Source organism: Actinosynnema sp. CA-299493, assembly GCF_050946825.1.
GTDB lineage: Bacteria > Actinomycetota > Actinomycetes > Mycobacteriales > Pseudonocardiaceae > Actinosynnema.
The window spans coordinates 5,497,442-5,728,127 of sequence record NZ_CP191993.1; the positions used below are offsets into that span (position 1 = coordinate 5,497,442).

The 230,686-nt window shown below is 72.8% G+C and carries 188 protein-coding genes and 2 pseudogenes (2 of these 190 cut by a window edge); 100 read left to right on the forward strand and 90 right to left on the reverse strand.

The window, feature by feature from the left end; genetic code table 11:
• Both ACQPYE_RS22970 and ACQPYE_RS22975 read left to right on the forward strand, forming a co-directional pair.
• Positions 1-949, forward strand: partial view of an SGNH/GDSL hydrolase family protein gene (locus ACQPYE_RS22970; protein ID WP_498714350.1) — the 3' portion only. 269 nt of this gene lie to the left of the window's left edge; the window shows 949 of its 1,218 coding nt (coding positions 270-1,218); its start codon lies beyond the left edge, outside the window; the stop codon is at positions 947-949.
• Between the two features lie 115 nt (positions 950-1,064).
• Positions 1,065-1,973, forward strand: a complete 909-nt coding sequence (locus ACQPYE_RS22975; RefSeq protein WP_498714352.1) for a S1C family serine protease — start codon at positions 1,065-1,067, stop codon at positions 1,971-1,973.
• On the opposite strand, the gene ACQPYE_RS22980 is transcribed toward ACQPYE_RS22975, so the two are convergent.
• Positions 1,896-2,516 (reverse strand): GNAT family N-acetyltransferase, encoded by a 621-nt coding sequence (locus tag ACQPYE_RS22980; RefSeq protein WP_498714354.1) that lies wholly within the window; start codon positions 2,514-2,516, stop codon positions 1,896-1,898. The two genes, ACQPYE_RS22975 and ACQPYE_RS22980, sit on opposite strands and share 78 nt — an antisense overlap.
• A gap of 138 nt (positions 2,517-2,654) precedes the next feature.
• Here ACQPYE_RS22980 and ACQPYE_RS22985 point away from each other — a divergent pair, with 138 nt between their 5' ends.
• A complete protein-coding gene (locus ACQPYE_RS22985) occupies positions 2,655-2,960 on the forward strand; it encodes a GNAT family N-acetyltransferase (RefSeq protein WP_498714355.1) in 306 nt (101 codons plus the stop codon).
• Between the two features lie 4 nt (positions 2,961-2,964).
• Here ACQPYE_RS22985 and ACQPYE_RS22990 read toward each other — a convergent pair whose 3' ends face one another.
• On the reverse strand, positions 2,965-3,552 hold the full coding sequence (locus ACQPYE_RS22990; RefSeq protein WP_498714357.1) for a superoxide dismutase: 588 nt from the start codon (positions 3,550-3,552) through the stop codon (positions 2,965-2,967).
• Positions 3,553-3,740: 188 nt separating this feature from the next.
• Between ACQPYE_RS22990 and ACQPYE_RS22995 the strand changes: the two genes are divergently transcribed.
• The gene (locus ACQPYE_RS22995; RefSeq protein ID WP_498714359.1) at positions 3,741-4,259 is read left to right on the forward strand and encodes a hypothetical protein; all 519 of its coding nucleotides are present in this window, start codon (positions 3,741-3,743) and stop codon (positions 4,257-4,259) included.
• A gap of 4 nt (positions 4,260-4,263) precedes the next feature.
• On the opposite strand, the gene ACQPYE_RS23000 is transcribed toward ACQPYE_RS22995, so the two are convergent.
• From ACQPYE_RS23000 to ACQPYE_RS23040, 9 genes and pseudogenes are all read right to left on the reverse strand, one after another.
• Positions 4,264-6,219 carry an endo-1,4-beta-xylanase gene (locus ACQPYE_RS23000; protein WP_498714361.1) on the reverse strand — a complete coding sequence of 652 codons (1,956 nt, stop codon included), beginning with the start codon at positions 6,217-6,219 and terminating at the stop codon, positions 4,264-4,266.
• A 191-nt stretch (positions 6,220-6,410) separates the two neighbouring features.
• Positions 6,411-8,750 (reverse strand): SpoIIE family protein phosphatase, encoded by a 2,340-nt coding sequence (locus tag ACQPYE_RS23005; protein ID WP_498714363.1) that lies wholly within the window; start codon positions 8,748-8,750, stop codon positions 6,411-6,413.
• A 676-nt stretch (positions 8,751-9,426) separates the two neighbouring features.
• On the reverse strand, positions 9,427-9,684 hold the full coding sequence (locus tag ACQPYE_RS23010; protein ID WP_498714365.1) for an acyl carrier protein: 258 nt from the start codon (positions 9,682-9,684) through the stop codon (positions 9,427-9,429).
• A complete protein-coding gene (locus tag ACQPYE_RS23015) occupies positions 9,681-11,144 on the reverse strand; it encodes a condensation domain-containing protein (RefSeq protein WP_498714366.1) in 1,464 nt (487 codons plus the stop codon). Before ACQPYE_RS23015 ends, ACQPYE_RS23010 begins: the two co-directional genes overlap by 4 nt.
• Before the next feature lie 5 nt (positions 11,145-11,149).
• Positions 11,150-11,275 (reverse strand): annotated as a pseudogene (locus ACQPYE_RS23020) (hypothetical protein); the annotation flags it as partial.
• An 86-nt stretch (positions 11,276-11,361) separates the two neighbouring features.
• A complete protein-coding gene (locus ACQPYE_RS23025; RefSeq protein WP_498714368.1) occupies positions 11,362-13,146 on the reverse strand; it encodes an ABC transporter ATP-binding protein in 1,785 nt (594 codons plus the stop codon).
• On the reverse strand, positions 13,143-15,086 hold the full coding sequence (locus ACQPYE_RS23030) for an ABC transporter ATP-binding protein (protein WP_498714369.1): 1,944 nt from the start codon (positions 15,084-15,086) through the stop codon (positions 13,143-13,145). Before ACQPYE_RS23030 ends, ACQPYE_RS23025 begins: the two co-directional genes overlap by 4 nt.
• A gap of 8 nt (positions 15,087-15,094) precedes the next feature.
• A complete protein-coding gene (locus tag ACQPYE_RS23035; RefSeq protein WP_498714370.1) occupies positions 15,095-16,000 on the reverse strand; it encodes a glycosyltransferase in 906 nt (301 codons plus the stop codon).
• Positions 16,001-16,218: 218 nt separating this feature from the next.
• The gene (locus tag ACQPYE_RS23040) at positions 16,219-17,235 is read right to left on the reverse strand and encodes a carbohydrate-binding protein (RefSeq protein ID WP_498714371.1); all 1,017 of its coding nucleotides are present in this window, start codon (positions 17,233-17,235) and stop codon (positions 16,219-16,221) included.
• 210 nt (positions 17,236-17,445) lie between these two features.
• Between ACQPYE_RS23040 and ACQPYE_RS23045 the strand changes: the two genes are divergently transcribed.
• Complete coding sequence (locus ACQPYE_RS23045; protein ID WP_498714373.1) at positions 17,446-18,246, forward strand: GNAT family N-acetyltransferase; 801 nt, start codon at positions 17,446-17,448, stop codon at positions 18,244-18,246.
• A 50-nt stretch (positions 18,247-18,296) separates the two neighbouring features.
• Here the strand turns inward: ACQPYE_RS23045 and ACQPYE_RS23050 are convergent, their stop codons facing one another.
• Positions 18,297-19,337 (reverse strand): DUF2330 domain-containing protein, encoded by a 1,041-nt coding sequence (locus ACQPYE_RS23050; protein WP_498714374.1) that lies wholly within the window; start codon positions 19,335-19,337, stop codon positions 18,297-18,299.
• Between the two features lie 297 nt (positions 19,338-19,634).
• Here ACQPYE_RS23050 and ACQPYE_RS23055 point away from each other — a divergent pair, with 297 nt between their 5' ends.
• The 3 genes from ACQPYE_RS23055 to ACQPYE_RS23065 all read left to right on the forward strand — a co-directional run bounded on the left by ACQPYE_RS23055 (position 19,635) and on the right by ACQPYE_RS23065 (position 24,373).
• Positions 19,635-21,272 carry an ABC-F family ATP-binding cassette domain-containing protein gene (locus ACQPYE_RS23055; RefSeq protein ID WP_498714375.1) on the forward strand — a complete coding sequence of 546 codons (1,638 nt, stop codon included), beginning with the start codon at positions 19,635-19,637 and terminating at the stop codon, positions 21,270-21,272.
• A gap of 600 nt (positions 21,273-21,872) precedes the next feature.
• The gene (locus ACQPYE_RS23060) at positions 21,873-23,135 is read left to right on the forward strand and encodes a GGDEF domain-containing protein (RefSeq protein WP_498714376.1); all 1,263 of its coding nucleotides are present in this window, start codon (positions 21,873-21,875) and stop codon (positions 23,133-23,135) included.
• 5 nt (positions 23,136-23,140) lie between these two features.
• Complete coding sequence (locus ACQPYE_RS23065; protein ID WP_498714377.1) at positions 23,141-24,373, forward strand: MFS transporter; 1,233 nt, start codon at positions 23,141-23,143, stop codon at positions 24,371-24,373.
• 16 nt (positions 24,374-24,389) lie between these two features.
• Here ACQPYE_RS23065 and ACQPYE_RS23070 read toward each other — a convergent pair whose 3' ends face one another.
• On the reverse strand, positions 24,390-24,749 hold the full coding sequence (locus ACQPYE_RS23070) for a MerR family transcriptional regulator (protein WP_498714378.1): 360 nt from the start codon (positions 24,747-24,749) through the stop codon (positions 24,390-24,392).
• Between the two features lie 52 nt (positions 24,750-24,801).
• On the opposite strand from ACQPYE_RS23070, the gene ACQPYE_RS23075 reads away from it, so the two are divergent.
• Positions 24,802-25,632, forward strand: coding sequence for an NAD(P)-dependent oxidoreductase (locus ACQPYE_RS23075; RefSeq protein ID WP_498714380.1), 831 nt, complete (start codon positions 24,802-24,804; stop codon positions 25,630-25,632).
• Positions 25,633-25,649: 17 nt separating this feature from the next.
• On the opposite strand, the gene ACQPYE_RS23080 is transcribed toward ACQPYE_RS23075, so the two are convergent.
• From ACQPYE_RS23080 to ACQPYE_RS23095, 4 genes are read right to left on the reverse strand one after another with little or no spacing between them, the layout of a single operon-like run.
• Positions 25,650-26,624 (reverse strand): glycine betaine ABC transporter substrate-binding protein, encoded by a 975-nt coding sequence (locus ACQPYE_RS23080; protein ID WP_498714381.1) that lies wholly within the window; start codon positions 26,622-26,624, stop codon positions 25,650-25,652.
• Entirely contained in the window at positions 26,621-27,403 is a 783-nt protein-coding gene (locus ACQPYE_RS23085) for an ABC transporter permease (protein WP_498714382.1), read from the reverse strand. Before ACQPYE_RS23085 ends, ACQPYE_RS23080 begins: the two co-directional genes overlap by 4 nt.
• Positions 27,400-28,506 carry an ABC transporter ATP-binding protein gene (locus tag ACQPYE_RS23090; RefSeq protein WP_498714383.1) on the reverse strand — a complete coding sequence of 369 codons (1,107 nt, stop codon included), beginning with the start codon at positions 28,504-28,506 and terminating at the stop codon, positions 27,400-27,402. Before ACQPYE_RS23090 ends, ACQPYE_RS23085 begins: the two co-directional genes overlap by 4 nt.
• Positions 28,496-29,146, reverse strand: a complete 651-nt coding sequence (locus tag ACQPYE_RS23095) for an ABC transporter permease (protein WP_498714384.1) — start codon at positions 29,144-29,146, stop codon at positions 28,496-28,498. Before ACQPYE_RS23095 ends, ACQPYE_RS23090 begins: the two co-directional genes overlap by 11 nt.
• 581 nt (positions 29,147-29,727) lie before the next feature.
• Here ACQPYE_RS23095 and ACQPYE_RS23100 point away from each other — a divergent pair.
• From ACQPYE_RS23100 to ACQPYE_RS23110, 3 genes are all read left to right on the forward strand, one after another.
• The gene (locus ACQPYE_RS23100; RefSeq protein ID WP_498714385.1) at positions 29,728-30,099 is read left to right on the forward strand and encodes a hypothetical protein; all 372 of its coding nucleotides are present in this window, start codon (positions 29,728-29,730) and stop codon (positions 30,097-30,099) included.
• Positions 30,096-30,269, forward strand: a complete 174-nt coding sequence (locus ACQPYE_RS23105; protein WP_498714386.1) for a hypothetical protein — start codon at positions 30,096-30,098, stop codon at positions 30,267-30,269. Before ACQPYE_RS23100 ends, ACQPYE_RS23105 begins: the two co-directional genes overlap by 4 nt.
• A 616-nt stretch (positions 30,270-30,885) precedes the next feature.
• Positions 30,886-31,461: a helix-turn-helix transcriptional regulator gene (locus ACQPYE_RS23110; RefSeq protein ID WP_498714387.1), complete on the forward strand. Its 576-nt coding sequence runs from the start codon at positions 30,886-30,888 to the stop codon at positions 31,459-31,461.
• Between the two features lie 513 nt (positions 31,462-31,974).
• On the opposite strand, the gene ACQPYE_RS23115 is transcribed toward ACQPYE_RS23110, so the two are convergent.
• Complete coding sequence (locus ACQPYE_RS23115; RefSeq protein ID WP_498714388.1) at positions 31,975-35,388, reverse strand: ATP-binding protein; 3,414 nt, start codon at positions 35,386-35,388, stop codon at positions 31,975-31,977.
• An 82-nt stretch (positions 35,389-35,470) separates the two neighbouring features.
• Positions 35,471-38,869, reverse strand: a complete 3,399-nt coding sequence (locus ACQPYE_RS23120; protein WP_498714389.1) for an ATP-binding protein — start codon at positions 38,867-38,869, stop codon at positions 35,471-35,473.
• Between the two features lie 506 nt (positions 38,870-39,375).
• Between ACQPYE_RS23120 and ACQPYE_RS23125 the strand changes: the two genes are divergently transcribed.
• Together ACQPYE_RS23125 and ACQPYE_RS23130 are read left to right on the forward strand one after the other, a co-directional pair.
• Complete coding sequence (locus ACQPYE_RS23125; RefSeq protein ID WP_498714390.1) at positions 39,376-40,356, forward strand: ATP-binding cassette domain-containing protein; 981 nt, start codon at positions 39,376-39,378, stop codon at positions 40,354-40,356.
• Complete coding sequence (locus ACQPYE_RS23130; RefSeq protein ID WP_498714391.1) at positions 40,353-41,147, forward strand: ABC transporter permease; 795 nt, start codon at positions 40,353-40,355, stop codon at positions 41,145-41,147. The genes ACQPYE_RS23125 and ACQPYE_RS23130 overlap by 4 nt, the downstream gene beginning before the upstream one ends.
• 16 nt (positions 41,148-41,163) lie before the next feature.
• Here the strand turns inward: ACQPYE_RS23130 and ACQPYE_RS23135 are convergent, their stop codons facing one another.
• Both ACQPYE_RS23135 and ACQPYE_RS23140 read right to left on the reverse strand, forming a co-directional pair.
• Positions 41,164-44,337: an ATP-binding protein gene (locus tag ACQPYE_RS23135; protein WP_498714392.1), complete on the reverse strand. Its 3,174-nt coding sequence runs from the start codon at positions 44,335-44,337 to the stop codon at positions 41,164-41,166.
• Between the two features lie 30 nt (positions 44,338-44,367).
• Positions 44,368-45,690, reverse strand: a complete 1,323-nt coding sequence (locus ACQPYE_RS23140; protein ID WP_498714394.1) for a cytochrome P450 — start codon at positions 45,688-45,690, stop codon at positions 44,368-44,370.
• A 502-nt stretch (positions 45,691-46,192) separates the two neighbouring features.
• Here ACQPYE_RS23140 and ACQPYE_RS23145 point away from each other — a divergent pair.
• Entirely contained in the window at positions 46,193-47,638 is a 1,446-nt protein-coding gene (locus ACQPYE_RS23145; RefSeq protein ID WP_498714395.1) for an RICIN domain-containing protein, read from the forward strand.
• A gap of 77 nt (positions 47,639-47,715) precedes the next feature.
• Here the strand turns inward: ACQPYE_RS23145 and ACQPYE_RS23150 are convergent, their stop codons facing one another.
• Positions 47,716-48,627 carry a LysR family transcriptional regulator gene (locus ACQPYE_RS23150; protein ID WP_498714396.1) on the reverse strand — a complete coding sequence of 304 codons (912 nt, stop codon included), beginning with the start codon at positions 48,625-48,627 and terminating at the stop codon, positions 47,716-47,718.
• A gap of 73 nt (positions 48,628-48,700) precedes the next feature.
• Between ACQPYE_RS23150 and ACQPYE_RS23155 the strand changes: the two genes are divergently transcribed.
• A complete protein-coding gene (locus ACQPYE_RS23155; RefSeq protein WP_498714397.1) occupies positions 48,701-49,603 on the forward strand; it encodes a DMT family transporter in 903 nt (300 codons plus the stop codon).
• 22 nt (positions 49,604-49,625) lie between these two features.
• On the opposite strand, the gene ACQPYE_RS23160 is transcribed toward ACQPYE_RS23155, so the two are convergent.
• The 3 genes from ACQPYE_RS23160 to ACQPYE_RS23170 form a co-directional block, all read right to left on the reverse strand.
• Positions 49,626-50,753, reverse strand: coding sequence for a transcription termination factor Rho, short form (locus ACQPYE_RS23160; RefSeq protein ID WP_498714398.1), 1,128 nt, complete (start codon positions 50,751-50,753; stop codon positions 49,626-49,628).
• A 308-nt stretch (positions 50,754-51,061) separates the two neighbouring features.
• Positions 51,062-51,253 carry a hypothetical protein gene (locus tag ACQPYE_RS23165; protein WP_498714399.1) on the reverse strand — a complete coding sequence of 64 codons (192 nt, stop codon included), beginning with the start codon at positions 51,251-51,253 and terminating at the stop codon, positions 51,062-51,064.
• 14 nt (positions 51,254-51,267) lie between these two features.
• Positions 51,268-52,044, reverse strand: a complete 777-nt coding sequence (locus tag ACQPYE_RS23170; RefSeq protein ID WP_498714400.1) for a hypothetical protein — start codon at positions 52,042-52,044, stop codon at positions 51,268-51,270.
• 179 nt (positions 52,045-52,223) lie between these two features.
• Here ACQPYE_RS23170 and ACQPYE_RS23175 point away from each other — a divergent pair, with 179 nt between their 5' ends.
• Entirely contained in the window at positions 52,224-53,648 is a 1,425-nt protein-coding gene (locus ACQPYE_RS23175) for a WGR domain-containing protein (RefSeq protein WP_498714401.1), read from the forward strand.
• A 52-nt stretch (positions 53,649-53,700) separates the two neighbouring features.
• On the opposite strand, the gene ACQPYE_RS23180 is transcribed toward ACQPYE_RS23175, so the two are convergent.
• On the reverse strand, positions 53,701-54,759 hold the full coding sequence (locus ACQPYE_RS23180) for a LacI family DNA-binding transcriptional regulator (RefSeq protein ID WP_498714403.1): 1,059 nt from the start codon (positions 54,757-54,759) through the stop codon (positions 53,701-53,703).
• A gap of 244 nt (positions 54,760-55,003) precedes the next feature.
• Here ACQPYE_RS23180 and ACQPYE_RS23185 point away from each other — a divergent pair, with 244 nt between their 5' ends.
• The 4 genes from ACQPYE_RS23185 to ACQPYE_RS23200 all read left to right on the forward strand — a co-directional run bounded on the left by ACQPYE_RS23185 (position 55,004) and on the right by ACQPYE_RS23200 (position 58,735).
• Complete coding sequence (locus ACQPYE_RS23185; RefSeq protein WP_498714405.1) at positions 55,004-55,636, forward strand: glyoxalase; 633 nt, start codon at positions 55,004-55,006, stop codon at positions 55,634-55,636.
• 94 nt (positions 55,637-55,730) lie between these two features.
• Positions 55,731-56,069: a PadR family transcriptional regulator gene (locus ACQPYE_RS23190; RefSeq protein ID WP_498714407.1), complete on the forward strand. Its 339-nt coding sequence runs from the start codon at positions 55,731-55,733 to the stop codon at positions 56,067-56,069.
• Positions 56,066-56,989, forward strand: a complete 924-nt coding sequence (locus tag ACQPYE_RS23195; RefSeq protein WP_498714409.1) for a hypothetical protein — start codon at positions 56,066-56,068, stop codon at positions 56,987-56,989. Before ACQPYE_RS23190 ends, ACQPYE_RS23195 begins: the two co-directional genes overlap by 4 nt.
• Positions 56,990-57,523: 534 nt before the next feature.
• The gene (locus tag ACQPYE_RS23200; protein ID WP_498714411.1) at positions 57,524-58,735 is read left to right on the forward strand and encodes an FAD-dependent monooxygenase; all 1,212 of its coding nucleotides are present in this window, start codon (positions 57,524-57,526) and stop codon (positions 58,733-58,735) included.
• 65 nt (positions 58,736-58,800) lie between these two features.
• Here the strand turns inward: ACQPYE_RS23200 and ACQPYE_RS23205 are convergent, their stop codons facing one another.
• Both ACQPYE_RS23205 and ACQPYE_RS23210 read right to left on the reverse strand, forming a co-directional pair.
• The gene (locus ACQPYE_RS23205) at positions 58,801-60,168 is read right to left on the reverse strand and encodes a permease prefix domain 1-containing protein (RefSeq protein WP_498714413.1); all 1,368 of its coding nucleotides are present in this window, start codon (positions 60,166-60,168) and stop codon (positions 58,801-58,803) included.
• A complete protein-coding gene (locus tag ACQPYE_RS23210) occupies positions 60,165-60,539 on the reverse strand; it encodes a PadR family transcriptional regulator (protein ID WP_498714415.1) in 375 nt (124 codons plus the stop codon). The genes ACQPYE_RS23205 and ACQPYE_RS23210 overlap by 4 nt, the downstream gene beginning before the upstream one ends.
• Before the next feature lie 166 nt (positions 60,540-60,705).
• Here ACQPYE_RS23210 and ACQPYE_RS23215 point away from each other — a divergent pair, with 166 nt between their 5' ends.
• Together ACQPYE_RS23215 and ACQPYE_RS23220 are read left to right on the forward strand one after the other, a co-directional pair.
• Positions 60,706-61,395, forward strand: coding sequence for a response regulator transcription factor (locus ACQPYE_RS23215; RefSeq protein ID WP_498714417.1), 690 nt, complete (start codon positions 60,706-60,708; stop codon positions 61,393-61,395).
• Positions 61,392-62,681: a sensor histidine kinase gene (locus tag ACQPYE_RS23220; protein ID WP_498714419.1), complete on the forward strand. Its 1,290-nt coding sequence runs from the start codon at positions 61,392-61,394 to the stop codon at positions 62,679-62,681. The genes ACQPYE_RS23215 and ACQPYE_RS23220 overlap by 4 nt, the downstream gene beginning before the upstream one ends.
• Here ACQPYE_RS23220 and ACQPYE_RS23225 read toward each other — a convergent pair.
• Positions 62,662-64,158 (reverse strand): aromatic amino acid ammonia-lyase, encoded by a 1,497-nt coding sequence (locus tag ACQPYE_RS23225; protein WP_498714421.1) that lies wholly within the window; start codon positions 64,156-64,158, stop codon positions 62,662-62,664. The genes ACQPYE_RS23220 and ACQPYE_RS23225 overlap by 20 nt on opposite strands.
• 63 nt (positions 64,159-64,221) lie before the next feature.
• On the opposite strand from ACQPYE_RS23225, the gene ACQPYE_RS23230 reads away from it, so the two are divergent.
• The 6 genes from ACQPYE_RS23230 to ACQPYE_RS23255 are packed head-to-tail and all read left to right on the forward strand — an operon-like array spanning position 64,222 to position 72,653.
• A complete protein-coding gene (locus ACQPYE_RS23230) occupies positions 64,222-65,772 on the forward strand; it encodes an FAD-dependent oxidoreductase (RefSeq protein WP_498714423.1) in 1,551 nt (516 codons plus the stop codon).
• Complete coding sequence (locus ACQPYE_RS23235; RefSeq protein WP_498714425.1) at positions 65,759-67,234, forward strand: class I adenylate-forming enzyme family protein; 1,476 nt, start codon at positions 65,759-65,761, stop codon at positions 67,232-67,234. Before ACQPYE_RS23230 ends, ACQPYE_RS23235 begins: the two co-directional genes overlap by 14 nt.
• Positions 67,235-67,244: 10 nt before the next feature.
• Positions 67,245-68,828 carry an NAD(P)-binding domain-containing protein gene (locus tag ACQPYE_RS23240; protein ID WP_498714427.1) on the forward strand — a complete coding sequence of 528 codons (1,584 nt, stop codon included), beginning with the start codon at positions 67,245-67,247 and terminating at the stop codon, positions 68,826-68,828.
• Entirely contained in the window at positions 68,825-69,988 is a 1,164-nt protein-coding gene (locus ACQPYE_RS23245) for an alpha-hydroxy acid oxidase (RefSeq protein WP_498714429.1), read from the forward strand. The genes ACQPYE_RS23240 and ACQPYE_RS23245 overlap by 4 nt, the downstream gene beginning before the upstream one ends.
• Positions 69,979-71,370: a cytochrome P450 gene (locus tag ACQPYE_RS23250; protein ID WP_498714431.1), complete on the forward strand. Its 1,392-nt coding sequence runs from the start codon at positions 69,979-69,981 to the stop codon at positions 71,368-71,370. The genes ACQPYE_RS23245 and ACQPYE_RS23250 overlap by 10 nt, the downstream gene beginning before the upstream one ends.
• Positions 71,367-72,653, forward strand: a complete 1,287-nt coding sequence (locus ACQPYE_RS23255) for a cation:proton antiporter (RefSeq protein ID WP_498714433.1) — start codon at positions 71,367-71,369, stop codon at positions 72,651-72,653. The genes ACQPYE_RS23250 and ACQPYE_RS23255 overlap by 4 nt, the downstream gene beginning before the upstream one ends.
• Before the next feature lie 3 nt (positions 72,654-72,656).
• Here the strand turns inward: ACQPYE_RS23255 and ACQPYE_RS23260 are convergent, their stop codons facing one another.
• Both ACQPYE_RS23260 and helR read right to left on the reverse strand, forming a co-directional pair.
• Positions 72,657-73,085, reverse strand: a complete 429-nt coding sequence (locus ACQPYE_RS23260) for a hypothetical protein (RefSeq protein ID WP_498714436.1) — start codon at positions 73,083-73,085, stop codon at positions 72,657-72,659.
• A 246-nt stretch (positions 73,086-73,331) separates the two neighbouring features.
• Entirely contained in the window at positions 73,332-75,533 is a 2,202-nt protein-coding gene (gene helR, locus ACQPYE_RS23265; protein WP_498714438.1) for an RNA polymerase recycling motor ATPase HelR, read from the reverse strand.
• Positions 75,534-75,885: 352 nt separating this feature from the next.
• Between helR and ACQPYE_RS23270 the strand changes: the two genes are divergently transcribed.
• On the forward strand, positions 75,886-77,337 hold the full coding sequence (locus tag ACQPYE_RS23270; protein WP_498714440.1) for a glycoside hydrolase family 43 protein: 1,452 nt from the start codon (positions 75,886-75,888) through the stop codon (positions 77,335-77,337).
• Positions 77,338-77,378: 41 nt separating this feature from the next.
• Here ACQPYE_RS23270 and ACQPYE_RS23275 read toward each other — a convergent pair whose 3' ends face one another.
• The 6 genes from ACQPYE_RS23275 to ACQPYE_RS23300 form a co-directional block, all read right to left on the reverse strand.
• Positions 77,379-78,563, reverse strand: coding sequence for a glycoside hydrolase family 88 protein (locus tag ACQPYE_RS23275; RefSeq protein WP_498714442.1), 1,185 nt, complete (start codon positions 78,561-78,563; stop codon positions 77,379-77,381).
• Between the two features lie 40 nt (positions 78,564-78,603).
• On the reverse strand, positions 78,604-79,290 hold the full coding sequence (locus ACQPYE_RS23280; protein ID WP_498714444.1) for a hypothetical protein: 687 nt from the start codon (positions 79,288-79,290) through the stop codon (positions 78,604-78,606).
• Between the two features lie 5 nt (positions 79,291-79,295).
• Entirely contained in the window at positions 79,296-80,204 is a 909-nt protein-coding gene (locus ACQPYE_RS23285) for a carbohydrate ABC transporter permease (protein WP_498714446.1), read from the reverse strand.
• The gene (locus ACQPYE_RS23290; protein ID WP_498714448.1) at positions 80,204-81,130 is read right to left on the reverse strand and encodes a carbohydrate ABC transporter permease; all 927 of its coding nucleotides are present in this window, start codon (positions 81,128-81,130) and stop codon (positions 80,204-80,206) included. The genes ACQPYE_RS23285 and ACQPYE_RS23290 overlap by 1 nt, the downstream gene beginning before the upstream one ends.
• A 76-nt stretch (positions 81,131-81,206) precedes the next feature.
• The gene (locus ACQPYE_RS23295; protein ID WP_498714450.1) at positions 81,207-82,511 is read right to left on the reverse strand and encodes an ABC transporter substrate-binding protein; all 1,305 of its coding nucleotides are present in this window, start codon (positions 82,509-82,511) and stop codon (positions 81,207-81,209) included.
• 73 nt (positions 82,512-82,584) lie between these two features.
• On the reverse strand, positions 82,585-84,549 hold the full coding sequence (locus ACQPYE_RS23300; RefSeq protein WP_498714452.1) for a DUF2264 domain-containing protein: 1,965 nt from the start codon (positions 84,547-84,549) through the stop codon (positions 82,585-82,587).
• Positions 84,550-84,897: 348 nt separating this feature from the next.
• Here ACQPYE_RS23300 and ACQPYE_RS23305 point away from each other — a divergent pair, with 348 nt between their 5' ends.
• Positions 84,898-86,007: a LacI family DNA-binding transcriptional regulator gene (locus ACQPYE_RS23305; protein WP_498714454.1), complete on the forward strand. Its 1,110-nt coding sequence runs from the start codon at positions 84,898-84,900 to the stop codon at positions 86,005-86,007.
• A gap of 31 nt (positions 86,008-86,038) precedes the next feature.
• Here ACQPYE_RS23305 and ACQPYE_RS23310 read toward each other — a convergent pair whose 3' ends face one another.
• Complete coding sequence (locus tag ACQPYE_RS23310; protein WP_498714456.1) at positions 86,039-86,809, reverse strand: SDR family oxidoreductase; 771 nt, start codon at positions 86,807-86,809, stop codon at positions 86,039-86,041.
• A complete protein-coding gene (gene kduI, locus ACQPYE_RS23315; RefSeq protein WP_498714459.1) occupies positions 86,806-87,636 on the reverse strand; it encodes a 5-dehydro-4-deoxy-D-glucuronate isomerase in 831 nt (276 codons plus the stop codon). The genes ACQPYE_RS23310 and kduI overlap by 4 nt, the downstream gene beginning before the upstream one ends.
• Before the next feature lie 143 nt (positions 87,637-87,779).
• Here kduI and ACQPYE_RS23320 point away from each other — a divergent pair, with 143 nt between their 5' ends.
• A complete protein-coding gene (locus ACQPYE_RS23320; RefSeq protein ID WP_498714461.1) occupies positions 87,780-88,889 on the forward strand; it encodes a LacI family DNA-binding transcriptional regulator in 1,110 nt (369 codons plus the stop codon).
• A 103-nt stretch (positions 88,890-88,992) separates the two neighbouring features.
• Here the strand turns inward: ACQPYE_RS23320 and ACQPYE_RS23325 are convergent, their stop codons facing one another.
• Complete coding sequence (locus ACQPYE_RS23325; RefSeq protein ID WP_498722968.1) at positions 88,993-89,943, reverse strand: sugar kinase; 951 nt, start codon at positions 89,941-89,943, stop codon at positions 88,993-88,995.
• Between the two features lie 166 nt (positions 89,944-90,109).
• On the opposite strand from ACQPYE_RS23325, the gene ACQPYE_RS23330 reads away from it, so the two are divergent.
• Positions 90,110-91,585: a BNR repeat-containing protein gene (locus ACQPYE_RS23330; RefSeq protein WP_498714463.1), complete on the forward strand. Its 1,476-nt coding sequence runs from the start codon at positions 90,110-90,112 to the stop codon at positions 91,583-91,585.
• Between the two features lie 499 nt (positions 91,586-92,084).
• The gene (locus ACQPYE_RS23335; RefSeq protein ID WP_498714465.1) at positions 92,085-94,052 is read left to right on the forward strand and encodes an ATP-binding protein; all 1,968 of its coding nucleotides are present in this window, start codon (positions 92,085-92,087) and stop codon (positions 94,050-94,052) included.
• A gap of 316 nt (positions 94,053-94,368) precedes the next feature.
• Here ACQPYE_RS23335 and ACQPYE_RS23340 read toward each other — a convergent pair whose 3' ends face one another.
• Complete coding sequence (locus ACQPYE_RS23340; protein ID WP_498714468.1) at positions 94,369-95,535, reverse strand: hypothetical protein; 1,167 nt, start codon at positions 95,533-95,535, stop codon at positions 94,369-94,371.
• 323 nt (positions 95,536-95,858) lie between these two features.
• Here ACQPYE_RS23340 and ACQPYE_RS23345 point away from each other — a divergent pair, with 323 nt between their 5' ends.
• Both ACQPYE_RS23345 and ACQPYE_RS23350 read left to right on the forward strand, forming a co-directional pair.
• A complete protein-coding gene (locus ACQPYE_RS23345) occupies positions 95,859-98,825 on the forward strand; it encodes an ATP-binding protein (protein ID WP_498714470.1) in 2,967 nt (988 codons plus the stop codon).
• Between the two features lie 137 nt (positions 98,826-98,962).
• Entirely contained in the window at positions 98,963-99,085 is a 123-nt protein-coding gene (locus ACQPYE_RS23350; RefSeq protein WP_498714472.1) for a hypothetical protein, read from the forward strand.
• Positions 99,086-99,267: 182 nt separating this feature from the next.
• On the opposite strand, the gene ACQPYE_RS23355 is transcribed toward ACQPYE_RS23350, so the two are convergent.
• Together ACQPYE_RS23355 and ACQPYE_RS23360 are read right to left on the reverse strand one after the other, a co-directional pair.
• Complete coding sequence (locus ACQPYE_RS23355) at positions 99,268-99,387, reverse strand: RICIN domain-containing protein (RefSeq protein WP_498722969.1); 120 nt, start codon at positions 99,385-99,387, stop codon at positions 99,268-99,270.
• Complete coding sequence (locus tag ACQPYE_RS23360) at positions 99,351-99,650, reverse strand: hypothetical protein (RefSeq protein WP_498714474.1); 300 nt, start codon at positions 99,648-99,650, stop codon at positions 99,351-99,353. Before ACQPYE_RS23360 ends, ACQPYE_RS23355 begins: the two co-directional genes overlap by 37 nt.
• Before the next feature lie 387 nt (positions 99,651-100,037).
• Here ACQPYE_RS23360 and ACQPYE_RS23365 point away from each other — a divergent pair, with 387 nt between their 5' ends.
• The 5 genes from ACQPYE_RS23365 to ACQPYE_RS23385 all read left to right on the forward strand — a co-directional run bounded on the left by ACQPYE_RS23365 (position 100,038) and on the right by ACQPYE_RS23385 (position 106,300).
• Complete coding sequence (locus ACQPYE_RS23365; RefSeq protein WP_498714476.1) at positions 100,038-100,976, forward strand: carbohydrate ABC transporter permease; 939 nt, start codon at positions 100,038-100,040, stop codon at positions 100,974-100,976.
• Between the two features lie 56 nt (positions 100,977-101,032).
• Positions 101,033-101,842 (forward strand): carbohydrate ABC transporter permease, encoded by an 810-nt coding sequence (locus ACQPYE_RS23370; RefSeq protein WP_498722970.1) that lies wholly within the window; start codon positions 101,033-101,035, stop codon positions 101,840-101,842.
• 79 nt (positions 101,843-101,921) lie between these two features.
• Positions 101,922-103,268 (forward strand): ABC transporter substrate-binding protein, encoded by a 1,347-nt coding sequence (locus ACQPYE_RS23375; protein ID WP_498714478.1) that lies wholly within the window; start codon positions 101,922-101,924, stop codon positions 103,266-103,268.
• A 112-nt stretch (positions 103,269-103,380) separates the two neighbouring features.
• Entirely contained in the window at positions 103,381-105,150 is a 1,770-nt protein-coding gene (locus ACQPYE_RS23380; protein WP_498714479.1) for a glycoside hydrolase family 35 protein, read from the forward strand.
• A gap of 91 nt (positions 105,151-105,241) precedes the next feature.
• Positions 105,242-106,300, forward strand: a complete 1,059-nt coding sequence (locus tag ACQPYE_RS23385) for a LacI family DNA-binding transcriptional regulator (protein ID WP_498714480.1) — start codon at positions 105,242-105,244, stop codon at positions 106,298-106,300.
• Between the two features lie 50 nt (positions 106,301-106,350).
• Here ACQPYE_RS23385 and ACQPYE_RS23390 read toward each other — a convergent pair whose 3' ends face one another.
• Positions 106,351-107,349, reverse strand: a complete 999-nt coding sequence (locus ACQPYE_RS23390) for an alpha/beta hydrolase (RefSeq protein ID WP_498714482.1) — start codon at positions 107,347-107,349, stop codon at positions 106,351-106,353.
• A gap of 77 nt (positions 107,350-107,426) precedes the next feature.
• Here ACQPYE_RS23390 and ACQPYE_RS23395 point away from each other — a divergent pair, with 77 nt between their 5' ends.
• On the forward strand, positions 107,427-108,005 hold the full coding sequence (locus ACQPYE_RS23395; RefSeq protein WP_498714483.1) for a TetR/AcrR family transcriptional regulator: 579 nt from the start codon (positions 107,427-107,429) through the stop codon (positions 108,003-108,005).
• A 145-nt stretch (positions 108,006-108,150) separates the two neighbouring features.
• Complete coding sequence (locus tag ACQPYE_RS23400; protein WP_498714485.1) at positions 108,151-111,312, forward strand: S8 family peptidase; 3,162 nt, start codon at positions 108,151-108,153, stop codon at positions 111,310-111,312.
• 48 nt (positions 111,313-111,360) lie between these two features.
• On the opposite strand, the gene ACQPYE_RS23405 is transcribed toward ACQPYE_RS23400, so the two are convergent.
• Positions 111,361-114,045 (reverse strand): nSTAND1 domain-containing NTPase, encoded by a 2,685-nt coding sequence (locus ACQPYE_RS23405; protein WP_498714487.1) that lies wholly within the window; start codon positions 114,043-114,045, stop codon positions 111,361-111,363.
• Positions 114,046-114,357: 312 nt separating this feature from the next.
• Between ACQPYE_RS23405 and ACQPYE_RS23410 the strand changes: the two genes are divergently transcribed.
• The gene (locus ACQPYE_RS23410; protein ID WP_498714489.1) at positions 114,358-115,485 is read left to right on the forward strand and encodes a lytic polysaccharide monooxygenase auxiliary activity family 9 protein; all 1,128 of its coding nucleotides are present in this window, start codon (positions 114,358-114,360) and stop codon (positions 115,483-115,485) included.
• A gap of 75 nt (positions 115,486-115,560) precedes the next feature.
• Here ACQPYE_RS23410 and ACQPYE_RS23415 read toward each other — a convergent pair whose 3' ends face one another.
• The gene (locus ACQPYE_RS23415) at positions 115,561-116,385 is read right to left on the reverse strand and encodes an SDR family NAD(P)-dependent oxidoreductase (protein WP_498714490.1); all 825 of its coding nucleotides are present in this window, start codon (positions 116,383-116,385) and stop codon (positions 115,561-115,563) included.
• Positions 116,386-116,496: 111 nt separating this feature from the next.
• Here ACQPYE_RS23415 and ACQPYE_RS23420 point away from each other — a divergent pair, with 111 nt between their 5' ends.
• Positions 116,497-117,096 carry a TetR/AcrR family transcriptional regulator gene (locus ACQPYE_RS23420; RefSeq protein ID WP_498714492.1) on the forward strand — a complete coding sequence of 200 codons (600 nt, stop codon included), beginning with the start codon at positions 116,497-116,499 and terminating at the stop codon, positions 117,094-117,096.
• A gap of 14 nt (positions 117,097-117,110) precedes the next feature.
• On the opposite strand, the pseudogene ACQPYE_RS23425 reads toward ACQPYE_RS23420, so the two are convergent.
• Positions 117,111-117,581, reverse strand: a pseudogene (locus ACQPYE_RS23425) (DUF2000 family protein); the annotation flags it as partial.
• On the opposite strand from ACQPYE_RS23425, the gene ACQPYE_RS23430 reads away from it, so the two are divergent.
• On the forward strand, positions 117,568-118,374 hold the full coding sequence (locus ACQPYE_RS23430; RefSeq protein WP_498714494.1) for an AraC family transcriptional regulator: 807 nt from the start codon (positions 117,568-117,570) through the stop codon (positions 118,372-118,374). The pseudogene ACQPYE_RS23425 and the gene ACQPYE_RS23430 sit on opposite strands and share 14 nt — an antisense overlap.
• A gap of 10 nt (positions 118,375-118,384) precedes the next feature.
• On the opposite strand, the gene ACQPYE_RS23435 is transcribed toward ACQPYE_RS23430, so the two are convergent.
• Complete coding sequence (locus tag ACQPYE_RS23435) at positions 118,385-119,002, reverse strand: hypothetical protein (protein ID WP_498714495.1); 618 nt, start codon at positions 119,000-119,002, stop codon at positions 118,385-118,387.
• Positions 119,003-119,168: 166 nt separating this feature from the next.
• Here ACQPYE_RS23435 and ACQPYE_RS23440 point away from each other — a divergent pair, with 166 nt between their 5' ends.
• Positions 119,169-120,926, forward strand: coding sequence for a glycoside hydrolase family 3 protein (locus ACQPYE_RS23440; protein WP_498714496.1), 1,758 nt, complete (start codon positions 119,169-119,171; stop codon positions 120,924-120,926).
• 4 nt (positions 120,927-120,930) lie between these two features.
• Positions 120,931-122,940 carry a serine hydrolase gene (locus ACQPYE_RS23445; RefSeq protein ID WP_498714497.1) on the forward strand — a complete coding sequence of 670 codons (2,010 nt, stop codon included), beginning with the start codon at positions 120,931-120,933 and terminating at the stop codon, positions 122,938-122,940.
• On the opposite strand, the gene ACQPYE_RS23450 is transcribed toward ACQPYE_RS23445, so the two are convergent.
• On the reverse strand, positions 122,941-123,579 hold the full coding sequence (locus ACQPYE_RS23450) for a TVP38/TMEM64 family protein (protein ID WP_498714499.1): 639 nt from the start codon (positions 123,577-123,579) through the stop codon (positions 122,941-122,943). It abuts the gene before it with no gap.
• A gap of 230 nt (positions 123,580-123,809) precedes the next feature.
• Between ACQPYE_RS23450 and ACQPYE_RS23455 the strand changes: the two genes are divergently transcribed.
• The gene (locus ACQPYE_RS23455; protein ID WP_498714501.1) at positions 123,810-124,160 is read left to right on the forward strand and encodes a DUF6223 family protein; all 351 of its coding nucleotides are present in this window, start codon (positions 123,810-123,812) and stop codon (positions 124,158-124,160) included.
• On the opposite strand, the gene ACQPYE_RS23460 is transcribed toward ACQPYE_RS23455, so the two are convergent.
• The 7 genes from ACQPYE_RS23460 to ACQPYE_RS23490 all read right to left on the reverse strand — a co-directional run bounded on the left by ACQPYE_RS23460 (position 124,079) and on the right by ACQPYE_RS23490 (position 129,849).
• Positions 124,079-124,816, reverse strand: coding sequence for a response regulator (locus ACQPYE_RS23460; RefSeq protein ID WP_498714502.1), 738 nt, complete (start codon positions 124,814-124,816; stop codon positions 124,079-124,081). The two genes, ACQPYE_RS23455 and ACQPYE_RS23460, sit on opposite strands and share 82 nt — an antisense overlap.
• Positions 124,813-125,919 (reverse strand): sensor histidine kinase, encoded by a 1,107-nt coding sequence (locus ACQPYE_RS23465; protein ID WP_498714504.1) that lies wholly within the window; start codon positions 125,917-125,919, stop codon positions 124,813-124,815. Before ACQPYE_RS23465 ends, ACQPYE_RS23460 begins: the two co-directional genes overlap by 4 nt.
• 67 nt (positions 125,920-125,986) lie before the next feature.
• Complete coding sequence (locus ACQPYE_RS23470; RefSeq protein WP_498722971.1) at positions 125,987-126,259, reverse strand: GlsB/YeaQ/YmgE family stress response membrane protein; 273 nt, start codon at positions 126,257-126,259, stop codon at positions 125,987-125,989.
• Between the two features lie 75 nt (positions 126,260-126,334).
• Positions 126,335-126,787: a VOC family protein gene (locus ACQPYE_RS23475; protein WP_498714505.1), complete on the reverse strand. Its 453-nt coding sequence runs from the start codon at positions 126,785-126,787 to the stop codon at positions 126,335-126,337.
• Positions 126,788-126,922: 135 nt separating this feature from the next.
• Positions 126,923-127,672: a GH12 family glycosyl hydrolase domain-containing protein gene (locus ACQPYE_RS23480; RefSeq protein ID WP_498714507.1), complete on the reverse strand. Its 750-nt coding sequence runs from the start codon at positions 127,670-127,672 to the stop codon at positions 126,923-126,925.
• 145 nt (positions 127,673-127,817) lie between these two features.
• Positions 127,818-129,200 carry an FAD-binding oxidoreductase gene (locus ACQPYE_RS23485; RefSeq protein WP_498714509.1) on the reverse strand — a complete coding sequence of 461 codons (1,383 nt, stop codon included), beginning with the start codon at positions 129,198-129,200 and terminating at the stop codon, positions 127,818-127,820.
• Between the two features lie 67 nt (positions 129,201-129,267).
• On the reverse strand, positions 129,268-129,849 hold the full coding sequence (locus tag ACQPYE_RS23490; protein ID WP_498714510.1) for a TetR/AcrR family transcriptional regulator: 582 nt from the start codon (positions 129,847-129,849) through the stop codon (positions 129,268-129,270).
• A gap of 82 nt (positions 129,850-129,931) precedes the next feature.
• On the opposite strand from ACQPYE_RS23490, the gene ACQPYE_RS23495 reads away from it, so the two are divergent.
• The gene (locus tag ACQPYE_RS23495) at positions 129,932-131,107 is read left to right on the forward strand and encodes a YbfB/YjiJ family MFS transporter (protein ID WP_498714511.1); all 1,176 of its coding nucleotides are present in this window, start codon (positions 129,932-129,934) and stop codon (positions 131,105-131,107) included.
• On the opposite strand, the gene ACQPYE_RS23500 is transcribed toward ACQPYE_RS23495, so the two are convergent.
• A complete protein-coding gene (locus ACQPYE_RS23500; protein WP_498714512.1) occupies positions 131,025-131,963 on the reverse strand; it encodes a helix-turn-helix transcriptional regulator in 939 nt (312 codons plus the stop codon). The two genes, ACQPYE_RS23495 and ACQPYE_RS23500, sit on opposite strands and share 83 nt — an antisense overlap.
• Before the next feature lie 120 nt (positions 131,964-132,083).
• Here ACQPYE_RS23500 and ACQPYE_RS23505 point away from each other — a divergent pair, with 120 nt between their 5' ends.
• Positions 132,084-132,659 carry an RDD family protein gene (locus tag ACQPYE_RS23505; RefSeq protein ID WP_498714514.1) on the forward strand — a complete coding sequence of 192 codons (576 nt, stop codon included), beginning with the start codon at positions 132,084-132,086 and terminating at the stop codon, positions 132,657-132,659.
• 93 nt (positions 132,660-132,752) lie between these two features.
• Here the strand turns inward: ACQPYE_RS23505 and ACQPYE_RS23510 are convergent, their stop codons facing one another.
• Positions 132,753-133,679 (reverse strand): NAD(P)-dependent alcohol dehydrogenase, encoded by a 927-nt coding sequence (locus ACQPYE_RS23510; RefSeq protein ID WP_498714515.1) that lies wholly within the window; start codon positions 133,677-133,679, stop codon positions 132,753-132,755.
• Positions 133,680-133,771: 92 nt separating this feature from the next.
• Between ACQPYE_RS23510 and ACQPYE_RS23515 the strand changes: the two genes are divergently transcribed.
• The 4 genes from ACQPYE_RS23515 to ACQPYE_RS23530 all read left to right on the forward strand — a co-directional run bounded on the left by ACQPYE_RS23515 (position 133,772) and on the right by ACQPYE_RS23530 (position 135,488).
• Positions 133,772-134,389, forward strand: coding sequence for a TetR/AcrR family transcriptional regulator (locus ACQPYE_RS23515; RefSeq protein WP_498714517.1), 618 nt, complete (start codon positions 133,772-133,774; stop codon positions 134,387-134,389).
• 109 nt (positions 134,390-134,498) lie between these two features.
• Positions 134,499-134,825: a PadR family transcriptional regulator gene (locus tag ACQPYE_RS23520; RefSeq protein ID WP_498714519.1), complete on the forward strand. Its 327-nt coding sequence runs from the start codon at positions 134,499-134,501 to the stop codon at positions 134,823-134,825.
• The gene (locus ACQPYE_RS23525) at positions 134,822-135,178 is read left to right on the forward strand and encodes a DUF1048 domain-containing protein (RefSeq protein ID WP_498714521.1); all 357 of its coding nucleotides are present in this window, start codon (positions 134,822-134,824) and stop codon (positions 135,176-135,178) included. Before ACQPYE_RS23520 ends, ACQPYE_RS23525 begins: the two co-directional genes overlap by 4 nt.
• A 1-nt stretch (position 135,179) precedes the next feature.
• Positions 135,180-135,488 carry a DUF1048 domain-containing protein gene (locus ACQPYE_RS23530; protein ID WP_498714523.1) on the forward strand — a complete coding sequence of 103 codons (309 nt, stop codon included), beginning with the start codon at positions 135,180-135,182 and terminating at the stop codon, positions 135,486-135,488.
• A gap of 7 nt (positions 135,489-135,495) precedes the next feature.
• Here the strand turns inward: ACQPYE_RS23530 and ACQPYE_RS23535 are convergent, their stop codons facing one another.
• Both ACQPYE_RS23535 and ACQPYE_RS23540 read right to left on the reverse strand, forming a co-directional pair.
• A complete protein-coding gene (locus tag ACQPYE_RS23535) occupies positions 135,496-136,314 on the reverse strand; it encodes a siderophore-interacting protein (RefSeq protein ID WP_498714526.1) in 819 nt (272 codons plus the stop codon).
• 159 nt (positions 136,315-136,473) lie between these two features.
• On the reverse strand, positions 136,474-137,511 hold the full coding sequence (locus ACQPYE_RS23540) for a hypothetical protein (protein ID WP_498714528.1): 1,038 nt from the start codon (positions 137,509-137,511) through the stop codon (positions 136,474-136,476).
• Between the two features lie 570 nt (positions 137,512-138,081).
• On the opposite strand from ACQPYE_RS23540, the gene ACQPYE_RS23545 reads away from it, so the two are divergent.
• Together ACQPYE_RS23545 and ACQPYE_RS23550 are read left to right on the forward strand one after the other, a co-directional pair.
• Positions 138,082-138,702 (forward strand): L-threonylcarbamoyladenylate synthase, encoded by a 621-nt coding sequence (locus ACQPYE_RS23545; protein ID WP_498714529.1) that lies wholly within the window; start codon positions 138,082-138,084, stop codon positions 138,700-138,702.
• 120 nt (positions 138,703-138,822) lie between these two features.
• On the forward strand, positions 138,823-139,602 hold the full coding sequence (locus ACQPYE_RS23550; protein ID WP_498714531.1) for a hypothetical protein: 780 nt from the start codon (positions 138,823-138,825) through the stop codon (positions 139,600-139,602).
• 230 nt (positions 139,603-139,832) lie between these two features.
• Here the strand turns inward: ACQPYE_RS23550 and ACQPYE_RS23555 are convergent, their stop codons facing one another.
• Positions 139,833-141,350, reverse strand: a complete 1,518-nt coding sequence (locus tag ACQPYE_RS23555) for a chitinase (RefSeq protein WP_498714533.1) — start codon at positions 141,348-141,350, stop codon at positions 139,833-139,835.
• Between the two features lie 120 nt (positions 141,351-141,470).
• Positions 141,471-141,653 carry a hypothetical protein gene (locus ACQPYE_RS23560; RefSeq protein WP_498714536.1) on the reverse strand — a complete coding sequence of 61 codons (183 nt, stop codon included), beginning with the start codon at positions 141,651-141,653 and terminating at the stop codon, positions 141,471-141,473.
• Between the two features lie 169 nt (positions 141,654-141,822).
• Between ACQPYE_RS23560 and ACQPYE_RS23565 the strand changes: the two genes are divergently transcribed.
• Genes ACQPYE_RS23565 through ACQPYE_RS23580 form a run of 4 tightly spaced genes read left to right on the forward strand, consistent with a single transcriptional unit; the run spans position 141,823 to position 146,637 of the window.
• Positions 141,823-144,288, forward strand: a complete 2,466-nt coding sequence (locus ACQPYE_RS23565) for an ABC transporter permease (RefSeq protein ID WP_498714538.1) — start codon at positions 141,823-141,825, stop codon at positions 144,286-144,288.
• Entirely contained in the window at positions 144,281-144,946 is a 666-nt protein-coding gene (locus tag ACQPYE_RS23570) for an ABC transporter ATP-binding protein (RefSeq protein ID WP_498714540.1), read from the forward strand. Before ACQPYE_RS23565 ends, ACQPYE_RS23570 begins: the two co-directional genes overlap by 8 nt.
• Positions 144,943-145,587, forward strand: a complete 645-nt coding sequence (locus ACQPYE_RS23575) for an ABC transporter ATP-binding protein (protein WP_498714542.1) — start codon at positions 144,943-144,945, stop codon at positions 145,585-145,587. The genes ACQPYE_RS23570 and ACQPYE_RS23575 overlap by 4 nt, the downstream gene beginning before the upstream one ends.
• 6 nt (positions 145,588-145,593) lie before the next feature.
• Entirely contained in the window at positions 145,594-146,637 is a 1,044-nt protein-coding gene (locus ACQPYE_RS23580; protein ID WP_498714544.1) for a GDSL-type esterase/lipase family protein, read from the forward strand.
• Between the two features lie 8 nt (positions 146,638-146,645).
• On the opposite strand, the gene ACQPYE_RS23585 is transcribed toward ACQPYE_RS23580, so the two are convergent.
• The 5 genes from ACQPYE_RS23585 to ACQPYE_RS23605 all read right to left on the reverse strand — a co-directional run bounded on the left by ACQPYE_RS23585 (position 146,646) and on the right by ACQPYE_RS23605 (position 148,700).
• Positions 146,646-147,266 (reverse strand): histone deacetylase, encoded by a 621-nt coding sequence (locus ACQPYE_RS23585; RefSeq protein WP_498714546.1) that lies wholly within the window; start codon positions 147,264-147,266, stop codon positions 146,646-146,648.
• A gap of 16 nt (positions 147,267-147,282) precedes the next feature.
• Positions 147,283-147,480 carry a hypothetical protein gene (locus ACQPYE_RS23590; RefSeq protein ID WP_498714547.1) on the reverse strand — a complete coding sequence of 66 codons (198 nt, stop codon included), beginning with the start codon at positions 147,478-147,480 and terminating at the stop codon, positions 147,283-147,285.
• A gap of 62 nt (positions 147,481-147,542) precedes the next feature.
• Positions 147,543-147,800 (reverse strand): hypothetical protein, encoded by a 258-nt coding sequence (locus ACQPYE_RS23595; RefSeq protein WP_498714549.1) that lies wholly within the window; start codon positions 147,798-147,800, stop codon positions 147,543-147,545.
• 7 nt (positions 147,801-147,807) lie between these two features.
• Positions 147,808-148,389: a GNAT family N-acetyltransferase gene (locus tag ACQPYE_RS23600; protein ID WP_498714551.1), complete on the reverse strand. Its 582-nt coding sequence runs from the start codon at positions 148,387-148,389 to the stop codon at positions 147,808-147,810.
• A 5-nt stretch (positions 148,390-148,394) separates the two neighbouring features.
• A complete protein-coding gene (locus tag ACQPYE_RS23605; protein ID WP_498714553.1) occupies positions 148,395-148,700 on the reverse strand; it encodes a hypothetical protein in 306 nt (101 codons plus the stop codon).
• Positions 148,701-149,029: 329 nt separating this feature from the next.
• Here ACQPYE_RS23605 and ACQPYE_RS23610 point away from each other — a divergent pair, with 329 nt between their 5' ends.
• The 3 genes from ACQPYE_RS23610 to ACQPYE_RS23620 all read left to right on the forward strand — a co-directional run bounded on the left by ACQPYE_RS23610 (position 149,030) and on the right by ACQPYE_RS23620 (position 152,162).
• Positions 149,030-149,533, forward strand: a complete 504-nt coding sequence (locus tag ACQPYE_RS23610) for a nitroreductase/quinone reductase family protein (protein ID WP_498714555.1) — start codon at positions 149,030-149,032, stop codon at positions 149,531-149,533.
• Positions 149,534-149,752: 219 nt separating this feature from the next.
• Positions 149,753-151,402 (forward strand): FAD-binding oxidoreductase, encoded by a 1,650-nt coding sequence (locus ACQPYE_RS23615; protein ID WP_498714557.1) that lies wholly within the window; start codon positions 149,753-149,755, stop codon positions 151,400-151,402.
• 28 nt (positions 151,403-151,430) lie between these two features.
• Complete coding sequence (locus tag ACQPYE_RS23620; RefSeq protein WP_498714558.1) at positions 151,431-152,162, forward strand: SDR family NAD(P)-dependent oxidoreductase; 732 nt, start codon at positions 151,431-151,433, stop codon at positions 152,160-152,162.
• Positions 152,163-152,408: 246 nt separating this feature from the next.
• On the opposite strand, the gene ACQPYE_RS23625 is transcribed toward ACQPYE_RS23620, so the two are convergent.
• Positions 152,409-152,558, reverse strand: coding sequence for a hypothetical protein (locus tag ACQPYE_RS23625; protein ID WP_498714560.1), 150 nt, complete (start codon positions 152,556-152,558; stop codon positions 152,409-152,411).
• Positions 152,559-153,297: 739 nt separating this feature from the next.
• On the opposite strand from ACQPYE_RS23625, the gene ACQPYE_RS23630 reads away from it, so the two are divergent.
• A complete protein-coding gene (locus ACQPYE_RS23630) occupies positions 153,298-153,756 on the forward strand; it encodes a hypothetical protein (RefSeq protein WP_498714561.1) in 459 nt (152 codons plus the stop codon).
• A gap of 139 nt (positions 153,757-153,895) precedes the next feature.
• On the forward strand, positions 153,896-155,074 hold the full coding sequence (locus ACQPYE_RS23635; RefSeq protein WP_498714563.1) for an acyl-CoA dehydrogenase family protein: 1,179 nt from the start codon (positions 153,896-153,898) through the stop codon (positions 155,072-155,074).
• A gap of 97 nt (positions 155,075-155,171) precedes the next feature.
• On the opposite strand, the gene ACQPYE_RS23640 is transcribed toward ACQPYE_RS23635, so the two are convergent.
• From ACQPYE_RS23640 to pdhA, 3 genes are read right to left on the reverse strand one after another with little or no spacing between them, the layout of a single operon-like run.
• Entirely contained in the window at positions 155,172-156,431 is a 1,260-nt protein-coding gene (locus tag ACQPYE_RS23640; protein WP_498714565.1) for a dihydrolipoamide acetyltransferase family protein, read from the reverse strand.
• Positions 156,424-157,443 (reverse strand): alpha-ketoacid dehydrogenase subunit beta, encoded by a 1,020-nt coding sequence (locus ACQPYE_RS23645; RefSeq protein ID WP_498714566.1) that lies wholly within the window; start codon positions 157,441-157,443, stop codon positions 156,424-156,426. Before ACQPYE_RS23645 ends, ACQPYE_RS23640 begins: the two co-directional genes overlap by 8 nt.
• A complete protein-coding gene (pdhA, locus tag ACQPYE_RS23650; RefSeq protein WP_498714567.1) occupies positions 157,440-158,513 on the reverse strand; it encodes a pyruvate dehydrogenase (acetyl-transferring) E1 component subunit alpha in 1,074 nt (357 codons plus the stop codon). Before pdhA ends, ACQPYE_RS23645 begins: the two co-directional genes overlap by 4 nt.
• Before the next feature lie 123 nt (positions 158,514-158,636).
• On the opposite strand from pdhA, the gene ACQPYE_RS23655 reads away from it, so the two are divergent.
• Positions 158,637-159,119, forward strand: coding sequence for an Lrp/AsnC family transcriptional regulator (locus tag ACQPYE_RS23655; RefSeq protein WP_123747364.1), 483 nt, complete (start codon positions 158,637-158,639; stop codon positions 159,117-159,119).
• Here ACQPYE_RS23655 and ACQPYE_RS23660 read toward each other — a convergent pair.
• The 4 genes from ACQPYE_RS23660 to ACQPYE_RS23675 all read right to left on the reverse strand — a co-directional run bounded on the left by ACQPYE_RS23660 (position 159,101) and on the right by ACQPYE_RS23675 (position 162,614).
• Positions 159,101-159,802, reverse strand: coding sequence for a CAP domain-containing protein (locus ACQPYE_RS23660; RefSeq protein ID WP_498714568.1), 702 nt, complete (start codon positions 159,800-159,802; stop codon positions 159,101-159,103). The two genes, ACQPYE_RS23655 and ACQPYE_RS23660, sit on opposite strands and share 19 nt — an antisense overlap.
• A gap of 244 nt (positions 159,803-160,046) precedes the next feature.
• Complete coding sequence (locus ACQPYE_RS23665; RefSeq protein ID WP_498714569.1) at positions 160,047-161,327, reverse strand: HAMP domain-containing sensor histidine kinase; 1,281 nt, start codon at positions 161,325-161,327, stop codon at positions 160,047-160,049.
• On the reverse strand, positions 161,324-162,004 hold the full coding sequence (locus tag ACQPYE_RS23670) for a response regulator transcription factor (RefSeq protein WP_498714570.1): 681 nt from the start codon (positions 162,002-162,004) through the stop codon (positions 161,324-161,326). The genes ACQPYE_RS23665 and ACQPYE_RS23670 overlap by 4 nt, the downstream gene beginning before the upstream one ends.
• 49 nt (positions 162,005-162,053) lie before the next feature.
• The gene (locus ACQPYE_RS23675) at positions 162,054-162,614 is read right to left on the reverse strand and encodes a TetR/AcrR family transcriptional regulator (protein WP_498714571.1); all 561 of its coding nucleotides are present in this window, start codon (positions 162,612-162,614) and stop codon (positions 162,054-162,056) included.
• A gap of 135 nt (positions 162,615-162,749) precedes the next feature.
• Between ACQPYE_RS23675 and ACQPYE_RS23680 the strand changes: the two genes are divergently transcribed.
• From ACQPYE_RS23680 to ACQPYE_RS23705, 6 genes are all read left to right on the forward strand, one after another.
• Positions 162,750-163,532, forward strand: a complete 783-nt coding sequence (locus tag ACQPYE_RS23680; protein ID WP_498714572.1) for an SGNH/GDSL hydrolase family protein — start codon at positions 162,750-162,752, stop codon at positions 163,530-163,532.
• Positions 163,533-163,731: 199 nt separating this feature from the next.
• Positions 163,732-164,286, forward strand: coding sequence for a hypothetical protein (locus tag ACQPYE_RS23685; protein ID WP_498714573.1), 555 nt, complete (start codon positions 163,732-163,734; stop codon positions 164,284-164,286).
• Between the two features lie 357 nt (positions 164,287-164,643).
• Complete coding sequence (locus ACQPYE_RS23690; protein ID WP_498714574.1) at positions 164,644-165,348, forward strand: VIT1/CCC1 transporter family protein; 705 nt, start codon at positions 164,644-164,646, stop codon at positions 165,346-165,348.
• Positions 165,349-165,488: 140 nt separating this feature from the next.
• Positions 165,489-165,701 carry a hypothetical protein gene (locus tag ACQPYE_RS23695; RefSeq protein ID WP_498714575.1) on the forward strand — a complete coding sequence of 71 codons (213 nt, stop codon included), beginning with the start codon at positions 165,489-165,491 and terminating at the stop codon, positions 165,699-165,701.
• A 382-nt stretch (positions 165,702-166,083) separates the two neighbouring features.
• Entirely contained in the window at positions 166,084-170,604 is a 4,521-nt protein-coding gene (gene gltB / locus ACQPYE_RS23700; protein WP_498714576.1) for a glutamate synthase large subunit, read from the forward strand.
• A complete protein-coding gene (locus ACQPYE_RS23705; RefSeq protein WP_498714577.1) occupies positions 170,597-172,048 on the forward strand; it encodes a glutamate synthase subunit beta in 1,452 nt (483 codons plus the stop codon). The genes gltB and ACQPYE_RS23705 overlap by 8 nt, the downstream gene beginning before the upstream one ends.
• Before the next feature lie 100 nt (positions 172,049-172,148).
• Here ACQPYE_RS23705 and ACQPYE_RS23710 read toward each other — a convergent pair whose 3' ends face one another.
• Entirely contained in the window at positions 172,149-172,667 is a 519-nt protein-coding gene (locus ACQPYE_RS23710; protein ID WP_498714578.1) for a MarR family winged helix-turn-helix transcriptional regulator, read from the reverse strand.
• A gap of 58 nt (positions 172,668-172,725) precedes the next feature.
• Between ACQPYE_RS23710 and ACQPYE_RS23715 the strand changes: the two genes are divergently transcribed.
• Positions 172,726-174,237: a diguanylate cyclase domain-containing protein gene (locus ACQPYE_RS23715; RefSeq protein WP_498714579.1), complete on the forward strand. Its 1,512-nt coding sequence runs from the start codon at positions 172,726-172,728 to the stop codon at positions 174,235-174,237.
• 226 nt (positions 174,238-174,463) lie between these two features.
• Entirely contained in the window at positions 174,464-174,814 is a 351-nt protein-coding gene (locus ACQPYE_RS23720) for a substrate-binding domain-containing protein (protein ID WP_498714580.1), read from the forward strand.
• 37 nt (positions 174,815-174,851) lie between these two features.
• On the opposite strand, the gene ACQPYE_RS23725 is transcribed toward ACQPYE_RS23720, so the two are convergent.
• The 3 genes from ACQPYE_RS23725 to ACQPYE_RS23735 are packed head-to-tail and all read right to left on the reverse strand — an operon-like array spanning position 174,852 to position 188,925.
• Entirely contained in the window at positions 174,852-175,829 is a 978-nt protein-coding gene (locus ACQPYE_RS23725; protein WP_498714581.1) for a 3-oxoacyl-ACP synthase, read from the reverse strand.
• Positions 175,826-181,384, reverse strand: coding sequence for a condensation domain-containing protein (locus tag ACQPYE_RS23730; RefSeq protein ID WP_498714582.1), 5,559 nt, complete (start codon positions 181,382-181,384; stop codon positions 175,826-175,828). The genes ACQPYE_RS23725 and ACQPYE_RS23730 overlap by 4 nt, the downstream gene beginning before the upstream one ends.
• A gap of 14 nt (positions 181,385-181,398) precedes the next feature.
• Positions 181,399-188,925 (reverse strand): amino acid adenylation domain-containing protein, encoded by a 7,527-nt coding sequence (locus ACQPYE_RS23735; RefSeq protein ID WP_498714583.1) that lies wholly within the window; start codon positions 188,923-188,925, stop codon positions 181,399-181,401.
• Between the two features lie 214 nt (positions 188,926-189,139).
• Here ACQPYE_RS23735 and ACQPYE_RS23740 point away from each other — a divergent pair, with 214 nt between their 5' ends.
• The 6 genes from ACQPYE_RS23740 to ACQPYE_RS23765 all read left to right on the forward strand — a co-directional run bounded on the left by ACQPYE_RS23740 (position 189,140) and on the right by ACQPYE_RS23765 (position 194,344).
• A complete protein-coding gene (locus ACQPYE_RS23740) occupies positions 189,140-189,415 on the forward strand; it encodes an acyl carrier protein (protein WP_498714584.1) in 276 nt (91 codons plus the stop codon).
• Positions 189,416-189,418: 3 nt separating this feature from the next.
• Entirely contained in the window at positions 189,419-190,495 is a 1,077-nt protein-coding gene (locus ACQPYE_RS23745; RefSeq protein WP_498714585.1) for an acyl-CoA dehydrogenase family protein, read from the forward strand.
• The gene (locus ACQPYE_RS23750; RefSeq protein ID WP_498714586.1) at positions 190,492-191,523 is read left to right on the forward strand and encodes an HAD-IIIC family phosphatase; all 1,032 of its coding nucleotides are present in this window, start codon (positions 190,492-190,494) and stop codon (positions 191,521-191,523) included. Before ACQPYE_RS23745 ends, ACQPYE_RS23750 begins: the two co-directional genes overlap by 4 nt.
• A 100-nt stretch (positions 191,524-191,623) precedes the next feature.
• The gene (locus ACQPYE_RS23755; protein WP_498714587.1) at positions 191,624-192,466 is read left to right on the forward strand and encodes a 3-hydroxyacyl-CoA dehydrogenase family protein; all 843 of its coding nucleotides are present in this window, start codon (positions 191,624-191,626) and stop codon (positions 192,464-192,466) included.
• Between the two features lie 263 nt (positions 192,467-192,729).
• A complete protein-coding gene (locus ACQPYE_RS23760; RefSeq protein ID WP_498714588.1) occupies positions 192,730-194,088 on the forward strand; it encodes a serine/threonine-protein kinase in 1,359 nt (452 codons plus the stop codon).
• Between the two features lie 70 nt (positions 194,089-194,158).
• Positions 194,159-194,344 (forward strand): hypothetical protein, encoded by a 186-nt coding sequence (locus ACQPYE_RS23765; RefSeq protein ID WP_498714589.1) that lies wholly within the window; start codon positions 194,159-194,161, stop codon positions 194,342-194,344.
• Between the two features lie 50 nt (positions 194,345-194,394).
• On the opposite strand, the gene ppk2 is transcribed toward ACQPYE_RS23765, so the two are convergent.
• Positions 194,395-195,408 (reverse strand): polyphosphate kinase 2, encoded by a 1,014-nt coding sequence (gene ppk2 / locus ACQPYE_RS23770; RefSeq protein WP_498722972.1) that lies wholly within the window; start codon positions 195,406-195,408, stop codon positions 194,395-194,397.
• 59 nt (positions 195,409-195,467) lie between these two features.
• Positions 195,468-196,610: a trypsin-like serine peptidase gene (locus ACQPYE_RS23775; protein WP_498714590.1), complete on the reverse strand. Its 1,143-nt coding sequence runs from the start codon at positions 196,608-196,610 to the stop codon at positions 195,468-195,470.
• A gap of 334 nt (positions 196,611-196,944) precedes the next feature.
• Between ACQPYE_RS23775 and ACQPYE_RS23780 the strand changes: the two genes are divergently transcribed.
• Positions 196,945-197,973 (forward strand): ankyrin repeat domain-containing protein, encoded by a 1,029-nt coding sequence (locus ACQPYE_RS23780; protein ID WP_498714591.1) that lies wholly within the window; start codon positions 196,945-196,947, stop codon positions 197,971-197,973.
• A gap of 8 nt (positions 197,974-197,981) precedes the next feature.
• Here ACQPYE_RS23780 and ACQPYE_RS23785 read toward each other — a convergent pair whose 3' ends face one another.
• Positions 197,982-198,974, reverse strand: a complete 993-nt coding sequence (locus ACQPYE_RS23785) for a LacI family DNA-binding transcriptional regulator (protein WP_498714592.1) — start codon at positions 198,972-198,974, stop codon at positions 197,982-197,984.
• A gap of 102 nt (positions 198,975-199,076) precedes the next feature.
• On the opposite strand from ACQPYE_RS23785, the gene ACQPYE_RS23790 reads away from it, so the two are divergent.
• The 3 genes from ACQPYE_RS23790 (at position 199,077) to ACQPYE_RS23800 (ending at position 203,227) form a co-directional block, all read left to right on the forward strand.
• Positions 199,077-200,990: a discoidin domain-containing protein gene (locus ACQPYE_RS23790; protein WP_498714593.1), complete on the forward strand. Its 1,914-nt coding sequence runs from the start codon at positions 199,077-199,079 to the stop codon at positions 200,988-200,990.
• Between the two features lie 57 nt (positions 200,991-201,047).
• Positions 201,048-202,490, forward strand: coding sequence for a protein adenylyltransferase SelO (locus ACQPYE_RS23795; RefSeq protein WP_498714594.1), 1,443 nt, complete (start codon positions 201,048-201,050; stop codon positions 202,488-202,490).
• Positions 202,491-202,687: 197 nt separating this feature from the next.
• On the forward strand, positions 202,688-203,227 hold the full coding sequence (locus ACQPYE_RS23800) for an EF-hand domain-containing protein (protein WP_498714595.1): 540 nt from the start codon (positions 202,688-202,690) through the stop codon (positions 203,225-203,227).
• Between the two features lie 11 nt (positions 203,228-203,238).
• Here the strand turns inward: ACQPYE_RS23800 and ACQPYE_RS23805 are convergent, their stop codons facing one another.
• The 4 genes from ACQPYE_RS23805 to ACQPYE_RS23820 form a co-directional block, all read right to left on the reverse strand.
• The gene (locus tag ACQPYE_RS23805; RefSeq protein ID WP_498714596.1) at positions 203,239-204,024 is read right to left on the reverse strand and encodes a cyclase family protein; all 786 of its coding nucleotides are present in this window, start codon (positions 204,022-204,024) and stop codon (positions 203,239-203,241) included.
• 86 nt (positions 204,025-204,110) lie between these two features.
• Entirely contained in the window at positions 204,111-205,211 is a 1,101-nt protein-coding gene (locus ACQPYE_RS23810) for a zinc-binding dehydrogenase (protein WP_498714597.1), read from the reverse strand.
• A complete protein-coding gene (locus tag ACQPYE_RS23815; protein WP_498714598.1) occupies positions 205,208-205,624 on the reverse strand; it encodes an acyl-CoA thioesterase in 417 nt (138 codons plus the stop codon). Before ACQPYE_RS23815 ends, ACQPYE_RS23810 begins: the two co-directional genes overlap by 4 nt.
• 33 nt (positions 205,625-205,657) lie before the next feature.
• Positions 205,658-208,150: a LuxR C-terminal-related transcriptional regulator gene (locus ACQPYE_RS23820; RefSeq protein WP_498714599.1), complete on the reverse strand. Its 2,493-nt coding sequence runs from the start codon at positions 208,148-208,150 to the stop codon at positions 205,658-205,660.
• Positions 208,151-208,320: 170 nt separating this feature from the next.
• Here ACQPYE_RS23820 and ACQPYE_RS23825 point away from each other — a divergent pair, with 170 nt between their 5' ends.
• The 5 genes from ACQPYE_RS23825 to ispH all read left to right on the forward strand — a co-directional run bounded on the left by ACQPYE_RS23825 (position 208,321) and on the right by ispH (position 214,737).
• A complete protein-coding gene (locus tag ACQPYE_RS23825; RefSeq protein ID WP_498714600.1) occupies positions 208,321-209,187 on the forward strand; it encodes an alpha/beta hydrolase family protein in 867 nt (288 codons plus the stop codon).
• Positions 209,188-209,620: 433 nt separating this feature from the next.
• The gene (locus tag ACQPYE_RS23830) at positions 209,621-211,024 is read left to right on the forward strand and encodes a family 2B encapsulin nanocompartment shell protein (RefSeq protein WP_498714601.1); all 1,404 of its coding nucleotides are present in this window, start codon (positions 209,621-209,623) and stop codon (positions 211,022-211,024) included.
• Between the two features lie 30 nt (positions 211,025-211,054).
• Positions 211,055-212,464 carry a family 2B encapsulin nanocompartment shell protein gene (locus tag ACQPYE_RS23835; protein WP_498714602.1) on the forward strand — a complete coding sequence of 470 codons (1,410 nt, stop codon included), beginning with the start codon at positions 211,055-211,057 and terminating at the stop codon, positions 212,462-212,464.
• 106 nt (positions 212,465-212,570) lie between these two features.
• On the forward strand, positions 212,571-213,611 hold the full coding sequence (locus ACQPYE_RS23840; protein WP_498714603.1) for a family 2 encapsulin nanocompartment cargo protein polyprenyl transferase: 1,041 nt from the start codon (positions 212,571-212,573) through the stop codon (positions 213,609-213,611).
• Positions 213,612-213,798: 187 nt separating this feature from the next.
• Positions 213,799-214,737, forward strand: coding sequence for a 4-hydroxy-3-methylbut-2-enyl diphosphate reductase (gene ispH, locus ACQPYE_RS23845; RefSeq protein ID WP_498714604.1), 939 nt, complete (start codon positions 213,799-213,801; stop codon positions 214,735-214,737).
• 48 nt (positions 214,738-214,785) lie between these two features.
• On the opposite strand, the gene ACQPYE_RS23850 is transcribed toward ispH, so the two are convergent.
• The gene (locus ACQPYE_RS23850) at positions 214,786-215,568 is read right to left on the reverse strand and encodes a class I SAM-dependent DNA methyltransferase (RefSeq protein WP_498714605.1); all 783 of its coding nucleotides are present in this window, start codon (positions 215,566-215,568) and stop codon (positions 214,786-214,788) included.
• 231 nt (positions 215,569-215,799) lie between these two features.
• On the opposite strand from ACQPYE_RS23850, the gene ACQPYE_RS23855 reads away from it, so the two are divergent.
• From ACQPYE_RS23855 to ACQPYE_RS23865, 3 genes are all read left to right on the forward strand, one after another.
• A complete protein-coding gene (locus ACQPYE_RS23855) occupies positions 215,800-216,624 on the forward strand; it encodes a transposase family protein (RefSeq protein WP_498714606.1) in 825 nt (274 codons plus the stop codon).
• A gap of 217 nt (positions 216,625-216,841) precedes the next feature.
• Positions 216,842-217,822 carry a trypsin-like serine peptidase gene (locus ACQPYE_RS23860; protein ID WP_498714607.1) on the forward strand — a complete coding sequence of 327 codons (981 nt, stop codon included), beginning with the start codon at positions 216,842-216,844 and terminating at the stop codon, positions 217,820-217,822.
• A 768-nt stretch (positions 217,823-218,590) separates the two neighbouring features.
• A complete protein-coding gene (locus tag ACQPYE_RS23865; protein WP_498714608.1) occupies positions 218,591-218,935 on the forward strand; it encodes a DUF742 domain-containing protein in 345 nt (114 codons plus the stop codon).
• Here ACQPYE_RS23865 and ACQPYE_RS23870 read toward each other — a convergent pair.
• From ACQPYE_RS23870 to ACQPYE_RS23880, 3 genes are all read right to left on the reverse strand, one after another.
• The gene (locus ACQPYE_RS23870; protein WP_498714609.1) at positions 218,888-219,799 is read right to left on the reverse strand and encodes an NAD(P)-dependent oxidoreductase; all 912 of its coding nucleotides are present in this window, start codon (positions 219,797-219,799) and stop codon (positions 218,888-218,890) included. The genes ACQPYE_RS23865 and ACQPYE_RS23870 overlap by 48 nt on opposite strands.
• Positions 219,800-219,960: 161 nt before the next feature.
• Complete coding sequence (locus ACQPYE_RS23875) at positions 219,961-220,692, reverse strand: anti-sigma factor family protein (protein WP_498714610.1); 732 nt, start codon at positions 220,690-220,692, stop codon at positions 219,961-219,963.
• Positions 220,693-220,696: 4 nt separating this feature from the next.
• On the reverse strand, positions 220,697-221,260 hold the full coding sequence (locus tag ACQPYE_RS23880) for a sigma-70 family RNA polymerase sigma factor (RefSeq protein ID WP_498714611.1): 564 nt from the start codon (positions 221,258-221,260) through the stop codon (positions 220,697-220,699).
• A gap of 178 nt (positions 221,261-221,438) precedes the next feature.
• Between ACQPYE_RS23880 and ACQPYE_RS23885 the strand changes: the two genes are divergently transcribed.
• From ACQPYE_RS23885 to ACQPYE_RS23915, 7 genes are all read left to right on the forward strand, one after another.
• On the forward strand, positions 221,439-222,017 hold the full coding sequence (locus ACQPYE_RS23885) for a hypothetical protein (RefSeq protein ID WP_498714612.1): 579 nt from the start codon (positions 221,439-221,441) through the stop codon (positions 222,015-222,017).
• A gap of 12 nt (positions 222,018-222,029) precedes the next feature.
• Positions 222,030-222,782: a DUF4142 domain-containing protein gene (locus ACQPYE_RS23890; protein ID WP_498714613.1), complete on the forward strand. Its 753-nt coding sequence runs from the start codon at positions 222,030-222,032 to the stop codon at positions 222,780-222,782.
• A gap of 194 nt (positions 222,783-222,976) precedes the next feature.
• Positions 222,977-223,816, forward strand: coding sequence for a ferredoxin (locus tag ACQPYE_RS23895; protein ID WP_498714614.1), 840 nt, complete (start codon positions 222,977-222,979; stop codon positions 223,814-223,816).
• Complete coding sequence (locus tag ACQPYE_RS23900; protein WP_498714615.1) at positions 223,813-225,858, forward strand: NAD(P)/FAD-dependent oxidoreductase; 2,046 nt, start codon at positions 223,813-223,815, stop codon at positions 225,856-225,858. Before ACQPYE_RS23895 ends, ACQPYE_RS23900 begins: the two co-directional genes overlap by 4 nt.
• A 72-nt stretch (positions 225,859-225,930) precedes the next feature.
• Positions 225,931-227,181, forward strand: a complete 1,251-nt coding sequence (locus tag ACQPYE_RS23905) for a glycosyltransferase family protein (RefSeq protein WP_498714616.1) — start codon at positions 225,931-225,933, stop codon at positions 227,179-227,181.
• Positions 227,182-227,300: 119 nt separating this feature from the next.
• A complete protein-coding gene (locus tag ACQPYE_RS23910; RefSeq protein WP_498714617.1) occupies positions 227,301-228,023 on the forward strand; it encodes a D-Ala-D-Ala carboxypeptidase family metallohydrolase in 723 nt (240 codons plus the stop codon).
• Positions 228,024-228,254: 231 nt separating this feature from the next.
• Positions 228,255-230,686, forward strand: the 5' portion of a protein-coding gene (locus ACQPYE_RS23915) for an nSTAND1 domain-containing NTPase (RefSeq protein WP_498714618.1). 1,990 nt of this gene lie beyond the right edge of the window; the window shows 2,432 of its 4,422 coding nt (coding positions 1-2,432); the start codon lies at positions 228,255-228,257; its stop codon lies beyond the right edge, outside the window.

Genomic DNA, 230,686 nt, shown 5'->3' on the forward strand with positions numbered 1-230,686 from the left:
CCGCGCGACGGTCGCCGTGCAGCAGGCGGGCGACGCGGTGGTGCCCGGCACGTTGCGCACGCTGACGTTCAAGGGCAGGCGGGACGTGACGGTGCCGGCCGGCCGGGAGCTCTTCAGCGACCCGGTCCGGCTGGACGTCGAGGCGCTGTCGACGCTGCTGGTGAGCGCCTACGTGCCGGACGCCACCGGACCGCTGACCAACCACCCGTTCACCGCGCAGGGCAACTACCTGGCCTCCGGCGACCGGACCGCCGCGCCGTCGGGCGGGTTCCAGGACACGCCCTGCTGGATGGTCGTCAACGGCGTCGACGTGGCGCCCGCGCGGCGGGTCGCGGGCACGGTGGTGGCCTTCGGCGACTCGATCACCGACACCGCCAACACCACCGGCAACGCCAACCGCCGCTGGCCGGACTTCCTGGCCAGGCGGCTGGCCGCGGTCCAGGGCCGCACGCTGTCCGTGGTCAACGCCGGCCTGGGCGGCAACCGGCTCATCGCCGACCGCGACGAGCCGTTCTGGGGCGTGGCGGGCGTGACGCGGGTGCGGCGGGACGTGCTGTCGCAGACCGGTGTCAAGGCGATGATCCTGCTGGAGGCGGTCAACGACATCGGCTACAGCGCGTCGGCCGAGGACCTGATCACCGGGCACCGCGAGGTGATCGGGCAGGCCCGCGCCAAGGGCGTGAAGGTCTACGGCGGCACGATCCTGCCGTTCAAGGGGTCGTTCATCTGGACCGAGGAGCGCGAGGCGACCTGGCGGGCGCTCAACGACTGGATCCGCACCTCCGGCGAGTTCGACGGCGTGGTGGACTTCGCCGCCGCGACCGGCGTGCCCGGCGACCCGGCCACGCTCGACCCCGCCTACGACAGCGGCGACCACCTGCACCCGAACGACGCGGGCACGGAAGCCATGGCGAACGCGGTCGACCTGGCGATGCTGCTGCGGCGCTGACCCCCGCGCCGGACCGCTGCCGTCCGGGGCGAATCCGCTGTCGGCGAACGCCTCGGACAGCACGGCCCGCCCGAGAGCACGATGGGTCGTAGTCGGGTGAGCGACGGAGGCGCCGATGGATCCGCTGGACGCCTACTCGCAGGCCGTGATCGCGGTCGCGAAGTCGGTCACGCCGCACGTGGCCAGCGTGCGCATGGCGCGCGGCACCGGGTCGGCGGTGGTGTTCACCGACGACGGCTACCTGCTGACCAACGCGCACGTCGTCGGCGGCGGCCGGGACGGCACGGCGGTGTTCGCCGACGGCGCCGAGTCGCCGTTCACGGTCGTCGGCACGGACCCCCTCGCGGATCTCGCCGTGCTCAAGGCGTCGGCGGACGCGCCCGGCGCGGCGAGGTTCGGCAACGCCGACCACCTCCAGGTGGGCCAACTCGTCATCGCCGTCGGCAACCCGCTGGGCCTGGCCGGCTCGGTGACCGCCGGCGTGGTCAGCGCGCTGGGCCGCGCGGTGCCGGTGAGCAACGGCCGGGCGGGACGGGTGATCGAGGACGTGATCCAGACCGACGCGGCGCTCAACCCCGGCAACTCCGGCGGCGCGCTGGCCAACTCCGCGGGCGAGGTGGTCGGCATCAACACCGCGTTGGCGGGCATCGGCCTCGGCCTGGCCATCCCCATGAACAGCACCACCCGGCGCATCCTGTCGACCCTCATGGTCGAGGGCCGGGTGCGCCGGGCCTACCTCGGCGTGGTCGGCGCGCCCGCGCCGCTGCCGGACGCCGTCGCCGAGCGCACCGGGCAGCGCGCGGGCGTGCGGCTGGTGCAGGTGGTGCCCGGCGGCCCGGCCGAGCGGGCGGGCCTGCGCGACGGCGACCTGGTGCTCAGCGTGGCGCGCACGCCGGTCAGCGACGCCCAGGGCATCCAGCGGCAGCTGTTCGCCGAGGCCATCGGCCTACCGCTGCCGGTGACCGTCCTGCGCAACGGCGCGATGGTCGACGTCGTCGCCACGCCCAGCGAGCTCACCACGTAACGCCATCGCGAACCGCCGGCACACGTGCGCCCGCGCGAACTCCCGCCGCGACCGCGCCTCGTCCACGTGCGGGAACGCCTTCGCCACGCGCGGGCCGGGTCGCGCCCCCACCGCGCGCGCCGGCTCGTCGGGCGACGTGCGGTGGTCGGCGATCACGTGCGGGTGGTGGTCGCTCTCGGCGAAGCCCATGGCGCGGTACCAGCGCAGGGTCGGCGGGTCGTCCCTGGTCCAGGCGTCCAGCGTGGTCGCGCCGAGCGCGGTGGCCCGAGCCCGGGCCCGCGACAGCAGCGCGCCGCCGATCCCCCGGTGCTGGTGGTCCGGGTGGACGGCGATCGCCTCGATGGTGGCCGACCCGCCGCCGACCGCCAGGTCGAGGATGCCGACGACCACGTCGCCGTCCACCGCCACGAGCTCCGCGCCGGACACCGCCGGCTTCGCCGCGACCACGTCGCCGTGGAACGCGGTGCCCAGGAACGACAACGCCCGACACCTCAGCCACGACGGCTCGTCACCGACGACGTAGTCGCGCACCGAGTACCCCATCGCGACAGCCTGCCCCATCGACGCCGCGCGGGTGCACTGATTTCTCTGATGGCCGACGGCGCCGGGTGGAGATGGGGCGGTGGAGACCGGGTGCTGGTGCCGGCGGCCGTCGAGCGGGGGCCGTGCGAGGATCGCGGCATGGTCATCGAGGTACACGACGTTCCGGCGGAGAAGCACTTCGCGGCCGTGGTCGACGGCACGGCGGCGGGCAAGGCGGTCTACATCCGCACGCCCGACCTGATCGTGTTCACCCACACCGAGGTCGACCCGGCGTTCGAGGGCAAGGGCGTCGGCAGCGCCCTCGCCCGTGCCGCGCTCGACCAGGCGCGGGCGTGGGGGCTGCCCGTGCTGCCGCTGTGCCCGTTCATCAAGGGCTACGTCGAGCGGCACCGCGAGTACGTCGACGTCGTCTACCGCACGCCGAAGACCACCGCCGTGGACTGAGCCCTCAGCGGAACGGCGCGGTGAAGCAGGCGAGCCGGGCGCCCGCGCTGCCCGCCCGGCCGTGCCCGGTCTCGGTGGTCGGCTGCTCGTGCAGCACGATCGAGGACGGCGCGCGGTCGTCGAACACGAACGGCACGGTGGTCTCGGCCACGCCGTTGCCCTGGCCGTCGGTGGTCAGCTCCAGCCAGATCTCGTTGTGCGGGTTGGCGTAGGCGGGGTCGACCGACGGCCGCTCGGGTGTCGCCGCCGGGTCGACCTCGTGCTGGTAGTGCGGACCGGCGTCGGTGCCGTTCCGGCCGCACGGTTCGGTGTGGGCGTGGGCGGCGTAGCCGCGGTGGGGCTGGAGCAGGTCGGCGGACAGCCGCACGGTCGTCGTGCCGTCGCCGCGGGTCACCTCCAGCTCCAGCTCCGCGCCCGGCGGCGCGGCCTCGGGGTCGTAGGTGAACGCCACGTCCGCGGCCTCGACCGGGGCGAGCACACCGATCTCCCGGCTGCCCACCTCCTCCTCGGACGGCTTGGCGTCCCCCGTGCCCGGGTCACCGCCGCACCCCACCGCGACGCACAGCGCGGCCAAGGCGATGACGATGCGCATACCGGTTCCCTCCACGCGTCCGCAGTGATCACCGCTCGACTACCCTCGCCGCTCCGGGCGAAACGACGGGCGTGGCGGACCACTCGGCCGGGTGGTTCAGCGCTGGTCCGCCGGACGCGGGGAAACCCTCGTGGTGCCACTTCGCCGCCGCGTCGAGCGGGCGGCGCACCACGACCCGAGGGGGTTCGATGAGCACCCGCACCCTGATCGCCGCGCTCGCGTGCACGGCGGCGTTCCAGGCGCCGGCCGCGCACGCCGCCGACGATCCCGGCGCGTTGATCGCGTGCGGCACGACCGAAGCGGACCGCGTCACCTCGCGCGGCGAGGCGCTGACCCGGGCCCAGTCCTGGTTGGACGCCCGGGTGCCGTACAGCCAGCAGGCCTGCCACCGCAACGAGCACGGCAGCTACCGCACCGACTGCTCCGGCTACGTCTCGATGGCGTGGGGCCTGACGCACTCCCGCACCACGGCCACGCTCCGCGACGTGGCCACCGTGATCCCGCGCGCCGACCTGCGTCCCGGCGACGCGCTCACCACCTCCTACCACGCGGCGCTGTTCGTGCGCTGGGCCGACGACGCGAAGTCGGAGCCGGTCGTGCGCGAGCAGACCGGCCCCGACGGCGCGGCTCCCGTGGAGCGGAAGTGGACGGCGCAGACGGCGAACGCCTACACCCCGCTCCGCTACTACCGGGTCACCGACGACTGACGCCTCAGCTCTGGCAGGCCACCCCGTTCAGGGTGAACGCGGCCGGCTTGCCGTTCGACCCCGCCCAACTGCCGAGGAACCCGAACGACACCGAGCCGCCCGGCGCGATCACGCTGTTCCAGGACGCGTTGCGCACGGTCACCGTCGAGCCGTCCTGGGTGTGGACGCCTCCCCACAGCTGCGTGACCCGCTGACCGTCGGGGAACGACCACGCCAGCGTCCACGCGTTGATCGCCGCGGTCCCCCGGTTGGCAACCCGGACCTCGCCCTGGAAACCGCCCTGCCACTGGCTGCCGACCGTGTACGCGACCGCGCACGTCGCCGGCGGCACCGTGGTCGTGGTCGTGGTTGTCGTCGTCGTGGTGGTCGTGGTGGTCGTGGTGGTGGGCCCGCCGATCCGGCTCGGGTCCACCACACCCCAGTAGGCGTCCTTCGCCTGCAACCGCGTGTCGAACAGCAACGGGTGGTCCTTGCGGGTCACCGGGAAGCTGTCCAGCCACGTGTTGTCGTCCGCCAGGCCCCACACCGTCACCGAGCTGATGTTCGCCGAGTACTCCTTGTAGAGCTCGAAGAAGTCCCGGTACCGGTACGCCTGCGTGAGCAGCACGTCGGCGGGCGGCGTGGGGTAGGACTGGCTGTTGTCGGTGTAGATCGAGACGTCCATCTCGGTGATCTGCTGGTCGATGCCCAGCGGCACGAACTTGGCCAGCATCGCCTCGGTCTCCGCCAACGACGGCCACTGCACGTTGACGTGCATCTGGTGGCCCACCGCGTCGATCGGCACGCCCTCCGCCCGCAGCCGCACGACCAGGTCGTGGAGCTTGTCGCGCTTCGACGGGACGTTGGTGTTGTAGTCGTTGATCACCAGCTGGGCGTCGGGCGCGACCTCGCGGGCCACCCGGAACGCCGTGCGCAGGTAGTCCAGCCCCGTGATCTCGAACCACTTGCTGCGGCGCAGGCCGTCGGCCTGGTTCTCGTCGATGACCTCGTTCACCACGTCCCACACCCCGATGTCGTCGCCGAAGTGGCCGACGACGCCGCGGATGTGCGCTTCCAGGCGGGACAGCAGCAACGCCTTGTTCTCGGGCGTCGCGGTCATGTCGTTGCCCGCCGCGTCCTCGAACACCCACGCCGGCGTCTGCTGGTGCCACACCAGCGTGTGCCCGCGCACGGCCGCGCCGTTGGCCTTCGCCCAGGCGACCAACGCCTCCGCGTCGGTGAAGCGGAACGCGCCCTCGGCGGGCTCGGTCGCGTCCCACTTCAGCGTGTTGCCCGGCGTGATCGAGTTGAAGTGCTTGGCGAGCAGTTGCCCGTGGTTGTTGAGCAGCTCGGCGTTCCCGACGGCGGCGCCCACGGCGAAGTGGTCGGCCAGCACGTCCTTCACCGACGGGATGTCGGTCTGGACCGGCGGCAACGGGGTGTGGGAGAGGGAGAAGTCGTCGATGTGCAGGGACGCCGTGGCGCTGCTCAGCTCGACGTAGGTGGCGAGGAAGTCGACGTCGGCGGCCACCGTGTAGCTGCCGCGCAGGTTGACCCAACCGTTGGCGGTGACCGCGGTGTCGCCCACCACCTGGTCGTAGCTCGGGGTGCCCGCGGTGCGCCGTTCCACGGACAGCCGGGCCTGCGTCGCGGCCTCGCCGGCCGCCAGGCGCACCCACACCGACAGGTCGTACCGGATGCCCTTCTGCGCCTTCTCCAGCAGGTTCAGCGTGGGCCCCTGCCAGGACTGCTCACGTCCGGTGACCACGAGGCTGTGCGTGCCGCCGTGCGCCACCGCCGTGCTCGGCGCGACCACTTCACCGGCTCGGGACGTCCAGCCCTGGGCCGTGCCGTCGTCGAACGTGCTGGAGACGACGACCACGGGTTCGTCGGCGGCTGCTCGGGGGCTCGCGTGTGCCGCCAACGTGACCAGGCCGGCCAGGACCGAGGTCGCGAGCACACCGGCGAGAACTCTCCTCATCGAGAATCCCTCTTCCGTCGGACGCGTTCTGGGAGCGCTCCCAGAACATCTCGCCCGGACTATAGGCAGGCCCGCCGACCCCCGCCCAGCCGCCGTTCAGCCCAAACCCGGGCGGTCGCCGCGCCCGGAGGAGCACCGAGCTCGCCCGGCCCCCCGGTCGCAGCAGGTCGCGGCCCGCCCGCTCGCACGGGTCAGGGGGCGATCGTGGCCGCCACGATGCAGGTGTCGTCCAGCGGGGTGGCGGGCACCAGGCGGGAGGTCAACGCCTCGGGCATCCGCGCCGGGTCCAGCTCCGCCACGAACCCCCGGATCTCCTCCACCAGGCGTTCCAGGTCGTCGCCACGGGCGCCGGCGGACGGCCGCCGCTCGATCAGGCCGTCGGTGAACATCAGCACCGTGTCGCCGGGCGCGAGGAGCGTCCGCGCCGTCGCGTACACCGCTCCCCGCACCGCGCCCAGGATCGGGCCCGCGGGCCGGTCGAGCCGCTGCACGTCGTGCGACCGCAGCAGCAGCGGCGCGGGGTGGCCGGCTTGCGCCCACGACAACCGGCGCGTGGTCGGCTCGAACCGGCCGACGACGGCCGACGCCAGCGTCACCCCGTCACCGCCGGTCAGCATCCGGTTCAGCACGTCGAGGACACCGGCCGGGTCCGGGTTGGTCAGCGCGGCCCCCGTCAACGCGTACCGCAGCTTCGCCATCGCCGCCGCGGTCGCCAGGCCGTGACCCGCCACGTCGCCGATCGCCAGCAGCGTGCTGCCGTCGTCGATCGGGAACGCGTGGTACCAGTCGCCGCCGACCTCCGCCCACTGCTCGGCCGCCAGGTAGCGCACGGCCACCCGCATCCCCGGCAGCTCCAGCGGCCGGCTCGGCAGCGGCAGCACGGCGGAGCGGAGGTGGTTCGCCACCTGGTGCTCCTGCGCGAACTGCTCGCTGAGGTCGAACACCCGCTTCTCCGCGCGCCGCATCGCGGTCACGTCCTGCAACACCACGTCCAACCGCACGGGCCTGCCCTGCACGTCCAGCACCGGCTCGCCGATGAACCGGCCGTACCGGACCTGGTCGCCGGCGCGCAGGCGCAGCTCCGAGTCGGCGCCCTCGCCGTGCTCCAGCATCCGCCGCACGGCGTTCTGCAGGATCGGCAGGTCCTCGCCGACCACGGACGCCCGGATCTCGTCCAGCGACATCGGGCCGAGCGCCGGGTCGCGGTCGAAGATGACGTAGAGCTGGTCGGACCAGTCGATCTCGTCGGTCACCAGGTTCCACTCGCCCCACCCGATGTTGCCGAGGCGCTGGACGCTGCGCAGCCGTTCCAGCTGCAACGGGTCCTCGTGCTCGTGCCACGCCAGGATCAGGCCGTCGCCGAACTTGCCGATGGTCAGCGTGTACCGGCCCTGCTGCGGCAGGCCGGGGGTGTTCTCCTCGTAGTCGAAGATGCTCACCACCTCCCTGACGCCGGTGCGGAGCACCCGGAAGTACGCCGCCCACAGCTCGGTGCCCGCGACGGTCGGGTAGCTGGTGAGGATGTTGCGCCCGACCAGCTGCCGGTAGCGCCGGCCGGTGAAGTCGACCGCGTCCGGGCTGGCGGCCTCGAACCGGAAGTCCACCACCTCGCCGTTCTCGCCGTGCACCGCGCCGAGCAGCGCCACCGAACCGGGCAGCACGTCGAGCAGGTGCTGGACCCAGAGCGTCCAGTTGCGACCCCTCGCGACGCCGTCCGCGCCCACCAGCGCCAGGAGCGTGGAGCCGGCGGCGCGGACCAGCACCTCCAGCTCCCACCGCTCCTCGGACGGGAAGTCGTGCTCGCCGGTCCACAACAACCCGACCACGCCGGCGATGCGGGTCCGGTCCCGGAACGGCAGCCACGCCCGCGACCTCCACACGGTCTCCGGGTCGCCGATCAGGGTGTGCAGCCGGCGGGCCTCCGCCAGGTCGGGCAACCACTGCGGCAGGCCGCTGCGCACCGACGCGAGGACGCCCGTGCTGAGCCGCAACGGCACCCGCTCCCACTCCAGCCGCACGGTGGCGGGCACGTTCGCAGCGGCTTCCAACCGCAGTCCGCCATCGGGTTCGAGCAGGTAGACCAGCACACCGTCGCAGCCGACGTGCTCGCGGACGAGTTCGGCCAGCTCCTCCGAGTCGGCCGCCGTGCCGATGGCGGCGAGCGCGACGGGCTGCGGCGTGCGTTCGCCCAGCGGCGCCGGCGAGGGCTTGGGGATGTCGACCTGCCGCACGCGCCGTGCCGGGTCGGGCAGCCCGTAGGAGGGCGGCAGACCTGGCGCGGTCGGCGGCGGCGGCACGCCGAGCACACCGGCCGCGATGACGGCCGGCTCACTGCCCGTCGCCTGGGCCAGCCGCACCATGTCCTCGAACGCCTCGTCGGGACGGCACGACAGCCGCTCGGCCAGCACCCCCTTGGCCTGCTCGACCACGGCCTGCGTGCGGGCAGCGGACCTCAGCCGGTCGATCTCGTCACGCTGCCGGGCGACGAGGTCGGCCAGCGCAGAACCGGTCGGATCCCGCTGCACCGCCATCGCGTCCAGCATCACCCGCCCACCGGCGCACGGCCAGCCGAACCGACGCGAACCTCCACCCCGCGCACTCCCCCACCCCGCACGCCCCTCCCCGATCCCCCACCCGTGGCACTCGGCGTCAGCGGTCGCCCGACCACTCGAAGGGATGAGGCGGAGGACACTCCGGATCGCGGAACAGCGGTCCACGCCGTGCGCGTTGTACGGGATGGTCGGTGCGGTCCGTGTCCCCGGGCCTCACCCAGCGCCTTCGCGGAACACCGTTCGGCTGGAGCCGCGTCGAGCCACTCGCCGAGAGGCGACCGCCGCGCCGACCCCTGAACCAGCCTCCGGCCGCTGCTTTCCCCCAGCGCGGCCGGAGGCTGCCGGCCCGTGCTCCCACTCCGCGTGCCCGGCAGCGCAGGGCAACAGAACGGACGAGGTGACCGCGACCGGCCGGCACGTCGGCCGCCTCGACGTCGTCGTGACCAACGCGGGCCAGGCCCAGGTCGGCGCGATCGAGGAGCTGCCCCTGGGGGTCCTCTTCGGCCAGGGCTTCTGCCCGGTGATCCGGCAGGCCTGCGCCGCCCGGCTCAAGACCCGGGACGAGTGGCAGGACCTGTCGGCGAAGCCGCACGGCAACCTCGACCAAGCGGCCGACACGACCCCGGCTCGCCGGCGAGGTCGCCCGACCGGGCGGTCACCGGCCCGGCTCCCCGGCCTGTTGGACGAGCTTCGCCTCCACGATGGCCACCAGGTCGGGGATCGTGTTCCACTGGTTCACCTCCTGCTCGCTGATCCTGATCCCCAACTCCTGGCCGACGGCCTCGATCAGCTCGATCGCGCTCAGCGAGTCGATGTGCAGGTCGGCCAGGGTCTCCTGCGGTTTCACGTCCTCGGCGCGGATCCCGAACACCGTCGTCAGGACGGAACCCACGACCGCCTGGGCGGAACTCATACCATCTCTCCTTCTGTCCTCAACAGGTAGTCACCGGTCTTCGCCACGCTGTGGAGCACCTCGCGCACCCGGTCGACGTAGGCGGCGACGCTCACGGCGGCCGTCTCGGCGGCGGGGTAGCGCGCGGTCAACCACAACCCCTCGTCGGTGCGGTGGGTCCACATGTTCACCTTGCTGCCGCTGGTGGCCAGCCGACCCAGGGACCGGGCGTCCCACTCAGGCCAGTGCCGGATGCCCGGCACCACGCGCATGTCGATGAACGAGATGAACGGGAACACCTCGGGCATCCGGCGTTCCAGCTCGCGTTCGATGCCGAGGAGCTCCGCGATCCTCGCGATGGGCACGCGACTGAGGCTCAGCGCGGTCTTCGCGGACCGCTGGGCGCGTGGCACCACATCCAGGAAGCTGGTCGCCGAGCCGACCTCGACCTCGATCGGGCCCCCACCGATGTACCAGCCCATCGAGGACAGCCACTCACGCCTGGTGCGAGTGCTCCACGGCATCATGGTCCGGTAGACCGGGTCGCCCGTGACCTGGTGGGCGACGACCGCCAGGGCGGAGAGCAGCCCGGCGAGGAACCCGCCGCTCGCGCCGCGGCACGCCTCCTCGACCGCGTCGGCCTCCGACGCGTCCAGCAGCAGCACGTCCTGCTTCGCGTGCGGCAGCACTTCCCCTTCCGCGACACCGAGGTCGAGCGGGAACCGCAGCAGCCGGTCGCCGCCGGCGTCGATGAACCGGGCCCACTGCCCGACGGCCGGGTCGTCGGCGTCGACCTCACGGGCGGTGGCGCGCTCCACCGCGGCGAAGTCGACGTAGCTGCCGATGCCGCGGTGCTCGACCGGGCGTCCCTCGACCGCGGCGGCGTACAGGTCCTGCCACTCCGCGACGGCGGTCATGACGGAGAACACGTCGGTGTGCGTGTGGTCCATCCCCACGACGACCGTCGTGGAACCGGCGCGCTCCACGGTCTCCACCACGTAGCTGGGCAGGCTGAACGAACCCGTCGCGTCGTCGATGCGCTGCTGAAGGCACACGACGAGGTCGTCACCGCTCGTGAAGTCGCCCACGACCACGTCCCGCACGGACACCGCGGCGGGGTCGACGGTGAAGCACTCCGCTTCCGCGCCCACCACCCGGAACGCGCTGCGCAACGTCTCGTGCCGCTCGACCCACGTGCGCAACGCCTCGCGGAACGCCTCGACGTCCAACGGCCCGGCGAGGTCGAACCTGAACCCCATCCACAGTGGAACCCAGGAGCCGCGCTCGGTGAGCGCGGTGGCGTACTTCAGGTGCCACTCCTGGTTGTACGACGGAGGAGTGCCGGGCTCGACCGACCGGGCCGCTTCCTGAAAGGGCGCCTCGTCCAGTGACCACTCCCTGAGCCGACCGGGACGTACGCGGTACTCGGAGAGCGTCGTTATCAGCATGCCCTTGATCAGCTCCTTTGGTGTGAAGGGCACAGCTTTCACCGTGGGCTCAAGGGCGTCGATCCCTCGACAGCGTGAAGAGCGTCCACTGTCGAGTGATCACAACCGGTTACCTCCATCATGGCGAGTTGGTCGCCGCGGAAGCGGGTGGGGATCGTGAAGGACGCGGTCGTGCCGCGTCAACGACTTCGCGGTGATCCGCCGCTGCCCGGCAGGTTTCCGGCCGGTGGGTCGGCGGCGGTCGGGCGCGTCAGCCGTACGCCTTGGCCTGGAGCGCGAACAGCTCCGCGTAGAGGCCACCGCGGGCGGTGAGCGTGGCGTGGTCGCCGGTTTCCACCACCCGGCCGTCGCCGACCACGATGATCAGGTCGGCCGTGCGCACCGTGGAGAACCGGTGGGACACGAACACGGTGATGCCGCCGGTTCGGCCGGCGACCCGTTCCGCGTGGTCGGCGTACCGCTGGAACAGGACGTGCTCGGCCTCCGGGTCCAGCGCGGACGTCGGCTCGTCGAGCACGAGGAGCAGCGGGGCCTCCCGCATCATGGCCCGGCCCAGCGCCAGCTTCTGCCACTGGCCACCGGACAGCTCCGCGCCGTCGGCGTAGCTCTTGCCCAGCCGGGTGCGCAGGCCGTCGGGCAGGTCGTCCAGCACGCCGGTGGCGTTGGCGCGCGCCAAGGCCGCGCGGACGGCCGGCTCCGACGACAGCCGGGGCAGGTCGCCGAGACCGACCACGTGCTGGGCCGGGAACTCGTACCGGACGAAGTCCTGGAACCCGGCCGCGATCCGCGCGCGCCACTCGTCGAGCGCCATGCCGTGCAGGTCCACCCCGTCGACCAGGATCCGCCCCGCGGACGGCCGGTAGAACCCGCAGAGCAACTTGACCAGCGTCGACTTGCCCGCGCCGTTCTCGCCGACGATCGCGACGGTGGCGCCGGCGGGCAGGTGCAGGTCGACCTCGCGCAGCACGGGGACGTCGGTGCCCGGGTAGGTGAAGGCCACCCCGGCGAGGTCGATCCCGTCGTGCAGCCGCGGTGGCGGCGAGTGGTGGGCGGGCGCGGCACCGGGTCCGGTCACCGACGCGGCGACCTCGGTGAGCCGCCGGTACGCGCCCGCCATCCGCTGGAGGTCCTGCAGGAGGGTGACGGCCGTGGCGACCTGCTGGTTGACCTGGGCGGCGAGCACGATCACCAGCACGACGTCGCCGACACCACGCCGGCCGGCTATCGCGTCCCGCACCACGAGCAGCACGCCGCCGATGTACGCGAGCGCGAAGACGACCTGTCCCGCCGCGCGCACCCACGTCGCGGTCAGGTGCGCGCGCCACAGCCCTCGCGTCGCCCGCGCCCACAACCGGTCGTGCCGGGCCCGCAGCTCGTCCCCCACCCCGGACACCCGCAGCTCGCCGGCCAGGCGGGCGGACGTGGCCAGGTGGAACAGGTTGAGCGCGGTCCGGGTCGCCTCGGCGGTCGCCGTCCGGGCGCGGTCGAGCACCCGTTCGGCCACCCGACCGGCGAGCAGCGGCGGCGCCGCGGCGACGGGCAGCAAGAGCAGCCACGGGTTCTGCACGGCCAGCAGGACCGCGGTGAGCACCACGGCGAGCACGAGGCCGACACCGTTGAGCAGCGCTTCGAGGCCGGTCCGGAACTGCCTGCCCTCCTGCCGCAGCACGGTCCACGTGTCGGCGTCCTCGGCCCGCTCGTGGTGCTCGATGCCGGCCGAACCGTTCGACACCTCGATCACGCGCTCGTCGAAGTCCAGCTCCGCCAGCTCGGAGAGCTCGTAGTAGGCCAGGTGGGCGAAGTGCCCGAGGGCCAGCGCCAGCACCGCCAGCACGGCCACCGCCACGCCGGCGAGCACCGCGTGCCCCGGCGTGCCCGCGACGACCTCGCGGGTCATCCACCCGAGCGCCGCCGCCAGCAGCGGGGCGGCCACGGCGCCCGCCGTCATCAGGACCACCGCCAGCGCCGTCTTGCGCGGGTTCAACCGCCACGCCGTGGTGATCATGGTCCACGCGCCGGTCAGGAGCACCTTCACCCGGACGCTCCCTCGACCGCGTCGACGGTGTCGAGCACGTCCGCCGCGTCGAGCACGTCCGCCACAGCGCGCTCGTCCGCCGCGTCGAGCACGTCGCCCGTGTCCACGAACCGGTCGGCCTGCAACCGGAACAGCTCCGCGTAGCGCCCGCCGCGGGCCAGCAGGTCCGCGTGGCTGCCCTGCTCGGCGACCCGACCGCGTTCGAGGACGACGATGTGGTCGGCGTGCCGCACGGTCGAGAACCGGTGGGAGATCAGCAGGGTGGTCGCGCCGGCGGCCAGGCCGGCGAACTCCTCGAAGAAACCGGTCTCCGCGCGCACGTCCAGGCTCGCCGTCGGTTCGTCCAGCACCACGACCCGCGCGCCGTGGCGCAGCGCGAACAACGCCCTCGCCAGCGCGACGCGCTGCCACTGGCCGCCGGACAGCTCCGCCCCGTCGGTGAGGTGCCGTGCCAGCGGGGTGTCCAGCCCGCGGGGCAGGCGGGCCACCGCCTCCGCGAGGCCCACCGAGTCGACCACCTCGCGGATCCCCTCCCGGTCGTCCAGGAAGCCGACGGCGCCGAGCCCGACGTTGTCCGCGACGGACGACTCGTAGCGCACGAAGTCCTGGAAGATCACGCTGAGCCGGGTGCGCCACCGCTCGACCGGGAACGCGCGGAGGTCGACGCCGTCGAGCGTGATCCTGCCCGCGGTCGGCTCGTAGAGCCTGGCGAGCAGCTTGACCAGGGTGGTCTTGCCGGCGCCGTTCACGCCGACGACGGCCGTGCAGCGGCCGACGGGGATGGTCAGGTCCAGCCCGTCGAAGATCGCGCGCCGCTGACCGGGGTAGCGGAAGCCGACCTCCTCGAACCGGATGGCGCCGACCGGCTCGGGCACCGCCGGCCGCCGCACGGGGCCGGGGTCCTCCGCGTGCGCGTCGACGTGCTCGGCGAACCGCCGCACCGCGTCGTAGGCCCTCATCCCGATCGCGGTCGGCAGGTCCGCCTCCGGGTAGTGCTCGGCCAGCCGCAGCAGGCCGAGGGTCGCGGTCGCGACGAGGACGAACCCGGTGAGCGTCATCTCGTGCGCCGTCGCGCCGACCACCGCGAAGACCACCCCGGTGACCGCCAGGGCCGCGACCGAGAACCAGACGAACGGCCACAGGTAGATGGCGCGGCGTTCCGCCCAGAGGGGTTCGAGGTAGCGGAGGTGGGTGTCGCGCAGTCGTTGCCGCAACCAGCCGGCCAGGCCGAAGACCCGGATCTCCTTGCCCGCGGCGGCTCCGCCGGCCAGCTCGCGCAGGTAGTCGACCTCCCGCTGGTCGGCGGCGAGCAGGGACCGGGTCTTGGCGTAGCGGCGCAACCCGCCGCGCTGGCCGTGGCGGAACAGCAGCACGGTGGCGACCAGCGCCACCGCGGCCGGCCACGACAGCACCACCCCGACCGCGACCGCACAGCCGGCGAGCTCGGTGTAGCGGGCGATCAGCGCGAGCAGCCCGGTGGCCGCCCGGCCGGGGCTCTGCACGCCGAACTCCACCTCCCGCGCTGCGGTGCGCAACGCGTCGAGCGCCTGCTGGTCCTCCAGCGCGCCGAGGCCCGGACCGCGCAGTGACGCGGCCATCAGCTCGTCGAACACCCGGCCGTCGATCCGGCGCGTCAGCAGCTCGCCCGTGGCGCGCTCCACCGGGGAGATCAGCTGCCTGGCGACGAACGCGCCCGCCGCGACACCGAACATCGCGACCAGCGAGTCCCACGCGCCGGAGTCCGGTCCCGCGGCCACGGCCGCCGGCACCCGGCCGAGCACCACCGCCGTCGCCACGGTGAACACCACCGGGAGGCACCCGAGCAGCAGGTTCACCCCGACCGACGCGGCGACGAGCCGACGGCCCGCGCGAGGCAGCAGCCGGACGATGTCCCGTCGTGCGGCGAACTGCTCCCGTGCGACGGCGAACCGGTTCTTCATGCCGGCCGCTACCGGGCGGCCAGGTAGTCGGCGCAGCGGGGCAGGCCGCGTTCCTCGATGACCTGGTTGAAGTCCGAGAAGCGGATGGCGGGTCGCTCGACCAGCAGCCGGATGATCGGCGTCCGGTACTTCTCCGCGATGTAGCGGTAGTTCTCCAGGGCGAACCTGGCGTTGTCGGCGTGGTTCTTCTCGTGCGGGTAGTGGATGGAGCTCGCCTCGCGGCTCACCGCGAACCGGGCGCCGGCGCGGTGCAGCCGGTAGGCGAGGTCGAGGTCCTCACCGCCCCACTGCCGCAGCTCCTCGTCGTACAGGCCGACCTCGCGCACCTGCTCGGTCAGCGCGGACGCGTGGCAGGTCCAGTACATCAGCCACGGCGCGGGCAAGTGGCCGAAGTCGTCGGAGTACCGCTCGTAGAACGGTTCGCGCACGTCCGGCCACGACCGCGTGCGCGCCAGGTGCTCGACGGAGGCGTCGACGTCCTCGACGTCGACGACCTCGCGGATCCGCCGGGCGTCCTCGTTGTCGAGGTTGAAGCAGTACACGTACCCGTTCAGCGCCAACGGTTCCTCGGCCGCCTCGTGGGCGGCGACGTGCGCGGTCAGGCTCCCGGAGTGCAGCAGCACCCCGGAGTCGACGAAGACGGAGATCTCGCCGGTGGCGTGCCGGAGACCGGTGTTCCGGGCCTCGGCGACCCGGTAGCCCTCGTCCGGCTGGTAGAAGTACCGCAGGTCGAGCCGGTCCTCGAAGCCCCGCACCACGGCCGCCGTGTCGTCGGTGGAGCCGTCGTCGACGACCAGCACCTCGAACCGGTCGCGCGACAGGTCCTGCGCGGCGAGCGAGTCGAGCGTGAGTTCCAGCAGCCGTCTCCGGTTGTAGGTCGGGACGATGACCGTGCAGCGCGACGAGCTACCCACGAGAAGCTCTCCTTGTCGAGGTCCCGCCTCGCACGACGAGGCCGGGGGTCCGGCGGGACCGCGACGAAGATCCGCTCTCCCGGGTGACTCCCCGCCGGTCACCGCGCAAGTCTGCCGAGCTTCGCGAGCGCCGGTCAACACCGCGCACGAAGTCCCGGGTGCGGGCGGCGCAGGGCCGTCCGCACCCGGTGGTCACCGCCGGCGCGAGCCGTGGTCGGTCAGTGCGACACCTGCCAGTGGCTGTTCGCCGTCTGGAGGGTGAACGAGAGCCCGTAGCAGCCGAAGTCGGTGCTGGACACGCTGCCCGGCGGCGTCACCGACGAGTTGGCGGTCGTCAGCGCCGTCCACGTGCCGCTGACCTTGACCTTGAGGTTGGCCGCGTGGAACTGGGTGCCGTAGGTCTCCGTGCAGTAGTAGCCCTCGCCGGTGGACGGGTTGTACTCGGTGTACACCTCGAACATGCTCCAGCCGCCGTGCGGGTCGATGAGCTTGATCGGGTCGGCGCTGGTGAACAACGCGTCCCAGGACGAGGTGGTGTAGTTGTACAGGTAGGCCGTCCACGAGTTGGTCACGGCGTTGGTCTGCACGTCCAGGACGTCGTACGCGGGCAGGCCCTGGAACGCCGTGGTGTAGGTGCTCAGGAACGTCGAGTCGATCCAGGCCACGGCGGCGAAGCCGGGCGAGGCGGCGCACCAGTCCCACGCGCCGACCCCGTTGCCGCCCTGCCAGTAGAACGTGGTGACCTCGATGCAGGTCTTCCCGCTCGGCACGAGCGTCGGCGCGTACACCACGTCGGGGTTGCCCGACGGGATGCTGATGCCGGGGTTGACGGTGTGGGTCGCCTGCGCGCCGTCGGACACGACGGTCGGGAACGTGCCCCAGACGGAGTGCAGCGAGCCGCTCCACGGCGGGAGGGGCGCCGCGGCGGTACCGGCCCGCCGCCGCTCGTGCCTCGCCTGGAACTCCTCGCCCCGCTTGAGGACGTGCTCGCCGAGCTTCGCGCCGGCCGCGGCCCTGGCCGCGTCACCGCGCAGCGCGGGCACGGCCTTCCCGCTGACCGGCGACTCGGGTGTCGGCAGGCCGCCCGCGACGGCGACCGGTTCGTCCGCCGCCGAGGCCGCGGCCGACCCGGGTAACGCGGGCACCAGGAGCGCGCCGGCGGCCACCACCGCGACGGCGACCCGGCGCAGCGGCGAACGGAGTGACCGGCGTGGTGCGAGCGATGAGAACGGCACAGCCGTTTCCTCTCGGCAGAAGGGAGTGGCGCACCGCGGACGTGGAAGGGCGCGAACAACGCGTGCCGTGTCCCCCCAGGACGTCGCGGTACTCGAAGCCTGCTCCCCACTCCGCGATCACGGCCAGTGCGCGACCACGGTGCGTGCGGACGTCCGAACTGTCCGTGCTCGGTATGCTTCGCGCCCTCGGCACACCACGAAGGGGGCTCGGTGGAAGATCTCGCGGACTCGGTCGAATCGGTGGAGCAGCTCGCCGCGGCGTGGCGCGGCATGGTCCTCGACCGCGACCCGGACGCCGACGTGCGCGACCTGCCCGGCATCGCCGTCCGCTGGGCCGACAGCCGGTTCGCGTTCTGGAACTGCGTCACGGTGACCGACGTCGGCGCGGACGCGGAACTGCTGGAGCAGCGCCTGGGCCAGGTCGCCGACATCATGCGCGCGAAGCGGCGGCCCGGTTTCCTGTGGCTCTTCGAGGACCTCCTGGCCGACGACGCCCGCGCCGCGCTCGACGCGGCGGCCGACCGGGCGGGCCTCCGGCACGCGTTCCCCGGCACCGGCATGGCGGGCGACCTGCTGCCCCTCGACGAGCCGGGCCACCCCGACCTGACGTTCGCCCGGGTGAGGACCGACGAACAGCTGCTGGCCTACGCGGACCTCAACTCGCGCGCCTACGGGTTCCCGCTGGAGGACGGTCGCGACGGGCTCGCCGGCTCCACGCGGTGGAAGAACGAGGTGCACGCGTACCTGGCCTTGCGCGACGGTGTGCCGGTGGCCTGCGCCGCGTCCGTCGAGGCCGCGGGCCGGTTGTTCGTCGCGCTCGTCGCCACCGACCCGGAGTGGCAGCGCAGGGGCTACGGCGAGGCGGTCACGCGGAAGGCCCTGCACGAGGGCGGCCGGGCCACCGGGCTGACCCGCGCCACCCTGCACGCGACCGCCGCCGGCGCGCCCGTGTACCGGCGGATCGGCTTCCGGCCGAACTCGACGGTGCGCTTCTACGGCCTCGGGGACTGAGCACGTCGTCCGGGAGGTCGCCATCGCGCCGGGCCGGAGGCGCCCCGCCGTCAGGCCTTGGCGGGCCGACGCCGCCGCCGCACGACCACGACCGCCACCGCGCCGACGACCAGCGCCAAGGCCAGGAGCACCAGCGGCACCCCGGGCAGCGGCCACGACGAGCGGACGTACTCGGTGACGACCACGACGGCGCGGTGCGGCTCGTCGGTCGCCGAACGGGTGAAGCGGATGTCGTCGGTGATGCGCGCCGGCCGGAACTCCGCGTCGTAGCGGGTCAGGTAACGCGGGCCCGTCAAGGCCGCGGACAACGTCGGGTACCGCGGGTCGGGCCTCACCTCGCCCGCGAACGTGAGGTCGGGCGCGTCGCCCCGGGGCGCCGGGTTGGTGACGTCCATCCGGTGGTCGGCCAGCACGTACAGGCGCAGCGGCTGCCGGCCCTCGGCGGTGGCGGACAGCCGCATCGGGTAGACCGGCGTGTCGGTCTCGAACGCCAGCCGCATCGGCGGCAGGCCCTCGGCGAGGCTGCCGGAGGTCGGCGCCAGGCGCACCGCGACGACGAGCCAGCCCTCCGCGAGGTACGGCCCGAGCGCGCCGCCGAGGTCGTCGGGCAGGGTGAAGTCGTGCTCGCCCAGCCACTGCGTCACGGCGGTGGCGTCGGCGCCGGCGAGTTGGGCGACCTCGTAGGGCCCGACCTCGACGTGGTCCACGACGGTGGCGCGGCGATCGGCCTGCGGCGGCGCGCCCGCACCGTCACCGTCCACCACCACGCGCCGCACCTCGACGTCCGGGCGGCTGATCCGGTCGAGCTCGGTGAACAGCTCGCTCTCGGCCACCTCGAACCGGGCGCGCGCGGGCACCGGCATGAGGAACGCCGCCTGGGTCGCCTCGGAACGCGCCCGCACGGAGAGCGTGATCGACTCGGTGCGGCCGGTCAGCTCCACCAGCGCGGTCTCCTGCTGGGGGCGCAGCTCGTCGTTCGCGACGAACGCGCCGCAGGCGCACGCACCGGACATCGCGGGGTCGACCGCCACCACCGCGGCGGCGAGAGCGAGCACCACCGCGATCCGGGTCGCCGTTCGGCCGGTTGCCATGCCCCGTCCGACGCGGCGGGCCACCGCCGGGTTCCGCCGCCCGGCCACCCCGTCTCGACCAGCCCGGAGATCGCGCCACCCTCGCGGACGTCGACTCCCGGCGGTCGGCGGCGGGGTTTGCTACCGTTCTCGCGGAGAGCCGTGTGAAGGAGACTCGACGTGGCGGGTGAAGACGACATCTCCGGGTGAGACCCGGATGTGATCGGCCATCGGGCGTTTGCCGCCGTGGCCGCCTCAGTCTTCCCCTCTTCCTCTTGGGCGCCGTGTCGCCCGCATCACACCAGAGGTCTCACACCCATGTCCGAAACCTGCGTCGTCGTGTCCGGCCTGTCCTTCTCCTGGCCCGACGACACCCCCGTGTTCGACGGGCTGTCCTGCACCGTCCCGGCCGGCCGCACCGGTCTCGTCGCGCCCAACGGCGCCGGCAAGACGACCCTGCTCAAGCTGATCGCGGGCGAGCTGCGGCCGTCGGCGGGCAGCGTCGTGGTCGACGGCGTGCTCGGCTACCTGCCGCAGGACCTGCCGCTGACCGGTGAGCCGACCGTCGCCGAGGTGCTCGGCGTGGCGCCGGTCCTGCGCGCCCTGGCGGCCGTCGAGTCCGGCGACGTCGACGAGGAGCACTTCACCACCATCGGCAACGACTGGGACGTCGAGGAGCGCACCCGCGCCCAGCTCGACCGGCTGGGTCTGGGCGACCTCGCCCTCGACCGCCGCCTGCACACGCTCAGCGGCGGCCAGGTCGTGTCCCTCGGCCTGGCCGCCCAGCTGCTCAAGCGGCCCGACGTGCTGCTGCTGGACGAGCCGACCAACAACCTGGACCTCGACGCGCGCCACAAGCTCTACGACGTGCTCGACGACTGGCCCGGCTGCCTCCTCGTGGTCAGCCACGACCGCGCCCTGCTCGACCGCGTGGACCGCGTCGCCGAGATCGACGGCGGCGAGGTCCGCTACCACGGCGGGAACTTCACCGAGTACGAACGGGCGGTCGAGGCCGCGCGGGACGTCGCCGAGAAGAACATCCGCAACGTGGAGCAGGAGCTCAAGCGCGAGAAGCGGGAGATGCAGCAGGCTCGTGAACGCGCCGCGCGCCGGGCGGGCAACGCGTCGCGCAACCTCGGCAACGCGGGGCTGCCCCGGATCTTCGCCGGGACCATGAAGCGCAACGCGCAGGAGTCGGCGGGCAAGGCGAGCGGGACGCACGCGGCGCGGGTCGACGCGGCCAAGACCAGGTTGGACGAGGCCGAACGGGCGTTGCGGGACGAGCAGAAGATCTCCCTGGAGCTGCCGCGGACCGCGGTGCCCGCCGGTCGGACGCTCTTCCTGGGCGAACGCCTGCGGGCGGGCCACGGCGACCGGCAGCTGTTCGCGGGCGAGGGCGTGGACCTCGCCATCCGGGGGCCGGAGCGGATCGCGCTCACCGGGCCCAACGGCGTCGGCAAGTCCACCCTGCTGCGGATCGTCCACGGCGACCTGGAGCCCGACGGCGGCGACGTCAAGCGGGCCGACGGCCGGATCGCCTACCTGTCGCAGCGCCTCGACCTGCTCGACGGCACGCGCACGGTCGCCGAGAACCTGGCCGAGGCCGCACCGGCGATGCCGCCGGCGCAGCGGATGAACCTGCTCGCGCGCTTCCTGTTCCGGGGCTCCCGGGCGCACCTCCCGGTCGGCGTGCTGTCCGGCGGAGAGCGGCTGCGCGCCACGCTGGTCTGCGTCCTGTTCGCCGAGCCGGCGCCGCAACTGCTGCTGCTGGACGAGCCGACGAACAACCTCGACCTGATCAGCGCCGGGCAACTGGAGCACGCGCTCAACGCCTACCAGGGCGCGTTCGTCGTCGTCAGCCACGACGAGCGGTTCCTCGCCGGGATCGGGATCGACCGCCGGCTCCGGATGGCGGACGGCCGGCTGCTGGAGGCCACCGGGCCCGCGACGGGCTGAACCGCGGCCGAAGCAGCCCTGACCGCACCAGACCGGGCTCCCGGGTCGTCTCCGGCGGTCGGCGCGCCCGGCTCGCGGTGGCCGCGTTGCCGATCAGCCGGCCGTCCGCCCTGCCGCTCGTGCCGGCCGGCCTGGGCGCACCGCGCGGGAGACGAATCCCGAACCACCTGTCCCCCACGCTGCGTGACGAACTGGAGGACGCGCCCGGCCCGGGCCGGGCGCGATCGTCCTCACGAGCCACGACCGCCGACCGCGTTCGCGGTGACGGGGTGCCGAGGTCTGCATCGCCTGGCCCGGTCCGGAACGCCGCAGGTCGGGAGGGCGGTGGTGGACGAGCGGGGTGAGGTGGGAAGGGGCGGCCCGGCCGCACTCGCGGGGTGGCGGCCGGGCCGGCGGGTGTTCAGCGCCGCCAGTCGTTGGGGCGGCTGGTGCGCCAGTCGTTGGGGCGGCCGTTGCCGGTGGTGATGGTGACGGTGCTCATGTGCTCTCCCGGGGTGCTCGACTCTGTGTGAGGGCTTGGTTACGGTGTCATCACCTGGTTAGAGGCGGTGACACCCAATGGTCGCGGGGAGCCGACGACAACGCGCATCCCCTCTGGGGTTGTGGCGTGGATGGTCGCTGTGGCGGCTGCCGCGCGCCGTGCTGGTGTACGTGCTGGGCGTCGAGGTGGTGGCGCTGGTCGCGGTGGCGTCCGTCGCGACGTTGACGCCGGTGACGAGCCGCCACTGGGTGTGGTTCGGGGTGCTCGCCGGCGCGGCCGTGGTGCACTTCGAGGCGGCACGCGGGCTTGAACGGGTGCGCGAGGTGGCGGCCGAGGGCAGCCCGTACGCGCACCCGCAGTCGATTTGGTTGTTCGCGGGCGTGCTGGTGCTGCCACCGCCGCTGCTGGCCGCGCTCGTCGCGGTGAGCTACGGCTACGGGTGGGTGCGCATCTACCGGCGCAGCCCGCTGCACCGCAAGGTCTTCTCCGCCGCCACGGTGCTGCTCGCCTGCTGGTCGGCGGGCGCGGTCCTGCTGGCCGCGCACCCCGACCCCGCGCTGCCGCACGCCGCGCAGCTGACCGGTCCGGTCGACCTGGGCGCCCTGGTGGCGGCCGGTGTCGCGTACTGGCTGGTCAACCTCGCGCTGGTGGTGGGTGCGATCCTGCTGTCCACCCCGGTCCGGCCGGGCCGCGACGTGCTGGGGCCGTTGAGCCAGCAGCTGGTCATCGCCGCGTCGATCGGGCTGGGCACGGGCCTGGCCGTGGTGCTGGTGACGGCGCCGTGGGTGGTGCCGGTGCTGGTGGTGACCATGCTCGGGATGCACCTGGGGCTGCTGCTGCCGGTCTACCGCACCGCCGCCCGGGTCGACGGCAAGACCAACACGCTGACCTCCGTGGCCTGGACCGAGCGGGCCGCCGCCGAGCTGACCCGCTCCGCCGCGACGGGCGCGCCGATGGCCGTGCTGCTGCTCGACCTCGACCACTTCAGCGACATCAACAACACCCGCGGGCACCTGGCCGGCGACCACGCGCTGCGCGCGGTGGCGGCCGAGCTGCGCCGCCAGGTCCGCGACGGTGACCTGGTCGGCCGGTGGGGCGGCGAGGAGTTCGTGGTGCTGCTGCCCGGCACCGACCCGGCCGACGCCCGGCAGGTCGCCGAGCGGATCCGCGCCGCGGTCCGCGAGCCGTTGACCGACGTGCCCGGCGGTGGCGTCGGCGCCGACGGCGCGCTGCGGATCACCGCGTCGCTGGGGGTGGCGGTGTTCCCCGTGCACGGCGGCACCGTGGACGAGCTGCTGCTGGCCGCCGACACCGCCCTGTACCGGGCGAAGAACAACGGTCGGGACCGGGTCGAGACCGCGCCGTCCGGCACCGCCGGCTGAGCGGGATGGTCGACGGGGACGCCGGACGGGCGCGGTACCGCGAGGTGTTCGCCTCGGCCGAGTTCCGGGCGCTGTTCGCCGCGCACACCGTCTCCACCATCGGCGACCAGTTCGCCCGGGTCGCGCTCACGGTGCTGGTGTTCCGCGACACCGGCTCGCCCGCGTGGGCGGCGATCACCTACGCGTTGACGTTCCTGCCCGACCTGGTCGGCGGCCCCCTGCTGGCGGGCCTGGCCGACCGGTACCCGAGGCGTGCCGTGATGGTGTGCTCCGACCTGGCACGCGCCGCGCTGGTCGCGCTGATGGCCGTGCCGGTCCTGCCGTGGCCGGTGGTGTGCGGGCTGCTGGTGCTGCTCCAGCTGGCCGGCGCACCGGCGGTGCCGGCCCGGACCGCGCTGTTGCCGCACGTCCTGCCGGGTCCCGCGTTCCGCGCGGGCGCCGCCGCGCTGTCCACCGTGAGCCAGGCCGCCCAGGTCGCCGGGTTCGCCGCCGGCGGTGTCCTGGTGATCGCCGTGGGCACGAGCGGCGTCCTGCTGCTGGACGCGGTGTCGTTCGCGATGTCGGCCGCCGCCGTGGCCCGGTGGGTGAAGAGCCGTCCCGCGCCCGGTGGTGGCGTGGCACGGCCGGGTTGGTGGCGTGCGATGACGGCGGGCGCGCTGTTGGTGTGGCGCGACCGCAGGCTCCTCGCGCTGGTCTGCTTCGCGTCGCTGTCGGCGTTCTACATCAGCGGCGAGGCGCTGGCCGTGCCGCTGGCCGACCAGTTCGGCGGCGGGCCGGTCGCGGCCGGGCTCCTGTTCGCCGCCTACCCGGCCGGGTGCGCGCTGGCGAGCCTGGTCGTGGCCACCCGCCCGGAGGCCGCCCAGCTGCGTGCCCTGCCCGTGCTGGCCGTGGCCACCAGCGCGCCGCTGATCGCGTGCGTCCTGCACCCCGGCCTGCCGGTCCTGGTGCTGCTGTTCGTGGCGTCCGGCGCCGCGTCCAGCTACCACGCCATCGCCTCGCCGACGTTCGCCCTGTGGACCCCGGACGAGGCCCGGGGCCAGGTCTACGGCCTGGCCGTGACCGCGCTCAAGATCGCCCAGGGCCTCGGGGTCGCCGCCGCCGGGCTCGCCGCCGAGCACGTGCCGCCGCACCAGGTCGTCGCGGCCGGCGGTGTGCTGGGCGTGCTCTCGGCGCTGGGGGTGGGTGTGCTGTGGCGGCGCAGCGGGGCCACCCGGGTGGGGCGGAGCGTCACCCGGTAGCGCGGACCTCGTGCCGTCAGCCCGCTCGCCGTTCGGCGGCGATGATCGCGTCCAGGTTGCCGCGGGTCGCCTCCAGCTCGCCGATGGCCTCGCCGATGCGGTCCCGGTGCTTGACCAGCTCGTCGACCAGCTCCGGGCAGCTCGGCAGCAGCAGGCCGTCGTCGTCGACCACGCACGGCAGCACCGCCACGATCTGCGCGATGTTCAGCCCGGCCGCGAGCAGGACCCTGATCCGCCGCACCGCGGGCACGTCCGCGTCGTGGTACGCGCGATAGCCGCTCGGCCGCCGTTCCGGGCGCAGCAGGCCGTGTTCCTCGTAGTACCGCAACGCGCGCTCGCTGACGCCGGTCCGCCGCGACAGCTCCCCGATCCGCACCCCGGCTCCCGCCTTGACTCTGACGTGGACGTCAAGGTTTAGCTTAACCGCCATGACACCCGTGACCGTCCTCGGACTCGGCCCGATGGGTCGGGCGCTGGCGACCGCGTTCGCCGCCGCCGGCCACCCCACCACCGTGTGGAACCGCACGCCGGGCAAGGGGGACGACCTCGACGCGACGACGGCGGGCACCGCCGCCGAGGCCATCGCCGCCAGTCCCCTCGTCGTCGTGTGCGTGCTGAACCACCAGGCCGTGCGCGCGGTTCTCGATCCCGACGCGCTGAGGGGCCGCACCCTGGTCAACCTCACCGGCGGTTCGCCGAGCCAGGCCCGCGAACTGGCCGCGTGGGCGGCGGAGCGCGGCATCGACCACCTCGACGGCGTGATCCTGAACGGGGTCGTCGGCGGGCCGGGGGCGGCGTTGCTCTACAGCGGACCGGAGGACGTCTACCGGGCGCACCGGACCACGTTGTCCGCGCTGGGCGAGAACGGGGTCCACCTCGGCGCGGACCCCGGTCGGGCGGCCGGGGTCAACGTGTCGCTGCTGGACCTGTTCTGGACGTCGATGTTCGGCGTGGTGCACGCGTTCCGGCTGGCCGCGGCGGAGCACATCGGCCCGGCCGAACTCGCCGGGCACGCGAAGGTGATGACCGCGCTGCTCCCCGGGCTCGTCGACGTGATCGCCGAGCACGTCGACGCGGACCACTTCCCCGGCGACGCCTCCACCCTCGACTCGGCGGCGGCGATCCTGGACGACGTCATCGACACCGTCCGCGCGAACGGCCTGGACGACGGCGTCCTCGGCGCCGGGCGCGCCGCCGTGCGACGGGCGATCGACGCCGGGCACGGCTCGGCCGGTTTCTCCCGCCTCGCCGCGCCCTGAGCCCGGTCGCGACGACGTCAGGCCGCGGGCAGCGAGACGAACCCCTCGCGCACCAGCCAGTCGCGGGCGACGATGGCCGGATCCCGGCCGTCGACGTCCACCTCGGCGTTGAGCCCGCGCACGGTGTCGTTGTCCAGCTTCGCCACGACGGGCGCCAACAACTCACCCACCTGCGGGTGCGCGCTGTGGAAGTCCTGGCGCAGCACGATCGTGGCGTTGTACCGGGGGAAGAACTCCTTGTCGTCCTCCAGCACGACCAGGTCCAGCGCCACGATGCGGCCGTCGGTGGTGAACACCTCGCCGAAGTTGCACAGCCCGGTGGACGTCGCGGTGTAGATCGTGCCGGTGCCGAACGTCTTGACCTCCGCGGCGACCGCGTCGAAGCCGTAGGCCTTCGCGACACCCGGGAAACCGTCGTCGCGGCTGACGAACTCGGTCTCCAGGCAGAACACGGCCTCCTCCGGCGAGCGGGTGATCAGGGCGGCCATGTCGGACGTGGTCCGCAGGCCGTTGGCCCGGGCGAACTCCGCGGTGACGGCGAACGCGTAGGTGTTGTCGATCGCCGAGTAGTCCAGCCAGACCAGGCCGTTGCGGGCCAGGTCGGCGTCGCGGACCGCTTCGTACTGCGCCCGCTCGTCCGGGATCGGCTCGGTGTTGCCCAGGTAGCTGATCCACCCGGTGCCGGTGTAGTCCCAGGACAGGTCGACGTCGCCGGTGAGCAACGCCTGGCGGGAGCTGTTGGAGCCCTGGATGTTGGTCATGTCCCGCACCTCGGCGCCCGCCGCCACCAGGGCGACCTCGGCGATGTAGCCGAGGACCTGGTTCTCGGTGAAGTCCTTGGAGCCGACCGCGACGTCCAACCCGGTCAGCTCGGGCACGGGCCGGATCGAGCCCGGACCCACCTCGAACGGCAGCGCGAACGACGACTCCAGCCCGCAGCCGGACGTCAGCAGCGCCATCGCCACGACGGCCAGTCGCGTGATCCGCCTCATCGCAGCCCCTTCGGTCCCAGGTAGGTCTCCACGAGGGCGCCGAGCCAGTCCACGAGCAGCGCGAGCCCGACCGCCAGCACCGCGCCGGTGACCAGCACGGGCACCCTGGCCAGCTTGTAGCCGGTGTCGATCAGCAGACCGAGGCCGCCGCCGTTGACGAACACCGCGAGGGTGGCCACGCCGACCGCGTGCACCAGCGCCGTGCGCAGCCCGGCCAGGATCAGCGGCACGGCCAGCGGCAGTTCGATCCGCCGCAGCACGGTCGCGGTGGACATGCCGATGCCGCGACCGGCGTCGACCAGCGCCGGGTCGACGCCCTGGAGCCCGACCACGGTGTTCCGCAGCACGGGCAGCAGCGTGTAGAAGGCGATCGGCAGCACCGCCGCCCACAGCCCTTCCAGACCCGAGACCAGGAAGAACAGCACCAGGATGCCGATCGCCGGTGACGCCTGGCCGATCGTGGCGATGCCGAGGAACAGCGGCGCGGCCCGGCGGGCCCACCGGCGGGTCAGCACGATGCCGAGCGGGACCGCCACGACGAGGACCAGCCCGGTCACGACCAGGCTGATCACCAGGTGGTCCCAGGTCGCGGACACCAGCGCGGACGCGGTGAGGCTCTGCCGCTCGATCGAGTCGAGGTCGCGGGTGAACGCCCACAGCAGCACGCCGCCGACCAGCGCCACCACGACGACCGGCTGGACCAGCAGGCGGAGCCGTTCGGCCCGCTGGGGCGAGGCGGCGGGGGTGGCGCCGGTCCGGAGGGCGGTCGCGGCCGTCACGCCTCCGCCTCCGCGTGCCCGTCGCGCAGCTTCTGCACCGTGCCGATCACGGCGTCCATCTCGACCAGCCCGACGTACTCGCCGCGCGAGCCGGTGACGACCGCCGCGCCGCCTTCGGTGAGGATGGCCTCCAGGGCGTCCTGGAGCGTCGACTGGAGCGTCACCGGGTCACCGACCGGCTGCGTCCGCCCCGGGCCGTGCACCCAGCTCACGGGCCGGTTGCGGGCGTCGAGCAGCAGCGCGTGGCGGTGCCCGGACGAGGCCAGCCCGCGGAAGACGTCGGCAGGTCGGTCGGTCACCGGGGCCGTCATCGCCTGGCTCAGCTCGACCTCGCGCACGCGGCGCAACCTGAGCTGCTTGAGCGACGCGCCGGCGCCGACGAACCCGGCGACCGTGTCGTCGGCGGGGTTGGCCAGGATCGCCTCGGGGGTGTCGTACTGGAGCAGGCGCGACCGGGGGCCGAGCACCGCGATCCGGTCGCCGATCTTGACCGCCTCGTCGAAGTCGTGCGTGACGAACACGATCGTCTTGCGCAGCTCGGACTGCAACCGCATCAGCTCGTCCTGGAGGTTGCCGCGCGTGATCGGGTCGACCGCGCCGAACGGCTCGTCCATCAGCAGCACGGGCGGGTCCGCGGCGAGCGCGCGGGCGACGCCGACGCGCTGCTGCTGGCCGCCGGAGAGCTGCCGGGGGTAGCGACCGCGGAACTCGGCCGGGTCGAGCCCGACCAGGTCCAGCATCTCGTCCACCCGGTCGGACACCCTGGCCCGGCCCCAGCCGAGCAGGCCGGGCACCGTGCCGACGTTCTGGCCGACGGTCAGGTGCGGGAACAGCCCCGCCTGCTGGATCGCGTACCCGATGCCCCGGCGCAGCTCGTCGGGGTCGAGCGACCGGGTGTCGGCCCCGTCGATGGTGATCCGGCCCGACGTCGGCTCGATCAACCGGTTGATCATCCGCATCGTGGTGGTCTTGCCGCACCCGGACGGGCCGACCAGCACCACGGTCTCCCCCGCCGGGATCGTCATGGAGACCGACTCCACCGCGGCCGCCTCGACGCCGGCGTAGCGCTTGGTCACGTCGAAGAGCTGGATCTCACTGGCCACGGATCCCCCTGGAGACGGTGTAGCGGCCGATCAGCGCGAAGGCCCCGTCCAGGACCAGCGCGAGGACGACGATGCCGAGCGTGCCCGCCACCGCCTGGTTGGTCGCGTTCGCGCTGCCCGCCCTGGTCAGGCCGGCGAAGATCTCCACGCCGAGGCCGGGGCCGCGCACGTAGGCGGCGATGGCGGCGATGCCCATCAGCATCTGGGTGGCGACCCGCGTCCCGGTGAGGATCGCGGGCCAGGCCAGCCTCAGCTCGACCCTGGTCAGCACGCCCAGCCTGCTCATCCCGACGCCGCGCGCCGCGTCGCGCACGGTGGGGTCGACGCCACCCAGTCCCACGATCGTGTTGCGCACGACCGGCAGCAGCCCGTACAGCACGAGCGCGACCACGGTCGGCGGCACGCCGAGCCCCAGCACCGGGATCAGCAGGCCGAGCAGGGCGAACGACGGGATGGTGAGGACCGCGCTGGTCAACGCCGTCGCGACGGCCGAGCCGAACGGGCTGCGGTGCACCGCGACACCGATGCCGACACCGATCAGCGCGGCCAGGACCGCGCACTGGACCACGGCGCTGACGTGCAGCAGGGCCTCGACCAGCAGTCGGTTCCACCGGTCGAGCACGAACTCCCAGAAGCTCACGTCACGGCCCCGGTCCGCCGACGACGCCGATCACGGTCCACGAAGGACGGATAACGCGACCCCCTTGTCCGAGACGCGCTGCCCGGAGCGCGGCGGCCCGTCGTCGCGGCACGGTCGTCGCGCGACGACGACAGGTGTCGCGCGGCGCACCGAACGGTCCTGGCACCGTACCGCCATCCTCCCCGTGGCGTCGCCGGTCGACCTGCCGATCACCTGACGATCCCGGGAGCGGTGCTCGCGTCGGGCGGCGGCGCGACCACCCGGGGGTACTGGCGATGGGCGAAGTCACCCACGCGCCCGTCGCGGCGTCGTCGGGCTGCGGTGGAATCCCGCCGCCCGCCTGGGTTCCGTCGACCGGGCGGCCGGCGCGCCCGGGGCCGGTCACCCGTTCGGTCGAGCACGCGGGCCACCGGGTCGACCAGCGCGAGGGATGTCCCGGGTACGGACGGGCAGACCTGCCCCGTCGGGCTTCCGGCGCACCCGTGCCACGTGGTGGGCTCAAGCCGGCTCCCTGCCGCCGGGCGGACGGGGGTTCCGGAGGACCGGTACCGGCCCCGGTGCCGGTGCGGAGGTGCGAGGCGATGAGGTCACACGAGGGCGGAGGTCGGGTGGCGGACGGTGTCACGCCCGAGAGGTTCGCGGGCGACCTGTTCCTCGACCTGGCGGCCAAGGGGTTGCTGGCGGTCGAGCCGGTGGAGGCCGCGCGGGTCATCACCGGCCTGGAGCGGACCCTGGAGGTCGTCCGGTCGCGCGCGCACCGGATCGAGGTGTCGCGGCGGCTGCGGAACGCGAACGGCGACGACATCGATCCGGACGTCGACCGGCTCGTGGTCGACGCGGTGTTCGCCGAGCAGGTCACCTCGGGCTCGTGGGAGCACGCACTGGTCGAGCTGCCGAAGTACATCGAGGCGTTCCGGATGGCGGCCCGCAACGCACCGCGGCGTGAGCCGTGAAGCCGACTCCGAGCGACATCGCGTCGTGCGACCTGCGGTTCGAGCTGGCCGCGGCCGTCGAGGACCTCCGCCACTACCGGGAAACCCACGACCGCACCACGGTCGACCTGATGCTCGCCTGGATCGACGCGCTGCTCGACGAGTGGAACCGCCGCCCCGGGCGTCGGTGACCCGCGAGCGCACGAGTTGGCCTGCACGAGCCTCGGCACGCACGGCTTCCCGGGCGTCGCCGAGCAGGGACAGCAGCCACTTGACCGGATCGGGAGCCGCACCAGCCCTCTCGGCCAGCTCGTGCTCGCGCCGCTCATCCGCCGCCAGGGCCACCGCGCCCAACCGCACCGGCCACACCACGAGCTTGCCGAACCACAGCCGCTTCACCACCCGCGCGCGGTTCCAGCTCGGCCTTCGCGCCGGGTCCACTGTGGCCTGCGGTGAACACGGCGACCGCGATTACCCGGACCGGCAGCCGGCGCACGACCTGGCCGACATCCTCCGGTCGCCGCCGACTCGACCGGGTTGAGCGGGTTGAGCGGGTTGAGCGACTTCCCCCGTAACCTCTTGACCGGCGGCTGCCCCGCCGTGTTGAGTTCGAGGCGGTCGAGTTCGAGGCACGCCGCACGTTCTCCACGCCGTCCGGGAGTCGTCCAGCGGACGTGAAGAATCCTTTTAGACGCGTTGGAGACCGCGTGAAGTCGCAGCTCGCAGACTCGGTGTCGCAATCCGAGACTGCGGGAGGTAGCGGTGGAGCGAATCCGGGTCGTCGTCCAAGCGGCGGATCACCTGAGCATGACTGGCCTGACCACCTACCTCGGTTCGAGGCCCGACTTGGAACTGCTGGACGGCCCCCTGCCCGCGAAGCCGGACGTGGTCGTCATGGCGGTCGACCGGCTGGGCGTCGAGGTGGTGGCGCGGCTGCGGCGGGCCGCCGCGCACGTCGGCGCGCCGGTGGTGCTGATCGTCGACGAGGTCGGCGAGTCCGACGTGCTGACGGCCGTGGAGTGCCGGATCGTGGCGATCCTGCCGCGTGCCTCGGTGACCGACCAGCTGGTGCTGCGCAACGTCCTGACCGCCGCCGCGGGCGGTGGTGCCATGCCGCCGGGCATGGTGGCCGAGCTGCTGCAGCACGTGCAGCGGTTACAACGGCAGGTGCTGGCCCCAGAAGGCGACCGCGACCGCTTGTCCGCTCGGGAGACGGACGTGCTGCGGTTGATGGCCGACGGGTTGGACACGGCCGAGATCGCGGGCCGGTTGTCGTACTCGGAGCGGACCATCAAGAACGTGTTCTACGGGATCACCACCCGGCTGAACCTGCGCAACCGACCGCACGCGGTTGCGTACGCCCTCAGGAAGGGGATGATCTGACATGCCGGAGGCCCGGGCCGCGACGAGGAGGGATCGAGCCACACTTCGGCACGTGGTCGACCTGGCGCTCGAGATCACCCGAAAGTGGCACAGGCGTCGGGGATGAATGGAAATGGTAAATTTGTTGCCGGAAAAGAAAGGGGTGGCACCACGGCCCAGAACGATGTGCCAACCGCCCCACCTCACCTCTCCGACCACCGCGTGCCCAGCCCACTTCCACGACTCAACCAACTCAGCCACACCTGGCCGACCACGCCGGCTCATAGCCGACCACATCCGCTCAGCCGCCTCGCTGACCCGGTCCGCCCTGACCCAGCCCACGCCGCCTCAGCCGACGCCGGCCCAGCCCACGGGCCGATCGAGCCCCACGCCCGATCCAGGCCCTATCCAGCCCGACGCGCCGGCCGAGCCCGCACCCGTCTCAGGACGACGCGCCGAGTCAGCGGGTCCGAGTCAGCCGGCTGCGGCTCAGCTCACCTCAGCCTGCCTCCTCAGCCTGCCTCCGCGACCTCCTCAGCCTGCCTCCGCGACCCGTGCGACGGCCCGCCTCACGTCCCACCGCGCGCCGAAGCCGCGGTAGAGGGTGATCGCCTCGCCGACGACGCCCTCGGCTTCCCTCGACTCACCGCGGCGGGCGAGTAGGACGGCCTGGTCCTCCAGGGTCTGCGCCAGCTCGAACGTCCGCCCGACCGCGCGGTAGTGGCCGATGACCGGGACCAGACCCTCCGGGTCCGAGGCCAGCACGCTCCGACACCGCCGGGCCGCAGCGGCGGCACGGGCTGCCCTGGTCTCCCGCGCGGCCTCCGCCTCACACGCTTCGACGGCCGCCCGGGCGGTCGCGTGGTCGTCGCACGCCAGAGCTTGCCGGACCAGCTCGGGCAGCCACTGGTGCCGCAGCATCATGTCGGCGTACCGGGTGTCGAGGATCGTGCCGAGCACCGAGACCGCACCCGCGTGATCGCCCTCGCGTGCCGCCGCCATCGCCTGCGCGGCGACGAGGAAGTCGCAGTTCTCGCGGTACGCCTCGGTCACCAGGGGCAGGGTCAGCCCGGTGGTCAGGTGCGTGTCGAGCCGCGCGCCGTCGTCCCGGTGCGCGGCGATCAGCGCGACCACGCCGTGCAGCAGCACGGGAGCGCCCTCGCGCAGCCCGAAGCCGGTGAACTCGGGGTCGCCGCCGACCGCCTCCAGCCGCCCCACCGCCTCGTCCCACCCGCCGAGCCAGAACTGGTGCACGGCGGCGGCCAGGTGGAGGCCCGCCACGGGGGTGCCGCGCCCGGCCAGCTCGAACGCGGTCCGCAGGCTCGACGTCGCCTCGTCCAGCCGGTCCAGGCACTGGAGCGTGAAGATCCGGTTGTCCAGCAGCAACAACCGCAGGTCGGTGAGGCTGACGTCCGTGCCGACCACGTCGAGCGCCTGGTCCAGGTACGCCACGGCACGCGGGTAGTCGCGGCGCACCGCCTCGACCTGCCACAGCACCTCCAGCGCCTGGCCGATGGCGAACGGGTCGGCGGCCCGCTCCCCCGCCTCGATGGCCGCCCGCGCGGCCATCGAGGCGCCGTTCAGCTCGCCCATGCCCGCCCGCTGCACCAGGGCCAGCAACGACAACAGCCGCGCACGCCACATGTCCGACAGCACGGGATCGGCCAACGCCTCCCGCGACGCCCTCACCGCCTCCTCCGCCCGCGCGCCCCGGTAGGGCATGTACGCCAACGTCCAGCGCACCTCCGCGATCAGGTCCGGCGACCGCAACCGCGGCAACGCCCGGCGCGCGTGCTCCTCGGCCTCGGCGTCCCGCCCGATCCGGAACAACGCGCTGCTGAGGTGCGCCGTCAACGTCGCGTCCCGCTCGTCCCGCGCCACCGACGACCCCAGGCACCGCTGCAACAGCTCGACCGCCACCAGCGGCGCGCGGTAGACCAGGGCGGGTGCTTGCGCGACCAGCCAGTCGACCACCCAGGGACCCACCTCGCCGGACGCGGCCAGCAGCTGCTCCGCCACGTGGTCCACGGGCGCGCCGGACGCGGCGAGCGCCTGCGCGGCCTGCTGGTGCAGCGCGGTGCGCAAGGCGGCGGGCGTCCCCTCGTACAGGGCCTGCCGGATGAGCGGGTGCCGGAACGCCATCCGGGGGCCCGCGTCGCGCAGCACGCCCGCCGCGACGGCCTCCTCCAGCCGGCCGGCGAGGCCGAACACGGGTGTGCCGAGCACCACCGACAGGTCGCCGACCGCGAACTCGCCGCCGAGCAGGGCGGACCACCGCAGCACCTCCCGGGTGGGGTCGGACAGGAAGTCCAGCCGGCCGGTCACGGCGGACACCAGCGACACGGGCACCCGGTCCAACGCGTGCGCGGCGACGTCCGCGATCCCCGTGTCGACCTCGACGACCCGTTCCCGCACGAGGGCGTCGGCGACCTCCCGCAGGTACAGGGGGTTGCCGCCGGCGCGGGCGGCGATCCGGCGCAGCCCCGGTCCGGGCGACGCGCCCACCAGGCGCCCGACGAGGCCGGCCACCTCGACGTCGGCCAGCGGCGCCAGGTCGAGCACCGCGCCGCCGCCCGACTCGACGTCGCGGCGCAGTCGCGCGACCTCGGCCCGGTAGGGCACCGGCCTGGCCGCGCCGACGAGCAGCAGCGGCAGCCGCCGGGCCACGGTCGTCAGCCGGTGCCACACCTGGGTGCTGGTCTCGTCCGACCACTGGAGGTCGTCCAGCGCGAACACGAGCGGGCCGTCCGCGCACAGCTGTTCCACCAGGGCCACCAGCCGGTCGACCGCGCCGAACACCGGGTCGGCGTCGGCGAAGATCGATCCGGCGGGTCGTTCCTGGCGCAACGCCCGCGCGGTCGCCGCCCGCCTGGGGTCCGGTGACCGCGTCTCGACGCGCAGGCAGTCCAGGGCGAGCCGCAGCGGGAACCGGCTGCCCAGCTCGTCGGCCACGGCGTGGGCGACCTGGTGCCCGGACCGGGTGGCCTGCGCCAGCAGCGCGGCCATCAGCGCCGACTTGCCGATGCCCAGCTCGCCTTCGATCCACAGCAGCCGGCCCGCGCCGGTGGTGACGTCGTCGACCACCCGCCGCACCGCCGCCAGCTCCACGTCCCGGCCCACGAGCTCCGCGGCGGGCAGCGGGTCGACGGGCGCCGCGGAGGACGGTCGCCGCGCGACCGTCACGGGTTCCGGGTCGGTGCCGCTGAGGATGTTCTCGTGCGCGGCGCGCAGTCGTCGTCCCGGTTCGACTTCCAGTTCCGCGACCAGGACCCGGCGGGCGTCCCGGAACACTTCGAGTGCTTCCGCGCTGCGCCCGGACCGGTGCAGGGCGAGCATCAGCAGTTCCCGTGCCCGTTCCCGCAGCGGTTCCTCGGCCACGAGGTCGGCCAGCTCGGCGACGACCTCGCCGTGCGCGCCGGAGGCGAGCGCGGCCTCGGCGCGCAGTTCCCGCGCGGTGGTCCGCGCTTCGCCGAGCCTGCGCCGCTGCGCCTCGGCGAACGGGCCGGTCAGCCCGGTCAGCGCTTCGCCGTGCCACAACGCCAACGCCTCGTCCAGCGAGCGGCGGGCGGCGTCGGGGTCGCCGTCGGCGAGCTGCCGCCGGGCGAGGTCGCGCGACGACTCGAACGCCGCGACGTCCAGCCCGCCGTCCACCCGCAGCCGGTAGCCGGAGCCGACCGACACCAGCGACCGGGCCGGGACGCCGCGCGGCCGGTCCGGTTCCAACGCCTTGCGCAGCGTGGACACGTAGGTGTGGACGCTGCCTTCCACCGTCGGCGGCGCGTCGGCTCCCCAGACGCCCGCGACGAGCTCGTCGCGTCCCACGCCCCCGGACCGCAGCGCCAGCATCGCGAACAGCGCGCGTGGCCGCGAGGAGCCCAGGTCCACCTCCCGCTCACCGGACCAGGCGCGCACCGTGCCCAGCAGTTCGACCCGCAACGCGCCCGTCATCCCGCAGACCACCTCTCGTCCGACACCCCGCCCACTCCCACCCCGCCCACGCACGCGCACCCACACCACCGCACACCGACCCTCAGCCGGCACCGAAGCATCCGGATTCCCTTCCCCCACCACGCATCCGGGCCCACGCCCGTCGCACGTCGTGCTCCGCGCCCAGCGCCTCGTACCCGGCCAGCGCCTCGCGGAACGCCGCCTCGGCCGCCGCGCGGTCACCTCGTGCCGCGAGCAGCACCGCCGCGTCCTCCGACGCTCCGGCCAGCTCCACCGGCCGGCCCACTTCCCGGTATCGCGCCACCGCCGCCAGCACCGGCTCCGGGTCGCCCGCGACCAGTCCTCGACAGCGGGCCTCGGCGGTGGACGCCCGGCCGGGCGCCCGTTCCCCCGCGGCCTCCGCGACGCATGCGGCCAGCGCGCGTTCGGCGAGGTCCGGCCGTCCGGTGCGCAGGGCCAGCCGCGCCACGTCGGGCAGCCACTGGTGCCGCGGCACGAGGTGCCCGGGTTTCGCGGTCAGCAGGGGTTCGACGGCGGCGAAGGCCTCGTCGGGCCGTCCCGCGCGCTCGGCCAGCACCGCGCGGGCGACCATCAGGAAGTCGCCGTGCTCCCGGTCCGCCGGGGTGACGGGCGGTTGTTCGGCGGCGGCCCGGAGGTGGTCCTCGGCCACCCGGACCCGGCCGCGCCGGGCGGCGATCAACGCGGCCACGCCGTGCACGAGCAGCACCGGGCCGCGTTCGCCCAGGGCCTGGCCCGGGTCGTCGCGCAGGACGTCCGCCTCCGCGAGCGCCCGGTCCCACCGGCCGCGCCAGTAGTCCTGCGCGGCGGTGGTGGCGGGCGGGCCGATCCCGTTGGAGCGGGCCAGGTCACGGGCGGCGCGCAGCACCTCGTCGGCCTCGTCCAGCCGGTCCAGGTTCTGCAGCGTGAACGCCCTGTCGGCGAGCAGTCCGAGGCGGAGCGTGCCGAGGTCGCGGCGGCCGTCGGTCAGGGCCAGCGCGCGGTCGACCCGCTCCAGCGCCTGCGCGTGGTCGCGGCGGACCGTGCTGACCTGCCACAGCCCTTGCAGCGCGTGTGCCGCGGCGAGGTCGTCGCGCACGTCCTCGCCGCGCCGCAGGGCGCGGTTCGCCGTCTCCTCGGCGGCGGTGACGTCGTTGAGGCCTTCCCGCTGCACCACGGCCAGCAACGACTCCAGCCGGGCACGCCACAACGGCGGCACCGCGTCGTCCGCCACCGCCGCGCGCAACGCGTCCGCGGCGTCCGTCACCTGGCCGTCCCGGTACTGGGTGTAGGCGAGGATCCAGCGCATCCCGGCGGCCCGGTCGACGTCCCTGGTGCGGGCCAGCACGTACCTCGCGGCGGCCTGCGGTGGTCGGCCGAGCCAGAACATCAAGGTGGCCAGCAGGGCGGCCAGCCGTTCCCGGCGTTCACCGTCCACAGTGGACTCGGCGATCACCGCGCGGAGCAGTCCGACGGCCGCGTCCGGCGCCTTGCCCACGAGCGTCACCGCGTGCGCGACCAGCCAGTCGGCGGCCCGCTCGTCCACCGTGCCGGGTGCGGCGGCCAGCTGCCCGACGACGAGCTCGACCGACGCGCCGGCCTCGGCCAGCGCGTCGGCGGCTTGGCGGTGCAGCGCGGCCCGGACACCGGCGGGCACGGAGAGGTAGAGCGCGCGCTGGACCAGCGGGTGGCGGAACGCCAGCTTCGGCCCGCCGTCGTCCAGGACGCCGGTGGCCGTCGCCTCCTCCACGGCGGCGACGAGATCGCCCAACGGGCGGCCGAGCGTGATCGCGAGGTCCCCGAGGGCGAACTCGTCGCCCAGCAACGTCGCCGAGCGCAGCACGTCCGCGGTGGTCGCGGACAGGAAGCCCAGTCGACGGGCCATCACCGACACCAGCGCGCGGGGCAGGTCCTGGTCGACGCCCGCCGTCGTCTCGGCCTGGCCGCCGACCACCCGGACCGCGCCCTCGCGCAGCACGACGTCGACGATGTCCTTGGTGTAGAGCGGGTTCCCGGCGGCGAGGGCGGTGAGCGCGCGCAGGCTCCGGCCGGGAGGCGCGCCGAGGCGCGCGGTCAGCAGCGCGGTGACCGAGTCGTCCGACAGCGGGCCGAGTTCGACGACCCGGCCGCCGGAGCCGACGACGGCCCGGCGCACCTGGTCGACGTCGGCCCGCCGCGGCACCGGCCGACCGGCGGCGACCAGCAGCAGCGGCCACCGGCGCACCACCCGCAGGAGGCGGTGCCACAGCAGGACGCTGGCCTCGTCCACCCACTGGAGGTCGTCCACCACGATCACCAGCGGCGCCTCGTCGCACAGCTCGTCGACCAGGCCGAGCAGGCGCTCGATCACCAGCGGCACCGGGTCGTCGGAGGCGTCGGCCGGGCCGCGCAGCGCGTGCGCCAACGCGGCACGGCGCGGATCGCCGGAGGACTCGGTGACGTCGAGGCAGTCGAGCAGCACCCGCAGGGGGGTGCGCGGCCCGAACTCGTCGCCCGCGGCCCACGCCACCCGGCACCCGGTCTCGGCCGCCCGGGACAGGACGGTGGCCAGCAGGGCGGACTTGCCGATGCCGGGTTCGCCACCGACCCAGACGGCGCCGCCGCGGCCGGTGACCAGGTCGGCGACGGCCAGGCGCAGCGCGTCCACCTCCTCGTCCCGCCCGACGAACACGGCCGGTTCGATCATCGGTGACGCGCCGACCCGCGGCGCCGGGACGTCGTCCGCCTTGTCCTCCAACACGATCCGGTGCGCCTGCCGCAACGCGACGCCCGGCTCGATGCCCAGTTCCTCCACGAGGACCCGCCGTGCGTCGTGGTAGACCTCCAGCGCCTCCGCCTGCCGCCCGGCCCGGTGCAGTGCGGTCATGTGCAGTGCGCGCAGGCTTTCCCGCACCGGGTGCTCCCGGGTCAGTGCGGCGAGGTCGGCGATCACGTCCTCGTGCCGGCCGACGACCAGCGCCAGCTCGGCGCGCCGTTCGGCGGTGGCCAGCCGCAGCTCGCGCAACCGCGACCGCTGCGACTCGGCGAACGGCCCGGGTACCCCGGACAGCGCCTCGCCCCGCCACAACGCGTGCGCCTGCTCCAGCTCGGCCAGCGCCAGCGCCGGTTCGCGGTCGGCCAGCTCCCTGGCCCGCTCGCGGTGGCGTTCGAAGCGGTGGACGTCCACGCCGTCGACCGGCACGCGCAGGCAGTACCCGGACCCGGCCGAGGTGAGCACGACCCCGGCGGACCGCTTGGTCCGCTCCGGCTCGAACGCGCGGCGCAGCCCGGAGATGTAGGTGTGCAGGCCGGCGCCGGCCGTCGCGGGTGGCGCGTCGCCCCACACCCCGTCGATCAGCTCGTCCTTGGACACCGCCTGCCCGGCCCGGAGCGCGAGCAGTGCGAACACCGCGCGCCGCCGGGCGGTGCCCAGGTCGACCTCGACCCCGTTGCGCCAGGCCCGGACCACGCCCAGCAGTTCCACCCGGACGGGGACAGCCGTCACCGCTTCCGCCCGTCGCGGCCGGCCGGCGGCGTCATTCGGCAGATCGCCCGCCGCGGCGCGCATTCCACCGGACGGGGAATGGCGTCCGCCGCGCATTCGACCGCCGACATCGGATCACCACACCCCTCATCCCTACGACCTGCGGCGATCGGCCCACCCGCCGAACGGGCGCGATCCCACTTACCAACATAGCCACGGGGAGCCACTCGGGTCGCCAACAGTAGCGGTAAACACGAGTGCCGCCGGAGGCGTGAAAGTCGGGTGGGCGGAAGCACTCCGGTCGACGCATTGGCCATTGCCGTCGATCCTGGACCAGTCGGATCGGCCGCGTGGGTGATCGGACGTCGTCTCCGTCCCATTTCGTCGCACACGACTTTCGCGACTCCGCTCACCGGCGTCGGTGAATGCGCGACCGCATCGGACGACATGAGACGCGGCCGGGTCGGTCCTGGTGCTGAAACCGCGGTGAAACCGCCGTGATCCGGTGCGGCGGCACTGTCGTCCGCATGACGAACATCCCCACTGAACCCGCGGTCGCGGTGACCGGCCTGCGCCGGTCGTACGGCGGTCGCGTGGTGCTCGACGGCATCGACCTGCACGTGCCCGAGGGCACCGTCTTCTCGTTGCTCGGCCCCAACGGCGCGGGCAAGACCACGGTGGTCCGGATCCTGTCGACCCTGATCCGCGCCGACGCGGGCGAGGCCCGGGTGTGCGGGCACGACGTGGTCCGCGAGGCCGACCTCGTGCGGGCCGCGATCGGTGTCACCGGCCAGTTCGCCGCGGTGGACGACTTCCTCACCGGCGAGGAGAACCTGCTGCTCATGGCCGACCTGCACCGCCTCGGCCGGGCCGAGGGCCGGCGGCGCGCGGCGGACCTGGTCGAGCGGTTCGACCTCGGCGAGGCGGTGAGGAGGGCGGCCGCGACGTACTCGGGCGGTGTGCGGCGTCGGCTCGACCTCGCCATGGGCCTCGTCGGCGACCCGGAGGTGATCTTCCTCGACGAGCCGACCACCGGGCTCGACCCGCGCGGGCGGCGCGACGTGTGGCAGGCCGTGCGCGACCTGGTGGCCCGGGGCGTGACGGTCTTCCTCACCACGCAGTACCTGGAGGAGGCGGACCAGCTCGCCGACCGGATCGCCCTGCTCGACCGCGGCGTGATCGTCGCCGAGGGCACCCCGGCCGAGCTCAAGCGGCTGGTGCCGGGCGGGCACGTCGAGCTGCGGTTCGCCGACGACCGCGCCCTGGTCGGGGCCGCCGCCGCCCTCGGCGTCGCGCCGGGGCCGGCCGACGGGTCCCTGGTCCTGCGGGTGCCCGGCGACGGCGGCGTCCGCTCGCTCAAGGCCCTGCTCGACCGCCTCGACGCCGCTTCGGTCGACGTGGACGGGCTGGCCGTGCGCACGCCCGACCTCGACGACGTGTTCTTCGCCGTGACCGGCCGGCCCGCTTCGACCACCGTTCCCGCCTCTCCGGAAGTGACCGCCCGATGACCACGATCACCCTCGCCGTGCGCGACTCCACCACGATGCTGCGCCGCCAGTTGCGGCACATGGCCCGCGCCTGGTCCATGACGCTGATGCTGCTCGCCGTGCCGATCGTCTTCCTGCTGCTGTTCGTCTACGTGCTCGGCGGCACGCTCGGCGACGGCCTGGGCGACGCGTCCGGCGGGTCGGGCGGTCGCGGCGCCTACGTCGACTACGTGACGCCCGGCATCCTGCTGATGACCATCGCCGGCGCCGTGCAGGGCACCGCGATCTCGGTGGCGATCGACATGACGACGGGCATCATCGCCCGGTTCCGGACCATGGCCATCGCGCGGGTGTCGGTCCTGACCGGGCACGTGCTGGGCAGCGTGCTGCACACCCTGTTCAGCCTCGCCGTCGTGCTGGGCGTGGCCGTGCTCGTCGGGTTCCGGCCGAACGCGACCGCGATCGAGTGGTTGGCGGTCACCGGCGTGCTCACCGCGACGGCGTTCGCGCTCGTGTGGTTGGCCGTCGCCATGGGCCTGGTGACGAAGAGCGTCGCGGCGGCGAGCAACCTGCCCATGCCGCTGACGCTGCTGCCGTTCCTCGGCAGCGGGTTCGTGCCGACGGACTCGCTGCCGGCCGGGCTGCGGTGGTTCGCCGAGCACCAGCCGCTCACGCCGGTCATGGAGACGCTGCGCGGCCTGCTCCTCGGCACGCCGATCGGGCACGCCGCCGTGCTCGCGCTCGGCTGGTGCGCCGTGATCGCGCTGGTCGGGTACGGGTGGGCGAAGTGGCTCTACAACCGGGACCGCTGACCCGGTCCGCCCGGCCTCAGCGGTCGAGCGGGTCCGCGGCCGGGCGTTCGCGCAGCAGGTCCAGCGCCGCCGCGCGGAGGCCGGCCCGGTCCAGGGCGGCGTACGACGACACCGCTTCGTCGTACGCCGCCCGGTCGGCCCGCTCGGCGTCCGCCCGGACCGAGGCGGCGGACATCGTCGGGTGGAAGTCACGCGGGAACCGGAAGCGCTCGGCCAGCGCGAGCATCCGGGCCGCCGACCGCGCGAGGCACGGGTCGCCGGCCCGTCGGGCGCGGGCGAGGTCCGCGGTGGCGACGGCCACCAGCAGGGTGCCGCAGGTCGACTGCTCCGCCAGGTGCGGCGGCGGGTCGGCCGGCGGGCGGGTCAGCAGGTCGGTCAACGGCCCGGGCAGCGCGTCGGCGACGTCGGCGACGAGGTCGAGCCGGTCGTGCCGGGCGTGCGCGACGACGGCCACCGACCGCGCTTGCGCCACCCACGGGTCCAGGTCGGACGGGACGCCCGCGTCGCGGACCCGGTCCACGGCCCGACGCCACAGCCTCAGCCCCGCCTCCACCTCGCCCCGGGCGAACCGCACCTCGGCCCGGATGCCGAGGTCGTAGCCGACCGACTCGGCCTCCTCCTCGTCCAGCGCGACCCGGGTGAGACCGGCCAGCCACCGCTCGGCCTCGGCCGTGTCGCCCAGTTGGAGGTGGGCCAGCACGAGCCACGCCCGGACACCGACCTCGTCGACCCGGGCGCCCAGCCGGCGCAGCAGCGGCAGGGCCGCGATCAGGTGGTCGCGGGCTTCCGCGCCCCGCCCCGCGCGCAGGCAGATCTCGGCGATCCGGCCGTGCCCGAACGACCGCGGCCACGGCAGGTCGCGCTCGGTGAACACGTCGAGTGCCAGCCGGGCCGCCGCCAGCGCCGCGTCGACGTCGCCGAGGGCTTCCCGGTGGTAGCCCGCGAAGGCGTTCGCGACGCCGGCCACCAGCGGCTCGGCGCTGTCGCACAGGCGGCGCAGCTCCGCCGGGTCGCCCAGCGCGGCGACCACCCAGCCGATCGCCCGGACCACGGTGTCCGGCCGCGCCACCCCGAGCCGGCGCAGCGCGACGACCGACCGCGACGGCCGCGGCCCCTCGGAGCCGAACGCGTGCGCCACGGCCACGGTCAGGGCGGTCCTGGTCACCTCGACGAACGCGGGCTCCGGCCGGTAGCCCGACAGCGGCCGGGAGGTCTGCCGGATCAACGCCGTGAGCCGCGGGTAGTTCGACTCGAGGCTCCACCTGCCGCCGAGGACCGCGGTGACCGCCGCGACGGTGGGCCGGTCGTCGCGGTCCAGGGCCGACCGGAGCGCCTGGAGCAGGTTCTCCTGCTCCGCCGTGACCGCGGCGGCCGTGTCGTAGGGGTCGGCGTCGAGCAGGTTCGCGTGCTCGGCCATCCCGAACGCCCGCGCCCACCCCAGGAACGCGGTCGTCACGTCGTCGGCCTCACCCGCCGCCGCCGACCGGGCGGCGCTGAACTCCCGGACCGTCTCCAACATCCGCAGCCGGGTGCCCGAGGGGGTGTCGGCCACCTTGAGCAACGAGTGGTCGACCAGGTGCTCCAGCACCTCGTCCACGTCACGCGTGGTCGTGGGCAGCGCGTCGAGCAGCACGCGCGCGGCGTCGGCGGTGAACCCGTCGGTGAACGCCGACAGCGCCCGCATCGCCGCCTGACCGGCCGGGTCCAGCAGGTTCCAGCTCCAGTCCACGACGGCGTGCAGCGCGTGGTGGCGTCGCGGCGCGTCCCGGGCGCCGCCGCGCAGCAACGCGAACCGGTCGTCGAGCCGCCGGGCGATCTCCGCCACGGACATGACCCGCACCCGTGCGGCGGCCAGCTCGACCGCGAGGGGCAGCCCGTCGAGGCGTCGGCACAACCGCGCCACGTCCGCCTCGGGCAGGTCGACGCCCGGCCGCGCCGCCCGCGCCCGCTGCCCGAACAGCTCCACGCTCGTCGCCAGGGTCAGCTCCGGCAGCGGGTAGACCGACTCCGACGTCAGGCCGAGCGGTGTCCGGCCGGTGGTGAGGACGCGCGGCTCGGCGGTCAGCGACACCAGGGTCCGGACCAGGTCGGCGACGCCGGCGACGACGTGCTCGCAGTTGTCCAGCACCAGCAGGGACGGTCCGGTGGCGAGCTTGGCCGCGATGGCGGCGGCGACGTCGCCCGTGACGTGCCCGCCCGGCGTCCGGTGCCCGCCCACGCCGAGTGCCATCGCCACCTCGTGCGCCACGTCGTCGTCGGTGACGATCGCCGCCAGCGGCACGACGATCACCGTCGACGCCTCCGCCCGGCGGGCGACGGCGTGGGCGAGCCGGGTCTTGCCGAGGCCGCCCGGTCCGACGATCGAGGTCACGCGGGAGGTGCGCAGCAGCGCCCGCACGGCGGTGACGTCGTCGTCCCGACCCAGCAACGGGTTCGGCTCGTGCGCCACGCCGTGCCGGACCGCGGGCGACGCGCCGCGGAGCAGCCTCCGGTGCTCGGCCAGCAGCGACGGGCCGGGGTCCGCGCCCAGCTCGTCGCGCAGCGCCCGCCGGTAGGCGTCGTAGCGGGCCAGCGCGGTGGCCGGGCCGACCGTCGCCGCCTCGCACCGCAGCAACTCGACCAGCACCTCCTCGTCACGCGGGCGTGCCGCGGCCGACTCGGCCAGCGGGCCGATCGCTTCGGCGGGCCGGTCGAGGCGGGCCAGGGCGAGCGCGCGTGCCCGGACCAGCGCGCGGTAGGTGGCGGTCCGCTCCGCGCGCAACGCGTCGACCGGTCCTGCCTCCTCGCCGGGATCACCCGGATCGCCGGTCCACAGCGCCAGGCCGGCTTCGGCGTGCGTGAGCGCGGCGGCGTGGTCGCCCTCCCGCGAGCACCTCGCGGAGTCCTCGGCCCGGACCGGCGCCGCCGAGCTGTCGACCTGCTCCTCGGTCAGCGCCAGCCGGTACCCGGTCGGGGTCCGGACGATCAGGTCGGCGCCGAGCAGCGACCGGGCCCGGGACACCAGGACCTGCACGGCCTTGGGCGGGTTCGCCGGCCGCTCGTCGGGCCACAGCCCGTCGACCAACCGCCCCGTGCCGCAGCCGGCGCGCAGGTCGGTGGCGAGCAGCGCGACGAGACCGCGCAGTCGCGGACCCGCGATCTCCCGGCCGCGGAACGACACCCCGGACAGCAGGACGAGATCGGGGGTCACGGCGCCAGCGTATCGACCCGGGCCGCGCGGCTAGGACACCCGGCTCGACGCCCGCATCCGCAGTCGGCGCGGCCGGATCACCGCCGCGGTGGCCGGTCGGACGTCCTCCTCGCCGGGCAGGTGCGCCAACCGCCACCGGGCGACGATGGACGCCAGCGCCAACGTGGCCTCCATCAGGCTGAACTTGTCGCCGATGCACTTGCGGGCGCCGTTGGCGAACGGCACGAACGCGTGGCGCGCGGGTTTGCGCGCCGGGTCCCAGCGGTCGGGGTCGAAGCGGTGCGGGTCCGGGTGGAGGTCGGCGTTGTGGTGGATCGGGTACGGGCTGTAGGCCAGCACCGTGCCCGCCGGCAGCGGGTGCCCGCCGAGCTCGGTGTCGGCGGTGACCTCGCGGGTGAGGATGTACACCGGCGAGCGCAGGCGCAGCGTCTCGGTGATCACGCGCCCGGTCAGCTCCAGCGCGGGCACGTCCTCGGGTCCCGCGATCCGCCCGGCCAGCACGGCGTCCACCTCGGCGTGCAGGCGGCGTTCGACGTCGGGGTGGCGGGCGATCAGGTGCAGCGCCCAGGCGAGGGTGACGGCGGTCGTCTCGCTGCCGGCGAGGTGGAAGGTGAGCATCTGGTTGACCACCTCGTGGTCGGACAGCGTCCGGTCCGCGCCGGTCGACTCCTCGTCGTACCCGGCGAGGAGCGCGGACAGCAGGTCGCCCCGGTCGCCGCCCTCCTCCCGCCGGTCCCGGACGATCGCCTCGATCATCGCCCTGATCCGGGTGTGCGCCCGCTCGAACCTCACGTTGACCGGCAGCGGCAGCCTGGTGAGCGCCTTGGGCATCATCATGCGCGGCAGGACGTCGGCGGCGAGCACGTCCGCGTCCTCCTGCGACCGCTTGAGCTCGGCGGGCGTCAGCGTGTCGGAGAACATGGTGGCGGTGAGCACGTTCGTGGCGAGCATGCCCATCTCCGCGGGCACGTCGAGCACCTGCCCGTCGCGCCACGCGCCGACCCGGTCGGCGATCTGCGCGGACATCGTGCGCCCGTACGCGTCGAACCTGCCGACGTGGAACGCGGGCTGGAGCAGCCGCCGCTGCCTGCGGTGCTCGTGGTGCGGGCAGGTGGACAGGTTGTTGCCGACCACGTCCCGCACCCGGTCGGCGAACGGACCGCCCTTGTCGAACGTGCGGTCGTCGAGGAACATCCGCTGCGCCAGCTCGGCGTCGCAGACCACGACCGCCTTGACCGGCCCGAGCGCGATCCGGACCAGCGGCCCCTGCCGGGCGAGCGAGCCGAGGAACGCCAACGGGTCGCGCATCATCGGCCAGGCGTGCCCGATGAGCGGCAGCCGACCTCGTGCCATGGGAATCCGCATTGCCGTGTCCACTGGGACGCACCTCCCGCGCTCGTGCCCCCATGGTGGCGGTTCCGGCGCGGTCCGTCGACTACGGTTTGCCGATCGGGCCGTTCACACAGCGCGGTCCGACCATTCGACCGGCCCGATCTCGCGGAGGAGTGCGACCACGTCGTGCGGACTTTCCCGACGGCTTCCGGTCCGGTGCGCGAATCGGATCGTTTCCGACCATTCGCGGTTCAGCGCGCGAATGGTCCGCGATTGTCCTCCCGGTGAATTCGGGGCGCGCCGGTGACGACGCGGGGAACGCTGATGCCGTCCGGGGCCGGGTTGCCGGGCCGGTGCCGCGGACCCGGTGACGGAGTCCTCCCACCCGCGTGAAGCTTGACGTCGGAACCTGGCGCTGCCAGCATTGGCGGTGATGTTTGCGTAAACATTGCGCGCGCACGGAGTCGCCCACGCCGGGCGCCTGCCTCTCGATCCCTGTGGTGGGCCGGACAAAGGAGTCCAGATGTCCCGCTTGTCCCCGAGGCGCTGGCGCGCGGTGTTGGCCGCCGCGACCGTCGGCCTGGCATCCCTGCTGCTACCCGGCGGCACGGCGCACGCCGCGCCCGTCACCGTCGACGTGGGCGTGCAGTTCACCGACACCGGCGGCAACCGCGTGGAGGCGCACGGCGGTGGCGTGATCAAGGTGGGCGGCTACTACTACTGGTTCGGCGAGAACCGGCACCCGGACAACCTGTTCCGCGCCGTCTCGGTCTACCGCTCGACCGACCTCAAGACCTGGGAGTTCCGCAACAACGTCCTCACCCAGAACAGCCACTCGGAGCTGCGCACCTCGTGGGTGGAACGGCCGAAGGTCATCTACAACGCGTCCACCGGCCAGTACGTCATGTGGATGCACTGGGAGAACGGGCAGGACTACGGCCAGGCCCGGGCCGCCGTGGCGTACTCGTCCACTGTGGACGGCAACTACACCTACCAGGGCAGCTTCCGCCCCCTCGGGCAGCACATGTCCCGTGACATCACGCTGTACAAGGACGACGACGGCACGGCGTACATGATCTCGGCCGCGCGGGAGAACTACGACCTGCACATCTACCGCCTCAACGCCGACTACCGCGGTGTCGCGCAACTGGTCGCCAACCCGTGGCCGGGCGGGCACCGCGAAGCGCCGGCGTTGTTCAAGCGCAACGGCGTGTACTTCATGCTCACCTCCGGCGCCACGGGCTGGTCGCCGAACCAGGCGAAGTACGCCACCGCCACCAGCGTGTCCGGCCCCTGGAGCGCGATGCGGAACGTGGGCGACTCCACCACGTTCCGCTCGCAACCCGCCTACGTGCTGCCGATCCAGGGCACCCAGACGACCTCCTACCTCTACCTGGGCGACCGCTGGGCCGGCGCCTGGAACGCGCCCGTGAGCGACTCCAGCTACGTGTGGCTCCCGATCACGTTCGCCGACAACACCACCATGGGCCTGTCCAACGCCGGTCAGATCGTCATCGACACGGCGACCGGCACCATCAACACCGTGGCCCTGACCTACCACCGGATCACCGTGCGGCACTCCGGCAAGTGCCTCGACGTCGCCAACGCCGGCGGCGCGGACGGCGCGGCGTTGATGCAGTACCCCTGCGGCAGCGGCACGAACCAGCAGTTCCGCCTGCAGTCCGCGGGCGGGGGCTACTACCAGGTGATCGCCCGGCACTCGAACAAGTGCCTGGACGTGAGCGACGGCGCCACGGCCGACGGCGCGGCCGTGGTGCAGTGGAGCTGCAACTCGGGGCAGAACCAGCAGTGGTCGCTCGTGGACGCCGGGTCCGGCTACTCCCGGCTGGTCGCGCGGCACTCCGGCAAGTGCCTCGACCTGCCGAGCAGCTCGCAGGAGAACCTCCAGTTCAAGCAGTACCCGTGCGGCAGCGGGCAGAACCAGCAGTTCCAGCTGACGCGCGTCTGAGCCGACTGCCGGCGGTGCGCCCGCTCCCGATCCGACCGCTCGCCGATCGGGCGGGGGCGGGCGTCCGCGCCCCGCTGTCAGACGAGGTGGTGGAACCCGGCCGCCGCCGACGTCAGGGCGTCCACGCACGCCCTGATCGCACCCCGGTCGTCGTCCTCGGCGCGGTTGATCGCGTAGATGGTGCGGTTCAGGGCCGGTCGGGTGGTGAGCAGCCGCACGCCGTCGGGCACGGAGTCGCGACCGAGGCGCGGGACCACGGCCACGCCCACGTTGCCCGCGACCAGGGCCAGCTGGGTGGGGTAGCTGCCGACGGTGCAGGTGATCCGCCCGCGCACGCCCTGCTGCCGCAGCACGTGCACGAGCCAGTCGTGGCAGCCCGAGCCCGCGCTCCAGGCGATCCACGGCAGGTCGTCCACCTCGGCCAGGTCGACGGCCTTGCGGTGCGCCAGGCGGTGGCCCGCGGGCAGGGCGAGGTCCGCCACGTCGGACAGCAGCGTGGTCCGCGAGGTCGACGGCGGCACGGTGACCGGGCGGTGCGCCCAGCTCTCCAGCACCGCCACGTCGAGCCTGCCGTCGACGACCAGCGGCATGGTCTCCTCGGCCTCGCCCTCGTGCAGCGTCACCTCCAGGCCGGGGTGCTGCGCGCGCAACGCCGCCAGCACGGGCGGCAGCAGGGCGTGCACGGTGGTGGGGATGGCCCCGATGCGCAGGGGGCCGGTGATGTCCTCGCGCAGCAGCTCCAGGTCCGAGCGCGCCTTGTCGACCTGGGCCAGGATGGTCGCCGCGTGGCCCGCCAGCACGTGCCCGGCGGTGGTGAGGCGGACGGTGCGGCCGTGCGGCTCCAGCAGCCGCTGCCCGGCTTCCCGCTCCAGCTTCGCCAGCTGCTGGGACACGCCGGACGGGGTGACGTGCAGCGCCGTCGCCGCCGCCGCGACCGTTCCGTGGGTCGCCACGGCGTTCAGGGCACGCATCCGCTCCAGACCGAACACGGTAGAGATGCTACCGAGTTCCGCTGACGACAATTCGCTTGTCCTTGATGGTCGGTGCCCGCAGGGTGGACGGGTGACCACGACCGAAGCCCGTCCGGCGACCGTGCCGCCCGGCACGCGGGTGAACCCGGCGCTGCTCGCGATGGCGGGCAGCCTCTGCATCGCGCTGTCCTCGGTGTTCATCAAGGTGTCCGGCGCCAGTGGCAGCACCAGCGCGTTCTGGCGGTGCCTGTGCTCGCTGCCCGTGCTGGGCGCGCTGGTGTGGTGGGAACGGCGGCGGGGCGCGGCGCGGCGGCGGGTGGTGCTGCCGCTGCTGGCGGGCGTCGGGCTCGGCGTGGACTTCGTGCTGTGGGGTGACGCGATCGCGCTGGTCGGCGCGGGCATCGCGACCGTGCTGCTGTCCGTGCAGGTGGTGATCGTGCCCGCGGTGGCGTACCTGGTGTTCCGGGAACGGCCGTCGAGGCGCTTCGTGTGGGCCGCGCCCGTGCTGCTGGGCGGGATCGTGCTCGCGGGTGGTCTGGCGGGCACGCCGGCGTTCGGCCCCGACCCGACCCTGGGCGCGGTGCTGGCGCTGGGCGCGGGGGTGGGCTTCGCGGCCTACCTGGTGCTGATGCGGCGGAGCACCGGACCCGGCGCGCGCGACCACACGTTGTCCCTGGCCACGGTGTCGGCCGGGGTGGTGGCGGTGGCGATCGGCGTGCCGACGGGACGGCTCGACCTGTCGCCGGGGTGGCCCGTGCTGGGGTGGCTGCTCGCGTTGGCGCTGATCGGCCAGATCGCGGGCTGGTTGCTGATCTCCACGGCGCTGCCCCGCCTGTCGAGTGCGACGGGCGCGACGATGATGCTGCTGCAGCCGGTCGGCGCGATCCTGATGGGTGTCGTGCTGCTGCACGAGCGGCCGAGCGCGCCGCAGCTGGCCGGGTGCCTGGTGGTGCTCGGCGCGGTCGCCTTCGTCAGCGTCGGGTCGCGCCGCTGACCGCCCGCGGGGCACGTGGGCGTCAGTGCGGCGTGGTGTCCGCGAGGCGGGTGAGGAACTCGGCGTTGTCGCCGGTCTTGCGCAAGCCGTCGAGGAGCACGTCGACGGCGTCCTCCTTGCCGGCGAGGACGCGGCGCAGCAGGCGGGTCGCCGCCGCTTCGCGGGTGGTGAGCAGCAGGTCGTCGCGGCGCGTGCCGGACCGGGTGACGTCCACGGCGGGGAACACGCGTCGGGCGGCGGCCCTGCGGTCCAGCCGCAGTTCGGCGTTGCCGGTGCCCTTGTACTCCTCGAAGAGCAGCGCGTCGCCCGCGGAACCGGTGTCGACCAGCGCGGAGGCGATGATCGTCAGCGAACCGCCGTCCTCGACGTTGCGCGCGGCGCCCAGGAACCGCTTGGGCGCGGCGAGGGCGCCGGCGTCCACGCCCCCGGACAGGGTCCGGCCGGACACGGGTGCGGCGAGGTTGTAGGCCCGGCCCAGGCGGGTCGCGGAGTCCAGCAGCAGCACCACGTCCCGGCCCAGCTCGACCAGGCGCTTCGCCCGTTCGACGGCGAGCTCGGCGAGCGCGGTGTGGTCGCGGGGCGGGTGGTCGAACGTGGCGGCGACGACCTCGGCCGGCACGGCTCGCGAGAGGTCGGTGACCTCCTCCGGCCGTTCGCCGACCAGGACGAGCATCAGGTGGCACTCCGGGTGGTTCTTGGCGATGCCGTGCGCGATGGCCCGCAGGACGGTGGTCTTGCCCGCCTTGGGCGGGGCGACGATCAACGCGCGCTGCCCCTTGCCGATGGGCATCACCAGGTCGACCACCCGCGTGGTCAGCTCGTGCGCCTCGGTCTCCAGCCGCAGCCGTTCCCGCGGGTGGGTGGGCACGAGGTCGGTGAAGGACGGCCGGGAGCGGGAGTGGCGCGGGTGCGCGCCGTTGACGGCCTCCACCGTGACCAGCGACGGCGGCTTGCCGTCCCGGGGCGGTGGCGTGACGCGGCCGTGCACCTCGTCACCGCGCCGCAGCCCGTGCTCGGCCACGAGGTGCGCCGCGACGGCGGCGTCGTGCGGCCCCGGCAGGTAGCCGTCGGTGCGCAGCACGGCCCGGCGGTCCACGACGTCGAGGACGCCGGAGGTGAGGCGGGTGCCGGAGGGATCGTTGTGGTTCAAGGGTTTTCTCCCTGATCGCGGGAATGGTTGGACTGCGCGGCGACGCCGCGACAAGAACCCGCCGTCGGGCCGGGAAAGGCTGCGCAGCCACATCCGACCACGGTCCGGGTCTTGGAGAGGAACTTCGCGGGAGGGGCTGGAGCCACCTACGTCCACGAGAACTGGATACCGAGGAGCATAGCCGTCGATCCGGACGACGCGCAAGCGCCTGGGCTGTTCGGCGCAATCGCCGGTATGCCCTGCCCGGGAGGGGCCGGTCCAGGCCGTGAGGTGGCGGCCGGGTTCGCGGGCCGTCATCGTGCCGGCCGTCAGCCGCGTTCGGCTCCGACGCCCGGCAGGCGCACCGGTCCCTGGTCCGCGGCACCACGTTCGAGTCCGTTGTGGGCGGTGTGGCCGAGTACCCGCGCGCCCGGCTCGGGCCGGCCACCGCGCGGGAGAACGCCCGCCCGCGCGGTGGCCGCCCGGATGTCGGCGCACGTGACCGGCAAGGCCGGCGACATCGGCCCGACCGACATCACGAGGTGGCCAGCGCGGCTTCGGCGGTGCACGGCTTCTCCATCGGCCCCAGGTCGCGCCAGTTGAGCGACCACACCCGGACCTCGCCGCCGACGCGCCGACCCATCACGCAGTGCTCGCCGTCGCCGCCGGTGTGCGCGGACAGCGCCACGCCGACGTCCGCACCCCGGACGTGCACGAGCACCGCGGGCGGGATGCTCGTGAGGCCGGTCTCCGGGTCCACCCGCGGCGCCGGCAGAGCGGCGGCCAGGGCGTCGCGCACCTCGGCTTCGCCGGGCGTTCCGGGCAGCGCGCCGAGGGCGGCCTCCAGGGCCGGTGTGAAGTCCGGCGGGATGTCCCGCTTCGGCAGTGGCGGCGGCGTGATCGGGGTGGCGTCGGCCGGGCACGTGACCCGCGCCGGCGCCGACACCGCGCCGTAGTGGTCGAAGGCGACTTCGTAGCAGACGTCGAACTCCGGGGTCTGCTCCCAGCCCGAGTTGTGCGCGTCCCGGTGGATCCGCCAGACCAGGCGCGCCATCGGGTCTTCGGGTCCTCCGTGCGCCAGGTCCTCGGCCCGCAGCACGCTGAAGTCGGGCGACCCGCCGAGCTGCGTCGCCAACGCGGCCCGCGCGAGACCGGCCGCGTCCGGCTGACGCGGGTAGCCGATGGCGTCGGCCAGGGTCGCGGACTGCCGATCCGTTTCCGCGTCACCGACGGCCGAATCGCCCTGCCCACCGCACGAGGTGAGCAGCAGACCCGCGCACAGGACCGCTGCGACCCGCACCGAGTTGACCACGTCCGCCACGCTAACCGCGCCGACGGCGGAGGTGCATGAGTATTTCCACGCGGCGACCGCCCGCCCCGACCACAGCCGGCCCCCTCCCCCGGCTCCGACCGGCGCCCGGCGGCCCGCACGCGAATTGTCGGTGCCGCTCGATAGCGTGCCCTCGGATCACGTGAAGAAGGAGCGAACGCATGTCTGCCACGACGTACCTGGAGCTGTCCGAGGCCGATGGTGGCGCGCACAAGTTCTACGAAGTGCGGGTCGACGACACCGAGGTCACCATCACCTACGGGCGGATCGGGGAGCAGGGGCAGGTCAGGAGCGCGACCTTCGCCGACCACACCAAGGCGCTCAAGGCCGCCGAGAAGAAGATCGGCGAGAAGGTGCGCAAGGGCTACGCGCCCGCCGTCAGGGGGATGCGCCAGCGCCGGTCGGTGAGCAGGCGGCAGATCGTCAGCACCCGCTCCACCGCCACCCAGGCGCCGGTGCTGTGGCGGTTCGCCTCCGGGGCCCCGGCGTTCGGGATCTTCATCGGCGAGGACCACGCCTGGGTCGGCAACGAGAAGGGCGACGTCTACACCCTCACCCACGACGGCCGGGTCACCGGGCGGTTCGGGTTGCCCGACGCGGTGAAGTGCATCGTGGCCGACGACTTCTGGATCTACGCGGGGTGCGACGACGGCCAGGTGTACGACCTCGGCGCCAAGGTGCCGCGGGTGGCCTACGAGATCGCCGAGGACGTCGACATCTACTGGCTCGACATCCACGACGGCGTGCTCGGGGTGTCCGACCGGCAGGGCCGGGTGACCGTGGTGGACCACGAGGACGAGTTCCAGTGGTCGGTGCCGGCCACCGGTGACAGCGCCTGGATGGTCCGCTGCTCGCCGGAAGGCGTCTTCCACGGCCATTCCCGGGGCGTCACCCACTACACCGGGCGCGGGAACCGGGCGTGGCACGCGGACACCGTCGGCGGGGTGCTGTTCGGCTGGCAGGAGCGCGACGAGGTCTTCGCCGGCACCAGCCGCGGCCGCGTGCACCGGTTCGCCAAGTCGGACGGTCGCGTGACCGGCGAGTACCGCTGCGACGCGGCGGTGTTCTCCTGCGCGACGTCGCCCGACGGCGAGTTCGTCTTCGCGGGCGACAACCAGTCCTCGGTGTACTGCTTCGCCGCCGACGGGACCCGGCTGTGGAAGCTGGCCACGGGGTGCGGTTCGGCGTTCTCCATGCAGTACCGCGACGAGCGGCTCTACCTGGTGACCACGGACGGCTCGCTCGCGTGCCTCGACGCCAGCCCGGCCGCCGTGGGCGCGGCCGAGCAGGGCCGGCTGCCGCAGCGCCAGGACGTCAAGGCGGGCGCCATCGACCGCGTCGAGGCGACCGCGGAGGTCGAGGTCGTGTCGCAGGTCGCGCCGGGCGACGGCGTCGTGGTCGAGTGCGTGCAGGTGGGCGGCCGGGTCAGGGTGCACGTCGTCTCGGAGGGCTACGACCGGACGTGGGGCGTGCAGTTCCCGAAGAACATCCGCGTGCCCGGCGCCCGGTACCTGGTCGCGGAAGTGGTCACGTCGGCCGGCGGGTCGTTCTACCGCACGCGCGGTGAGATCAAGCGCCTGCGCTGAGCACGGACGTCGCGCCGGGCGGCCGTCCGGACCGCGAGGCCCACCGAGCCGGTCACGACCGAGGGCTGAGGGGTCCGCGTCGCGGGGCGGCCGTGCTGGCGCGGACGACCAGCTCGGTGGACAGGACGAGTCGGTGCTGCGACAGGGGTTTGCCGTTCGCCAGGTCGATCACCATGCCGGTGGCGGTGGCCGCCATGTCGCTCAACGGCTGCCGGACCGTGGTCAGCGTGGGGATCATCCACTGCGCGGGCGGCAGGTCGTCGAACCCCACCACGCTCAGGTCGTCGGGTATGCGCAACCCCGCCTCGTAGACGGCCTGGTACACCCCCAGCGCCTCGCCGTCGTTGCCGGTGACCACGGCGGTCGGCGGGTCCGGCAGGCGCAGCAGCGACCGGGTGTGCTCCAGGCCGTCGGCGATCTGGAAGTAGCCCTCGCGGACCAGCTCCGGGTCCACCGGCACGCCGGCCGCGTCCATGGCCGCGCGGTAGCCGTCGAGCCTGGCCCGGCCGGACAGCATCTGCGGCGCGCCGGTGATCACCGCGATGCGCCGGTGCCCGAGCTCCAGCAGGTGACGGGTCCCCGCCAGGCCGCCGCTCCAGTTGTCCGCGCCCACCGACGGCACGCCGTGCCCGGGCTCACCGGTCGGGTCGACCAGTACCACGGGGATGTCACGGCTCCGCAGCTGCTCGTGCTGCTCGGGCGTGGGACCGGAGAAGACGGCGACGACACCGGTCGGCCGTCGCGCCAGCACCCCGTCGATCCAGCTCCGACCGGGCGTGTGCGTGCCGTGCAGCTCGGTCAACCCGATCGTCAGCCCGTGCTCGGTGACGACCCGCTCGACCCCCTTGATCACCTCGACGGGGTAGGTGCCGGCCAGCTCGTGGAACAGGACCTCGACCAGCGGCGCCTTGCTCACCTTCTTCTGCCGCCGGTACCCCTGCTCGCGGAGCAGGCCCTCCACCAGGGCGCGCGTCTCGGCGGCGACCTCGACGTGCCCGTTGACCACCTTGGACACCGTCGCCGCCGACACGCCCGCCAACTCGGCGATCCGCGCGATGGTGATCCCGGCGCTGCCGGCTGCACCCGGGGCCGGGTCACGGGTGGAAGCCATGCGGCGAGTCTAACGGCCGGCCCCAGCCGCGAGCGCCCGTGAGCAGGCCGGGGCCGGCGGCGGATTTCGCGAGCACCGCGGGCGGGGCGGGGCGGGAGGTCGCCGCGGTGAGCGCCAGGATCACCCGTCCGGAAAGCGCTCACCCGGGCGGGTGGCCGGGGCTGGCGCGCTCCAGATCCGCCGCGCCGAGACCGATCAGGAATCGAGAAGCGCTGGTGGCAGCGGCAGACCTAGCGTTGTCGCCATGGCAACCATCGACTTCATCGCCCTCGACGTGGCCGACACCACGGCCGCCCGCCGCTTCTACGCCGACGCGTTCGGCTTGACCGACCAGCTCCGCCCGCGGACCACCGAGGCGCCCACGACCGGCTTCCGCGGGTTCACGTTGGCGCTCACGGTGTCCCAGCCGTCCACCGTCGACAGCCTCGTCGCGACCGCGCTCGAAGCCGGCGCCACCACGCTCAAGCCCGCCGCCAAGTCCCTGTGGGGCTACGGCGCCGTCGTGCAGGCGCCGGACGGCGCGATCTGGAAGATCGCGACCTCGGCCAAGAAGGACACCGGTCCCGCGACCAGGCGGATCGACGAGGTCGTGCTGCTGCTGGGAGTCGCGGACGTGGCCGCGAGCAAGCGGTTCTACACCGGACAGGGGCTTGCCGTCGGCAAGAGCTTCGGCCGCGTGTACGTCGAGTTCGCCACCACCGGGTCGAGCGTCGTCAAGCTGGCGCTGTACCGGCGGCGCGCGCTGGCCAAGGACGTCGGCGTCACGCCTGACGGCACCGGCTCGCACCGGATCGCGATCGGCGGCGACATCGGGGCCCTCACCGACCCGGACGGGTTCGTGTGGGAGGCCGCGTCCCGGGTCCCCACGAACGCATGACGCCGCGCCGCCGCGCGGTCCCCCAGCCACCCGATCGTGGACGACCGCGTCACCGGCGCTTGCCATAGTCCGATGATCGGTATATACCGATCACATGAAAGACGGTGCCCTGCGGGAGCCGACGTTCCTGATCCTCACGGCGCTGGCCGCACGGGCGCAGCACGGCTACGGCATCCTCCTCGACGTCGAGGAGATCTCCGAGGGCCGGGTCAAGCTGCGCGCGGGCACGCTCTACACCGCGCTGGACCGGTTGGCCGCGGACGGCTGGGTGACGGTCGACCGGGAGCAGGTCGTCGACGGCAGGCTCCGCCGCTACTACCGCCTGACCGACCAGGGGGCGGCCAGGCTGGAGACCGAGGTGCAGAGGTTGCGATCACAGACCAGGGCCGCGGAGCGACGCCTGCGGCTCCGACCGGCGGGGGGCACGGCGTGAACGGGCGGGAGCGGCGTTATCGGCGGCTGCTGGCGTGGTACCCGCGCGACCACCGCGAACGCCACGGCGAGGAGATGCTGGCGGTGCTGATGGCGGGCGCCGGTGATCGGCGGCGGCCGAGCCCGCGTGAGCACGTCGACCTGGTGTGGGCCGCCCTGCGGCTGCACCTGCGGCGGGCGCTGGCGGCCGACGGCGGCGTCGACGCCCGGGACGTGCTCGCGATCGTCAGCCTGCTCGCGCCGGTGGCGCTGTTGGCGGGCGCGACGACCGGCCTGCACGAGATCGCGTGGTGGGTCAAGGCGGACAGCCTGGGGGACATGCCGTGGTCCACGCAGTTCCCGGACGCGCCGGTGTGGGTCCTCTGGGGTGTGGTGGCCGTCCTCGTCCTGCTCGGGTGGTCACGGGCCGGCGCGGTGCTCGCGTGGGTGGCCGTGGTCTGTTCCGTGCTGGTCGCGGCGTTCCTCCCGCACCAGCGCTGGTGGACCGGGGTGGACGCGGGGTGGATCCTGGTGGGTCTGCTGACCGCGGTCGCGCTGACGTGGTCGCCGGGGCCGGCGCGCGGCCGGGAACTGGTCGGCGGCCGGGCGGTCCTCGTGATGGCCGCGACGGTCGGCGTGACCGTCGTCCTGGGCGTCTTCGGCCACCGCGTGCCGCTGGTCGAGTTCCTCGGGCTCGTCACGGTCGTCGCCGGCGCCGCGGTGGCGTGCGGCCACCGGTCGCGCGTCGGCCGCCGGGCCGCGTTGATCCTGCTGCTGCCGACCGTGACCACGGCGCTGGGCTTCGTGCAGCTGTTCCTGTCGCTGCGCATGCCGGACTCCTTGGAGGTGGCGGTCTTCTACGGCCTGCCGGTCGTGGTGCTGGTGGCGTTGGGCGGCCTGCCGCGCCGCGTGCGCGGGCGCCCCGACCGACCGGTCACCTGACCGGCGCCCGAGGGCGTGGACGAGAGCCACCCGTCACGACGAGTTCCCTCCGTAGGGTGATCTTCCGCGTCACACCAACGTGTGACAGCGCGTCCCTCTGACGAAGGACGGCAGCCTGACGGGGCGTGACCCACGACGCCCCGTTGACCACGCGGTCAGCACGACGTCACCGGGTCCGGTGACGTCGTGCCCGGTCCGGCGCGCCGGACGGACCCGTCCAGGCCGGGTGATCGACCGCGGCGCGCTCCCGCAGCGCCCCGACCGCGATTGCCGCCCCCGCGACCGGCGCTTACGCTCGGTGCACAGGACGGCCCATGATGCCGCCGGGCGACGAATCGGCCGCCCGTACGGGCGACACCGGATGGCAGGTCGTGGACCCGATGACGGGTCGAGGTCCACGGCGTCCCACCGTGACTTCCGCGCAGGAGCGACCATGCCAGAAGTGCCACTCCAGTCCACCGCCCCCTCCCGGCCCGGCGACGGCGTCCGGGTGGTCGCCGCGTCGCGCGACGCCCTCGCCGTCCCCGGTGCGCCGTGAGTTCCGGGCACGTGCCGGTCGCCGTGGTCGGCGCGGGGATCGGGGGCCTGGTCACCGCCTTGGCGCTGCGCCGCGCGGGTGTCCGGGTCGTGGTGTTCGAGCAGGCCGAGGCCCTCACCGAGGAGGGAGCGGGGCTGGCCCTCGGCGCGAACGGCACCCGGCCGCTGCTGCGGCTCGGCCTGGGCGCGGAGATGCGGCGGATGGCCTTCCAGCCCGCGCGCGTGGTGTTCCGCCACTGGCGCACCGGCGGGGTGCGGCAGGCCCTGCCCCTCGGCCGCGACTACGAGGACCGGTTCGGCGCGCCGTACTACACCTTCCACCGCGCGGACCTGCGAGGGCTGCTGGCCGAGCGGTACCGCGACGAGGGCGGCGAGCTGCGCACCGGGCACCGCTGCCTGGGCGTCACCCCGCAGGCCGACCGGGTGGTGGTCGAGTTCGACGGTGACCGGCGGGTCGAGGCCGGTGTGGTGGTCGGCGCGGACGGCGTGCACTCCGCGGTGCGGACGGCCGTCGTCGGAGCCGATCGGGCGGTCTACTCGGGCAGGTCGGGCTATCGCGGCCTGGTCGCGGCCGACGTGGTCGGCGACGCGGTCGACGACGAGCTGTCGCTCCACCTCGGCCCGGAGAGGCACCTGGTCGCCTACCCGGTGCACGGCGGCGACACGGTGAACTTCCTCGCCGTGGTGCGGGACCCCCGGTGGACCAGGGAGTCGTGGGTGCGGCGCGGTCGGGCCGCCGACGTGCTGGCCGCGTTCGACGGGTGGTCGCCCGCCGTCACCCGGATCCTGGAGGCCGCCGACGAGGTGTCGCACTGGGGCCTGTTCGACCGGGAGCCCATCGACCGCTGGAGCCTGGCGCGGGTGACGCTGGTCGGCGACGCCGCGCACCCGATGCTCCCGCACCACGGTCAGGGCGGGAACCAGGCGGTCGAGGACGCCGTCGTGCTGGCAGCGTGCCTGCGCACGTGGCCGAACCGACCCGCGCTGGCGCTGGACCGCTACGAGCGGGTGCGGCGCAACCGGACCCGCATGCTGCAACGCAGTTCGCGGCGCAACGGCGAGTGCTACCAACTCCCCGACGGGCCCGCCGCCGACGAGCGGGACGCCGGGCTGCGCCGGCTGCCCGACGACCTGGCCTGGATCCACGGCTACGACGCGGACCAGGCGCTGGCGGCCTCGGAGGGCTCCCACCACGGCGAACTCGTCTGAGCCCGCCGGTGCGCGGTGACTGCCCGCTCCGAAGTGGACACCGCCGCCGCGAGGAGCACGACCGGTCAGAGGTAGGCGAACAGGGGCGGGAAGAGCAGCACGACGACCCAGGCCCACACCGCGTACACCGGGAGGTAGGCGGTCTGCCAGCGTTCGAGCGCGGTGAACGGCGCGCGGCGGCGGACCAGGGACAGCAGCAGCCACGCCGTCCACGCCAGGTTGGCCAGCAGGATGGCGTTCTCGCCCAGCGCCGCCGCCTTGTTGGGCGTGGTGCCGAACTCCGTGATCCGGCCGGTGACCTCCAGCAGCACCAGCACGTCGATCACCAGCGCGCTGAGCACGAGGGCGAGCTGGAGCTTGTCGAACACACCGGGAGGGGCCAGCGGGCCGCGGGCCGAGAACGAGTAGAGCAGCAGGCCGAGCACCACGACCAGCAGGAGGTCGAACAGGATCAGCGCCTCCCGCTCGACGTCGATGCCGGAGCTGGTGACGCCGAGCGTGACCAGGAACGCCAGCAGCACCGCGGTGAACAGCGGGGTGAACAGCCGGGTCAGCACCGGGGCGATGTTCTCCACCACGCTCTGCTTGGCCTCGACCAGCCACCCGGCCACGACCACGGCCGCCGCCGCGCCGCACGGGACCACCCACTGCGAGATGACGGTCTCCGGCGAGGTGCCGATCGCCTCGAACGTGCCGAACACGAAACCGGTCAGCACACCGCCGCCGAGCGCGATGAGGACGTAGTAGATGAACCACTCGCCGGTGAAGCGGACGAAGTCCATCCGACGCCGTGACGACCGCACGTCGTCGGACACGTACGCCAGGCCGACCACGAACCACAGCGCGATCGGCAGGTGGATCGCGGTCAGGGCGACCGACTGGGAGTCCTCCGCGAGCGGGTAGGCGTTGGCGGCCACGGCCCCGAGGGCGAACAACGCCACCAGCACGCCGACCAACCCGGCCGCGGCACGACGGCGCCAGGCCAGGAAGCCCGCCAGCCAGGGCAGCACGAGCAGGCCGACGTTGGGCCCGTAGAACGCGGCGTCGTCCTCGATGCCCAGGCCGAACAGCTCCGGCGCCTTGACCGACGCTGCCGCGCCCACCGCGCAGGCCACCATCACCCACAGGTCCCGCCGCGACCGTCCGCCCGCCACCGGCCCGTCGGACCCGCCGGTCAGCACCAGTTGCTTCCACAGCCGTTCCGAGTGCTCCCGGGCGAACTCGCGGGACAGCTCGTCCAGGCTGCCCATGCGCTTGACCGCGACCAGGAACGCCTCGTCGGCGTGCAGCCCGGCGGCCAGGAGGTCGTCGACCGAACCCCGGAGGTGGTCTTCGAGCTCGTCGACGTCGGTCTGCCGCAGCTCCCGCCGCCGCTGCACGTAGTGCCGCCACTGGGCGAACTGCGCGTCCAGGTCGCCCTGATCGCCGGTCATGCGAAGCCTCCGCGGGGGAACGTGGTCAACGGACGCGGACCGTCCGGACGGGGCCAGATCTCCTTGAGCGCGTCGACGACCGTGTCCCACTGCCGACGCTGTTCGGCGAGCTCGGCCAGGCCGCCGCGGGTGATCCGGTAGTACTTCCGCCGCCGCTCGCCGGCGACCGACCGCCAGCTCGACTCGACGTGCCCGAGGCGTTCGAGCCGGTGCAGCAACGGGTAGAGCAGCCCCTCGGTCCAGTCCAGCTCACCGCCGGACAGCTCGTTGATCCGCCTGAGGATGGCGTACCCGTAGCTGTCCTCCTCGGCCAGGATGCCCAGCACCATCGGGGTCGCCGAAGCGGCCACGAGGTCCTTGGTGACCTTCAACCGAACCTCCCCGGGACGTACCCTAGATGTGCAAGGCATAGTACTGCTAGGTATCAAGGCGTAGCAAGCAGCGCGGAACGGACCATCTGGGACGCAGGCGGCGGAACCCCGATGGTCGGCGCTCTCATCACGTTGACCGAACACCCCGAAGTGGGACTCTGGTGGCGTGCAGGGCAACCCCAGATCCTGGCCGGCCAACTGCTTCCGGTTGCTGCTGGTCGAGGACGACCGCGAACTCGTGGAGTTGCTCGCCGCCGCGCTGCGCGACGAGGGGTACACCGTGGACGTCGCCCTGGACGGGCAACGCGGGCTGCACCTCGCCCTGACCCGCCCGTACGACGTGGTGGTCATCGACCGCGGCCTGCCCGTCCTCGACGGGCTCGACCTGCTGGTGCGGCTGAGGGCGAAGTCCGTGCGGGCGGGGGCGTTGATCCTCACCGCGCTGGGCAGCGTCCACGACCGGATCGACGGTCTCGACGCGGGCGCGGACGACTACCTGGTGAAGCCGTTCGACCTGGACGAGTTGAGCGCGCGGCTGCGGGCCCTGTGCCGGCGGTCGCTGGAACTGGCCGACGTGCTGCGGATCGGCGCCGGACACCTCGCCGTCGGGCAGCGGCAGGTGGTGCTGCCCGACGGCGGACGGGTGCCGCTCACCGCCCGGGAGTTCACCCTGTTGCGCGTGCTCGCCACCCATCCGGACACGGTGCACACACGGGCGTCGTTGCGGCGCGTGGTGTTCCCGGACGCTTCGGCAACATCCATTGTGGACACTTACGTGTACTACCTGCGGACCAAGATCGACCGTTCGGTGGTGCACACGGTGCAAGGACTCGGATACCGCTTGGGGGCGTTGTGAGCCGTTCGTGGGCCGAGGCGGAACGCGTGGTGGTCCGGCGGGCCCGCCTGCGGATCAGCGTGCTGGTCGGGCTGGCGATCACCGTGCTGGTGGCGTTCGTCGGCGGTATCGCCTACGTCGTGATGGTGCGGGCGCAGGAAGCGCAGGTGACGCGCGAGCTGCGGTACAACGCCCAGTTCGGCGTGCCGTCGACGCCTCCGGGGTGCACGTGGCTGTTCATCCTCGACGACGGCGTGCTCGACGACGGCGTGCTGAAGGTGCCGCCCGGCTTCCCGCTGCACGACGACCTCCGCGCGGTCGAGGCGTCGGGCGGGACCGTCGAGCGCGACCTGGAGCTCAACGGCACCGAGTACCTGGTGCTGACCCGGCGCGGCGCCGACGGCACCACGGCGCAGGCGGTCTTCGACACGCGCTACCAGCTCGCCGACCGGCGGCACCTGCTGCTGGCGCTGGTGATCGCGGAGATCGGCGGCCTGCTCGCGGCGGCGTTGCTGGGGCTGGGCGTCGGCCGCGGCACGGTCGCGCCGCTGGCCGAGGCGCTGGCCAGGCAACGGCGGTTCGTCACGGACGCCAGCCACGAGCTGCGGACCCCGATCGCGCGGGCGTACACGCGGGCGCAGCTGCTCGCCCGGTGGGCGAAGGCGGCGGACCTGCCCGACGACCACCGCGACAGCCTCGACGCGCTCGCCAGCTCGATCCGCGGGCTCGGTGACGTGGTGGACGACCTGCTGCTGTCGGCCCGGCTGAGCCGCCGGTCCGGGGATGTCGACGGCCGGGCGGTCGACCTGGCCGCGTTGGCGGAGTCCGCGGTGGCGACCGAGGGCGACCGGGCGGACGAGCGGCGGATCACGCTGACCGTCCACCGCCCCACCGGTCCGCTGGTCGTGACCGGTGTCGAGACCGCGTTGCGGCGCGCGGTGGACGAGCTGCTGGCGAACGCCGTGCGCCACACCCCGGAGGGCGGTCGGATCGACGTGCGCCTCGGGCTGCGGGACGGGCACGTCGAGCTGACGGTCGCGGACACCGGCGAGGGGTTCGACCCGGTGGAGGCGGACCGGCTCTTCGACCGCTTCCACCGCGGACCGGGCCGACTGGGCGGGGCCGGCGGGCCGGAGCGGCGGTTCGGACTGGGGCTGGCGCTGCTGCGCGAAGTCGTGACCGGCCACGGCGGCACGGTGGAGGCCGTCGGCCACCCGGGTCAGGGCGCGCGCTTCACCCTGCGATTACCGGCCGCCTCCACCACCGACACCGCGACGGACGAGGTGATCAGTACCGGCCCGAGGTGACCAGGTCGGCGGCCACCCGCACGTCCGCGTCGAGCGGCCGGTCGGGGTCGACCGGGGCGATCACGTCGCAGAGGGCGTCGAGCAGAGCGGCGCAGCGGGGCGAGGTCGGTCGCCGGCCACCCACGTGGACGGCCTGCCGCAGGCCGAGCGCGAGTGAGCCGCACAGCAGCCGGAGCAGTCCGGCGAGGTCGTAGGAGCGCAGCGCGGCCTGGGTGCCGAACGGCACGACGTCCTGGTTGTGCAGGTTGGTCGGCAGGCTCTGGGTGCTCGCGGGCAGGGCCGCGCGGCGGATCTCGACGACGAACGCGGTCGTGGCCAGCTGCACGCCCTGCAAGCCGTGCTGGCGTCCCGGCCCGGCGGCGAGCATCGGCGGCAGGCCGGTGTTGCGGACCGGGTCGACCAGCAGGTCGAGCTGCCGCTCGGCGAGGTTGCCCAACGACGCCGTGACCATGGCGAGGACGTCGGCGGCGAACGCGGCCGGCTGGCCGAAGAAGTTGCCGCCGTGCGCGACGAGGTCGTCACCGGGGAAGAACAGCGGGTTGTCGCTGACTCCGCCCAGGTCGGCCGCCACGACGCCGTCGACGTAGCGCAACGCGTCCTCCGCCGCGCCGAGCAGCTGCGGCGAGCACCGGATGCTGTAGGGCTCCTGGAGGGCGCGCTGCCCGGTCGGGACCGTGCCGACGAGGGTGGCGCGCATCCGGTCGGCGACGGTGACCGCGCCGGGGTGCCCGTAGGCCGAGATCAGCCGTGGGTCGAGGAAACCGGGGTCACCGCCGAGGACGTCCACGAGCAGGCACGTCAGGTCCTGGATCGCGCGGTGCGAGGCGCGCACGCTGTCCAGCGCGAGGGCGGCGGCGGCGGTCGTGACGGACGTGCCGTTGACGAGCGCCAGCGCGTCCCGCCCGTCCAGGGTGAGCGGGGTCAGCCCGGCGCGGCTCAGGGCGTCGCCCGCGGGCATCCGCTCGCCGTCCAGGTAGGCGTGACCGCGACCGCGCAACGCCTGGGTCGCGTAGGCGAGCGGGATGAGGTCGCCGCTCGCGCCGACCGAGCCGTAGCGCGGGATCGCCGGGACGAACGTGGTCGCGAACATCGCCGCGAGCCCGTCCACGACGTGCGCGGACACCCCCGAGAGGCCCTGGGCGAGCGACCACGCCCGCACGAGCAGCGCGGCGCGGGCGATGTCGGCGGGCAGGTCCGGCCCCTGCCCCGCGCCGAGGTGGGCGAGGGTGTTGTCGCACTGGTCCGCCTCGTCCGCACGGCCCGCGAAGCCGATCAGCGCGCCGAACCCGGTCTTCGCGCCGTAGACGGGCCGTTCGTCGTCGGCGAGCACGGTGCGCAGGTACTCGCGCCCCCGGTCGACCCGCTCCCGGACGGTGGGGCTGACGAGCACCGACAAGGGCGCCGCCGCACGGTGGAGGTGGTCGCTCCGCAGTGGTTCGCCGAGGTCCACGGGTGCTTCGGTCACGGTCGTGGTCACGGCACCGACGGTAGGCAGTCGATCTCAGAGAGTTCTGAGATCCGGTGCGTAGCTTCCTGGCTCATGGCGCACGACTACCTGATCATCGGGGCGGGACCGGCTGGTGTGCAGCTCGCCGCCCTGCTGGAGCGCGACGGTCGCGATTACGCCGTCCTCGAACGCGGCACCGGACCGGGCACCTTCTTCACCCGCTACCCGCGGCACCGGACCCTGATCTCCATCAACAAGGTGCACACCGGCTCCGCCGACCCGGAACAGCGGCTGCGGATGGACTGGAACTCGCTGCTGACCGACGACCCCGACCTGCTGTTCACCCGTTACAGCGCCCGGTACTTCCCGGCCGCCGACGACCTGGTCCGCTACCTGGCCGACTTCGCCGCGGCCACCGGCGTCCGGGTCCACTACGACACCGAGGTCACGCGGATCTCCCGGGACGAGGACGGTTTCGCCGTGCTCGACGGCGGTGGCCGGACGTGGCGGGCCGCGCGGGTCGTGGTGGCGACCGGGGTTTCGCGACTCCACGTGCCGCCCATCCCGGGCATCGAGCACGCCGAGCGGTACGACACGTTCGACACCGACCCGGAGTCGTTCACCGACCAGCGGGTGCTCGTGCTCGGCAAGGGCAACTCCGGGTTCGAGACCGCCGACTCCCTGGTGGAGCACGCGGCGGTCATCCACGTGGCCGGTCCGCACTCGGTGCGGCTCGCGTGGCGGACGCACTACGTCGGCCACCTGCGCGCGGTGAACAACAACTTCCTCGACACCTACCAGCTCAAGTCGGAGAACGCGGTCCTCGACGGCACGGTGGAGCTCATCGAGCCCCGGCCCGGGGGCGGTTTCCGCGTCCTGTTCCGCTATGCGCGCGCGGTGGGGTCGTTGCGGGAACTGGAGTACGACCGGATCGTGGCGTGCACCGGGTTCCGGTTCGACGCGTCGGTGTTCGACGACAGCTGCCGCCCGGCGCTGGTGATCGACGACCGGTTCCCCGAGCAGACGCCCGCCTACGAGTCGACCACGGTGCCGGGCCTGTACTTCGCGGGCACGCTCACCCAGCAGCGCGACTTCAAGAAGTCCACCAGCGGGTTCATCCACGGCTTCCGGTACGGGGTCCGCGCCCTGCACCGCGTGCTCGCCGCCCGCCACCACGACACACCGTGGCCGTCGACCGGGTTGACGCCGTCACCGGAGGCGATCAGCGACGCGCTGGTGGCCCGGGTGAACCGGTCGTCCGCGCTGTGGCAGCAGTTCGCGGTGATCGGCGACGTGGTCACGGTCTCCGACGGCGCCGCGCGGTACGAGGAGGAGGTGCCCGTGGCCTACCTCGCCGACGGCGGCCTCGGCCCGGCCGAGCACCGGTTCGTGGCGACGCTGGAGTACGGGCCGGACCACGACGCCGCGGACCCGTTCGACATCTCCGTCCCCCGCGTGGCGGAGAACGACGCGGCCAACGCGCACGACGCGAGCTACCTGCACCCGGTGGTGCGCCACTACCGCGACGGCGTGCTCACCGCGACCCACCACCTGGCCGAGAACCTGGAGAACCGCTGGGACCTGCCGGTGGTGCACCAGCAGCCGCTGACCGCGTTCGTGAAGGAGTGCCTTGCCGGCGCGTGACGCCGAGCCGTTCCCGCGCGCGGTGCTCGACGTGCTCGGGACCGCCGGTGGACGGCCGGTGTTCGAACACGGCTCGCGCGTGGTGAGCGGCGCGGAGATGCTCGACCTGGTGGCGCGGATCGCGACCGGGTTGCGCGGGAACGGGCTGGGCCCGGGTGACGGTGTCGCGCTCGTGCTCGGCGTCAACCCCGAGGCGTTCGCCACGATCCTCGCCGCGCACGTGGTGGGCGCCCGGGTGCTGGGCGTGCGACCGGGGCTGCCCGACGAGCAGGTGCGCCACCTGCTCGGCCTCGACCTCGCCGCCGTGGTCACCGACTCGGCCGACGCGGTGGCGCGGACCACCGGACCGGGCGTCCGCGCGCTGACCGTCGACTCGTTGCGCCAGACCCGTGCCGACGGTCGGCCGCGGTGCGCCGGCAGGCCCGCCGACGTCGCCCGGTTGATCCACACCAGCGGCAGCACGGGCGCGCCCAAGGCGTGCGCGCAGACCTACGCCGCGATGACGGCCGCGTGGACCGCGCGACCGGACGCGTGGCCGCCCGCGATCCGCGAGCTGGCCTCCCGGCTGGACCGCTTCCTGGTGTTCGGGTCGCTGTCGAGCCAGGTGATGTTCGAGTACGCGGTGCTGGCGATCACCGCCGGTGGCGCCGCGGTCGTCGCCGACCGGCCCGACTTCCCCGACGCGATCACCCGCCACCGCGCCTCGGCGAGCGTGTTCACGGTGCCCCGGTTGGCGAAGCTCGTCGCCGCGCAACGCCGCGCGCCGGCCGACCTGTCGACGTTGCGCGCGCTGATGGTGTCCGGGTCGCCGCTGACCGCCGACCGGCACCGCGAGGCGCTGGACGTGCTCGGACCGGTCGTGTTCCACGGCTACGGCCAGAGCGAGACGGGCATGATCGCGATGGCGACCCCGTCCGACGCGCCCGGCACGGTGGGCGTGCCACCCGCCGCCGTGCGCGTCGAGGTCCGCGACCAGGACGGGGCGCCGGTCCCGCGAGGTGTCGACGGCGAGCTGTTCGTCCGCACGCCGGCGCAGGCCGGCGCGTACTGGGCGGACCCGAAGCGCTCGGCCGAGGTGTTCGCGGACGGCTGGGTGCGCACCCGCGACCTGGGCCACGTCGACGCCGACGGCCGGCTGCACCTGACCGGCCGGACCAGGGACGTGGTCATCGTCAACGCGAACCTGCACTACGCGGGCCCGATCGAGCGGGTCCTCGCCGAGCACCCGGACGTCGCCGAGGCGTACGTGGTCGCCGTGCCGGACGAGGACACCGGCGAGGCGGTGCACGCGTTCGTCGTGCCGACCGGAGGCCGGACACCCGACCTCGCGGCACTGCGCGCGCTGGTGACGCGCCGGCTGGGCGCGGCGTGCGCGCCGGTGGCCCTGACCGCGATCGAAGAACCGCCGCTCGCACCGAGCGGCAAGCCGGACAAGCGCCTGCTGTCCCGCTCCCGGACGTGAGGAGAACGACGTGTCCAGCGAGGTTTCGACGGAGTGTCTCGTGATCGGCGCCGGCCCGGCTGGGCTCCAGGCGTCGTACCTGCTCTCCCGCGCCGGGCGGGACCACCTGGTGCTGGAGGCCGGTGACGCTCCCGGCGCGTTCTTCGCCCGCTTCCCCCGGCACCGCACCCTGATCTCGATCAACAAGCCGATCACCGGGTGGGACGACCCCGAGCTGAACCTGCGCACCGACTGGAACTCGCTGCTGTCCGACGACCCGACGCTGCTGTTCACCCGCTACACGCCGCGCTACTTCCCGCACGCCGACGACATGGTCCGCTACCTGGCCGACTTCGCCGCCGCGCACGACCTGCCGATCCGCTACGGCACGTCGGTGGTGGAGGTGACCAGGCCGGACGACTTCGTGGTGCGCGACCAGCACGGGAACACCTACCGGGCCCGGCGGGTCATCGTGGCCACCGGCGTGTCCCGGTCCTACGTGCCGCCGATCGACGGGGTGGAGCTCGCCGAGCGCTACGACGAGGTGTCGGTGGACCCGGCCGACTTCACCGGGCAGAAGGTGCTGATCATCGGGCGCGGCAACTCGGCGTTCGAGACCGCCGACAACCTGATCGAGACCGCGTCGGTCATCCACGTCGCCGGTCCCGGCTCGCTGAAGCTGGCGTGGCAGACCCACTTCGTCGGCCACCTGCGCGCGGTCAACAACAACTTCCTCGACACCTACCAGCTCAAGTCGCAGAACGCGCTGCTGGACGGCCGGGTGGTGGACATCCGCCGTGACGGCGACGGCTTCCTGGTGCGGGTGAGCTTCGTGCGGGTCGACGAACGGGTGAAGGAGATCCGCTACGACCGGGTGATCCTGGCGACCGGGTTCCGGTTCGACGCGTCGATCTTCGCACCCGAGTGCCGGCCGCAGCTGACGATCAACGACCGCTTCCCGGACCAGACCGCCGCCTGGGAGTCGGTCAACGTGCCCGACCTGTTCTTCGCGGGCACCATCACGCAGGCCAGGGACTTCAAGAAGTCGACCAGCGGGTTCATCCACGGCTTCCGGTACGGGGTGCGGGCGCTGCACCACGTCCTGGAGCACCGCTACCACGGCGTCGCGTGGCCGAGCCGGGACCTCTCCCCCACCACCGACGCGGTGGTCGAGGCGGTCATCGGACGGGTGAACCGGACCTCGGCGTTGTGGCAGCTGTTCGCGTTCATGGCGGACGCGGTCCTGGTCGGGTCGGACGGCGCCCTCCGCTACGCCGAGGAGGTGCCGCTGGCGCACCTGCACGAGGCGGTCGGCCGGGGCGACTTCGGCGACGTCGAGTCCTACCTGGCGGTGACGCTGGAGTACGGCGAGGGCCACGACCGGGTCAACCCGTTCGACGTCTCGGCGGGCCGGGTGTCCCAGCAGGACACCACCGGGCTCGACGGCCGCTACCTGCACCCGGTCGTCCGGCACTTCCGGGACGGGCTCCTGATCGGCGAGCACCACCTCACCGAGAACCTGGAGAACGAGTGGGACAGCGAGGACGTGCACCGGGCGCCGCTGCTGGCGTTCCTGAACGCCCGACTGGCCCGGACCGCCGCGGTCTCACCGTGAGCACGAAGTCCACCGCGAGCACCGGGTTCACCACGAGCACGAAGTCCACCGCGAGCACCGGGTTCACCGCGAGCACCGGCCTCGCCGGGTTGCACGAGCAGGCCCGCGCGGTGCTCGACCCGGTGCACTACGACTACTACGCGGGCGGCGTCGGCGACGAGGTCGTGCTCGGGGAGAACGAGGCGGCGTTCCGGCGCCTGGCCCTGCTGCCGAGGGTGCTGCGCGGCCGGGTGGCGCGGGACCTCGCGGTCGACCTGCCCGGCGGTCGCCTCGACCTGCCGGTGCTGATCGCGCCGACCGCGTTCCACCGGCTCGCCCACCCGGACGGCGAGCTGGCGACGGCACGGGCCGCGGCGGCGGCGCGGACGGTGCTGGTGTCCGGCATGGCCTCCACCGTGGCGATCGGCGAGGTGGTCGCGGCGGCACGGTCCGCGGCCGCGGACGCCTCCGTCTGGTTCCAGCTCTACCCGCAGCCCGACGAGGACGTGACCGCGTGCCTGGTGGACCGGGCGGAGCGGGCGGGGTGCGCGGCGCTGGTGGTGACCGCCGACTCGCCGGTGTTCGGCCGGCACCGCCGCGACGCCGAGCACGGCTTCCACGACCTGCCGGCCGGGCTCGCGGCGGAGAACATGCGCGACCTGCCCGGTGGTCCACCGGGAGGCGTGCGCGACATCGAGATGTCGCCGTCGGTGTCGTGGGCGCACCTGGACCGGCTGCGGGAGCTGACGTCGTTGCCGGTGTGGCTCAAGGGCGTGCTCCACCCCGGTGACGCGGTGCTCGCGGTCGAGCACGGGATGGCCGGGGTCGTGGTGTCCAACCACGGCGGTCGCCAGTCCGACCTCGCGCCCGCCGCCGTCGAGGCGTTGCCGGCGGTGGTCGACGCGGTGGCGGGCCGGGTGCCGGTGCTGCTGGACGGCGGTGTCCGGAGCGGCGGTGACGTGGCCGTGGCGCTCGCGCTCGGCGCGGCGGCCGTGGGTGTCGGCAGGCCGGCGCTGTGGGGCTTGGCCGCGGCCGGCGAGGCGGGGGTGGCGCGGGTCCTCGACGTGCTGCGCGACGAGTTCGACCACGTCCTCGCGCTGTGCGGCGGGCGTGGACCGGCCGACCTCACCCGGGACCTGGTCGTCGCGCGCGGGACGGGGGTGCCCGCGCGGTGTGGGTGACCGGGCTGCTCGCCGCCGCCGTGGTGCTGACCGCGCCCCGCTGGCTGCCGGCGCGGGTGGTCGCCCTGCGCAAGAAGGTGTTCGAGAAGGTCAACGGGGACAACGCGATCACGTTCCCGAACGCCGACGTCGGGCCGGACCGGTTCCAGGAGGTCTACGGCCACCCGGCGGCGAACGGCCGCAGCCGGGGCGCCGGGCTGTCGGACCTGTTCTGGTACTGGCTCTCCCCCGGCCCCGAGGTGCACCAGGAGCACCTGGAGGCCGGCCCGCGCTACGACGACGTGGCCCGCACGACGCGCGCGCTGCTGGCCGGGCCGGGTGACGCGTTGTCGGCGACGGCGGCCCGCTGCGCCGGGCGGGTGCTCGACGAGGTGGTCACCGGGCGGGTCGCGCTGGTGCGGCTGCGCGACCTGATGACGCCGGTGTGGGCGGAGTACTTCCACGAGCTGGTGTTCGGCGAGCCGTGCCCGCGCGAGGCGCGTGACCTGATCGTGGACCACGCCGACGACGTGGTCACGTCGTTGAAGTGCACCGGCCTGCGCCACCCCGCCCGCCGGGCGCGGCTGACCCGCTACCTGGCCCGGCGGGTCGCGGCGGGCGACGTGCGGCGGCCGTTGCCGGCCGGCCTGTCGCCCACCGAGCAGGTGCACTACCTGCAAGGCACCTTCTTCACCACGGCGGTGGTCCAGATGTCCGAGGCGATGGCGCACCTGCTGCTCGCGCTGGCGCAGCACCCGGACGTGGCGACCCGGCTCGCGGGCGACGAGCGCTACTTCGCCCGCGTCCTGGACGAGACCATGCGGCTCTACCCGCTGTTCGGCATCGCGCACCGCGTCACCACCGGGGACATCGCGCTGGACGGGCGCACCACGCTGCCCGCCGGCTCGGTGCTGTGCTTCAGCTACCCCGACTACCACGCCACCGGCTACGCGCGCCCGGACGTGTTCGACCCGGACCGCTGGGAGGGCGTCCAGGCGCGCACCGCGCACCACATCCCGTTCGGCGTCGCCGCCAACCGGCCGTGCCCGGCGTGGCGGCTGTCCCCGCTGGCGCTGCGCGGGGCGACCGCCGAGGTGCTGCGCCGCGTGACGCTGCACTCCACGGTCACCCACACCCGGTCGTTGCCGAGCCGCGGCCCGTGCCTGCTGGTGCGGGTGGACGAGCCGCTGCCACCGCGCCACCTGGCCGTGCTCGGCGCGTTGCTGCGCGCGCGGGACCGGTGGGAGGACGTGTGGCTCAGCGTCGTCCAGCTCGTGCTGGGCACGGTCATGGTCCTGCACGCCCACCGGCTGCGGCTGGCCGGGCGCTACTTCGACACGCACGACACCCAGGGTCGTCCACTGCGGCCTGAGCCGCCTCCCACCCAGGAGATCACCGAGTGAACCAGATCCAGTTCGCCTTGAAGGTGTTCGCCGCGCTCGCGGTCGTGCTCGCCGCGACGACGTTGTGCGGACGCCTCGCCATGGCGGTCAAGCAGCCCAGGGTGGTCGGCGAGATGGTCGCCGGCGTCCTGCTCGGACCGGCCCTGCTCGGCGCCGTGGCGCCGGGGGCGCAGGCCCTGATCTTCCCGGCGGACGTCAAGGACACCCTGTACGTGCTGAGCACGATCGGGTTGACGTTCTACATGTTCCTGGTCGGGTCCTCGCTCGACCACAGCCTGGCGAGCGGGCAGCAGATGCGGCGGGCGGCGGCGCTCGCGGTGTCGGGCATCGTGCCGACGTTCGCCTTGGGCGCGGGCGCGGCGGCGCTGTTCTTCGGCTCGCTGAGCCCGGACGGCACGACCCGGTGGGAGTTCATGCTCTTCGTCGGCGGCGCGCTGTCGATCACCGCGTTCCCGATGCTCGCGCGGATCCTCCAGGAGCGCGGGATCGCGAACACGCCCATCGGCGGCCTCACCCTGGTCGCGGCGGCGATCGACGACGCGGCGGCGTGGGTCATCCTGGCGGTGATCATCGCGGTCGCGGCGGCGGGCAGCCCGTTCGACGCGGTGGGCACGGTGGCGGGCGCGGCGGTGTTCGCACTGCTGATGCTGACGGTGGGGCGCGCCCTGTTCGCCCGGCTGGGCGCGCGGGTGGAGCGCGAGGGCCGGATGAGCCGCGACGTGATGGCGCTCGTGCTGCTCCTCGTGCTGCTGGCGGGGTGGTTCACCGACTACATCGGCGTGTTCTCGGTGTTCGGCGGGTTCATCACGGGGCTGGCGATGCCGCAGTCGGCGATCGTGCGCCGGGAGTTGGAGACGCGGCTCACGGACCTGAACTCCATCCTGCTGCTGCCGGTGTTCTTCGCGTTCAGCGGGCTCAACACGCAGGTGTCCGGCTTCGGCGCGGGCGGCGCGCTGTGGTGGCCGCTCGCGGTGATCATGGCGGTCGCGTTCGCGGGCAAGTACCTCGGCTGCGCGGTGGTCGTGCGCGCCCAGGGCTTCTCGTGGCGCTACGCGTCGGCGGTCGGCGGGCTGATGAACGCGCGGGGGCTGATGATCCTGATCTTCATCAACATCGGCCTCGCCCACGACCTGGTGACGCCGGAGCTGTTCGCGATCCTCGTCGCGGTCGCGATCGTGACCACCGCCGCCGCGATGCCGATCTACCGGGCGTCCCTGCCCGAGAGCCTGGAGCGCGGCACGACCGACTTCATACCGCCCCCGGTGCCGGCGCCGAACAAGTGACGTTCACCCGGTGGTCGGAGGAGCCGTCGTCGGCGGGCGGCGGCTCCTCGCCGACCTCCAGGTCGGGTGCAGCAGACCGGCGGCGAGGACGACGGGCGACCAGAGGGCCAGCCGCTGCCACACGAGGTCGTCGGTGCGGACGACGTGCAGCTCGTGGTAGACCGCGTGCGGCAGGTGGAACAGCAGCACGCCGATCAGCAGCGCGGCGGCGAACGCCGGTTCCGGCCGCTTCAGGCAGACCAGCGCCAGGGGCGCCAACTGCAACAACGCCAGCCCGTAGTCCCGCACGAGGTGTTCGTTGTAAGGAGGGAAGAGCGCCACCCAGCCGACCTCCCTCGTCGGGTACCCGGCGAAGAACCCCTCCGGGGCCAGCGCCGCCCACAACCCGACCGCCACCTGCAACAGGACCAGCAGCGCGCACCCGACTCGCACCACAGCTCGTGTGCCCACTTCCTCCCCGCCCCCCGCTGAGCGCCGACACCGGTTTCTAGTGGCACGGACCGCACCTCGTGCGCCGAACCGGGGGTAGATCACCCGGTCGAGAACCGCCGTGCCCCGATCGTGAACCGGGCGATGGCCGACGTGCGCACGGTGACTCGGGCCGGGCCGGGCCGGGGTCGGGGTCGAGGTCGGGCGTGTGCGGCCGGCTCTGGAAGCGGGCCGGCCGCACGCGCGTCGCTACGTCATCCGCCGGTTCCCGGCGCCGGCCGGCGTCCCGACCTCCTCCAGACCGGTCAGGGCCTGCGGCAACGGGCCTTGGTGCAGGACGCCGAGGCGCTGGGTGGCCCGGGTGAGCGCGACGTAGAGCTCGGCCGCGCCGCGCGGGCCGTCGGCGAGGATCCGCGCCGGTTCCACGACCAGGACGGCGTCGTACTCCAGGCCCTTCGTCTCCGACGCGGGCACCGTGCCCGCCATGCCCGCCGGCCCGATGACCACGCTGGTGCCCACCCGGCCGGCCTCGTCCCGGACGAACTCCTCGATGGCGGCGGGCAGCTCGTCCGCCGCGACCCGCCTCGACCACGGCTGGACGCCGCACGCGCGGACCGACTCCGGCGGTTGGACGGCCGGGGCGAACTCGGCGAGCAGCGCGCCGGCGACGGCCATGATCTCCGCCGGGGTGCGGTAGTTCACGGTCAGCGCCCGGTAGACCCAGCGGCCGGGCACGTACGGCTCCAGCATCGCGTCCCACGACGTCGCACCGGCCTCGGACCGGCGTTGCGCGAGGTCGCCGACCACCGTGAACGACCGGCCCGGGCAACGCCGCATCAGCACCCGCCAGTCCATCTCGGACAGCTCCTGCGCCTCGTCGACCACGACGTGCCGGTAGGTCCAGTCCCGGTCGGCGGTGGCGCGCTCGACCAGGTCGCGCGTGTCGCGTTCGAGGACGCGGTCCGCCAGGTCCTCGGCGTACAGCAGGTCCGTGGCGTACAGGTGGTCTTCGTCGTCCATCGAGTCCTGGCGGCCGTGGAGGCTGTCCAGCACGTTCGCGGCGTACTCGGCCGCCGCCTTCCGCTGCCGCTCGGCGGTCCGGTCGGCGGCCTGGTCCCGGCCGAGCAGGTCCACCAGCTCGTCGAGCAACGGCACGTCCGACACCGTCCAGGCGTCGCCGTCGGCACGCCACAACGCCTCGTCCGCGCCCGCCGCCCGCAGCCGTTCACGGGACGTGTACAGCGAGGACAGCAGCGCGGCCGGCGTCAGGATCGGCCACAGCTCGTCGAGCACGGCGACGAACTTGTCGTCCTGCGCGAGCTCCTTGACCAGGTCCGCCCGCAGGCGGTCCCACGCCTCCTTGTTCTCCCTGGTCAGCCAACCGCGGCCGATCCGACCGATCGCCCGTTCGGTGAGCACGTAGGTGATGATCTCGCCGAACACCGCGCGGGCCTCGTTGTGCGGCAGCCCGCTCGCGCGCGCCTCGTCCCTGGCCCACTCCGCGGTGGCGGCGTCGATCCGCGCCGGGCCGCCACCCAGTTCGATCGTCAACGGCTCCGCCGGCAACCGCTGCCGGTCGGCCACCGCCGCCGCGAGCACGTCGAGGATCTTCACCGAGCCCTTGAGCCGCGCGGCGGCCGGCGTGTCGTCGGCCGTGGCGCGCAGACCGGGCACCAGGTCGCCCGGCGTCATGAACACCACGTCGGACTCGCCGAGCGACGGCAGCACGCGGCCGATGTGGTTCAGGAACGCCGGGTTGGGCCCGACCACGAGCACACCGTGCCGCTCCATCCGCTCGCGCTGGGTGTAGAGCAGGTAGGCGACGCGGTGCAGCGCGACCACGGTCTTGCCGGTGCCCGGTCCGCCCTCGATCACCAGCACGCCGGGGTGGTCGAGCCGGATGATCTCGTCCTGCTCGGACTGGATCGTCGCGACGATGTCGCGCATGCCCTCACCGCGCGGCGCGTTGACCGCCGCGAGCAGGGCGGCGTCACCGCGCTCGCCGCCGTCGGGGCGGCCGAGCACCTCGTCGGTGAAATCGGCCACCAGGCGACCACGCGTGTGGAACTGCCGGCGGCGGCGCATGTTCTCCGGGTTCGCGGCGGTGGCGACGTAGAAGGGGCGCGACGCGGGCGCGCGCCAGTCGAGCAGCACCGGCTCGTACTCGTCGCCCTCGTCGAACAGCCCGATCCGCCCGATGTAGGAGCGCTCGCCCGTGAGGGTGTCCAACCGGCCGAAGCACAGCCCGTTGTCGGCCACGTCCAGCCGTTTCGCCTCCTTGGCCAGCGTGCGGACCTCGACGTCGCGCTCCATGGGCGTGCCGCCGGTGCCGCGCAGCGCCGCGTCGTACTCCCCCTTCACCCGCGCGCGTTCGGCGTCCAGCCGACGGTAGAGCCCGGCCACGTAGCCGCGCTCGGACCGCAGTTCGTCTTCGTACCCCTGAGTTGACACATGCCCCTCACAGCGCTAACTTGGTATTAGATTCGGCGGGTTCTCCACTGCATTCCGGAGCACACGCCGACTTTCTATTGTCCGGCCTCTGTCAAGCCCCCTCGCGCACCGCGCGGCAGCGGGCGTCGTGCACGGGCCGCACCCAGTCTTCCACCGGTCGCGCGACCACTCCCCCGCGCACCGCTGTCAATCCTTGATGTTAACGCGAACATCGAACATACTCGCCGCTGGAGCACCTGTCTGCGCTGACAGGAAGCGCTGATCGAGCACGGCCCTGTTAGCGCTCACCAAGCCCGTCCGCAGGCAGCACCGCACCGATCGTGACCCACCCCGTGATCAAGGGAGATCACCCGTGCCACGAACATCGACGAGGATCGGCGCGCTGGTCGCCGCCGTCGCCCTGCTGTTCACGTCCTGGTCGGTGACCACCGACCGGCGCGCCGAGGCGCTGGAGCCGTTCACCGGCTACCTGATGGCGCACTTCACCGGCGAGCACGCGACCGGCGAGCAGATCTACCTCGCGCACAGCCGCGACGGCCTGCGCTGGACCGACCTGAACAACGGCGCGCCCGTGCTGCTGTCCACCGTGGGCACGCGCGGTGTGCGCGATCCCGCGCTCGTCCGGTCCCCCGCCGGCGACCGGTACTGGATCATCGCCACCGACCTGCGCATCGCGAGCGGCACGTCGTGGTCCGACGCCGCCAACCGGGGCAGCAAGTCGCTGGTCGTGTGGGAGTCGACCGACCTCGTCACCTGGTCCGCGCCGCGGCTGCTCGACGTCGCGTCCGGCATCTCCGGCGCGGGCAACGCCTGGGCGCCGGAGGCCATCTACGACCCCGCGTCCGGCGAGTACGTCGTCTACTGGGCGACCAACGCCGCGCTCAACGGCGTCACCAAGCACCGCATCTACTACGTCCGCACCAAGGACTTCCGGACCGTCACCACGCCGGTGCTCTACATCGACCGGGGCGCGGGCCAGGGCATCATCGACACCCAGATCGTCGAGTCGCCCGGCAGCGTCGGCGGCTACCGCTACTACCGGGCCTCCGCCGACGGCCACATCACCGTCGAGGGCAGCAACTCGGTCCTCGGCTCGTGGACGACCATCGGCAACCTCTCGCACATGGGCATCTCCAACGGCACCGGCGGCGGCAACGTGGTCGAGGGCCCGATGTGGATGCAGTTCAACGGCCGCAACGAGTGGGCGCTGTGGCTGGACCAGTACGCCACCGGCCGCGGGTACATGCCGATCGCCTCGACCAACCTCGGCAGCACCCGCAACTTCCGCGCGGTGTCGGACTACAACCTCGGCGCCACCCGCAAGCGGCACGGCTCGATCCTCAACCTCACCGCCGCCGAGGAGGGCCGCGTCCTGGCCAAGTGGGGCACGACCGGCCCGGTCAACCGCATCCAGTCCTACAACTTCCAGGACCGGTACGTGCGCCACGCCGACTTCGACGTGCGCATCGACCCGAACGTCAGCCCGGCCCAGGACGCCCAGTTCCGGGTGATGCCGGGTCTGGCGGGCACCGGGACCGTGTCGTTCCAGTCGGTCAACTACCCCGGCTACTACCTGCGGCACAACAACTTCGACTTCGTCCTCGCGGCGGACGACGGCACCTCGGCGTTCAAGGCCGACGCCACGTTCCGCCAGGTCGCCGGGCTCGCCTCGGCGTCGTGGTCGTCGTTCCAGGCCTACAGCCACCCCGACCGGTACCTTCGGCACTACGCCTACCAGCTCCGGCTCGACCAGATCACCGACGCGACGGGCCGCGCCGACGCCACGTTCCGGTTGACCACGTGACAGGGCGGGGGTGGGCGCTCGCGGCGCCCACCCCCGTCACGTCACCAGTAGCTGCGCCAGTCGGGCCGCAGCCGGCGGCTCAGGGCTTCCAGGTAGAAGTAGTCGCCCCAGAGGCTCCCCTCGTCCACCCCGACGTCCTTGGGCTTGTCGTAGACGCCGTGCAGGAGCAGCGCGGTGGACCCGGGCTCGCGCGCGGCCGAGTACGCGGTGGCCAGGCTGTCCAGGATGGCGTCGGCCTCGGCGCGGTAGCGCAGGGCCGCGTCCTGGTCCGCCAGGTGGTCCGCGAGCTCGTACAGGCCGCACGCGGCGATGGCGGCGGCCGAGGAGTCGCGTTCCTGGCCGCTGCCGTCGCCGAACACGAGGTCCCAGTAGGCGATGCGGTCCTCCGGCAGGCGGGTGAGGAAGTAGTCGGCGCAGCGCCTGGCCGCGTCGAGGAACGACTCCCGCCGCGCGTGCCGGTAGCCGAGGGCGAAGCCGTAGATGCCCCACGCCTGCCCGCGTGCCCAGCAGGAACCGTCCTGGTGCCCCTGCTCGGTGCCGCCGCGCAGCGGTTCGCCGGTCTCCGGGTCCCAGTAGTAGGTGTGGAACGTGGTGCCGTCCGGCCGGATGACGTGCTGCCGCAGCTGCTCGGTGTGCCGGATGGCGGCGTCGAAGTACGACGGCGTGCCGGTCGTCTCGGCCGCCCAGTACAGCAGCGGCACGTTCATCAGGCTGTCGACGATCGTGCGGCCGCGTTGCAGCGGGTTCTCCAGGTCGCCCCAGGCCTGCAGGATGCCCGCGGGTTCGAGGAAGCGGTCCATCAGGTGGTCCGCGGCCTTCAGCGCGGCGTCGCGCGCCCGCTCGTCGCCGAGCAGCCGGTACGGCGTCACGCAGGACAGGGTGTAGAGGAAGCCGAGGTCGTGGGTGTCCAGGTCGACCTCGCGCCGGACGCGGTCGGTGAAGCTGTCGACCTGGCGTCGCGCGGCATCCCGCACGTCCTCGTCGCCGGTGGCCTCCCAGACCAGCCACAGCATCCCCGGCCAGAAGCCGGTGGTCCAGCCGACGTTGGCCCCTTCGGGTTGGCCGTCGCGCGGCGTGCGCGGCCGGTACGCGCCCGCGGTGGTCGTGTCGTCCGGGTACCAGGCGGTGAAGTCGGCGATGTTGCCCCGGACGGTCGCCACGGCGGCGTTCCAGGCCACGGCCAGGTGGTCGGTGGTCGGTGCGGCGCGGTCTGCTTCCGCGGACATGGTTCTCCCTCAGAACTGGTGACGGGACGACGGGCGCGGGTCAGCGCGCCGCGGCGGGACGAGGGTCGGGCTCGGAGCCCGCAACGGCGCGGAGGGGCTTCAGGGTCGCGCGGCTGCCCACCCAGACGACGTAGAGCGCCGGGCCGGTCAGCAGGGCGAGCGCCGGCAGGGGCATGGCGCCCACGGCCCCGGCCAGCACCCACAGCGCCACCAGCGACACCGCGGTGAGGTGCGGGCGGCGCAGTGCCAGGAACAGGCAGGCCCGCAGGAGGCGCCGCAGGGGCGCGTCCGGGTGTTCGACCACGCCGGTGAGCGCCACCAGCGCGGTCGCCGCGGTGAGCACGGCGAGCACGGCCAGGACCGGGATGGCGACGGCCCCGACGGGTGAACCCCAGGCCGCGCGGACGTCGACGGCCAGGACGACCAGGAGGGCGGACGCGGCGCCGGCCACGATCGCCGACCGGCGGGCGTGCCGGCGCCACGCGCGCAGGAACCCCCGCACGACCGGCGTGCCGTCGTCCCGCGAGAGGGAGCCGAACACCGCGTGCGCGGCGGCGAAGGCCGGGCCGAGGAACGGGGCCGTCAGCGCCAGCAGCGGCCAACTGGCCGTGACCGGCGTGAACAGCAGCACGGCCAGGAACGGCGCGCTCGCGCCCACCACGAGGGCGCTGGTGGCCAGCAGCGCGTAGGCGGTGGCGAACACGCGGTTGTAGATCTCGTGCTTCACCCCGGTCAGCCCTTCAGCCCGCTGGTCGCGACGCCCTGGACGAAGTACTTCTGCCCGAGCAGGAACACGATCGCGATGGGCACCACGGACAGCACCGAGCCGGTCATGATCAGCGCGTGCTCGGCGCTGTACTCGCTGACGAACGACTTCAGCCCCAGCTGGATGGTCCACAGGTCCGGGTCGCGCAGGTAGATCAGCGGGCCGAGGTAGTCGTTCCACGTGGTGACGAAGGTGAGCAGGGCCAGGCTGGCGAGGGCGGGCACGGACAGCGGCAGCATGATCCGGAAGTAGATGCCGTACTCGCTGAGGCCGTCCACCCTGGCGGCCTCGCACAGCTCGTCGGGGATGGTCAGGTAGTACTGCCGCATCAGGAACACGCCGAAGGCGCTGAACGCCTGCAGCGCGATGACCGCCCACGGCGTGTTGGTCAGGCCGACCTCGGACATCATGATGAACTGCGGGATCATGTACGCCTGCCACGGCACCGCGATCGTGCCGATGTAGACCAGGAACAGCAGGTTGCGCCCCGGGAAGCGGGCCTTGGCGAAGCCGTAGGCGGCGAAGCTGCCGGTGAACAGCTGGAGCACGGTGACGGCCACCGAGAGGAAGACCGTGTTCTTCAGCCACACCAGCATGTCCGAGACGCGCCAGATCTCGACGTAGTTCGCCCACTGCGGCGACTCCGGGAACCAGGTCACCGGGATGGCGAAGACGCCGTTGGCGGTCTTCAGCGAGGAGGACACCATCCAGAAGAACGGCAGCAGCAGCCCGGCCGCCGCCACCACGAGGACGGCGTACCCCAGGACCTTGCCCGGCGCGGGGAACCGCGTGCCACCGCGTTCGGACGGCGTGGCGGGACCGGCGCCGGTCGTCCCGGGCGCGGCGAGGTCGGGCAGGGTGTGCGGGGCGGCCATCAGGCGTTCCTCCTGCGGTTGACGGCGAACTGCACGACCGTGACCAGCATGCAGAGCGCGAACAGCACGACGGAGATCGCGGAGGCGTAGCCGAACCGGTTCTCCACCAGGCCCTTCTGGTAGATGTACTGGGACAGCACCAGGGTCGACTGGCCGGGGCCGCCGTTGGTCATCACCAGGATCAGGTCGAAGACCTTGAAGCTGCCGATGGTGAGCATCACCGTGACGAAGAACGTGGTGGGGCGCAGGCACGGCAGGGTCACGTTGCGGAAGCGCTGCCAGGCGGTCGCGCCGTCGATGCGGGCGGCCTCGTGCAGCTCGGGCGGGACGGTCTGCAACCCGGCCAGGAAGAGGAGCATGTAGTAGCCCATCTCGCGCCAGACCCCGACGATGATCACGGCGGGCATGGCCCAGGTCGAGGACGCGGTCCAGCCGGGCGGGTCGTCCACCCCGACCAGGCCCAGGACCTGGTTGATCGGTCCGGCGTCGCGGCTGAACAGCAGGTTCCACGCGATGGCGATGGCCACGATCGAGGTGACGTAGGGGAAGAACGCGGCGGTGCGGAAGAACGCGACGCCGCGCAGCTTGCGGTTGAGCAGCAGGGCCAGGCCCAGGCTCGTCGCCAGCGTGAGCGGGATGTGGAACGCCGAGTAGTACAGCGTGTTGAGCAGCGCGGTGTGGAAGCTCGCGTCCTGGAGCAGGCGGGTGAAGTTGTCCAGCCCGATCCACTTGGCCTTGCCGAAGACGTTCCAGTTGGTGAACGAGATGTAGAACAGCGCGACGACCGGCCCCAGGGTGAGCAGGCCGAAGCCGAGGAAGTTCGGCAGGACGAACGACGCGCCCTGCAGTGACCGGCGCGCCCGGTACCACCGCTTCGTGCGGTCCGTCGCGGTGCGGCGCGGACTGCCGACCGTCGTGGTGCTCATCGGCTCTCTGTGCTCCTGCGTAGGTGGTGTGCTCGGGGCGGCGCGGGCCCGGGGACGCCGGGCCCGCGCCGGGGCGTCACTTGGAGTCGAGGACCTCGCTGCGGGCCCGTGCGCCCGCCTTGGCGAGCGCCTCGTCCACCGGGGTGCTCTTGGACATGATCGCCGAGTGCGTCTCCTGGAGGATGTTCTGCAACGCGGCCGTCTGCGCCGAGACGGGGTTCTCCGGGCGGGTGTCGTGGTTGGTGAAGGCGAACAGCGAGAGCTCGTCGGTCGGCACGCCCTGGACCTCGAAGTACGCCTTGGCCACCTGCTCGGTCAGCGCCGCGGGCGTGATGCCGATGGACGCCAGCGCGGTGGCGCCGCCCTCCCCCGCCACGTAGGACAGGAACTCCTTGGCCGCCTTGACCTTGTTCTCGTCGATGGCGGCGTTGATGCCCAGGCCGGTGGGGTCGCCGAAGGTGACCGGCTTGTCCTTGGTGCTCGCGTCGCGCTGCGGCGCCGGGGCGAAGCCCCACTGGAACGCCTGCGCGTCGCCCTTCTTCTGCTGCGCGACGAGGGTGGCGACGTACCAGCTGCCCATCAGCATCGTCGCCGCCTGCTGCGTGCCGAACTGCGCTTGGTACTGGAGCGTGTTCGTGGTGGCCGTGCCGTAGTCCACCTGCGCGCCCGCCTCCTGCTGCTCCAGGGCTCGCTGGTAGTAGGGCGCGTAGTAGCCGTAGTCACCGCTGTTGAGGTCCGCGCCCGGGGTCTGGGCCAGCGCCAGGCCCTGCACCGTGGACTGCCACACGTGCTGGTAGGCGGCCTTGGCCGGGGAGCCCGCGGTCTTCAGCCCCGCCGCGAGGTCCGCCACGGTCCGCTCGTACTCCGCCCACGTCCACGCCTCGGTGGGCGGCGTCACGCCGGCCGCCGCGAAGAGGTCCTTGTTGTAGAAGACGTACCAGGAGTCCTGGCGGTACGGCACGGAGTAGGTGACACCGTCCACTTTGTAGTTGCCCAGGCCGTTCACCTTGTCGCCCAAGGCGTCGGCGACGTCGGAGACGTCCAGCAGCTGCTCGCCGGCCTGGTAGGTGATGAAGTTCTTGAGGGTCTTGTGGGCGAAGACGTCGGGTCCGCTGCCGGCAGCCAGGTCGGCGGTCAGCTGGGTGTCGTAGTTGGTGGCGTCGTACTCCTTGAACTCCACCTTCACGTCGGGGTTCTGCTGGTGGAACCCGTCGGCGAGCTTCTGGAACTCCGGGGTGGAGCTGAGGCTCCACGCGCTCATCGTCAAGGTGACCGGCCCGCCGCTGTCGGCGGCTTCGTCGGCGCCGCAGGCGGTGGCGGTGAGGGTGAGGGCGGTGACGGCGACCGCGAGGGCGGTCCGCCTGGCATGGCGGTGTCGCATGGTCCTTCACTTCCTGGTCGAGCGGTGGGGAGGACGGGGAGTGCTCAAGCGGCGCCGGGTGGCGGGCCGCCGGTCAGGACAGCGCGGTGCGGGTCCGCGCGCCGTCGGGCCACCGGGTGGTGACCCAGGTCGTCGTGCCACCGCGCGACAGCCGCACCTCGGGTTCGGCCGACCAGGGCCGGGCGTCGCGGGTCAGTTCGAGCAGCGCGGCGAACCACTCGCCGGGCAGGACGGGGTGGCGCGTCCACGGCACCGCGGCGACCGGTCCCAGCGGACTCGCGTCCGCGTGCCGGGACACTCCCGAGTCGGTCACCTCCCCCAGGAGGACCACGAGCGTCGACCGCGCTCCGCCGTCGCCGCGGGCGCACGGCGGGTCGGTGGCGAGGGTCGCCGGCTCCGCGCCCGTGACGGCCCACCCGGACAGCCTCAGGCTCACCGGCGGGCGGTCGGGGGAGACCTCGTCGACCCGGACCAGGCGCACCTCCCACGGACCGCGGACGAGCGAGTGCACCGCGACCGTCCCGGCGTCGTGGTGGCGGCCCTCCCACCCCGAACCGTGGTGCTTCTGCGCGTCGTCGGGCTCCAGCCAGCGCACCGCGCCGGACGAGGACGCGGTTCCCACGGCGACCCCGTCGACGTCGAGCACCTCCGTCGGTCCGAGCGCCATGCCGGACCGGTGGGACGCCCGGCCCTCGGCGTCCACCAGCACGACGGCCTGGTCGTGCGGGTCGACCCAGCTGCCGTGGTCCAGCAGCGGACTGGTGGCGGTGGAGTAGCCGAAGCGCGCGTAGAGCGGTGAATCGCCCCTGGTGTCGCCGGGGAGGGCGTGGTCCGTGCCGTGGTTGACGATCCGCACGACGCCGTCGGCGGCGGTGCCGCTCACCAGCCAGCCCGGCGCCTCGACCGCCCGCAGGTAGTCGCCCCGCTCGATCGGCAGGGGCAGTTCGTCGGCCGCCCACACCGGGTGGTCGACGGGCAGGACCAGTCCGAGCATGCCCTTCACGGCCCAGTACGGCGAGCCCGGACCCGAGTACGACTGCGCGAGCCGCGGCCACCGGCCGTGCCAGCCGAGTGGCAGCAGGCCGCGCTCGTCGAGGCCGTCCCGGTCGACGAAGTGGCGCACGACGCTCGACGCCGCCCGGCGCAGCACCCCCGCCGGCGTGGACGGCACCCCGGCGAGCACCCCGGCCCAGAACGGCGCGCCGGCGGCGAACCGGTAGGTCAGGCTGCGGCCCTGGAGCAGCGGCGACCCGTCGGCGCCGACCAGGTGGACGGCGTCGAGCAGGTAGCGGTCGAGCAGCGCGTCGTCCCGCGCCCGGCGGTCCTCGGCGAAGCCCACCGCACCCGGCATCCGCGACCACAGCAGCGGGTAGACGTGCAACGCCCAGCCCACGTAGTGGTCGAACGAGCGCTCGTGGCCATCGGCCATCCAGCCGCCCTCGCGGAGGAAGCCGTCGTGGGTGGCGAGGTCCTCGGCGACGTCCTCGGCGGACCAGGGACCGCCGACCGACCGCAGGAACGCCTGCACGACCAGCCGGAACCACACCCAGTTGGTCTGCGGGTAGGTCCGGTCGCCCACCGCGGGGGCGAGGTAGTCGACGAACCGCTCCTGGACGGCCGGGTCGAGCCGGTCCCACAGCCACGGGCGGGTCAGGTCGAGGGCGAGGGCCAGCGAGGCGGCCTCGACCTTGGCCTGACCGTGTTCGTCCAGGCGCACCCAGCGCTCGGGGGACGAGGGATCGGTGCCCGCCGCGATGCCCTCGGCGTAGAACTCCACGAGGTTGTCCGGGTCGGCTCCGCGCTCACCCGCGATCCGGAACCCGGCGAGCAGGAACGTGCGGGCGAAGCCCTCCAGACCGTCCACCTCGGTCCCGTACCCCCCGGCCGGTCCGGGCAGGGTGATGCGCGCGTGCCCCGGCGACGCGTACGGGCGCACGGCGCGCAGCATGGCGTCGGCCGTGTCCGCCCACTTCTCGCGGGTCCACCCGCCGGGCGGGGTCGGTGGTGCGTCTGCCCTCAGGAGAGGTTCGGGCGGCATGTGCTCGTCGTCCTTCTTCGTCGAAGGCGTTCGATCAAAAACAGCACAGTTGCTTTCGTTTTTGATCGCTTTGGCTGTCAAGCAGTAAATACGTGCAGGACCGATCGTGTCAAGACTCACATGAACACTTCAGTCTCGGACCACCACCGCCTGCCGCGGTGAGGCGCCCCCGTGAGCCGCCCACATAATTGGGGCTTCGCTTCGATCAACGACGAGAGGACGTGCGGTGACGAAAGCGCGCATGGGGCACGGTGCGGCCGGCAGGATGCGGGTGGCGGTCCGGCCGCCCGTAGGACCCCGGCCCGACGCCACGGCGCCGTCGCCCCACGTCACCGCGGCGGAGGCGTCGTGAGCTCCGAGTCCCGCACGCTCGCCGCGAGGAGGCGCGCGTCGATCCTCGAAGCGCTGCACCGGGACGGCATGGTCCGGATCTCCGACCTGAGCGACAAGATGGGCGTCACCGCCGTGACGCTGCGCCGCGACATCGCCCACCTCGACGGCGAGGGCCTGCTGCGCCGCGTGCACGGGGGCGCCACGCTGCCCACCGCCGAACTGCTGCCGCCCGCCGTGCAGCCGTCGGACGTCCCGGCGCAACCGGCGTACTTCGGCGCCGCGGGCATGCTGGTCCCCTCGCTCGACTACTACTGGCCGGAAGTGGTGCGCGGCGCGGAGGAGGAGGCGTCCGCGAACGGGTTGCGGATCCTGCTGCGGGGTTCGTCCTACGAGAGCGCCGACGACCGGCCCCAGCTGGAGCGGCTGCTGGACAACGAGGACGTGTGCGGGCTGATCGCCGCGCCGAGCCTGACCGCGCCGTCGGCGGCGGCCACGATCGAGTGGCTGAGCACCATCGACACCCCGGTCGTGCTCGTCGAGCGCGTCGCGACGGTCGGCCCGCGCCAGGCGGTCGTGGAGTCGGTGGTGTCCGACCACGCCCTGGGCGCGGCCATGGCCGTGCACCACCTCGTGTCCCTGGGCCACCGCAAGGTCGGCATGGTGACCAGCGAGAACAGCCCGACCTCGCCGCACGTGCACCGGGGCTGGTCCGACGCGTGCGCCGAGACCGGCCTGGACTGGAAGGCCACTGTGGACACCGCGGTCCCGACGCCCGGCACGGTCGGGTGGGACACCGCGCTGGACGAGGTGCTCGACGGGTTGGCCGCCACCGGCACCACGGCGGTGCTCGTGCACGCCGACACCGAGGCGATGGCCCTGGTCCAGCGCGCCGAGCAGCGCGGCATCCAGGTGCCCGCCGGGTTGTCGGTGGTGGCCTACGACGACGAGGTGGCCGCGCTGTTCACCCCGGCGCTCACCGCCGTGCGCCCGGCGCGCCGCTCCATCGGCCGGGCGGCGGTGTCGCTGCTGGCCGCCCGGCTGCACGACCCCGACCGCCCCGCGCACCGGGTGGTGATCACCCCGTCCCTGCGCGTGCGCGGCTCGTCGGTCCCGCCGCCCCGCTGACCGGGTGGACCGCTGACCGGGCGGACCGCGCTCACCGCGCCAACCAGCCGCCGTCGACGGGCAGCACCACGCCGTGGACGTAGTCGGCCGCGCGGGAGCACAGGAACAGCACCGCGCCCGCGATGTCCGCCGGCTCGGCCCAGCGCCCCGCCGGGATGCGCTCCAGGATGGACCGGTTGCGGTCCTGGTCCGCGCGCAGGGCGCCGGTGTTGTCGGTGGCGACGTAGCCGGGCGCGACGGCGTTGACGTTGACGCCCCGCCGCGCCCACTCGTTGGCCAGGGCCTTGGTCAGGCCCGCCACCGCGGACTTCGACGCGGTGTAGCCGGGCACGGTGATCCCGCCCTGGAAGCTGAGCATCGACGCGACGTTGACGATCCGACCCGAGCCGCGGGCCAGCATCACGCGGCCGACGTCGCGCGACAGCGTCCAGGTCGCGCGCAGGTTGACGTCGATCACGTGGTCGAAGTCGGCGTCGCTGTGCTCGGCGGCGGGCGCGCGGCGGATCGTGCCGCCGTTGTTGACCAGCACGTCCACCTCCCGAGCGGCCAGCAGCGCGCCCAACTCGGCCACCTGCGCGTGGTCGGACAGGTCGGTCCTGATCGGGGTGAACACCCGCCCCTCGGCCTCGACCGCGGCCCGTGCCGGGCTGTCACCCTCCGGCATGGACGCGCTGACGCCGATCACGTCGGCCCCCGCCGCCGCCAGCAGCCGTGCGACGGCCAGCCCGATGCCCCGGCTCGCCCCGGTGACGGCGGCGGTCTTGCCGGTCAGGTCGAGCAGGCCGGCGACCTCGGGCGTCATCGCAGGGCCGCCGCGGGGTGCGGGTCCATGTCGTCGAACGCCTGGTTCTCCCCCGCCATGGCCCAGACGAAGCTGTAGGCGGCGGTGCCGACGCCGCTGTGCACGGACCACGGCGGCGAGATCACCGCCTGGCGGTCGGCCACGACCAGGTGCCGGGTCTCGCTCGGCTCGCCGAGCAGGTGCACCACGCGGGCGTCCTCGGGCAGGCCGAAGTAGAGGTAGACCTCCATGCGGCGCTCGTGGGTGTGCGCGGGCATCGTGTTCCACATGCTGCCGGGGTGCAGCGTGGTCACGCCCATCACGACCTGGCAGCTGCGCACGCCGTTCTCGTGGATGTACTGGGTCAGCGTCCGCCGGTTCGACGTCAGCGGGTCGCCCAGCTCGCGCACGGTGCCGCTGCCCGGCTCCACCAGCGTGGTCGGGTAGGCGGTGTGCGCGGGCGCGGAGAACAGGTAGAAGGCGGCGGGCGCGTCGGCGTCGTCGGACGCGAACGTCACCTCCTCGACGCCCCGGCCGACGTAGAGGCACGCGGTCGGCGCGAGCCGGTGCTCCTCTCCGTCGACGGTCACCGTGCCCGGTCCGCCCACGTTGACGATGCCGGCTTCGCGGCGGTCGAAGAACCGCTCCGACCTCAGCTCCGGGAACGCCGGCAGGCTCAGGGGGCCGCCGCGCGGCAGCGCGCCCACCAGCACGACCCGGTCGTGGTGGGTGTAGACCGCGCGCACCTCGCCGTCGGTGAACAGGTCCTCGACGAGGTAGTGCTGCCGCAGGTCGTCCGTGGTCATGGACGGGACCTGCCGCGGCGCGGTCGCGTAGCGCTGCTCCACGTTGCGTCGCCTTCCTTCGGTCGGATCGTTTCAATCACTTGATGGCAGGAAACAGTCAATCTCAGACACAAAGGAAGGGCAAGACTGTACAGTTTGCTTGTTACGATCAGTTTCGATCAGGACCACGAGGCGAGCAGGCGGTCATGGCGGACAAACCGGGTGCGGAGGTCAGGGGCGCGATGCTGCCCGCCGCCCGACGGCAGTGGCTGCTGGAGCACTTGGCGGGCCGGGGCGTCGTGCGCATCACGCACATCGCCCAGGCCATGGGCGTCACCCCGGTCACCGTGCGGCGGGACGTGAACGACTTGGCCGCCGAGGGCCTGGTGGAACGGGTGCACGGCGGCGTCAGGCTGGTGGACGACCTGCCCGCCGAGACCGCCGGCGCGGACGCCACACCGGCGATCGGGATGGTCGTGCCGTCGCTGGACTACTACTGGCCCGAGGTCATCCGCGGCGCGCAGGACACCGCGCACGAGAAGTGCGCCCGGCTCGTGCTGCGCGGCGCGTCCTACCAGGTCGACGACGTGCGGCACCAGGTCGAGTGGATGATCGGCAGCGGCGCGGTCGACGCGCTGCTCGTCGCGCCGCCGACCCGGGGCGCCGGGGCCGAGGAGCTGCTCGCGTGGCTGACCGCCCTGCCCGTGCCGGTGGTCCTGGTGGAGCGCTCGGCGGTGTCCGGCCCGTACCGGCAGCACGTCGAGTCCGTGCGCACCGACCACGCGGCGGGCGCGGAGCTGGCCGTCCGCCACCTGCACGGGCAGGGCCACCGCGGCATCGGGCTCGCGATCAGCGCGACCAGCCCCACGTCCGGCCAGGTCCGCGACGGCTGGCGCCACGCGATGACGGACCTCGGGCTGACACCGGCCCCCGAGGTGAGCGTCGCCGCCTACTACGAGCCCGGTTGGGCGGTCGACGTGGACCGGGTCCTGGACCTGTGCGCCGAGCACGACGCCACCGCGCTGGTCGTGCACTCCGACCGGGAGGCGGTGTCGCTGGTGCAGCGCGCCGAGGAACGCGGCATCCGGGTGCCCGCCGACCTGTCGGTGGTCGCGTACGACGACGAGGTGGCCCGCTTCGCCCACCCCCCGCTCACCGCCATGCGCCCGCCCAAGTACGCCGTCGGCAGCACCGCCGTGCACCTGGCGCTCGAACGCCTGGCGCAGGGTCCGACCCGGCCCGTGCGCCGGGTCGTGCTCAGTTCGGAACTGCGCGAGCGCGCCTCGACCGGCGCCCGCACGCGGGCAACACGCTGATCACCGCACCCCTGCCGCGCCGGCCTGGACCGGCGGACACACCGACAGGGGCGGCGGCGGCCAAGCCGGGCACCGGCCCCTGACGCATCGTCCGGGCGGCGCATCACCTCACCCCTGCCGCGCTGACCCGGGCGGCGGACCACGTGGCGGGGTCGGCGACGAGCAGCCGGGCCACGTCGGCGGTCGGCAGCGGCACGGCGACGTCGGACATCGTGCACAGCGCGCCGGCCGCGGCCAGGTGGCCCGAGCGCAGGCAGTGGGCGGGTGGTTCGTCGGCCAGGAGGCCCGCCAGGAACCCGGCGGCGAAGGCGTCACCCGCGCCGACCGGCTCGACGACGTCCACGTCCAGCGCGGGCTCGAACACCGTTGGCCTGCCCGCCTCCAGCACGGTCGCGCCCACCGCGCCCTGCTTGACGACCACCGTGCCCGGCTCGGGCAGCACCTCGCGGACCGCGGCCGGCTCCGACACACCCCACAGCGCCTCGGCCTCGTCGTCGCCGACCAGGACGATGTCCGCCTTGGCCGCCAAGGCGCGCAACACCTCCGGGCCCGCCGCTCCCCACAGCGCCGGCCTCCAGTTGACGTCGAACGACGTCGTGACGCCGGGGTGGTCCAGCAGGGCGTGCACGAGGGCCAGGCAGGACGGCGACAGCGCGGCCGTGATGCCGGTGAGGTGCACGTGCGACACCGCGTCCAAGTCGAGCCGGTCGACCAGTTCCGGTCCCAGCGCCGACGCCGCCGAGCCGGCGCGGTAGTAGCGCACGGCGCTGCCGGTCCTGCCCGCTTCCTTGACGTAGAGGCCGGTGGGGCGGGTCGGGTCGACCAGCACGCGCGAGACGTCCACCCCGGCCTGTGCCACGGCCGCGACGACCGCACGCCCGAACGGGTCGTCGCCCACCGCGCTCACCCAGCCGACGGGCACGCCGAGCGCGGCCAGGGCGCAGGCCACGTTGGACTCCGCGCCGCCGATCCCCCGCGTCCAGGCCCGCACCTCTTCGGGAGGCCCGGCTTCGGCGGGGGTGAACACGGCCATCGTCTCGCCAACGCACAGCACCGCGACCACTTCGGCTCCTTCAGGGCTCAGGCTCGAACAAAACGATCGTAAACGATCAAATAGTGCTTGACCCGACTTAAACGATCGCACATGCTCATCCCGCCTGACTTGTTCTCCCGCTCCACCTGCCGGGCAGGTCCGGACGCCGAAGAGGAGATCGACGACGATGGACCCGCGCCGAACGCCCCGCCGCGACAGGTCGAACCTGACGACCGCAGGCCTGTCCGCCGCAGTGGTCGCGACCTCGGCCGGCACGTGCCCGTCGACCTCGGGCGCGCGAGAGGCGATCGTGCCGAAGGCGACCCTGGTGTCCGACACCCTGCTGGACCCGGCCGCGCTGTTCTTCGTGTCCTACGACGGCGTGGTCAACAACAACTCCTTCCAGCGGGACGCGATCGTCACCCACGCCGGTCACCAGTACGCGACCTGGTACACCGGCAGCCGCCACGCCGTCGTGGCACGCAGGCGGCTCGGCGGCGAGTGGGAGGAGGTCGTGCTGCCGCACCGGTTGAGCGTGGACGACTCGCACAACGTGATCTCGCTCGGCATCTCCCCGCAGGACGGGACGCTGCACGTCGCGATGGACACGCACGACAACCGCGTGTTCTCCGTGAGATCGATCGCCGGCCTCACCACTCGGCCGCTCCCCTGGGACGCGTCGGCGTTCGGCGCGGTGCAACGGACCCTCGGCGGTCTCGAGCTGGGGGACATCACCTACCCGCAGTTCATCGTGACCCCGGAGGGCGTGCTCCAGCTGAGCTACCGCACGGGGTGTTCGGGCAACGGCGTCAACGAGTTGGCCGAGTACCGCGACGGCGGCTGGACCCGGCTGGGCGCCTGGACCTCGGCGACCGGTGACCACACCGGGCCGAACGGCGTCGTGTCCACGACGCGCAACATGTACCTGCACGGCCTGGACTACGACCGCGACGGACGGCTGCACGCCGCGTTCACATGGCGCGAGGGCGACAGCGGCGTCCTCCACTCCCCCGGCGGCCTGGCCAACCACGACACGGGTTACGTCCGCAGCGACGACCGGGGCCGCACGTGGCGCAACGACGCGGGGACCCTCGTGGGCACGACCGGTGGCGCGCCCGTGACCGTCTCCTCCCCCGGCGTCCTCGTCGACCGCCTCGACCCGGACCACGGCCTCATGAACCAGGAGAGCCAGGCCGTCGACTCGACCGGCACGCCCCACGTGGTGATCAGCTACGTGCCGGAGCGGCTCGTCCCCCGCGTCTCGGACTACGCCGCGCAACGGGTGCGGCACGCCCGCACCTTCCACCTCACCCCCGCGGACGGCGCCTGGACCAAGCGCGAGGTACCCGTCCCACCCGACAGCACCCAACGCACGAAACTCGTCTTCGACCGCGCCGACAACGCCTACCTGGTGATGCCCCGCGCCCGGATCGTCTCGGCGAGCAGGGCGAGCGGCTGGACCGACTGGGCCGTGCTCTTCGACGAGCCGTCGCTGAACGCGTTCGGCGAGGTCAACGTCGACCCGACCCGCCTCGCAACCGACGGCATCCTGTCCGTGCAGTACCAACAGGCCTCGTCGGGCACCACCCCCTCACCGATCCGGGTCGCGGACTTCCGGTTGGGCGGCGAACGGGTTGTCAACGCGAAAAGCGGGGTCAGCTGATCAGGTGATCGGTGTCCCGCACCCTATTACTCCGGATGAAATGCTCGTGCCGCGCGAATGCCCGAAAGGATGGAGGTGAATCGAGGGACACGCGGGGCGGGTCCGCCCCCTTCGGATGATCTTCCGATCACTCGCACCACCGTTTCCGCTGTACGAATCGAGAGTTCCGGATCGTCCAACGCGGTTGGTGGTTCCGCCTCCCCGGGTCGACTCCTACCCTGGTGAACGGGGGGCGGCTGCACTTGTGGTCAGTGGGGCACTCGCCCTCGGTGACCTGATCGCGCAGTCGATGTCGGGGAGTGGTGAGCCGATCGTGCCGGTGGAGCGGAACTCGACCAACGAAATGGGCGGCACGGTCACCGGGGCAATCGTGCAATCAGGCACGGTACACGGCGGCGTGCACATCACGAGCCCGATCCCGACTCCGGAAATCCCGCGGCAACTGCCACCCGCACCGGCGTTCTTCACCGGGCGGGTCCACGAAAGCGCGGAGGTCGACGTGGCGGCGTCGGACGTGTCCGGGCGACCCGCGCTGGTCGTCATCACGGGACCGGGCGGTGTGGGGAAGTCCGCCCTCGCGCTGCGTTGGCTCCACACGAACGCCCAGCGCTTCCCGGACGGGCAGCTCTACGCCGACCTGGGCGCCTTCGGCACCGGGACACCTGTGTCGCCGAGCCACGTGCTGCCGAGGTTCCTGCGGGCGATGGGTGTCCACGTCGACGACATCCCGGTCGACCTGGCCGACCAGTCCGCGTTGTTCCGCTCGGTGACCTCGGACAAGCGGGTCGCGGTGTTGGCCGACGACGTGGAGTCCGTCGCGCAGGTACGGCCGCTGCTGCCCGCCGCCGGCGGTGTCGTGGTCGTCACGAGCCGCTGGAGGTTGGCCGGGCTGGCGCTGGACGGCGCTCGCCTGATCCTGGTGGACGCGTTGGACATCGACGCGGGAGTCGCACTGCTGTCCCACGCGTTGGGCCACGACCGGATCGCCGGCGAGCCCGACCGGGCCCGCGACGTCGTCGCGATGTGCGCCGGGTTGCCGCTCGCGCTACGGCTCGTGGCGGCTCGCATGGCGACCAAGCCCCGGTGGCCGCTGGCGCGGGTGGCCGACTCGCTGTCCGACGAGCGCAAGCGGTTGTCGGTGCTGGCCGTGGCGGGAGAACTCCCGGTGGGCACGAGCTTCGACCTCTCCTACCGCGAGCTGACGCCGGCCGCGGCCCGTCTGTACCGGCTCCTCGGGCTCTACCCGGGCACCGAGTTCGGCGTCGGGTTGGCGAGTGCGGCGGCGGACGTGCCGGAGGAAGAAGCCGAACGACTGCTCGACGAACTGCTGGACGCGAGCCTGCTGATCGACCGCGGACCGGACGCGTACCGGTTCCACGCCCTGCTGCGCCTGCACGCGGCGCGCCACGCGGACGACCGGGACAGCGCGGACGAACGCGAGCGCGCGACGCACCGCATGGTGCTCTGGCACCTCGACCACGTGATCGCCGCCGATCTCGTGGTGATGCCGCTCAGACAGCGGTGGGGTCCCAGGTCCGAAATGATCCGGCAACGCCCGCCCGCGTTCGCGAACCCCCGGGACGCGCTGGACTGGCTGGATCACCACCACGGCAGCACGATCGCCGTGCTCCGCGCCGCGGCGGGCCGTTTCGACGACGAGGTCTGGCAGATGTGCGAGGCGCTGTGGTCGCTGTACCACAACAGGCGTCCGCCGCTCGTCGACTGGTTGGCGTCGCACGGGCTTGGCGTGGAGTCCGCACACCGCACCGGCAACGAGGTCGCCGAGGCGCGGATGCACGTGCAGCTGGGTTACGGGCACCTCACGGCGGAAGCGTTCGACACAGCCGCCGAGCACTTCACCGCGGCGCTCGGCCTGGGCAGGTCGGCCCGCCATCGCGACACCGAGACCACGGCCCTGGAACACCTCGGCGTAGCGGCCAAGGGAGCGGGTGACCTCGACCAGGCGCTGGACCACTTCACCGAAGCGCTCGCGATCACCGAGGAGCTCGGGCACACCCGCGCCGCCGTGCTGTTGTTGCGCAGGCTCGGGGAGACGCTGTGCGACGCGGACGACGTCGCAGAGGCGTTCGCCCCGCTGCACCGGGCCGAGCACCTCGCGGCCGGGTTGGGCGACAGCGTGCTGCGGGCACGTGTCTCGCTGAGCCTGGCCACCGCCCACACCAGGTCGGGACACCCCGCCGACGCGATCACGGTGCTGGAGGAAGTCGTGGACACCCTCCACTCGACCGGCGCGGACCAGTACCGCGCCGAGGCGCTGGAAGCGCTCGCCGACGCGCACCTGGGTGTCGGCGACACCGCCGGTGCGCGTCGGCATCTCGAAGCAGCGCTCGTGCTCTACGACCGATCGCCGGGACCGAGGTCGGCGAAGGCACGAGCACGGCTGGAGGCGCTCGGCGGAGACCCGGGAGCCCCGGTCCCCGAGCCACCGGACGTGACGTCGAAGTAGCCGAACAGTCCCATCCGCTCGACCGCTCCCGTGCCCGGCCCCCGTCGCCTGCACCGGATTCCACGTCCTCGCACCGCGACGACGCAGTGCCGGAAACCGCAGGGTGCGACCACCACCGTGACGCCGGGGAACACGGACATCAGCCGGTCGACCTCGTCCCGCGCCCGGTCGCACCCGTCTTTCGGCAGGCCCACCACGACGTCCGCGATCGCCAGCCACCCGCCATCGGCGGCGTCCTCGTGCGCGAGCACCAACCGGTCGACGCCCCACTCGACCAAGACGACCCCGGCTCCCGCGACCACCCTGCCGAACCCGCTCAACACGCCACCCCCAGACCGTCGAACGGGTGGCGGATCGGGACCGGCAGGGGCACCGGTTGCACCAAGGCCGGTCTGTCCGGCTCGGGCAGGCCCAACACCTCGTAGGCGGTCCGCCGCGTGAGGGCCGCGGCCTGCCCGGGCCGCGACGTCACGAGGGCTCCCAATCCCGCGTAACGACCGGGCCGGTGCGCCGAGCGCACCTCGCGGAGCTGATGGGCCAGGTCGCGGTCGTCCAACGCGTGCGCAAGGAGCCGCACCGCAGAGGCCACGCTGCCCGGGGCCTCGTCCCGTTCCGAGGACCGGTTCACCAGCACGGGCACGCCGAGCGCGGCCGCGTAGACGGTGACCGAGCCGTGGTCCCCGATGACCGCGTCGGCGGCGACCACGGCGGCGCGCCAGCCGTCTTCGGGCGGGAGCAGGGCGTGACCGGCGTCGAGGTAGTCCGCGAACCAGGACCGCACCTGCCAGGCCCCGTGCAGCGCCCACACGATCGGGTGCACCGCCGTGACCACCCGGTACCGGTCCGCGGGCAGGTCGGCGGTCAGCCGCGCGACCAGGTCCGACTCGCTGCCCAGCAACGAGTGCGGCGACCACGTGGAGCTGACCACCACGAGTCGCTGTCCACGCCGGACCCCGAGCGCCTCGCGGTACCGCGCCCGGCGCGGCAGGCTCGCCCGCAGGCGGTCGAAGCACAGGTCTCCGGCGACCACCGCGCGCGGCACGGCCTCCGGGCAGCCGTCCCTCAGCCTGGCCAACTCCGCCTCGTGCGTCAGCAGCAGGGCCGAGGGCACGACCCGCCCGTCCCGCACGAGGAGTTCACGCGTCAACCCGCGGCCAGGCGGAACCCCGCCGTCCCGGTCGTCCCACGGACTCAACCTCGACTTGACCAAGCCCACCCCGTGCGGTGACAGGACCACCGGCGCGGGAACCCGGTGGATCTCCTGGAAGCTCGCCGCCAGCGCGAGGTCGAACCGCATGCGCACGACCTGCTCCCACGGCAACACCACGCCTCCCAAGCTCCGCACGTACTCATCCGCGCCGTGCCACGCGTCGGGCATCGAAGGAACCGTGAAGACCACCTGCAACCGCTGGTCACCGGACAAGAGCTGCAGGAGGTCGACGAGCCGGGTGCCCGCCGTCACGTGCGGCACCACCACGAGCACCGTGCGGCACCCCCTCCTCGTCAGCCAACGATCGGCGCCCGGACTCCCGGGCGCCATCACCCACCCCTGGAACACGCACATTTGCGGCCTCCCCGACCGAATAGCAGATGACCAGAGCTTGGCGCGCCGTCTTTTCATCCTGCCGTCATGTGCCCCGGTGCAGCTCAGGCCGGCGGGCCGGCTCCGGATGTCATCTTCTGGACACATTCACCGGTCAGTGTCATCGGCCTATCAGCCGACTATCACGCTCGACCGAACGAACGCATTGCACCGGGATCGAAGTGGGAGCAGACTGTTATCGCCCGACGCCGGGGGTGGCGCACGTGGAGATTCGATTCGCGATACTCGGGCCGACCGCCGTGCGCGTGGGCGGTCGGCTCACCGAGGAGTGGGGGGCATCGAAGCTCCGTGCGCTGCTGGGCGCGTTGTTGGCACGACCTGGGACTGCCCTGCCGGCAACTGAGCTGGCCGACTGGGTTTGGGGTGCCGGGACCGAGTTGCCGAACGATCCCACGCAGACCCTGTACCTGTATGCGTCGAGAATCCGTAGATTCCTCAAAGAATCCGGGACGGGTGTCGAAATATTCGTGGACAACCGGAATTTTCGCCTCGACGCGGACCCGTTGTCGATCGACTACTTCCAGTTCCGGGAGCAGCTTCACCGTGCTCGCGCGGACGCCCGGCGAGGTGAACACCACCGCGCCCTCGGCGTCATCACCGACGCATTCCGGATGTGGCGACAACAGCCACTGGCCGATGCGGTGGGCGACGCCGCGGACGCTTGGCGGCACCGCGTCACGAAGAATGTGCTGCTACCCGCCTACGACACACTGTTCGCCCAACAGCTCGCGGTGGGCGAGGCGGACGCGGTGATCGCCCGGCTCGACGAGCTGGACGTGGACCACCGATCGCACCTGGCGCTGTTCAAACGACGGCTCCAAGCCTTGTACGCGTTGTCGCGCCACGACGAGGCGACGGAGGAGTTCCTGGCGGTGCACAAGGCCATCAGCGCGGACTTCGACGACATCGGCGCACGCGATCTGCGCGAGTTCCACGACCGGCTGAAGGAGAACGGGCCCACCACCGCACCGCACACCGTCACCGCCCGCACGCCCAACCAACTTCCCCCTCCGCTACCCGAGCTGGTCGGCCACGAGGACCTGCTGGCGTGGCTGGACTTGGTGACGACCGCCCCCTGCCTGGTCGTCATCGACGGTCCCGGCGGCGTCGGCAAGACGGCACGCGTCGTGCACTGGGCGCACTCCCGGCGTGACCGCTTCCCCGACGGCGTGCTGTTCGCCGACCTCCACGGCTTCTCGGACAGCCCGACCGTCGACACGTCGGCGGTCGTCGACCAGTTCCTGGAGGCGCTGGGCGGTGTCCCGGACCGCGTCACGGACCCCGGTCGGCGAGCAGCGAGGTTGCAGTCGGTGCTCAACGGGCGGCAGGTGCTCGTGGTGCTCGACAACGCGGGCCACACCGACCAGGTGCGACCGCTGCTGGGCCTGCTGTCCTCCAGCGTCGTGATCGTCACGAGCCGGTCGCACCTGTCCGGGTTGGCCGTGCGGTACGCGCCCCACCGCTTCACGGTCGAACCGCTCGACGACGAGCAGTCCGTCCGCCTGCTCAGCAAGCACCTCGGGCCGCGGGCGAGGACGCAGCCACAACAGCTCCAGGACCTCGCCGACCGGTGCGGCGGGTTGCCACTGGGCCTCGCCACGCTGGCCAACTACATCGCCATCCGGCCCCTCACCTCGCTCGCGGACTTCGCCGACCAACTCGACGAGCTGACGTTGCTGGACATCGGGGCGATCGGCGACGGTGCGAACCACGGCCTGCGCGCCGTGTTCGGGCAGTCGGTCCGCGCGCTCGCCCCGGAGGCGCAGCGGTTGTTCCGGCTGCTCGGCGCTCATCCCGGACCGGACTTCGGCGTGGGCGTGGCGGCGGCCCTGCTGGACGCGGAGCCGCGACACGCTCGCCTGGTCCTGGACGCACTGGTCGAGGCGCACCTGCTGGAGCAGCCAGGCCCCTTGGACCGGTTCAGGTTCCACGACCTGGTGAAGGAGTTCGCCGTCGGTCTCATCGCGAGCGCCGAGGAGCGGCATGACACGGAGTCCCGCGTGCTGTCGTACTACTTCCGCAGCGCGGAGAACGCCGACAAGGCGGTGTTCCCGACCCAGGCGCGCGTGCGCACCGGCACGGTCTTCGTCACCCACCACGTCGCGGAGTTCACCGACGAGGTGTCGGCCCGGCTGTGGTGCTTGGCCGAGATGCCGAACCTCATGGCGATCATCCGCTCGTTCTCGACCCCGGGCCACGGCGAGATGGGCGTGCAGCTCGCCCAGATCGTCAACCTGGCCGGACAGCCGCTCCTGAGGCACGGCGCGTTCCCCGAAGTGCACGCCCTCCTCCAGGCCGGGTACGCCGCTGTCGCCCACGACGAGTCGACCACCGAGGCGCAGGCGGACGCGCTCCAGGCCATCGCGACGCTTCACCTCCTGCGTCGCGACTTCGCCGAAGCGGAGCACTACGCGCACTTGGCGCACATCAAGTACCGCCTCATAGAAGACGAAGTCGGCATCGCCGCGTGCCTGCACACCACCGGCCGGATCATGGTCGAAACCGGCAACACGCTGATGGGGATCGACTCGCACGAACGCGCCTTGCGCATGGTCCGCCGCACCGGGGAGACAGGTCTCGAGACCACGTTCCTCTACCGGGCGGCCGAGGCGTACCAGCAGGCCACGGAGTACGGGAAAGCAGCCGCCTACTACCGCGAAGCGCTTGCCCTGGCGCGCGACCTGGGTGACACCACGGCGGAAGGACGCGTGCTGATGCTGCTCGGCTCCCTCAGCTTCGCCAAGGAGCAGACCGCCGAGGCGCGCGACTTCCTGCACGAGGGACTTCGACTGCTGGAGCGGGCACACGACCTCGGCCACGCCGCCATCGCGTGCTACTGGCTGTCGCAGGTCGAGTTGGAGTTCGGCCGGGTTCGCGAGGCGATCGGTTTCGGTCGCCAGGCCCTCCGGTTGAGCAGGCGTGCCTTCGACCCGAAAGTCGAGGGAGACTCACTGGAAACGCTCGGTGTCGCCCTCCGGCGTCGCGGATATCTGGACGCCGCCGTCGAGGCGTACGAGCAGGCCCGGGACATCTTCGACGAGCTCGATGCGGAACGGGCAAGGCGGATTCGACGAACGCTCAGCATTCTCGCCACCCAAACGGTCGAGCTGCCCACCGCCCGTACCGACTCGGGTGTGCGACATCACCCTAGCGAGCCTCACCGAGAGTAGCCACCACGATCGTGTGTGGCCTTAAGGAGTTAGGTACCGCAGTCCCATGGCCAGTGGGGGGTTGTGGAATCCCCGTAGACACTCTAAGTTGCGCCTCAGCTCGACTTGATCAACATCGCTGAGGAGCTGTAGAGCACATGAGCAAGGCCCTTGCGACGACGCTCGCCATCGTTGTGCTGACCGCGTTGTCCCTGGCACTCAGCAAGGTTTGGGTTCAATCGGCACCGGCAGTCGACACGGAGGTCGTGTCGGAAGCCTGACCCTGGCAGTTCAGCCGGGGATCACCGGGGCAGCGACCGAACGGCGACCCGCGCCGGACCGGTGGTCCCTCATCCCACCGCCGGCAGCGCCATCGCCGGTGTACGAATCCGGCCGATACACGAATCCACGCCGTTCGACCTGACGGATCGGGTCCCCGCCATCGCGGGGACCCGGTCGTCGGTCAGCCGCGCCGCCAGACCTGGTCCGGCTTGCCGTTGCCGTGCCGGAAGCCGACCGGGCTGCCGTTCGCGCCGGCCTCGCCGGTCACGTCGAGGCACAGGCCGGACCGGCCGTTGGTGATCGTGCCGTTCGACTGGAGGGTCCACTTCTGGTGCCGTTCAAGGTGGTCAGGGAGTAGCTGTCACCGGTGCGCAGACCCGGCCGGTAGACCGAGCCCATGCCGAGCAAGCGCAGGGTGTCGGTCGCGGCCTGGAGGTAGGCGACCTCGTAGGAGCCGTCGACCGGCCCGTTGTGGTTCAGGCCTGAGGTCATCTCGGCGCCGAGCTCGTCCAGGACGGCGCGTGAGGCGCACGTGCCGATGCGCGCGCGGAGGTCGTCGCCCACTGCTGCGGACTGGTCCAGTCCTTGTCTGGAACCGGCCGATGACCGCGGCGGCCTTGACGTGGGTGGTGGCGTAGCAGTCCGACTTGGACAGCCCCGAGGGCACCACCTCGTCGGCGGCGTGGTTGTCGCGCGGATCGGCCCGGTTCACCCCCTTGAACTGGCTGGTGTCCGCGCCGGCGGGCGAGGCCGTGGTGGTCAGCAGCCCGGCCACGTCCAGGCGCGGCCGACCGCCGCCGCGACGCGGGCGACAGGCTGTCAAGAGGACCGACCGGGAAGTCCCCGCGCCGTGGGGCACCGCCTCGACCCACTGGACAGGCCGGAGCCGAAGGGTTAGCGTGCCGCCAAATGTTTGCGTAAACATTCCTGCCGCGGTCAACAGGAGAGACGATGACGTCCATCTCGGCGCCGGTCGAGGCGCCACCGGCACGTCCGGCCCGACCGGCGCGCAACGTCGGCCGCCTGCGCGTTGATCGCAAGGGCTGGCTGTTCGTCGCGCCGTTCCTGGTGGTGTTCGCCCTGGTGTTCCTGGCGCCGATCGCGTACGCGGTGTGGTTGAGCCTGTTCCGGGAGCAGGTGTTCTTCGGTGGCACGGAGTTCGTCGGGTTGGCCAACTACGCGGCGGTGCTCGGGGACGGGAAGTTCTGGGAGTCGTTCCTGCGGGTGCTGCTGTTCCTGGTGGTCCAGGTCCCGATCATGCTGGGACTGGCGCTGGTGGCGGCGTTGGCGATCGACAGCGCCCGGCTGCACGCGGCGGGGTTCTTCCGGATCGTGGTGTTCCTGCCGTACGCGGTGCCCGCGGTGGTGGCGACGCTGATGTGGGGCTTCATCTACGGCGACAGCTTCGGCCTCGCCGCCGACCTCAACGGGCTGCTCGGGCGCGAGGCCGTCGAGCCGCTGTCAGGCGACTGGGTCCTGCTGTCGATCGGCAACATCGTGACGTGGGAGTTCGTGGGCTACAACATGCTGATCCTGTACTCGGCGCTCAAGGTCGTGCCGAACGACCTGTACGAGGCCGCCGCCATCGACGGCGCGGGCGCGTTGCGGACGATCGCGAGCGTGAAGCTGCCCGCGATCCGGGGCGCGGTGGTGATCGCGACGATCTTCTCGATCATCGGCAGCTTCCAGCTGTTCAACGAGCCCAACATCCTGCGGTCGTTGGCGCCCAACGCGATCAGCACGTTCTACACGCCGAACATGTACGCCTACAACCTGTCCTTCGGCGGTCAGCAGTACAACTACTCGGCCACGGTGGCGATCGTGATGGGTGTCATCACCGCGGTCATCGCCTACGTGGTGCAGCTGCGCGGCTCCCGGAAGGGTGCGTGAACACCGTGGCCCTGTCCCCGCTCCGGCCCCGCAAGTCCCGCGTGCTGACCACCGTCATGGCGGTGTACCTGGTCTACACGCTGGTGCCGCTGGCGTGGCTGCTGATCAGCGCCACCAAGACCCAGCAGGACCTGCTCTCGACGTCCGGGCTGGCCCTCGGCGGCACGTTCGCGTTGTTCGACAACATCGGGCAGACGTTCACCCACGACGACGGGATCTTCCTGCGCTGGCTGGGCAACACCCTGCTCTACGTCGTGGTGGGCGCGGGCGGCGCGACCGCGCTGGCCACCGCCGCCGGCTACGGCCTGGCCAAGTACCGCTTCCGCGGCCGGCGCGCGGTGTTCGCGGTGCTGCTCGGCGCCATCGCGATCCCGGGCACGGCGCTGGCGGTGCCGACGTTCCTGATGTTCAGCAACCTCGGGTTGACCAACACCCCGTGGGCGATCATCATCCCGTCGCTGGTCAGCCCGTTCGGCCTGTACCTGGTGTGGACCTACACCACCGAGGCCGTCCCCGACGAGCTGCTGGAGGCCGCCCGCATCGACGGCGCGGGCGAACTGCGGATCTTCTTCACCGTCATCCTGCGCCTGCTCGCACCGGGCGTGGTCACGGTCGCGCTGTTCGCCGTGGTGTCGACCTGGAACAACTACTTCCTGCCGCTGATCATGCTCAGCGAACCGGACTGGTACCCCCTCACCGTCGGCCTGAACCAGTGGAGCGCCCAGGCCTCGGGTGTCGGCGCGCAGCCGATCTACCACCTCGTGATCACCGGCTCCGTCATCACCATCGTCCCGCTCGTCATCGCGTTCCTGCTGCTCCAGCGCTTCTGGCAGTCAGGACTGACCGCGGGCAGCGTCAAGCAGTAACCCCGGCAGCAGTACCGGTAGCAGTCCCGGCAGCGATGCCGGAGGCAATCCTCTCCCACCGCCGTGAAAGGACCTCCCCATGTCACCCACCAGGCGCAGTCGCCAGGTGGCCGTAGTCCTGGCCACCGCTCTCGCCACCGCGCTCTCCGCGTGCTCCTCCGGCGGCGACGGCGGCACGACGCCGGGCGGCGCGACCGGCACGCAGGACGCGGTCGACGCCGCCCTGCGCGACGGCGGCGAGATCACCTACTGGAGCTGGACCCCGTCCGCCAAGGCCCAGGTCGAGGCGTTCCAGCAGGAGTTCCCCAACGTCAAGGTCAACTACGTCAACGCGGGCACCGGCAACGACCACTACACCAAGCTCCAGAACGCCATCAAGGCCGGCTCCGGCGCGCCCGACGTCGCCCAGGTCGAGTACCAGGCCCTGCCCCAGTTCGCCCTCACCGGCTCGCTGGTCGACCTGGGCCAGTACGGGTTCAACGACTTCCAGGACGACTACACCCCCTCGACCTGGAACTCCGTGAAGGTCGGCGGCGGGCTGTTCGGCCTGCCGCAGGACTCCGGCCCCATGGCCCTGTTCTACAACAAGCAGCTGTTCGACCAGCACGGCATCACCGTGCCCAAGACCTGGACCGAGTACGTCGAGGCGGCCAGGAAGCTGCACGCCGCCGACCCGACCAAGTTCATCACCTCGGACACCGGTGACGCGGGCTTCGCGACCAGCATGATCTGGCAGGCGGGCGGCAAGCCGTTCACCACCGACGGCAAGTCGGTGGAGATCGACCTCCAGGACGAGGGCGCCAAGAAGTGGACCGCCACCTGGGACCGGCTCGTCGAGGAGAAGCTGGTCTCGTCGATCCCCGGCTGGTCCGACGCCTGGTACAAGGCGCTGGGTGACGGCACGATCGCCACGCTGGCGACCGGCGCGTGGATGCCGGGTGTGCTGGAGTCCTCGGTGCCCGGCGGCGCGGGCAAGTGGGCCGTGGCCCCGATGCCCACCTACGACGGCGGCGCCCCGGTGACCGCGGAGAACGGCGGCGGCGGCCAGTCGGTGCTCAAGCAGAGCGCCAAGCCCGCGCTCGCGGCGGCGTTCGTGCGCTGGCTCAACAACGGCAACGGCGTCAAGCCGTTCCTGGCGAGCGGCGGCTTCCCCGCCACCAAGGCCGACCTTGACTCCTCCGCGTTCAAGGACGAGGCCGCGCCCTACTTCGGCGGGCAGCGGATCAACCAGGTCCTGACGGCCGCCGCCGGCCAGGTCGTGCCAGGCTGGAGCTACCTGCCCTACCAGCTCTACGCCAACAGCGTCTTCAACGACACCGTCGGCAAGTCCTACGCGGGCGCCACCGGCCTCGACCCCGGTCTGACCGACTGGCAGGAGGCGCTGGTCGAGTACGGCAACCAGCAGGGCTTCACCGTCAACGGCTGACCCGACGGCGTGACGGCCGCCCACCCGGCCGTCCCGCCCACTCGACCGTCACGCCCGGCCGTCACGCCCACCGCGCACACCCGCGTCCCACCCGGAAGGAACACCTGATCCCGTGCCCGAGTTCAGCATCGGCGAGCGCGACTTCCTGCTCGACGGCAGGCCGTTCCGCGTCCTGTCCGGGGCCCTGCACTACTTCCGCGTGCACCCCGACCAGTGGGCCGACCGCATCGACAAAGCGCGGCGCATGGGCCTGAACACCATCGAGACCTACGTCGCCTGGAACGCCCACGCGCCCACCCCGGACACCTTCGACCTCACCGGCGGGCTCGACCTCGGCCGGTTCCTGCGCCTGGTCGCCGACGCGGGCATGCGGGCGATCGTGCGGCCCGGACCGTACATCTGCGCCGAGTGGGACAACGGGGGCCTGCCGGCCTGGTTGTTCCGCGATCCGGAGGTGGGGGTCCGCCGCGCCGAACCCCGTTACCTGGCCGCCGTCAAGACCTACCTCGACCGCGTCTACGACGTCGTGGCCCCGCTGCAGGTCCAGCACGGCGGTCCTGTCATCCTCGTGCAGATCGAGAACGAGTACGGCGCCTTCGGCGACGACAAGACGTACCTCAAGACCTTGGCCGAGCACACCCGCGACGCGGGCATCACCGTGCCGCTGACCACGATCGACCAGCCGACCGACGAGATGCTGGCGGCGGGCAGCCTGGCAGGCCTGCACCTGACCGCGTCCTTCGGCTCCCGCGCCGTCGAGCGCCTGGAGGCGCTGCGCCGGCACCAGCCGACCGGTCCGCTGATGTGCGCCGAGTTCTGGGACGGCTGGTTCGACCACTGGGGCAGCCACCACCACACCACCTCGGCCGCGGAGAGCGCCGCCGAGCTCGACGCGCTGCTCTCCGCCGGCGCCTCGGTCAACGTCTACATGTTCCACGGCGGCACCAACTTCGGCTTCACCAGCGGCGCCAACGACAAGGGCTCCTACCAGCCGACCACCACCTCCTACGACTACGACGCGCCGCTGGACGAAGCCGGCAACCCCACCGCCAAGTACCACGCCTTCCGCGAGGTCATCGCCCGCCACCACGACGTGCCCGACGAACCACCGCCCGCCGCGCGGCCGACGCCGCGGTTCACGGTGGCGTTGACCGACCCGGTGCCCCTGCTCGACTGGGCGAGGCGGTCCACCGCCTGGCAGCGCCACGACACCGTGCCCGTGCTCGACGACCTGGCCGGCGCGCCGCGGCTGGCGCTGGCGACCACGCGGCTCGACCCCGCCGACCCGGCCGACCCCGCCGTGCTGTGCTTCGGCGAGGTGCGCGACCACGCCTCGGTGTTCCTGGACGGCCGGCCGGTCGGCGCCCTGCTGCGCGAGCACCACCAACGCGCTCTCGGCCTGCACCGCGCGGCCGGCGAGCTGGCGGTCCTGGTCGAGGACCACGGGCGGGTCAACTACGGGCCGCGCATCGGCGAGCCCAAGGGCCTCATCGGCGGCGCGACCCTCGACGGGCGGCCCCTGACGGGGTGGGAGGTGCTGCCGCTCGCCCTCGACGCGCCACCGCCGGTGTGGGGCGACCGCGACGGCACGACACCGGTGCGCGGAGCGGTGGCGGGGCCGGTCTTCCTGCGCGCCGGGTTCGACCTGGACCGGCCCGTCGACCTCCACCTGGACAGCGGCGGCTGGGGCCGGGGCATGGTGTGGGTCAACGGCTTCTGCCTCGGCCGCTACTGGTCACGCGGCCCGCAACGCACCCTGTACGTGCCCGGACCGGTGCTGCGCGCCGACGGCAACGAGCTGGTCGTGCTCGAACTCGCCGCCCTGACCGATCCCACGGTCCGGTTCGTGCCGGAACCGCTCCTGGGGCACACCGAGGCGTGATCGATGTTTACGCAAACAAGCATCATCGGGCACGGGCTATAGTGGCGACGCGCCACACGGCGTCGAAGCAGCCGGTGGGAGGAGCCCTGACGTGACAGCGGAATCCACGTCGGGGGCCTCCCGGCAGCCCGCCGTGCGGCGCGCGCCGGCCCGTCGGGTGTCCATGGCCGACGTCGCCCGGCTGGCGGGTGTGTCGGCGCAGACCGTGTCGCGGGTGTCCAACGGGCACCCCAGCGTCGTCGGCTCGACGCGCGAGCAGGTGCTGGACGCCATGCGGCGCCTGGGCTACCGCCCCAACAGCGCGGCCCGCGCGCTCAAGTACGGCGAGTTCCGCACCATCGGCGTCATCCTGTTCACCCTCTCCACGGTCGGCAACAGCCGCACCCTGGAGGCCATAGTGGACCACGCCGCGCACGAGGGTTACGCCATCACGCTGATCCCCGTCGCCGTGCCCACCCAGGACGGCGTGCTCGGCGCGTTCACCCGTCTCGGCGAACTGGCCGTCGACGCGGTGATCGTGATCATGGAGGTGCACCTCCTCGACGCGGCCACCATGACGCTCCCGCTCGGCATCCCGGCCGTGGTCGTCGACTCCACCGGCGGCGACCGCTACACCGTCGTGGACACCGACCAGGCCGACGGCACCCGCCAGGCCGTCCGCCACCTGCTCGACCTCGGCCACCGCACCGTCTGGCACGTCGCCGGCCCCGAGGACTCCTACGCCGCCGAACGCCGCGCCGAGACGTGGCGCGACACCCTGGCCGAAGCCGGCCTGCCGGTGCCCGCGATGTCGCGCGGCGACTGGTCGGCCGACTCCGGCTACCGGGCGGGGCTGGCGCTCGCCGACGAGCCCGGCTGCACGGCGGTGTTCGCGGCCAACGACCAGATGGCCCTCGGCCTGCTGCGCGCGTTCCACGAGAAGGGGAAGGTGGTGCCCCGCGACATCAGCGTCGTCGGGTTCGACGACATCCCCGACACCACCTCCTTCATCCCGCCCCTGACCACCGTGCACCAGGACTTCACCGAGGTCGGCCGCCGCTGCGTCGAACGCGTCCTGCGCCAGGTGCGCCACCGCCGCACCAAGCCGGGCACCACGCTGGTCCCGACCCGCCTGGTGGTCCGGTCCAGCACCGCGCCACCCCCGGCCTGACCGGACGACCGGAAGGCGGTCCGCTCCGCATCCGGTGCGCCACCGTCAGGTCACCGCTCCCCCGCCCCGGTCAGGCTCGTCGCGAGGTGCTCCCGCAGGAACCCGGCGACCTCCGCCCGCGCCGCCTCGGCCTGCGGCACCACGCCCGGCATGCTGAGGAACGCGTGCGTCGCCCCGGGGTGTTCGGCGAGCCGCGCGGGTGTCCCGGCTTCGAGCAGCCGTTCGGCGTACCGGCGGCCGTGGTCGGCCAGCGGGTCGACGGTCGGCACCACCACGAGCGCCGGGGCCAGCCCTCCCAGGTCGTCGGCGTGCAGCGGCGACAGCGCGCGGGCGTCCGTTCCCGGCGGCACGGCCAAGCGGTGGAACAGCCGCACCTGCTCGACGGTCAACGTCGGGCTGTCCGCGTGCCGGGTCATCGAGGCGTGGTCGTACATCGCCCCGGTCAGGTCGACGGCGGGGTTGGCCAGCACCTGCGCCCGCAGCGGCAAGCCGGCTCCCCTGGCCCGGATCGCGGCCAGCGCGGCGATCAGCCCACCCGTGCTCTCGCCGAACACCGCGCTCCGCGCCGGGTCGACCCCCCATCGCGCGGCGTGGTGCACCACGTGCCGCAGCACGTCCCAACCGTCGTCGACGGCGGCCGACAGCGGTGTCCCCGGCGCCAGGAGGCGGTGCTCGACCGAGACGACGACGACGGGCAGCCGCGCGGCGAGGTGGCTGGTGATCCAGTCGCTCTGCGCCGCCGTGCCGACGAACCCGCCGCCGTGCACGTGCACCACGAGCGGCAGGTCGGTGTGCCCGGCGACCGGCCGGCTCACCCGGACCCGGAGCGACCGGTCGGGCAGCGCCACGTCCTGCCACCGGATCACGGCGCCCCGGTCCGGCCGCCCCGTGATCACCCGGATGAGGCGGGACGCCCGCTTGCGGTTCTCCGCGTCGCGGAAGGCGGCCAGCTCCCCGTCCGTCAACGCCGACCAGTCCGGCTCCTTCCGCAGGGCGCTCAGCAGCCGGATCCCCAGCGGCGGCCGGTCAACACCGATCACGTCGTCCACGTTCCCCTCCTCGACCACCTGGTTTCGCTACCGGTGGTATCGATACCGATCGTAGCGCAACTCGGTATCGTGCGGCCATGACCCGAACGACACCGCCCGCCAAGCCACCCGGCCGCCCGCGCGCCGGGATCGACGACGTGGTCTTCGCCGCGACCCTGGGCACCGTCCACGAACTGGGTTACGCGGGCGCGACGATGGACCGCATCGCGGCGGCGGCGGGCGTCGCGAAGACCACGATCTACCGGCGCTGGCCGTCGAAGGGCGCGCTGATCACGGACTGCCTCGTGGCCGCGTTGGGCCCGGTGCCGTTGCGGGGCGCAGGCCGGCGCGAGGACATCTCCTCGGCCATCCGCTGGATCGCGGCGAAGATCGGCGAGCCGGGGATCGGCGCGGCGTTCGCGGGCGTGTTCGTCGACGCCGTCAGCGATCCGTCCCTGCGCGAAGTCCTGTCCACCCGGTTGCAGGACCCGTACCGGCTCGTGCTCCAGGACGCGCTCGACGAGCCGGAGCACCGGGTCCTGCTGTTCATCGACGTCATCGTCGGCACCCTGCTGCACCGGATGGGCATGACCGGCGTGCCGATGGTCGACGCCGACGTCGACGCGCTCACCGCGATGGTCCTGCGCCACTTCGCCGACGCCGGCGGGCCGGCCTGACCCGGCCGGTGTTCACAACACGTTGTTCAGCCCGCTCGGGGCGAACCTGAACACGCACGTCACCGCTTGACTCGGGACCCGTACCGGAGCCCGTGCCGCGTTCACCGCCCGCGGCACGGGCTCCCCTCACGGACAGGGAGGTCCCGTGGCGCGAAGAGCAGTGGCGTTGGCGTTGGCAACCGCACTGGCGGGGGCTGCGGCGCCCGCCCACGCCGCAACGGACAGCACACCACCGGACACGACCGCGCCCGGCGGCGCGCGGGGCGAGCCGTCGCCGGAGGACCGCACGACCGTCACGCTCGTCACCGGCGACCGGGTCGTGCTCGACGGCGACCGGTTGGTCTCCGTCACGCCCGGCGCGCACCGGGAGGACGTCTCGTTCCAGGTCACCCGGCACGCGGGCCGCCTGCGCGTGGTGCCCGCCGACGTGGCCCGGCCGCTGGCCGAGGGTCGGGTGGACCAGCGGCTCTTCGACGTCACCGGGCTGGTCGAGGCCGGCTACGACGACGCGCGGCGCGACACCGTGCCGGTGATCGTCTCCGGAGGCCTGCCGCCGGCGGGCGCACGGGTGGCCGGCGCGCTGCCCGCCGTCGACGCCGTGTCGGCCGAGGTGCCGAAGTCGACCGGGTGGCTCGAACTGCCCGAGGGCCCCGGCAAGGTGTGGCTGGACGGGATGGCCCGCCCGCTGCTGGACCGCAGCACCGGGCAGGTCGGCGCGCCGGCGGCGTGGGCGGCCGGGCTGACCGGCGCGGGCGTGACCGTCGCGGTGGTCGACACGGGTGTCGAGGGCGACCACCCCGACCTGGTCGGGCGGGAGGTCGCCGGCCGCGACTTCAGCCACGAGCAGGACGGGATCGACCACTACGGCCACGGCACGCACGTGGCGGCCACCATCGCCGGGCACCGCGAGCCGTACCGGGGAGTCGCGCCGGACGCGCGCCTGCTCGACGCGAAGGTGTGCGACAGCAAGGGGTTCTGCCCGGAGTCGGCGATCATCGAGGGGATGCGCTGGGCCGCGGAGCAGGGCGCGGACGTGGTGAACATCAGCCTGGGCCTGCCGCCGAGCGACGACGTCGACCCGGTCGAGGCCGCCGTGGAGGCCCTGTCGGCGAGCCACGGCACGCTGTTCGTCGTCTCGGCGGGCAACGCCGGCGACGCGCCGGGCACCCTGCTCTCGCCGGGCACCGCCGACGCCGCGCTGACCGTCGGCGCGGTGGGGCGCGACGACTCGTTGGCCGAGTTCTCCAGCCGGGGGCCCAGGGTCGCCGACGGCGCGGTCAAGCCCGACATCACCGCGCCGGGCGTGGACGTCGTCGCGGCGAAGGCGAGCACCGGCGGGCAGCTCGGCCCGCCCGTCGGCGAGCAGCACATGGCCCTGTCCGGCACGTCGATGGCGTCGCCGCACGTCGCCGGCGCGGCGGCGCTGCTGGCACAGCGGCACCCGGACTGGACCGGCGCGCGGCTCAAGGCGGCGCTGACCGCCTCGGCGCGGCCGAACCCGGCGCTGGGCGTCCACGAGCAGGGGTCGGGCCGCCTCGACATCGCCGCCGCGCTGACCACGGCGGTCACCAGCGAGCCGACGTCCGTCGTCCTCGGCGGGCACGAGTGGCCGCACGACGACGACGTGCCCGCCACGCAACCGCTGGTCTACCGCAACGACGGCGCGCAACCGGTCACGCTGGACCTGGCGGTGCGGGCGGACGGGTCGGACGGCGTGTTCTCGGTGTCCCCCACGCGGGTCACCGTCCCGCCGGGCGGCGCCGCCGAGGTCGCCGTGACGGGTGACCCGCGGCGGGCGTCCGCCGACGGCGCGCACTCCGGGACGGTGGTGGCGACCGCGAACGGCGCGGAGGTGCTGCGGACACCGGTCGGCCTGAACCGCGAGGTGGAGAGCTACCCCGTCACCTTCGACCACCCCGGCGCGCCCGAGGGCAGGGCGTTCACGCTCCTGGTGCACATGACCACCGGCGCGCACACCTACGTGCGGGACGGCGTCGTGCGGCTGCCGAAGGGCGACTACCTGGTGCAGACGCTGCTGGGCCCGGAGGAGGGCCCGCACACCATCGTCACACGGCCGGACCTCCGGGTGGAGGGGGCGGTGCGCGCGGTCCTCGACGCCGGGCCGGCGGGACCGCTCGAGGTCGTCGCGCCGGACCCGGCGGCGACGCCCGGCGGGCACCGGCTGGTGGTCGAGCGGACGCTCGGCGAGCACACCGTGAGCGTGGAGGCCTACCACCCCGGCGGTTTCCGGCCGGGAACGCGCGTGGGTCACGCGGGACCGGTGCTGCCCGCCGGTGAGCTGACCGTGTTCGTCGCCGCGCAGTACACGAGCCCGTCGGCGGACTACTGGCTGGGATGGGCCGAGCAGGGCCGGGTGCCCGACGGGTTCGTGCGCCGGCCGGGTGCGGCGGACCTGGCGGAGGTGCGCACCACGATCGCGCTGAAGTACCTGGGCGGGTTCCGGGAGCTGGGTGGTCACGTGGTCGCGCCGTCCGGCACGACCGGTCCGGGCTTCTTCACGGACCTGGGCCCCTCGTCCACCTCGACCCGGTACACGACGCCGGACGTCGGCTGGCAGACGCTGTTCTTCGACGAGGGAGCCCTGATGAGCGCGAAGCAGGAGCGGTACGGCGCGGGCCGGACCTACGACCGGTCGTTCGGCGCGCCCGTCATCGGTCCGGTCATGTACTCCGGCGACTACCCGAACCTGGCGCGCACCGGGAACGAGGTGTCGTTCTCGCTGTCGCTGTTCGGCGACCGGGAGGGCAACGAGGGCTACTCCAAGGTCACCTCCGCGCGGACGGCGCTGTACCGCGACGGCGCGCTGGTCGGCGAGAACGACAGCAGTGGGCACGGCGTGTTCCCGGTGCCGCCGGGGCCCGCGGTGTTCCGGGCGCGGACCGAGGTGACGCGCGCGCCGGAGGTCTCGGACTTCAGCACGCGCATCACGGTCGACTGGACGTTCCGCTCGGGCACGACCAACCGCGAGCGCCGGCTGCCGATGTCGGTGGTGCGGTTCACCCCGGAGCTGGACGCCGCGGGCAGCGCGCCCGCGTACCGGCCGCTGACCGTGCCGCTGGTGGTGGACCACCAGCGCGGCGTGGACAACCCGCCGTTGCGCCACTTCCGCGTGGAGGTGTCCTACGACGACGGCGCGACCTGGGTGAGCCTCCCGGTGCTGGGCCGCGCGGCGTTGGTGGGCAACCGGGCCAAGCCGGGGACGTTCGCCTCGCTGCGCGTGCACGCCACCGACGGCCGGGGCGGCGAGTTGAGCCAGACCGTGCTCCGGGCCTACCGGCTCGGCTGACGCTCCGTGACGGCGCCGGGCGGGTGTCCGACCTCCCTCCCGGCGCCGTCACGGGCACAGCGGCCGTTCCGCCACCCCCGGGAAGTGCGCCGCCCAGTCGACGTCCACCAGTTCGGGGCACACCTCGCGGATCACCTGGTCGACGTCCACCGCGAGCCGCCACAGCGCGCCGCGGGTGTCCACCATCAGCAGCTCGCCGTGCTCGTAGCGCACCGAGCTGAACTCCACCCCCGGCGCGCGCAGCGACAGCGGTTCCCGACCGCTCAGGTGCCACAGCCACACCGAGTCCCGGTGCATCGCCGTGACGGCCCCGCCGTCGCGGGAGAACTCGACCACGGCCTGCTCCGGGATGCCGTCCGCCTCCAGCACCGTCCTGGTCCCGTCGAGCACCGTGAGGTGCGCGTCGTCCAGGTCGGAGACGGCGAGCACGCCTCCCGGACCCGCCACGAGCGCCAGTCGCGCGTCGCGGCTGAACACCGGGGTGACCCGCCCGTCCAGGGACCACGCCTCCACCTGCCGCCGATCGCCGTCACGGCGCGCCAGGACCACGCCGGTGCCGTCGTCCAACGGCATGGCGTACTCGACGCCGTCGACGGGCAGGCGGGTGCGGGTGGTGTCGCCGGGACGCCAGTGGACCGCTCGGTCGTCCTCGACGGCGGTCATGAGGGTGCCCGCCGCGTCGACGCCGAGGGGGAACGGCCAGTCGGTCATGGTGGTGGTGACGCGCGGCGCGGCGGGGTCGCCCAGGTCCCACACCTGGAACTCGTCGCGGTCGACGACCATGAGGGCGGTGCGCTCGTCGGCGCTGATCAGGTTCAGGAAACCGTTGGGCGGCACCGGCATCCCACCGGCCTGCTGCCGCTCCGGGCCGGACCAGAGCCGGATGCTCCCCGGCGACCCGAACTCGGGGCCGAACTCCTGGGTCACCGCGATGCGGCCGGGCACGCGCAGGTGACCGCTGCCCAGGGTGGTGGTGGCGGCGGCCGCGCGGGCGAGCAGCAGCGCGTCGCGGGACTGGGTGGTGGGGGCGACGCGGTAGGCGGCCAGGGCGAGCGCCGCCGCTTCGCGCGGGCGGGTCAGCAGGTCCAGGGCGTGGTCGGCGGCGCGCATGGACAGCGTCTGGTTGCGCTCGCGGGTCGCGGCGCGCTGGGTGGTGACCGCGTACCCGGCGGTGGCGGTGAGCAGCAGGACGAGCGCGGCGAGGCAGGCGACGAAGCGCCGCAGCCGGCGCACGCCACGCCTGCGCACCGCCTCCCGGTCGCGTTCGGCGGTCAGGCCCGCGTCGACGAACTCGCGCTCGGCCGCGTTGAGGCGGGAGGCCAGGCGGCGGGCCTGGTCGAGGTGGACGCCGCGGTAGAGCGCGTCCGGGTCGCGGTCGTGCGCGAGCCAGGCGTCGGCGGCGCTGGTGAGCCTGCGGTGGGCGCGCAGCTCCTCGCGGTCCTCGTCCAGCCAGCCCACCAGCCTCGGCCACGCGCGCAGCAGCGCCTCGTGGGTCAGCTCCACGGTGTCGCGGTCGAGGGTGACCAGCCTGGCCGCCGCGAGCCGGTCGAGGAGCGCGTCGCCCGCGTCGAGCTCGACGCGGCCGACCCGGCGGCGGGTGTCCCCGGTGCCGTCGCCGGGTGCGACCAGGCGTTGGAACACCTGCCGCGCCGCCTGCCGGTCCGGCTCGGGTAAGGCGTCGTAGACCTGTTCGGCGCTGCGGGCCAGGGCGTGCTCGACACCGCCCGCGTCCTCGTAGCCCGTCAACGTGAGCACCGCGCCACGGCGACGCCGCCACGTCTCGACCAGCACGTGCGAGGCGAGCGGCAGCGCGCCCGGCTGGGCGGCGACGTCCGCGATCAGGCGGGCCACCAGGGCGTTCTCCAGCGAGGCGCCTTGGCGGGCGGCGGGTTCGACGACCGCGCGGCGCAACTGCTCGGCGCTCATCGGGCCGACGAGCGCCTGCGAGCGGTGCAGCGCTTCGAGCAGCTCGGGGTGCCGGGCGCAGTGGCCGTAGAAGTCGGCGCGCACCCCGATGACGACGCGGGCGGCGCCGGCGGCGTGCGTGAGGGCCCGCACCAGCCAGCCGCGGTCGGCCTCCGGGCAGAGGGTGAAGACCTCCTCGAACTGGTCGACCACCAGCAGCAGGTCGTCGGCGGCCTGGCGCAGCAGCACGCGCAGGTGCTCGGGGTCGGCGGCGAGTTCGGCGCGCACCTCGACCGCGGACCGGTCGTCGGCGAGCGCCGCGGCCAACTCGGTGATCGGGTCCGAGCCGGGCGTGATGACCAGGTGCGCGTCCCACCGGGCGGCCAGGCCCGCGCGCAGCAACGACGACTTGCCCGCGCCGGACGCGCCGAACACCCCGACGAAGGGCCGTTCGCGCACCAGGGCCAGGAGCCTGCCCACCTCGGCCTCGCGGCCGAAGAACCGGTCGGCGTCGGCGACCTGGTAGGCGGCGAGTCCCACGTAGGGCGCGTCGCCGTCGGCCGGCCCCTCGGCGGCCAACTCGCGCCAGCGGGCCGTCCACTGCTCGACGTCTCCCCCGCACGCGCGGACGAACGCCCGGGTCACCGCCAGGCTCGGCAACCTCCGCCCCGCCACCGCCTCGGACAGCGCGGCGGGCGAGTAGTTCGCCAGGCGGCCGAGCTCGCGGTAGGACGGCAGCCCGGCGACGCGCCGCAACCGTCGCAGGTCGCCGGCGAACTTCAGCACCGGGGTGTCCTCTTCGACCAGTGGCCGTTCCGTGCGCGGCACCCTGTTCCCCCTTCGACGCCTTGAATCCTCCTCGGCGAAGATCACCGGTGGGCATCGACGCGGGTGATCGTCGTCCAGCCTCGTGTCACCTTGCGCAACGTTGCGCAAGCCCCCGAATGGCTCCAACCTCAGCGTCTGATCAGTCCCGCGTGCTCGGTCCACCTGGCCGCTTTGCGAGCCCGTAACCCGAATGGCGGATGCCGACCAGGTGGTACGACCTGACACTAACACCGCTCTGGGAGCGCTCCCAGAGTCGCGCGGAAGCACCCCCGCGGTTCCACGTCGTCGATCAACGAAGATTTGGCGGTACACATGCTTCGCTTCTCCCAAGACGTCCCCGACCGGCGTCGCCGGGCACCGGGCACCGCGGCGGAGGTCGCACCGGCCCGCGGCAAGTCCGCCGCCTGGCGGGCCGCCGCGGTCCTCGGCGCCTGCCTGACCCTGCTGGCGACCGTGCTGGTGACCTTCGGCGCGGGCAACGCCGCCGCGCACGGCGCGGTCAGCGACCCGCCGTCGCGCCACTACGGCTGCCACAACCGGTGGCCCAACGGCCCGTCCCAGCAGATGGCCACCGAAGACCCCATGTGCTACCAGGCGTGGCAGGCCAACCCGTCCGCGATGTACAACTGGAACGGCCTGTTCCGCGAAGGCGTCGCCGGCAACCACCAGGGCGCCATCCCCGACGGGCAGCTGTGCAGCGGCGGCCTGACCTTCGACGGCCGCTACGCCGCGATGGACAAGGTCGGCGCGTGGAACGCCCCGACCAAGCCCAACCAGTTCACCATGAACCTGAACGACACGTCCTCGCACGGCGCCGACTACATCCGCGTCTACTCCACCAAGCAGGGCTTCGACCCGAAGACCCAGGCCCTGAAGTGGGGCGACCTGGAGCTGGTCGGCCAGACCGGCAGGATCCCCACGGGCACCCGGACGCCCATCGAGGTCAACGCGCCCGGCCGCAGCGGCCACCACGTCCTGTTCACGGTGTGGCAGGCCAGCCACCTCGACCAGAGCTACTACGCGTGCAGCGACGTGAACTTCACCGGTGGTGGCACCACGACCACCACCACCCCGACCAGCACCACGACGACGACCAGCACCACCACCACTACGACCACGACCACCACGACCGGGGGCAACCCCTCGGCCGGTTGCTCGGCCACCTTCCGGGTGACCTCGCAGTGGTCCGGCGGCTTCCAGGTCGAGGCGCGCGTGACCGCCGGCGCCACGCCGATCTCCGGCTGGGCGGTGAGCTGGACGTTCGCCAACGGTGAGCGGATCAACTCCTCGTGGAGCGCGGCCCTGACCACGAGCGGGTCCGCGATCACCGCCCGCAACGCCGCTTACAACGGCGCGGTGGGCTCGGGCGCGAGCACCACGTTCGGTTTCGTCGCCTCCGGAACCGCGGGCGCCCCGGTGCTCACCTGCACCGCGTCCTGATTCGACTGACCGACTGACCGGCTGACCCGACCGGTCCGCCCGCTGCCACGACGGCGGCGGGCGGACCGGCCCGGGTCAGCCCGCCTGACGGCTGAGGTGCTCCCACTTGGCGAGCTCGGCCGCGCGCGCCCGGCTCATCTCCTGGACCATGCCGTAGGCCGCGCCGCCCAGGACCAGCCGCTTCGGCGGCTCGGGCAGGTCGACCACCCGCATCAGGACCGAGGCGGCCAGATCCGGGTCGAAGTCCTCGGACTCCCCCCACAGCCCGTTCAGCCAGGTGCGCAGGGGCGCGTAGGCGGGGTCCTCCCCGGTCGTGGTCAGGCCGAGGGTGAACAGGTCGGTGCGATACCCGCCGGGCTGCAGGATGGTCACCTTGATCCCGAAGCGCTCGACCTCCATGGCCAGCGCTTCGCTCATGGCGTCGAGCGCGGCCTTGCCCGCGCTGTACAGGCCGGTCGCCGCGAAGCCGCCGGCGGATCCCATCGACGAGACCTGGAGGATGTGGCCCGACCCCTGCGACCGCAGGAGCGGGACCACCGCCTGGTTCACCCACAGCGCGCCGAAGAAGTTGGTGTCGAGGTGGGCGCGGGCCTGCTCCTCGGTGACCTCCTCGACCATGCCGAGCAACGCGCCACCGGCGTTGTTGACGACGACGTCCAGCCTGCCGAACGCCGCGAACGCCCGCCGCACGCCGGCGACGACCGCTTGCCGATCGGACACGTCCAGCGGGAAGGCGACCAGCCTGCCCCCGGACTCGGCGACCAGGCCGTCCAGCGGCGTGGTGTCGCGGGCGACGCCGACGACCCGGTCGCCCGCCGCGAGCGCGGCTTCCGTGAACGCGCGTCCCAGGCCGCGCGAGGCGCCCGTGATGAACCAGGTGCGGGTGTGTTCGCGGGTCATGGCGTCTCCCCCATCTTGTGAGACGATACGTTCCGTCTCGATGCGGGAACCCTGACAGACCCGTCGGCGTAAGTCAAGACGAACCGTCTCGTTCCCAGTAGAGTGCCCACCATGCCCACCAGCCCCACGCCGAACAGCACGCGTCGCAGCGAACGCTCCCGGGTGGCGATCCTCACCGCGACGCGCGAGCTCATCGGCGACCTCGGGTACGCCAAGTTGACGATCGAGGCCATCGCCGCCCGCGCGGGCGTCGGCAAGCAGACGATCTACCGCTGGTGGCCGTCCAAGGGCGCGGTCGTCTTCGACTCCCTGCTGGCGCTGAGCGAACGGCCGGACGGCGGCGGCATCGAGCTGCCGGACACGGGAGACCTGGAGCACGACCTGAAGGCGGTCCTCCGCGCGACCGCGACCGAGTTCTCCGACCCGGCGTTCGAGGCCCCGATCCGCGCGCTGAACACGGAGATCATCAACGACCCCGACCTGGCCGCCGTCTACCGGGAGAAGATGGAAGGCCCGATGCGCGAGGCGAAGCGACGACGACTGCGCAGCGCCCAAGCCGCCGGCCAACTACCCCCCGACACCGACCTCGACCTCCTGATCGACCTGCTGTACGCGCCCCTGACCCAACGCTGGCTCCTGCGCTCCGGCCCCCTGGACGACGCCTTCGCCGACGCCCTGGTCACCACCACCCTCCGCGCCTTCCGCCCCTGAAGCCGGGCGTCAAGGTGCATCCGGGCGCCCTTCAGAGCCTTGTCGACCGCATTGCGCGGGCCGTGCACGCCGAGGCCCACGAGGTCCAGGGCGTCGGTGTGCACGGCTCGCACGGCGGCGCGGTTGTCCACGTCGTTGCCGGTGGCGAACAGGTCTGAGGTGAACACCGCCAGCGCCAGCCCCCGCGTGACCGCCTTCGCGTGCGCGGCGGTCAGCAGTTCCTTGCCCGCGGTCAGCACGAGCACCGGTTGGCCGAGCATCGGCAGGTACTTCGTGCCGTCCGCGTCCTCGTACGGCTTACCGACCGCCTCCGGCACGGCCGCGGTGAGACCGCTGGCGAGGAAGGCGGTCACGTTCAACGCCTGCCACGGCGCCAGGTCGTCCCGGAGCAGGACGGCGAACTTCGTCTCGAATCGTTCCACCGCCACACCGTCGCCGAACCGACCGGCGCCAGTCTTGTACGTTCTTGACGTGGGCCCCGACATCGCCGCGTGGCGGCCCGCCGTGCCCGGCATCGTCGAAGTGCTGCACGCGCGCTTCACCGACCACGCCTACCCAGCGCACACGCACGACGCGTGGACGCTGCTGCTGGTCGACACCGGCACGGTGACCTACGGCCTGGACCACCGCGAGCACGGCGCGCCACCAGCCTCCGTCACCCTGCTCCCGCCGCACGTGCCGCACGACGGCCGCAACGCGACGTCCGAGGGCTTCCGCAAGCGGGTCCTCTACCTCGACACGTCGGTCCTCGGCACGGAACTGGTCGGCGCGGCGGTCGACCACCCGGCGTTCGCCGACCCGGCGCTGCGCCTGCGCGTGCACCAGCTGCACGGCGTGCTGCACGGCGGCGACGAGTGGGAGGCCGAGTCCAGGCTGGCCCTGGTCCGGGACCGGCTGCGCACCCACCTCGCCCGCCGCGCGCCGGCGACGCCGGACGCGGAGCCCGGCCTGGCCCGTGCGCTGCGCGACCTGCTGGACGCGCACGTCACCGACGGCCTCACCCTGGCCGACGCCGCCACCCGGCTGGCCGCCGGCCCGGAACGCCTGGTCCGCGCGTTCACCCGCGAGTTCGGCCTGCCACCGCACCGCTACCTCACCGGCCGCCGGGTCGACCTGGCCCGCCGGCTGCTGCTCGACGGCCTGCCACCGGCCGAGGTCGCCCCGGCCGTCGGCTTCTACGACCAGTCCCACCTGACCCGGCACTTCCGCCGGATGCTCGGCACCGCACCGGGCGTCTACGCGCGATCGGGCACCTCACGCGCGTTCCACGACACTTAGCCGACGGACGTCACCACCGCGGCAGAGGCGTCGCCGGGTGGAGGACCGCCACGTTGTCCGACGACGGGACCAGCACGCCGTCCTCCGCATCACCCAGCACGACGTGAACGGCGGCGCCCGCGGTGTCGAACGTGATGTGGGGGCACCAGAAGGCCCGAGCCACGTCTTCCCAGCGGTAGTGCAGCCGGACGCCGGTGATCGGCGTCCCGACCACGGACGCCCAGGTGTCGGTGCGGTCGCCGACGCTCCAGATCGCCACATCCGCGTCCCTGCTGACGTAGGGGCCGAGCATGGCGACCTCCCGCAGCCCGATCCCTTCCCGCTCGCCCGGCGGGTCCCAGGTCAGCGAGAAGAGCGCACCGGACTCCACCTCGAACTCGACACCGAAGTCCACGGCGTCGAAGCCGGCGTGGCTCCAGGTGGGCTCCTCCCACTCGGCATCGACGTCGACCACCCTCGGCCCCCCGTCGACCAACTCGGGGCGGAAGTCCCCACGCCGGTAGTCGATCGTGTAGTAGCGGACCGCCCGGATGCGTTGCCCCACCAGCCGCTCGGTGTGCCGCCGCCGTTCCTCGACCTCGTCATCGGTGACCGCCCACGACCACAGGTCCCGCTCATTCGCACCCATACTGCCAGTCTCGTGCACCACAACGCCCTGATCCACGGGTTGTCGGCGGTTCCAGCGGTCGGCGGATCACCGCTCCGGTCATTGCCCCCCGAACGGGCGATGTCCGCGTCGGCGGTGACTGCGTACATTCGACCGGATCGGTGATTTCCTCACTGTAGGAGAGCGCATGAGGAAAATCTTCAACCGTCGACAGGTGCTCGTCGGCGTGTCGGCCCTGCTGCTCGGCTCGACCCCGGCGGTGGCGGCCGGGACAGGTGACGTGGTGGCGGACGCGTTGCGGCGGATGAGCCTGGAGGAGAAGGTCGGCCAGCTGTTCGTCACCTACGCCTACGGCTCGACGGTCGACACGTCCGACCCGGCCTCGGTCGCCGCCAACCAGCGCCAGCACGGCGTGGACAACGCCGAGCAGCTGATCGGGAAGTACCACCTCGGCGGCGTCATCTACTTCGCGTGGTCCGGCAACACGGCCGACCCCGCGCAGGTCGCGGCACTGTCCAACGGCATCCAGCGGGTGTCGTCGATCCCCGCCCTGGTGAGCACCGACCAGGAGTACGGCGTGGTGTCGCGGATCGGGAAGCCGGTCACGCCGTTCCCCGGCAACATGGCGCTGGGCGCGGCCCGCGACCCGGAGGCGGCGGGCGAGGCGGCCCTGATCGCCGGTCGGGAACTGCGCGCGATGGGCGTCAACCAGGACTTCGCGCCGGTCGCCGACGTCAACGTCAACGCGCTCAACCCGGTGATCGGCGTCCGGTCGTTCGCCGAGGACCCGGAGCTGACGGCCCGGCTGGTCGAGGCGCAGGTCCGGGGTTACGAGCGGGGCGGGGTCTCGGCCACCGCCAAGCACTTCCCCGGGCACGGCGACACCGCCGTGGACAGCCACACCGGCCTCCCGGTGATCGGGCACAGCCGCGAGGACTGGGAGCGGCTGGACGCGCCGCCGTTCCGCCGGGCGATCGCGGCCGGCATCGACTCGATCATGACCGCGCACATCGTGGTGCCCGCGCTCGACCCGGCCGGCGATCCGGCCACGCTCTCCCGGCCGATCATCACGGGCATCCTGCGCGACCGCCTCGGCTACGACGGCGTGGTCATCACCGACTCGCTCGGGATGGCCGGCGTGCGGCAGAAGTACGGCGACGACCGCGTGCCCGTGCTGGCGCTGAAGGCGGGCGTCGACCAACTGCTGATGCCGCCGGACATCGACCTCGCCTTCAACTCGGTGCTGGCGGCGGTGCGCGGCGGCGAGCTCACCGAGCGCCGCATCGACCAGTCGGTCCGCCGGATCCTGCGGATGAAGGCGAAGCGCGGCCTGTTCGACGACCGGTTCGTCGACCCGGCGAAGTTGCCGGAGGTCGTGGGCACCGCGCCGAACGAGCAAGCCGCGCAGCGGATCACCGACCGCACCACGACGCTCGTGCGCAACGCGATCCTGCCCCTGCGCACACCGCCTGCCTCCGTCTTCACCACCGGCTGGGGAACGACCGCCGACCCGGTGCCGCAACGGCTCGCCGCCGCCGTGGGTCGACGTGCCGCGACGGCGAACGCCCTGGTCACCGGCTCGAACCCGAACCAGGCGACGATCGACCGCGCGGTCGCCGGTGCGACCGCCGCCGACCTGGCGATCGTCGCGACCAACAGGGCGTGGACCGACGTCGGCCAGCAGAACCTGGTGAAGGCGCTGCTGGCCACCGGGAGACCGGTCGTCGTCATCGCGGTCCGGGACCCGTACGACATCGCGTACTTCCCGGAGGCGCGGAACTACCTCGCGACCTACTCCTACACCGAGGTCTCGGTGGAGTCGGCGGTGCGGGTGCTGTACGGCGAGCACGCCCCGGTCGGGAAGCTGCCCGTCACGATCCCGGTCGCGGGCGATCCCACGACCGCGCTGCACCCGTTCGGCCACGGCCTGACCTGGGAGGGCTGAGCCGATGCGCCGACTGCCGACCGCCGTCCTGTGCGCGCTGCTGGTCGCGACCCCGTCCGCGACGGCCGAGCCGGAGGCCGCCGCGAACCCGCCGTTGACCGTGATGACCTACAACATCCACACCGGCGTCGGCGTGGACGGCAGGCTGGACCTGGGACGGGTGGCCGCGGACATCACGGCCTCCGGCGCCGACGTGGTCGGGGTGCAGGAGGTCGACGTCCACTGGATGGCGCGCAGCGAGTGGCGCGACCAGGCGGCGGAGCTGGCGGACGCGGTCGGCATGGACGTCTACTTCGCGCCCATCTACGACCTGGACCCGGCGGAACCGGGCCGGCCCCGGCGGCAGTACGGCGTGGCGGTGCTCAGCAGGCACCCGATCATCGCGGCGGAGAACCACTCGATCACCAGGCTCTCCACCCAGGTCCCGAACCCGACGCCCGCGCCGGCGCCGGGCTTCCCCGAGGTCGTGCTGAACGTGCGCGGCGAACACGTGCACGTCTACGACACCCACTTGGACTACCGCGCCGATCCGGCGGTGCGCCGGGCGCAGGTCGCCGACATGCTGCGCGTGATGGCGGAGGACCGGGGCGAGGCGCGGGTGCTGCTCGGCGACCTCAACGCGCCGCCGGACGCGCCCGAACTCGCTCCACTGTGGACGGAACTGGTCGACGCGTGGGCCATGGCGAACCCGTCGTCCCCCGGCCTGACCTACCCGGCGGCGGCGCCGGCCAAGCGCATCGACTACGTCGCCGCCGGCTACCCGGCCCGGGTGCGCGAGACGCGGGTGGTCGCCACCGGCGCGTCGGACCACCTGCCGGTGGTGGCCGAGTTGACCATCACCCGGCGGCCCGGTTCCCCCTGGGACGGGCCGTTCCCCGACCAGCGCCTGCGGCACGGCACGCCGCGGCAGGCCGGTCTGGCGGCCGAGCACGTCGACCGGTTGGCGCCCGACGTCGAGGCGGGCGTGCTCGCCTCGCCCCAGGCCTTCCCCGGCGGTGTGGTGCTGGCCGCGCGCAACGGCGTGATCGCCCGCCACGCGGCGGTGGGCGACGCGCTGCGCTACGGGTCCGACGGCGTCGAACTGCCGCCCGAGCAGCGGATCCCGATGCGCGAGGACACCATCTTCGACGTGGCGTCGATCTCGAAGCTCTTCACCACCGCGGTCGCGATGCGGCTGGTCGAGCGCGGCTTGATCGACCTGGACGCGCCCGCCGCGCGCTACCTGCCCGAGTTCGCCCAGAACGGCAAGCAGGACGTCACGCTCAAGCAGTTGCTGACCCACACCTCCGGGCTGCCCGCCGGTCTGGCGCTCGGTTCGCACCCGACGGTCGAGCTGCGGCTGGCCGCGGTCTACGCGGTGGCGCTCCGGTCGGAGCCGGGCACGCGGTACGTCTACTCGGACCTGAGCCTCATCGTGATCGGCAAGGTGCTCGAACGGGTCACCGGCCTGCCGCTGCCCGACCTCGTGGCCGCGGAGGTCACCGAGCCGCTGGGGCTGCGCGACACCATGTTCAACCCGCCGGAGAGCCTGCGACCGCGCATCGCGCCGACCCAGTACGCGGGCGGCTCGCGCGGGCTGATCTGGGGCCAGGTGCACGACTCCACGTCCTGGTACCTCGGTGGCACGGCGGGGCACGCCGGCGTCTTCTCCACCGCGCGCGACCTCGCGGTCTTCGCCCAGGTGCTGCTCAACGGCGGGCAGCACGACGGCCGGCGCGTCCTGCGGGCGGACAGCGTCCGGGCGATGACGACCAACTGGAACGCGGCCATCCCCGGCGCCGCCCGCGGGCTCGGCCTGGACGTCGACAAGCCCGCGTTCATGGGCATGCTGGCCACCCCGTACACGGTGGGTCACACGGGTTACACCGGGACGTCGCTGGTCATCGAGCCGGGGAGCCGGTCCTTCGTGCTGCTGCTGACCAACCGCGTGCACCCGACGGCGGCCGGTCCGGCGACCAACCCCTACCGGCACGCCGTGGCCGACGACCTGGCCCGTGCCGTCCTGGACCGGTGATCAGCCCTTCGACCGCAGGAGCAGTTGCCTGCCCCAGACGACGCCCACCGCAGCCAGCACCAACCACGCCGCACCGGCCGCGATCGAGCGGGGCGAGTCGAGGTCGAGCGCGGCGTCACCGAGGGTCGCGGCCAGGGCGGTGGTCGGGAGGAGTCCGAGCGCGGTCCCGGCGGCGAAGGACCTCGGCGTGACCGCGGTGACGCCCGCGCCGTAGTTGGAGATCGCGAACGGGATCACCGGGAGCAGGCGGAGCACCACCGTGGCGGCCAAGCCGTTGCGGGCGAAGACCGCGTCGAGCACCTTCAGCCTGCCGGAGCCCAGCCACCGCGCCACGGACCGCCGCCCGAGCAGGCGTGCGACGAAGAACGCGATCAACGCGCCCGTGGTGAAGCCCGCCACCGCGATCACCAGTCCGGGCAGGACGCCGAACAGCAACCCGGACGCCGTGGCCAGCACCGGTTTCGGGAAGAACGCCGCCGTGCCCACCGCGCACACCGCGAAGAACACCAGCGGCGCCAGCACGCCGTTGCCGTCGATCCAGCTCCGGAGCTGCTCGGGGCCGGGCAGGTCGAGCACCGTGGCGGCGAGCGCGAGGGCCACCACCACGACGGCCAGTCCGACCACCCGCACGTGCCGCACAGCTCTCCCGGACTCCTCAGGCTCAACACCGCCATCGTAGGCCGGCCACCTCCACCAACCCCCGAGAGTCCTACCTCCAGGACTCTCGGGGTTGGGCGCCACTGCGGTGGTATGGCGAGAGGGCGGTGTACGACTCCGGTGGTAGGGCGATCGGCAACTCCGGCGTGACGACTCGCACCCTTCTTGGTTCCTACGCTGCTCGCACCTGTTGTCCGAGCGAAGGAATCCCGATGCTTGTCACCGATGTGCTTGCCGCCGCCAGTGTCTACACGATGAGCCCCGGACGGATCGGCGCCGGTCTCGGCGGGGTGCTGGGGTTGGCCGGCTCGGTGGTCGGGAGCTTGGCCCTGGCCCGACCCACCGGCCGCCTCGGCACGAGCACCGGACGCCGGGGAGCCCTCGTGTCCTTGACGACCGGGCTCGTCGGCCTGGCCCTCGGCGGGCTCGTCGCGGTCACTTCCGACAGCGGCATCGGGACGGGCAACGGCCGGGGCGGCGCCTACGTGGCCTTGGTGGTCGGGTTCGTCGCCGTGGTCCTCGGCGGGGTGGCGCTGGCACGGTCCCGTCGCGTGACCGCCTGATCGGTCACCCAGCCCGGAACGGTGAGGCCGGACTCGTAGGCGAGGATCACCAACTGGGCCCGGTCGCGGACCCGCGCCTTGGTCATGATCCGGCTGACGTGGGTCTTCGCGGTGGCCGGGCTCAGCACCAACCGCGCCGCGATCTCGTCGTTGGACAGGCCGGCGGCGACCAGCGCCATCACCTCGCGCTCGCGGTCGGTGAGCGCGCTCAGCCTCGGTCCCGGGTCGGGGTGCGTGGCGCGGGTGGCGAACTCGGCGATCAGCCGGCGGGTGATCGACGGCGCGATGAGCGCGTCACCGCGCGCCACGACCCGCACCCCGTGGATCAGCTCGGCCGGCTCGGTGTCCTTGACCAGGAAACCGCTCGCACCGGCCCGCAGCGCGCCGTAGACGTAGTCGTCCAGGTCGAACGTGGTCAGGATGATCACGCGGACGTCCGAGCTCGCGGTGATCTCCCGCGTGGCGGCCAGGCCGTCCAGCCCGGGCATCTGGATGTCCATGAGGACGACGTCGGGCCGCAGGTGCCGGGTGAGCCGCACCGCCTCCGCGCCGTCGGCGGCCTCGCCGACCACCTCGATGCCGTCCTCACCGTCCAGGATGGACCGGAACCCGGCGCGGACGAGGGTCTGGTCGTCGGCGAGCAGCAGGCGGATCACGCCGGCACCGGATCCGCGCGCAGCGGCAGGCGGGCGTGGACCCGGAAGCCGCCGTCCGGGCGCGGGCCGGCGGTCAGCGAGCCGCCCAGCGCCTGCGCCCGTTCCCGCATCCCGAGGATCCCGTTGCCGGGCACGCCCGGCGCGCCGGTGCCGTCGTCCTCCACTTCCACGAGCACGTCGTCGTGGTCGGGTCGGACCCGGACCACGGCGGCGGTCGCCCCCGCGTGCCGCGTCACGTTGGTGAGCGCCTCCTGGACGATCCGGTACGCGGCCAGTCCGACGTCGGGCGGCAGCGGCCGGGTCTCGGCGAGTTCGACGCGGATCTCCAGCCCCGACCGGCCCGCCGTCGTGACGAGGTCGCCGAGGCGGTCCAGGCCGGGCGGCGCTTCGCCTTCGCGGCGCAGCGCGTTGAGCGTCGTGCGCAGCTCGCGCAGGGTGTCCTTGCTGGTCTGCTTGATCGCGGTGAGCGCCTGCTCGGAGCGGACCGGGTCCGGGCGGTGCAGCGCGGCACTGGCCTGCACGTTGATCAGCGACAGGTGGTGGCCGAGCGCGTCGTGCAGCTCGCGGGCGATGCGCAGCCGTTCCTCGGTGGCCCGTCGCCGGGTCTCCTCCTCCAGCCGCTGCTCGGCGGCGAGGGTCCGGGCCCGCGCTTCGGCGAGGTAGGCCCGGCGGTTGCGGGTCACGCCGACGATGACCGCGATGAGCCAACCGGCGTGCAGGAACGTCGCGCCGTTGCCGGTCCGGTTGAAGCTGTCCGCGAAGGCGAAGGCGACGACCGAGGCGACACCGAGACCGATGGCGACGGCGAGGCGCCCCTCGTCGACGACGGTGTAGAGCGCCACGACGAACACGACCATGACCGGGCCGGGTTGGTGCAGCAACGCGCCGTACGCGCTGACGGCGGCCAGCGCCACCACGCCGACCGGGACGGGGTGGCGGCGGCGGAAGACCAGCGCGCCGGCGGAGACCAGCACGACGACCAGCGCCGCCCACTCGGCCGCGGTGCCGATGCCGGCCGACTGCACCACCAGCCCCAGCAGCGCGACCAGGCCGGCGGCGATCGCCACGGCGGTGTCCGCCGTCCGACCGCGCCATCTCGACATGGCCGAAGCCTAACCTCCGGCGGGTGCGCGGGAGGTCAGGCTTCGGCGAAGGCGGGGTGTCAGGAGGTCAGGAGACTCGTTTGCGGGTGTAGAAGCCCGCGGCCAGGCTGACACCAACGGCGGCGAGCGCGACCTGGATGACCACTTCGATCCAGTCGATGCCGCGGGTGTCGCCGACGCCGAGCGCGTTGGCGATGAACGTGCCGATGAAGGCCGCGACGATGCCGACCACGATGGTCAGCCAGATCGGGATGCTCTGCTTGCCGGGCAGCACCAGCCGGCCGAGAGCACCGATGATCAGGCCCACGATGAGGGCGCTGATGATTCCGGAGACGGTCACGATCACTCCTTCGAGTCAAGTGAGCCTCAGGTACCCGATCACCGCTCCCGTCACTCCTCTGTGTCCGTTTCGTCCCTAGGAAGCGCAGAATTCGTTACCTTCCGGGTCCCGCATGACCCACCAGTGCCCGGCCGGGCCCTTGTCGAACTCGCTGACGCGGACGGCGCCGAGCCCTTCCAGCCGGGTCACCAGCCCGTCCAGGTCGCCCGGCTCGCCGTGGACGTCGATGTGCAGGCGGTTCTTGCCGGACTTGGCCTCGGGCACGTCCTGGAACAGCAGTCGCCGCCCGCGACCCACACCGCTGGCCGCGTCGAACGGGTCCTCGGGGTGGCGGACGGCGGCGTACCCGCGGAAGTTCTTGCGGCCGTTGTGCTCGATGACCGCTTCCTCGCCGAGGTGACCGGCCGCCAGCAGCTGCTCGATGAGCGCGCTCGGGTCCTCCACCTCGTAACCCAGGGCCGCGGCCCAGAAGTCCGCGAGGGCGGGTGCGTTCGTGGTGTCGATGACCAGCTTCCAGCTCAGTGCCATGTAACTGATTATGGGGGTTACACGGATTCGTCGCAAACCGCCGACGGTCGCGTCCGACCGACCGACCGGCCGAGAGCCCGAGAGCGCGCCGAAAGGCCGGTCCGGGCGTCGGCCCGGACCGGCCAGGTCACCGGATCAGCCGCTGACCGAGGCGGAGAAGTTGTTGACCGCCAGGCCGGTGCCGCCGTTCCACGGCTCGAAACCGGCCTGGATGCTGGTCAGGTACCAGGACGTGGTGATCGCGCCGCGGTTGCGGACGTCGTTGACGAAGTCGAGCACGTTGAACGACCACGACGAGATCGGCGACGGCGCGACGTAGGAGATCACGTTGTTGGCGCCGTTGCTGCCGCGCCAGACCTGCCAGCTGCGACCACCGACGGTGGCGTTGCCGACCGCGCTGCCGATCGGCTGGATCGAGCCCTGGCGGTTGAACCAGATCATGATCTCCATCTGGTTGACCCCGTTGGTCTTGGGCGTCGGGTCGAGCCAGATGTCGTAGGAGGCGTTGTAGGTGCCGCCCACGTAGCTGTAGTTGATCGAGGACGACGCGCTGCGGATCCGGCTGACCTGCATGGGCAGGTTGCTGCCCGGCGAGCAGTTGGAGTAGTGGCAGCCGAGGAACACCGACGGGTACGACAGCGGCGCGCCGTTGGTCGGCGCCGAGCCCTGCTGCTGGGTGATCCGGAAACCGGTCGAGGTGACGTTGATGCACTGGGTGGCCGACGTGCCCCAGCGGTTGTTCTGGACCACGTAACGGCCCTGGATGGTGGTCGATCCGTACTGCTCGCAGATCGTGGTGTCGGCTTGGGCCGGCCCGGCTGCGGCGACGACCGCGGACGCGGCCATCAGTCCGGCCAGCACGAACGCGCGGACAGTGCTTCGCATGGAACTCCTTCCGAAGGGTCCACGACGGCGGGGAATCTCTCCTGGGAGCGCTCCCAGGGTAGCCCCGAACACCCCCGGACGCCTATGCCACACCGGGTGGGACCCGTTCCTGCTCCTTCACCGTCAACGGAAACCACCGCTCGGGTCAGGCGAGCCCTTGGGGGAACGCGAGGACGCGGTCCGGGTCGTAGCGGCGCGCGACCCGGCGCAGGCGCGGGAGGTTCCGCCCGTAGTAGGCGGTCGGCCAGTCCGGCATGTCGGGGTCGACGTAGTTGACGTAGCCGGTGCCGTGGCCGATGCCGTCGCGCAGGTCGGCCAGGATCCGCCGGGCTTCGGCCTCGCTGACGCCCACCACGTCGACGTACGCCTGCGCACTGGCGATGGCGTGGCGGTGCGGGAACGCGGTGGCGTCCGGCCGCACGCGCGCGATCGCGCCGCCGAACGCGTCGAACTGCGCCCGTCCCGTCCGCCGCCCGTCCAGCAGGGCGACGACCCGCGCCGGGTCGACCGGCCGGTGCAGCATCCTGGACGAGGCCACGAACGGCGAGCCGTCGTCCGGCCGGCACTCGGGCAGGCAGCCGGCGAAGAACCGCATGGCGTCGCCGTAGTCCATCGTCCGGACCGTGCGGGCGGTCGGCGCGACCTTCGCGGCGAACCGGTCGAGGTACCGGCCCAAGTCGTCCCCGGACCCGATCCAGGTGCCCGCGACGCTCGCGGACGGCGGGGCGCCGGCGCGGACGTCGCACGTGGACCACAGGCCGTCCGGGGTGTCGGGCGCCCATTCCTGCCACGCGCCCAGCACGTCGGTCGCCGCCCCTGCCGGGAAGCCCAGGACGAACACGGTCACGTCCGGCGCGGGCTCGGTGTCGAAGGTGAACGACGTGACGACGCCGAAGTTGCCGCCGCCGCCACCTCGCAGCGCCCAGAACAGGTCGGGCTCGGTGTGGTCGTCGGTCCGGCGCGGCCGGTCGCCCGGCGTCACGATCCGCGCGGCGCGCAGGTGGTCGATCGTCAGGCCGTACGCGCGCCCGACGACGCTGATACCCCCGCCCAGCGTGAGACCGCCGATGCCGACCGTGGGGCACGACCCGGCGGGCAGCAACCGGCCGGTCCGCGCCAGCCCGTCGTACAGGTCGATCATCCGCGTGCCCGCGCCGACCTCCGCCCGACCCCGCTGGTCGACGCGGATGGCGCGCAGCGCGGACAGGTCGATGACGAGACCGTTCTCGGGCACCGAGTAGCCGGCGTAGCTGTGCCCGCCGCTGCGCGCGGCGACGGGAATCCCCTGCCCGGCCGCGAAGTCGAGGCACCGCGCGACGTCGGACTCGTCGGCGCACAGCGCGACGGCCGCGGGCCTGCGGTGCGCGTACACCGTGTTGTACGGCCGGCGCACGGTGTCGTAGACGTCGTCACCGGGCAGGACCAGCCTGCCGGTGAGCACGCGGCGCAGCCGGTCCCAATCGCTGTCCCACGCGCCGAGCGCGACGAGTCCGGTTGCCTGGACGAAGGTTCTCCGACCGAATTCCACGAGCACTCCCCCTGTGCCCATGGTGCCGCTGTCGCCCGGTGAGCCACTCCACCGAACGGGTTCGGTGTCAGGACGCGGCGGCGAGCAGGGTGAGCGCGGCGCGCAGGGCGTGGTCGCCCGCCCCGGTCGGCCCGTGGTGCGTGGCGACCACGGTGGCGCCCTCGACCAGCATGAGGAGTTGTCGCCCGAGGAGCCGGGGATCCGCGGCCCCGGCGCGTTCGGCGATGCCGACGAGCGTGTCGAGGTAGCGGTCCAGGTGGCGCGCGGTGATGGCGCGCACCGGCTCGACGTGGTGCTGGGCGGCGGCGTTGAGCATGGCGCAGCCCCGGAACCGTGGCTCGTCGTACGTCTGCTGGAAGGTGTCGAACACGGCGGTGAGCTGGTCGGCGGGATCGGGTCCGGCGGCCACGACGGCGGCGGCCAGCGACCGCGTCACCCGGTCGCTGCGGGCCTCCAGCACGGCCCGCACCAAGCCGTCCTTGGTGCCGAAGTGCCGGTAGAGCGTTTCCTTGGACACGCCGAGGCGCGTGCACAGCTCGGCGACGCCGATGCCGTCGAGCCCGCGTTCGTAGAGCACGGGGGTGGCCGCGTCGAGGATCGCGGCCCGGGTGCGTTCCGGATCGATCGTGGAGCCCTTGGCCACCGGCATGACGCAGATGGTACCGATCGGTTCGATCGACTGCTAGCGTGCCGGATGGTACCGATCGGTTCGATCTCACCGGGGGCACGCGATGTGGCAGGCGGCTCGGCTCGCGCTCGGCACGGCGTCCGCACTCGGGCTCGCCCGGTTCGCCTACGGGCTGCTCCTGCCCGCGATGCGCGACGACCTGCGCTGGACGTTGGCCGAGGCCGGCGCGATGAGCACCGCCAACGGCCTCGGCTACCTGCTCGGCGCGCTGGTGACCGCGGCCGTCGTCCGCCGCTCGGGCGTCACGGCCGCGTTCCGCTGGAGCATGGTCGGCACGGCCATCGCGTTGGCCGCCACCGCGATCAGCGACGACTTCGCGGTGCTGCTGGTGGTGCGCGCGGCGGCCGGCGTGGCGGGGGCGGTGGTGTTCATCGCCGGTGGTGTGATCGCCTCGCGCATCGCCACCCGGGTCGGGTCCGGCACGCCGATCACCGCGTACTTCGCGGGCACGGGTCTGGGCATCGCGTTCGGCGGGGTGACGATCCCGTTGCAGGGCAGCGGTTGGCGGGCCGCCTGGGTGGTCCTGGGCGCCGCCGCCGGGCTGGCGGCCCTGGTCTCCTGGACCGCGGCCCGCGCGGACGGTGGGGCGCCCGCCACGGCGGTCGGCCGCGCACGGGTGCGCCCGCTGTGGCGGGTCGCGTCGGCGTACGCGTTGTTCGCGCTCGGCTACATCACCTACATCACGTTCCTGTCGGCCTACCTCGTCGAGCGCCGCGCCCCGACCTGGCAGGTGGTGCTGACGTGGACGGCGCTCGGCCTGGCCGTGGTGGCGGCGCCGGTCCTGTGGAGCCGGCCGATCGCCGCCTGGCCGGGAACCCGGGCACTGGCCACGGTGCTGGGCGTGCTGGGCGGTGGGGCGGCACTGGCGTTGGTGGCGCCGACGCCGCTGGTGATCCTCGGCTCCGCGATCGTCTACGGGGCGACGTTCATGGGTGTGCCGGCCGCCGTCACCGCGCTCATCCGGGACGCCGTGCCGGCCGCCGACCTGACCGCGACGCTGGCCGCGTTCACCACGCTGTTCGCGGCCGGTCAGACCGCCGGGCCGTGGCTGGCCGGGCTCGTCGCCGACCGCACCTCGACCGACGCGACCCTGGCGTGGACCGCGGTCCTGTGCGCGGTGGCGGCGGTGGTCGTGCTCAGTCCACGGCGGCGGCGAACCGCGCGGCGAGCGCCGCGACCGCGGCCCGCAGTTCCGGACCGCCCTCGACGCGGAAGGTGAACGGCACGGCCGCCAGCCACTCCTGCGCGTACGTGGCCGGGTTGCTCGTGCTGCCGACGAGCACGCACCCGTCGCCCAGCGGTTCGAGGCGCCCCATCGGCGGCCGGACCCACGGCGCCACCTGCTCCGGCGGCGCGCGGAACACGACGCGGGTCGGGAACTCCCAGCCGGCGCCCAGGTTCTCCTCCACCACCGCCACCGGGTCGAGGCCGGCGGGCGGTTCGAACCCGTGCTCGGTCTGCCGGACCGCGCGGACCCGGTCGACCCGGTAGGTGCGGACCGCGTCCGCGCGGTGGGAGTGGCACAGCAGGTACCAGCGCCCGTGCCGGACGACGACCGCCCACGGGTCCGCCTCGGTCTCCCACTCGCCGCCGGAGTCAGGGCGGTACGTGATCACCACGCGACGCCGGGCGGCGATCGCGGCGACGAGCGCGCTGGTCGTCGCCGGGTCCGGGCGGGCCGCGTTCCGGTCGGGCGCGGCCGACGCGTGCTCGCGCAGCGCCGCCGCCTGCTTGCCGACGTGCTCGGGCAGCGCCCGGACGACCTTGCCCAGGGCCGTGTCCACGAGGTCGTCGGCCGGGTGGTCGAGCACCGCCATGACCAGGACGAGCGCCTCGGCCTCGGTGAACACGACCGGCGGCAGCCGCGTGCCGCGCCCGAGCCGGTACCCGCCGTAGGGACCGCGGGTCGACTCCACGGGGATGCCCGCCTCGCGGAGGATCCCGACGTACCGGCGCACGGCCCGTTCCGTCACGCCCAGCCCGGCGGCGAGCTCACCCGCCGTCACGCCGGGGCGTGCCTGGAGGATCTCCACGGCGCGCAGGGCCCGCGCGGTGGGGCTGAGTTCGGTCGGCACACCTGGACCTTAGACGCGAGCCGTCCGCGCGGGAGCACGTCGTGGGTTGCGACGTTCGCCCCGAAGTCGGATTCGAGATCAGGCAGAATGTCGCCGGTCACGAACCGACTGGGGGACCCCATGGCCGCTCCGGGCATCAACCGGCCGCCGACCAGGCTGGAGATCATCAGGGCCGAGACGGTCCACGTCCTCGGGTCGAAGGCTGCCGCACGCGTCGACTCGTTCCCCGACGGCGTGCTGCACGTCGGCGCCGGCGAGCTGCGCCGACTGCTGTCCTGGCTCGTCGACTTCGCGGTGTACCTGCTCGCGGTCGGCGTCGGCTTCGTCGTGCTCAGCGTGCTGAGCACCGCCGGGAAGATCGACGACGGCCGACTCGCCCTGTCCCTCATCGCCCTGCTCGTCCTGGTCCCCCCGCTGTACGGCCTGTGCTACGGCAACGGTCGCGCGCTCGGCGCCCTGGTCACCGGCACGCGGCTCGTGCGGATGTCCGACGGCGGCCGGATCGGGCTGAAGGCGCCGTGGGCGATGACGGTGCGGACCGTCCTGCTGCCGTTGGCGATCGTCTCGGTCCTCATCGGCTCGGGCTCCGGCGGCGGGCCGCCCGGGTCACCGGTCAGGGCCAGCATCGACAGCAGGCGCACCCGCCGGCTGCACGCGGCGGGCTTCCGGAACATCGCCGACCTGCGGGTCCCCTGACCCGGGAGCACCAGGTAGCCGCACCGCAGAGTCGGTTCCACAGTGGACCGGGCCCGGGTGGGCGCGGAGAACACCCTCAGCCCGCTCGTCTGATCACACGACCCGGATCACGTGCTTCCCGCGCACGCCACCGGCTTCGAGCGCGCGGTGGGCCGCGGCGGTGTCGGCGAGCGGGTGGACGGTGTCGACCACCGGCCTCACCGCGCCGCTCTCGACCAGCGCGGTGAGGTCGGCGAACAGCTCGGACTTGGGGTTGCCGCTGAAGAACCGGATGCGACGCGGGCCGAACACCGCGGAGGCGAAGAGGTAGCCGATGTCGGCGGCCGAGCGGACCGCGATGCCGACCATGCGGCCACCGGGCCCGAGCAGGCGGCGGTACGCGCGGGGCGTGCTGCCGTACGTGTCGAGGACGACGTCGAAGCGACCCAGGTCGGCGGGGTCGGTGCGGTAGTCGACCACCTCGTCGGCGCCCAGCCCGCGGACGAAGTCGAACGCGCGCTCGCCCGCCAGGGCGGTGACGTGCGCGCCGTAGGCCTTGCCCACCTGCACGGCGATGCTGCCCACTCCCCCGCTCGCGCCGCGCACGAGAAGCCGTTCGCCCCGCCTCAGCCCGGCCTTGTCGCGCAGGGCGGTGATCGCGGTCGTGCCGACGCCCGGCAACGCGGCGGCCTGGACCAGGTCGAGGCCGGCGGGGCTGGGCGCGAGTTGGCGCGGGCGCACGACGACGTACTCGGCGGCGCTGCCGAACCGGCCGCGCGGCAGCCCGCCCCACACGTGCGCGCCGGGCGCGAACCCGGGCCCGGACACGACCTCGCCGGCGAAGTCGATGCCCACCCGCTTGGGGAACTTGGACCCGAGCAGCACCTTCAGGCTCCCGGACCGGCCGATCCGCTCGCCGCCGTTGACGCTGGCCGCGTGGACCCGCACCAGCACGTGCCCCGGCGTGACCTCCGGGTCGGGCACCGTGCCCTCGTACAGGACCTCCGGCGGGCCGTACCGGTCGAACAGCGCTGCGCGCATTCCTCACCTCTCGCACAAGTGGAAGATGCCTTCCACATCGACGCTAACACGCTAACCGGAAGGCACCCTCCAGTTGAGCTAAAGTGAGAGACGTGCCCGACGAGACGACTCGGTTGCGCGTCGACGCGCGGCAGAACCGCGACCGCATCGTCGCGTCGGCGCGGGAGGCGTTCGCCGCCGAGGGCCTGGACGTGTCGATGACCGGGATCGCCCGTCGCGCCGGGGTGGGCGTGGCCACCCTCTACCGCCGCTTCCCCACCAAGGAAGCGCTGGTCAGAGAGGTGTTCGCGGAGCAGATCGAAGCCTGCACGGGCGAGGTGCACCGGGCGTCGGAGGACGCCGACCCGTGGCGCGGCTTCTGCCGGGTGGTGGAGAAGCTGTGCGAGATGCAGGCCCGGGACCGGGGGTTCAGCGCGGCGTTCCTGACCGCGTTCCCCGACGCCGTGCCGGTGGACGAGATGCGCGCGCGGGCCGAGGAGGCGTTCGCCGGGGTGGTGGAGCGCGCGAAGGGGACCGGGATGCTCCGACCGGACTTCGCCCTCGACGACCTGACGCTCGTGCTGATGGCCAACAACGGCCTCGTCACCGACTCGGTGGACGCGGCGGTGGCCGCCTCGCGCCGGCTGGCCGCCTACTTCCTCCAGGCGTTCCGGGCCCGCGACCCCCTGCCGCCGCCGGTGCGCCTCGGCCTGCGCGACGCGCTCGGCTGACCCGGACCACTCCACCACGCGCGCCCTCACCGGACATCCACTACTCCGTGGTACCGTGTAGTAGTACTCGGTGTTACCGAGTACTGGGAAGGATCGAAGAGGACCCCCGATGGACGACCTGACGGAGATGCTGAAGGGCACGCTCGAGGGCTGCGTGCTGGAGATCATCGGCAGCGAGGAGACCTACGGGTACGCCATCACGCGCCGGCTGAACGAACTCGGCTTCGCCGACGTCGTCGAGGGGACGGTCTACACCATCCTGCTGCGGCTGGAGAAGAACAAGCTCGTCCAGGTGACGAAACGACCGTCCGGGTTGGGCCCGCCCCGCAAGTTCTACGCGCTCAACGACGCGGGGCGCGCGGAGCTCGCGACGTTCTGGGCGAAGTGGGAGTACGTCACATCGCGCATCGAGAAGCTCAAGGAGGGTGGGGGATGAACTTCTGGGAGACCATCACCGGCAGCGATCTCACCAGGGACTGGAAGGCGTTCGAAGCCCGTGCCGCGACGTTGCCGGTCGACCACCGGGCGGCGTGGGAGGAGATCAAGGGCCACCTCTTCTTCTACGGGGACTTCACCGGCCGGAACCTGATGCCGATCCTCGACAGCGCCCTGGGGCTGCTCGAGGAGACGGCGGCCGACGGGCTGGGCATCCACGAGGTGCTGGGCGACGACATCGGGGGCTTCTGCGCGGCGCTGGCCGGCGGCGAGGGAGCCCGGACCTTCCGCGACCGGTGGCGCGAGCAGCTGAACCGGAACGTCGCGCGGAAACTGGCTCGGCTGGGAGGCTGACGTGGGGATCCAGGACATCATCGAGGGCAAGAGGCAGTGGCGGGCGCACCTGGCGCGGGTCAAGGCGCTCCCGCCGGACTACCGGATCGTGTACCAGGAGATGCAGCGGTACTTCTTCAAGGTCGGACCGGTCGAGCTGACCGAGGGCGCCCTGCTGTCCGGGATCGTCGACTTCTTCGAGGAGGGCGTGGCGGCGGGCAAGGGAGTCCTCGAACTCATCGGCGACGACGTCGCCGCCTTCAGCGACGAGCTGATCAAGGACTCGCGCACCCACGCGGAGATCTACCTGGAGTCGATCGCGAAGCACTGACCCGGTATTACCCCTGCTCTTGCTCGACCCGCCGGTTCCACTCGCCCTTGGACGACTGCCAGCCGTCCTCGTCCGCGCCGAGCCGCCAGTAGCCGGAGATCGACATCTGCTCGCGCGGGACGCCCCGGTCCACCTTCAGGTGCCCGCGCAGGTCCTTGACCATGTTCGCCTCGCCGTGCACGAAGACCTGGACCACGCCTTCGGGGAACGCCGACGCCCGCACCGCGTCCACCACGAGTCGTCCGCGGGGGCCGCCGGCGCGGTGCAGCCACCGCAGGTCCACCTGACCCGCCGACCGCACGGCCTGCTCGTCCTCGGGCCCCTCGACCTCGACGAACACCTCCGCGCGGGCGCCGGCGGGCAACGCCTCCAGCGCCGCCGCGATGGCGGGCCACGCGCTCTCGTCACCGGCCATCAGGTGCCAGGCGACGTCCGGGTCGGGCGCGTACCCGCCGCCGGGACCGGCGAAGTGCAGCACGTCACCCGGCTGGGCCTTCGCCGCCCACGGGCCGGCCACGCCCGAGTCACCGTGCGTGACGAAGTCGATCCACAGCTCGCCGGCCCGGTCGTCCCACTTGCGCACCGTGTACGTGCGGGTGCGCGGCCACTGGTCACGGGGCATGGTCGCGCGGATCGCGGCGAGGTCGAACGGCTCGGGGTAGAGCACGTCGTCCAGCGGGAACGCGAGCTTGACGTAGCTGTCGGTGTACGGGCCGACGGCGAAGTCCGCGAGCCCTTCCCCGCCGAGCACCACGCGGATCATCTGCGGCGCGATCCACTCGGTGCGCACCACGCGACCGCTCTTGCCACGGGATCGTTCGGCCATGTCGGGTACTCCTCGGTGATTCCAACGGCTCAACCAGCCTTCACCGTACGTGCCGGTCGGTGGTGGCCCGGGGAGCGGGGGCGGCGCCGGCCCTCCCCCGCTCCACCGACGAGCCGGTGGCGGGCGGCGGGGACGCCGGACGTCCCACCGCCCGCGCGGTCAGCGCGCGCTCCACTCCTGCGCGAGCTGGGCGGCCAGGCCGAGGTTCGCCGCGGCGGCGTCCTCGGTCCGTCGCCCGTACCCGCACGCGGCCGCGACGCCGGCCACCGGCATGTCGAGCGCCTCCACGGTGAGCCGCAGCGCCTCGCGGGTCTCCTCGGGGTAGTCCTCGGCCACGACCCCCGCGATGACCTCCACCCCGCGCCGCAGGCGCTTCAGCTCCACGTAGAACGCGGGGTCGGTGGGCGGCGGGTTGCTGCCGCTGGCCACGGGCAGGTGCACGGTCGGCATGGGCGCGCCCCGCTCGGCCAGCGCGTCGGCCAGCGCGTTGAGGAACAGCACGGCCGGCCGCAGGTCGCTCGGCGTGAACACCGGCACGTGCTCCAGGTCGCCGTAGCACAGGTGCAGCACCCACTGGGTGCGCGGCGCGGCGGCCAGGACGCCGGCCACCTGCCGGGACAGCTCGGTGGTCAGCGCCGGCCACGCGGCCGGCGGCGTGAGGTGGTAGGCGACCAGCACGGCGGGCGTCTCCAGCTGGAGCTGCAGCCGGTCACCCCACCGGGCGACCAGTTCGGTCACCTCGTGCACGACCGCGACCTGCATGGTCGGCAGCCACTCGTGGGCGGCGTCGATCGAGCCGAACGCGAACACCGCCAGGTCGAGGGCGTTGGGGATGCCCACCTGCACGCGCAGCTGTTCACCGGTCCCGGTGAGGCGCAAGCGGTCCAGCGCCGCGAACGCCGCGTCGGCCTGCTCGACGCGGGACAGGCCGATCTCCTCCGCGCACAGCCGCTGGCCGGGCCGGACGCGGTAGTACGGCATGTCGTCGTAGCCCCGGCTCTCACCACCGCGCACCTGTTCGAGGGCCGGCACGGAGGACATGTGGTGGGTGAGCCAGTCGATGATCCAGCGCGGATCGCGGTCGCACGGCAGGGCGGTCAGCGCGGCGTCGCCCCGGTGGCGGAGGAACCAGTCCATGGCGGTGGCCGGGTCGTCGCACAGCGGTCGCGGCAGCGAGCCGACGAGGTGGACGGGCATCGTGTGTCGGTCGTGCTCTCGATCTCGGGTTTTCGTGGGTGCCTGTGCGGTCATGAGTGGTGTTCTGCTTTCGAGCGAAGAACGTGAACAGACCGGGGGTGACGCAGGATCTCCGCGTCCGACTTCCCCGGCTTTGCCCCATCGTGACCGCGTCGACCGGACATGTCCACTTAGGATGATCAACTAAATCCGACCGTGCGCATCATCCACGCGATAGTGTGACCGTCGCCGTCGACAAATGAATTCTGAGTAGTCACGGAACAAGAGGAAAGATCACGATTGTCGGCGCCGGTGTTACGACACCGTCATCAAAGGTGGGTGATCGCGATTCGGGTACGGGTGGCCTGCCATAACGGTGTTCTGCGTCCTGCCCGGCCCGGCGCACGGACGTGGATCCGACGGGGTTTCGCGCTCGGCGCCGTGCCCGCGTTCGCCTGAGCGTTGAATTCGGGTGTTCCGAACGTAGGACACGCGTGTTCCGAACGTAGGACTCTCGCGTTCTGAAGGTAGGACTCTCGCGTTCCGGAGGTAGGACACGCGGGTGCGGATCGGGGACACTAGGCTCCCCGCATGGCCAGGTACTTCGACGTGCACCCGGTGAACCCGCAGCGCAGGACCATCGACCAGGCGGTGGAGCTGATCAAGTCCGACGGCCTGATCGCCTACCCGACCGACTCCTGCTACGCGCTCGGCTGCCGGCTCGGCAACAAGGCCGGGCTGGACCGGATCCGGCAGATCCGACACCTGGACGACCGGCACCACTTCACGCTCATGTGCCGCGACTTCTCCCAGCTCGGGCAGTTCGTGCACGTGGACAACGCGGTCTTCCGGGCGATCAAGGCGGCCACGCCGGGCAGCTACACGTTCATCCTCCCGGCGACCACCGAGGTGCCGCGCCGGCTGATGCACGCGAAGAAGAAGACCGTGGGCGCCCGCATCCCGGACCACCCGGTCGCGCAGGCCCTGCTGGCGCAGCTCGGCGAGCCGCTGCTGTCCAGCACCCTCCTGCTGCCCGACCAGGACGAACCGCTGGTCCACGGCTGGGACATCAAGGAACGCCTGGACCACGTGGTCGACGCCGTGCTGGACGCGGGCGACTGCGGCACCGTGCCGACCACCGTCGTGGACTTCTCCCAGGGCGAGCCGGAGGTCGTCCGGCACGGCGCGGGCGATCCCTCCCGCTTCGAGTAGCACCCGCCGGACCCGCCGGCGGCATCGAACAGACGAGGACTGTTGCGCCGGACAGAGGTATGGGAGCGTTCCCAGAGCCGATAGCTTCCTGCTGCCCCCTCAGCGCAGAAGGAGCTACCCGTGCGGAAACGGTTGTCCTCGGCGGTCCTCGCCGTCCTGCTGTCGGTCGTCGCCCTGCCGGTCGCGGATGCCGCCGGCCCCGATCGGGCCGATCACCGGCTGAAGACCTGCGCCCGCGCGGGCCTGCTGTTCTGCGAGGACTTCCAGCACGTGCCCACCGGCGCGGGCACCAGCCTCAAGTGGGGCGTCGACACCCGCAACGGCTCGCTGGAGGTCGAACGCGACCGGCGCGGCCAGAAGGTGCTGCACGTGCGGACCGAGGGCAACGGGCGGGCGTTCCTCAAGGTGGACGACTTCGCCGCGCCCGGCAACAGCTTCTACGGCCGGGTCCGGGTGCGCGTCGAGGCGTTCCCGGACGCGCCGGACTGGGCCCACTACACCTTGATCGAGGCCACGGGCGACGGCCCGGAGGTCGTGCGCCCGCTCGGCGGCCAGTACGTGCCGACGTTGGACGAGGCGTTGTGGGGCGTCGGCGCGGACGGCGGCCCGACCGGCGACTGGACGAACTGGCGCGAGTCGGCGCCGTCGCGGGCCGGCACGTGGCAGTGCGTCGAGTGGCGGATGGACGCCGCGGACAACCGGATCACGCTGTGGTTCGACGGCAAGCCCAACCCGGACCTGACCGTGTCCACCCGCGAGCACGGCGGCAACCAGGTCGACTTCCTGTTCCCGGAGTTCGACACGGTGAAGCTGGGCTGGCAGCTCTACCAGCCCAACGAGGGCAGCTACGACCTCTGGCTGGACGACATCGCGCTGGGCTCCGAGCGCATCGGCTGCTAGCCGCGAGAACCAGGCGCGGGACGGGCGGTGGTGACGACCGCCGTCACCGCGCTGCTGACCGCGTGCCGCGTCCTGGCCCGCGAGCTGACCCCGTTCGTGCCGACCCTGGCCGCGCGCGTCTCCGGCAGTGCGTGACGCTGTCGGACGAACTGCCCCAGCCGCGGCCCCTGTTCCCCCGGTTGTGAGCCGGGCGGACCCGCCGGGTGGTGTCCCGGCGGGTCCGCCGGTCATCACCTGGGCAGGTAGGCGCGGTGCGAGCGGGAGAACTCGAAACCGTTGAAGCGGTCCCAGTTGACCGACCACGTCATCAGGCCGCGCAGGTTCGGGTAGACGGCCTTGGGCTGGTAGGCGCCGCAGTTCGCGCCCTTCATCAGGCAGTCCAACGACTTGTGCACCTCGGCGACGGACGTGAAGCCGTTGCCCGCGTTGACGTTCGCCGGCAGGCCGATGGCCACCTGGTCCTGCCGCAGGCCCGGGAACACCTTCGTCGCGTCACCGCGCACCGGGAACCCGGCCAGCACCATGTCCGCCATGGAGACGTGGAAGTCGTGGCCGTCCATGAAGTGGTACTGGTTGTCCAGGCCCATGATCGGGCCGGAGTTGTAGTGCTGGACGTGCAGCAGGGTGAGGTCGTCGCGCAGCGCGTGGATCACCGGCAGGTACGCGCCAGCGCGCGGGTCGGCCCCGCCGCTGCCGCCGTAGTGCTGGTAGCCGACCTGGACGAAGAACGTCTCCGGGGCCATGGTGAGCACGAACTTCGCGCCGTAGCGGGCCTTCAGGGTCTTCAACGCCTGGATCAGGTTGACGATCACCGGTGTGGTGGGCGCGCGGAAGTCGGTGTCGTTGGCGTCGAGGGACAGCGAGTGGCCCTCGAAGTCGACGTCGAGACCGTCCAGGCCGTACTTGTCGATGATCGCGGAGGCGGAGCGGACGAACGCGTCGCGCGCGGCCGTGGTGGACAGCTGCACCTGGCCGTTCGCGCCGCCGATGGAGATCAGCACCTTCTTGCCCTTGGCCTGCTTGTCCCGGATGCCCGCGATGAACTCGGACTCGGACTCCACGTTCGGGCACTCGGCCGCGGGGCACTGGGCGAAGCGGAGGTCGCCGGAGGTGGCGGAGGTGGGTTCGGCGAAGGACAGGTTGATGATGTCCCAGTCGTCGGAGACGTCCTTCATCCGGACGTAGCCGGAGCCGTTGGCGAAGCTCGCGTGCAGGTAGCCGACCAGCACCCGCTTGGGCAGACCGGTGACCGGCGGTGCGGTGGTGGTGGTAGTCGCCGTCGTCGTCGGCCCGGTGGTCGTGGTGGTCGTGCTCGTGGTGGTCGTGGTGGTCGTCGTCGTGGTGGTCGGTGAACCCGCGCACGACGCGCCGTTGATCTTGCAGTTGGCCGGGCTCGCGGCGCCCGAGGCGTTGAAGCCGAACGTCACCGCGGCGCCGGGCGCGATGCCGCCGTTGTACTCGCGGTGGGTGAACGCGTAGTGCCCGGACGAGTTGGTCCGCAACGCGTCCCAGTAGGCGCCGACGGTCGTGCCGGCGGGCAGGTCGAACTCGACCTTCCACCCGGAGACGGCCGCGCTGGTCTCGTTCCTGATCGTGAACTGCGCGGTGTAGCCGGTCTCCCAGCTCGACGTCTTGGTGAACGTCGCGGTGACCGACGCGGCGTACGCGGGCGCGAAGCCGACCGCCGCCGCTCCCACCACCAACGCCGCCACCACCGCCACCCTGGCGAACAGGACCCTGCGCGACATGCGTCTCCTCCCAGCGGTGGCGGCCTCCAGGTGGGAGAATTGGACTAGACCACCGCTGGGATGTCAAGGGCGTGCCGGAGGGTCCGGTGCGGCACGCCGTCGTCGGCGTGCCGCCCGCGGTCAGTTGTCACCCTCCTGGTCGTCGCCTTGGTCGCCGTCCTGGTCGTCCTGCTGCTCGACGCCCGGCTGGTTGTCGTCCCCGTCCCCGCCGCCCTCGTTCTCGCACCCGGCGCCGAGGGAGAGGAACAGCGCCGCGCCGCTGACCAGCACCGCGAGTGACTTCTTCAGCACTGTGGGTTCCATGCCGTCCCGGTACCCCGAACGGGCCCGCGCCAACCGGAGCAAAGGCCCGTGTTCGGCATCGGTCGGCCGGAACCGGACAACAGGGCACGTTGTCCGGAGGTTGTCCGGATGATCAGCGCCGGTGCCGAAAAGCCTCCTCTGTGGAGGGAGCGCCGGTTACCGTTCGCCGGTGCAGATCCCGTGGCGAGCCGCCCCGCGCGCGGCCCTGTCGAGTCCGCTGACGTTGCTGGTCAGCGTGGTCACCGCGCTGCTGCTGAGCTTCGTGGTGGCCGCCGCCGTGATGCACTCGACCGCGTCCGGCAGCGCGGCGATCGACTACCAGCAGCGGCAGCTGTGCGAGGAGTCGCTGCACCCGTCGCTGGAGTCCACCACGGGCGTGCCCCACGAACACGTCGCCGACGGGGTGAAGACCGTCACCGAGGCGATGGTGGGCCACCCCACGTTGATCGGCATGTACACCCGGGAGAAGCGCACGGACTTCGGCGGCCGGCAGACCTACGCGAAGTTCGGCTACCGCGCCGGGGCCGTGGATCACCTGAAGGTGCTGGAGGGCGGTGGGAAGGACGGCCTGTGGGTGCCCCGGAGCATCGCCGTCACCACCGACCTCCGGCTGGGCGAACGGGGCCTGGGCGGGCGGCTGCCACCGGTCACCGCGATCTACGCCGACGTGATCGACCCGCTGCCCGGCTGGTGGTGCTCGGAGCGCCACTTCGTCGTGCCGAACGTGCTCGACCGCGACGAGCTGGCCACCGCCGTGGTGTGGGTGCCGAGCGCCGAGTCGTTCTACGCGCTGCCGCCGGAGGTCACCGGCCCCACGGACATCACCGTGCGGTTCCCCGCCGACGTGCCGCGCACGGTCGACGAAGCCGCGGCCCTGCTCGCCGAGGGCACGGCCCGCATCGCCCCGGTCGAAGACCTCTTCAACCGCACGGTCTCGCTGCTGGACCTGCCGGTGGAGAACGCCAGGCAGACCGCCGTCAACGTGCGCTCCGCCGTGCTGCCGCTCACCCTGATCAGCCTGCTCATCGGCCTGGCCGGCGTCGCCACGGTGACCGCCCAGTGGGCCCAGCGCCGCCAGTCCGAGCTGCGGCTGCTGTGGGTGCGCGGCTCCGGCCCGTTCGCACTCGGCGGGCGGGGCGTGCTGGAGCTGGGCCTGCCGCTGGTGGTCGGCGGCGCGCTCGGGTTGGGCGCGGCGCGGTTGCTGCTGCCCGTGTACGCGCCGTCGGACGTGCTGCCGCCGGGCACCGTGACGACCGCGGCGCTGGCGGTGGTCGTGGTGGTGGCGTCGAGCATCGTGGTCACGTTCGCCACCGGCGCGCTGCGCACGCACCGGATGTTCCAGGTCGCGGGCAGCGGCAACCGGCTGCGCGAGGTGCTGACCGCGTTGCCGTGGGAACTGGCCACCGCCGCCCTGGCGGTGTGGGCGTGGAACCGGGTGCGGGACAGCGGCCTGGCCACCACGACGAAGGTCGGCGGGCTGCCGCGCATCGACGCCGCCGCGTTGGCGTTCCCGCTGCTGGTCGTGCTCACGGCGGCGCTGCTGACGGCCCGGCTGGCGAAGTGGGCGTTGGCCGCCTCGCACCGGGCGGAGCTGTGGTCCAAGCCCGCCGCGCAGTTGGCGATCCGGCGGCTCGCGGCCGGCGCCGGCCCGGTGACCGGCGTGCTGCTGGTCGGCGTGCTGGCCGTCGGCACCATCGCGGTCGGCACCGCCATCGCCGGGTCGCAGAGGACCGCGCTGGAGGTGAAGTCCGGCATGTACACGGGGTCGGACAGCTACGCCCAGATCCCGTCGGACGTCACCGAACTGCCGGAGGCGTTGCGCGGCAACTCCACCATCGTGGGCTTCGTCGAGCAGCACGACCGCACGGCGCTGGTGGTGGACCCGAAGACGTTCCGCGACGGCGCGTTCCCGTTCGAGATCGACCCGGCGCTGCTGGACGAGCCGCTGCGGGTGGGCGACGTGCCGCGGCGCGAGGTCCAGCTGCCCGGGCTGCCGCCGATCAAGCCGGACGCGTGGGTGCCGTCGTTCCCGAAGCTCGGCACGTCCGGCTGGGTCGTGCCGCTGGACGTGATCGAGGATCGCGACGACATCGGCTCCTGGTACGTGTGGTCGCGCGAGCCGCTGGCCGAGGTGACGTCGGCGCTCGCGGCGGCGGGCGTGGAGTTCTCGCGCACCGTGGGCGAGAAGGAGAAGGCGGTGCAGGGCCTGCCGTTCCTGACGATCCAGTGGACGTTCGGGTTCGTCACGGCGCTGGGCGCGGTGCTGGCGGTGGTGGCGTCGATCGCGCTGCTGCTGGCGGTCGAGGTGCGACGGCGGCAGAACGCGCTGTCCGGCGCGTTCAGCGCCCGGATGGGTCTCGGACCGGCCGCGATGCTGCGCAGCCACCTGATCGAGCTGGGCGCGGTGGCCGCCGCCGCGGTGGTCGTCGGCTTGGCCGCGAGCGCGGCGAGCACCGGCTTCACCGTGCCGAAGCTGGACCCGGCGCCGCGGCTCACCCCGGTGCCGCGGGTGCCGGACGTCGCGCCGCTGCTGGGGACGACGGTGGTGGGGAGTGCGCTGGTGGTGCTGGTGGCGGCGTGGATCGCGGTGCGCGCGGTGCGTTCGGCGAAGATCGGGGAGCTGATCCGTGGTTGAGCACGTGGTGCGGTTGCGCGAGGTGGGTGTGGACTACCGCACGCCGGCCGGGGCGGTGACCGCGGTGTCGGACGTGACGTTGGACGTGCCCGCGACGGGGTTGACGGTGCTGGCCGGACCGTCCGGGTCGGGCAAGTCGACGTTGCTGCGGGTGTTGAGCCTGGTGGAGCGGCCGACTCGGGGCGGGGTGGAGCTGCGCGGGAGGGGCACGGCACGGTTGTCGTCCCGCGCGCGGCGCGAGTTGCGGCGGCGCGACGTCGCGCTGGTGCTCCAGAACCCGGCGGACAACCTGATCGGTCACCTGGACGTGGGCGACAACCTGCGTGCGGCGGCGCAGGCGGCGGGCCGGGTCGCGGAGGTGGACGAGCTGCTGGCGCGGCTGGGGCTGCCGGGCACGGCCACGTGGCAGGTGTCGGCGATGTCGGGCGGGCAGCAGCAGCGGCTGTCGTTCGGGTGCGCGTTGGCGCGGCAGGCGACGGTCGTGCTGGCCGACGAGCCGACGTCGCAGCTGGACGCGTCGTCCGCGGACCTGGTGCTGGAGACGTTGGCGGACCTCGCGCGGCGGGACGTGCCGGTCGTGGTGGCCTCGCACGACCCGAGGTTGATCGCGTTGGCGGACACCAGGTTCGACCTGCGGAACGGGGTGTTGGCGGCATGACGGCGTTGCTGGTGAAGGGGATCGAGCGGACGTTCCGGCACGCGAGCGGGCCGGTGCACGTGCTGCGCGGGATCGACCTGGAGGTGGCGCCGGGTGAGCTGGTGACGCTGTCGGGGCCGTCCGGGTCGGGCAAGAGCGCGTTGCTGGCCGTGCTGGCGGGGTTCGACCGGGCGGACTCCGGCACGGTGGAAATGGCCGGCGAGGTGCGGACGTCCGCACCGTCGTGGCAGGTGTGCGCGTTGCTCCCACAGGCGCTCGGCCTGGCCGGCGAGCTGACGCTGGCGGAGAACGTGGCGCTGCCGATCCGGCTCGGCCGCACCGGGGGTTCGCTCGACCGGGTGACCGAGCTGCTGGTGGAGCTGGGCGTCGGCGAGTTGGCCGACCGGTATCCGGCCGAGGTGTCCTACGGGCAGCAGCAGCGGGTCGCGCTGGCCCGCGCCGTCATCGGCGAGCCGAAGGTGCTGCTGGCCGACGAGCCGACCGCGCACCTGGACCGGCGCAGCGCGCCGACGGCGGTGCGGGTGCTGCGGCGGGCGGCCGACGCGGGCTCGGCGGTGCTGGTCGCCACGCACCACGACGAGGTGCACCGGGCGGCGGACCGCACGCTGGCGCTCAGCGGCGGGCGGATCTCCGTAGAATAGGCACCGATGTCGCGCCGAATCGTGTCCGTTGCCCTGGTCTTCCCCCTGCTTGCCCTGTTGCTGCTGGTCAGCGACTCGCCGTACCCGGCGTTGCCGGGGCCGAAGCGTGACGCGCCGCGCGCGATCGTGGCGTTGGGCGACAGCACGATGGCCGGTGAGGGCGCGGGGTCCTACGAGCCGGGCACGAACGGCGAGAACGACAACTGGTGCCACCGGTCGACCAAGGCGTCGGTGCGCCAGACGCGGGTCGCCGGCGTGGACAAGGTGTTCAACCTGGCTTGTTCGGGCGCGAACTCCGAGCAGGTCGGCATCACCGACCAGGTCCGCAACACCGAGGGCTCGCAGGCCAGGCAGCTGGCAGCGATCGCGCGCGAGTACCGGGTGTCGGTGGTCGTGGTGGCGGTGGGCGCGAACGACGACCCTCGGTTCGCCGACGTGCTCGGCGCGTGCCTGCGGGCGTGGATCGAGCGGCGGACCGACTGCGCGAAGACCATGGCCGACGAGTGGCGGGCCCGGGTCGAGCGGATGACGCCCAAGGTGGAGCGCGCGCTGCGCGACGTCCGCCGGGTGTTGCAGGACGAGGGTTACACACCCCGTTCTTACACGTTGGTGTTGCAGTCCTACGCCGCGCCGGTCGCGCCCGGGTTGCCGTTCGACCTGCAGAACCTGGCGGGGTGCCCGTTGCGCACGGGTGACCTGGAGTGGGTGCGGGACGAGGCGGTCGAGCAGCTGTCGGAGGGCCTGCGGACGGCGGCGAAGGCGACCGAGGCGCGGTTCCTCGACCTGTCGAAGGCGGGTGACCGGCGTGAGGCGTGCATGGGTGGCAAGAAGGCGGACGTCGAGTGGTTCACCCGGCTCACGGTGGACTTCGACGGCCTGCGGGACGAGGCGCGGGCGCGGCACGCGTTGCAGGAGTCGTTCCACCCCAACGACCGGGGCTACGAGCAGTTCGGCCGGTGCATGACGGAGTTCCTGGCCACGACCGCGCGGGAGGCGTCGTGCGTCGCCGGTGACGACGGGAACCTCGACGCGGTGGTGGCGAAGGACTGACCGCGTGGTCAGCGCTCCGCGTGACCGATGAGCGCCCCGACCTCGGCCGCGGACCAGAACGGGGTGCGGCCGGCGAGGTAGTCGGCGATCCGCCCGGTGCTCCAGCCGTGCGTCTCGGCGAGGCCGGTCGCGAGCATGGCCAGGTAGCCGGCGGAGGGCTTGGTGTGCTCGACGTCGGCCGCGCTCCAGGGCGCCGTGAACGTCAGCGCCGGGTGGCCGTCGTGCTCGCCGAGGTGGAGCAGGGTCTCGTAGCGGCCGGGGCCGAGCGCGTGCCTGCCGCCGGCCGGCACCGCGGTCAGGTCGAGGTCCGCGCCGGGTTCGCGGTACATCTCCTGCGCGGCGACGTCGGCGAACTGCGTGGTCGTGACGAGGTAGCCGCGGGCGGCGGCGACGCCGGGCAACCCGGGGTCGTAGAACGCCCGTCCACCGAGCCAGACGGGCGACTCGGTGGCGAAGTAGATCCCGCCGGGCACCTCCAACGCCCTGGTGGCGAGCGGCGGTCCGGTGTCCCGGCACCCCGGGAACCCCCGCGTCGCACCCACCGGCGTGCCACCGGCGACGTAGCACGCGAACCGCGCGGCGTGCAGGTTCGACCCGTAAGCGACGTACCAGACCAACCGGCTCGACATGCCCCGATGATCCCCCTCACCGACCGTCCGCGGCGTAGTACGCCGTGAACAGGCGGACTTCGACGCCGTCGTCGTGGTGCTCGTCGTCGTGGTGCTCGGCGTCGTGGAGGTCCTGGACGAGGGCGGCCAGTCGGTCGCGGAACTCGGCGGCCTTCGCGGCGGGGATCGACTGGCGGACCGCGATGGTGATCGGCTGGACGGGGGTCGCCGTCACGCGCTCGCGGCGCCCGCGTCGTACGCCCTGCGCCGGCCGGAGATCCGTCGTGCGCGCCGGCCCTAGGGGTACAGGCACCAGCGGCAGGCGCGGGCTGTCGGGTACTCGGTCTCCAGTTCCACGCGGGTGCCCACGAGTTTCACGTAGCTGCCCACCCAGGTGGTGCCGCGGGTCGGGGTGCCGCTGATCGTGTGGCAGGAGGCGCGGTGCAGCATGAGGTTGGCCGGGTTCAGGCTGCGTTCGGCGTTGACGACGTACTGGTCCTGGTTGTCCGCCAGCCAGTGCTCGTAGGCGCCGCTGTCCTCCGTGAACCTCTGCATCCGGACATCATGCGCCGCTCGGCCGCCACCGGCTGTCCGCCATCCGGTGCCACTCGTCCTCCAGGATGGCGTAGATCATCTCCTCGCCCCAGGCGCCCTTGAAGACCTCGTTGTGCCGGAAGTGCGCTTCGCGGCGCATGCCGAGCCGTTCCATCACGCGCCACGACGGCTCGTTGAACGCGTCGCACGACGCGACGACGCGGTGCAGGCCGAGGTGGGTGAAGCCGAGGTCGAGCATGGCGGCGGCGGCTTCGGTGGCGTAGCCCCTGCCGTGGTGGTCGGGGTGGAAGATGTAGCCGACCTCGCCCTGCCGGTGCGCCTCGCTGAGCCACTTGAGCACGGCCTCGCCGATCACCTCGCCGTCGCGCTCCACGGCGAGCGCGAGGTGGTCGCCCTCCTTCTCCGGCCACGTCACCGACGCCTTCAAGGCCAGGCTGTCGGCGGTCTCCTCGGGGGTTCGCGCTTCGCCGTACAGGTAGCGGACGACGTCCGGGCGGGACTGCCACGAGTGCAGCGCGGCGTGGTCGTCGAGGGTGAACGGGCGCAGGGTCAGGCGCCGGGTCCGGATGGGGTAGTCGGGCTTGGTCACGTCGGTCAATCTACGAAAGTCCCGCCGCGCCGTCGTCCCGGTTTCACCGGGATGTTGATCAGGAACGCGGCCTTGAGCCGGTTGCGCACGATGTCGGCGAGGTGGTCCACGTTGGCGAGTTGTCCCGGATGACCACGATGTCGGATTCCAGTATTGGTGCGCGGCGTCGAGCGGCTCCGGTGCGGACGCAGAACAGCCCGGCGACCGGGATGCGGCTCGACCCCGCCGGAAGAGCCGGTCGAATCGCCTTCGGCGCCGCCATACATACACCGCGTTGTGGAACAATCGCAGTCTGCGACGATCTGCGGCACCGATGCGTCCTGAGCGCATCCCCGCCGCATACTGCATCCCCAAGCCGGAGTCAGCGGAACGCCGCGAGCCGAACCCGACCATTACACTTCTGTATGGCTTGGGGTCCATCCCCTAGGCTTCTGTATGGCTTAAAGTGCAGCCCGGCGGACGAGTCCCCTCCGCGAAGGCACGTCGGTGGTAACATTCGGTTCTCCGCAGCGATATCCTCCACGAAAGCAAGCCACTCACGACTCGGCAATCCGCGAACGCCGGGCCGCGCCAATCACTTACTGTCCCGTCGTGCGCGAGTCTGTGACTTGCCACCTCACTGTCACCTGAGGGCCGCAGAATGGTGCCGCAGACGTGTCCATCTGCCACCTGCAAAAAACAGGGGCCAGGACCGACAACTGAATACGGCAATGACTTCAACAGACGGCTGGCCGAGGAGTTCCGCGCCAACGGCGGCGCGGTGAGCGGCATCTTCGCGGGCACTCCTCTGCTACTCCTGCACCACACCGGCGCCAAGTCGGGCACCCGGTACGTGAGTCCCCTTGGCCTGTTCGCCCCCGAAGACCGCACCTGGATCGTCGTCGCTTCCGCCGGTGGCAGCGACAAGCATCCCGCCTGGTACTTCAACGTTCGCAAACATCCCGACACAACCATCGAGGTCTCCGACGGGGCCGGCGGCATCGCCATCCACCGGGTACGGGCCCGCGTCCCCGAAGGCATCGAGCACGAGAAGCTCTTCGCCGCCTTCACCGCCGCGTACCCCCACGTCGCCGACTCGCAGGCCAAGGTCGACCGGACGTTCCCCCTCGTCGTGTTCGACCCCTTGGGCGCTCCGACGAGCTGAGCACACCTTCGCCCGGTGGAAGCACGGCGATAACTGCGCACGATAGAAGATGTCTGCCTCCACATCCACGTTCAGTCGGTGAACCGCTGGCCCGGTCACCCAGCCTGAACGTGCCGGAGACAGCAATTCCCGATAAGTAACGTGGAGGAGATATAAGCAATGCGCGATAAGCAAGGCGGAGGAGACAGCAGCCCAATAAGCACTGTGAAGGAGTCAGCCATGCCCGATAAGCAGCAAGGCCCCAGCCGAAGAAACTTCCTCGCCGGTACCACCCTCGCCGTGGGCGGTGCGGTACTCGTCGACAGCGCGCTGCTCTCGGGTACGGCGTCGGCCGCCGAATCCACCGGCAGTCCGGTCAACACCATGATGAGCACCGCCCCGGCAATCTGTGTCGACGACATCCAGTACCCGGACTTGACCATGGCGTTGAACCCGCGATGGGTGGCGAGGCCGGACAACGTCTACGTCGTGGACACGCCGGCGCAAATCGCCCCGATCGTGGCCGCGGCGATCAGCCAGGGAAAGAAGATCACGGTCCGCGGCGGAGGTCACTGCTTCGAGGACTTCGTCTACAGCGGTGACGCCAAGGTCATCATCGACCTCACGAACATGAACCGGGTCTACTACGACTCGACGACCAACTCGATCGCGATGGAAACCGGCGCGACGTTATTGGACGTGTACGAGAAGCTGTACCAGACCTGGGGCACGGTCATTCCCGCCGGTGTCTGCCACACGGTCGGCCTCGGTGGCCACGTCGCCGGCGGCGGCTGGGGATGGCTGGTCCGCCGCAACGGCCTGGTGGTCGACCACCTCTACGCGGTCGAGGTCGTCACCGTGAACTCCTTGGGGCGGGTGCAGACGATCCTCGCGACCCGTGAGGCGAGCGACCCCAACCGCGACCTCTGGTGGGCGCACACCGGCGGCGGTGGCGGGAACTTCGGCGTCATCACGCGGTACTTCTTCCGCTCTCCCGGCGTCACCGGCACGGACCCGCGCAAGCTGCTGCCGAACCCGCCCGCGAAGGTCCTGTTCAACGCCACCGGCTGGAACCTGAACAACCTGACCGAGGCTCAGTTCTCCCAGCTGCTCATCAACTACGGCACCTGGCACGCCGCGAACGTCTCGCCGACCAGCGCGGGCCGTGACCTCGCCTGCCTCTTCCAGGTCTTCCACAAGTCGAACGGTCAGATCATCGCGCTGACCCAGATCGACGCCTCGACGCCGAACGCCCAGGCGATCATGGATTCGTTCATCGCCCACCTGGCCAACGGCGCGGCGCCCCCGCTCTTCTCGCAGACCTCTCCGATGCCGTGGCTGCAGTTCATGAGGTACACGTCCACCGCCAACCCGCTGGCCAACGACCCGACGCTGCGCGCCGAATACAAGTCGGCGTTCATGAAGCGTCCGTTCTCCGCGGCGCAGGCCTCGACGATTTACCGCTACTTCACCCGTTCGGACGTATCGAACAAGAACCTCAACCTCATCCTCAGCCCTTACGGTGGGGCGACCGCTTCGGTCCCCCAGTCGGACACCGCCATTCAGCATCGCGATGCCGCGTACAAGGCACTGTGGGCGGCGCCGTGGTCGAATCCGGCCGAAGATGCGGTGAACATCGCCTGGGCACGCCAGGTGTACTATGACGTCTATGCCGATACTGGCGGTGTTCCCGTGCCGAACGCCGCTTCCGACGGGTGCTACCTGAACTACTGCGACGCCGACCTGAGCGATGGGGCGTGGAACAGGTCGTCCTCACCCTGGCACGAGCTCTACTACAAGGGCGCATATCCGCGTCTGCAGCAGGTCAAGCTGCGGTACGACCCGCGCAACGTATTCCGTCATCGGCAGTCGATCCAGCTTCCGTCGTAATCAAAGTTAGCCAAAGTGGAGGAAACACATGTCGATCTCGGGTAAATCGGTCCTGGTGACCGGTGCGAACCGGGGTATCGGACGGGCGCTCGTCGACGCAGCTCTGGCGAAGGGCGCGAGCCGGGTGTACGCCGGAACGCGGCAGCCGCTCAGCCACTCGGACGACCGCGTCGTGCCGGTCACCCTGGACATCACCGATGCCGGTCAGGTTGCTGCCGCGGTCGAGCAGGTCGGGTCGATCGACGTCCTGGTGAACAACGCCGGCTCGTTCGGTTTCGACGACCTGAGTGACCCCGCGGTGGTGCAGGGTCACCTGAACGTCAACGTCGAAGGCACGCTTCGGGTGACCCAGGCCTTCCTGCCTGCGCTGATCCAGGCGTCCGGCCGGATCGTCAACATCGTCTCGCTGAGCGCGATCTCGCCGGTCCCCATGGCGCCCAGCTACTCGCTGTCGAAGGCCGCCCTGTTCAGCCAGACCGTGGCGCTGCGCACCGTGCTGGCCTACAAGAACGTCGCCGTTCACGCGGTGTTCCCCGGTCTGGTCGACACGGAGATGACCAAGGACTTCGGCGATGTGCCGAAGGTGTCTCCGGAGAGCGTCGCCAAGGCCATCTTCGACGCGGTCGACGAGGGCGTCGAGGAGATCTTCCCCGACGACTTCGCGAAGATGATCGGCGGCAATTTCGCCGACAGCCCCTCGAAGGCACTGGAGCGCGTGTTCGCCGAGCAGGCGAAGGCCGTTCTGGGCGGCAATTCCTGATCTCGTCATGCGGCCCCGCTTCGCACCAGCGAAGCGGGGCCGTGGCATGTCCGGCGGGTGCCGGTGCGAGCCGTGCTCGATTTCTTCGAAAAAGCGCATGGTGGACAGCTCTACCGCGCGGGTGGCGGTCTGCGGATGTCGCCCTCGCCGACCATGAGCCGGGTTTCGCAGCAAGCGCCGGCGGCCCGGAGTGGATAGCGGCGGCCAACAGGTCGGCGAACCGGTCGAACAACAGCGCGGACAGCTCTATTCGACGCCCGCGCCGGTCTCCGGCAGCACGACGTCGAGGATCGAGAAGTCGACGGACACCATGAATCCCGCGCCGAGCAGGAACAGCAGGATCAACCGCCGTCCGGTGAACCGGGCGGCGAAGTCGTGTCGGCGGTCAAGGCACAATCCTTTTCTTTCCTGAACCCGTAGACCTCCGCTCAGGCGAGCCGCACAGCGCACTTCACGCCCGATCCGACTACCCGGTGACCAGCCCAGCGTCGTCGCGGTGACGTCACCCCGCGCGGCGAGCAGGTCGAGCAGTTGTCGTCACGTCGGTGATTCGACCTCCTCCACCCGTGCCGCGACCTCGCCGAGGCCGGGTTCTCCGCCATCAGCGAAGCGCCCTCCTCGGCCACGGCGCCCGCCACGCCCCCCTCGGCGTCCACCCAGAACGCAGGCGTCACCACTGGGGACCACACCTGCCCCAGGGGGCGTGAAGCAGGGCGTCGCGCTCGATCCGGTCTTCACTCGGAGGGACTCCTACCGCTGTCGTCGGACCTACCGCTGTCGACACGTGCAACTATATAGTTGCACAAGCCGGGCTCCAGGCGCTACCCGCGGGTTGCGCCTCAGCTCAGGCACCCAGCGGCCCGCAGCACACCGCGCGGAGGGAGCGACCGACCCGCACGAACGTCACGCAACACTTTCGCCCCGGGCGGAGACCCCCTCTCCGCCTGACGTCCGAGAAGAGCAGGATTGAAGAGACCCCCGGGCGACATCAGGCATACGATGAATTAGTGATCGCGATGGCGTTCGCCACGATCGCGACATGACCGGCACAGTGCAGCGAAGATCGCCAGGAGATCCATAGCTTGCCGATAAAACACCGTTAACCAGGTGATCCGGCCATCAGGAAGGCGTGTGAATGACCACGGGAGTCGACTACTCCGACTCGTCGGGAATAGTGACCACCGTCCCGAGTGACGCCGAACCGGCCAGTTCGCCGGGGGACGACTTCCGCAGCGCCTACCCCACTGTGCACGACATCCGCCCGCACTGCGCGGCCGGCGGCGGCAAGCCGCTGATCCTGCCGCCCGTTGTGGGTTCGGCCCCCTCCCCGTGGTGGTTCGCCGCCCACCACGCGCCCGGGCTGCCGGAGGAGCTGTCGGCGGGGCGCACCCCGCACGTGGTCGACTGGATGGTCGACAACACCCTGGTCAACCCCGACGCCGCCGGGGACCGGGACCGGGTCGTCTTCGCGCAGCGCTCCGACTCGCCGGAGGGGATCCGCACCGTCAAGGTCGTCGTGGTCGACGCGGGCCACCACTTCGTCGACGAGGCGCCACAGGCGGTGATCGACGAGTTCACCAATTTCTTCGACTGATCCCAGAAGGGGGGCGACGCCGTGTTCGCCGAGGGCCGGCCAACGATGACCGGCCGCACTTCTTTGGATTATCGGGTTCGGATGACAACCATCCATGCCCCGGCCGATGGGTCGGGCGGGCACGTTACGGAGTACTGAGATGACCATCAAGACCGCACCATCGCGGGAAGAGCTCATCGGCCGGGTGACCGAACTGGTCCCGATCTTCAACAAGAATGCGCCGTGGCAGGAGGAGAACCGCGTCCTGCACCCGGACTCGATCGACGCCCTGGCCGGGGCCGGGCTGTTGAAGCTGACCCTCCCGGCGAGGTACGGCGGCTACGAGTCCGACACGACCACGACGGTCGACGTCCTGACCGAGATGGGCCTGGGTGACGGCGCTGTCAGCTGGGTCGGCACGGTCTGGACCATCGGCAACTGGTTAGCCGGCCTGTTCTCCGACGAGGTCCAGGACGAGGTCTTCGGTTCGGGCGACGCCCGCATCAGCGGCACCTTCGCGCCGGGCGCGGCCGGGGTGCCGGTGGACGGCGGCGCGGTGTTCAACGGCAAGTGGGGCTTCAACACCGCCGCACCGCAGAGCAACTGGAACGCGCACGCGGCGGTGCGCATCGTCGAGGGGCAGCAGCCCGAGCCGGTGCTGATCCTGGTGCCCATGTCGGACCTCGAAGTCCTGAACGACTGGAACGCGTCGGGCCTGCGCGGGTCGAGCAGCGTCACCACCATCGCGAACAACGTGTTCGTCCCGGAGTCGCGCATCCTCCCGATGCTGCCGGTCCTTCAGGACGGTCGGCACCGCTCGGTGCTGAACGCCGCGTCCAGGGTCTGGAACACCCCCTTCCTGCCGTGGGCGACCGCGGTGGTGTGCGGGACGCACCTGGGCCTCGCGCGCGCCGCCTACGCGGCGTTCATGGAGCGGCTGCCCACCCGCACGATCACGTACACCGACTACGAGCACCAGGGCCACGCCCCGCTCACGCACATGCAGATCGCCGACGCCACGGGCCGGATCGACGAGGCCGACTTCCACACCCACCGCGTGGCCGCGAAGCTCGACGCCAAGGTCGGCGAGCCGTGGACGTTGCACGACCGCGTGAGCGCTCGCCTGGACCTCGGGCTCACCGTCCAGCGGTCCAGGGAGGCCGTCGACATCCTCGCCACCGCGAGCGGCGCCTCGTCGGTCCTCGACACCGTGCCGATCGAGCGCATCGCGCGGGACAGCCGGGCCATCGGGCTGCACGCCTACCACCACCCGAACACGAACATGGAGCTGTACGGGCGGGTCGTCGCCGGCCTCGAGCCCAACACCATTTTCCTCTGAGCACGTCGGGCTCCCCGCACCGTTGGCACGGTGCGGGGAGCCCCCCGGGGCTCCACCGGTGAGCCGGTTCGTCGATCGGGTCTAGAGACGATCGGGCCTAGAGATCGGCCAGGGCGGTGACCGGGGACTCGACGCAGTCCGCGACGAACCGGAGGAACCCGCCCGCCGTGCCGCCGTCGCACACCCGGTGGTCGAAGGCGAGCGTCAGCTGGGCGACCTTGCGCACGGCGAGCTGCCCGTCCACCGCCCACGGCCGGTCGATGATGCGGCCGAGGCCGAGGATCGCGGCTTCCGGGTGGTTGATGATGGCCGCCGAGCCGTCGACGCCGAACACGCCGTAGTTGTTGACGGTGAACGTGCCGCCGGTCATCGCGGCGGGCGTGAGCTTGCCCTCGCGCGCCGACGCGGTGTGGGCGGCGATGGCGGCCGCGAGTTCGGCGGTGGTCAGGGACTGCGCGTCCCGCACCACCGGCACGACCAGGCCGCGGTCGGTCTGGGCGGCGAACCCGAGGTGCACCTGGTCGAGCACGACGACCTCGTCACCCTCGACCCGGGAGTTCAGCTCGGGGAACTTCTTCAGGCCCAGCACGGTGAACCGGGCGAGCAGCGCGAGCAGCGACACCGTCGGCATCGCGGCCCGTGCGGCGAGGACGGCGGTGGCGTCGACGTCCACCCAGACGGTCGCTTCGGGGATCTCCCGGCGTGAGGTGGTCAGCTTCGCCGCGACCGCACCGCGCAGGCCCCGCAGGGGGATGCGCCGGCCGGCGGCGGGAGCGGGGTCGCCAGAGGGGGCGGCGCGGGCGGCGAGTTCGCGTTCCACGTCGGCGCGCCGGATGACACCGCCCGGTCCGGTGCCGGAAATCCGGTCGAGCGCCAAGCCGTTGTCCCGCGCGAGTTGCCGCACGAGCGGGGAGATGACGGCGGGTGCGGTCTCGCGGACGGCCTCCGGCACGGGGGTCGCGGCAGGGCCGGTGGCCGGTTCGGGTGTTCCGAGTGTTGAACTCGGGTGTCCCGAACGTAGGACACTCGCGTCCTGAACGTAGGACTCGCGGGGGCGGCGTCGGCGGCGCGGGGTTTCGGACGTGCCGTAGCCGATCAGGACGTTGCCGCTGCCCGACGGCTCCGACCCGCCCACGGTGAGCAGCACCGAGCCGACGGCCAGCTTCTCCCCCGGCTCGCCGAACCGCGCGCTCACCACGCCCTCGTACGGGCACGGCACCTCGACCACGGCCTTCGCCGTCTCCACCTCCACCACGGGCTGGTCGATCGACACCTCGTCCCCGACCGACACCAGCCAGGTGACGATCTCGCCCTCGGTCAGCCCCTCGCCCAGGTCGGGCAGCCGGAAGTCAGGCACCGTAGCTCCCCACGACCTCGTCGTCCCACTGCAACCGGGCGATGGCGTCCAACACCCGGTCGACGCTCGGCAGGTGGTGCTCCTCCAGCTTCGGCGGCGGGTAGGGGATGTCGAACCCGGTCACCCGCAGCACCGGCGCGTGCAGGTGGTGGAAGCACCGCTCGGTCACCCGCGCCACGACCTCCGCGCCGTACCCGCCGAACCCGGACGCCTCGTGCACGACCACCGCGCGGCCGGTCTTCACCACCGAGGCGCACACCGTCTCGTCGTCGAACGGCGACAACGACCGCAGGTCCACGACCTCGACGTCCCAGCCCTCCTCCGCCGCCGCCTCGGCCGTCTCCAACGCCGTCGCCACCATCGGCCCGTACGCGATCACCGTGACGTCACGCCCGGGCCGCCGCACCAACGCCCGGTCGAACCCGATCCGGGTCGCCGGGTCGAGCGCGCCCTTGGTCCAGTACCGGCGCTTCGGCTCCAGGAAGATCACCGGATCCGGCGAGTCGATCGAGTCGCGCAGCAACCGGTAGGCGTCATCGGGCGTGCCCGGAGTGACGACCCGCAGCCCCGGCGTGTGCGTGTAGTAGGCCTCCGACGAGTCGCAGTGGTGCTCGACCCCGCCGATGCCGCCGCCGTAGGGCACCCGGATCACCACCGGCAACGACACCCGGCCGCGCGTGCGGTTGCGCAGCTTGGCCAAGTGGCTGGTGATCTGCTCGAACGCCGGGTACGCGAACGCGTCGAACTGCATCTCCACCACGGGCCGCAGCCCGTTCATCGCCATGCCGATGGCCGTGCCGACGATGCCGGACTCCGCCAGCGGCGTGTCGAACACCCGCTGCTCGCCGAACCGCGCCGCCAGCCCGTCGGTCACCCGGAACACGCCGCCGAGCGCGCCGACGTCCTCGCCGAACACCAGCACGGTCGGGTCGGCGGCCAACGCGTCGCCCAGCGCCCGGTTCAGCGCGCCGGCCATCGAGACCTGGGACGTCTCCGCCGTCACCGCGCTCATGCCAGTTCCTCCCGCAACGCCGCGGCCTGTTCCCGCAGGTGGCGGGGCGTGGTCGCGTAGACGTGCTCGAACAGCTCGTCGGGCGACGGCACGGAGTCGACGTTCAACCGCGCCCGCACGGACGCCGCGAACTCCTCCGCCTCGGCCGCCACCGCCGCGCGCCGCGCGTTGTCCAGCAGCCCCCGCGACACCAGGTACGCCTCCAGCCGGTCGACCGGGTCACGGTCCAGCCACGCCGCGACCTCGTCGGACGTGCGGTAGCGGGTGGCGTCGTCGGCGTTGGTGTGCGCTTCGATCCGGTAGGTCAGCGCCTCGATCAACGTCGGCCCGCCGGACGCCACCGCCTCGCGCACCACCGCGTACACGGCGGCCACGTCGTTGCCGTCCACCAGCACCGACGGCACGCCGTACCCGATGCCCTTGTGCGCCAGCGACGGCGCCGCGTTCTGCTTGGACATGGGCACGCTGATCGCGTAGCCGTTGTTCTGCACCAGGAACACCACCGGCGCCTGCCACACGCCGGCGAAGTTCAGCGCCTCGTGCGTGTCCCCCTCGGACGTCGCGCCGTCGCCGAGCATGACGAGCGCGGCGACGTCCTCGCCCTTGAGCCGGGCGGCGTGCGCGAAGCCGACGGCGTGCAGCGTGTTGGTCGCCAGCGGCGTGCACTGGGGGCCGACGCGGTGCTCGTACGGGTCGTAGCCGAGGTGCCAGCCGCCTTGCAGCAGGGTCAGCGTCTCGGCCGGGTCGACGCCGCGGGTGACCAGGGCGACGGAGTCGCGGTAGGTCGGGAACAGCCAGTCGTCGGGGCGCAGCGCGAGCACCGCGCCGACCTCGCACGCCTCCTGACCGCGTGACGACGGGTAGACCGCCAGCCTGCCCTGCTTGGTCAGGGCGGTGGCCTGCGTGTCGAAGCGCCGGCCGACGACCATCCGGCGGTGCAGTTCGACCAGCACGTCGTCATCGGGCATGGACAGCGGCGAGTCGTCCACCGGCGTGCCGTCCTTGCGCAGCAGCGACAGCGGTTCGTCGCTGGGCAGCAACGTCCGCTCGGGCGCGCGGGTGCGGGCCATGGGCTCCTCCGGGTGTCTCACTGGGCGAGATGGAGGGCATGGTCCAGCTCACAGCGGCCAATGTTCCAGATCCGGACCGGGAATCCGGACGAACGGTCGCGCGGACGGGTTATCGTCGGCCACATGACGGTCCGGGCTGGACATTCGGCGCCCCTCGACGAGCTCGACCGGCGCATCGTGGAGGAGCTGCGCGCGGACGGTCGGCTGTCGATGCGGGCGTTGGCGGAGAAGCTGCACATCTCGCGGGCGAGCGCGTACTCGCGGGTGGAGCGGCTGCACCGGGACGGCGTCCTCACCGGGTACGCGGCGGTGGTCGACCCGGAGCGCTACGGCTTCGGCATCTCCGCCTACGTCTACCTCAAGATCAGCCAGCACTCGTGGAAGGCGGTGCGGCAGCGGGTGATGGAGATCCCCGAGGTGTGGCACGGCGCGCTGGTGTCCGGTGACTACGACCTGGTGCTGCTGGTCCGCGCGCCGGACGCGCACAGCCTGCGTGACCTGGTCCTGTCGCGGTTGCAGACGATGCCGGACGTGACGTCCAGCCACACCGTGCTGATCCTGGACGAGCTACCGGCCGGCCGCGACGGTCACCAGCCGAAGTTCTGAGTCCAGTACCAGCCGTAGGAACCACCACGGGCCAGCCCCACGCCCAACGTCTTGAGCTTGCAGTTCAGGATGTTGGCGCGGTGGCCCGGCGAGTCCATCCAGCCCTTGAGCACGGCCTCGGCGGTGCGCTGGCCGGCGGCGATGTTCTCCGCGCCGGGCGCGGGGTAGCCGGCGGCCTTGACCCGGTCGACGAAGCTGCGGCCGTCCTTGGAGACGTGGTCGAAGTAGTTCTGGGCGGCCATGTCGGCGCTGTGCGCGCGGGCGGCGGCGGCCAGCCTGCCGTCGGCGGCCAGCGCGGGGCAGCCGTTCGCGGCGCGTTCACCGTTGGTCAGCTCGACCACCGCGGCCTCGGCCAGGTCGACCTCGGTCTTCGTCGGCGCGGGCGGGGCGGGCGGCTCCTCCTGGACCTGCGCCTGCTTCGGCGGCTCGACGGTGGTCGTGGTCGTCGTCGTGGTGGCCGGCGGCGGCTCGGACGTCGTGGTGGCGGACGAGGACGGCGCGGCGCCCGACGAGGTGGTCACCGCGGTCACCGCGGTCGACTCGGCGTCCGGTCGGGGTGTGGCGCTCGTGGTGGCGGTGGCGCCGGCCGTGATGAGGGCCATCCCGTCCGGGTGCTCGCACCCGGCCAGGGCCAGTCCGGCGAGGACGACGGCGACGGGCAGCACACGGCTCTTGCGCGACACGCGGAAAACCCTCAATCTGCATTCGGCGGCATTTCGGGCGCGGCGACCGCGGGTGCGCTTCTTCGCAGGGTAAGCGCACGCGGTCGCCGCACCGGAGTGGGAACCGGGACGACCGGGCAAGGGTGGGAGCGCCGCGGTCGACCCAATTCCGTTAATAACTTTATCCGGCCCGGCAGAACTGTCAACAACCAATTATTTAAGGAACATTTAAAGGTCGCATCAGGCGCGGAAAAGGGACCGGGGGTCAGACTGGCTCTTCCGCGCGGCCGAGCCGGAGCTGGACCCGCGTGCCGCCGAGCGGTCCCCGGTCGACCACCAGGGAGCCGCCGGTGGCCTCCGCCGCCCGGCGGGCGATGTCGAGGCCGAGCCCGGTGGAGCCCGCGCCGCTGCTGCCCCGCCGCAACGCCGCCGCCAGGTCGTGGATGCCCGGCCCCGCGTCCTCGATCACGACGACCACGCGTTCCGGCTGGTGGAACAGGGCGACGACGAACCCGACGCCCTCGGGCGTGTGCCGGAAGACGTTGCCGAGCACGGCGTCCATCGCGGCCGCGAGGTCGCTGCGGGTGAGCGGGACGAAGGCGTGGCGCTCGGTGCCGCGCAGGTTCCACAGGCGCTGCTGGTCGTCGGCGAGGGCGGACCAGAAGACCAGGCGGTCGTGCACGACCTGGGCCGCGTCGCACCGGCCGCCGTCGGGGTCGTCCAGCTCGCGGCGGGCGGCCCGGATGAGTTCGTTCACCTCGCGTTCGAGTGCGTGCACGGCCTGCCGGACGCGGTTGGCGCCCGGGTCCTGGCCGAGGGTTTCCGAATCGAGCCGCAACGCGGTGAGCGGGGTGCGCAAGCGGTGCGAGAGGTCGGCCAGGATTTCGCGTTCGTTCGCGACCAGTTGACCGATCCGATCGGCCATCCGGTTGAACGCGGCGCCCACGTCGAGCAATTCCGGCGGACCGGTCGGCGCGACCCTGGTGGCGAGGTCGCCCTGGCCCATCTTGCGCGCGCCCTCGGCGAGAGCGGCGGAGGCCTTGACGACCCGCGCGCCGAGGCGGTCGGCGACCAGCACCGAGCCGAGCACGAGGACGACCGCGACGCCGCTGAGCGCGAGCCAGGCCTGCTCGACGCCCCGGGACAGCTCGGCGCGCGGCACGAACGCCTCGACCACGGCCACCCGGCCCTCGCCGAGCAGCACGGGTTGCAGGTGCACGAGACCGGCCGGTATCGGCTCGGTGGACGCCAGGCCCTGCTCCCGGGCGGTGCGGATCTGCCGGTCGGTCGCCACGGGCACGCCGACGACCTGGCCGTCGGCCAGGTGCACGGCGACCCGGCCGGCGCCGGCGGTGAGGGCCTGGCCGACGGACGCCGGGTCCGAGGTGATCACCAGCACGGGGGTGAGCGCGCCGGCGAGGCGTTCGGCGTCGACGAGCGCGCGGTCCTCGGCGAGCTGGCGCACCACGAGGGCGAGCGGGATCAGGAACGCGAGCGCGACCATCGACGTGACGGCCAGGGAGACGAGGGCGAGCGACTTCCTCACTCGGCCGCCGTGAGCTTGAACCCGACACCGCGCACGGTGTGCAGGTAGCGGGGTTGGGCGGCGCGTTCGCCCAGCTTGCGGCGCAGCCAGGACAGGTGCACGTCCAGCGTCTGGTCGTCGTGCCTGCCGGGCAGGTTCCACAGGTTGGCCAGGAGCTCGCCGCGCGGCACCACCTTGCCCTCGCGCGCGGCGAGGTAGGCGAGGAGGTCGAACTCCTTGCGGGTGAGGTTGAGCTCGCGGCCGTCCAGGCGCGCTTCGCGGCGGTCGGGGTCGACGGTGAGGCGGCCGACGCGGAAGGTGGCGGGCGCGGCGTCCTTGCGCGCGCGGCGGAGCACGGCGGAGAGCCGGGCGGCGAGGTGCTCGCTGGAGAACGGCTTGACGAGGTAGTCGTCGGCGCCGGCGTTGAGCACGCGGACGATCTCGCTCTCGTCGTCCCGGGCGGTGGCGACGATGACCGGCACGTCGCACACGCCGCGCATCATGCGCAGGGCGTCCGCGCCGTCCATGTCGGGCAGCCCGAGGTCGAGCACGACCAGGTCGAACGCGCCGCCGGTGATCTCGCGCAACGCCTCCAACGCCGTGCCGACGGGCAGCACCGCGTGCCCGAGCCCGGTCAGCGCGCGGGCCACCGCCGACCGCACCACCGGGTCGTCCTCGACGAGCAGCACCGAGACCATGGCGCGCACCGTAACGCGATCGGGCGACCCCTTCGCCGCTCCCCCGGCGCTACCGGCGCACCGACCCCGCCGTCCGCTCGGGCTCCGGGAGGAAGAGCCCGTCCAGCAGCACGGGGATCGCGCGGTGCGGCTCGGGGGTCAGGTCGACGGCCGCCTGGAGCATCGTCAGCACGACCACCACGTCGTCGAGCACGATGTCGTCGCGCAGGTGGCCCGCCGCCCGGGAGCGGTCGAACGGCCCGCGCAGCGCGTCCAGCAGCCGGCGCACGTGCCCGCGCCGGTCGGGCTCGGGGAACCGGCGCAGCGCGTCCACCAGCGGGCGCATCGACACCTGGTAGGCCATCACCGCCTGGAGCAGCGGGCGGAACGCGGCGGGGTCGTCGGCGTCGCGCTCGGCGGCGGCCACCAGCAGCTCCAAGTGCTTGCGCGCCACCGTGAGCAGCAGCGCGCGGCGGTCCGGGAAGTGCCGGTACACCGTCGCCTGGCCGAGCCCGGTCAGGCGGGCGATGCGCGCCGGTGACGGTGGCGTGCCGCGGGCCACCAGCTCCTCGGCCGCGCGGATGATCGACGCCCGGTTCCTCAGGGCGTCGCTGCGGCGCGGAACGGTCATGGCGACACCCCGACGAAGCAGTCCAGGTTACTCGCAGGTAATGAGAATAGCACCGACTGTGATCTCTCGGAACGCCTTCGTAACGTCGTCGACCTGCCGCCTTCACGCAGGTGACGTTTCGAGGAAGGACTGGACGTGCGCGGACGTCTTCTCAGGGTCGTGTGCGCGGTGCTGCCCGCCGCCCTGGCCGTCATGCTCACCTCGACCGCGGCGCAGGCCGCCGCCCCGGTCGACTACGTCGCCCTCGGCGACTCGTACTCCTCCGGCACCGGCGCGCCGCCGTACCTCAGCGGGTCGTGCTACCGCAGTTCCCGCGGGTACGCCCAGCTGTGGGCGAACACGCACGAGGTGTCGTCGTTCAAGTACGCCGCCTGCGGCGGGGCCACCACGCAGAGCATGACCGACCAGTTCGCCTCGCTCGACGCGGGCACGGACCTGGTCTCGATCACCATCGGCGGCAACGACGTCGGGTTCGCCAACACCATGATCACCTGCGTCACCGGCAGCGACACGAGCTGCGTCAACGCCGTGAACGCCGGCATCGAGACCGCGCGCACCACGCTGCCCGGGCGGCTCGACGCCACGTACGCCACGATCCGCACCCGTGCCCCGAACGCCACCGTGGTCGTCCTGGGCTACCCGCACCTGGTCGAGCCGAACGGCTCGTGCATGAGCTCGACCAAGCGCGCGGCCCTCAACCGGGGCTCCGACGACCTGCACTCGGTGATCTCGGCCCGGGCCGCGGCCGCCGGCGTCCGCTACGTCGACGCCCGCGCCCACTTCACGGGCCACGGCGCGTGCGGCAGCTCGCCGTGGATCAACTCGTTCTCCCTGTTCCGCCTCGCGGAGTCGTTCCACCCCAACGCCACGGGCTACAGCCAGGGCTACCTCCACCTCCTCAACACCGCCACCGCCTGACCCGCGAGAGTCCTACCTCCACACCGCGAGAGTCCTACGTTCAGAACACCCGTGTCCTACGTTCGGAACACCCGAGTTCAACACTCAGCCACCGACCGCTCGTCGTGAGCGTTGAACTCGGGGTGCCTGAACGTAGGACTCTCGCGTCCTGAACGCAGGACTCGCGCGGTGGGGTGGGTGACGCCGGCAGGATGGCGGCGTGACCAGGGGCCTGCAGTACTTCGCCGCGTGGTCGGCGTCGACGGCGGTGGCGGTGGCGTTGTCGTGGCTGGGCATCCGGTTCGTGCTGGACGCGGGCGCACCCGAACGGCCGCGCGTCGTCGCCGGACCCACGCAGTCGTCGGCCGTCGCGAGCGCCACCACGACGACCACCACCGCCGTGCCCACCACCACGACGACCACGGTCGCGGTGATCGCGACGGTGGCGCCCACCACCACGACCACGACGGTCACGCCGACGACGACCACCACGACCACCCAACCCCTGCCGTCGGAGAACGGCACGTGGACCGAGCGCAACGGCGAACCGGTCTACCTCCGCAGCTTCACCCTGCGCGGGGGCGTCGCCGCGATCAGCTTCTCCGCCAAGGACATCGAGCCCATCTCGGCCGCACCGCGCCAGGGCTTCGCCGCCACCGTCGAACAGCCGGCGGACGCCGTCGTGGTCGAGTTCACCAGCGCCGCCGGCCACCGGTCCCGGCTGGAGGCCACCTGGGTCGGCGGACCGCAGTGGCGGATCGTGGAAACCGGCTGACCGGCCGACCGGCCGACCACCCGGCCGACAGCTGCGGGCTCGGCGTCGGCGCGTGGCCCAGCGGCACCGGCTGGTCAACCGGCGTTCACGCGCACCGCTCGGCGCACCGCCCGATGGGCCGTCGGGCGGCACGGGACGGGACCGGGCGGCACGCCGGCCGCGACCGAACCGACCACCGGACGACCATCGCGCCGACCCCGGACGGCACCGCGCGCCTGCCGGCCACCACTCCCCCGATTCGTCAGCCGGGAGTCGATCACCCGGGCCCCGACGGGCGGAACACCCGCGCTGTCCAGCCCTTCACCCGTTCGCGGGCGGGACGCCACCCGTTAGCCGCGTGGTGGTTCGATCAGGGTCATGACGCACCCGGGCGAAGCGCACCACGACGACCTCTCCGGCCGCCTCAACTGGCTGCGCGCCGGTGTCCTCGGCGCCAACGACGGCATCGTGTCGACGGCGGGACTCGTGGTCGGCGTCGCGGGCGCCACGGCCGACCGCGCCACGATCCTCGCGGCGGGTGTCGCCGGGCTCGTCGCGGGCTCGCTGTCGATGGCGGGCGGCGAGTACGTGTCGGTCAGCACCCAGCGGGACACCGAGCGGGCCGCGCTCAAGCTGGAGGAACGCGAGCTGCGCGAGATGCCCGAGGAGGAGGAGCGCGAGCTCGCCGGGATCTACCAGGACAAGGGGCTGTCCGAGGAGCTGGCCGCGCAGGTCGCCCGCGAGCTGACCGAGCAGGACGCCCTGCGCGCCCACGCCGAGGCCGAGCTGCAGATCGACCCGGACAACCTGACCAGCCCGTGGCAGGCCGCGTGGGCGTCGCTGGTGGCGTTCGCGGCCGGCGCGCTGATCCCGCTGATCGCGATCGTGCTGCCGCCGACGGGGTGGCGGGTGTGGGCGTGCGCGGCGGCCGTGCTGGTCGGCCTGGTGCTCACGGGTGTGGTCAGCGCGCGCCTCGGGTCGAGTCACGTGGGCCGCGCGGTGCGCCGCAACGTGGTCGTCGGGTCGCTCACGATGATCGTCACGTACTACGTCGGTCTCCTGTTCGGAGTAGCGCTCGGCTGACCACGATCACGCTCCGCACACACCCTCCGGGGTCGGCGGCAGAAAGTCGCCACCCGGAGGTGTGAGGTACGCAAAGTGCGGGTACACGCAGCCGACTTGTCGCCGACGAGTGCGACAGCCCCGGACCGGAGGTGCACGCCGTGATCCACCCACCGACATCCCTGCTCGTCCTGCGCGGCGAGAAGGCCGAGCGGCGGCTCTGGGCGTTGCTGGCCGCGCTGTTCGCGCTGGTCGCGGGCGTCAACGTGATCTTGGCCGTGAGCGAGGCCGCGTGGTGGCAGGGTGCGCTCGCGGCACTGTGCCTCGTCGTCGCGGTCGGGTGCGGGCGGGCCTCCAGAAGGGCCAACCGCTGACTTCACCCTGCACTGAAGCTACGAAAATAAGCGAAACTCTAGACCGACCGGGTGTACCGCGTTGGTCGCAACGGCGTCAAGTGGTGGTGTGATTCACCACGACGCCCTGTCGGACTAGAGCCATAACCGCGAATTCACACTATCGTCACAAGACCCCGGCAATCCCGGTGCACCGCCAAGCGCTCCCGAACGGCCCCATCCGGCCGCGAGGCGCGCACGAGCAAGTGCAGTTCTCCCGCACAACGGAGTGCGGAACCCACGCCGAAGATCTCTCGGGCGTGGATCCACAGCCAGTACCTGCAGGCCGAGCTGTCCGCGTAAAGCCGCGCGCGGGCGTTCGGCCGTCTCCGTATGCCCGGACGACGCCACGGGAGGGCCCGTTGTGACCCACCACCACAAGCCTGCCGAAAACAGGCTTCCCGGCCTTTACGACCCGCAGTACGAGCACGACGCCTGCGGTGTCGCGTTCGTCGCCGACCTGGCCGGTCGCAGAAACCACGCGATCGTCAACCAGGCTCTGGTCGCGCTGCGCAACCTCGAACACCGGGGTGCCCGCGGCGCGGAACCCGAAACCGGTGACGGCGCGGGCATCCTGATCCAGGTGCCCGACGCGTTCTACCGCGAGGTCGTCGGCTTCCCCCTGCCCGAGCCCGGCGGCTACGCGGTCGGCACCGCGTTCCTCCCCCAGGAGGGTCAGGCCGAGGTCAAGGCCGAAGTCGAGCGCATCGCCGCCGAGGAGGGCGCGACCGTCCTCGGGTGGCGCGAGCTGCCGGTCGACGCCGACCACGTCGGTCCGACCGCGAAGACCACCATGCCCGTGTTCAGCCAGCTCTTCCTCAGCAGGCCGGGAGGACCCGGTGCGGAGGGGCTGGAGCTGGAGCGACTGGCGTTCGTGGTGCGCAAGCGCGTGGAGCACGCGACCGACGTGTACTTCCCGAGCCTGTCCGGGCGGACGATCGTCTACAAGGGCATGCTCACCGAGCCCCAGGTGGAGAAGTTCTTCCCCGACCTGACCGACGAGCGGGTCACCAGCTCGATCGGCCTGGTGCACTCGCGGTTCTCCACCAACACGTTCCCGTCGTGGCCGCTGGCCCACCCGTACCGGTACGTGGCGCACAACGGTGAGATCAACACGCTGCGCGGCAACCGGAACTGGATGGACGCGCGCGAGTCGGTGCTCGCCACCGACCTGATCCCCGGCGACCTGTCGCGGGTCTTCCCGGTCATCACGCGCGGCGCCAGCGACTCGGCGACGTTCGACGAGGTGCTGGAGCTGCTGCACCTGGGCGGGCGCAGCCTGCCGCACGCGGTGCTGATGATGATCCCCGAGGCGTGGGAGAACCACGCCGAGATGGACGCGCAACGGCGCGCGTTCTACGAGTTCCACTCCACGCTCATGGAGCCGTGGGACGGCCCGGCGCTGGTGGCCTTCACCGACGGCACGCTGATCGGCGCGGTGCTCGACCGCAACGGCCTGCGCCCGGCCCGGTACTGGGTCACCGAGGACGGCCTGGTCGTGCTCGGCAGCGAGGCGGGCGTGCTGGAGTTCGACCCGGCCACGATCGTGCGCAAGGGCCGGCTGGAGCCGGGCCGGATGTTCCTGGTCGACACCGCCCAGGGGCGGATCATCGACGACGAGGAGATCAAGGGGCAGCTCGCGGCCGAGCACCCGTACCAGGAGTGGGTCGCCGACGGCATCCTGCACCTGGCCGACCTCCCGGCGCGTGAGCGCGAGGTGCCGACGCACTCGTCCCTGGTCCGCCGCCAGCAGGCGTTCGGCTACACGGAAGAGGAAATGGCGCTGCTGCTGCGCCCGATGGCGCGCTCCGGCGCGGAACCGATCGGCTCGATGGGCAACGACGCGCCCTTCGCGCCGCTGTCGGACCGGCCGCGGCAGCTGTTCGACTACTTCACGCAGCTGTTCGCCCAGGTGACCAACCCGCCGCTGGACGCGATCCGCGAGGAGCTGGTGACCTCGCTGCACGCCACCCTCGGCGCGGAGCCGAACCTGTTGTCGGCGGACGCCACGTCGTGCCGCCGGATCTCGCTGCCGTTCCCCGTGCTGGACAACGACGAGCTGGCCAAGCTCGTGCACGTGGACGACGACGGCACGCTGCCGGAGTTCCGCACGTTCACCGTGCGCGGCCTCTACGAGGTGGCGGGCGGCGGCGAGGCGCTGGTGCGGCGGCTGGACGAGATCCGGGCCGAGGTGTCGCGGGCGATCGAGGACGGCGCGCGGCTCGTCGTGCTGTCCGACCGGGGCGTCGACCAGGAGCACGCGCCGATCCCGTCGCTGCTGCTGACCGGCGCGGTGCACCACCACCTGGTGCGCGAGAAGACCCGCACGCAGGTGGACCTGATCGTGGAGGCGGGCGACGCCCGCGAGGTGCACCACATCGCGCTGCTCGTGGGCTACGGCGCGAAGGCGGTGAACCCGTACCTGGCCATGGCGTCGGTCGAGGAGCTGCCGGACGTCGAGCCCGAGGTGGCGACCCGCAACCTGATCAAGGCGCTGGGCAAGGGCGTGCGCAAGACGATGTCCAAGATGGGCGTCTCGACCGTGGCGTCCTACACCGGCGCGCAGATCTTCGAGGCGATCGGCCTCGGCGACGAGGTCGTGGACACGTGCTTCACCGGCACCACCTCGCGGCTGGGCGGCATCGGCTTCGACGTCATCGCCGAGGAAGTGGCGCGGCGGCACCGGGTGGCGTTCCCGGCCGACGGCGTCCGGGCGCACCACCGCGAGCTGGCGGTCGGCGGCGACTACCAGTGGCGCCGCGAGGGCGAGGCGCACCTGTTCAACCCGCAGACGGTGTTCAAGCTCCAGCACTCCACCCGCACCGGGCGGTACGACATCTTCAAGGAGTACACGCGGGGCGTGGACGAGCAGGCCAAGCGGCTGATGACGCTGCGCGGGCTGTTCGCCTTCAAGGAGGGCGTGCGCGAGCCGGTGCCGATCGAGGAGGTCGAGCCGGTCTCGTCCATCGTGAAGCGGTTCGCCACCGGCGCCATCTCCTACGGCTCCATCTCGCAGGAGATGCACGAGGTGCTGGCCATCGCGATGAACCGGCTGGGCGCGAAGTCCAACACCGGTGAGGGCGGCGAGGACTCGGAGCGGTTCACGCCCGACGCCAACGGCGACTCGCGCCGTTCGGCGATCAAGCAGGTGGCGTCCGGCCGGTTCGGCGTGACGAGCGAGTACCTGGTCAACGCCGACGACATCCAGATCAAGATGGCGCAGGGCGCGAAGCCCGGCGAGGGCGGCCAGCTGCCCGGCGCGAAGGTGTACCCGTGGATCGCCAAGACCCGGCACTCCACGCCCGGTGTCGGCCTGATCTCGCCGCCGCCGCACCACGACATCTACTCGATCGAGGACCTGGCGCAGCTCATCCACGACCTGAAGAACGCCAACCCGGCGGCGCGCATCCACGTGAAGCTCGTCTCCGAGGTAGGCGTCGGCACGGTCGCGGCGGGGGTGTCCAAGGCGCACGCGGACGTCGTGCTGATCTCCGGGCACGACGGCGGCACCGGCGCCTCCCCCCTGTCCTCCATCAAGCACGCGGGCGGGCCGTGGGAGCTGGGCCTGGCCGAGACGCAGCAGACGCTGCTGGCCAACCGGTTGCGCGACCGGATCGTGGTGCAGACCGACGGCCAGCTCAAGACCGGGCGCGACGTGGTGATCGCGGCGCTGCTCGGCGCGGAGGAGTTCGGCTTCGCCACCGCTCCCCTGGTCGTGTCGGGCTGCATCATGATGCGGGTCTGCCACCTGGACACCTGTCCGGTCGGCGTGGCCACGCAGAACCCGGTGCTGCGGGCGAAGTTCGCGGGCAAGGCCGAGCACGTGGTGAACTTCTTCGAGTTCGTCGCGCAGGAGGTCCGGGAGCTGTTGGCGCAGCTGGGCTTCCGCACCCTGGCCGAGGCCGTCGGGCACGCGGACCTGCTCGACACGCGGGCCGCGGTGGACCACTGGAAGGCGGCCGGGCTCGACCTGTCGCCGATCTTCCACGTCCCGTCGCTGCCCGAGGGCGCGGCGCGGCACCGCACCACCTCCCAGGACCACGGTCTGGACAAGGCGTTGGACAACACGCTGATCCAGCTCGCCGAGGGCGCGATCGCCTCCGGCGACCGGGTGCGGCTGGAACTGCCGGTGCGCAACGTCAACCGCACCGTCGGCACCATGCTCGGCTCCGAGGTGACCAGGCGGTGGGGCGGCGAGGGCCTGCCCGACGACACGATCGACGTCACGTTCACCGGCACGGCCGGGCAGTCGTTCGGCGCGTTCGTGCCGCGCGGCATCACGTTGCGGCTCATCGGCGACGCGAACGACTACGTGGCCAAGGGCCTGTCGGGCGGGCGGATCGTCGTCCGGCCGGTGCCCGACGCGCAGTTCGCCGCCGAGCAGCACATCATCGCCGGCAACGTGATCGGCTACGGCGCGACCGGCGGCGAGGTCTTCCTGCGCGGCAAGGTCGGCGAGCGGTTCTGCGTGCGCAACTCGGGCGCGCTGGCCGTCGTCGAGGGCGTCGGCGACCACGGTTGCGAGTACATGACCGGTGGCCGGGTGGTGGTGCTCGGCGCGACCGGGCGCAACTTCGCCGCGGGCATGTCCGGCGGCATCGCCTACGTGCTGGACGTGGCCGTGCCGCGGGTCAACCCCGAGATGGTGGACCTGGACCCGCTGGACGAGGCGGACCGCGAGTTCCTTCGGCACGCGGTGGAGAAGCACTACCTGGAGACGGACTCGGCGGTGGCGCACGCGCTGCTGGCCGACTGGGACCTCGCGGTGGACCGGTTCACCAAGGTCATGCCGAAGGACTACAAGCGGGTGCTGGCGGCACAGGCCCGGGCCGTGCTGGAGGGCCGGGACGTCAACGAAGCGATCATGGAGGCGTCTCATGGCTGACCCTCGTGGGTTCCTCACCACCGAGCGGGAGACCCCGCGCAGCCGTCCGGTGTTCCTGCGCCTGCGCGACTGGCGCGAGGTGTACGAGGAGTTCGAGCGGCCCAAGCTGGAGAAGCAGGCCGGCCGGTGCATGGACTGCGGCATCCCGTTCTGCCACCAGGGCTGTCCGCTGGGGAACCTGATCCCCGAGTGGAACAACCTGGTGTTCAGCGACGACTGGCGCAAAGCCTCGGAGCGGCTGCACGCCACCAACAACTTCCCGGAGTTCACCGGGACGTTGTGCCCGGCGCCGTGCGAGGCCGCGTGCGTGGTGGGGATCAACGGCGATCCCGTCACCATCAAGCGGGTCGAGATCTCCATCATCGACCGGGCGTGGGACGAGGGCTGGGTCACGCCCCAGCTGCCGGCCGCGCGCACCGGTCGTTCGGTGGCCGTCGTGGGGTCCGGGCCGGCTGGTCTGGCCGCCGCGCAGCAGCTCACCCGGGCCGGGCACGACGTGACGGTGCTGGAGCGGGCCGACGCGATCGGCGGGCTGCTGCGCTACGGCATCCCCGAGTTCAAGATGGAGAAGTGGCGGCTGGACCGCCGGTTGGACCAGATGCGGGCCGAGGGCACCGAGTTCCGGACGAACGTGAACGTCGGCGTCGACGTCACGGTCGAACAGCTGCGGGAGTCCTACGACGCGGTGGTGCTGGCCGGCGGCGCGACGGCGTGGCGCGACCTGCCCGTGCCCGGCCGCGCGCTGGCCGGGGTGCACCAGGCGATGGAGTACCTGCCGGGCGCGAACCGGGTGGCGCGCGGCGAGCTGGACGCGCCGCCGATCACGGCGGAGGGCAAGCACGTCGTCGTCATCGGCGGCGGCGACACCGGCGCGGACTGCGTCGGCACGGCCCACCGCCAGGGCGCGTTGTCGGTGACGCAGCTGGAGATCATGCCCCGGCCGCCGGAGAAGCGCGCCGAGGCGCACCCGTGGCCGACCTACCCGATGCTGTACCGGGTCACGTCGGCGCACGAGGAGGGCGGCGAGCGCCTGTACTCGGTGTCCACCGCGGAGTTCCTCGACGACGGCGAGGGCGCGGTGCGGGCGTTGAAGCTGGTCGAGGTCGAGGCGTCCGGCGGCCGGTTCGAGCCCGTGCCCGGCAGCGAGCGGGAGATCCCGGCGCAGCTGGTGACGCTGGCGATGGGCTTCGTCGGCCCGGAGAAGGACGGCCTGCTCACCGAGCTGGGCGTCGACCTCGACGCGCGCGGCAACGTGGCGCGCGACGACGAGTTCGCGACCTCGGTCGACGGCGTGTTCGTGGCCGGTGACATGGGCCGCGGCCAGTCGCTGATCGTGTGGGCCATCGCCGAGGGCCGCTCGGCCGCCGCCGGCGTGGACGCCTACCTGACGGGCCGCGCCGTGCTGCCCAGGCCGATCGAGCCGACCGACCGGCCGCTCGTGTGACTCGTTCCCGGCCGCACAGCGCCGTGCGGTCGGGGACGCCCTCCCCGCGTGGCCGGACAGCGTGGTCCGGCCACGCGGCTTGGTCGACCCGGTGCGCGGGTCACTTGGGCCGGGCGGCGGCCACTCGTCGGATCAACTGCACCATCTGAGCGCGCTCGTCCTCGTCCAGCACGGCGAACCACCGCGCCTCGCGCGCGTTCTGGTGCGGGAAGACGCGCGACACCGCCGAGCGGCCCTCCTCTGTGAGCGCCACGAACACCACCCGCCGGTCCTGGCCGTCCCTGGTCCGCTCGACCAGCCCGGCCCGCTCCAGCGTGTTGATCAGGTTGGACATCGCCGACCTGGTCGTGCCGGACAGGTCGGCCAGCCGGGCGGGCTGGGTCGGGCCGAGGATCCAGAGCTTGAACATCAGCCGGAACCCAGGCATGGTCCACCCCTGCTCGCGGTGCACCAGGGCCTCGTAGTCGGTGATCATCATGTACGCCAGGTGCAGCACGTTGTAGGAGAGGCCGAACGCGTCCGCGTCGCCTCCCAAGTCGCCGATCCGGTGCCGGGCGAACCGCTCGTACTCCTGCTCCGTCGCCACGTCGGCGGCGACGGGAACCTCCTGCTCTGCCACCCGGCGATCCTCCCAGGTGACCCGGCCGAAGGCACCGGAATGCGGCACACTGACCGACGTGATCGGGACGAGGAGGTTCGCCGTCACGGCCGCGGTCGTGCTGGCGCTGGCCACCGCCGCGTCCGTGGCCGCGAGCTTCGACATCGTCAAGGGCGAGGGCGCGGTGGTCCTCGACGACCTCGCCCAGCTCGCCACCGGCCTGTTCGCCACCGGTTGCTGCTGGTGGACTGCCCGCCGGGCGACCGGGCCGGACCGCCGTTGGCGGCTGGCGACGGGGTTCGGCATGGCGGGCTGGTCCACCGGTCAGGCGTTGTGGACGTGGTACCAGCTGGTCGAGCGGCGCGCGGTGCCGTCACCGTCCCCGGCGGACGCCGGTTACCTCAGCATCGTGCCGTTCGCGTTCGTGGCGCTGCTCGTCATCGGCAACTTCCGCCGGTCGGACTCGCCCGACGCGCTGCTGGACCGCCGGTCCCGCGGCGCCCGGCTGGTGCTGCTGCTGGACGGCCTGATCGTGGTCGGGTCGCTGTTCGTGCTGACCTGGACCACGTCGCTCGGCGGGCTGGTCGCGGCCGGGAACCCGGGTTCGTCGGCGTTCCTGGTGGCCATCGCCTACCCGGTGACGGACCTGGTGCTGCTGGTGATCGTGGTGGCGCTGAGCGCGGACCGCAAGGTCGTGCTGCGACCGCAGCTGCGGTTGCTCGGGCTCGGCCTGGTCGCGTTGGCCGCGTCCGACTTCGCGTTCGCCTACCTGGTCAGCGTCCAGGCGCCGGAGGTGCCGCCGCTGGCCAACGCCGGGTTCGTGGTGGGACCCGCGCTGATCGCGCTGGCCGCGCTGGCGCCCCTGCCGACGTCGGCGACCGGCCCGAGCCGCGTCCGGCGGCCGTGGCAGTGGGCGTACCTGCTGATGCCGTACGTGCCCTTACTGGTCAGCAGCGTGCTGGTGCTGCGGCGCACGATCATCGGCGACCTCGGGCCGTTGGACGCGGTCGAGATCGGCTGCGGCTTCACCGTGTTCGTCGCGGTGATCCTGCGGCAGCTGGTGACCCTTGTGGACAACACGAAGCTCGTGCTGCTGCTGCGCGAGTCCGAGCGCACCCTGACGCACCAGGCGCACCACGACCCGTTGACCGGCTTGGCCAACCGGGCGCTGTTCGAGCGCCGGTTGGACGAGGCGATGGCCGAGCACCACCGCGACGGCACGCCGTTCGGGCTGCTGTTCGTGGACCTGGACGACTTCAAGGCGGTCAACGACGTCTCCGGCCACGCGCACGGCGACGCGATGCTCGAACGGGTGGCGCAGCGGCTGCGGCAGTGCGTCCGCGACACCGACGTGGTGGCCCGGCTCGGCGGTGACGAGTTCGGCGTCCTGGTGGAGGGGCTGGAGGAGCCGGAGAAGGTGGCGTTCCGCATCCTCGACGTGCTCGGCGAGGAGATCAGCGCGTCGGTCGGCGTGGTGATCTGCGCCGATCCCGACCCCGAGGCCACCGCCGCGTCCGTGCTCAGCCGCGCCGACAACGCCATGTACGAGGCCAAGCGCGACGGCGGCCGGGGTCTGGTCATCCACACCTGACGCGCGCCCGGGATTCCCGGTAAATTCCCGCGATTTACCGGGTCTCGGTTATTCGGAACACCATCGCGTCACCTCGCGGACGCGGATCGTATTGGTGCTTGACGTGACCGGGGGAACGGCGGTTGAAATCCTTTTTCCACCTTCCGCCAGTAATCGCCGGAGTTGTCGATGCACGCTCGGAGAGCGCTCTCCTGCACAGTGGTCATGATGTTCGTCGTGAGTTGCGGTGATCGCCCGGGCGCTGCGGTTCGCCGGGGTGGAGCCGCTGATCGAGCAGGCCGACAACGACGAGGCCGGGTTCGCGGCCATCGCGGACGACATGATCGCGCGCCGGGTCGACGTCCTGATGACCACGCCGCTGAGCCGGGCCGGCGGGGTCGCGGTCGAGGCCAAGGCGAAGGCGGCCGGGATACCGGTCGTCAACTGCGACCGGATCAGCCTCGGCGGGCACGCCGACCTCGTCACCCGCGAGAACGTCCGCCAGGTGGCCGTCTCGGAGAACGCGATCAAGGCGGCCGACCTGTGCGCGGGCGACGTCGCCGCCGCGTGCGCCGAGGTCGGCATCCTGGTCGGCTGAGGCGCGAAGCGTGCGGCGGGCAGCGTGCGGCGGGCGGCTACAGGAGGTGGGTCTCGTCCGGCCCGGTCCCCGTCTCCACCAGGACCGCGCTCCACGCCGCGGCGGGGCTGGCGTCCAGCAGGACGACGCGGCTGCCCGGCGGGACGGTGGTGGTGTGGAGGTTGTGGAAGGTGTCGTTCGGGCCCAGGTGCGCGTAGCGGGCGAGGTTCTCGGCGCACGACGGCGCCAGCGGCGTGCCCAGGATCTCGGCGTAGTTGTGCTGCGAGGGGCGGGAGAGGTTCTGCGCCACGAAGCACGTCACGTCCGCCGTGGTCAGGCCGTTGCGGGTGAGCAGGCGGGAGGTGAGGTCGCGCAGGCGGTTGCGGGTCTCCACGGCCAGTCGGAAGGAGTAGGTGACCGGATCGGCGCACTCCTCGCGCCACTTGTCGAACGGGCGGTCGCGGTAGGGCACCCGGAACAGGTCGGCGTAGTCGCCGTTCGTCTCCAGCAGCACGTCGCGGATGCGCGTGTCACCGGTCCTGGTGAGCACGAGCGCGCCGCCGCTGTCGCCGTTGACCGTCACCGGGTGGCGGTAGCGGCGGGAGGTGGCCGGCTTGCTGCCGTGCGCCACCAGCACGGTCCGCACGTCGGGGTCGCGCAGCAGGCCGGCGGCGGTCATCAGGGCCGGGGTCAGGGACGCGCACCCCAGGCCGCCGACGGAGAACGCCATCGCGCGCCGTGCGCCCAGGGCCGCCTGGAGCCGGGTGGCGTCCGAGCTGATCAGCGTCTCGGGCGCCCGTGCCTCCACCGTGATCACGACGTCGACGTCGGCCTCCGACCGGGAGGCGGCGGCCAGGGCGCGGCGTGCCGCCACCGCGGCCAGGTCGGTGACCCCCGCTTCGGCCACGGCGACGCTCTCGATGCCCAGGGCCTCGCCGACGGCCCGCTCCGCGTCGTCCAGCTCCGCCCACTCCGGCAACTGCCGCAGGGGGACCGGGTCGCCGAGGCACCAGCCCGAGCCCGCGAGGGCGATCACGCCAGCTCCCGGTAGCCGGCGGTGATCTCGTCCGCCAGGGCCTCCAGTTCGGACTGGCCGAAGTCGACCAGGCTGTTGATCTCCAGGCGCACCTCGCCCTCCCGCTCCGACACGGCGATGATCAACGGGAACCAGGACGTCATGGCGCGCTTCAGGTTCACCGACAGGTCCCAGCGCGTCCGCAGCAACCCGACACCGGAGTCGAACGCCGCCATGTCGCCCGGCACGTGCACGAGCAGCGCGCGCGGTTCGGGCAGCGCCCGCAGCTCCGACACGGCGGGCCCGTGCGGCGAGAGGTGGCGGAGCACGCCGTACCCCACGCCGTCGTGCGGCACGGACCGGGCGCGGTCCACCACCAGTCGCAGCGCGTCGTGCGCGCTCCCGGCCACCGGCAGCGCCACCGGGTGCAGGGTGGTGAACCAGCCGATGGACGGTCCGCGCCCGGCGGGCCGGTACACGTTCGGCGTCGCCTCCCCCTCCACCGTCAGGTAGGCGCCCGCCGAACCACGCCACCGGGCCAGCCCCAACGCCACCGCGCACAACGCGACTTCACGCTTGGACGCCGCCGTGTCGGGGGTGGCCGCGGCCGAACCCCCACCACCGACACCCGCCGACACCCCGACCGCCCGGCTCACCGAGCCCTCGCCGCCGGCACCTCCCGGCCCCCCGGCGGACTCGATCGACCGGCTCACCAGGCCCTCGCCGCCGGCGCCCTCCAGCACGCCGAAGGACGCGCCCTCGCGCAGGACCGCCGTCCAGTACCCCAACTCCCCCGCCACCTCGTCGGACGCCGCCAGGTCGTGCAGCCGCCACGCCCACTCCCGCCACCCGGCCGGCGCGGGCGGGTTCGTCGCGGCGCGGCCCGCCGCCACCTCGCCCAGCAGCACGTCGAGGTCGTCCATCAGCACGACGGTGGACATGTTGTCGAACACGAAGTGGTGCACCAAGAACACCAGCAGCCCACCGCGCCGGTGCCCGCGCTCGTAGTACCGGGCGCGGGCGAGCGGCCCGCGCTCCAGGTCCAGGTCGTCCTTCAACGCCCGGCAGTCCGCCTCGACCACGTCCCGCTCGTCACCCGGCGGCAGGAACACCACGTCGAACGGCACCTCGGCGTCCGCGACGCACTCCGCCCGCGTGCCCACGAGGTTGCGGCGGAACCGGTAGCGCAGCGGTTCGTGCCGCGCGACCAGGTGTCGCACGGCGGTGCGCACGACGTCAGCGGTGATGTCGGCGGAGGTCAGCTCCAGCACGTGCACTTCGACGAAGTCGCCGCGCCGGTCGGGCAGGTGGTCCAGGAAATCGCGCATGATCGGCGTCAACGGGATCGACCGCTCGTCCGGCACCGCGACCGCCGCCATCGCACCGTCCGGCACCGCACCGTCCGGCACCACACCGCCCGCCACCGCCCCGCCGGACGCCGCCGCGTTCAGCCCGGCGACACCAGGCACGGCGACACCGGGCACCGCGACACTGGTGGCCGGCACGGCGGATTCGCCGTCCACCACGGCCGCCGCCGCCAGCTCACCCAGCGTCGGGTGTTGCAGCAACTGCTGCGGTGTGATGTGCACCCCCGCCTTCGCCGCCCGTGCCGCCACCCGCACGCCGAGGACCGAATCACCGCCCAGCGCGAAGAAGTTGTCCCTCGCCGACACGGAGGCCGCGCCGAGCAGGTCCGCGCAGATCGCGCTCAGCACCTCCACCGCCCGAGCCGGACCGTTGCTCGTCACACGCGCCTCCAAGCGCTCGGGCATCACCACGGCCTCGGGTGTCACCACGGCCTCGGGCGTCACCACCGCGAGGTCGTCCAGCAGGACGTCGGGATCGGCCACGACCCGTGCCACCAGGGCGGGCAGCCACGTGGCCAGCCGCGCGGCCGTCTCCCGGTCGTACAGCGCCGCCACGTACTCCAGGTAGCCGCTCATCGGCCCCTCGCCCTGGTCCACCACGCCGACGGTCAGGTCGAACTTCGCGGTGCCGGGCGCGATGCCCGCGATCGCGCCGTCGAGGTACCGCGAGCACGGCAGGCCGGCCAGCTCGGCGGTCGCCTGCGGCACGTTCTGGTAGGTGTAGACGACGTCGAACAGCGGGTGCCGCCCCGGGTCCCGGCGGCCGAGCACGTCGGCGACGATCTTCTCCAGCGGCACCTCCTCGTGGTCGAGCACGTCGGCGACGGTGCGGGCGCAGCGCTTGACCAGGTCGCGGAACCGCAGCTCGCCGCCCACCGGCGTGCGGAACGGCAGCACGTTGTTGAAGTAGCCGATCAGGTCGTGCGAGGCCGGGTCGACCCGCCCGGACGTGGCCACGCCCACCACCACGTCGGTGAGCCGCCCCCAGCGGTGCAGCAGGACGTCGACCACGGCCAGCATGGTGACGAACGTGGTCACACCCAGCCGCCTGCTCAACGCCCGGACCGCCTCGGCGTCCCGCGCGCCCACCTCGAACTCCACCATCCCGCCCTCGAACGAGCGCGTGGTGGGCCGCGGCCGGTCCAGCGGCAGCTCCGGCGACCGCAGGCCCGCCAGCGCCGACCGCCAGAACCGCAGCCCGTCGGCCAGCTCCCCGTCGGCGAACCGGCGGCGCTGCCACTCGGCGAAGTCGGCGTACTGGGCCGACAGCTCGGGCAGCGCCGGCTCGCGACCGGTCAGCGCGGCCTGGTACAGCTCGGTGAAGTCGCGGAAGAACACCGTGGGCGACCAGCCGTCGAAGACGATGTGGTGGTAGCTCCACATCAGCACGTGGTCCTGCTCGGCCAGGCGCAGCACCGTGGTCCGCACCAACGGCCCCGCCGCGAGGTCGAACGAGCGCAGTGCCTCGGCGTCGACCACCCGCCGCGCCTCGCGGTGCCGTTCGACCTCCGGCAACGCGCTGAGGTCGAGCACGACGACCTCGGGTTCCTCCTCCCGCACGTACGCCCGCGGCACGCCGTCGTCATCGGCCTCGATGCGGGTGCGCAGCACCTCGTGCCGGGCCAGCACCCCGCGCACGGCCGCGACGAGCGCCGTCTCGTCCAGCGGGCCGGTCAGCCGCAGGTCGTGGGGGATGTTGTAGAGCGGGGTGCCCGGGTCGAGCCGGTCGAGGTACCACAGCTGCTCCTGCCCGAACGACACCGGCAGCGCGCCGCCGCGCGGCACCGGCTCCAGCACCGCGGACGTGACCGTGCCGCCCGCCGCGGTCAGCTCGGCCACCCGTGCGGCCAGCCCCCGGACGGTGGGGTGGGCGTAGAGGTCGGCGAACGTCGGGTGCACGCCGAAGTCCCGTTCGAGCGCGCGCAGCACGCTGATCCCGGCGATGGACGTGCCGCCGAGGGCGAAGTAGTCCGAGTCCGGTGTCAGGTCCTCCGCGCCCAGGACCTCCTGCCACACCTCGGCGACCCGGGCCTCGGGTGTCGCGCCGGTGGCGGGACGGGGGTGTGCGAGCACCGGCCGCAGCCGGGTGTCCTCGACCGGGCCGAGCGGGCGGCACCAGCAGCGCACCTGCTCGAACGGGTAGGTCGGCGCCTCGATGCGCGGGATGGCGGTGTCGGCGTAGTGGGCGTCCCAGTCGATCCGCGCGCCGAGCCGGTACAGCGCCCCGAGCTGGCGCAGCACGCCGCGCCGCCCGGGCACGGCGAACAGCTCCACGCACGGCAGGTCCGGCCGCAGTCGGCGGATCTCGCGGGTCAGCACGCCGTTGCCGCCCAGGTCGACCAGCACGGCCCGGTCGGCGGCGAACCGCTCGACGACCCGGGCCAGCCGGTCGCGGTCGAGTTCGCCGCTCAACCCCAGTTCCGCGGCGGTGGCGATGGCGTCCTCGACGGACAGCTCACCCCGGGCCACGCGGACGGCCAGGTTGCCGGCGCCGGAGCCGACGAGGTGCGCGTCCCGCACGCCGAGCTCCCGGGCCAGGCCGAGCAACGCGGTCTGCGCCACGACCAGCCGGGCCGCGGGCGTCGCGGGCAGCGTCACGCCGGCCAGCGCGGGGAACTCGGCGGCCAGTTCCGCCCACGTCCCCTCGTCCGGCGCGGCGTCACCGGACAGCAGCACCACGACCGGCCGGTCCTCGGGCGCGGCCTCGTCCGGCGGCACGGCGTCGCGGAGCGCCTTCACCAGCTCTTCCGGGCTCTCGACCGGGAACGCGCCGCGGTACGGGTGGTCGTCCCGGCCGCGGTTCATCGCGTGGGCCACGGTGCGCAGGCCGTGCCCGGTGCGCTCGACGAAGTCGGCGAGGCGGTCGCAGTAGGCCTGGAACGCGGTGGCGGACTTCGCCGACACGGTCACCAGCTCGACACCGGACCCCGGTTCGGGCGACGCCTGCGCGGGCGGCTGCTCCAGCACCGCGTGGACGTTGGTCCCGGTCATGCCGAGCGCGCTCACGCCCGCCCGGCGCGGCACGCCGTCGCGCTCGGGCCACGGCCGGAGCCCGGGGTTGACGTGCACCGGTCCGGACAGGTCGAGCATCGGGTTGGGCGACTCGAAGTGCGCCGTGGGGTACAGCTCCCCGTGCCGCACGGACAGCAGCGCCTTGAGCAGGCCGGCCATGCCGGCGGCGCCGTCGAGGTGGCCGACGTTGCCCTTGATCGAGCCGATGGCGGCGCCCGGCGCGGGCACGCCGGCGTCGGCGAACGCCTGGCGGAGCGCGTCCACCTCGATCACGTCGCCGAGCGGTGTGGCCGAGCCGTGGCACTCGACGTAGGCGACGGTCGCCGGGTCGACGTCGGCGTCCTGCCAGGCCTGGTGCAGCACCTCGGTCTGCGCCACGCGGCTGGGCGCGCTGAGCCCGACCATCCGGTGGCCGTTGTGGTTGACCGCGATGCCCTTGACCACCGCCCGGATGGGGTCGCCCGCCGCCACCGCGTCGCGCAACCGGCGCAGCAGCACGACCGCGCCACCCTCGCCCGCGGTGGCTCCGGTGGCGCGTTCGTCGAACGGCCGGCAGTGCCCGTCCGTGGACTCCACGCCGCGCACGGGCGTGTGGGTCTGCTCGGTGAACAGCACCGGCCGCACGCTGACCCCACCCGCCAGCGCCAGGTCGGCGGTGCCCTTGCGCAACGCGTCCACCGCGCCCGCCAGCGCGGTGAGGCTGCTGCTGCACGCCGTGTCGACGACGTACGCCGGTCCGGTGAGGTCGAGGTGGTAGGAGATCCGGGCGGCCGAGGACGCCGACAGCGCGCCGAGCGTCTGGTGCGGGTCGTCGCCCTGGTACAGGGTCTCGTAGTCGGACTGCGAGTGGCCGAGCACGACGGCGGTGCGCGAGCCGCGCAGCGAGCCGGGCGCCAGGCAGGCGTTCTCGATCGCTTCGTGCGCGAGTTGGAGCAGGAGCCGCTGGTGGGGGTCCATCATCTCGGCCTCGCGGCGGGAGATGCCGAAGAACCGGTGGTCGAACACGTCGATCCGGTCGAGGTAGGCCATGGGCAGGTACCGGGTGCCGGGGTGGCCGCCGGTGTGGCGCACGCGGGTCGGCGACGGCTGTCCGACCAGGTCGGCGCCCCCTGCCAACAGCCGGTGCAGGTCGTCGAGCCCGGTCGAGCCGGGGAGCAGCGTGGCGACCCCGATGATGGCGATGTCCTCGTCCCGCACTGCGGCCTCCGTCGTCACAGCTGGTAGTCCCGCGCTTCGTCGTCCTCGGCGGTGGTCGCGCCGAGGACCGCGGCGAGCGCGCCGACCGTCGGGTGGTCGAACAGGGTCCTGGGCGGCACGGTGCGCCCGAAGATCGGCCGCAGGCGCGCGGCGACCCGGATGGCGAGGATGGAGTCGCCGCCCAGCGCGAAGAAGTCGTCCGCCCGCCCGACCCGCGCCACCCCGAGCACCTCGCCCAACACCTCCGCGACCGCCCGCTCGCCCGGCGTGGCCGGCGGCGCGAACCGCGGCGGACCGGCGGCGGCCGGCGGGCGGGCGGGCGGTTCGTCGTCGGCCACCGGGGGCAGCGAGGTGTCCGCCAGGCCGGCCAGCAGCGCGACGAACTCCTCCGCCAAGCCGGCCGCGGTGGTCGCGTCGAACAGAGCCGGGTCGTAGCCGAGCCGCACCACCAGCGGCTCGGCGTCCTGCACTACGAGGTGCAGCGGGTAGTTCGTGTTCTCCACCGCCTGCACGTCCACGGCGGCGAGGTCCTGGTCCACCGGGTAGTTCTCCACCACCACGACGCTGTCGAACAGCCGCGTCCCGGCCGGCAACCCCGCCCACCGCCGGATGTCGGTCAACGCGGCGTGCTCGGGCGGCCGGCCCTCCGCCTGCACGCGCGCCAACCAGCCCGGCACGTCCTCGGCCTCCACCCGCAACCGCACCGGCACGGTGTTGACCAGCATTCCCACGACGGTGTCCGCGCCCGGCAGGTCCGGCGTCCGCCCCGACACCACCAAGCCGAAGCACACGTCACGCGTGCCGCCGTGCCGGGCGAGCAGCAAGGCCCACGCGCCCTGCACCACGGTGCTCAACGTCAACCGGTTGCGCCGCGCGAACGCACGCACGCCGTCGGGCGCCTCGACCTGGCACACGGCCGAAGAGCACGACAGGTGCGCACGGTCCGGCGGCCGGTCGTACGGCAGCGGGGTCGACCCGCGGAACCCCGACAGCGCCGCCCGCCACCGCTCCTCCCCCGGGTCCTGGCTCAACACCCGCGCCACGTGGTCGCGGAACGACCGCCGCGCCCGGGGCTCGCCCAAGACCTCCGACAGCACCTGGAACGCGCTCCAGCCGTCCAGCACCAGGTGGTGGAAGGTCCACAGCAGACGGACGGTCCGATCGCCGGTGCGCACGAACGTCAACCGCGTCGACGACGTCGACGGGTCGAACCCCGCCGCCCGGTCCTCCGCCAGCAGCCGCCGCCACCGCTCCTCGTCGGGCTCGTCCCAGTCGTGCCGGGCGATCGGCGTCTCGACCGACCGCCACACCACCTGGACCGGCGAGCGCACCCCTTCCCACACCACGGTGGTGCGCAACGCCGGTATCGCGGCGACCACCCGCCGCCACGCCCGCGCCAACCCGTCCGGTGACGCGTCGGGCAGGGTCAGGTGCAGCTGCTCGACGTACGCGCCCGGCTGGGACAGGCTGTGGAACAGCATCCCGGCCTGGACCGGGGTGAGCGGGTACACGTCCTCGACCGACCGCCCGTCGCCCGCGATCCGGTCCAGCTCCTCCTGCGCCAGCCGGGCCAACGGGAAGTCCGACGGCGTGACGCCGCCCGCGCCCGGCCCGGCGCAGTGCGCGGCGATCTCCCGCAACGCGGTCAGCACGTCCTGCGCGAGCCGGGCCACCACCGGCGTGGGGTGCGCGTCCGGCGCGTGCGCCCACTCGACCTCCAGCTCGCCGGACGCGGTGACGGCGGCCGTGACGTCCAGGCGCGGCGCGGTGGTCGGCGGCTTGGCCAACCGGATGCCGCCGGGCACGCGCGCGAACACGGCGTCGAACCGCCCCAGGTAGTTCACCCGCGCCAGCGGCCGGTGGTCGGCGGGGTGGGTCGCGGTCAGCCACCGCAGGGCGCCGTGGCTCACCGCGTGCCGGTGCGCGGTGCGCAACCGCTCCTTCACCGCCCGCACCGCCGCACCCCAGTCGGGGCCGGGCGCCTCGGCGGTGAACGGGAACAGGGCGGTGAACCAGCCGACCGTGCGGGACAGGTCGACCCCGGCGAACAGGTCCTCCTCCCGCCCGTGCCCCTCCAGCTCCAGCGGCACGCGGTCCAGCCCGCTCCACCGCGACAGCACCTTCCCGATCGCGGCGACCAGCACGTCCTCGGCCCCGGCGCGGTAGGCGGCCGAAGCGCCGCGCAGCAACGCGGCCGTCTCCCGGGCGGGCAGCCGCACCGTCACCGTGCGCTCGGGCAGCTCCACCGCGTCCGCGACCGCCCCGGAGACCGCGGTCTCCCAGTACCCCAGGTGCTCGGCGAACCCACCGGCCTCGGCGTGCGACCGCAGCCGCCGCGCCCACTCGCGGAACGAGGTCGTCTTCGGGCCGAGGTCGACGTCCTCCCCGGCGACGGCCTGCCCGTAGCCGGTGGCCAGGTCCTCCAGCAGGATCCGCCACGACACGCCGTCCACGACCAGGTGGTGCGCCGACAGCACCAGCCGCCCGGGTGACAGCACCGCCCGGAACAGCGGTCCGCCGGCCGGCGGCAACTCCGGCTCCACCTCGGCGAAGAAGACGTCGCCGACCTCCTCCGGCACGTGCTGCGCCCAACGCCCGTCGACCAGCGAGAACCGCGCGCGCAGCAGGTCGTGCCGGACCGGCAGCGCCTCGACCGCCGCCCGCAGCGCCACGACGTCCACGTCCGGTTCCAGCTCGACCTCCACCCACTGGGTGAAGTGCGCCGGCGTGGACGACGTGGCCAGGAACCAGCGCTGGACCGGCGTCAGCGGCACGGCGCCGGTCGCGGGCTCCACGGGCGCGGTCCGCCCGGTGGTGGCGTGCGCGGCGACCCCGGCGAGCGTCTGGTGCAGGAACACGTCCCGGGGCGTCACCGACACGCCGAGTTCCCGTGCCCGCGACACCACCTGGATGCTGAGGATGGAGTCGCCGCCGAGGGCGAAGAAGTTGTCGTCCGCGCCGACCCGTTCGACGCCGAGCACCTCCGCCCACGCGCGGGCCAGCGCCTCCTCGTGCGGCCCGGTGGGCGGGACGTGGGCCCGGGTGGAGCGCGCGCGTGGTGGCGGCAGGGCCTTGCGGTCCACCTTGCCGTTGACCATGAGCGGCAGCGCGGGCAGCGGCACGAACACGGCGGGCACGAGGTGCGCGGGCAGCCGGTCGGCCAGGAACCCGCGCAGCTCGTCGGCGTCGACGCCCGCGACGACGTACGCGACGAGCTGCCGGTGCCCCGGCACGTGCTCGTGCGGCACGACGAAGACCTCGACGACGTCCGGGTGGCGGCGCAGCGCCGCTTCGACCTCGCCCGGCTCGACCCGGAACCCGCGGATCTTGACCTGGTCGTCGGCGCGGCCCAGGAACTCGAGCAGCCCGTCGGCGGTCCAGCGCACCACGTCACCCGTGCGGTAGAGCCTGCCACCGTCCCCGAACGGGTCCGCGACGAAGCGCCGCGCGGTCAGCCCGGGGTGGCCGAGGTAGCCGCGCGCCAGGCCGGTGCCGCCGACGTGCAGCTGGCCGGGCGTGCCGATCGGTGCCGGGTCGAGGTTCTCGTCCAGCACGTAGCAGCGGGCGCCGGTGACCGGCCGCCCGATCGGCAGCCGGCCCGTCAGGTCCGCCGGCCGCACCACGTGCGCGGAGGCGAACGTGGTGCCCTCGGTGGGGCCGTAGCCGTCCACGATCCGCAGGTCCGGCACGTGCCGCAGCACGGCGGCGCAGTGCTCGGGCGAGATCACGTCGCCGCCGCTGCCGAGCTGGCGCAACCCGGCGAACGCGCCGGGGTCGGCGGCGGCGACCTCGTGGAACAGGCCGGCGGTCAGCCACAACACGGTGACGCCGTGCGCGGCGATGAACCCGCGCAGGTCGTCCCCCGACAGCAGGGTGCCCGAGGACACCGCCAGCCGGGCGCCGGACAGCAGCGCGGCCCAGATCTCGAACGTGGAGGCGTCGAACGACAGCGTGGAGCACTGCGCCACCACGTCGTGCGGGCCGATCGGGAACGGGTCGTCCTCGGCGAGCCGGGCGACCGACCGGTGCTCGACCAGCACGCCCTTGGGGCGGCCGGTGGAGCCGGAGGTGAACATGACGTAGGCGGCGTTGCGCGGCCGGACCACGACGGGTGGCGCGTGGGCCGGGCGGTGGGCGTGCGAGCCCGGGTCGACGACCTCGACGTCGGCGGGCAGCCGGTCGCGCAGGTCGGCGGGCGCGAGCACCAGGCCGGCGCCGGAGTCGGCGATCATGTCGGCCAGCCGGGTCGGCGGGTAGCCGGGGTCCAGCGGCACGAACGCGGCGCCCGCCTTGAGGATGCCGAGCAGCGCGACGATGGCGGGCAGACCGCGCGGCGCGCACAGGCCGACGCGGTCCTCCGGCCGGACGCCGTCGGCCAGCAGGCCGTTGGCCAACCGGTTGGTCTCCGCGTCGAGCTCGCGGTAGGTGAGGGACGTGCCGTCGCAGGTCACGGCGACCGCGTCGGGCCGTTCGGCGACGCGTTCGGCGAAGCGGCCGGTGACCGTGCGGTCCGGGCTCGACGCGCCGGAGGTCCAGTCGTGCAGCACCCGCCGCCGTTCGTCGGGGGCGAGCAGGCGCAGCCGGGACAGCGGTCGGCCCGGGTCGGCGGCGACGTCCGCGAGCAGCACCAGGAACCGGTCGACCAGCCGGGTGGCGGTGGCCGTGTCGAACAGGTCGGTGCTGTGCTCCACGGCCAGGTGCAGGCCGTGGGCGTCGCCGGTGAACTCGAGCGTCAGGTCGAACGCGGCGGCGTTGCGCGGCGGGTCGAACTCCACCACGTCGAGGCCGGCCAGGACGGGCGGCTCGGCCGGCGCGTTCTGCAACGCCACCACCACGTCGACCAGCGGCGAGCGGCCGGCGTCGCGGTCGGGCCGCAGCAGTTCCACCAAGCGGTGGAACGGGACCCCGTCGTGGTCGAGGGCGTCGCGGACGGTGGCCTTGACCTGGTCCAGGTGGTCCAGGAAGGACAGTCGCGGGTCGACCCGCGAGCGGATCACCACGGTGTTGACGAAGAAGCCGACGAGGCCGGCCAGGTCGGGGTGGTCGCGGCCTGAGGTGACCGTGCCGACGGCGATGTCGCGCTGACCGCTCAGGCGGGCCAGGAACGCCTGCGTGGCCGCGACGAGCGTGGTGAACAGCGTCGCGCCGCGGGTGCGGCCCAGCTCCGCCAGCCCTGAGGCGACGTCGGGCGGCACGGTGCGGCGGTGGGTCGCGCCGGCCGACGTCCGCACGGGCGGGCGTGGCCGGTCGGTCGGCAGGTCGAGCACGGCCATCCCGGCGAGCCGCCGCTCCCAGTGCGCGAGGTGCGCGTCCAGCACGGCCCCGGTCAGCCCGGCGCGCTGCCGGCGGGCGAAGTCGGTGTAGCGCAGGGGCAGCGGCGCGAGGTCGGCTGCTCCACCGCGCACCGCGGCGGAGTAGCACCGGCCGAGCTCGTCGGCCAGCACGCCCATCGACCAGCCGTCGGTGACGATGTGGTGCAGGCACAGCACGAGCAGGTGCTCGCCCCGTCCCGCCAACACGGCCGTGCGCAGCAGCGGTCCGGCGCCCAGGTCGAAGGGCCGGGCGACGAAGTCGGCGAGGTCGGCTTCGTCGCCCAGCACCGGGCGGACCTCGTAGGGCGGTCCGACGACCTGCGTGCCGCGGCCGTCGACGGTGTGGAACGTGGTGCGCAGCTGCTCGTGCCGGGCGACCAGCCGGGTCAGCGCGGCGCCCAGGGCGTCCAGGTCGAGGTCGCCGCGCAGCCGGAACCCCGCCGTGGTGGTGTACTCGTCCCCGCCGGGCGCGAACTGGTCCAGGAACCACAGGCGTTCCTGGGCGAACGACAGCGGCGCGGACGTTTCCCCGGTCGCGGCGGGGACCCGCGGCCGGTCGTGGTCCTCGGACAGCTCCGCCGCGAGCGCCTCGACCGTGCGCAGCGCGAACACCCGTCGCGCGGGCAGGTCCCGGTCCAGCGCCGCGACGACCCGCATGGCCAGGATGGAGTCGCCGCCCAGCGCCACGAAGTCGTCGTGCGCGCCGACCCGGTCGACGCCCAGCACGTCCTGCCACACGGCGGCCACCCGTTCCTCCGCCGGGGTGCGGGGCGGCGTCACGGGTCCGGTGCGCCGGGGCTCCGGCAGGTGGCGGCGGTCGAGCTTGCCGTTGGCGGTCAACGGGAGCGCGGCCAGCGGCACGATCAGCGACGGCACCGCCGGTGCGGGCAGGAGTCCGCCGAGGAACGACCGCAGCGCCTCGGGCGGGTGGTCCGCCACGACGTAGGCGACCAGCCTGGCGTCCCTGAGCACCACGGCGGCGGCGGACACGTCCGGGTGCCGCAGCAACGTCGCCTCGACCTCGCCCGGGTCGACCCGCGCACCGCGCACCTTGACGTGCCCGCCGGTGCGGCCGAGGTGGTCGAGCAGGCCGTCCGCGCGGCGGCGCACCAGGTCCCCGGTGCGGTACATCCGGCTGCCCGGCGGGCCGTGCGGGTCGGCGACGAACGACGCGGCGGTCAGCCCGGCCCGGCCGAGGTAGCCGCGCGCCAGGCCGGGACCGGCCAGGTACAGCTCCCCCTCGTCGGCCGGGCGCAGGTCGGCGTCCAGCACGTGGGCGCGGGCGCCGGCGATCGGGCGGCCCAGCACCGCGCGGTCGACCTCGGTCACCGGGCACAGCAGGCTCTCCACCGCGACCTCGGTCGTGCCGTAGGCGTTGTACGCGGTGACGCCCGCGGCGACCAGGCTCGCGCACAGGTCCGGGTCGACCGGCTCGCCGCCGGTGACCACGATCCCGGGTCGGCGGTCGCCGGCGAGCAGGCCGGCGCGCAGGAGTTCGCGCAGCCGTGACGGCGTCTCGTCCAGCACGTCGATCCCGGTGCGCACGACGTGGTCGACCAGGGTCCCGGGGTCGGCGAGCACGTCGTCGCCGATCACGTGGACCTCGTGCCCGGCCAGCATCCACAGCAGCGGCAGCCACATCGCGTCGAAGCCCAGCCCGGCGGTGTGGGCGACCTTCAGCCGCGCGGGGTTCGCGAAGAGATCGGCTTCGTGGTGGGCGAACAGCGCGAGCAGGCCACGGTGGGTGGCCAGGACGCCGTTCGGGCGGCCGGTCGAGCCGGACGTGTGCAGGACGTAGGCGAGGTGGTCGGGCGTGACGCGCGGCGCCACCGCCGGCGGGTGGTCGTCCTCGATGAAGGCGGTGCGGACGTCGGGCAGCCGGTGCGCGAGCGGCTTCCGGGTGAGCACGACCGCCGCGCGGGCGTCGGCCAGCAGGTCGCCCAGCCGGGCGTCGGGCAGGTCGACGGGCAGCGGCACGACCGCGCCGCCCGCCTTCAGGATGGCCAGCAGCGCCACGACCGCGTCCACACCGCGTTCGAGGAGCAGGCCGACCGGGTCCTCCGGGCGCACGCCGTGCAGGCCGCCGGCCGCGCGGTCGACCCTCGCGGCGAGTTCGCGGAAGGTCAGCCGCTCCCGGCCGCACACCACCGCGGTGTGGTCGGGATCGGCGAGCGCACGTGCCGTGAAGAGGTCGTTGACGTTCGCGGGCGACAAGTGCTCGACATCCATGCGTAATTCCGCCAGTCGACTACGGATATTGGTGCCCAATGCGTCAGTCGGGCCACCGACGTTTCCAGCGCCACCCGTGCGGGGGCAACCGCCGATTGGCGGCATACCGCCCGGTGAGCCGAAGCCGCCGGTCCCGCTGCGAATTACCGAACATCGCTTCTCCACGCTTGCCGGAACGTGTTACGTTGCCTGGGACTTCACCGGAGGAGGTCACGTGGCCAGCGACTTCGGCACGGACGACGGCCTCGGCACGATCGTCGAGGAGATCCGAGCGTTCTTCGCCTCGGCACTGCCGGAAAGTACCCTGGAACCCGATCAGGATTATTTCGCGCTCGGCCTGGTGAACTCGCTGCTCGCGCTGGAACTGGTGACCTACGTGGAAAAGCGCTTCGCCATCCGGGTGGACGTCGAAGACCTCGACCTGGACAACTTCCGGACCATGAACCGAATAGCCGCGTTCGTGCGCGGCAAGCTCGCCGGGGCGCGGTGAGCGGTGGACCACGTGGCCTTCGCCGAGTCCGTGCGCGCGGACGCGGACGGCTGGGACCGGTCCGGCGGCGTGCCCGCCGAGGTCGTGCGGGCGGTGGCGGAGGCCGGGTTCCTGGCCGCCGACGTGCCCGTCCGGCACGGGGGTCGGGGCTGGTCGCCGACCGAGGTGGGCCGGCTGTGCGCGGACTTCGGCGGTGTGTGCAGCGCGCTGCGGGCCCTGGTCACCGTGCAGGGCATGGTGGCCGCGGCGGTGCTGCGCTGGGGTGACTCCAAGCAGCGCGACCGGTGGCTGCCCGCGTTGACCTCGGGTGCGGTGGTGGCCGGGTTCGCGGCGACGGAGGCCGGCGCCGGCAGCGACCTGGCGGCGGTGAGCACGTCCCTGGACGGCGGCCTGCTGCGCGGCCACAAGCTGTGGGTGACGTTCGGCGCGGTGGCCGACGTGTTCCTGGTGCTGGCGGCATCGGGCGGGCGGCCGGTGGCCGTGCTGGTGGAGGCCGGGCAGCCGGGCGTGTCGGTGGAGCCGGTGTCCGGGCAGTTGGGGATGCGCGCGGCCCGGATCGCGCACGTGCGCTTCGACGACGTGCCGGTGGCCGAGGTGCTCGCGCCGCCGGGGTTCGGCCTGTCGCACGTGGTCGGCACGGCGTTGGACCACGGGCGGTTCACCGTGGCCTGGGGGTGCGCGGGGATGGCGGCGGCCTGCCTGGACCGCGGGGTCGAGCACGTCAAGGCCAGGGCGCAGGGCGGTGTGCCGCTGTCGTCGCACCCGGCCGTGCGGGCGGTGCTCGGGCGGTGCCTGGTGGAGGTGCGGGCCGCGCGGCGGTTGTGCGCCCACGCCACGGCGTTGCGCGAGCGCGGCGACCCGGAGGCGTTGGCCGAGACGGTGTTGGCGAAGTACGGCGCGGCGCGGGCGGCGTCGGTGGTCGCGGAGCACGCCGTGCGGCTGCACGGCGCGGCGGGGATCGCGCCGGACAGCGTGGTCGGCCGGTTCCACCGCGACGCGGCGGTCATGCGCATCATCGAGGGCGCCGACGAGGTGGCCGAGCAGCACCTCGGCGGCTACGCGCTGCGAGGTGGGTCGTGACGGTGGTCAAGTGCCTGGTCTGGGACCTGGACGACACGTTGTGGGACGGCGTCGTGCTCGAAGGCGACCGCCCCGTGCCCCGACCGGAGGCGGTGGCGGCGCTGAAGGCGTTGGACGAGCGGGGAATCCTGCACGCGGTGGCCAGCCGGGGTGACCACGCGGTGGCGCTGGCGCACCTCGCCGAGCACGGTCTCGAGGGGATGTTCTGCGCGCTGGAGGTCGGTTGGGGCGCGAAGTCCGAGGCGGTGCGCCGGATCGCGGAGGGGTTGAACATCGGGCTGGACACCGTCGCGTTCGCCGACAACGACGCCGTGGAACGGGCGGAGGTCGCTTCGGCGTTGCCGCAGGTCCGGTGCTACCCGGCCGAGCAGGTGGGGCGGTTGGCGTCGTTGCCGGAGTTCCAGCCGGGCGCGGTGACGGCGGAGTCGCGGCGGCGGCGTGAGTCGTACCTGACCGAACGGCGGCGGGTCCAGGCGCAGGAGCGGTTCGGCGGGTCGGCGGTGGAGTTCCTGGCGTCGCTGGAGCTGGAGCTGACCGTGGCGCCCGCGACCGAGGCCGACCTGGACCGGGCCGGTGAGCTGACGGTGCGGACGCACCAGCTCAACACGACCGGCGTCACGTTCGACGTGGCGGAGTTGCGCGCGCTGTGCGCGTCGGCGTCGCACGAGGTCCTCGTGGCGCGGTTGAGGGACCGGTTCGGTGACTACGGGACGATCGGGCTCGCGGTCGTCGCGCACGTCGGCGGGGACGCGGTGCTGGAGTTGCTGCTGATGTCGTGCCGGGTGATGTCGCGCGGGGTCGGGGCGGTGCTGCTGGGCGACATCGTCCGGGACGCGGTGGCGCGCGGGAGGCGGCCGGTGGCGCGGTTCCTGCGCACGCCGGTCAACCAGGTGATGCTGGTGACGCTCCGGTTCGCCGGTTTCGAGGTGGTGGAACAGGACGGCGACCGGCTGCTCCTGGCCCGCACCTCCCCCACCCCGCCCCCACCGCCCGCGCACGTGCGGTTGGTCGACGGCAGGCGGCGGTGAGGCCCACCGCGCCCGCCCGGTCCGTTTGTCGGAGGCCGGCCGCGACCGTCGACCCGGCGCCGGGCGTCGCACCGACCCGATCACCCGACAGGAGGCCTTGGTGAAGGTTGGCGTAGTGGGCGCCGGGGTCATGGGCACCGGGGTGGCGCAGTGCTTCGCCGCTGCCGGGCACGAGGTGGTGGTGGTCGACCCCGATCCGGCGGTGTTGGCCGGCGGACCCGACCGGGTCCGGGGCGGCCTCCGGTTGCAGGCGTTGCTGGGTTCCGCGCCCGTCGACCCGGACCTCGTGCCCGATCGGTTGAGCTGGACGGCCGACCTCGGCGAGGTGGCCGGGTGCGAGTTCGTCGTGGAGTGCGGTCCGGAGCGGGTCCCGGTGAAGGAGGGGCTGTTCGCGGCGCTGGGCGGCCTGTGCGCGCCGGAGACCGTGCTGGCCTCGTGCACCTCGGCGATCCCGGTCGGGGTGCTGGCCGCCGTGACCGCCCGGCCGGACCGCGTGCTGGCCACCCACTTCATGAACCCCGCGCCGTTGAAGGACACCGTCGAGGTGGTGCGCGGCCCGAAGACGTCCGACGCGACGATGGCGCGGACGGCGGACGTGCTGTCGTCGCTGGGCAAGAAGGCGATCGTGGTGTCGGACGCGCCCGGCTTCGTGACCAACCGGGTGCTGATGCTGACCATCAACGAGGCGGTGAAGGTCGTGGCTGAGGGCACCGCGCCCGCGGCGACCGTCGACCAGGTCTTCGAGGCCTGCTTCGCCCACCCGATGGGCCCGCTGCGCACCGCCGACCTGATCGGCCTGGACACCATCCGGGACACCCTGCTGGTGCTGCGCGACCTGCTGTCCGACCCGGCCTACACCCCGAGCCCGCTGCTCGTGGAACTGGTCGAGTCCGGGCGGTTGGGCAAGAAGTCGGGCCAGGGCTTCCACAGCTGGCGGCTCTGAGCCGCGGGGCCGTCGTCCGGCTCGGTCGGCGTCCCGACCGAGTACGTGACCCGCACCCTCGGCGGGGTGGGCGAGGAACACCCCTCACGACACGGTTCCGCCCCAGCTCCGAGCGGTCCGAGGCCGTCCGCCGAGCGGTCCGAGGCCGTCCGCGCGGGTCGCGCCAGCCCGCACGACTGTCGACCTGAAGCGCGCTCACCTGTTTGCCGCCGGCGTGATGAGGGCATTCGGGAGTGTCCTGCTCCCACCACCGGAGGTACGAGGTGTCACCCTCGGCAGGAGACAACGTGCTGGCCGACCGCTACCAGCTGATCGAGCCGATCGGGATCGGCGGCATGGCCGAAGTGCACCGGGCGTGGGACACCGTGCTGCGGAGGCACGTCGCGGTCAAGCTGGTGCAGCCCGGTTTCGACCCCGAGGCCGCCCGGAGGTTCGACAACGAGGTCCACGTCCTGGCCGGGCTCACCCACCCCGCGCTGGTGTCGGTCTACGACGCCGACACCACCGCGACGCCCCCGTTCGTGGTGCTGCGGTTGGTCGAAGGCCGGACCCTGCACGACCGCCTGGTCCTCGGCCCGCTGCCGCCGGACGAGGTGCGCCGACTCGGCGCCCGGCTGGCCGACGCGCTGGCGCACGTGCACGCCCACGGCCTGGTGCACCGCGACGTGAAGCCGGCCAACATCCTGCTCGACCACGAGGACGACGCCTACCTCGCGGACTTCGGCCTGGCCCACCTGACCGGCGCGACCCGGCTGACCCGCACCGACCAGCTGGTCGGCACCGCCGGCTACCTCGCGCCCGAACAGGTGCTCGGCCAGGACGTCGACCACCCGGCCGACGTCTACGCCCTGGGGCTGGTGCTCTTGGAGTGCCTGACCGGGCGGCGCGAGTACGAGGGCGGTGACGTGGAGGCGGCGGTGGCCCGGCTGCACCGCCCGCCGGTGATCCCCGAGGACCTGCCCGCCGACGTCCGGGACCTGGTGGCGCGGATGACCTCCGCCGCGCCGGACGACCGGCCCACCGCGCACGACTGCGCGCGGCTCCTGACCACCGCCACCCCGCTGCCCGCTGCCGTCGCACCGCCGGCTGCCTTCGCCTCGCTGCCCGCCGACGTGGCCGAGGTGAGCACCGAGGAGCTCCCGCGAACGGCGACCCGCCCGTCGTGGCAGGTGCTCGTGGCCTCGGCGGGCGCGCTGGTCGGCGCGTTCGCGATCACCATGGCCGCGATCTCGGGCGACCGACCGGAGACCTCCCCGCCGCCCGCGTCCACGACGCAGCAGGCGTCACCCGGCACGGCGGGGTCGTCGGACGCCCCGCAGGACCAGGCCGAGCCCCGGTTCGTCGTCACGCCGCAAGACACGGGCACGGCGTCGGTGGCGACCACCCCGCAGCAGGCGGCGACTCGCGCCGACGACCCGGCGGCCACGGGCGTGGGCGTGGGCGCGGACCCGGCGGAACCCGCGGCCGGACCTGATGGCGGCACCACCGCGCCCGTCGTCCCCACGACCACCGACCAACCGACCACGGCCCCGGTGACCACCACGCCCGCGACCCCCGAGCCGAGCCCGGAACCCGAACCGTCGGTCCAGCCGACCGAGAACGAGGACGTGGGCGAGGACTGACGCACGCCCGATGGCGTGCCCGCGGATCGATGACTGGTCATGACCCTGGGTCATCGATGGTGTGCGGACCGTGTCGACTGCGGAGAACGTGCCGGAACCGGTCGGACGGCCGGCGGAGACCGATCCCCGCTTCGCCCTGATGGACCACTCGATGGGCTACCTGTTCTCGGCCGCCCTGCGCGCGGTCGCGGCGCTGGGTCGAGGGCGTTCGCGCCACGTGACGACGGCTTCACCACGTGACGACCTCGCCATGTGAGAACGGCCTCGCCAGGTGAAGGCGGCCCGTCGGGTGAAGGCGGTCCGGTCTCAGGGGTGCAGGCCCGGTCCGGGCTCGGCGTCAGCACCGTTCGTGTCGTCGGCGGGCGCGAGGGGGGTCGGGCTGAGCGCGGTCTCGTCCTCCCCCTCCTCCAGCAGCGTGGCCGCCGGGCCGACCACCCGCGGGTCCGGCTCGCCGACCACCTCGGGGTCCTTGTCGGCGTAGTCGACGCGGGCCAGCACGCTGCGCATGGCCTCGATCCGGGCCCGCTTCTTGTCGTTGCTCTTCACCACGGTCCACGGCGCGGCGTGCGTGTCGGTGGCCCGGAACATCGCCACCTTCGCCTCGGTGTAGGCGTCCCACCGGTCGAGCGACCGGATGTCGTTCGGGCTGAGCTTCCACTGCCGCACCGGGTCGACCTGCCGGATCAGGAACCGCGTCCGCTGCTCCGCGCGCGACACCGAGAACCACAGCTTGACCAGCATGATCCCGTCGTCCACCAGCATCCGCTCGAACGTCGGGGCCTGCCGCATGAAGCGCTCGTACTGCTCGTCGGTGCAGTAGCCCATGACGCGCTCGACGCCGGCGCGGTTGTACCAGGACCGGTCGAACAGGACGATCTCGCCGGCGGTCGGCAGGTGGGAGACGTACCGCTGGAAGTACCACTCGCCCTGCTCGCGCTCGGTCGGCTTGCCCAGCGCCACCACGCGCGCCCCACGCGGGTTGAGGTGCTCGGTGAACCGCTTGATGGTGCCGCCCTTGCCCGCCGCGTCACGCCCCTCGAACACGACGACCATCCGCCCGCCGGTGTCCTTGATCCAGTACTGGAGCTTCAGCAGCTCGATCTGGAGCAGCCGCTTGGACAGGTCGTACTCCTCGCGGGTCAGCCGCGTCGGGTACGGGTAGTTCTCCCGCCAGGTGTCGATCTCCGTGCCGTCGGGGTGCCGCAGCACGGGGTCGTCCCCGTCCTCGTAGTCGACCACGAGGTCTGCCACGCGCAGGCCGGGGAACAAGTCGTCGAAGTCGAGCAGGCTGTCCACCGGTTCGACGTACCCGGCCGCCATCCGGCCAAACCTGCCGGTCGCGCGGGTCACGTCCCGAAGGGCGCGACCCGCGCGAGGGCTCAGAGCAGCGCGCCGACCTGGGCGGCGACCAGGTCGATCCGGACGCCCTGGTTCGGGCAGCCGCCGTAGTGGTGCAGCCCGATCACCTTGTGGGTGCGCCGGGACAGCACCGGCGAGCCGGACGAGCCGCCCTCGGTGTCGCACCGGTAGGCGATGTCGGACTGCGAGGAGCTGCCGTTGACCCGGACGGCGGACACGGCGCAGTAGCCGCCGCCGTTCTGGTCGTCACGCAGGGACAGCTTCTTGAGCTTGCCGGCCGGGTGGCCGACGATGTACATCTCCTCGCCGACCGCGGGCACCCGCGCGTCCAGCTCCAGGTAGCCGAACGAGGACAGCGACGCGAAGTTCGTGACGCTGAACAAGGTGTAGTCCAGCGCCGCGCTCGTCTTGAGCACCGACGACACCAGCACCTTGGTGACCGCCGCGGTGGCCGTGCCGCCGCAGGTCGGGCACTGGTAGTTGAACCACACCTCGATGCCGGCGCCGCTGGTGAAGCAGTGGTTGTTGGTCAGCATCCGGTTGTCCGCGCCGACCCGCCAGGCGGTGCACAGCGAGCCGCCGTTGCGCAGCAGCTTCGCCACCGCCTTGGTCTTGCCGAACTCGGTGGGGTTGCTCGACTGGTAGCAGACGGCGTCGCGGTAGTCGTTCGTGCCGCAGACGCTCTTCGGCGCCAGTTCCGCCGCCGCGGCCAGCTCGGCGTCGGTGTACCCGCGGGTGATCTTGTCGAGCTCCACCCGGCTGGCCGGGTGCGCCGTTCCGCCGTCCCGGCCGCGCAGGCTGACCACGGCCCGGTCACCGGTGACCGACATGGCCCAGAAGCCCGTGCCGTCCACGGTCGCGGTGCCCGACGCGGTGACGTCGGCGGTGTAGCGGTAGGTCTCGCCGCCCGTCTGGTCGGACACCGTGAGCACGTCGCCCGCGACCAGGCGCAGGCCGGTGAAGTGCGTCTTCAGGTACCAGGAGCCGGGGCGTTCGAGGGTCGTGGTCTGGTTCTCGCCGCCGAGGACGGTCGAGAGGACCTCGTCCTCGCCGACCTGCTGGACCTGTTCGACGAGGTCCGGCGCCGGTGCCGCGATCGCGGTCCCGCTCAATAGCGGTGCCACGAGGAGAGCGGCAGCGAGGAGTTGCAGGGATCTCCGCACTGGTTCACCTCACATCTGGAGCAGGGATGGGTGACCACCCCGATGCTGCTCCTCCGGACGTGGGGTGTCAGCCCGCCGAACGTCGGGTAGCACCCGTCTGTCCACTCAGGACCGACAATCGATCATCCACTGTGGACTCCCGCTCTGGTGGCGCAACCGACCCGCGATCCCCAGGCCCCGACGCCGCTGGGCCGACCGGTATGCTCGGCCCGGCGCTGGAGGGCGCCGCCGGGTCCGCGGACAGGACTGAGTCCACCTCCACCACCGAGCGAGTCGCCTGTCGTGACGATCTCTTTCGACCTGGACGCGGACCACGGGTGCCGGAGGAGACGTCATGCCCGACCTTCCCGCGCGGCCGAACCTCGACCACCTGCGGCACCAGGCCCGAGACCTGCTGCGTGCCGCCCGCCGCGACGACCTCGACGCGCTCGCCCGCGTCCGGGCGGTGGCCGAGCGGGTCGTCCTCGCCTCGGCGCAGCTCGCGGTCGCCCGGGAGCACGGGTTCCCGAGCTGGGCCAAGCTCAAGCTGGAGGTCGAGCGCCGCGACGTCCTCAACCAGCGGGACCCGTCCCGGCTGGCGGAGTTGCTGGCCCGGCACCCCGAGGCGGCCACGACCAGGATGGAGAACTGGTCGGACCACCGCAAGGGCGCCGACGTGCTCGGCTACCTGGCCATGCTGCGGCTCGACCACCGCCGCCTCGGCCTGCCGCGCGGCCTGCCCGGTTCAGGTGTGGCGGCCAAGGCGCTGATCGACGCGGGCGCGCCGGTCGACGGACACCCCGGCGACCAGGAGACACCGCTGATCACCGCCGCCAGTTGTGGCGACGTCGAGGTCGCCGAGGTGCTGATCGAGGCGGGCGCCGACCTGGACGCGGTGGCCGCGCCGGACTCGGGCGGCGTGCCCGGCGGCACGGCGGTGGAGCACGCGGCGGTGTTCGGGATGACCGAGGTCCTCGACCTCCTGGTCGCCGCCGGGGCCCGGATCGACAGCCCGGAGATGGCCGCCGCCGCCGGAGACCTGACCGCCTGGCCGCCGGCACGGCTGGACCCGCAGTGCCGGCTGCGGGCGCTGGTGTTCGCCGCCGACCACCAGCGGCTCGACGTCATCGACCAACTCGTCGCCGCGGGCACCCCCGTCAACGAGGCCGACGCCGACTGGCAGCGGATGCCCCTGCACGTCGCGGCGGCCAACGGCAAGCCCGCCGGCGTGCGCCGGATGCTGGCGCACGGCGCCGACCCGACCCTGCGCGACCCCCGGCGCCTCCGCACGCCGTTGCAGTGGTGCAGGGACTCGGACGACGGCGGCCCCGGGCACGCCGAGGTGGCCACCCTCCTCGTGGAACAAGTGGAACAAACGCTGTAACGCCTGGCTCAGATCGCGGGTGCAGGGCCGGTGGAGTCGCGCACGACCAGCGTCGTGGACAGCTCCAGGTGCAGGGCTTCGGGCCGGTGCCCGTCGAGGACGCGCATGAGCTGGGTGACCGCGATGCGGCCCATCTCCTGCAACGGCTGGCGGACCGTGGTCAACGCCGGCCGGGTCGCGCGGCTGAGGTCGATGTCGTCGAACCCCGCGACGGACAGGTCCTCGGGCACCCGGAGCCCCCGGTCGTGCGCGGCCTGGAGCGCGCCGACCGCGACCTTGTCGTTGAAGCAGACGATCGCGGTCGGTCGGCGCGGCTCGTCCAGCAGTTCGGCGGCGGCGCGCGCCCCCTCGGCCGCGGTCGGCTCCACGTGGTGGACGCGGTGCCGGGCGGGCAGGACGCCCGCCTGGGCCAGCGCGGCGTGGTGGCCCGCCGTGCGCGCGTCGCCCGCCAGCCACTCCAGGGGTCCGGCGATGACGCCGATGTCGCGGTGACCCAGGTCGATCAGGTGCGCGGTGAGCGCGCGTGCGCCCGCGAGGTGGGCCGCCGACACTGAGGCGATGTCCGGCGGCGGCGCGGTGCGCGGGTCGACCACGACGAACGGGAAGCCGCGGTGGGCCAGCGCGACGAGCCGGTCGCCGTCCTCCGGCGGCAGGACGAGGATCGCGGCGTCGACGTCGGGCTCGTCGGGCAGCGCGCCCAGCACGTCGGCGTGCTGGGCGGACACGCCCGCGTCGAGGACCATCCGGACGCCGTGCAGCCGCAGCGTCTCGGCGATCGAGGAGACGATCAGGCCGAAGTAGTCGGTCAGCAGGTAGGGGCACCGGACGTGCACGGTGCGGCGGCCCGCGGGCGCGTCGGCCCGGCTGCGCGCCATCGCCTGGAGCACGAGTTCCCGCGTGCGCGGCGCCACGCTGACGTGGTCGTTGAGCACCCGGGAGACGGTGGCGATCGAGACGCCCGCCGCCGCGGCGATGTCGCGCACCCTCGCACGCCTGGTCACCCGGGCATCTTAACCGCGTCTTGCGCCTTGACTTGTCCGGCACGTCACGTGTTCCATCACGAAACACATTTCCGAGCTTGTTACATTGCTCGAAGGAGAGCGATGAAGAGATCCCGGACGATCGCCCTGACCGCCGTCGCGACGCTCTCGGTCGGCCTGACCGGCGCCGCGCAGGCGGCGGACCGCGGCACGCCCTCGGCCCGGGTGTGGGTCACGACGGTGGACCGGAGCGAGCTGCTCGCCGAACGCCCGGCCGTGGCGTTCCGGACCGGGGCGTCACCGCACCAGACGATCGTGGTCGACCCCGACGTGACCTACCAGGAGGTCGACGGCTTCGGCGCGTCGATCACCGACTCGTCGGCCGCCGTGCTGCACCGCCTCGACCCGGCGACGCGCGAGGAGACGATGCGCAAGCTGTTCGACCCGGTGCGCGGCATCGGGGTGAGCTTCCTGCGCCAGCCGATCGGCTCCTCGGACTTCACCGCCGAGGCCGAGCACTACACCTACGACGACGTCCCGGCCGGCCGGACCGACTTCGAGCTGCGCCACTTCGGCATCGACCACGACCAGGCCGAGATCCTGCCGCTGCTGCGCCGGGCCAAGCAGCTCAACCCGGCGTTGAAGGTCATGGCCACGCCGTGGAGCCCGCCGGCGTGGATGAAGACCACGGACTCGCTGGTCGGCGGCCGGTTGAAGGACGACCCGGCGATCTACCACGCGTACGCGCGCTACCTGGTGAAGTTCGTCCAGGCCTACACCGCCGCCGGTGTGCCGATCGACTTCCTGTCGTTGCAGAACGAGCCGCAGAACCGGACGCCCGACGCCTACCCGGGCACGGACATGCCGGTGGCGCAGCAGGTCGAGGTCATCGAGGCGCTGGGTCCGCTGCTGCGCAAGGCCAGCCCGCGCACGAAGATCCTCGCCTACGACCACAACTGGAGCACCCACCCGAACGACGTCGCCGCCACGCCGCCCGGCGAGGACCCGGAGACCGACTACCCGTTCCGGATCCTGGAGAGCCCGGCCGCGCGGTGGGTCGCGGGCACCGCGTACCACTGCTACTCGGGCGACCCGGCGGCGCAGACCGCGCTGCGCGACGCGTTCCCGGACAAGGGCATCTGGTTCACCGAGTGCTCCGGCTCGCACGGCCCGGCCGACCCTCCGGAGCAGGTCTTCCGCGACACGCTCAAGTGGCACGCCCGCAACGTCGTCATCGGCACGACCCGCAACTGGGCGAGGTCGGCGGTGAACTGGAACATCGCGCTGGACGGCGCGGGCGGCCCCCACAACGGCGGCTGCGGCACGTGCACCGGCCTCGTCACGGTCCACCCGGACGGGACCGCGTCCACCGACGCCGAGTACTACACGATCGGGCACCTGGCGAAGTTCGTGAAGCCGGGCGCGAAGCGCGTCGCCAGCACGTCGTTCGGCACGACCGGCTGGAACGGCCAGGTCATGGACGTCGCGTTCCGCAACCCCGACGGTTCCACGGCGCTGGTCGTGCACAACCAGAACGACGACCCGCGCGCGTTCGCGGTCAACGTCGGCGAGCGGACCTTCGAGTACACCCTGCCCGGCGGCGCCCTGGCCACGTTCACCTGGCCGCGCCACAAGGCCTTGCGGGACGACCTCGACCCGGTCCCCCTCGACGGCGCCACCGCCACCGCGCCGATCGGCGACGACGCGACCGCCGCCGTGGACGGTGACGCGTCCACCCGGTGGAGCAGCGGTCGGGGGCAGGAACCGGGTCAGCACCTCCAGGTCGACCTGGGCCGCGGCACGACGTTCCGGCGGGTGGCCATCGACAGCGGCGGCAACCTCGGCGACCACGCCCGCGGTTGGCGGCTGTCGGCCAGCGACGACGGCGTCGACTGGCGGACCCTGGCCTCCGGCGCGGGCGTCGGCCAGCTGACCACCGTCGACCTGCCGCGCACGCGGGCCCGTCACCTGCGCGTCAGCACCACGGCGTCGGCGGGCAACTGGTGGAGCGTCGCCGACGTCCGCCTGTACCGCTGACCCTGGCAGCCGGTCGGGGTCGCACGACCCCGACCGGGGCCACGTACCGTTGATCGGGTGAGCAACGCACCGGCAACCGTCACCCTGAGCGACCACTTCGCCCGCACGCTCCCGGAGCTGGCCCTCGCCTGGCAGGCCGAGCACGCTCCCGCGCCCGACCTGCTCGTGCTCAACGACCGGCTGGCCGCCGAACTCGGCCTGGACGCCGCCTGGCTGCGGAGCCCGGAGGGCCTGCGGCTGCTCGTCGGCGAGCAGGTCCCCGACGGCGTCACGCCGGTCGCGCAGGCCTACGCCGGGCACCAGTTCGGGCACTACGCGCCGCGTCTCGGCGACGGTCGCGCCCTGCTGCTCGGCGAAGTCGTCCACGCCGACGGCCGCCCGCGCGACCTGCACCTCAAGGGTTCCGGGCGCACGCCGTTCGCACGTGGCGGCGACGGCTTGGCGGCGGTCGGCCCGATGCTGCGCGAGCACGTAGTCAGCGAGGCGATGCACGCCCTCGGCATCCCGACGACGCGCTCGCTGGCCGTGGTGGCGACCGGGCGGCCGGTGCGCCGCGAGACGGTGCTGCCGGGAGCCGTGCTCGCCCGCGTGGCGAGCAGCCACCTGCGCGTCGGCAGCTTCCAGTACGCCCGCGCCACCGGGGACGTCGACCTGCTGCGCCGGCTGGCCGACCACGCGATCGCCCGTCACCACCCGGAGGCCGGGGGCAGCCACCTCGCGCTGTTCGAGGCGGTGGTGGCGGCGCAGGCGTCCCTGGTGGCGCGGTGGATGCTCGTCGGCTTCGTGCACGGGGTCATGAACACCGACAACACGACCATCTCCGGCGAGACCATCGACTACGGACCCTGCGCGTTCCTGGACGCGTTCGACCCGGCCACCGTCTACAGCTCGATCGACCACGCCGGGCGCTACGCCTACGGCAACCAGCCGCGCGTGGCCGAGTGGAACCTGGCCCGGCTCGCCGAGGCCCTGCTGCCGCTGTTCGCCGACGAGGAGGACCGGGCCATCGCCCTGGCGGTCGAGGCGCTGGGCACGTTCCGCGCCCGGTACGACGACGCCTGGTCGGCCGGCATGGCCGCGAAGCTGGGTCTGGCCGGCCCCGCGCCCGCGCCGCTGGTGGACGACCTGCTGACCCTGCTCCGGGACAACCGCGTCGACCACACGTCGTTCTACCGCCGCCTGGGCGCGGCGGCCGACGGCGACACCGGGCCCGCGCGCGAGCTGTTCCTCGACCTCGCCGGGATCGACGCCTGGCTGGCCCGCTGGCGTGCCCTCGGACCGGACGCGGGGGCGGTGCGCCGGGTCAACCCCGCCTACATCCCCCGCAACCACCTGGTCGAAGAGGCCCTCACCGCCGCCACCGGAGGCGACCTGGGCCCGTTCGAACGGCTCCTCGACGCGGTGACGTCCCCCTACGACGAGCGCCCCGGCCTGGACCGCTACGCGGAGCCCGCGCCGGAGCGGTTCGCCGCCGCCTACCAGACGTTCTGCGGGACCTGAGCGACCAGGTCGTCGGCGCCCTGCCCCCCGGACGGGTGACCGGCGGGTCGTCCGCGTCACCGCGCACGGCGTCGGGCGTCACGCCATCGGTGCGGTTGTGGCCCGGCAGGGGTGGAGTCGGTCCCGCGCGGTTCCGCCGGGCGGTCGTCCGCGGGCACGATGGCGGTGCCGGGGTCAGGGCCACCGTGGAGCGGATCATGACGACGACCGACCCGATCGACGCCAGGATCGGACTGCTGTTCGACCGGATGGACGGCGATGGCGACGGGCGCGTGACGTGGGCGGACTACCGGCGCACCGTCGAGCGGTTCCTCGACGGCTACCGGTTGGCCGCCGACGGGCGCGAGGGCCTGGCGTTGCGGACGGCGTACCAGGTGTGGTGGCTGGAGTTGCAGCGGCACGCGGGCGGCGCCGACGGCCTGACCAAGGACGAGTACGTGTCGGCGACCCGGGCCGCGGTGGGCGACACCAGCCGGGCGAACCTGGTCGACGGGCTCTCCCACGCGTTGTTCGACGTCATGGACGGCAACGACGACGGCCTGGTCGACCGGGCGGAGTTCGCGCGCCTGCTGAGCCTGCGCGGCTTCACCGGCCCGGCCGCCGACGGGGTGTTCGACGGCCTGGACCTCGACCGCGACGGGTTCATCTCGCGGCCGGAGTACGTGCGGTCCTGGCGGGACTTCTTCTTCGCCGACGACCCCGACTCGCCCGGAACCCGGTACCTGGGGCGGATCTGAAGACCGCCGCGTCAGCGCTTGGGCACGAAGGCGTAGACGCTGGCGGGCGAGCCGGAGCCGCGGCGGTTGACCGTGCCGCCGGCCAGGACGTGCGCGCCCTGCTCGGGCAGCGAGGCCAGGTTCGCCAGGACCTCCAGGCTGATCCGGTGCTCGCGGTAGAGCAGCTTGGACACCTGGTACTCGGTGTCGAGCGCCGACTCCGGGCTGAACGTGTCCGTGCCCAGCGCGCCGCGCCGGCCGAGGCGACCGGTGTCCACCAGCCACCGCACGGCCGCCAGCGAGAACCCCGGCTGGTGCATGGTCCCGTCGGCGTCGAGGTTGAGGAACGCCGGGGTGCCCCAGCGCTCCTCCCACCCGGTCCACAGCACGACCGCGGCCTCGTTCGGGATGCGGCCGTGCCGCTTCTCCCACCGCTGCAGGTCGGCGACGCTCACCTCGTAGTCGGCGTCGCGCGCGGCCCGGTCCCGCACGTCGACCTTGACCGCGGGCAGGAACAGGTCCTCGGCGTCGAGCTCGTCGGCGTGCGGCTGGTCGGCGTTGAAGTGCGCGGGCGCGCCCCAGTGCGTGCCGGTGTGCTCGCCCTGCCGCACGTACTGGAGGTAGTACCCGTGCTCCGGCACCGTGGTGACGGTGGTGAGGGTGAACTCCGGGTCGCCCGGGTAGACGGTGGTCCGGTCCGGGTCGTTGACGTGGGCCAGGTTCACCAGCCGGTAGTCGGCCAGGCCGAGCCGATCGGAACGACCCGAAGCGCCCGCCGAACCACCGCCCGCGAACATGCCGCCAACCGCTGTCGCCACACCCGCGAGCATCGAACGTCTCCGCACCGCTTACCACTCCTCTGCCTGGCCGTCACCCGATCCGGGTAACCGTACCGGCAGGGTGATCACAAAACGACGACCTGCCGGACGGCTTCTCCTGAGGCCAAACGGGTGAACCCGGCGTTGATGTCGTCCAGCGCGAGGCGTCCCGACAGCAGTTCGTGCACGGGCAGCTGCCCGGCCCGGTAGAGGTCGACGAACCGGGGCACGTCCCGTCGCGGCACGCACGACCCGAGGTAGCTGCCCTTCAGCGTCCGCTCCTCGGCGACCAGGCTCAACGCGGGCAGCGTGATCGTGCGGTCGGGGTGCGGCAGGCCGACGGTCACCGTGGTGCCGCCGGCGCCGGTGGCCAGGTACGCCTGCTCCAGCACGGCCGCCACGCCGGTGGTGTCGATGACCTTGTCCGCGCCGCCGCCGGTCAGCGAGCGCACCTGCTCCACCGCGTCGGGACCGCCGGCCACGTCGTGGGTCGCGCCGAGCGCGCGGGCCAGCTCCCGCTTGTGCGCCACCACGTCCACCGCGATGATCTGCGACGCGCCGGCGGCCCGCGCGGCGAGCAGCGCGGCCAGCCCGACGCCGCCGAGCCCGAACACCGCGACCCGGTCCCCCGGCGTGACGGCCGCGCTGTAGAACGCCGCGCCCGCGCCGGTGAGCACCGCGCAGCCGAACAGGGCGGCGATCTCGAACGGCAGGTCGGCGGGCACGAGCGTGGCCGACTTCTCCGACACCACGGCGTACTCGGCGAACCCGGACACGCCCAGGTGGTGGTGCGGTCGCGTGCCGTCGGGCAGCCGCAGCCGCCGTTCGCCGCCGAGCAGCGTGCCCGCCCGGTTGGCCGCCGCGCCCGGTTCGCACAGCGCCTGCCGCCCGGACACGCACCGGCGGCACGACCCGCAGGCGGGCACGAACGACAGCACCACCCGGTCGCCGACCGCGAAGTCCGACGCGCCCGGCCCGGTCTCGACCACCTCGCCCGCGGCCTCGTGGCCGAGCAGCATCGGCAGCGGCCGGACCCGGGAGCCGTCGATCACCGACAGGTCGGAGTGGCACAGCCCGGTGGCGCGCACCCGGACCAGCAGCTCGCCCGCGCCCGGCGGGTCGAGGTCCAGGTCGAGCACCTGGAGCGGTCCGCCGACCTCGGTCAGCACCGCGCCCCTGGTCTTCACGCGACCACCAGCCCTTCCATCGCGGCGCGCAGACCGGCCGGCACCGGCACCGGCTTGCGGGTCTCGCGGTCGGTGAACACGTGCACGAAGTGCCCTTCGGCGACCACGTCGTCCCGTCCCTCCGGGTAGAAGCCGACCTCGTAGCGGACGCTGGAGCGGCCGAGGTGCCCGATCCGCAGGCCCGCGTCCACGGCCTCCGGGAACGCGATGGACGCGCGGTAGTTGCAGTGGGACTCCACGCACAGCCCGATCGCCTGCCCGTGGTGGATGTCCAACCCTCCCTCGGTGATCAGCCACGTGTTGATCACGGTGTCCATGAAGGCGTAGTGCACGACGTTGTTCACGTGCCCGTACACGTCGTTGTCGTGCCACCTGGTCGGAATCCGCTGCCAGTGCCGGTAGTCCTCACGCACGCATCCTCCTGGGCCGCACCGAACCTCCTCGCATCAGTCGAGCATCCGGGTGAGCTCGACGCGGGACCGCACCTCGAGCCTGGCGAAGATGTTGCGCAGGTGGTGCTCGACGGTGCGGTGGCTCAGGAACAGCCGCGCGGCGACCTCCCGGTTGGTCGCGCCCTCGGCGACCAGGCGGGCGATCTGCGCCTGCTGCGGGGTCAGGTCCGCGGTCGGGTCGACGTCGGAGCGGCCCGCGGCCCGGTTGGCGGCGCGGTCGGCGGTCCGGTCGGCCCGGGTCGGTCCGACCGCCTCGCCCGCCGCGCGCAGCTCGGCGCGGGCGCGCGCGACCCAGCGGTCGGCGTCGTAGCGCTGGAAGATCTTCATCGCGTCGCGCAGCAGGTCGCGCGCGGCGCGCGGCTTGCGGTCGCGGCGCAGCCGGTGGCCGTAGAACAGCTCGGTCTTGGCCAGTTCCATGGCGGTGCCGCTGGCCCGGTGCAGCCGGATCGCCTCGCGGAAGTGCTCCTCGGCGGGCGGGCCGTCGGCGAGCAGGCCGCGGCAGCGGTGCGACAGCGCGAGCCTGGCCGCGCTGCCCGTGGTGCCCGCCCACTTCTCGTACCGGCGCAGCGCCCGGTCCGCGGTGCCCGGCCGGCCGCAGCCGACGGCGGCCTCCACCACGTGCGGCGCGGCCATCACCTTGATGCCGGTGTGCACGCCGCCCGAGCCGGCGGCCATCAGCCGCAACCGGTCCAGCGCGTCGGCCGGCCGGTCGAGCACGAGGTCCACGCAGGCGAACGCCCACGCGCCGAACGTGCCGGAGCGGCCGAGCCCGCGTTCGGCGATCTGCTCGGCGGCGGCGTCGATGCGGTGCATCGCGGTGTCGGTGTCGCCGCGCAGGGCGGCGACCAGGGCGAGGATCGTGAGGTGGTCGACCACGGCGTTGTGCTGGCCGATGGCGGTGGCCGCGTGCACGCCCTCGAACGCGGCCGACAACGCCACCGAGTGCTGGTCCAGCAGCAACGCCGACAGCGCGCGGTAGACCAGCGCCCACGGCACGAGCGCGGTCAGGCCGTGCTCGTGCGCCGCGGTGACCGCGCTGGTCGCCAGCTCGTGCGCCCGGGACGCGTCGCCGAGGGTGTAGGCCGCCTGACCACCCCAGATCTTGGCCTGCGGGTGCGGCACCCGCTCGGCCAGCTCGATCACCGAGCGCAGCACGGGCAGGGCCTCCTCGTGCCGCCCGGCGAACGTGGCGGCCATGCCCGCGAGGTGGTCCAGGGTGATCCGGGTCCCGTCCGGCTCGTCGGGACGGCGCAGGCTCGCGGCGAACGCGGCGGTCTCGGCGTAGCGGGCGTGGTCGCCCGCGATGCTGGCCGCCTCGCCGGCGAAGCCCAGCGCGGTGATGGCCAGCGAGCGGTGCGTGCCGACGAGCTCGCCCGCCGCGTGCAGCAGCCGGCGCACCGCGACGTCCGGCAGGCCGTTGCCCAGGTCGATGCCGCCGCGCAGCAGCTCGGTGCGCGCGCGCAGCTCGCCGCTGTCGGTCAGCCGCGCGGCGGTGCGCAGCGCGACGCGGGCCCGGCGGGGCGCGCCGGACGCCCAGTGGTCGGTGGCGGCGGCGATCAGGTGGCGCGCCCTGGCGTCCGGGTCGGCGGCCAGCGCGGCGGCGCGGTCGTGGTCGCGGGCGGCGGCCGGGTAGTCGCCGCAGCGGCGGGCGCGGTTCGCGGAGGCTTCCAGCCGTTCGGCGAACGCGTCGCGCGCGCCGGGCACGCGGGCGGCCTCGTGCCAGGTGCGGCGCGGTCCCGGCGGCAGGTTCCCCGCCAGCGCCGCGTGCGCCGCGTAGCGCAGGGCCAGCGGTATCGCGGTGCGCAGCGTGGACCTGACCAGCGGGCCGCCGTCGAGCAGGGCGTTGGCCTCCTCGACCGCGTCCAGGTCGAGGTCGGGCATCCGGGCCAGGGCGTCGGCGTCGACCTCGTCGTCCACCACGCTCAACGCCGCCGCGAACCCGGCCTGCGGCGAGAGGGCGCGGAAGCGGGCGCTGAAGCGGGCCCGCAGCGAGCTGTCCTCGGGCAGCTCGTCCGGCGCGGGCGCGGTGCCGCCGAGCTGCTCGGAGGTCAGCGCGCGGGCCAGTTCGGCGAGCGCGAGCGGGTTGCCCCTGGCCAGGTCGGCGACGTCGTCCGCCAGCCCGGGCGCGAGACCGGGCCGCAGGTCGCGCAGCACGCGCAGGCTGTCGGCGTGGTCGAGCGGGTCGAGCCGCACCCACGGCAGCCCGAGCGGCTCGCCCTCCGTGGCGATCAGCACGGCCACCGGCTCGTCGGCGGCCTCGGCGGCCAGCTCCACGAGCCAGTCGACGTCCTCCAGCAGGTGGGCGTCGTCCACGCAGAGGAGCACCTGGCGGTCGGTCGTGACGGCGGACTCCCGGACGGCGGCCAGCATCGCCGTCTTGCCGGACCCCGGGCCGCCACGGAGCACCAGCGCCCCGCCGTGACCGGCGCGGGCGCGGGCGAGCAACGCGTCGACGGCGACGCGCTGCCGGTGACGTCCGCGCAGCATGCGGCCAGTCTGGCGGGAGGTCGGCGTCCGGCGGAAGAGCTGCGGCGGAAATTATCTACCAGTGTTAGTTTTCGGCTCGGGACCGGTGGTTGCACCGATGCGGAGCGCTCACCCTGTGGCGCAAGGTCATCGCTGACCGTAGTTCCCTGCCAAGCGAGGTGTACACCGACGTGCAACTCCGCAAACTGATCCCCGCGCTGATCCCGGCGCTGGCCCTGTCCCTGGTCGGCGTGACGCCGGCCAACGCCGCCGAGGAGGAGTTCCGGCGCGGTCCCGCGCCGAGCAACTCCAGCATCGAGGCGTCCCGCGGCCCGTTCGCCACGGCCTCCACCACGGTGTCCTCCTTGTCGGTCACCGGCTTCGGTGGCGGCACGATCTACTACCCGACCAGCACCTCCGAGGGCACCTTCGGCGCGATCGCCGTCTCCCCCGGCTACACCGGCACGCAGTCCACCATCTCGTGGTTGGGCCCGCGCATCGCGTCCCAGGGCTTCGTGGTGTTCACCATCGACACCAACTCCACGCTGGACCAGCCCGACAGCCGGGCGAGCCAGCTGCTGGCCGCGCTGGACTACCTGACCCAGCGCAGCACCATTCGCACCCGCATCGACGCGAGCCGGCTGGGCGTCATGGGCCACTCGATGGGCGGCGGTGGCACGATGCGCGCCGCCGAGCGGCGGCCCGCGCTCCAGGCGGCGATCCCGCTGACCGGGTGGCACACCGACAAGAGCTGGGGCAGCAACCAGGTGCCGACCCTCGTCGTCGGCGCCGAGAACGACTCGGTCGCGCCGGTGTCGTCGCACTCCATCCCGTTCTACACCTCGCTGCCCTCCACCCTGGACAAGGCGTACCTGGAGCTGAACGGCGCCAGCCACTTCGCGCCCAACAGCTCCAACACGACGATCGCGAAGTACAGCATCGCGTGGCTCAAGCGGTTCATCGACAACGACACCCGCTACGAGCAGTTCCTGTGCCCGTCCCCGGCCAACAGCTCGTTGATCTCGGACTACCGGGACACCTGTCCGCACTCGGTCTGATCGACCGACTCGCAGACCCGGGCGTGGCGTCGCGTTCCAGCGCGACGCCACGTCCGTTCCACAGATCGACTACGCGGTGCCGGCACCACGCCGGCATCGCGTTTTTTCGTGCCCGCTTATGGATGAACTTCGGTCCGCACATCTGCGAAACCACAGACCAGCCGTCTGCTTGACCCCTTGTCAACGGCACTTTCCGGTGAATATCACTACGCCAAACGATGCACCTATTCCCTCTCACCACGAATAAACCTCCAATGCACGCCAAGATCACCCGTTAATTACTTGCGAGGTGGACAACGTCCACAGTGAGTACGTGCAACAGGCCCGAATGACCCTCAGGGGGGTCGTCACATCGGCCGCTTCCCGTAGCGCATTCAGGCTCACTACGGTCGATGCGGACCAATGAACCAAATCCGATTGGCGGTGTGACGCGGTGACTGTGACCGATTCGGACTTGGACACCGAGCGACCACGCTTGAGCCTGGGCACGGCGGCGGCGCGGAACCTCGCGACCACGACCAAGTCCGTTCCCCAGATGCAGGGCATCACCTCCCGGTGGTTGCTGAAGCTCCTGCCCTGGGTGGAGGCGAAGGGTGGCGCCTTCCGGGTCAACCGCAGGCTCAGCTACGAGGTCGGCGACGGACGGCTGACGTTCACCAACATCGGCGCGGACGTGCGGGTCATCCCGCAGGAGCTGACCGAACTGGCGCTGCTGCGCGGCTACGAGGACGTCGAGGCCCTCACCGCGCTGGCCGACCGGTTCACCCAGCACGAGTACGAGCCGGGCTCGGTGATCGTGGAGGAGGGCCGGCCGCAGGACGCGGTCTACCTGATCGCGCACGGCAAGGTGAACAAGATCGGCCGGGGCGAGTACGGCGACCAGACCGTGCTCGGCGCGCTGGCCGGCGGCGAGTACTTCGGCGGCGACGTCCTCGCCGGACCGCAGGGCGAGTGGGACGTCACCATCAAGGCCGTCACGCCGGTGATCGTCCTGGTGCTGTCGTGGGAGGTGTTCGAGCAGCTCAACGGCGAGGCCGGCGGTCTGCGCGCGCACATCCAGCGGATGTTCGCGGCGGGCGGCAAGTCCAACGCCTACGGCGAGGCCGAGATCGACATCGCCTCGGGCCACGACGGCGAGCCCGACCTGCCCGGCACGTTCGTCGACTACGAGGTCTCGCCGCGCGAGCTCGAGCTGAGCGTCGCGCAGACCGTGCTGCGGGTGCACAGCCGCGTCGCCGACCTCTACAACCAGCCGATGGACCAGGTCGAGCAGCAGTTGCGGCTGACCATCGAGGCGCTGCGCGAGCGCCAGGAGCACGAGATGGTCAACAACCGCGACTTCGGCCTGCTCAGCAGCGCCGACCTCAAGCAGCGCATCCACACCCGCAGCGGACCGCCCACCCCCGACGACATGGACGACCTGCTGGCCACGGTGTGGAAGGAGCCGACGGCGTTCCTGGCGCACCCCAAGGTGATCGCCGCGTTCGGCCGCGAGTGCAGCAAGCGCGGCATCTACCCGTCGACCATCGACCTCAACGGCCACCACGTGCCCGCGTGGCGCGGCGTGCCCGTGCTGCCGTGCAACAAGATCCCGGTCACCAAGAACCGCACCAGCTCGATCATGCTGCTGCGCGCCGGCGAGCACAACCAGGGTGTCATCGGCCTGCACCAGACCGGCCTGCCCGACGAGTACCAGCCCGGGCTGAACGTCCGGTTCATGGGCATCAGCGAGAAGGCGATCATCTCCTACCTCGTCAGCGCCTACTACTCCACCGCGATCCTCGTGCCGGACGCGATCGGTGTGCTCGAACACGTGGAACTCGGCCGCGAAGACTGACCAGTCCCCCCGACCAGATAGGGCAGCCAAGTGACCGTGACAGACCCCGGCCTCGCACCCGAGGAGGCCGAGCAGCACCGGCACAGCCTGAGCACCGCCGCCGCGCGCAACCTGGCCAGCACCACCAAGTCCACCCCGCAGATGCAGGGCATCTCGCCGCGTTGGCTGCTGCGGAAGCTGCCCTGGGTGACCACCCAGGCAGGCACGTACCGGGTCAACCGCCGCCTCACCTACGCGCTCGGCGACGGGCGGGTGAGCTTCACCAGCACCGGCGCCGACATCCGGGTCATCCCGCAGGAGCTGCGGGAGCTGCCCGTGCTGCGCGACTTCCCGGACGACGACGTGCTGGTCGCGCTGGCCGACCGGTTCCGGCAGCGGGAGTTCCAGCCGGGCGAGGTCCTGGTCTCCTCCGGTGACCGGGCCGACGAGGTCTACCTCATCGCGCACGGCAAGGTGAACAAGATCGGGCAGGGCGAGTACGGCGACGCGACCGTGCTCGACTCGCTGGCCGACGGCGACCACTTCGGCGACGAGGTGCTGTACGGCGACGAGGTGGAGTGGGACTTCACCATCAAGGCGGTCACCCCGGTGATCGTGCTGGCGCTGCCGTGGCGGGCGGTGCGGGAGCTGAACGGGCAGGCCGACGCGCTGCGGGCGCACATCGACGGGTTCGCGCTCAACGCGGGCAAGCCGCAGAACAAGCACGGCGAGGCGGCGATCGAGATCGCCTCCGGCCACGAGGGTGAGCCGGACCTGCCGGCGACGTACGTGGACTACGAGCTGTCGCCGCGCGAGTACGAGCTGGAAGTGGCGCAGACCGTGCTGCGGGTGCACAGCCGCGTCGCCGACCTCTACAACCAGCCGATGAACCAGACCGAGCAGCAGTTGCGGCTGACCATCGAGGCGCTGCGCGAGCGCCAGGAGCACGAGATGCTCAACAACCGCCGGATCGGGCTGCTGCACAACGCCGACCTCAAGCAGCGCATCCACACCCGCTCGGGCCCGCCCACCCCGGACGACCTGGACGAGCTGGTGTCCCGGCGGCGCAAGACGGCGTTCATGCTGGCCCACCCGCGCGCGATCGCCGCGTTCGGCCGCGAGGCCAACAAGCGGGGCCTGTACCCGGGCACGGCCGACGTGGACGGCACGAAGGTGGTCACCTGGCGCGGTGTCCCGCTGCTGCCGTCGAACAAGATCCCGATCACGCCCCAGGGCACGACGTCGATCCTCGCCATGCGGATCGGCGAGAAGGACAACGGCGTGATCGGGCTGCACCAGCCGGGGATCCCGGACGAGGTGCAGCCGAGCCTGAACGCGCGGTTCATGGGCATCGACGAGAAGGCGATCGTGTCCTACCTGGTCAGCGCCTACTACTCGGTGGCCGTGCTGGTGCCCGACGCGCTCGGTGTGCTGGAGCACGTGGAGATCGGCCGGTCCTGACCGCGGCGTCGTGCACGACAGCCGGGCCGCCACGCCCGGCTGTCGCTCTCCCCTGCCCGTGCCTGCTCCGGTAGCCGGGCACATCCCCCGAACAGGAGTTGTGGCGATGACCGACCTGGACGTGAGCCTCGATCACCGGACCGCGCGCGAGGTGCTGGACTGGAGCAGGGCAGGCCTGGACCCCGCGTTGCGGGCGGCGGTCGACCGGCTGCCGGACTCGATGCGGGCCATCGCGGGCTACCACTTCGGGTGGTGGGACGAGCACGGCAGGCCGACCGGCGCGGACGCGGGCAAGGCGATCCGGCCCGCGCTCGTGCTGCTGGGCGCGCAGGCGGTGGGCGGCGCGGCGCACGCGGCGCTGCCGGCCGCGGTGGCGGTGGAGCTGACGCACAACTTCTCGCTGCTGCACGACGACGTGATGGACGGCGACAAGACCCGGCGGCACCGCCCGACGGCGTGGCGCGTGTTCGGCGTGAACCCGGCGATCCTGGCCGGCGACTCGTTGCTGACGCTGGCGCTGGACGTGCTGGCGGGCAGCGGTCACCCGAAGGCCCAGCAGTCGATCCGGGTGCTGTCGTCGGCGGTGCAGCGGCTGCTGGACGGGCAGAGCGCCGACCTCGCCTTCGAGGAGCGCGCCGACGTGCGGGTGGCGGAGTGCGTGCGGATGGCCGAGGGCAAGACCGGCGCGCTGCTGGGCGCGTCCTGCGCGTTGGGCGCGTTGTTCGGCGGCGGGCGGGTGGACCAGGTGGAGCACCTGCGGTCGTTCGGCGAACGGGTCGGGTTGGCGTTCCAGTTCGTCGACGACCTGCTCGGCATCTGGGGCGACTCGGAGGTGACCGGCAAGCCGGTGTACTCGGACCTGAGCAACCGCAAGAAGTCGTTGCCGGTGGTGGCGGCGCTGACCTCGGACACGCCCGCCGGCCGTGAGCTGCACGCGCTGTACCACGCCGAGCAGCCGCTCACCACGGCCGACCTGGCGCGGGCGGCGGAGCTGATCGAGGACTCGGGCGCGCGGGCGTGGAGCCAGGGCCGGGCGGACGAGCTGCTGGCCCAGGCGCGGGAGCACCTGCGTGCCGCCGATCCGTCCGAGCGCGCCGAGCGCGAACTGGACGCGCTGGCCCGCCTCGCCACCCGTCGCGACCACTGACACCACCACCCCGCCACCACACGCCGCCTCACCCGCCTCGCCACTCCCACTTCCCACCATCACCACCGCACGCCGCTTCACCTCACCCCACCTCGCCGCTCGCCCAGCCACCACCGGTGCCCCGCGTCGCCACCCGCCGCCTCACCGCCCGTCGCCACCACCGACACCCGCCTACCCAGGAGTGCTCATGGCCTTCCCCGTTGTGCTGCTGGCGTCGCCCCGGTCGTTCTGCGCCGGGGTGGAGCGGGCGATCGACATCGTCGACCGGCTCCTGGACCACCGGGGCGGGCCCATCCACGTGCGGAAGCAGATCGTGCACAACACCCACGTGGTGGCCGAGTTGGAGGCGCGTGGCGCGGTGTTCGTCGACGAGCTGGACGCGGTGCCCGACGGCGCGACCGTGGTGTTCTCCGCGCACGGCGTGTCGCCCGCCGTGCGCGACGAGGCCGCGCGGCGCGGGTTAACCGTCATCGACGCGACGTGCCCGTTGGTGACCAAGGTGCACGCGGAGGCGAAGCGGTACGCCGCGCGCGGCGACACGGTCGTGCTGATCGGGCACGCCGGGCACGAGGAGGTCGAGGGCACGCTCGGCGAGGCGCCCACGCGGACCGTGCTGGTGGAGACGGTCGCGGACGTGGCGGCGCTGGAGGTGCCCGACCCGACCAGGGTCTCCTACCTGACCCAGACGACGCTCGCGATGGACGAGACGGCCGAGGTGCTGGCCGCGTTGCGGGAGAAGTTCCCGGCGCTGCGCGGTCCTTCGTCGGCGGACATCTGCTACGCCACCACCAACCGGCAGGACGCGGTGCGCGAGATCGCGCAGGAGGCCGACCTGGTGCTCGTGGTGGGGTCGCGGAACTCGTCGAACTCGGTGCGGCTGGTGGAGACCGCTCGGCGGATGGGCACGCCCGCGCACCTGATCGACGACGCCTCCGACATCCGGGAGGACTGGCTGGACGGCGCGCGGGTGGTCGGGGTGACCGCGGGCGCGTCCGCGCCGCCGAGGCTGGTGGGCGAGGTGGTCGAGGCGTTGGGCGCGCGGGACGTCCAGGTGCGGGAGACGGCACGGGAGACGATCCAGTTCACCCTGCCCTCGGCGGTGCGCGGGCTCCCCGGCCGGTCCTGAGCGGACCGGCGCGCCGGTCACGGAGATCGACCGGCCGCGACCCGCCTCCTAGCGCGGGCTCGGGTCCAGCTCCCAGGTCGACACGTGCTTGGTGCTCTCGGCCGTGAACTCCGAGCGGTCCCAGTCCGCCCAGCGGTGCTTCAGGCGCAGCCCGGCGATGCGCGCCATGAGGTCCATCTCGGCCGGCCAGGCGTACCGGAAGGGGATGCGGCGGAACGTCCCCGTCCCGTCCGGTGACACGGTGACGTGGTTCGACGTGAACTCCTGCGTGACGACGTCGTACCGGTCGAACCCGACGTAGCCGCCGCCGGCGCCACCCGGCGCCACCGCGAACGGCACGGTGTCCTGCCCGGGCGGCAGGCGACGCAGGTCCGGCACGCCCACCTCCACGAGGAACAACCCGCCCGGCCGCAGGTGCGCCGCCGCGTTGCGGAAGACGTCGACCTGCCCGTCCTGGGTGGTCACGTTGCCGATCGTGTTGAACACCAGGTAGACCAGCGAGAACCGACCGGCCACCCGCGTCGACGTCATGTCGCCGATCGTCACCTCGACCGCGTCGCCACCCGGCTTGCCCGCGATCCGCGCCGCCATCGCCCGGCTCAGCTCGATGCCGCTCACCGGCACACCGCGAGCGGCCAGCGGCGCGGCGATCCGCCCGGTCCCGACGGCGAACTCGAGCACCGGGCCGTCGGCCAGGTCTTCGAGGACGTCCACCGCCGGCGTCACCACCTCGGGCGCGCTCGCGCCACCCGGCGCGTCGTAGCCCGCGGCCACGCTCTCGGGGAACCAGCCATCCGCCGGGTCATCGCCCGCACCGACCTCATCCGTCACGGTCGCCGACGCTACGCCCGCGATCATCCGCTCCCCCACCCATTTTCGGCGACGGCACGATCGCGCAGTGAACCCAGCCGGCCTGAACGGGCAGAGTGAGGCTTTCCGGGTAACGGTTCGCGACGCTCTGTGATCTTGAGGTACGCCGGGCCGGGCACATGTAAAGGTGCGCGGGACTCCTGCTACGAAGTGGTCCTCTCACAGATCAACTTCACAGGGGTCCCGCGCTCGATGAGTGTCACATACACCGCTGTCCTGGACGTATCCGAGGACACCGTTCTGTTCCTGTCCGCGCTTCTGCATGCCGAACGCGAACGGCGGGGTACGCGCAAGGGCATGCGCGCGTTGGGGACCTACAAGCAGGCCGTGCTGGTGCTGCGCTGGTTCCTGGACGACACCCGGATGTCGGCTCTGGCCAGGGACAACGACATCTCCGTGTCCACGGTGTACGAGTACCGGGACGAGGGCGTCGCGGTGCTGGCTGCGCGCGGGCCGTCCCTGCACGGGGCGCTGTTGGCGGCCAGGACGGCCGGGTATTCGCACGTGATCGTGGACGGCACGCTGATGCACACCGACCGGATCTCCACACCCGGCCCGACCGCGGGGGTGGACCTGTGGTGGAGCGGCAAACACCGGCGGCACGGCGGGAACATCCAGGTCGTCTCCGCTCCGGACGGATGGCCCCTGTGGACCTCCGACGTGCGGCCGGGTCGGGAGCACGACATGAGCGCCGCACGTGCCGATCCGGAGTTGACGGCCCGGCTCGCCGACTGGGTCGGCGACGGCGCCCTCGCCCTGGCCGACCTGGGATACGAGGGCGAGTCCGGCCTGTTCAGGACCCCGGTCAAGAAGCCCGCGGACGCGACGTTGACCGCGGACCAGCAGGCGTACAACGCGGTCCACGGTGCCCTGCGTTGCCTGGGCGAACGCGCCAACTCGCTGCTCAAGACCACCTACAAGGCCCTGCGCCACTATCGCGGCTGCCCCTGGCGGCTGGGCGACATCGTCGGGGCGGCGCTTGTCCTGCTGCACCACGAGAATCACCGGACCACGTGACCAACCGCAGTTGATCACGCAATGCCACACATGGTTACCCGGAAAGGCTCAGTGCGCGGCACGACCTTGTGATCATTACCCGGGTGCGACAGGCTCGCTGCCTCAAGAGCGAGAGGGAGCCGCCGGGTATTCGCCATCGTGAAATCCCATCGAATTCCGGGTGTGGCGGCCGGCGCGGAACGCCACCTTCTCGAGGCTTTCACCACGGGGAGGAATTGTGCGGGCACTTCACAGGTTCGGTGTCGTCCTCGCCGGGTGCGTGGCGGGGATCGGCATGATGGCCGGTCCGGTTGTCGCGCAACCGGTGGACCAGTCGGTGGACGCCGCACCGGCCGCGGGCAACACCGGTTCGACGATCACCTCGGCCGAGGGGCTGAGCGCGGAAGAATATTGGACGCCGGCGCGCATGGCCGCGGCCATCACCGCCGGACCGTCCCCGGTCACCGCCGGCAGCACGGCGGAACGACGTGGACCGAGGCCGGGGCCGAGGGGAAGGGTCGACGGCGCGTTACCGACGGTGGTGAGCCCGAAGGCGGACATCCACACCATGTCCGGCCGGGTGTTCTTCGTCGACGACCGCGGCGGGGACCACTCCTGCTCGGGCAGCACGGTCAACAGCGGCGGCAAGCGCCTGGTGTTCACCGCGGGCCACTGCGTGCACGGCGGTGGCGGCGGTCGCGGCTGGTTCGACGTCAACCGCTGGGTGTTCGTGCCCGAGTACCACGGCGGCTCGCCGTTCGGCACGTGGCACGCCTACCAGTTGTGGGCCAAGACCGGGTGGATCGACACCGCGAACCGCGCGTTCGACGTGGCCGCGGTGGTCATGCAGCCCAAGGACGGCGTGCGGATCGTGGACGCCGTCGGCGGGCAGGGAATCCAGTGGGGACACGGCTACGGCCACCAGGTCCACATGTTCGGCTACCCGGCCGACCCGCCGTTCGACGGCAGCGGTCTCTACTACTGCTCGGGCACCACGTGGAACGAGAGCGGATTCCCGACCTTGGGCTGCACCATGACCGGTGGCGCGAGCGGTGGCCCGTGGCTCGATCACTACGGCGAGACGTTCTGGGCCTATCTCGACGGTGTGAACAGCTGGATGTTCTGGAACCCGGACCCGACGCACGTCTACAAGTGGCAGAGTCCTTATTTCAGCTACGACACCGCCGGGAGCTTGTTCGACGCGGTGAAGGACATGTAGCGGGCCGTGTGATGCGACGACGACAACGGGCAGTCATCCTCCTGACTGCGGCAGCGGCGGTGACGGCGGCGGCCGTGGCCCTGATCTGGCTCGGCGTCCCGCCGTCCCGCTCCCACGACGTTCCCGGCCCGGGTTCGTGCGACGCGCCCTCCGGTCAAGCCTCCGGCCCCGTCGCCGGCACACCGGGACCCGACGACGAGCACTGGGACCCCGCACGGATGAGCAGTGCGCCGGGGGCTTTGATCCCGGGAAACACGGGGGCCTGCCGTTGACGACCTCCCGCCTTCCCGACATTTCGATTTCGCCCGGCCCGGAGCTCCAACATCAAACCTTGGTCAACAACCGTTGTGAGAGCGCTCCACCCTCACTACGTTCGGTTTTGGCCACAAGCCGCTCGGTGGTGAGCTCATCGCCAGGACACCACAAACCCCCCATGTGTTCTGCGAGGTAAGCGTGATCGCGAATCCCACACCCATCGGGTAGAACCCCGGCGGACGCCTGGGACGACCAGTCCCAGGCGATCCGAAGCCGAACGGCCGGCGAACGGACGGTGAAGAAGACCGATCATCCGATGCCTGCGCACCGGCCGCGCACCACGCCGGACACCCCCCGAAAGCGACCGGGCACGGACCGTCGCGGCGATGCGCAAAACCTCCCACATGCCGGGAAAACCGAGACAGGAGCGGTGATCACTCGTAGGGTCTAGCGGCGTCAGCGACCCTGACCCGTGCACGACCATGATCACTTCGACGGCTTTGAGGAGCTGGTGTGTCGACCCTCCGGGTGCGCCCCTACACCAGAACCGGCGGGCGCACGCGCTCCGCGACCACGTTGGCCATCGAGACCATCGTGACGACGAACGAAAAAGCGGAAAGAGACGCCCTCACGTCGACCGCGGAACACCGCGTCATCAGCGACCTGTGCCGCAACCCGCATTCCGTCGCGGAAGTCGCGGCGACTTTGCGGTTGCCGCTCGGCGTGGTCCGGGTTTTGTTGGCGGACATGTCCGACATGAGTCTGATCAACGTGCACGAAGATCAGGCGATCGACGCCAAGGGCCGGCCGTCACTGGAGTTGATGGAACGCGTCCTCATGGGGTTGCGCCGAATCTGAGCGTTCCCGCAAAGCGTGCACGACGGCGGCCACGTCCTCTTTGCCGTGCCCCAGTTCCACCGTGCGGCCCATCAGGGTCAGGCACTCGTCCATCAGCGGCGAGGCGACCCCGGCGGCACGGGCGGCGGCGGTGATCAGCCGGGTGTTGGTGAAGACGTCGCCGGCGGCGGCCTGCGCGTCGAAGTCCTCGGCGAGGAGCTTCGCGGTCTTCGCGCGGGACACCTTGCTGGCCATCGGGCCCTTGTCCAGCACCTCGACCAGCGTGCCGAGGTTGAGCTCGTGCCGCTCGGCGAAGTGGAACGCCTCGACGAGGCCGGTGGTCATGGTGATCAGGAACAGGTTCACGGACAGCTTCATCAGCAGCGCGTTGGGCGTGGGGCCGCAGGTCACGGACTCCGCGCACATCGGCGCGATCACCTCGCGGACCCGTGCCACGGGGTCCTGGTCGCCGGCGAGCATGGCGACGAGTTCGCCCGCCTCGGCCGGGCCCCGCGAGCCGGAGACGGGCGCTTCGACGTAGTCGCCGCCGGCGGCGCGGATGTCGGCCCCGAGCGCGTGCGAGTAGCCGGGCGAGGTCGTGCCCATGTGCACGACCGTGCGGCCGACGACGTGGTCGGCGAACCGGTCCGTGCCGCGGTCGAGGACCGCGTCGATCGCGTCCTCGTTGGCGAGCATGAGGATCACGACCTCGGCGGCGGCGAAGACCTCGGCCGGTGTCGCGACGACCCGTGCGCCCGCGTCCCGCAGCGGTTCCGCCCGGTGCGGCGAGCGGTTCCACACCACGAGCGGCCGGCCGGACCGGGCCAGGTTGAGCGCCATCGGCTGCCCCATGATGCCGAGACCGACGAATCCGACCTCCACCACAACCTCCTCGCACGACGGCACGGCGCCGCCTCCCTGGAGGGAGTGAACGCCGTGCCGGTGGTGCCGGTCTTGAACGGTGGTGCGCTCGGCGCGTCCTGAGCGTTCAACTCGGGTGTCCCGAACGTAGGACACGGGTGTTCCGAGCGTAGGACTCGCGAGGGTCAGGAGGTGGGGAGGCGGACCAGGGGGGTGCCTTCCTTCGCGTCCCGCACGACGAACTCCACGATGTCGTGCCAGCGCAGGCCGACGGAGGCCTGCACCGTCACCGGGTCCTTGGCCGGGCCCGAGGCCGTCACCAGCCAGGAGCCGATGACCATCGCCTCACCCGTGCGCGACTTCGCCACCAGCTCGCACCGGGTGGGGCCCTTCGCGCCCTTCACCTCGACCTGCACCGACGTGCCCCACGGCTCGGGGCTGGCCGAGAGCCGGGCGAACACGCCGGTCGTGGGATCGGTGCGGGTGATGGTGCCGGACGGATCCGGGGCGCCCTTCGCCACGTTGGACTGCGCCGGCACCGACGGCGTGGCAGAGGTGGCGACCGGGTCGGACGGTGCGGCGACGTAGACCGACACCACCGCGGTCAGCACGACCAGCAACGTCGCGGCGGCGGCGGCCAGCAGCGCGACGTTGCGGCGCTTGCGCGCCCTGACTTCCGAGACCGAGTCGAGCATCGCGCGCACCGAACGGCCGTCGGGCCGCTCCCCCGCGTTGGCGCGCAGCATGCCGTTGGCGTCGGCCTCGTCGAGCAGATCGGGCAGTTCGGCGAAATCACGCAGGTCGAGCGCACATCGACGGCACTGGGCGAGGTGGTTCTCGAACGCGTCGACCTCGTCCTCGTCGAGGACGCCGAGGACGTACGCCGCCACGTCGACGTGGAACGGCTGCGAAGTCACCTGTTCAGCCCCGATCCTGCAACGCTCGCCGCAGGGCGCGGAGCGCGTAGTACACCCTGGACTTCACCGTGCCGGGCGGTACCCCGAGCACCGCTGCGGCTTCCCCGACCGTCCGATCCCTTAAGTACGTCTCGAGAATAGCCTCCCGGTGTTCCTCCGTCAGTCCGTTCATCGCTTCGGCTACGACTATGGCCGCCAGCGTGCGGTCCGCTTCATCCCGCTGCGGGGCCTCGTCGGACGGCGTCAACTCCGACTCCTGCGGTCGGACGCTCCGCTTGCGACGGTCGTCGATGACCAGCCGCCGGGCGACGGTGAACAGCCAGGAGCGCAGCAGGACGGGGTCCCGCTCCAGCTTCTCGGCGTTGCGCCACGCCCGCACGAGCGTCTCCTGGACGATGTCCTCTGCCCACTGCCGGTCGCTGCCGGTCAGCCTCATGGCATGCCCGAGCAGCGCGCTGCCGAACTCCTGGTAGAGCCTGCGGATCAGCTCGTCTTCCAGACTCAAGTCCGGCCAAGTGTGATCTCTTTGGGGGGAAGTGCTGCGTCTGTGCCGCGCCACGCCGAGCATCCAAGCGCGCCGAGGGCCGCCACGTCGAGGGTTTGGTCGCAAAAAAAGTCGTTGATTTGTTCGTGAACCGTCATCCCATCGTGTCCGTACTCCACGGTATCCGCTTCAAAGGCCCGGACCCGGTCCACCGGTCCGCTAGGCCTTTCGGCGGACCCGCCGGCAGGAGAAAGGACCAACGATGCGAAGTCGACGTACCCGGAGGACGTTGCTGCCGGTTCCGGCAGCCGCGGTGTTGTTGCTGGTCAGCGCCTGTGGAGCGACCGGTCTCGGCAACGCCGCGGGCCAGGACGCCGCAGCGGGCGCCGGTTCCGGTTCGACGACTCTCCAACAGCAGCCGGAATTCGGCAAGGAGCCGCACCAGATGCTCTCGGCGACCGAGTCGAAGCAGGTGGGGTGGTTCGTCTCGGACGCCGGCGGCTTCGCGCTGTACCGCTTCGAGAAGGACACCGCGAAACCGTCGAAGTCCAATTGCGACGCCGAGTGCCTGAAGGCGTGGCCGCCCGTGCTGGTCAGCGACCACACCATGACCTCCGGCGTCGACCCGACCCTGGTCGGCTCGGTCGCACGTGCGGACGGCAAGAAGCAGGTCACGCTGGCCGGCTGGCCGCTGTACCGGTACGCGGGTGACAAGAAGGCGGGCGACCTGACCGGGCAGGGCAGGGGCGGCACGTGGTTCGCGGTGACGCCCGAGGGCAAGAAGGCGCAGGCCAACGACGGCGCGGCGCCCGGCCAACCGTCCACCGGCGACGGCTACTAGGGCGAGAAGACCATGTCAGCCAAGCGTTTCGCGGCGGTCGCGCTGGCCCTGCACCTGCTGTTGCTGCCCGTGCTGCCCGGTGTCGCGCACGCCGACGACCCGCCGGGGGCCGGGCCGGTGGAGCAGACGCCGCTGGGCCCGATCACCGCGCTGGACAAGGAGTTGCTGGTCAAGGTGCGGCTGGCGGGCCTGTGGGAGATGCCCATGGGCGAGGAGGCGCAGACCCGCGCGGCCGGCGTCCGGGTCAAGGAAGTCGGCGCGCAGCTGGCGAGCGATCACGCGTTCCTCGACGAGCGGGTGGTGCGGCTGGCGTCCCAGATGGGCGTCGCGCTGCCGGACGAGGCCAACGCCGACCAGCAGTCGTGGATGGCGGAGATGCGCGCGCGCACCGGCGCGGCGTTCGACGACTCGTTCGCCAACCGGCTGCGCGCCGCGCACGGCTCGATCTTCCCGGCCATCGCCACCGTGCGGGCGACCACCCGCAACGAGGCGATCCGGCAGTTCGCCCAGGTGTGCAACCAGATCGTGCTCAAGCACATGACCTTGTTGGAGAGCACCAACGTGGTCACCGACATGGGCCTGTCCAAACCCGTGGCCGCCGGCGCCGCGCCCGGGAACGCCGTGGGCACCGACCCGGTGCGGGCCGCGGCGCAGCTGCCGGCGGGCGGCCCGAGCCCCCTTTCCGTGCTCCTCATGTGCCTGGTGGGCGCGGTGGTGACGATCGCGATCCTGCGCCTGCTGCGGCCACGCGACAACGTCAAGTGAAAGGAGGTGGTGAACCGGGATCAAGACCACACCGAGCCTCCCCTCGCGGAGGACTTCCACCCTCGAACCCGCCCGGCAGGCCGTGACCACTCCTGCGCGGCCGGCCGGGCGGGTCGACCCGGACGGGGCCGGCCGCGGTCCGGCCCACTCCCACCGCCTGCGAGTTCTCTCCCGCCATCTCGGAGGTAAGACCAGTGCTCACCCAGGTTCCGCTGCTGATCGCCCAGGCGACCGGCGGCGACCACGACGCCGGAGTGCGCCACGTGGCGCAGATCTCGGCCCGCCTGGCCTACGCGTCGATGTGCGCCACCCTGTGCTGGGGCGTGCTGATCGCCACGGGCTGGGCCAACAAGATCTCCGGCAGACAGGGGTTGCGCAACAGCCACATGGTGCTGGCCACCATGGCCCTGACGTTCGGGTCGCTGCACGCGATGGCGTTCACCCTGTTGCAGCTCGGCGCTTTCTCGTACTTGAAGGTCCTCGTGCCGTTCTACGACGGCGGCCTGTTCCGGCACGCCCTCGGCATCCTCGGCCTGGAGATCATGCTGACCATCGCGATCACCGCGGGGCTGCGCAAGAAGGTCTACTACCGCAAGTGGCTGCGGCTGCACCAGCTGGCCTACCTCGCGGTCGCGGTCACCGTGGTCCACTCCTGGTTCGGCGCGGTCGCGAACGGAAACCTGGCCGTGCTGTGGTTGGCCGGCCTGACGATCCTGGTGCCCACGGCGACCATGGCCGTCGCCCGCTTCCTGCCGCCGCACTGGCTGGTGAAGCTGGGGATGCTGGAGCCGGAGCCCGGTTTCGAGCCCGAGCCGGACGGCGCGGGCGGCAGCGCGTTGGACATCAGCGTCGACAACGAGCGCTGCCACCGCTACGGCATCTGCCAGGCCGAGGCTCCGGGGCTGTTCCAGCTGGTCGACGACGAGCGCCTGCGGTACGAGCGCAGGCCACCACCCGAGCAGTTCGCGAAGGCGCGGGCCGCCGCGCGCGCTTGTCCGATGCGCGCGATCGAGCTGCGGGAGCGTGTGCGGTGAAGAACGAGGAACGCGTGGTCATCGCGGGCGGCGGGTTGGCCGGTCTGCGCGCGGGCGAGCGGTTGCGGGAGCTCGGCTTCCGCGGCGAGATCGCCATCGTGAGCGCGGAGCGGCACCTGCCCTACCACCGGCCCGCGCTGTCGAAGGAAGCGATCAACGGCGAGCTGATCGCGTCCGACCTGCGGCTGACCATCAGCCGCGAGCTGAACGCGGTGTGGCGGCTCGGCACCGCGGCCACGCACCTGGAGCCCGATCGGCGCGTGGTGGGCCTGCCCGGCGGCGAGGAGCTGAAGTACGACGGGCTGATCATCGCGACCGGTGTCGAGCCGCGCCACCTGGCGGGCGCGCCGCGCCAGGACCCGCGCATCCACGTGCTGCGGACCGTGGACGACGCGATCGCGATCAAGCAGGCGATCAACTCGACGCAGGGGCTGATCGTGGTCGTCGGCGGTGGCCTCATCGGCTGCGAGATGGCCGCGTCGGTGAAGACGATGGGCCGGGACGTGGCCATCGTGAGCCGGTCGTCCACGCTGCTCGGCAGCGCGGTCGGCAAGAACATCGCCGACACGGTCACCGAGGCGCACCGGGTGCGCGGTGTCCGGATGGCGATGGGCGTGAAGATCCGGCACTGGGTGCGCCAGGCGGGCGGGGTGGCGATCCACCTCTCCGACGGGCAGGTGTTCTTCGCCGCGGTCGTGGTGATCGCGGTGGGCGCCTCGCCGTCGACCGCCTGGCTGCGCGGGTCGGGTCTGGTGCTGGAGGACGGTGTGCTGTGCGACCCCACGTGCCACGTGGTCGGCGGGTCCGACATCGTGGCCGCGGGTGACGTCGCACGGTGGCCGAACCTCCGGTTCGGAGGGCAACCGCGTCGGGTGGAGCACTGGCTCAACGCGGTGGAGATGGGGCGGGCGGCCGCGGAGAACCTGTTGGCGGGCAGGGACAGTTCGCGGCCGTTCACCCCTGTCCCCCGGTTCTGGACCGAGCAGTACGGCATGCGCATCCAGGGGTCGGGCCTGCCCTCGATGGGCAAGGATACGACGACGTTGGCGGGTTCGCAGAAGGACCACCGGACCATCACCGGGTTCGTCGCCGACGGGCGCCTGGTCGGGATGGTCGGGTTGGACGCGCCGACGGCGATGATCAAGCTGTCGACGGAGCTGTGGCGGCAGAACCGGGTGACCGCGAGCGGTCCCCAGCGCCGCCCGCCGCAACAGGCACCCCAGCCGGAGCCCATGCCCCGGACCACCTCGCAGAACACCTCGCAGAGCGCGCCCCAGGACGCGCTCCCGAACGCGCTCCGAAGCCTGCCGCAGAACGTGTCGCGGCCCGCGCCACCGCCGGTGCCACCGAGGGAGCTGCCGGTGGCCGGACCGATGGCGTCACCGGTCCGGTACGAAGAATCGGTCCGGTTCGAAGCGCCGCGCACCGAATCGGTCCGGTTCGAGGCATCGCGCACCGAGTCGGTCAGATTCGAAGCGCTGCACTCGGAATCGCTGCCTCTCGATGCGCTTCGGGCCAGACCGGAGCGGGCCAGATCGGAGTGGACCAGGGCGGAGCGGCCCAAGCCGACGCGGTCCGAGCAGTCGATGCGGTTCGAGGCCGTGCGCACCGAGGCGTTGCGGCTCGAGAACGCCTTGCTCCAAGAGGCGGTCCGGTCCGAGGCCGCGCGCACCGGCTCGGCACGCGCGGAATCAGCACGCGCTGAATCAGCACGATCGGAAGCGCTGCGATTGGAAGCGCTGCGGTCCGAATCGGCACGATCGGAGGCGCTGCGATCGGAGGCGCTGCGGTCCGAATCAGCGCGGGCTGACTCAATGCGGGCTGGATCGGTGGGATTGGAAGCGCTGCGATCAGAATCGGTGCGCTCCGAGTCCGGACCGGCCCGCACGCAGTTCTCGGACCCGGTCGAGCTGGCCAGGGTGCCGCGCCGGCAGCAGGAGTCCCAGCCGTTGCCCTTACCGCCCTCGCACGCCCCGGTCGTGCGGTCGCGCGGGCAGGGTCGGTCGCTGGCCCGCACCGGACCGAAGGCCAGACCCCGTTGATCCGTTACCTCGACGCCGTGTCCCCGTAACCCCGGCCGCCAAGCATTCCATCCCATGGCGCATCGGAGTCGAGTGACCGTCGTCGGCATACCCGCCCGCGACGAGGCGCGCACGGTCGGCGCGGTGGCCCTGGCCGCCGACGCCGGCCTCCGCCTCGCGTGCCCGGACGGCACGAACGTCGTGGTGCTGGCCGAGAACGGCAGCACTGACGACACCGTGCGGCGGTTCACCGGCACACCCCTGCACGCGCGGAAGGTCGTCGAGAGCTCCGGCGGCGAGGGCACCGGCAAGGGCACGAACGTGTTCGCGATCATGGACCGGGCCCTGGACCTGGACGCGGACCGGGTGCTGCTGCTCGACGCCGACGTGCGGTCCGCCGAACCCCGGTGGGTCCCGGCGCTGGCCGACGCGGTGGACGGCGACGAGCCGATCCTGGCCGTGCCCTCCTACCGGCGCGACCGGTACGAGGCCAACACCACGAACCACCTGGCCAGTCCGCTGCTGGCGGCGGTGTTCGGCGTGCACGTGCAGCAGCCGATCGGCGGCGAGTTCGCGTTCAACCGCGCCTTCCTGGCGCGCTCCCGCACCTGGCCGCGGCCCGACAGCGCGCACCTCTACGGGATCGACGTGTGGCTGACCGCGAACGCGCTGCGCGAGCGCCTGCGGGTGGTCGAGGTGCCGTTGGGGCGCAAGCTGCACAACTCGCCGTTCCCGAAGATCCTGCGGTTGCCCCAGCAGGTGCTGGACTCGCTGTTCCACGTCGTGCTGCGGACCGGCGGTGTGCGGTCGGCCGGCTTCGCGGCCCCGAAGGCACGTGCGGCGGTGGACGGGGTCGCGGTGCGGCAGGATCCGGTGGTGGTGGCGAGGGTGTCCGGAGCGGTCGCGCGGTACTTGGCGGCGCACCGGGACGAGGTGCGGGCGCTGTTCCCGTCGGCGGGTTCGGCGCCGTCCGCGCCGTGGGGCCTGCGGGTGACCGCGGAGGACTGGCCGGAGGTGTTGGCGGACGGCTTGGCGGCGGTGGCGGCGGGCCGGTTCGAGTCGGCGCGGGACCACCTGGTCGCGTTGTACGTGAACCGGGTGCTGACGTTCTGGGACGAGATCGACGGGTTGCGCGACGAGGAGGTCGACGGGTTGCTCGACCGGCAGGCGGTGTGGACCGTACGGGCGGTGCGGCGCAGGCGGATCGCGTTCGGCGGCGCGAGCGGCACGAGTGGCGCGGGCGGCATGAGCACCATGAGCGGCACGACTGGACCGGACCGCTTCGACGTGCGGCACTGGGCCGGGTTCAACGACCTCCCACCCCCGCGGCCGGTGCCCGCGTGACCAGTTGTTCACAAACTGTTCCTGTGGTGTGAAATATTCAGACATCAGGGACAGATTGACGCAAGTTTACCTCTCCGACAGGCTCCAGACCCGTCACCCAACCCGGTCTGGAGGTCCCTGTGCTCCGACTTGTTTCCTACCTGGCGTCGTTGGCGCTCGTCGCCGTGGTTCTCGTCGCCGGTGGCGGCACGGCGCAAGCCGATGGCTGCTACACGTGGAACCGAACCCTCTCCCAGGGCGCGTCCGGTGAGGACGTGCGGCAGCTGCAGATCCGGCTGTCCGGCTACCCCGGCTACGGCGCCGTGCTCGGCCTCGACGGCCAGTTCGGTCCGGCGACGAGGTCCGCTCTCGTGCGCTTCCAGCAGGCGTACGGCCTGGGAGCGGACGGGGTGGCGGGTAGCGCGACCTACTCGCGGCTCTACGCGCTCCAGGACGACGACTGCACGCCGGTCAACTTCTCCTACGCGGAGTTGAACAACTGCAACTCCACCTGGGCGGGCGGCAACGTCTCGGCGGCCACGGCGAAGGCCAACGCGCTGGTGTCGATGTGGAAGCTGCAGGCGCTGCGGCACGCGCTCGGCGACCAGTCGATCCGGGTCACCAGTGGTTTCCGCAGCGTCTCGTGCAACAACGCGGTCGGCGGCGCGTCCGACTCCCGGCACCTGTACGGCGACGCGGTCGACCTCGGTTCGGGCCCGCACTCCCTGTGCCGCCTGGCGCAGCAGGCCCGCAACCACGGCTTCAACGGCATCCTCGGCCCGGGCTACCCGGGTCACGGCGACCACACCCACGTCGACCACCGGGGCAGCCGCTTCTGGTCGGCCTCGTCCTGCGGCATCTGACCGATCCGCCAGGACACCACCCCGGCCACGCGCGGGTCCACCCCCCGACCCGCGCTCGCCGATCCCGGATCCCGCGGTAACCACCCCTTCACCGGCGGGATCCGCTGAAGGACCGCGGGCCGCGAACGGGCCTCCACAACCCGTTCGCGGCCCGCGGCGCCTCACCCGCTCGCCCGGTGGAACGGCGGACCCGGCCCAGTAAGGTTTGGGCGGGCGAGACGAGGGGGCGCTATGGGGGCGCGGTCAGGCTTAGCGGACTTCGGGCGGTACGAGATCCGCGAGCTGCTCGGGCAGGGCGGCATGGGTGTCGTCCACCGCGCCTACGACACCGTCCACGACCGGGTCGTCGCGCTGAAGCGCCTGTCCGCCGCCGCCACCGACCACGAGTACCGGGTCCGGTTCCAGCGCGAGTCGCGCATCGCCGCCGCGCTCAGCCACCCGAACGTCATCCCGGTCAACGACTTCGGCGAGGTCGACGGCCACCTGTTCCTGGACATGGCGCTGGTCGACGGCACCGACCTGCGGCGCGCCCTGGGCGGTGGCGAGGTCGACCCGGTCCGGGCGCTGAAGATCCTCCGCCAGGTCGCCTCCGCCGTGGACGCGGCCAACGAGCGCGGCCTGGTCCACCGGGACGTGAAGCCGTCCAACATCCTGATCGCCGCCGACGACCACGCCTACCTGGCCGACTTCGGCATCGCCCGGGAGACCTCGCCCGAGGCCACCGCCCTGACCCGGTCGGGCGACCTGATCGGCTCCTGGGACTACATGGCGCCGGAACGACTGTCGGGCGGCGAGGTCGACGGCCGGTCGGACCAGTACTCCTTGGCGTGCGTGCTGTTCGAGTGCCTGACCGGCCGCCTGCCGCACCCGGCCGGCGACCCGGCCGCGAAGGTCGCCGCGCACCTCCTGCAGCCACCACCCGCCCCCTCGGTGTTCAGCCCGACCGTGAGCCCCGGCTTGGACGCCGTGGTGCTGCGCGGCCTGGCGAAGGACCCGGCGCGGCGGTTCGAGTCGGCGACGGCGCTGATCGCGGCGGCGGAGGCGGCGGCGTTCGACGGTGACACCGAGCACGCCGCCCGACCGACGTCGCCGGGCCCGGGTGAGGACCAGGGCCGGCTGGTGCGCGCGATCCTGCGCTCCGCCAACCGGCCGCGCCCGTCGCGCCCGCAGCCGCCGGCCACCCCGTACCCGGGCCTGAGCGGGTTCGAGCGGGCCGACGCGGACCTGTTCCACGGCCGCTCGCACGTCGTCACCGAGCTCCTAGTCCGGCTGGCCGAGCAGGTCCGCGGCGGTGAGCCGGTGGTGCTGGTCGGCGCGTCGGGAGCGGGCAAGTCGTCCGTGCTCAAGGCCGGCCTGCTGCCCGCGCTGGCCGGTGACGGCGACGAGACGTGGCCGCAGGTGGTGCTGACGCCGGGCGTGGACCCGGTCGGCAACCTGGCCGCCGCGATGGCCGCGCGCACGGCGACCGGCACGGCGACCAGCGCGGCGGAGTGGGCGCGGCTGATCCGGGAGTCGCCCGGCCGGTTCGGCGAGTGGTGCGCGGGCGCGACGCGGCCGGTGATCGTGGTCGACCAGTTCGAGGAGGTGTTCAACGCGCCCGAGGCGGACCGGTTGGCGTTCGTCGGCGCGTTGACCGCCGCCCGGCCCGCGCTGGTCGTGCTGGCCGTCCGGGCGGACCTGGTCGACCGGTGCATCGAGCTGGCACCGCTGCGCCCCGCGCTGGCCGCGCCCGTGCTGCTCGGCCCGCTGGACGCGACCGGGCTGCGGCAGGCGATCGTCAGCCCGGCCAAGGACTTCGGCGTCGACGTGGAGCCGGGTCTGCCGGAGCGGATGATCGCGGACCTGGGCGTGCGCGGCGAGATCGGTTACGACCCCGGCGCGTTGCCCCGGTTGGCGCACGCGCTGCGCGAGTCGTGGCTGCACCGCGACGGCCCGGTGCTGACGCTGGCCGCCTACCGCCGCGCGGGAGGCATCGACGGCGCGGTGTCGCGCACCGCCGAGGAGATCCACTCGGCGCTGGACCCGGTGGGGCGGCAGGCGTTGCGGGCGATCCTGCTGCGGCTGGTCGCGGTGCTCGACGACGGCGCGGTGGTGCGGCGGCGGGTGGACCCGCGCGAGTTCGCCGCGCAGCGGCACGTGCTGGACCGGTTGATCGCGGCACGGCTGGTGACCGTGGACGGCTCGGGCGCGCGGCTGAGCCACGAGGCGTTGTTCACCGCGTGGCCGAGGCTGCGGGACTGGATCGAGGAGGACCGCGCGGGCCTGGTGCAGCACCGCCGGTTCACCGACTCGGTCCGGGTGTGGGCCGAGTCCGGGCGGCACGACGACGACCTGTACCGGGGCGTGCGGCTGGCGTCGCTGACCGCGTGGCTGGAGTCGGCGCGGGACCGGGTGCGGTTGCCACCGGTCGAGCAGGACTTCCTGGCCCGGTCGACGGCGGCCGAGCACGCCGGCCAGGTGGCGGCACGGCGGCGCACGAACCGGTTGCGCGGCTTGGTCGTGGCGTTGAGCCTGCTGCTGGTGGTGGCGTCGGTGGCGGTCGTCGTGGCGACCCTGTCGCGGCAGTCCGCGCAGGCCGAGCGGGACCGGGCGGACAACGGGCGGCAGCAGAACCTGTCCCGGCAGTTGGCGGCCGAGTCGGCGCTGGCCAGGGCGGTGGACCC

What these genes read in the sequence shown, in the direction of transcription:
- ACQPYE_RS23370 (WP_498722970.1), top strand. Translation starts at nt 101,033, where the DNA reads ATGGCGGTGTACCTGGTCTACACGCTGGTGCCGCTGGCGTGGCTGCTG.
- ACQPYE_RS23140 (WP_498714394.1), bottom strand. Translation starts at nt 45,690, where the DNA reads ATGGCACGAGGTCGGCTGCCGCTCATCGGGCACGCCTGGCCGATGATG.
- ACQPYE_RS23840 (WP_498714603.1), top strand. Translation starts at nt 212,571, where the DNA reads ATGACCGACCTGGACGTGAGCCTCGATCACCGGACCGCGCGCGAGGTG.
- ACQPYE_RS23080 (WP_498714381.1), bottom strand. Translation starts at nt 26,624, where the DNA reads ATGAGGCGGATCACGCGACTGGCCGTCGTGGCGATGGCGCTGCTGACG.
- ispH (WP_498714604.1), top strand. Translation starts at nt 213,799, where the DNA reads ATGGCCTTCCCCGTTGTGCTGCTGGCGTCGCCCCGGTCGTTCTGCGCC.
- ACQPYE_RS23800 (WP_498714595.1), top strand. Translation starts at nt 202,688, where the DNA reads ATGACGACGACCGACCCGATCGACGCCAGGATCGGACTGCTGTTCGAC.
- ACQPYE_RS23595 (WP_498714549.1), bottom strand. Translation starts at nt 147,800, where the DNA reads ATGCAGAGGTTCACGGAGGACAGCGGCGCCTACGAGCACTGGCTGGCG.
- ACQPYE_RS23655 (WP_123747364.1), top strand. Translation starts at nt 158,637, where the DNA reads ATGACGGTCCGGGCTGGACATTCGGCGCCCCTCGACGAGCTCGACCGG.
- ACQPYE_RS23620 (WP_498714558.1), top strand. Translation starts at nt 151,431, where the DNA reads ATGTCGATCTCGGGTAAATCGGTCCTGGTGACCGGTGCGAACCGGGGT.
- ACQPYE_RS23855 (WP_498714606.1), top strand. Translation starts at nt 215,800, where the DNA reads ATGAGTGTCACATACACCGCTGTCCTGGACGTATCCGAGGACACCGTT.
- ACQPYE_RS23005 (WP_498714363.1), bottom strand. Translation starts at nt 8,750, where the DNA reads ATGGCGGTGCAGCGGGATCCGACCGGTTCTGCGCTGGCCGACCTCGTC.
- ACQPYE_RS23110 (WP_498714387.1), top strand. Translation starts at nt 30,886, where the DNA reads ATGACTGGCCTGACCACCTACCTCGGTTCGAGGCCCGACTTGGAACTG.
- ACQPYE_RS23300 (WP_498714452.1), bottom strand. Translation starts at nt 84,549, where the DNA reads ATGCCGCCCGAACCTCTCCTGAGGGCAGACGCACCACCGACCCCGCCC.
- ACQPYE_RS23790 (WP_498714593.1), top strand. Translation starts at nt 199,077, where the DNA reads ATGAAGAGATCCCGGACGATCGCCCTGACCGCCGTCGCGACGCTCTCG.
- ACQPYE_RS23645 (WP_498714566.1), bottom strand. Translation starts at nt 157,443, where the DNA reads ATGAGCGCGGTGACGGCGGAGACGTCCCAGGTCTCGATGGCCGGCGCG.
- ACQPYE_RS23615 (WP_498714557.1), top strand. Translation starts at nt 149,753, where the DNA reads ATGCCCGATAAGCAGCAAGGCCCCAGCCGAAGAAACTTCCTCGCCGGT.
- ACQPYE_RS23780 (WP_498714591.1), top strand. Translation starts at nt 196,945, where the DNA reads ATGCCCGACCTTCCCGCGCGGCCGAACCTCGACCACCTGCGGCACCAG.
- ACQPYE_RS23365 (WP_498714476.1), top strand. Translation starts at nt 100,038, where the DNA reads ATGACGTCCATCTCGGCGCCGGTCGAGGCGCCACCGGCACGTCCGGCC.
- ACQPYE_RS23320 (WP_498714461.1), top strand. Translation starts at nt 87,780, where the DNA reads ATGGCGGACAAACCGGGTGCGGAGGTCAGGGGCGCGATGCTGCCCGCC.
- ACQPYE_RS22995 (WP_498714359.1), top strand. Translation starts at nt 3,741, where the DNA reads ATGAGCACCCGCACCCTGATCGCCGCGCTCGCGTGCACGGCGGCGTTC.
- ACQPYE_RS23285 (WP_498714446.1), bottom strand. Translation starts at nt 80,204, where the DNA reads ATGGCCGCCCCGCACACCCTGCCCGACCTCGCCGCGCCCGGGACGACC.
- ACQPYE_RS23065 (WP_498714377.1), top strand. Translation starts at nt 23,141, where the DNA reads ATGGTCGACGGGGACGCCGGACGGGCGCGGTACCGCGAGGTGTTCGCC.
- ACQPYE_RS23275 (WP_498714442.1), bottom strand. Translation starts at nt 78,563, where the DNA reads ATGTCCGCGGAAGCAGACCGCGCCGCACCGACCACCGACCACCTGGCC.
- ACQPYE_RS23880 (WP_498714611.1), bottom strand. Translation starts at nt 221,260, where the DNA reads ATGCTCGGCGTGGCGCGGCACAGACGCAGCACTTCCCCCCAAAGAGAT.
- ACQPYE_RS23100 (WP_498714385.1), top strand. Translation starts at nt 29,728, where the DNA reads ATGAGGTCACACGAGGGCGGAGGTCGGGTGGCGGACGGTGTCACGCCC.
- ACQPYE_RS23690 (WP_498714574.1), top strand. Translation starts at nt 164,644, where the DNA reads ATGACGCACCCGGGCGAAGCGCACCACGACGACCTCTCCGGCCGCCTC.
- ACQPYE_RS23575 (WP_498714542.1), top strand. Translation starts at nt 144,943, where the DNA reads ATGACGGCGTTGCTGGTGAAGGGGATCGAGCGGACGTTCCGGCACGCG.
- ACQPYE_RS23510 (WP_498714515.1), bottom strand. Translation starts at nt 133,679, where the DNA reads ATGCGCGCAGCGCTGTTCGACCGGTACGGCCCGCCGGAGGTCCTGTAC.
- ACQPYE_RS23350 (WP_498714472.1), top strand. Translation starts at nt 98,963, where the DNA reads ATGAGCAAGGCCCTTGCGACGACGCTCGCCATCGTTGTGCTGACCGCG.
- ACQPYE_RS23375 (WP_498714478.1), top strand. Translation starts at nt 101,922, where the DNA reads ATGTCACCCACCAGGCGCAGTCGCCAGGTGGCCGTAGTCCTGGCCACC.
- ACQPYE_RS22990 (WP_498714357.1), bottom strand. Translation starts at nt 3,552, where the DNA reads ATGCGCATCGTCATCGCCTTGGCCGCGCTGTGCGTCGCGGTGGGGTGC.
- ACQPYE_RS23435 (WP_498714495.1), bottom strand. Translation starts at nt 119,002, where the DNA reads ATGGGTGCGAATGAGCGGGACCTGTGGTCGTGGGCGGTCACCGATGAC.
- ACQPYE_RS23495 (WP_498714511.1), top strand. Translation starts at nt 129,932, where the DNA reads ATGTGGCAGGCGGCTCGGCTCGCGCTCGGCACGGCGTCCGCACTCGGG.
- ACQPYE_RS23525 (WP_498714521.1), top strand. Translation starts at nt 134,822, where the DNA reads ATGAACTTCTGGGAGACCATCACCGGCAGCGATCTCACCAGGGACTGG.
- ACQPYE_RS23440 (WP_498714496.1), top strand. Translation starts at nt 119,169, where the DNA reads ATGAGGAAAATCTTCAACCGTCGACAGGTGCTCGTCGGCGTGTCGGCC.
- ACQPYE_RS23125 (WP_498714390.1), top strand. Translation starts at nt 39,376, where the DNA reads ATGACGAACATCCCCACTGAACCCGCGGTCGCGGTGACCGGCCTGCGC.
- ACQPYE_RS23505 (WP_498714514.1), top strand. Translation starts at nt 132,084, where the DNA reads ATGGCCGCTCCGGGCATCAACCGGCCGCCGACCAGGCTGGAGATCATC.
- ACQPYE_RS22975 (WP_498714352.1), top strand. Translation starts at nt 1,065, where the DNA reads ATGGATCCGCTGGACGCCTACTCGCAGGCCGTGATCGCGGTCGCGAAG.
- ACQPYE_RS23635 (WP_498714563.1), top strand. Translation starts at nt 153,896, where the DNA reads ATGACCATCAAGACCGCACCATCGCGGGAAGAGCTCATCGGCCGGGTG.
- pdhA (WP_498714567.1), bottom strand. Translation starts at nt 158,513, where the DNA reads ATGGCCCGCACCCGCGCGCCCGAGCGGACGTTGCTGCCCAGCGACGAA.
- ppk2 (WP_498722972.1), bottom strand. Translation starts at nt 195,408, where the DNA reads ATGGCGGCCGGGTACGTCGAACCGGTGGACAGCCTGCTCGACTTCGAC.
- ACQPYE_RS23890 (WP_498714613.1), top strand. Translation starts at nt 222,030, where the DNA reads ATGTCAGCCAAGCGTTTCGCGGCGGTCGCGCTGGCCCTGCACCTGCTG.
- ACQPYE_RS23055 (WP_498714375.1), top strand. Translation starts at nt 19,635, where the DNA reads ATGTCCGAAACCTGCGTCGTCGTGTCCGGCCTGTCCTTCTCCTGGCCC.
- ACQPYE_RS23050 (WP_498714374.1), bottom strand. Translation starts at nt 19,337, where the DNA reads ATGGCAACCGGCCGAACGGCGACCCGGATCGCGGTGGTGCTCGCTCTC.
- ACQPYE_RS23130 (WP_498714391.1), top strand. Translation starts at nt 40,353, where the DNA reads ATGACCACGATCACCCTCGCCGTGCGCGACTCCACCACGATGCTGCGC.
- ACQPYE_RS23630 (WP_498714561.1), top strand. Translation starts at nt 153,298, where the DNA reads ATGACCACGGGAGTCGACTACTCCGACTCGTCGGGAATAGTGACCACC.
- ACQPYE_RS23000 (WP_498714361.1), bottom strand. Translation starts at nt 6,219, where the DNA reads ATGAGGAGAGTTCTCGCCGGTGTGCTCGCGACCTCGGTCCTGGCCGGC.
- ACQPYE_RS23455 (WP_498714501.1), top strand. Translation starts at nt 123,810, where the DNA reads ATGCTTGTCACCGATGTGCTTGCCGCCGCCAGTGTCTACACGATGAGC.
- ACQPYE_RS23395 (WP_498714483.1), top strand. Translation starts at nt 107,427, where the DNA reads ATGACCCGAACGACACCGCCCGCCAAGCCACCCGGCCGCCCGCGCGCC.
- ACQPYE_RS23585 (WP_498714546.1), bottom strand. Translation starts at nt 147,266, where the DNA reads ATGTCGAGCCGGTTGGTCTGGTACGTCGCTTACGGGTCGAACCTGCAC.
- ACQPYE_RS23610 (WP_498714555.1), top strand. Translation starts at nt 149,030, where the DNA reads ATGGTGCCGCAGACGTGTCCATCTGCCACCTGCAAAAAACAGGGGCCA.
- ACQPYE_RS23885 (WP_498714612.1), top strand. Translation starts at nt 221,439, where the DNA reads ATGCGAAGTCGACGTACCCGGAGGACGTTGCTGCCGGTTCCGGCAGCC.
- ACQPYE_RS23675 (WP_498714571.1), bottom strand. Translation starts at nt 162,614, where the DNA reads ATGACCGTTCCGCGCCGCAGCGACGCCCTGAGGAACCGGGCGTCGATC.
- ACQPYE_RS23540 (WP_498714528.1), bottom strand. Translation starts at nt 137,511, where the DNA reads ATGCCCGTCCACCTCGTCGGCTCGCTGCCGCGACCGCTGTGCGACGAC.
- ACQPYE_RS23580 (WP_498714544.1), top strand. Translation starts at nt 145,594, where the DNA reads ATGTCGCGCCGAATCGTGTCCGTTGCCCTGGTCTTCCCCCTGCTTGCC.
- ACQPYE_RS23115 (WP_498714388.1), bottom strand. Translation starts at nt 35,388, where the DNA reads ATGACGGGCGCGTTGCGGGTCGAACTGCTGGGCACGGTGCGCGCCTGG.
- ACQPYE_RS23490 (WP_498714510.1), bottom strand. Translation starts at nt 129,849, where the DNA reads ATGCCGGTGGCCAAGGGCTCCACGATCGATCCGGAACGCACCCGGGCC.
- ACQPYE_RS23445 (WP_498714497.1), top strand. Translation starts at nt 120,931, where the DNA reads ATGCGCCGACTGCCGACCGCCGTCCTGTGCGCGCTGCTGGTCGCGACC.
- ACQPYE_RS23820 (WP_498714599.1), bottom strand. Translation starts at nt 208,150, where the DNA reads ATGCTGCGCGGACGTCACCGGCAGCGCGTCGCCGTCGACGCGTTGCTC.
- ACQPYE_RS23465 (WP_498714504.1), bottom strand. Translation starts at nt 125,919, where the DNA reads ATGTCGAGATGGCGCGGTCGGACGGCGGACACCGCCGTGGCGATCGCC.
- ACQPYE_RS23535 (WP_498714526.1), bottom strand. Translation starts at nt 136,314, where the DNA reads ATGGCCGAACGATCCCGTGGCAAGAGCGGTCGCGTGGTGCGCACCGAG.
- ACQPYE_RS23075 (WP_498714380.1), top strand. Translation starts at nt 24,802, where the DNA reads ATGACACCCGTGACCGTCCTCGGACTCGGCCCGATGGGTCGGGCGCTG.
- ACQPYE_RS23290 (WP_498714448.1), bottom strand. Translation starts at nt 81,130, where the DNA reads ATGAGCACCACGACGGTCGGCAGTCCGCGCCGCACCGCGACGGACCGC.
- ACQPYE_RS23670 (WP_498714570.1), bottom strand. Translation starts at nt 162,004, where the DNA reads ATGGTCTCGGTGCTGCTCGTCGAGGACGACCCGGTGGTGCGGTCGGCG.
- ACQPYE_RS23735 (WP_498714583.1), bottom strand. Translation starts at nt 188,925, where the DNA reads ATGGATGTCGAGCACTTGTCGCCCGCGAACGTCAACGACCTCTTCACG.
- ACQPYE_RS23480 (WP_498714507.1), bottom strand. Translation starts at nt 127,672, where the DNA reads ATGCGAAGCACTGTCCGCGCGTTCGTGCTGGCCGGACTGATGGCCGCG.
- ACQPYE_RS22985 (WP_498714355.1), top strand. Translation starts at nt 2,655, where the DNA reads ATGGTCATCGAGGTACACGACGTTCCGGCGGAGAAGCACTTCGCGGCC.
- ACQPYE_RS23205 (WP_498714413.1), bottom strand. Translation starts at nt 60,168, where the DNA reads ATGACCGGCGATCAGGGCGACCTGGACGCGCAGTTCGCCCAGTGGCGG.
- ACQPYE_RS23545 (WP_498714529.1), top strand. Translation starts at nt 138,082, where the DNA reads ATGGCCAGGTACTTCGACGTGCACCCGGTGAACCCGCAGCGCAGGACC.
- ACQPYE_RS23180 (WP_498714403.1), bottom strand. Translation starts at nt 54,759, where the DNA reads ATGGCTTCCACCCGTGACCCGGCCCCGGGTGCAGCCGGCAGCGCCGGG.
- ACQPYE_RS23475 (WP_498714505.1), bottom strand. Translation starts at nt 126,787, where the DNA reads ATGGCACTGAGCTGGAAGCTGGTCATCGACACCACGAACGCACCCGCC.
- ACQPYE_RS22980 (WP_498714354.1), bottom strand. Translation starts at nt 2,516, where the DNA reads ATGGGGTACTCGGTGCGCGACTACGTCGTCGGTGACGAGCCGTCGTGG.
- ACQPYE_RS23555 (WP_498714533.1), bottom strand. Translation starts at nt 141,350, where the DNA reads ATGTCGCGCAGGGTCCTGTTCGCCAGGGTGGCGGTGGTGGCGGCGTTG.
- ACQPYE_RS23175 (WP_498714401.1), top strand. Translation starts at nt 52,224, where the DNA reads ATGTCTGCCACGACGTACCTGGAGCTGTCCGAGGCCGATGGTGGCGCG.
- ACQPYE_RS23560 (WP_498714536.1), bottom strand. Translation starts at nt 141,653, where the DNA reads ATGGAACCCACAGTGCTGAAGAAGTCACTCGCGGTGCTGGTCAGCGGC.
- ACQPYE_RS23330 (WP_498714463.1), top strand. Translation starts at nt 90,110, where the DNA reads ATGGACCCGCGCCGAACGCCCCGCCGCGACAGGTCGAACCTGACGACC.
- ACQPYE_RS23310 (WP_498714456.1), bottom strand. Translation starts at nt 86,809, where the DNA reads ATGACGCCCGAGGTCGCCGGCCTGCTCGACCTGACCGGCAAGACCGCC.
- ACQPYE_RS23185 (WP_498714405.1), top strand. Translation starts at nt 55,004, where the DNA reads ATGGCAACCATCGACTTCATCGCCCTCGACGTGGCCGACACCACGGCC.
- ACQPYE_RS23030 (WP_498714369.1), bottom strand. Translation starts at nt 15,086, where the DNA reads ATGAAGAACCGGTTCGCCGTCGCACGGGAGCAGTTCGCCGCACGACGG.
- ACQPYE_RS23420 (WP_498714492.1), top strand. Translation starts at nt 116,497, where the DNA reads ATGCCCACCAGCCCCACGCCGAACAGCACGCGTCGCAGCGAACGCTCC.
- ACQPYE_RS23295 (WP_498714450.1), bottom strand. Translation starts at nt 82,511, where the DNA reads ATGCGACACCGCCATGCCAGGCGGACCGCCCTCGCGGTCGCCGTCACC.
- ACQPYE_RS23165 (WP_498714399.1), bottom strand. Translation starts at nt 51,253, where the DNA reads ATGTCGCCGGCCTTGCCGGTCACGTGCGCCGACATCCGGGCGGCCACC.
- ACQPYE_RS23010 (WP_498714365.1), bottom strand. Translation starts at nt 9,684, where the DNA reads ATGAGTTCCGCCCAGGCGGTCGTGGGTTCCGTCCTGACGACGGTGTTC.
- ACQPYE_RS23230 (WP_498714423.1), top strand. Translation starts at nt 64,222, where the DNA reads ATGGCGCACGACTACCTGATCATCGGGGCGGGACCGGCTGGTGTGCAG.
- ACQPYE_RS23190 (WP_498714407.1), top strand. Translation starts at nt 55,731, where the DNA reads ATGAAAGACGGTGCCCTGCGGGAGCCGACGTTCCTGATCCTCACGGCG.
- ACQPYE_RS23705 (WP_498714577.1), top strand. Translation starts at nt 170,597, where the DNA reads ATGGCTGACCCTCGTGGGTTCCTCACCACCGAGCGGGAGACCCCGCGC.
- ACQPYE_RS23145 (WP_498714395.1), top strand. Translation starts at nt 46,193, where the DNA reads ATGTCCCGCTTGTCCCCGAGGCGCTGGCGCGCGGTGTTGGCCGCCGCG.
- ACQPYE_RS23410 (WP_498714489.1), top strand. Translation starts at nt 114,358, where the DNA reads ATGCTTCGCTTCTCCCAAGACGTCCCCGACCGGCGTCGCCGGGCACCG.
- ACQPYE_RS23415 (WP_498714490.1), bottom strand. Translation starts at nt 116,385, where the DNA reads ATGACCCGCGAACACACCCGCACCTGGTTCATCACGGGCGCCTCGCGC.
- ACQPYE_RS23520 (WP_498714519.1), top strand. Translation starts at nt 134,499, where the DNA reads ATGGACGACCTGACGGAGATGCTGAAGGGCACGCTCGAGGGCTGCGTG.